Origin of the sequence: Pseudomonas sp. 2822-15, assembly GCF_002742515.1 — a bacterium.
GTDB lineage: Bacteria > Pseudomonadota > Gammaproteobacteria > Pseudomonadales > Pseudomonadaceae > Aquipseudomonas > Aquipseudomonas salomonii.
On record NZ_LJRY01000156.1, the window covers coordinates 621,894 to 818,877 of the forward strand.

General features: G+C 60.4%; 180 protein-coding genes, 1 other RNA gene, 2 pseudogenes and 1 riboswitch (1 of these 184 running past the window's edge). Of the genes and pseudogenes, 82 read left to right on the forward strand and 101 right to left on the reverse strand.

The window, feature by feature from the left end; all coding sequences use genetic code 11:
• The 9 genes from AOA59_RS04620 to AOA59_RS04665 all read left to right on the forward strand — a co-directional run.
• Positions 1–69, forward strand: partial view of an alginate O-acetyltransferase gene (locus tag AOA59_RS04620; RefSeq protein ID WP_099486318.1) — the 3' portion only. It extends 1,380 nt beyond the left edge of the window; 69 of the gene's 1,449 nt are visible here — the last part of the coding sequence; the start codon falls outside the window, past its left edge; its stop codon occupies positions 67–69.
• Positions 70–77: 8 nt separating this feature from the next.
• Positions 78–1,187: a mannuronate-specific alginate lyase gene (locus AOA59_RS04625; RefSeq protein ID WP_056858951.1), complete on the forward strand. Its 1,110-nt coding sequence runs from the start codon at positions 78–80 to the stop codon at positions 1,185–1,187.
• 193 nt (positions 1,188–1,380) lie between these two features.
• The gene (locus tag AOA59_RS04635; protein WP_069786114.1) at positions 1,381–2,913 is read left to right on the forward strand and encodes an MBOAT family protein; all 1,533 of its coding nucleotides are present in this window, start codon (positions 1,381–1,383) and stop codon (positions 2,911–2,913) included.
• An 11-nt stretch (positions 2,914–2,924) separates the two neighbouring features.
• Entirely contained in the window at positions 2,925–4,097 is a 1,173-nt protein-coding gene (locus AOA59_RS04640; RefSeq protein WP_099486152.1) for an alginate O-acetyltransferase, read from the forward strand.
• 16 nt (positions 4,098–4,113) lie between these two features.
• Positions 4,114–4,770, forward strand: coding sequence for an alginate O-acetyltransferase AlgF (locus AOA59_RS04645; protein ID WP_016974208.1), 657 nt, complete (start codon positions 4,114–4,116; stop codon positions 4,768–4,770).
• 194 nt (positions 4,771–4,964) lie between these two features.
• A complete protein-coding gene (locus tag AOA59_RS04650; protein WP_099486155.1) occupies positions 4,965–6,416 on the forward strand; it encodes a mannose-1-phosphate guanylyltransferase/mannose-6-phosphate isomerase in 1,452 nt (483 codons plus the stop codon).
• A 320-nt stretch (positions 6,417–6,736) separates the two neighbouring features.
• Positions 6,737–7,012 (forward strand): DUF3077 domain-containing protein, encoded by a 276-nt coding sequence (locus AOA59_RS04655; protein ID WP_099486157.1) that lies wholly within the window; start codon positions 6,737–6,739, stop codon positions 7,010–7,012.
• A 161-nt stretch (positions 7,013–7,173) separates the two neighbouring features.
• A complete protein-coding gene (locus AOA59_RS04660) occupies positions 7,174–7,638 on the forward strand; it encodes a multidrug transporter (RefSeq protein WP_069786112.1) in 465 nt (154 codons plus the stop codon).
• A gap of 14 nt (positions 7,639–7,652) precedes the next feature.
• Positions 7,653–8,465: an SDR family oxidoreductase gene (locus tag AOA59_RS04665; RefSeq protein ID WP_099486159.1), complete on the forward strand. Its 813-nt coding sequence runs from the start codon at positions 7,653–7,655 to the stop codon at positions 8,463–8,465.
• Here AOA59_RS04665 and AOA59_RS04670 read toward each other — a convergent pair.
• Positions 8,462–9,319 (reverse strand): LysR family transcriptional regulator, encoded by an 858-nt coding sequence (locus AOA59_RS04670; RefSeq protein ID WP_099486161.1) that lies wholly within the window; start codon positions 9,317–9,319, stop codon positions 8,462–8,464. The genes AOA59_RS04665 and AOA59_RS04670 overlap by 4 nt on opposite strands.
• A 111-nt stretch (positions 9,320–9,430) precedes the next feature.
• On the opposite strand from AOA59_RS04670, the gene AOA59_RS04675 reads away from it, so the two are divergent.
• Both AOA59_RS04675 and AOA59_RS04680 read left to right on the forward strand, forming a co-directional pair.
• On the forward strand, positions 9,431–10,615 hold the full coding sequence (locus AOA59_RS04675) for an MFS transporter (RefSeq protein ID WP_099486164.1): 1,185 nt from the start codon (positions 9,431–9,433) through the stop codon (positions 10,613–10,615).
• Complete coding sequence (locus AOA59_RS04680) at positions 10,612–11,013, forward strand: DUF4440 domain-containing protein (RefSeq protein WP_083360060.1); 402 nt, start codon at positions 10,612–10,614, stop codon at positions 11,011–11,013. The genes AOA59_RS04675 and AOA59_RS04680 overlap by 4 nt, the downstream gene beginning before the upstream one ends.
• Before the next feature lie 102 nt (positions 11,014–11,115).
• Here the strand turns inward: AOA59_RS04680 and AOA59_RS04690 are convergent, their stop codons facing one another.
• From AOA59_RS04690 to AOA59_RS04705, 4 genes are read right to left on the reverse strand one after another with little or no spacing between them, the layout of a single operon-like run.
• A complete protein-coding gene (locus tag AOA59_RS04690) occupies positions 11,116–11,976 on the reverse strand; it encodes an HlyD family secretion protein (protein WP_099486168.1) in 861 nt (286 codons plus the stop codon).
• A 10-nt stretch (positions 11,977–11,986) separates the two neighbouring features.
• Positions 11,987–12,187 (reverse strand): DUF1656 domain-containing protein, encoded by a 201-nt coding sequence (locus tag AOA59_RS04695; protein WP_003171907.1) that lies wholly within the window; start codon positions 12,185–12,187, stop codon positions 11,987–11,989.
• Complete coding sequence (locus AOA59_RS04700) at positions 12,177–14,354, reverse strand: FUSC family protein (protein ID WP_099486170.1); 2,178 nt, start codon at positions 14,352–14,354, stop codon at positions 12,177–12,179. Before AOA59_RS04700 ends, AOA59_RS04695 begins: the two co-directional genes overlap by 11 nt.
• Before the next feature lie 10 nt (positions 14,355–14,364).
• Positions 14,365–15,876, reverse strand: coding sequence for an efflux transporter outer membrane subunit (locus tag AOA59_RS04705; RefSeq protein ID WP_099486172.1), 1,512 nt, complete (start codon positions 15,874–15,876; stop codon positions 14,365–14,367).
• A 182-nt stretch (positions 15,877–16,058) separates the two neighbouring features.
• Between AOA59_RS04705 and AOA59_RS04710 the strand changes: the two genes are divergently transcribed.
• From AOA59_RS04710 to AOA59_RS04730, 5 genes are all read left to right on the forward strand, one after another.
• Positions 16,059–17,027, forward strand: coding sequence for a LysR family transcriptional regulator (locus AOA59_RS04710; RefSeq protein ID WP_058419353.1), 969 nt, complete (start codon positions 16,059–16,061; stop codon positions 17,025–17,027).
• Positions 17,028–17,169: 142 nt separating this feature from the next.
• On the forward strand, positions 17,170–18,144 hold the full coding sequence (locus tag AOA59_RS04715) for a D-glycerate dehydrogenase (protein WP_099486174.1): 975 nt from the start codon (positions 17,170–17,172) through the stop codon (positions 18,142–18,144).
• 208 nt (positions 18,145–18,352) lie between these two features.
• Positions 18,353–19,255 carry a chemotaxis protein CheV gene (locus AOA59_RS04720; RefSeq protein WP_017138169.1) on the forward strand — a complete coding sequence of 301 codons (903 nt, stop codon included), beginning with the start codon at positions 18,353–18,355 and terminating at the stop codon, positions 19,253–19,255.
• Between the two features lie 3 nt (positions 19,256–19,258).
• A complete protein-coding gene (locus tag AOA59_RS04725; protein ID WP_099486177.1) occupies positions 19,259–19,741 on the forward strand; it encodes an N-acetyltransferase in 483 nt (160 codons plus the stop codon).
• 108 nt (positions 19,742–19,849) lie between these two features.
• Complete coding sequence (locus AOA59_RS04730) at positions 19,850–20,593, forward strand: YkgJ family cysteine cluster protein (RefSeq protein ID WP_065912537.1); 744 nt, start codon at positions 19,850–19,852, stop codon at positions 20,591–20,593.
• Positions 20,594–20,780: 187 nt separating this feature from the next.
• Here AOA59_RS04730 and AOA59_RS04735 read toward each other — a convergent pair whose 3' ends face one another.
• Both AOA59_RS04735 and AOA59_RS04740 read right to left on the reverse strand, forming a co-directional pair.
• Positions 20,781–21,563 (reverse strand): transporter substrate-binding domain-containing protein, encoded by a 783-nt coding sequence (locus tag AOA59_RS04735; protein WP_065929274.1) that lies wholly within the window; start codon positions 21,561–21,563, stop codon positions 20,781–20,783.
• Between the two features lie 168 nt (positions 21,564–21,731).
• Positions 21,732–21,965 carry a hypothetical protein gene (locus AOA59_RS04740; RefSeq protein ID WP_056858969.1) on the reverse strand — a complete coding sequence of 78 codons (234 nt, stop codon included), beginning with the start codon at positions 21,963–21,965 and terminating at the stop codon, positions 21,732–21,734.
• 215 nt (positions 21,966–22,180) lie between these two features.
• Here AOA59_RS04740 and AOA59_RS04745 point away from each other — a divergent pair, with 215 nt between their 5' ends.
• The 6 genes from AOA59_RS04745 (at position 22,181) to AOA59_RS04770 (ending at position 31,801) form a co-directional block, all read left to right on the forward strand.
• Complete coding sequence (locus AOA59_RS04745; protein WP_099486179.1) at positions 22,181–23,347, forward strand: efflux RND transporter periplasmic adaptor subunit; 1,167 nt, start codon at positions 22,181–22,183, stop codon at positions 23,345–23,347.
• Entirely contained in the window at positions 23,344–26,439 is a 3,096-nt protein-coding gene (locus AOA59_RS04750) for a multidrug efflux RND transporter permease subunit (protein ID WP_099486180.1), read from the forward strand. Before AOA59_RS04745 ends, AOA59_RS04750 begins: the two co-directional genes overlap by 4 nt.
• 10 nt (positions 26,440–26,449) lie before the next feature.
• Entirely contained in the window at positions 26,450–27,127 is a 678-nt protein-coding gene (locus AOA59_RS04755) for a heavy metal response regulator transcription factor (RefSeq protein WP_017138176.1), read from the forward strand.
• A complete protein-coding gene (locus tag AOA59_RS04760; protein ID WP_065912532.1) occupies positions 27,117–28,481 on the forward strand; it encodes a heavy metal sensor histidine kinase in 1,365 nt (454 codons plus the stop codon). The genes AOA59_RS04755 and AOA59_RS04760 overlap by 11 nt, the downstream gene beginning before the upstream one ends.
• Before the next feature lie 319 nt (positions 28,482–28,800).
• A complete protein-coding gene (locus AOA59_RS04765; protein ID WP_099486182.1) occupies positions 28,801–30,123 on the forward strand; it encodes an OprD family porin in 1,323 nt (440 codons plus the stop codon).
• Positions 30,124–30,310: 187 nt separating this feature from the next.
• On the forward strand, positions 30,311–31,801 hold the full coding sequence (locus AOA59_RS04770) for a diguanylate cyclase (protein ID WP_099486185.1): 1,491 nt from the start codon (positions 30,311–30,313) through the stop codon (positions 31,799–31,801).
• A 168-nt stretch (positions 31,802–31,969) separates the two neighbouring features.
• On the opposite strand, the gene lpxC is transcribed toward AOA59_RS04770, so the two are convergent.
• The 18 genes from lpxC to rsmI all read right to left on the reverse strand — a co-directional run bounded on the left by lpxC (position 31,970) and on the right by rsmI (position 51,489).
• Positions 31,970–32,881: a UDP-3-O-acyl-N-acetylglucosamine deacetylase gene (gene lpxC / locus AOA59_RS04775; protein WP_003171886.1), complete on the reverse strand. Its 912-nt coding sequence runs from the start codon at positions 32,879–32,881 to the stop codon at positions 31,970–31,972.
• A gap of 112 nt (positions 32,882–32,993) precedes the next feature.
• Positions 32,994–34,199, reverse strand: coding sequence for a cell division protein FtsZ (ftsZ, locus tag AOA59_RS04780; RefSeq protein ID WP_056858975.1), 1,206 nt, complete (start codon positions 34,197–34,199; stop codon positions 32,994–32,996).
• A 66-nt stretch (positions 34,200–34,265) separates the two neighbouring features.
• On the reverse strand, positions 34,266–35,531 hold the full coding sequence (gene ftsA, locus AOA59_RS04785) for a cell division protein FtsA (protein ID WP_017138181.1): 1,266 nt from the start codon (positions 35,529–35,531) through the stop codon (positions 34,266–34,268).
• Positions 35,532–35,546: 15 nt separating this feature from the next.
• A complete protein-coding gene (locus tag AOA59_RS04790; RefSeq protein WP_065912523.1) occupies positions 35,547–36,416 on the reverse strand; it encodes a cell division protein FtsQ/DivIB in 870 nt (289 codons plus the stop codon).
• A gap of 4 nt (positions 36,417–36,420) precedes the next feature.
• A complete protein-coding gene (locus tag AOA59_RS04795; protein ID WP_099486188.1) occupies positions 36,421–37,377 on the reverse strand; it encodes a D-alanine--D-alanine ligase in 957 nt (318 codons plus the stop codon).
• Positions 37,374–38,819 carry a UDP-N-acetylmuramate--L-alanine ligase gene (gene murC, locus AOA59_RS04800; protein WP_065912514.1) on the reverse strand — a complete coding sequence of 482 codons (1,446 nt, stop codon included), beginning with the start codon at positions 38,817–38,819 and terminating at the stop codon, positions 37,374–37,376. The genes AOA59_RS04795 and murC overlap by 4 nt, the downstream gene beginning before the upstream one ends.
• Complete coding sequence (gene murG / locus AOA59_RS04805) at positions 38,812–39,882, reverse strand: undecaprenyldiphospho-muramoylpentapeptide beta-N-acetylglucosaminyltransferase (RefSeq protein WP_099486190.1); 1,071 nt, start codon at positions 39,880–39,882, stop codon at positions 38,812–38,814. Before murG ends, murC begins: the two co-directional genes overlap by 8 nt.
• Positions 39,872–41,089, reverse strand: a complete 1,218-nt coding sequence (gene ftsW / locus AOA59_RS04810; protein ID WP_065912510.1) for a putative lipid II flippase FtsW — start codon at positions 41,087–41,089, stop codon at positions 39,872–39,874. Before ftsW ends, murG begins: the two co-directional genes overlap by 11 nt.
• Positions 41,086–42,432 carry a UDP-N-acetylmuramoyl-L-alanine--D-glutamate ligase gene (gene murD, locus AOA59_RS04815; RefSeq protein ID WP_099486192.1) on the reverse strand — a complete coding sequence of 449 codons (1,347 nt, stop codon included), beginning with the start codon at positions 42,430–42,432 and terminating at the stop codon, positions 41,086–41,088. The genes ftsW and murD overlap by 4 nt, the downstream gene beginning before the upstream one ends.
• Positions 42,433–42,438: 6 nt before the next feature.
• A complete protein-coding gene (gene mraY, locus AOA59_RS04820) occupies positions 42,439–43,521 on the reverse strand; it encodes a phospho-N-acetylmuramoyl-pentapeptide-transferase (protein WP_017138188.1) in 1,083 nt (360 codons plus the stop codon).
• Positions 43,521–44,891 (reverse strand): UDP-N-acetylmuramoyl-tripeptide--D-alanyl-D-alanine ligase, encoded by a 1,371-nt coding sequence (gene murF, locus AOA59_RS04825; RefSeq protein WP_099486195.1) that lies wholly within the window; start codon positions 44,889–44,891, stop codon positions 43,521–43,523. The genes mraY and murF overlap by 1 nt, the downstream gene beginning before the upstream one ends.
• Positions 44,884–46,347, reverse strand: coding sequence for a UDP-N-acetylmuramoyl-L-alanyl-D-glutamate--2,6-diaminopimelate ligase (locus tag AOA59_RS04830; RefSeq protein ID WP_069786095.1), 1,464 nt, complete (start codon positions 46,345–46,347; stop codon positions 44,884–44,886). The genes murF and AOA59_RS04830 overlap by 8 nt, the downstream gene beginning before the upstream one ends.
• Entirely contained in the window at positions 46,347–48,089 is a 1,743-nt protein-coding gene (locus AOA59_RS04835; RefSeq protein ID WP_178076241.1) for a penicillin-binding protein 2, read from the reverse strand. The genes AOA59_RS04830 and AOA59_RS04835 overlap by 1 nt, the downstream gene beginning before the upstream one ends.
• Positions 48,089–48,382, reverse strand: coding sequence for a cell division protein FtsL (gene ftsL / locus AOA59_RS04840; RefSeq protein ID WP_056858984.1), 294 nt, complete (start codon positions 48,380–48,382; stop codon positions 48,089–48,091). Before ftsL ends, AOA59_RS04835 begins: the two co-directional genes overlap by 1 nt.
• Positions 48,379–49,326 carry a 16S rRNA (cytosine(1402)-N(4))-methyltransferase RsmH gene (gene rsmH, locus AOA59_RS04845; protein WP_017138192.1) on the reverse strand — a complete coding sequence of 316 codons (948 nt, stop codon included), beginning with the start codon at positions 49,324–49,326 and terminating at the stop codon, positions 48,379–48,381. The genes ftsL and rsmH overlap by 4 nt, the downstream gene beginning before the upstream one ends.
• Complete coding sequence (mraZ, locus tag AOA59_RS04850) at positions 49,323–49,778, reverse strand: division/cell wall cluster transcriptional repressor MraZ (protein WP_003171868.1); 456 nt, start codon at positions 49,776–49,778, stop codon at positions 49,323–49,325. The genes rsmH and mraZ overlap by 4 nt, the downstream gene beginning before the upstream one ends.
• 355 nt (positions 49,779–50,133) lie before the next feature.
• Positions 50,134–50,487, reverse strand: an RNA gene (gene rnpB / locus AOA59_RS04855) — RNase P RNA component class A.
• Positions 50,488–50,583: 96 nt separating this feature from the next.
• Positions 50,584–51,489 carry a 16S rRNA (cytidine(1402)-2'-O)-methyltransferase gene (gene rsmI / locus AOA59_RS04860; RefSeq protein WP_017138193.1) on the reverse strand — a complete coding sequence of 302 codons (906 nt, stop codon included), beginning with the start codon at positions 51,487–51,489 and terminating at the stop codon, positions 50,584–50,586.
• Between the two features lie 165 nt (positions 51,490–51,654).
• Between rsmI and AOA59_RS04865 the strand changes: the two genes are divergently transcribed.
• The 4 genes from AOA59_RS04865 (at position 51,655) to AOA59_RS04880 (ending at position 55,101) form a co-directional block, all read left to right on the forward strand.
• The gene (locus AOA59_RS04865; protein ID WP_065912499.1) at positions 51,655–53,466 is read left to right on the forward strand and encodes a penicillin-binding protein activator; all 1,812 of its coding nucleotides are present in this window, start codon (positions 51,655–51,657) and stop codon (positions 53,464–53,466) included.
• Positions 53,466–53,837: a YraN family protein gene (locus AOA59_RS04870; protein ID WP_069786093.1), complete on the forward strand. Its 372-nt coding sequence runs from the start codon at positions 53,466–53,468 to the stop codon at positions 53,835–53,837. Before AOA59_RS04865 ends, AOA59_RS04870 begins: the two co-directional genes overlap by 1 nt.
• A gap of 92 nt (positions 53,838–53,929) precedes the next feature.
• Entirely contained in the window at positions 53,930–54,523 is a 594-nt protein-coding gene (locus AOA59_RS04875) for a phosphoheptose isomerase (protein ID WP_007904374.1), read from the forward strand.
• A complete protein-coding gene (locus AOA59_RS04880) occupies positions 54,520–55,101 on the forward strand; it encodes a BON domain-containing protein (RefSeq protein WP_017138196.1) in 582 nt (193 codons plus the stop codon). The genes AOA59_RS04875 and AOA59_RS04880 overlap by 4 nt, the downstream gene beginning before the upstream one ends.
• A gap of 68 nt (positions 55,102–55,169) precedes the next feature.
• On the opposite strand, the gene AOA59_RS04885 is transcribed toward AOA59_RS04880, so the two are convergent.
• Together AOA59_RS04885 and AOA59_RS04890 are read right to left on the reverse strand one after the other, a co-directional pair.
• Positions 55,170–55,949, reverse strand: a complete 780-nt coding sequence (locus AOA59_RS04885; protein ID WP_056858988.1) for an OmpA family protein — start codon at positions 55,947–55,949, stop codon at positions 55,170–55,172.
• A gap of 242 nt (positions 55,950–56,191) precedes the next feature.
• On the reverse strand, positions 56,192–56,836 hold the full coding sequence (locus AOA59_RS04890; RefSeq protein ID WP_056858989.1) for an MBL fold metallo-hydrolase: 645 nt from the start codon (positions 56,834–56,836) through the stop codon (positions 56,192–56,194).
• Between the two features lie 136 nt (positions 56,837–56,972).
• Between AOA59_RS04890 and AOA59_RS04895 the strand changes: the two genes are divergently transcribed.
• The 4 genes from AOA59_RS04895 to AOA59_RS04910 are packed head-to-tail and all read left to right on the forward strand — an operon-like array spanning position 56,973 to position 60,409.
• Positions 56,973–57,563: a paraquat-inducible protein A gene (locus AOA59_RS04895; RefSeq protein WP_065930311.1), complete on the forward strand. Its 591-nt coding sequence runs from the start codon at positions 56,973–56,975 to the stop codon at positions 57,561–57,563.
• On the forward strand, positions 57,560–58,204 hold the full coding sequence (locus AOA59_RS04900; protein WP_065930310.1) for a paraquat-inducible protein A: 645 nt from the start codon (positions 57,560–57,562) through the stop codon (positions 58,202–58,204). Before AOA59_RS04895 ends, AOA59_RS04900 begins: the two co-directional genes overlap by 4 nt.
• Entirely contained in the window at positions 58,185–59,834 is a 1,650-nt protein-coding gene (locus AOA59_RS04905; protein ID WP_099486198.1) for an intermembrane transport protein PqiB, read from the forward strand. Before AOA59_RS04900 ends, AOA59_RS04905 begins: the two co-directional genes overlap by 20 nt.
• 14 nt (positions 59,835–59,848) lie before the next feature.
• On the forward strand, positions 59,849–60,409 hold the full coding sequence (locus AOA59_RS04910; RefSeq protein WP_099486201.1) for a membrane integrity-associated transporter subunit PqiC: 561 nt from the start codon (positions 59,849–59,851) through the stop codon (positions 60,407–60,409).
• Positions 60,410–60,491: 82 nt separating this feature from the next.
• On the opposite strand, the gene AOA59_RS04915 is transcribed toward AOA59_RS04910, so the two are convergent.
• From AOA59_RS04915 to AOA59_RS04940, 5 genes are all read right to left on the reverse strand, one after another.
• The gene (locus AOA59_RS04915; protein WP_099486203.1) at positions 60,492–63,221 is read right to left on the reverse strand and encodes a LuxR C-terminal-related transcriptional regulator; all 2,730 of its coding nucleotides are present in this window, start codon (positions 63,219–63,221) and stop codon (positions 60,492–60,494) included.
• 187 nt (positions 63,222–63,408) lie between these two features.
• Complete coding sequence (locus AOA59_RS04920; RefSeq protein ID WP_099486205.1) at positions 63,409–64,773, reverse strand: DUF1329 domain-containing protein; 1,365 nt, start codon at positions 64,771–64,773, stop codon at positions 63,409–63,411.
• A gap of 43 nt (positions 64,774–64,816) precedes the next feature.
• A complete protein-coding gene (locus AOA59_RS04925) occupies positions 64,817–66,676 on the reverse strand; it encodes a DUF1302 domain-containing protein (RefSeq protein ID WP_069786087.1) in 1,860 nt (619 codons plus the stop codon).
• A gap of 333 nt (positions 66,677–67,009) precedes the next feature.
• Complete coding sequence (locus AOA59_RS04930) at positions 67,010–68,692, reverse strand: fatty acid--CoA ligase (RefSeq protein WP_065930305.1); 1,683 nt, start codon at positions 68,690–68,692, stop codon at positions 67,010–67,012.
• A gap of 258 nt (positions 68,693–68,950) precedes the next feature.
• Positions 68,951–69,583: a LysE family translocator gene (locus AOA59_RS04940; protein ID WP_065930304.1), complete on the reverse strand. Its 633-nt coding sequence runs from the start codon at positions 69,581–69,583 to the stop codon at positions 68,951–68,953.
• 87 nt (positions 69,584–69,670) lie between these two features.
• On the opposite strand from AOA59_RS04940, the gene AOA59_RS04945 reads away from it, so the two are divergent.
• The 3 genes from AOA59_RS04945 (at position 69,671) to AOA59_RS04955 (ending at position 72,507) form a co-directional block, all read left to right on the forward strand.
• Positions 69,671–70,633 carry a 2-hydroxyacid dehydrogenase gene (locus tag AOA59_RS04945; protein WP_065930303.1) on the forward strand — a complete coding sequence of 321 codons (963 nt, stop codon included), beginning with the start codon at positions 69,671–69,673 and terminating at the stop codon, positions 70,631–70,633.
• Positions 70,634–70,663: 30 nt separating this feature from the next.
• Positions 70,664–71,662, forward strand: a complete 999-nt coding sequence (locus AOA59_RS04950) for a class I SAM-dependent methyltransferase (protein WP_099486206.1) — start codon at positions 70,664–70,666, stop codon at positions 71,660–71,662.
• Between the two features lie 51 nt (positions 71,663–71,713).
• Positions 71,714–71,833, forward strand: a riboswitch (yybP-ykoY riboswitch).
• Positions 71,834–71,922: 89 nt separating this feature from the next.
• The gene (locus AOA59_RS04955) at positions 71,923–72,507 is read left to right on the forward strand and encodes a TMEM165/GDT1 family protein (protein WP_016974259.1); all 585 of its coding nucleotides are present in this window, start codon (positions 71,923–71,925) and stop codon (positions 72,505–72,507) included.
• 117 nt (positions 72,508–72,624) lie between these two features.
• Here the strand turns inward: AOA59_RS04955 and AOA59_RS04960 are convergent, their stop codons facing one another.
• Positions 72,625–73,443: a M48 family metallopeptidase gene (locus AOA59_RS04960; RefSeq protein WP_065930301.1), complete on the reverse strand. Its 819-nt coding sequence runs from the start codon at positions 73,441–73,443 to the stop codon at positions 72,625–72,627.
• A gap of 1,313 nt (positions 73,444–74,756) precedes the next feature.
• Here AOA59_RS04960 and AOA59_RS33440 point away from each other — a divergent pair.
• Both AOA59_RS33440 and AOA59_RS33445 read left to right on the forward strand, forming a co-directional pair.
• A pseudogene (locus AOA59_RS33440) lies at positions 74,757–74,951 on the forward strand (HAMP domain-containing protein); the annotation flags it as partial.
• Between the two features lie 114 nt (positions 74,952–75,065).
• Positions 75,066–75,809: a methyl-accepting chemotaxis protein gene (locus tag AOA59_RS33445; protein ID WP_371919056.1), complete on the forward strand. Its 744-nt coding sequence runs from the start codon at positions 75,066–75,068 to the stop codon at positions 75,807–75,809.
• A gap of 114 nt (positions 75,810–75,923) precedes the next feature.
• On the opposite strand, the gene AOA59_RS04970 is transcribed toward AOA59_RS33445, so the two are convergent.
• The 3 genes from AOA59_RS04970 to AOA59_RS04980 are packed head-to-tail and all read right to left on the reverse strand — an operon-like array spanning position 75,924 to position 77,037.
• Entirely contained in the window at positions 75,924–76,544 is a 621-nt protein-coding gene (locus tag AOA59_RS04970) for an SOS response-associated peptidase (RefSeq protein WP_099486209.1), read from the reverse strand.
• 37 nt (positions 76,545–76,581) lie between these two features.
• Positions 76,582–76,842, reverse strand: a complete 261-nt coding sequence (locus tag AOA59_RS04975) for a putative signal transducing protein (RefSeq protein ID WP_065930298.1) — start codon at positions 76,840–76,842, stop codon at positions 76,582–76,584.
• 12 nt (positions 76,843–76,854) lie between these two features.
• Positions 76,855–77,037, reverse strand: a complete 183-nt coding sequence (locus AOA59_RS04980) for a CPXCG motif-containing cysteine-rich protein (RefSeq protein ID WP_099486212.1) — start codon at positions 77,035–77,037, stop codon at positions 76,855–76,857.
• Between the two features lie 131 nt (positions 77,038–77,168).
• Between AOA59_RS04980 and AOA59_RS04985 the strand changes: the two genes are divergently transcribed.
• Entirely contained in the window at positions 77,169–78,332 is a 1,164-nt protein-coding gene (locus AOA59_RS04985; protein WP_178076236.1) for a 1-acyl-sn-glycerol-3-phosphate acyltransferase, read from the forward strand.
• Between the two features lie 124 nt (positions 78,333–78,456).
• On the opposite strand, the gene AOA59_RS04990 is transcribed toward AOA59_RS04985, so the two are convergent.
• A complete protein-coding gene (locus AOA59_RS04990; RefSeq protein WP_099486216.1) occupies positions 78,457–78,714 on the reverse strand; it encodes a hypothetical protein in 258 nt (85 codons plus the stop codon).
• A 183-nt stretch (positions 78,715–78,897) separates the two neighbouring features.
• On the opposite strand from AOA59_RS04990, the gene AOA59_RS04995 reads away from it, so the two are divergent.
• Positions 78,898–79,107, forward strand: coding sequence for a hypothetical protein (locus tag AOA59_RS04995; protein ID WP_056859008.1), 210 nt, complete (start codon positions 78,898–78,900; stop codon positions 79,105–79,107).
• Positions 79,108–79,179: 72 nt separating this feature from the next.
• On the opposite strand, the gene AOA59_RS05000 is transcribed toward AOA59_RS04995, so the two are convergent.
• Positions 79,180–79,764, reverse strand: a complete 585-nt coding sequence (locus AOA59_RS05000; protein ID WP_017138217.1) for a YajG family lipoprotein — start codon at positions 79,762–79,764, stop codon at positions 79,180–79,182.
• A 182-nt stretch (positions 79,765–79,946) separates the two neighbouring features.
• Between AOA59_RS05000 and AOA59_RS05005 the strand changes: the two genes are divergently transcribed.
• The gene (locus tag AOA59_RS05005) at positions 79,947–80,180 is read left to right on the forward strand and encodes a hypothetical protein (RefSeq protein ID WP_081321407.1); all 234 of its coding nucleotides are present in this window, start codon (positions 79,947–79,949) and stop codon (positions 80,178–80,180) included.
• A gap of 721 nt (positions 80,181–80,901) precedes the next feature.
• Positions 80,902–82,410 (forward strand): malate dehydrogenase (quinone), encoded by a 1,509-nt coding sequence (gene mqo, locus AOA59_RS05010; RefSeq protein ID WP_099486218.1) that lies wholly within the window; start codon positions 80,902–80,904, stop codon positions 82,408–82,410.
• A gap of 92 nt (positions 82,411–82,502) precedes the next feature.
• Here the strand turns inward: mqo and AOA59_RS05015 are convergent, their stop codons facing one another.
• From AOA59_RS05015 to AOA59_RS05030, 4 genes are all read right to left on the reverse strand, one after another.
• Complete coding sequence (locus AOA59_RS05015; RefSeq protein WP_099486220.1) at positions 82,503–82,790, reverse strand: PA4642 family protein; 288 nt, start codon at positions 82,788–82,790, stop codon at positions 82,503–82,505.
• Positions 82,791–82,979: 189 nt separating this feature from the next.
• Positions 82,980–83,465 (reverse strand): hypothetical protein, encoded by a 486-nt coding sequence (locus tag AOA59_RS05020; RefSeq protein ID WP_099486222.1) that lies wholly within the window; start codon positions 83,463–83,465, stop codon positions 82,980–82,982.
• 36 nt (positions 83,466–83,501) lie between these two features.
• Positions 83,502–83,969, reverse strand: coding sequence for a WbuC family cupin fold metalloprotein (locus AOA59_RS05025; protein ID WP_099486223.1), 468 nt, complete (start codon positions 83,967–83,969; stop codon positions 83,502–83,504).
• A gap of 3 nt (positions 83,970–83,972) precedes the next feature.
• A complete protein-coding gene (locus AOA59_RS05030; protein ID WP_003216150.1) occupies positions 83,973–84,530 on the reverse strand; it encodes a hypoxanthine-guanine phosphoribosyltransferase in 558 nt (185 codons plus the stop codon).
• Between the two features lie 164 nt (positions 84,531–84,694).
• Between AOA59_RS05030 and upp the strand changes: the two genes are divergently transcribed.
• Entirely contained in the window at positions 84,695–85,333 is a 639-nt protein-coding gene (upp, locus tag AOA59_RS05035; RefSeq protein ID WP_017138223.1) for a uracil phosphoribosyltransferase, read from the forward strand.
• A 2-nt stretch (positions 85,334–85,335) separates the two neighbouring features.
• Positions 85,336–86,610 (forward strand): uracil-xanthine permease family protein, encoded by a 1,275-nt coding sequence (locus tag AOA59_RS05040; protein ID WP_017138224.1) that lies wholly within the window; start codon positions 85,336–85,338, stop codon positions 86,608–86,610.
• A gap of 130 nt (positions 86,611–86,740) precedes the next feature.
• Here AOA59_RS05040 and hisC read toward each other — a convergent pair whose 3' ends face one another.
• The 10 genes from hisC to AOA59_RS05090 form a co-directional block, all read right to left on the reverse strand.
• The gene (gene hisC, locus AOA59_RS05045) at positions 86,741–87,793 is read right to left on the reverse strand and encodes a histidinol-phosphate transaminase (protein WP_065930289.1); all 1,053 of its coding nucleotides are present in this window, start codon (positions 87,791–87,793) and stop codon (positions 86,741–86,743) included.
• Positions 87,794–87,796: 3 nt separating this feature from the next.
• A complete protein-coding gene (gene hisD, locus AOA59_RS05050; RefSeq protein ID WP_056859015.1) occupies positions 87,797–89,116 on the reverse strand; it encodes a histidinol dehydrogenase in 1,320 nt (439 codons plus the stop codon).
• Between the two features lie 126 nt (positions 89,117–89,242).
• A complete protein-coding gene (gene hisG, locus AOA59_RS05055; protein ID WP_003188599.1) occupies positions 89,243–89,878 on the reverse strand; it encodes an ATP phosphoribosyltransferase in 636 nt (211 codons plus the stop codon).
• Positions 89,879–90,021: 143 nt separating this feature from the next.
• Positions 90,022–91,287 carry a UDP-N-acetylglucosamine 1-carboxyvinyltransferase gene (gene murA / locus AOA59_RS05060; protein WP_017138227.1) on the reverse strand — a complete coding sequence of 422 codons (1,266 nt, stop codon included), beginning with the start codon at positions 91,285–91,287 and terminating at the stop codon, positions 90,022–90,024.
• A 23-nt stretch (positions 91,288–91,310) separates the two neighbouring features.
• Positions 91,311–91,550: a BolA family protein gene (locus tag AOA59_RS05065; RefSeq protein ID WP_065930287.1), complete on the reverse strand. Its 240-nt coding sequence runs from the start codon at positions 91,548–91,550 to the stop codon at positions 91,311–91,313.
• A 114-nt stretch (positions 91,551–91,664) separates the two neighbouring features.
• A complete protein-coding gene (locus AOA59_RS05070; RefSeq protein ID WP_099486225.1) occupies positions 91,665–91,970 on the reverse strand; it encodes a lipid asymmetry maintenance protein MlaB in 306 nt (101 codons plus the stop codon).
• A complete protein-coding gene (locus tag AOA59_RS05075; protein ID WP_056859018.1) occupies positions 91,967–92,614 on the reverse strand; it encodes a phospholipid-binding protein MlaC in 648 nt (215 codons plus the stop codon). The genes AOA59_RS05070 and AOA59_RS05075 overlap by 4 nt, the downstream gene beginning before the upstream one ends.
• An 11-nt stretch (positions 92,615–92,625) precedes the next feature.
• Entirely contained in the window at positions 92,626–93,093 is a 468-nt protein-coding gene (gene mlaD / locus AOA59_RS05080; RefSeq protein WP_005784855.1) for an outer membrane lipid asymmetry maintenance protein MlaD, read from the reverse strand.
• On the reverse strand, positions 93,093–93,890 hold the full coding sequence (mlaE, locus tag AOA59_RS05085) for a lipid asymmetry maintenance ABC transporter permease subunit MlaE (protein ID WP_056859019.1): 798 nt from the start codon (positions 93,888–93,890) through the stop codon (positions 93,093–93,095). Before mlaE ends, mlaD begins: the two co-directional genes overlap by 1 nt.
• A complete protein-coding gene (locus AOA59_RS05090) occupies positions 93,890–94,699 on the reverse strand; it encodes an ATP-binding cassette domain-containing protein (RefSeq protein WP_005784851.1) in 810 nt (269 codons plus the stop codon). The genes mlaE and AOA59_RS05090 overlap by 1 nt, the downstream gene beginning before the upstream one ends.
• 287 nt (positions 94,700–94,986) lie before the next feature.
• Here AOA59_RS05090 and AOA59_RS05095 point away from each other — a divergent pair, with 287 nt between their 5' ends.
• The 10 genes from AOA59_RS05095 (at position 94,987) to AOA59_RS05140 (ending at position 102,033) form a co-directional block, all read left to right on the forward strand.
• Entirely contained in the window at positions 94,987–95,961 is a 975-nt protein-coding gene (locus AOA59_RS05095) for a KpsF/GutQ family sugar-phosphate isomerase (protein ID WP_065930285.1), read from the forward strand.
• Positions 95,962–96,486, forward strand: a complete 525-nt coding sequence (locus AOA59_RS05100) for an HAD family hydrolase (protein ID WP_034118123.1) — start codon at positions 95,962–95,964, stop codon at positions 96,484–96,486.
• Positions 96,487–96,494: 8 nt separating this feature from the next.
• The gene (gene lptC, locus AOA59_RS05105) at positions 96,495–97,067 is read left to right on the forward strand and encodes an LPS export ABC transporter periplasmic protein LptC (protein ID WP_065930283.1); all 573 of its coding nucleotides are present in this window, start codon (positions 96,495–96,497) and stop codon (positions 97,065–97,067) included.
• Positions 97,054–97,626 carry a lipopolysaccharide transport periplasmic protein LptA gene (gene lptA, locus AOA59_RS05110; protein WP_065930282.1) on the forward strand — a complete coding sequence of 191 codons (573 nt, stop codon included), beginning with the start codon at positions 97,054–97,056 and terminating at the stop codon, positions 97,624–97,626. The genes lptC and lptA overlap by 14 nt, the downstream gene beginning before the upstream one ends.
• Positions 97,626–98,351 (forward strand): LPS export ABC transporter ATP-binding protein, encoded by a 726-nt coding sequence (gene lptB / locus AOA59_RS05115; protein ID WP_099486227.1) that lies wholly within the window; start codon positions 97,626–97,628, stop codon positions 98,349–98,351. Before lptA ends, lptB begins: the two co-directional genes overlap by 1 nt.
• A gap of 184 nt (positions 98,352–98,535) precedes the next feature.
• Entirely contained in the window at positions 98,536–100,029 is a 1,494-nt protein-coding gene (locus AOA59_RS05120) for an RNA polymerase factor sigma-54 (protein ID WP_099486229.1), read from the forward strand.
• Between the two features lie 75 nt (positions 100,030–100,104).
• Complete coding sequence (gene hpf / locus AOA59_RS05125; protein WP_003171804.1) at positions 100,105–100,410, forward strand: ribosome hibernation-promoting factor, HPF/YfiA family; 306 nt, start codon at positions 100,105–100,107, stop codon at positions 100,408–100,410.
• 9 nt (positions 100,411–100,419) lie between these two features.
• Complete coding sequence (gene ptsN / locus AOA59_RS05130; protein WP_069786076.1) at positions 100,420–100,884, forward strand: PTS IIA-like nitrogen regulatory protein PtsN; 465 nt, start codon at positions 100,420–100,422, stop codon at positions 100,882–100,884.
• Positions 100,885–100,886: 2 nt separating this feature from the next.
• Positions 100,887–101,744 (forward strand): RNase adapter RapZ, encoded by an 858-nt coding sequence (gene rapZ / locus AOA59_RS05135; RefSeq protein ID WP_056859026.1) that lies wholly within the window; start codon positions 100,887–100,889, stop codon positions 101,742–101,744.
• 16 nt (positions 101,745–101,760) lie between these two features.
• Entirely contained in the window at positions 101,761–102,033 is a 273-nt protein-coding gene (locus tag AOA59_RS05140) for an HPr family phosphocarrier protein (protein WP_060754944.1), read from the forward strand.
• Positions 102,034–102,070: 37 nt separating this feature from the next.
• Here AOA59_RS05140 and AOA59_RS05145 read toward each other — a convergent pair whose 3' ends face one another.
• From AOA59_RS05145 to pmbA, 6 genes are all read right to left on the reverse strand, one after another.
• The gene (locus AOA59_RS05145; protein ID WP_099486230.1) at positions 102,071–102,964 is read right to left on the reverse strand and encodes a ZIP family metal transporter; all 894 of its coding nucleotides are present in this window, start codon (positions 102,962–102,964) and stop codon (positions 102,071–102,073) included.
• A 32-nt stretch (positions 102,965–102,996) separates the two neighbouring features.
• The gene (locus AOA59_RS05150; RefSeq protein ID WP_099486232.1) at positions 102,997–103,608 is read right to left on the reverse strand and encodes a superoxide dismutase; all 612 of its coding nucleotides are present in this window, start codon (positions 103,606–103,608) and stop codon (positions 102,997–102,999) included.
• A 1-nt stretch (position 103,609) separates the two neighbouring features.
• Entirely contained in the window at positions 103,610–104,038 is a 429-nt protein-coding gene (locus AOA59_RS05155) for a hypothetical protein (RefSeq protein WP_065930275.1), read from the reverse strand.
• A gap of 27 nt (positions 104,039–104,065) precedes the next feature.
• Positions 104,066–105,442, reverse strand: coding sequence for a lyase family protein (locus tag AOA59_RS05160; protein WP_099486234.1), 1,377 nt, complete (start codon positions 105,440–105,442; stop codon positions 104,066–104,068).
• Positions 105,435–105,830 carry a FagA protein gene (locus AOA59_RS05165; protein ID WP_065930273.1) on the reverse strand — a complete coding sequence of 132 codons (396 nt, stop codon included), beginning with the start codon at positions 105,828–105,830 and terminating at the stop codon, positions 105,435–105,437. Before AOA59_RS05165 ends, AOA59_RS05160 begins: the two co-directional genes overlap by 8 nt.
• A gap of 133 nt (positions 105,831–105,963) precedes the next feature.
• Positions 105,964–107,310 carry a metalloprotease PmbA gene (gene pmbA, locus AOA59_RS05170; RefSeq protein WP_099486236.1) on the reverse strand — a complete coding sequence of 449 codons (1,347 nt, stop codon included), beginning with the start codon at positions 107,308–107,310 and terminating at the stop codon, positions 105,964–105,966.
• Between the two features lie 108 nt (positions 107,311–107,418).
• Between pmbA and yjgA the strand changes: the two genes are divergently transcribed.
• Positions 107,419–107,940 carry a ribosome biogenesis factor YjgA gene (yjgA, locus tag AOA59_RS05175; RefSeq protein ID WP_017138246.1) on the forward strand — a complete coding sequence of 174 codons (522 nt, stop codon included), beginning with the start codon at positions 107,419–107,421 and terminating at the stop codon, positions 107,938–107,940.
• A 45-nt stretch (positions 107,941–107,985) separates the two neighbouring features.
• Here yjgA and tldD read toward each other — a convergent pair whose 3' ends face one another.
• The 8 genes from tldD to mreB form a co-directional block, all read right to left on the reverse strand.
• Positions 107,986–109,428, reverse strand: coding sequence for a metalloprotease TldD (gene tldD / locus AOA59_RS05180; protein WP_099486237.1), 1,443 nt, complete (start codon positions 109,426–109,428; stop codon positions 107,986–107,988).
• A gap of 16 nt (positions 109,429–109,444) precedes the next feature.
• The gene (locus AOA59_RS05185) at positions 109,445–110,293 is read right to left on the reverse strand and encodes a carbon-nitrogen hydrolase family protein (protein WP_099486239.1); all 849 of its coding nucleotides are present in this window, start codon (positions 110,291–110,293) and stop codon (positions 109,445–109,447) included.
• A gap of 48 nt (positions 110,294–110,341) precedes the next feature.
• Positions 110,342–114,157 carry a YhdP family protein gene (locus AOA59_RS05190; protein WP_099486241.1) on the reverse strand — a complete coding sequence of 1,272 codons (3,816 nt, stop codon included), beginning with the start codon at positions 114,155–114,157 and terminating at the stop codon, positions 110,342–110,344.
• Positions 114,158–114,233: 76 nt separating this feature from the next.
• The gene (gene rng / locus AOA59_RS05195) at positions 114,234–115,691 is read right to left on the reverse strand and encodes a ribonuclease G (RefSeq protein WP_010213134.1); all 1,458 of its coding nucleotides are present in this window, start codon (positions 115,689–115,691) and stop codon (positions 114,234–114,236) included.
• Positions 115,692–115,762: 71 nt separating this feature from the next.
• Positions 115,763–116,359 (reverse strand): nucleoside triphosphate pyrophosphatase, encoded by a 597-nt coding sequence (locus AOA59_RS05200; protein WP_069786072.1) that lies wholly within the window; start codon positions 116,357–116,359, stop codon positions 115,763–115,765.
• A 51-nt stretch (positions 116,360–116,410) separates the two neighbouring features.
• Complete coding sequence (gene mreD / locus AOA59_RS05205) at positions 116,411–116,899, reverse strand: rod shape-determining protein MreD (RefSeq protein WP_017138250.1); 489 nt, start codon at positions 116,897–116,899, stop codon at positions 116,411–116,413.
• Positions 116,899–118,020, reverse strand: coding sequence for a rod shape-determining protein MreC (mreC, locus tag AOA59_RS05210; RefSeq protein ID WP_099486243.1), 1,122 nt, complete (start codon positions 118,018–118,020; stop codon positions 116,899–116,901). The genes mreD and mreC overlap by 1 nt, the downstream gene beginning before the upstream one ends.
• Positions 118,021–118,158: 138 nt before the next feature.
• Positions 118,159–119,196: a rod shape-determining protein MreB gene (gene mreB, locus AOA59_RS05215; RefSeq protein WP_002555108.1), complete on the reverse strand. Its 1,038-nt coding sequence runs from the start codon at positions 119,194–119,196 to the stop codon at positions 118,159–118,161.
• Positions 119,197–119,406: 210 nt separating this feature from the next.
• Between mreB and gatC the strand changes: the two genes are divergently transcribed.
• The 6 genes from gatC to AOA59_RS05245 all read left to right on the forward strand — a co-directional run bounded on the left by gatC (position 119,407) and on the right by AOA59_RS05245 (position 124,601).
• On the forward strand, positions 119,407–119,694 hold the full coding sequence (gatC, locus tag AOA59_RS05220) for an Asp-tRNA(Asn)/Glu-tRNA(Gln) amidotransferase subunit GatC (protein ID WP_003188556.1): 288 nt from the start codon (positions 119,407–119,409) through the stop codon (positions 119,692–119,694).
• A gap of 16 nt (positions 119,695–119,710) precedes the next feature.
• On the forward strand, positions 119,711–121,162 hold the full coding sequence (gene gatA / locus AOA59_RS05225; protein ID WP_099486245.1) for an Asp-tRNA(Asn)/Glu-tRNA(Gln) amidotransferase subunit GatA: 1,452 nt from the start codon (positions 119,711–119,713) through the stop codon (positions 121,160–121,162).
• A 10-nt stretch (positions 121,163–121,172) separates the two neighbouring features.
• Complete coding sequence (gene gatB, locus AOA59_RS05230) at positions 121,173–122,618, forward strand: Asp-tRNA(Asn)/Glu-tRNA(Gln) amidotransferase subunit GatB (protein ID WP_099486247.1); 1,446 nt, start codon at positions 121,173–121,175, stop codon at positions 122,616–122,618.
• Positions 122,619–122,749: 131 nt separating this feature from the next.
• Positions 122,750–123,121 (forward strand): septal ring lytic transglycosylase RlpA family protein, encoded by a 372-nt coding sequence (locus AOA59_RS05235; protein WP_065911567.1) that lies wholly within the window; start codon positions 122,750–122,752, stop codon positions 123,119–123,121.
• Between the two features lie 56 nt (positions 123,122–123,177).
• The gene (locus tag AOA59_RS05240) at positions 123,178–124,224 is read left to right on the forward strand and encodes a calcium/sodium antiporter (protein ID WP_074854412.1); all 1,047 of its coding nucleotides are present in this window, start codon (positions 123,178–123,180) and stop codon (positions 124,222–124,224) included.
• On the forward strand, positions 124,221–124,601 hold the full coding sequence (locus AOA59_RS05245; RefSeq protein ID WP_065911569.1) for a carboxymuconolactone decarboxylase family protein: 381 nt from the start codon (positions 124,221–124,223) through the stop codon (positions 124,599–124,601). The genes AOA59_RS05240 and AOA59_RS05245 overlap by 4 nt, the downstream gene beginning before the upstream one ends.
• Before the next feature lie 112 nt (positions 124,602–124,713).
• Here the strand turns inward: AOA59_RS05245 and AOA59_RS05250 are convergent, their stop codons facing one another.
• The 5 genes from AOA59_RS05250 to kdgD all read right to left on the reverse strand — a co-directional run bounded on the left by AOA59_RS05250 (position 124,714) and on the right by kdgD (position 131,349).
• Complete coding sequence (locus tag AOA59_RS05250; RefSeq protein ID WP_017138257.1) at positions 124,714–125,655, reverse strand: AEC family transporter; 942 nt, start codon at positions 125,653–125,655, stop codon at positions 124,714–124,716.
• Between the two features lie 179 nt (positions 125,656–125,834).
• Positions 125,835–127,388 (reverse strand): galactarate dehydratase, encoded by a 1,554-nt coding sequence (gene garD / locus AOA59_RS05255; RefSeq protein ID WP_065911571.1) that lies wholly within the window; start codon positions 127,386–127,388, stop codon positions 125,835–125,837.
• 11 nt (positions 127,389–127,399) lie between these two features.
• Positions 127,400–128,764, reverse strand: coding sequence for an MFS transporter (locus tag AOA59_RS05260; protein ID WP_056859043.1), 1,365 nt, complete (start codon positions 128,762–128,764; stop codon positions 127,400–127,402).
• 173 nt (positions 128,765–128,937) lie between these two features.
• Positions 128,938–130,383 (reverse strand): aldehyde dehydrogenase family protein, encoded by a 1,446-nt coding sequence (locus tag AOA59_RS05265; RefSeq protein WP_099486249.1) that lies wholly within the window; start codon positions 130,381–130,383, stop codon positions 128,938–128,940.
• Positions 130,384–130,437: 54 nt separating this feature from the next.
• Entirely contained in the window at positions 130,438–131,349 is a 912-nt protein-coding gene (gene kdgD, locus AOA59_RS05270; RefSeq protein WP_017138261.1) for a 5-dehydro-4-deoxyglucarate dehydratase, read from the reverse strand.
• A gap of 236 nt (positions 131,350–131,585) precedes the next feature.
• Between kdgD and AOA59_RS05275 the strand changes: the two genes are divergently transcribed.
• Positions 131,586–132,743: a phospholipase gene (locus tag AOA59_RS05275; RefSeq protein WP_099486252.1), complete on the forward strand. Its 1,158-nt coding sequence runs from the start codon at positions 131,586–131,588 to the stop codon at positions 132,741–132,743.
• A gap of 141 nt (positions 132,744–132,884) precedes the next feature.
• On the opposite strand, the gene AOA59_RS05280 is transcribed toward AOA59_RS05275, so the two are convergent.
• From AOA59_RS05280 to rplM, 8 genes are all read right to left on the reverse strand, one after another.
• Entirely contained in the window at positions 132,885–133,634 is a 750-nt protein-coding gene (locus AOA59_RS05280; RefSeq protein WP_038844908.1) for a FadR/GntR family transcriptional regulator, read from the reverse strand.
• A gap of 158 nt (positions 133,635–133,792) precedes the next feature.
• Positions 133,793–134,212: a ClpXP protease specificity-enhancing factor gene (locus AOA59_RS05285; RefSeq protein ID WP_069786065.1), complete on the reverse strand. Its 420-nt coding sequence runs from the start codon at positions 134,210–134,212 to the stop codon at positions 133,793–133,795.
• Positions 134,213–134,229: 17 nt separating this feature from the next.
• A complete protein-coding gene (locus AOA59_RS05290) occupies positions 134,230–134,847 on the reverse strand; it encodes a glutathione S-transferase N-terminal domain-containing protein (RefSeq protein WP_017138266.1) in 618 nt (205 codons plus the stop codon).
• Between the two features lie 149 nt (positions 134,848–134,996).
• Positions 134,997–135,776, reverse strand: a complete 780-nt coding sequence (locus AOA59_RS05295; protein WP_068932034.1) for a cytochrome c1 — start codon at positions 135,774–135,776, stop codon at positions 134,997–134,999.
• Entirely contained in the window at positions 135,776–136,987 is a 1,212-nt protein-coding gene (locus AOA59_RS05300; protein WP_099486254.1) for a cytochrome bc complex cytochrome b subunit, read from the reverse strand. The genes AOA59_RS05295 and AOA59_RS05300 overlap by 1 nt, the downstream gene beginning before the upstream one ends.
• Positions 136,987–137,583, reverse strand: a complete 597-nt coding sequence (gene petA, locus AOA59_RS05305; RefSeq protein WP_003216040.1) for a ubiquinol-cytochrome c reductase iron-sulfur subunit — start codon at positions 137,581–137,583, stop codon at positions 136,987–136,989. Before petA ends, AOA59_RS05300 begins: the two co-directional genes overlap by 1 nt.
• A gap of 265 nt (positions 137,584–137,848) precedes the next feature.
• A complete protein-coding gene (gene rpsI, locus AOA59_RS05310; protein WP_003216038.1) occupies positions 137,849–138,241 on the reverse strand; it encodes a 30S ribosomal protein S9 in 393 nt (130 codons plus the stop codon).
• A gap of 14 nt (positions 138,242–138,255) precedes the next feature.
• The gene (rplM, locus tag AOA59_RS05315) at positions 138,256–138,684 is read right to left on the reverse strand and encodes a 50S ribosomal protein L13 (protein WP_003171742.1); all 429 of its coding nucleotides are present in this window, start codon (positions 138,682–138,684) and stop codon (positions 138,256–138,258) included.
• 248 nt (positions 138,685–138,932) lie between these two features.
• Here rplM and AOA59_RS05320 point away from each other — a divergent pair, with 248 nt between their 5' ends.
• On the forward strand, positions 138,933–139,973 hold the full coding sequence (locus AOA59_RS05320; RefSeq protein ID WP_099486257.1) for an NADP(H)-dependent aldo-keto reductase: 1,041 nt from the start codon (positions 138,933–138,935) through the stop codon (positions 139,971–139,973).
• 141 nt (positions 139,974–140,114) lie between these two features.
• Here the strand turns inward: AOA59_RS05320 and AOA59_RS05325 are convergent, their stop codons facing one another.
• Positions 140,115–141,251: an acyl-CoA dehydrogenase family protein gene (locus AOA59_RS05325; RefSeq protein WP_069786064.1), complete on the reverse strand. Its 1,137-nt coding sequence runs from the start codon at positions 141,249–141,251 to the stop codon at positions 140,115–140,117.
• A 220-nt stretch (positions 141,252–141,471) separates the two neighbouring features.
• On the opposite strand from AOA59_RS05325, the gene AOA59_RS05330 reads away from it, so the two are divergent.
• Complete coding sequence (locus tag AOA59_RS05330) at positions 141,472–142,392, forward strand: GlxA family transcriptional regulator (protein ID WP_170875816.1); 921 nt, start codon at positions 141,472–141,474, stop codon at positions 142,390–142,392.
• 535 nt (positions 142,393–142,927) lie between these two features.
• Here AOA59_RS05330 and zapE read toward each other — a convergent pair.
• The 3 genes from zapE to AOA59_RS05345 all read right to left on the reverse strand — a co-directional run bounded on the left by zapE (position 142,928) and on the right by AOA59_RS05345 (position 146,111).
• A complete protein-coding gene (gene zapE / locus AOA59_RS05335; protein ID WP_099486259.1) occupies positions 142,928–144,022 on the reverse strand; it encodes a cell division protein ZapE in 1,095 nt (364 codons plus the stop codon).
• Positions 144,023–144,101: 79 nt separating this feature from the next.
• Positions 144,102–145,457, reverse strand: a complete 1,356-nt coding sequence (locus AOA59_RS05340; protein WP_099486261.1) for a tryptophan--tRNA ligase — start codon at positions 145,455–145,457, stop codon at positions 144,102–144,104.
• 24 nt (positions 145,458–145,481) lie between these two features.
• Entirely contained in the window at positions 145,482–146,111 is a 630-nt protein-coding gene (locus tag AOA59_RS05345; RefSeq protein ID WP_065911589.1) for an alpha/beta hydrolase, read from the reverse strand.
• 147 nt (positions 146,112–146,258) lie between these two features.
• Here AOA59_RS05345 and AOA59_RS05350 point away from each other — a divergent pair, with 147 nt between their 5' ends.
• Positions 146,259–146,696 carry a YhcB family protein gene (locus AOA59_RS05350; RefSeq protein ID WP_017138275.1) on the forward strand — a complete coding sequence of 146 codons (438 nt, stop codon included), beginning with the start codon at positions 146,259–146,261 and terminating at the stop codon, positions 146,694–146,696.
• A gap of 195 nt (positions 146,697–146,891) precedes the next feature.
• Here the strand turns inward: AOA59_RS05350 and AOA59_RS05355 are convergent, their stop codons facing one another.
• The 3 genes from AOA59_RS05355 to AOA59_RS05365 all read right to left on the reverse strand — a co-directional run bounded on the left by AOA59_RS05355 (position 146,892) and on the right by AOA59_RS05365 (position 150,531).
• Complete coding sequence (locus AOA59_RS05355) at positions 146,892–148,616, reverse strand: ABC transporter ATP-binding protein/permease (RefSeq protein ID WP_099486262.1); 1,725 nt, start codon at positions 148,614–148,616, stop codon at positions 146,892–146,894.
• A 99-nt stretch (positions 148,617–148,715) separates the two neighbouring features.
• Entirely contained in the window at positions 148,716–149,276 is a 561-nt protein-coding gene (locus tag AOA59_RS05360) for a response regulator transcription factor (protein WP_003171731.1), read from the reverse strand.
• Complete coding sequence (locus AOA59_RS05365; RefSeq protein WP_017138277.1) at positions 149,269–150,531, reverse strand: ATP-binding protein; 1,263 nt, start codon at positions 150,529–150,531, stop codon at positions 149,269–149,271. The genes AOA59_RS05360 and AOA59_RS05365 overlap by 8 nt, the downstream gene beginning before the upstream one ends.
• 205 nt (positions 150,532–150,736) lie before the next feature.
• On the opposite strand from AOA59_RS05365, the gene AOA59_RS05370 reads away from it, so the two are divergent.
• From AOA59_RS05370 to AOA59_RS05420, 11 genes are all read left to right on the forward strand, one after another.
• Positions 150,737–151,447: an SIMPL domain-containing protein gene (locus AOA59_RS05370; protein WP_099486264.1), complete on the forward strand. Its 711-nt coding sequence runs from the start codon at positions 150,737–150,739 to the stop codon at positions 151,445–151,447.
• Between the two features lie 434 nt (positions 151,448–151,881).
• On the forward strand, positions 151,882–154,605 hold the full coding sequence (locus tag AOA59_RS05375) for a hypothetical protein (RefSeq protein ID WP_256593027.1): 2,724 nt from the start codon (positions 151,882–151,884) through the stop codon (positions 154,603–154,605).
• Between the two features lie 80 nt (positions 154,606–154,685).
• Complete coding sequence (locus AOA59_RS05380) at positions 154,686–156,287, forward strand: ABC transporter substrate-binding protein (protein ID WP_099486266.1); 1,602 nt, start codon at positions 154,686–154,688, stop codon at positions 156,285–156,287.
• Between the two features lie 258 nt (positions 156,288–156,545).
• Positions 156,546–158,174, forward strand: coding sequence for an ABC transporter substrate-binding protein (locus tag AOA59_RS05385; RefSeq protein ID WP_065911597.1), 1,629 nt, complete (start codon positions 156,546–156,548; stop codon positions 158,172–158,174).
• 364 nt (positions 158,175–158,538) lie between these two features.
• Positions 158,539–160,083, forward strand: a complete 1,545-nt coding sequence (locus AOA59_RS05390) for an ABC transporter substrate-binding protein (RefSeq protein WP_370694350.1) — start codon at positions 158,539–158,541, stop codon at positions 160,081–160,083.
• 170 nt (positions 160,084–160,253) lie between these two features.
• Positions 160,254–161,648 carry an OprD family porin gene (locus AOA59_RS05395; RefSeq protein ID WP_065911599.1) on the forward strand — a complete coding sequence of 465 codons (1,395 nt, stop codon included), beginning with the start codon at positions 160,254–160,256 and terminating at the stop codon, positions 161,646–161,648.
• 80 nt (positions 161,649–161,728) lie between these two features.
• The gene (locus AOA59_RS05400; protein WP_065911600.1) at positions 161,729–163,327 is read left to right on the forward strand and encodes an ABC transporter substrate-binding protein; all 1,599 of its coding nucleotides are present in this window, start codon (positions 161,729–161,731) and stop codon (positions 163,325–163,327) included.
• A gap of 77 nt (positions 163,328–163,404) precedes the next feature.
• A complete protein-coding gene (locus AOA59_RS05405; protein ID WP_056859204.1) occupies positions 163,405–164,415 on the forward strand; it encodes an ABC transporter permease subunit in 1,011 nt (336 codons plus the stop codon).
• 10 nt (positions 164,416–164,425) lie between these two features.
• Positions 164,426–165,337, forward strand: coding sequence for an ABC transporter permease subunit (locus AOA59_RS05410; protein ID WP_065911602.1), 912 nt, complete (start codon positions 164,426–164,428; stop codon positions 165,335–165,337).
• A gap of 10 nt (positions 165,338–165,347) precedes the next feature.
• Positions 165,348–166,316: an ABC transporter ATP-binding protein gene (locus AOA59_RS05415; RefSeq protein WP_017138287.1), complete on the forward strand. Its 969-nt coding sequence runs from the start codon at positions 165,348–165,350 to the stop codon at positions 166,314–166,316.
• The gene (locus tag AOA59_RS05420; RefSeq protein ID WP_099486268.1) at positions 166,316–167,287 is read left to right on the forward strand and encodes a peptide ABC transporter ATP-binding protein; all 972 of its coding nucleotides are present in this window, start codon (positions 166,316–166,318) and stop codon (positions 167,285–167,287) included. Before AOA59_RS05415 ends, AOA59_RS05420 begins: the two co-directional genes overlap by 1 nt.
• A 212-nt stretch (positions 167,288–167,499) precedes the next feature.
• On the opposite strand, the gene AOA59_RS05425 is transcribed toward AOA59_RS05420, so the two are convergent.
• The 3 genes from AOA59_RS05425 to AOA59_RS05435 form a co-directional block, all read right to left on the reverse strand.
• Positions 167,500–167,763: a hypothetical protein gene (locus AOA59_RS05425; protein WP_056859061.1), complete on the reverse strand. Its 264-nt coding sequence runs from the start codon at positions 167,761–167,763 to the stop codon at positions 167,500–167,502.
• Between the two features lie 97 nt (positions 167,764–167,860).
• Entirely contained in the window at positions 167,861–168,106 is a 246-nt protein-coding gene (locus AOA59_RS05430; protein WP_056859062.1) for a hypothetical protein, read from the reverse strand.
• Between the two features lie 259 nt (positions 168,107–168,365).
• Positions 168,366–169,949, reverse strand: coding sequence for a peptide chain release factor 3 (locus tag AOA59_RS05435; RefSeq protein WP_017138290.1), 1,584 nt, complete (start codon positions 169,947–169,949; stop codon positions 168,366–168,368).
• A 332-nt stretch (positions 169,950–170,281) separates the two neighbouring features.
• Here AOA59_RS05435 and AOA59_RS05440 point away from each other — a divergent pair, with 332 nt between their 5' ends.
• The 5 genes from AOA59_RS05440 to AOA59_RS05460 all read left to right on the forward strand — a co-directional run bounded on the left by AOA59_RS05440 (position 170,282) and on the right by AOA59_RS05460 (position 175,372).
• Positions 170,282–170,998, forward strand: coding sequence for an ABC transporter permease (locus AOA59_RS05440; protein ID WP_065911609.1), 717 nt, complete (start codon positions 170,282–170,284; stop codon positions 170,996–170,998).
• A 20-nt stretch (positions 170,999–171,018) separates the two neighbouring features.
• Entirely contained in the window at positions 171,019–171,915 is an 897-nt protein-coding gene (locus AOA59_RS05445; protein ID WP_099486270.1) for a glycine betaine ABC transporter substrate-binding protein, read from the forward strand.
• 11 nt (positions 171,916–171,926) lie between these two features.
• A complete protein-coding gene (locus AOA59_RS05450) occupies positions 171,927–172,580 on the forward strand; it encodes an ABC transporter permease (protein WP_017845447.1) in 654 nt (217 codons plus the stop codon).
• Positions 172,577–173,734, forward strand: coding sequence for a betaine/proline/choline family ABC transporter ATP-binding protein (locus tag AOA59_RS05455; protein WP_053131666.1), 1,158 nt, complete (start codon positions 172,577–172,579; stop codon positions 173,732–173,734). The genes AOA59_RS05450 and AOA59_RS05455 overlap by 4 nt, the downstream gene beginning before the upstream one ends.
• Before the next feature lie 474 nt (positions 173,735–174,208).
• Positions 174,209–175,372 carry a type III PLP-dependent enzyme gene (locus AOA59_RS05460; RefSeq protein WP_053254366.1) on the forward strand — a complete coding sequence of 388 codons (1,164 nt, stop codon included), beginning with the start codon at positions 174,209–174,211 and terminating at the stop codon, positions 175,370–175,372.
• Between the two features lie 100 nt (positions 175,373–175,472).
• On the opposite strand, the gene AOA59_RS05465 is transcribed toward AOA59_RS05460, so the two are convergent.
• The 5 genes from AOA59_RS05465 to AOA59_RS05485 all read right to left on the reverse strand — a co-directional run bounded on the left by AOA59_RS05465 (position 175,473) and on the right by AOA59_RS05485 (position 179,353).
• Positions 175,473–176,954 (reverse strand): M10 family metallopeptidase C-terminal domain-containing protein, encoded by a 1,482-nt coding sequence (locus AOA59_RS05465; RefSeq protein ID WP_099486272.1) that lies wholly within the window; start codon positions 176,952–176,954, stop codon positions 175,473–175,475.
• Positions 176,955–177,283: 329 nt separating this feature from the next.
• Positions 177,284–177,559 carry a type II toxin-antitoxin system RelE/ParE family toxin gene (locus tag AOA59_RS05470; protein WP_099486274.1) on the reverse strand — a complete coding sequence of 92 codons (276 nt, stop codon included), beginning with the start codon at positions 177,557–177,559 and terminating at the stop codon, positions 177,284–177,286.
• A complete protein-coding gene (locus tag AOA59_RS05475; protein WP_099486276.1) occupies positions 177,559–177,819 on the reverse strand; it encodes a CopG family ribbon-helix-helix protein in 261 nt (86 codons plus the stop codon). The genes AOA59_RS05470 and AOA59_RS05475 overlap by 1 nt, the downstream gene beginning before the upstream one ends.
• Positions 177,820–177,884: 65 nt before the next feature.
• The gene (locus tag AOA59_RS05480; RefSeq protein WP_099486278.1) at positions 177,885–178,670 is read right to left on the reverse strand and encodes a tetratricopeptide repeat protein; all 786 of its coding nucleotides are present in this window, start codon (positions 178,668–178,670) and stop codon (positions 177,885–177,887) included.
• A gap of 2 nt (positions 178,671–178,672) precedes the next feature.
• Positions 178,673–179,353, reverse strand: coding sequence for a Fe2+-dependent dioxygenase (locus AOA59_RS05485; protein WP_056859067.1), 681 nt, complete (start codon positions 179,351–179,353; stop codon positions 178,673–178,675).
• A 206-nt stretch (positions 179,354–179,559) separates the two neighbouring features.
• On the opposite strand from AOA59_RS05485, the gene AOA59_RS05490 reads away from it, so the two are divergent.
• Complete coding sequence (locus AOA59_RS05490) at positions 179,560–181,845, forward strand: TonB-dependent siderophore receptor (protein ID WP_099486279.1); 2,286 nt, start codon at positions 179,560–179,562, stop codon at positions 181,843–181,845.
• Positions 181,846–181,981: 136 nt separating this feature from the next.
• Positions 181,982–184,507, forward strand: a complete 2,526-nt coding sequence (locus AOA59_RS05495; RefSeq protein WP_099486281.1) for a sulfite reductase flavoprotein subunit alpha — start codon at positions 181,982–181,984, stop codon at positions 184,505–184,507.
• Between the two features lie 131 nt (positions 184,508–184,638).
• Here the strand turns inward: AOA59_RS05495 and AOA59_RS05500 are convergent, their stop codons facing one another.
• The 4 genes from AOA59_RS05500 to ptsP form a co-directional block, all read right to left on the reverse strand.
• Positions 184,639–186,180 (reverse strand): alkaline phosphatase, encoded by a 1,542-nt coding sequence (locus AOA59_RS05500; protein WP_099486283.1) that lies wholly within the window; start codon positions 186,178–186,180, stop codon positions 184,639–184,641.
• A gap of 102 nt (positions 186,181–186,282) precedes the next feature.
• On the reverse strand, positions 186,283–188,001 hold the full coding sequence (locus AOA59_RS05505; RefSeq protein WP_058419289.1) for a PTS fructose-like transporter subunit IIB: 1,719 nt from the start codon (positions 187,999–188,001) through the stop codon (positions 186,283–186,285).
• Positions 188,002–188,012: 11 nt separating this feature from the next.
• Entirely contained in the window at positions 188,013–188,954 is a 942-nt protein-coding gene (gene pfkB, locus AOA59_RS05510) for a 1-phosphofructokinase (RefSeq protein WP_099486285.1), read from the reverse strand.
• On the reverse strand, positions 188,955–191,813 hold the full coding sequence (gene ptsP, locus AOA59_RS05515; RefSeq protein WP_099486287.1) for a phosphoenolpyruvate--protein phosphotransferase: 2,859 nt from the start codon (positions 191,811–191,813) through the stop codon (positions 188,955–188,957).
• Between the two features lie 294 nt (positions 191,814–192,107).
• On the opposite strand from ptsP, the gene cra reads away from it, so the two are divergent.
• Both cra and AOA59_RS05525 read left to right on the forward strand, forming a co-directional pair.
• Positions 192,108–193,103, forward strand: coding sequence for a catabolite repressor/activator (cra, locus tag AOA59_RS05520; RefSeq protein WP_099486289.1), 996 nt, complete (start codon positions 192,108–192,110; stop codon positions 193,101–193,103).
• Between the two features lie 2 nt (positions 193,104–193,105).
• Positions 193,106–193,882 (forward strand): TatD family hydrolase, encoded by a 777-nt coding sequence (locus AOA59_RS05525; RefSeq protein ID WP_099486290.1) that lies wholly within the window; start codon positions 193,106–193,108, stop codon positions 193,880–193,882.
• On the opposite strand, the gene AOA59_RS05530 is transcribed toward AOA59_RS05525, so the two are convergent.
• From AOA59_RS05530 to AOA59_RS33455, 3 genes and pseudogenes are all read right to left on the reverse strand, one after another.
• On the reverse strand, positions 193,829–194,257 hold the full coding sequence (locus tag AOA59_RS05530) for a hypothetical protein (RefSeq protein ID WP_065911636.1): 429 nt from the start codon (positions 194,255–194,257) through the stop codon (positions 193,829–193,831). The two genes, AOA59_RS05525 and AOA59_RS05530, sit on opposite strands and share 54 nt — an antisense overlap.
• Before the next feature lie 126 nt (positions 194,258–194,383).
• Positions 194,384–195,097 (reverse strand): methyl-accepting chemotaxis protein, encoded by a 714-nt coding sequence (locus AOA59_RS33450; protein ID WP_371919057.1) that lies wholly within the window; start codon positions 195,095–195,097, stop codon positions 194,384–194,386.
• A gap of 144 nt (positions 195,098–195,241) precedes the next feature.
• Positions 195,242–196,381, reverse strand: a pseudogene (locus AOA59_RS33455) (HAMP domain-containing protein); the annotation flags it as partial.
• Positions 196,382–196,984: the final 603 nt, after the last annotated feature.

Here is a 196,984-nt window from a genome sequence, read left to right on the forward strand (position 1 = left end):
GAAGCGAAAATTTGCACACGCAACGTGTTCTCGGCGGGTGGTCAACAGACCGCCCAGCTTGGGAAGTGAGGTTACTTATGCAGAAATTATTGATTCCAACGCTGCTGGGCCTGGCGATGTTCGCCGGTACAGTCAACGCCGCCGCACCACTGCGTCCACCCCAGGGCTATTTCGCCCCGGTGGAAGCGTTCAAGACCGGCGACTTCAAGAATGACTGCGACGCCATGCCGGCGCCGTACACCGGCTCGCTGCAATTTCGCAGCAAGTACGAAGGCTCGGACAAGGCCCGCGCCACCCTGAATGTGCAATCGGAAAAAGCCTTTCGTGACAGCACTGCCGACATCACCAAGCTGGAAAAAGACACCAGCAAACGCGTGATGCAGTTCATGCGCGACGGCCGCCCGGAGCAGCTGGAATGCACACTCAACTGGCTTACGAGCTGGGCCAAGGCGGATGCGTTGATGTCCAAGGACTTCAACCACACCGGCAAGTCCATGCGCAAATGGGCGCTGGGCAGCATGGCGTCAGCCTATGTGCGCCTGAAGTTCTCCGACTCGCACCCGCTGGCCAACCATCAGCAGGAATCGCAATTGATCGAGGCCTGGTTCAACAAGCTCGCCGATCAAGTCGTCAGCGACTGGGACAACCTGCCCCTGGATAAAACCAACAACCACTCCTACTGGGCCGCGTGGTCGGTGATGGCAACGTCCATCGCCACCAACCGTCGCGACCTGTTTGATTGGGCGGTGAAGGAATACAAGGTCGGCGCCAACCAGGTGGACGCCCAGGGCTTCTTGCCCAACGAACTGAAGCGCCAGCAACGCGCCCTGGCGTACCACAACTACGCGCTGCCGCCGCTGTCGATGATCGCCAGCTTTGCCCTGGTCAACGGTGTGGACCTGCGCCAGGAAAACAACGGCGCGCTCAAACGCCTGGGCGACAAGGTGCTGGCCGGGGTGAAAGACCCGGACATCTTCGAGCAGAAGAACGGCAAAGAGCAGGACATGAAGGATCTCAAGGAAGACATGAAATTTGCCTGGCTTGAGCCCTTCTGCACCCTCTACACCTGTGCGCCGGAGGTGATCGAGCGCAAGCACGGCATGCAGCCGTTCAAGACCTTCCGCCTCGGCGGTGACCTGACCAAGGTCTACGACCCGACGCACGAAAAAGGCAACAAAGGCAGCTGATATACAGCTGATCGTTCCCACGCTCCGCGTGGGAATGCAGCCAGGGACGCTCCGCGTCCCAAAAGCGGACGCAGAGCGTCCAGTGAGGCATTCCCACGCAGAGCGTGGGAACGATCACAACCTCCCGCGAAATCGTGGGGGGTTTGGGGGGGCCGTTGGCCCTTGACTGTTGGTTAAACATGGAGAGATCGGGATGGTTTTCTCGTCCAATGTGTTCCTGTTTTTGTTCTTGCCGATCTTTCTCGGCTTGTACTACTTGAGCGGGCAACGCTATCGCAATCTGCTGCTGCTGATTGCCAGCTACGTGTTCTACGCCTGGTGGCGAGTGGACTTCCTGGCGCTGTTCGCCGCCGTGACGCTGTGGAATTACTGGATCGGCCTCAAGGTCGGTGCCGCCGGCGTGCGCACCAAACCGGCCCAGCGCTGGCTGTTGCTCGGCGTGGCTGTCGACCTGTGCATCCTCGGCTACTTCAAGTACGCCAACTTCGGCGTCGACAGCATCAATGTGATGATGAAGTCGGCGGGGCTGGAGCCGTTTATCCTCACCCACGTGCTGTTGCCGATAGGGATCTCGTTCTACATCTTCGAGTCCATCAGCTACATCATCGACGTGTACCGCGGCGACACCCCGGCAACCCGCAACCTCATCGACTTTGCAGCGTTCGTGGCGATCTTCCCGCATCTGATTGCCGGCCCGGTGCTGCGTTTTCGCGACCTGGCCGACCAGTTCAACAACCGCACGCACACCCTCGACAAATTCTCCGAGGGCTGCACGCGGTTCATGCAGGGTTTCATCAAGAAAGTCTTTATCGCCGACACCCTGGCGGTGGTGGCCGACCATTGCTTCGCCCTGCAAAACCCGACTACAGGCGATGCCTGGCTCGGCGCGCTGGCCTATACCGCGCAGCTGTATTTCGACTTCTCCGGCTACAGCGACATGGCCATCGGTTTGGGCTTGATGATGGGTTTCCGCTTTATGGAGAACTTCAAACAGCCGTACATCAGCCAGTCGATCACCGAGTTCTGGCGGCGCTGGCACATCAGCCTGTCCACCTGGCTGCGTGACTACCTGTACATCACCCTGGGCGGCAACCGTAAAGGCACGCTGACCACCTACCGCAACCTGTTCCTGACCATGCTGCTCGGTGGCCTGTGGCACGGTGCGAACATCACCTACATCGTGTGGGGCGCCTGGCACGGCATGTGGCTGGCGATTGAAAAAGCCATCGGCCTGAATACCGCGCCACGCAGTTTCAACGTGGTGCGTTGGGCCTTTACCTTCCTGCTGGTAGTCATGGGCTGGGTGATCTTCCGCGCCGAAAACCTGCACGTTGCCGGGCGCATGTACGGCGCGATGTTCAGCTTTGGCGAATGGTCACTCTCAGAACTCAACCGCGCCAGCCTCACCGGCCTGCAAGTGGCGACGTTGGTGGTGGCCTACGCAACATTGGCGTTCTTTGGCCTGCGCGACTTCTACACCAATCGCCCTGCCGAGAAAGCCAAACCGGCTGACCCAAGCCTGATCAAGGCAGTACCCGGCGACAACCCAGGCAGCATCCACCAGCCCGGTTTCAGCGTAGGTCAGGACGCCGCCGTGCAACCGGCCTACTGGACCGCTGACTGGCCACGCTACGCCATGCGCGCCACCGTGCTGCTGCTGTTCGTGGCGTCGATTCTGAAACTGTCGGCGCAGAGTTTCTCGCCGTTCCTTTACTTCCAATTTTGAGGGAGCCGACCATGACCCGTTCATTTCGCGTCCTCTATATCACGCTGTTCCTGCTGGTGCTGCTGGCCTTGGGCGCCTGGTCGACGCGCAGCTTCTTCGGCTTCAGCACCAATGCCGACGCCACCGTGCTCAACGGCCGCTGGACCAAGGCCGTCGAGACCCACTACGACGACGAGTTCCCGATCAAGCGCCTGGGCACCAACCTCTGGGCGGCGCTGGACTACAAGCTGTTCAATGAAGGCCGCCCCGGCGTGGTGCTGGGCCGCGACCACTGGCTTTACAGCGATGAGGAATTCAACCCCATCGTCAACGAAGACCAGAACCTGCAAGGCAACTACGCGCTGGTCGAAGGCGTGCGCCAAAAACTCAAGGCCCAGGGCATCCAACTGGTGATGGCGATCGTGCCGGCCAAGGTGCGCCTGTACCCGGAACACCTGGGTGAAGTGAAACCGGCGAGCATTCACGCCAATCTGTATGAGGACTTCCACGCCCGTGTGGCGGCCGACAAGATCATTGCCCCTGACCTGCTTGGCCCGCTGCAACAGGCCAAGTTGGGCGGCACGCAAGTGTTCCTGCGCACCGACACCCACTGGACCCCGGACGGTGCGGAAATCGCTGCCAAACAGTTGGCCAGGACCATTGCCGACAAGACGCCGCTGAGCGGTGAGCCACAGCGCTTTGTCACCGAAGCCGAAAAAACCGAACCGCACAAAGGCGACCTGCGCCTGTTCCTGCCGCTGGACCCGCTGTTTGAAAACCTGATGCCACCGAAAGAGCCGCTGCAAAAACGCGTCACACACCTGGCGGAAAACAAAGGCGACGACGCCCTGTTTGCCGACAGTGAAACGCCAGTGGCCCTGGTGGGCACCAGCTACAGCGCCAACCCCAACTGGAACTTCGTCGGCGCCCTCAAGCAAGCCTTGCACAGCGACGTCATCAACTACTCCGAAGACGGCCACGGCCCGATCCTGCCGATGCTCAGCTATCTGAAAAGCGATGACTTCAAGAACAGCCCGCCGCAAGTGCTGATCTGGGAGTTTCCGGAACGTTATCTGCCCGTCAACAACGAAATCGGTGATGCCGACCCACAGTGGGTTGCGCAGCTTAAACAAGCCGGTTCGCGCCAACAGAACATGGCTTTGAACACTCAAAAATCCGAGACGCCCGACCGGGCGCAAAACTGAAAGAGAGGTAACTCACATGACTTTCACTACAACTCCTCGTCGTCTCGCTAAAACCCTGGCTATCGCAGCCGGCATGAGCTTCGTATCGATGTCCGCCTTCGCCGGGGGCGACGCCGCCCTGTATGGCCCGACGGCACCAAAAGGCTCCAGCTTCGTGCGTGTCTACAACGCGTCGAACCAGGAAGTCAGCGCTACTGTCGGCGCGACCAATTTGAGCGATGTGGCGCCGCTGGCCAGCAGTGACTTCAGCTTCATGCCCGGCGGCGACTACAGCGCCAAGGTCGGCAGCCAGACCGTACCGGTCAAGCTCGCGGCCGATCACTACTACACCCTGGTTAACAGCGGCAGCGGCCAGCCCCAACTGATCGAAGAGCCGCCGTTCAAGAACAAGCAAAAATCCCTGGTGCGTGTGCAGAACCTCAGCGACAAGGCCCTGACCCTGAAAACCGCCGACGGCAAGACCGATGTGGTCAAGTCGGTGGCCGCCAAGGGCCGTGGCGAGCGTGAGATCAACCCGGTGAAAGTGAGCCTGGCGTTGTACGACGGTGACAAGAAAGTCGGCGATGTGAAGCCGGTGGCTTTGGAACGTGGTGAAGCGGCGGTGCTGTATGTGACCGGCTCGGGTTCGAGCATTTCGCCAGTGTGGGTCAAGCGCCCCGTGTCGACCCGCTGATTAGTTTTCTGAACTGACACCGGCCCCTGTGGGAGCCGGGCTTGCCCGCGATGGCGGTGGTGAATCCAACACCGCCATCGCGGGCAAGCCAGCTCCCACACTGACCGAGGCAGTCCGTTCAGACCGAGACAAAAACAAGAGTGAAACGACAAACCTTCGTAGCTCTGACCCAATCGATTCAAGGAGAAACACCCATGATCCCAGTAATCCTTTCCGGTGGTAGCGGCTCACGTCTTTGGCCGCTTTCCCGCAAACAGTTCCCCAAGCAATTCCTGGCCCTCACCGGCGAACACACACTGTTCCAGCAAACCCTGGAGCGCCTGGTGTTCGAAGGCATGGACGCGCCGATCGTGGTCTGCAACAAGGACCACCGCTTTATCGTCAACGAGCAACTGAGTACGCGTAAGCTCGAATGCCAGCGCATCCTGATGGAGCCGTTCGGCCGCAACACCGCGCCGGCCGTGGCCCTGACTGCGATGATGCTGGTCAACGAAGGCCGCGACGAGTTGATGCTGGTGCTGCCCGCCGACCACGTGATCGACGACCAGAAAGCCCTGCAACGCGCCCTGGCCCTGGCCACTGTGGCGGCCGAGCGTGGCGAGATGGTGCTGTTCGGCGTCCCGGCGACCCGTCCGGAAACCGGTTACGGCTACATCAAGTCCAGCAACGATTCGCTGCTGCCCGAAGGCGTCAGCCGCGTGCAACAGTTCGTGGAAAAACCCGATGAAAAACGCGCCGTCGAGTTCGTCAAAAGCGGCGGTTACTTCTGGAACAGCGGCATGTTCCTGTTCCGCGCCAGCCGCTTCCTCGAAGAGCTGAAAAAACACGACCCGGACATCTACGACACCTGCGTGCTGACCCTGGAGCGCAGCGAGCAGGATGCCGACACCGTAACCTTCGACGAAGCCACTTTCGCCTGCTGCCCGGACAACTCCATCGACTACGCGGTAATGGAAAAAACCCAGCGCGCTTGCGTGGTGCCGCTGAGCGCCGGTTGGAGCGACGTGGGTTGCTGGGCCTCGTTGTGGGCGGTCAATGACAAAGACGTCAATGGCAACGTGAGCAAAGGCGATGTAGTGATCCAGGACAGCCGCAACTGCATGGTGCATGGCAACGGCAAACTGGTGTCGGTGATCGGCCTGGACAACATCGTGGTGGTGGAAACCAAGGACGCGATGATGATTGCCCACAAGGACAAGGTCCAGGGCGTCAAGCAGATGGTCAACACCCTCAACGAGCAAGGCCGCGGCGAAACCCAGAACCACTGCGAAGTCTACCGCCCGTGGGGCTCCTACGACTCGGTGGACATGGGCGGCCGCTTCCAGGTCAAGCACATCTCGGTCAAGCCGGGCGCGTGCCTGTCGCTGCAGATGCACCACCACCGTGCCGAACACTGGATCGTGGTCAGCGGCACCGCTGAAGTCACCTGTGACGAAAACGTGTTCCTGCTCTGCGAGAACCAGTCCACCTACATCCCGATCGCCTCGGTGCACCGCCTGCGCAACCCGGGCAAGATCCCGTTGGAGATTATTGAAGTGCAATCGGGCAGCTACCTGGGCGAAGACGATATCGAACGCTTTGAAGATATCTATGGGCGCTCCACCCCGGTCGAACGTGGCGTGTCGGTGAAAACTATCGCGCAGTAACACGGTCGTACAAGAAGCCCTCATCCAGCCCGTTGCGTCCCCTATCCGCAGCGGGCTGGGTGGGGGCTGCTCGTTCCCACGCTCCGCGTGGGAATGCCGCCTGGGACGCTCCGCGTCCCGACTCACGCCCGGTGCATGGGTGACGCAGAGCGTCACGGGATGCATTCCCACGCAGAGCGTGGGAACGATCGACAAAGCACCCCGCCAGCATTGACCCTTGCCCCCATCCTGCCTATCCTCGCGCCTGTCACGACTCATTCGTGATGAGGTTTGACGGCCTCGCAAACTCATAGGATCCCATTTTCATCAGGAGATCCATCATGTCCAAACAAACCACCCGCCCCACCCCCTTCGGCCCCAGCGACCGCAGTGAAGCCCCCCTTTTTTGCGTACAACCCGGCATTCCCATCGAACATGCACTGGAACATGCCAGCTATGTATTGGGCACCGCGCGCATGCTCACCTTGGCAGCTCAAGACCTGTGCACCGAACACCAGAGCTACCTGAACTGGGCCAGCCTGCAATTGGCTGAAACCGGACTGGCTTTGGTTGAGGCCTCAATCGAGGGCTTGCAGGCTGATTCTTCTGCTCAGTAAGTAAGTCTTCGCAGGCAAGCCAGCTCCCACAGGGGAATGCATTCCAACTGTGGGAGCTGGCTTGCCTGCGATGGCGTCCGTCCGCTCAACACTTATCTCAAGCTACCCAATCCCACCTACGCTTAAGTTAGGATGCTCGTTCCCTATTCGAGGTGGTCTCCATGTTCTTCGGCGTTCTCCTGATCATCACCTGGCTGATCCTGCTGCTGCGCTACCCCGCCAAGGCCTTGCCGGTATCGCTGGCCGCCGCCGTCGGCCTGGGTTTTGTGGCGATCTGGGTGGTGTGGCTGGACAGCCGCGAAGCCTCGCAACTGGCGCGCCTGGAACTGCGCATCAGCTACGCGCCGCAGGAATGCCCGGCCGACCGCCCCTTGAAACTGGTATTGATCAACGGCAACGACGTGCCGCTCACCGAGTTGCGTTGGCGTCTCGCGGCCTATGCGCCGGGTGACACGGTGAACCTGGCCGATAACGTTTATGCGGCCCCGCGCTATCGCGGCCCCGGCGAACTACAGGCCGGCGCCACCTGGGACGACTGCCTGCCCACGCCGCCGCTGCGCCCCGGCTACCGCCCGCAAACCCTGGAATTTCGCGCCGAGCACCTGCAAGGCAGTTTCTCGGACTGACAAAGGATTGATCCATGCCCAACGTACTCATCACCGGTTGTTCCAGTGGCATTGGCCGCGCCCTCGCTGACGCCTTCAAATCCGCCGGCTTTGACGTGTGGGCCAGCGCCCGCCGCGAAGCAGACGTCGCCAGCCTCGCTGCTGCCGGCTTCAATGCCGAGCTGCTGGACGTCAACGACAGCGCGGCCTTGCAGCGCCTGGCCGAACAACTCGGCGAACTGGATGTGTTGATCAACAATGCCGGCTATGGCGCCATGGGCCCGCTGCTCGACGGCGGCACCGATGCGATGCAGCGCCAGTTCGAGACCAATGTATTTTCCATCGTCGGCGTCACCCAGGCGCTGTTCCCCGCGCTGCGGCGCAGTAAAGGTTTGGTGGTGAATATCGGCAGCGTTTCGGGTGTGCTGGTCACGCCGTTTGCCGGTGCGTACTGCGCCTCGAAAGCGGCGGTGCATGCCTTGAGCGATGCATTGCGTATGGAACTGGCGCCGTTTGGCGTGAGCGTGCTGGAAGTGCAGCCGGGAGCCATCAACACAAGCTTCGCGAAAAACGCCGGCGCCCAGGCTGAACTTTTGATCAACGAAAAATCGCCATGGTGGCCGTTGCGCGAAGGTATTCGCGCGCGCTCCCAGGCCTCGCAGGGCAACCCGACTTCGGCCGAGCATTTTGCAGCGCAAGTGCTTAAGGCGGTGCAACAACCAACACCGCCACGGATGTTGCGGGCGGGCAATGGCAGCCGAGCGTTGCCGTTGATGGCGGCGTTGTTGCCAAAAGGATTGCTGGAGAAAGTCCTGAAGAAGCGCTTTGGACTCTCAGGCTCACTCTAACCCTTCATAAAATCAATAAACGCCCGCACCTTCAGCGGCAAATGCCGTGTATCCGGGTACATGGCATAAATGCCTTGCGGGGCAAAGCGATGGTCCGCCAATAACCGCACCAACCGCCCCGCCTCCAGATCGCCCTGCACCAGCCATTGCGGCAGCACCGCCACACCATGCCCACGCACGGCGAAGGCCTGGAGAACCGAGGCGCTGTCGGCCACCAGCGCAGCAGGGCCGGAACGGTATTGATGCTCGCCGCCGGCGGGGTCGGTCAGGCTCAGCTCCGTCAAGCGGCCATGGCCTAACCTGGGCACGCGCTCCAACGCCTCCAGGGTTTGCACCTGGGCAAACTCCGGCGCGGCTACGGCAAACACCTCATAGGTCGACAGCTGCACCGCCCGGTGATTGGAGTCGAGCAGTCGCCCCAGCCGAATCGCCACGTCAAAGCGTTCGGAGATCAAATCGGCATGGGTTGAGGATGTGGATAAGTGAATGTTCAAGTCCGGGTGCCGGCGCCGAAAAGCCTCTACCGCCGGGGCGACGACTGCCAGCGCGTATTCCACCGTGGTGGTGATGCGTAAGGTGCCTTTGAGCTGCGCATGTTCAGAGCGGGCTTCTTCCACCGCCAGCCGGGCTTCTTCGAGCATGCGCGTGCAACGCAGGTAAAAGCGCTCGCCGGCATCCGTCAACGCCAACTGGCGGGTGTTGCGGGTCAAAAGGGTCACGCCCAGTTCTGCCTCAAGTCGCTTGAGGTTGAAGCTGACCACGGCGCGGGTCTGGCCCAGGCGGTCGGCGGCGGCGGTGAGCGAGCCGGCCTCGACCACGGCTTTGAAGGTGTCGAATCGGTCCAGGCTGACCATAAGCCTCGCGCTCCTTTGTCAAAATATTTTTGACAAAGGAGCAGGCAAACCGGCGTATCCCAAACCCTGCATCACGCCTACCCTGCCCGCTTCACTCGCAGGATCGCGTTTATGACCTACCGCTCGAAAGTCGCCTGGATCTTTTTGCTGGGCTTTGCCCTGGACCTGGTGAACATGTTTGTCGCCACCGTCGCCTATCCGGATATCGCCCTGGAACTGCACGCCTCGGTGACGCAATTGGCCTGGGTCAGCAACGCCTACATGCTCGGGTTGACCGTGATCATTCCCTTCAGTGTGTGGCTGGCAGCCCTGTTGGGCGAACGCAACCTGATCGCCGTCAGCCTGTTGCTGTTCGCCGGTGCCTCGGTGATGGTTGGCCAAGCTGGTTCGATTGAAGGGTTGATCGGTTGGCGGTTGCTGCAAGGTTTGGGCGGCGGCTTGCTGATCCCGGTGGGGCAGGCCTTGGCGTATCGGCATTTTCCGCCCGCAGAACGCAGCCAGCTCACCGCGCGGGTGATGTCGGTGGCATTGCTGGTGCCAGCCTTGTCTCCGGCGTTAGGGGGATTGATCGTCGACAGCGTGTCCTGGCGCTGGATCTTCTACGCCAACCTGCCGCTGGCGTTGACCACCCTATTGCTGGCACTGCTGTGGATAAAACCTGACGTCCCTGTAACGGTGCGCCCGGCCCTGGATGTAGGCAGCATTTTCAAACAGGCCCGCAGCCCGATGCTGCGCGTGGCGATGCTGGTGTACCTGTGCATCCCTGGCGTATTTATCGGTACCAGCATGATCGCCATCCTCTACCTGCGCGGCCTGGGCTATGACGCCACACAGACCGGTGCGCTGATGCTGCCGTGGGCAGTGGCGTCGGCGCTGGCGATTTACTTGAGTAAAAAACTGTTCAACCGTTGCGGTCCAAAACCGTTGTTGCTGGTGGGCATGGCTCTGCAATGCATTGGCATCCTGCTGTTGAACCAGCCAACCTGGGTGATTCCCGCCTACGCATTGATGGGCGTGGGCGGCAGCCTGTGCAGCAGCACAGCGCAGACGCTGGCGTTTATCGACATTGGCGCCGAGCGCATGGGCCACGCCAGCGCCCTGTGGAACATCAACCGGCAGGTGAGTTTTTGCCTGGGCGCGGCGGCACTCAGCGCGCTGTTGTCGGCCTTGGATTCCTTCGCCATAACCTTCACGATAGCCGCAGCCCTGACACTGCTGCCCCTTTTTGCCGTGTTGCGCCTGGATGCTTCCAGAGTACGGACACTGCTTCACACAGCCAGCGAGCCACAGCAATGATTGATTACAGCGATTTTTTTGAAGAAGTCATCCAGACCCACGTCGAGATCGAACAATGGTTTGCCGGGGTTGCGCCAGAAGGCACGCTGGAAACCTTGCTTGCGCGCTTTTCACCCGAATTCAGCATGGTCGCACCCGCCACGGGCACGAGAGTGAATGCAGCCGGGGTTAAAGCGTTGTTCACGCGCCTGGGCGGTATGCGCCCGGGGCTGAAGATCACCTTGAGCGAAATGGCCGGGATCGACCGGCACGCGCGCGGCGCTACGGTGACATACCGTGAGCATCAGGTGGATGACAGCGGCACTCAGACCGACCGCCGCGCCACCGTGGTGTTCGAGAAACAGGCGAGTGGCGCGCTGCTGTGGCGCCATCTGCATGAAACTTTCATCAAGGCATAACACAGCCAAAACTGTGGGAGCTGGCTTGCCTGCGATGGCGGTGGGTCAGCTGAAAACAGGTCAACTGACAGCCCGCTATCGCAGGCAAGCCAGCTCCCACAGTTAGTTCTGTGTCGGGTTGACGATGACGGTGCAAGTGATGCCAGCCGCCAGCAGCACGCCTTCGGGCACTTCATCAATATGAATCCGCACCGGCACCCGCTGGGCCAGGCGCACCCAGTTGAAGGTCGGGTTCACATCGGCGATCAGCTCACGGCTCTCGGGGTTATCACGGTCGTAGATACCCCGCGAGATGCTTTCCACGTGGCCCTTGAGCGTCTCGCCGCTCATCAGTTGCATATCGGCTTTGTCGCCGACTTTGACGTGCGGCAGCTTGGTCTCCTCGAAGAAGCCGTAGACCCAGAACGAGTTCATATCCACCACGGCCATTTTCGCCTCGCCGATTCGCGCGTAGTCGCCGCGATGCACATTGAGGTTGGTGACGTAGCCGTCCACTGCTGCCACCACTTGCGTGCGTTTCAAGTTCAGCTCGGCGGCTTCCAGCTGCGCCAGCGCGTGCTGGTAATCGGCCAGGGCCGAGTCGGCGATGTTGCTGGCGTCGTCGCGGTTTTCCCTGGAGATCACCAGCGCATCCAGGTCGGCACGGCGATGGGCGTTGACCTTGCGCATCTCCCAGGTGGCTTTGCGTGAAGCCACCAGCGACTGCGCCTGCTTGACTGCGATGCGGTAGTGCTCAGGGTCGATCTGCATCAACAAGTCGCCCTTTTTCACCAACTGGTTATCGCGCACCGGCACGTCGACCACTTCACCCGTGACGTCCGCCGCCACATTGATAATGTCGGCGCGCACGCGGCCGTCGCGGGTCCAGGGCGTTTGCATGTAATGCACCCACAGCGTGCGGCCAATCCAGATCGCCAAAGCCAGTACCAGCAAGGTCGCGAGCAGGCTGAAAAACTTTTTCATCGGGGCATTCTCAACGGTAGACGCTCAGCGCCAAGGCGCCGAACAGGCAAACGAACAGGCTCAGGCGCAACAACGCCGGGTGCCAGAAAAAACGGTACAGGTCGAACCCGGCCAGGAAGCGGTCCAGCGCCCAGGCCAGCACGGCCGCAATCAAAAACATCAGGGTCATGGTCGGCATATACAGGCCGTGGAACGCGATTTCACGGGGCATGCGGGGCTCCTTTCAGGGCCGCCAGTGGCGATTGCGGGTCGAGCAACGAGGTGCGGATAAAGTGCAGGTAGCTTTTGACCCGGCGCAGGGCCGAGGTGTCGAAGTGCGGGGCGAAGGGTTCGTCGGTGGCCTGCACGCGGCTGATCGCGTGGTCGACGGCGACCAGGCCACGCTCCAGGTTGCTTGCGCTGGGTTGCAGGAACAAGCGCACCAGTGAGCGGCCCATCACGCGGATCGCCTGGCGCCACGGCTGGGATTCGGCATACGCCGGGTGCACCGGCAAGATCGCCTGTTCCTTGCGCAGCTCGATGATTGCGTGGCCGACCTCCAGCACCACGAACATCCAGCGCAGCAAATCACGCTGCACGTGCGGTTGGCCGGCGGCGAGGCCGTAGGCCTGGTGCAGCAAATCGCGGGTGCGGCTTTCAAAACTCGAGGCCAGGCCCTTGAGCTTGCCGCTGATCGCGTACACCACTTGCTCGCGCAGGTCCTGCTCCAAGCGGCGCCACAACCAGCGGCTGTTGGGCGGCAGGATAATCGCCCCCGCCGCCGCGCACACCAGCATGCCGATGATCATGGCGATGTAGTCGTTGATAAAGGTATAGGGGTTGTAGACCGTGAGGTTGTCCGGCACCGAGCCAGTGCTGAAGAAAATCAACAGGCCGACGCCCACACCGGCATATTGCGGGCGTGAGGCCAGGAACGCGCCGAAGATGATCACCGGCGCGAGCATCACGCACAGCAGCGGGAAGCCGTCGATCCAGGGAAACACGAAGAACATTTCGACAAAACCCACCAACGCGCCGATCAAGGTGCCGCAGGCCATTTGGAACGCCATGCGCTTGGGGTTGGGCGTGGCGGCGGACAGGCCGACCGTAGCGGCGGCAATCAGGGTCATGGTTGCGCCGCTGGGCCAGGCGGTGGCCACCCAGTAACTGCCCAGCACGATCAGAATGAACGACGCACGAATTCCCGAAGCCGCGCAGGCCAGCCAGTTGGTCTTGGGGATAAAGGTCTCGTTCCACTGTTCGCGTTCATGGCTGTGGTCGGCCAGGGATGCGTGGGTCAGCGCGTAGTTGTGCAAGTCATCGACAAAGCGATAAAGCAGCTCATAGGCGGTATGAAAATCCAGCTGCTCGGCTTCGCTCGGGTTGCCCTCTTGAAAGGCCGCACGCAGAGCACGCACCTTGGCGGGCAGGCCGTCCTTGTAGGCGCTGAGCTGGTTGACCAGCCGTGCGGCGTCGGGGCTGGTAAGTGCCCGGCCGGAGAAGCCGTCGAGCACTTCGGCAAGGTCCTGCAGGCCAGGCTTGATAGCCGCAACCACGTGATCGGCCGCATCGGTACGCAACCGTTCGAGCAACTGGTGCAGGGCGTTGAAACGCGTGGTGATGCTCATGAATTCGCTGTTGAGGCGGCTGAGCCGACCATTGCGCCGACGCATGTGCGGGTCTTCGAACACGGTGACACTGCGCAGCCCTTCCAGGCCCACCGCTTCAGCGATAAAGCGCACGTTGCTGGCCTCGAAACCTTCACGCTGGCTGCGCCCACGCAGGCCATCGGTGACGAACAGCGCAAATACGCCAAAACGCTGATACAAGGCGTTGCGCATCGCCGCGCTGGAGGTTTGCGGCAGGATCGCGGCGCTGACCACGGTGGAGCAGATAATCCCCAGGGAAATTTCCAGCACGCGCCATACCGCCGCCATAAACGCGCCGTCCGGGTTCGCCAGCGCCGGTAAACCAACCATCGCCGCCGTATAGCCGGCCAGCACAAACCCGTAGGCGCGAAAGTTGCGATTACGCGTGGCACCCGCGGTGCAGATACCCACCCAGATCGCCAACGCGCCAAGAAACAACTCGGTGTTCTGCGCAAACAAGGCAATCAACAAGACCATCACCGCCGAGCCCGCCAAGGTGCCGAGGAAGCGATAGAAACTCTTGGCAAACACCTGGCCGCTCTGCGGTTGCATCACGATAAACACGGTGATCATCGCCGTGCGCGGTTGCGGCAACTCCAGGCGCATGGCCAGCCACAACGTCAGGAACGCAGCGATCAGCACCTTGAAGATATACACCCAGGTCACGCCGTCGCTGCGTGCCCAGTCGAAAAAACCACGGCGCCACTCAAGAGAGTGCAACCAGCGCAGCGGTGCAGGCAAGGGAGTCATTACAGTCTACTCAGTGATCGAACACGGCGAGCGCCGCCGGGGTTTTGCTCGGAAGTGTCTTGGCGTCCTGTGGTACGTCGTTGCCGGCGCCGAGCCCGCCACCCAATGCCGTAACCAGCTCGGCATGGGCACTCAGGCGCGCGGCCTGCACCTGTTGCTCGACCTGTTGCTGGCGGAACAACAAGGTCTGGGCGTTGAGCACATTGAGGTAATCGGTGAGGCCGCGCTGGTAAGCGATCATGGCGATGTCGTAGGTTTTCTGCGCCGAGGCCACCGACTGCGCGGCAAAGTCGGCTTGCTTGTCCATGGATTCGCGGCGGATCAACTGGTCGCTGATGCCCTTGAGCGCATTGACCAGCGTCTGGTTGTACTTGGCCACGGCGAGGTCATACCCGGCGCTGGCTTCGCCCAACTGCCCGCGCAAACGGCCGCCGTCGAAGATCGGCAAGCTGATCGCCGGGCCGACGGTGTAGTTGAATTTCTGCCCGCTGAGAAACCCCAGCATCGTACCGCCGGTGGCCACATAGCCGAGGCTGCCGACCAGGTCGACATTGGGGTAGAAACCGGCGTGCGCCACATCGATGCCGCGCGCCTGGGCGGCGACCTGCCAGCGGCTGGCGACCACGTCCGGGCGTTGGCCGAGCAATTGCGCGGGCAGGCTTGAGGGCAGCTTCAGCGGCGCAGCCAGGGACAAACTCGGGCGTTGCAGTTGCGCGCCTTCGCCTGGGCCTTTGCCGGCCAATGCCGCGAGTTGGTTACGGCTCAGGGCGATTTCTTCGTCGAGGGCGTCGAGCTGGCGATGGGTTTCCGGCAGCGGCGTTTCGGCCTGGCTCACGTCGAAATGCGTGCCGATCCCGGCGTTCAGGCGTTTGTTGGCCAGGTCGAGAATCTGCTGTTGCTGGGCCAGGGTGGCGGCGACGATATCGCGGTTGGCGAAGTGCAACGACAGCTGGATATAGGCGCGTACCACATTGTTCTGCAATTCGAGCTGGGCCTGGCGCGCTTCGGCGGCGCTCATGTGCGCCAGGTCGACGGCGCGTTCGCTGGCATTGCTTTCACGGCCCCACAGGTCGAGGGCGTAGCTCAGGCCCAGGGACGAAGTGTTGTCCCAGGTATTGGCACCGCTCAACGCGCCCGGCCCGTAGAACTGATCTTTCGGCCAGCTGTGGCGCTTGAGGGTGGTGTCACTGTTGATCTGCAACGACTCGGCCGACTCGGCAATCCCGGCCATGGCACGCGCTTCCCGCACCCGCGCGGCGGCCATGGCCATGCTCGGGCTGTTTTGCGTGGCGAGGTCGACCCAGCGGTTGAGTTGCGTGTCGCCATAGGCTTGCCACCATTGGGTGGTGGGCCAATGGGCGTCCTGCGCGGCGCTCTGGATGGCGGCGTCGGTGGCCAGGGTATTGGCGTTGAGGGCCTGGCCTTGGGGGGCGATTCCCCCGGTTCCGATGCAGCCGCTGATTGCTAACGATAAGGCCAAAACACTGAGAGCCTTAAGCTCTCTGCTGATGCGACGCGGCACGGCGAACGAATTCCTGAGGTGGTGAGGCGGGGAAGGTGGCGCAATTCTAGGGGGCGCCATGGGGAACGATAAGCTGGCATTCCTGTGAATCTTTGTTACCGTTCAGGCGATAATCCGTTGGTAGGGATCACTGGACGGCGTAACTTTCTGTCACAATTTGCTATCTCCCTTGAGAACACTCCATGGACACTTTGCAAAATATGCGCGCCTTCAGTTGCGTGGCCGAGGCCGGCAGCTTCACCGCCGCCGCCGTGCAACTGGACACCACCACCGCCAACGTCTCGCGCGCGGTCTCCAACCTTGAGGCCCATCTGCAAACCCGCTTGCTCAATCGCACCACTCGCCGCATCGCGCTGACCGAGGCCGGCAAGCGCTATTTGCTGCGTTGCGAGCAGATTCTTGCTTATGTCGAGGAAGCCGAGGCGGAAGCCAGCGACGCCCACGCGCGCCCCGCCGGGCAGTTGAAAGTGCACACCATGACCGGCATCGGCCAGCATTTCGTGATTGATGCCATTGCCCGTTACCGGCGCACCCACCCCGACGTGACCTTCGACCTGACCCTGGCCAACCGCGTGCCGGACCTGCTCGACGAGGGTTACGACGTCTCGATCGTGCTGGCCAGCGAGCTGCCGGACTCGGGTTTTGTGTCCCAGCGCCTGGGCATCACCTACAGCATCGCCTGTGCCTCGCCGGATTACGTCAAGGCCAAAGGCTGCGCGCAGCGGCCTCAGGACTTGCTCAACCACGCCTGCCTGCGCCTGGTCAGCCCGGTGGTGCAGCTGGATAAATGGACTTTCAATGGCCCCGAAGGCCAGGAAAGCGTGGCGATCAACACCTCGCCGTTCCTGGTCAACTCGGCCGATGCGATGAAAACCGCGATCACCAGCGGCATGGGCGTCGGCCTGCTGCCGGTGTATGCGGCTATTGAAGGTTTGCGCAACGGCTCGCTGGTCCGGGTGATGCCCACCTATCGCTCGCAGGAACTGAACCTGTACGCCATCTACCCGTCGCGTCAGTACCTGGATGCGAAGATCAAGACCTGGGTGGAATACCTGAGAGGGTCGTTGCCGGAGATTCTGGCGGCGCATCAGGCAGAGTTGGTGGCGTACGAGTTGAGCGGCAGCCTCGGCGGCACGCGCCTGGCGAACTGATTTTGGAAAACGGCCCCACAAACACCATCCATTTACTGTGGGAGCTGGCTTGCCTGCGATAGCATCGCCTTGGTACTGCTGATACACCGAGGCGCCAGCATCGCAGGCAAGCCAGCTCCCACATTTTGAGCGGAGTTCTGCAATGAAAAAGACTGTCCTCGCCTTCAGCCGCGTCACCCCGGAAATGATCGAACGCCTGCAACAGGATTTCGAGGTGATCGCGCCGAACCCCAAGCTGGGTGACCTCAACGCTCAATTCAATGAAGTCCTGCCCCACGCCCATGGCCTGATCGGCGTAGGCCGCAAGCTGGGGCGTGCGCAGCTCGAAGGCGCGAGCAAGCTGGAAGTGGTGTCCAGCGTGTCGGTGGGCTACGACAACTACGACGTGCCGTACTTCAACGAGCGCGGGATCATGCTCACCAACACCCCCGACGTGCTCACCGAAAGCACCGCCGACCTGGCCTTCGCCCTGCTGATGAGCAGTGCCCGCCGCGTGGCCGAGCTGGATGCCTGGACCAAGGCCGGCCAGTGGAAAGCCAGTGTTGGCGCGCCGCTGTTTGGCTGCGATGTACACGGCAAGACCCTCGGCATCGTCGGCATGGGCAATATCGGCGCAGCCGTGGCCCGGCGTGGGCGCCTGGGCTTCAATATGCCGATTTTGTACAGCGGCAACAGCCGTAAGGCCCAACTGGAGCAGGAGCTGGGCGCGCAGTTTCGCAGCCTGGACCAACTGCTGGCCGAAGCGGATTTCGTCTGCCTGGTGGTGCCGTTGAGCGACAAGACGCGCCACTTGATCAGCACCCGTGAGTTGGGGCTGATGAAATCCAGCGCGATCCTGATCAATATTTCCCGTGGGCCTGTGGTGGACGAACCGGCACTCATTGAGGCGCTGCAAACCCAGAAAATCCGTGGCGCCGGGCTGGATGTGTACGAGCAGGAGCCGCTGGCCGAATCGCCGCTGTTCAAGCTGAGCAATGCGGTGACCCTGCCGCATATCGGCTCGGCCACCCATGAAACCCGTGAAGCCATGGCCAATCGCGCCCTGGACAACCTGCGCAGCGCCTTGCTGGGCCAGCGTCCGCAGGATCTGGTCAACCCGCAGGTCTGGAAGGGCTGATACCAAGCTCATATGAGACGGTTTTTGTGTGGGAGCTGGCTTGCCTGCAATGGCATCACCTCAATGCAACTGGAAGACCGAGGTGGCTGCATCGCAGGCAAGCCAGCTCCCACACAAGCCCAGCCCGACACAAAATCCGGTTAAAGCCTGGCTCTCCCAAGTCGATAACCTTCCATAGATCGTCCTCCCTGATCCACAGAAGGTTTTTATGTCCACCACCAAAGCCCGCGCAGATTCACTCTCGCTTCTGCTCTTTACCTTGCGCAGCGGCAAGCTGATGGCCATCAACCTGCTCAAAGTCAGTGAAATCATCCCCTGCCCGCCGCTGACCAAGCTGCCGGAGTCGCACCCGCACGTCAAAGGCATCGCCACCCTGCGCGGCGCCTCGCTGTCGGTGATCGACCTGAGCCGCGCCCTCGGCGAGATGCCGCTGCAAGACCCGAACGGTGGCTGCCTGATCGTCACCGATGTCAGCCGTTCCAAGCAGGGCCTGCATGTGCAGGCGGTGAGCAAGATCGTGCACTGCCTGACCACCGACATCCGCCCGCCGCCCTATGGCTCCGGCGGCAATCGCTCGTTTATCACCGGCGTGACGCAGGTCGAAGGCGGCCTGGTGCAGGTGCTGGATATCGAAAAGGTCATCCACGGCATCGCCCCGGCCCCCGTTGAAGCGGCGCCGACCGACTTGACCATGGAAGAAGCCGAAGTACTCGGTAACGCGCGCATCCTGGTGGTGGACGACAGCCAGGTGGCCCTGCAGCAATCAGTGCACACACTGCGCAACCTCGGCCTGACGTGCCACACCGCGCGCAGTGCCAAGGAAGCCATTGATGTGCTGCTGGAGCTGCAAGGCACGGTCGAGCAGATCAACGTGGTGGTGTCGGACATCGAGATGTCTGAAATGGACGGTTACGCCCTCACCCGCACACTGCGCGAAACCCCGGACTTCCAGGAGCTTTACGTGCTGCTGCACACCTCTTTGGACAGCGCGATGAACAGCGAAAAAGCCCGCCTGGCCGGTGCCGACGCGGTACTCACCAAGTTCTCGTCGCCCGAACTGACCAAATGCCTGGTGGTTGCCGCGCAAACTGTGGCGCAAAAAGGTCTGTAAGCGGTGGCGGAGTATTTCCAACTGCTGCGCCGCGACCTTACTACCCGCCTGCCAGCCCCGCAGTGGCCGGCCAATACCCGGCTGGATCATTACCGCGATGAGCTGGCCCCGGCCATCCATGCCGTATTGCGCATGACCCAGGAACAGGGCGGCGGCCGTGTCCCCAGCCTGGCAGAGTGGCGCCGGCAGTTCATCACCGACGCCGAGTCCGATCCCACACTATGCCTGGTGGCCAGTAACGCAGACGGCATTCTGGGCGTAGCCCAGTGCTGGACCAGCGCGTTTATCAAAAACCTCTCGATCCATCCGTGCGCCCAGGGCCAGGGGCTGGGGCGTGCCTTGTTGCTGCACACCTTCCACGTATTCAAGCAACGCGGCGAGCCCTATGTGGACCTGAAGGTACTGGAAAGCAACCAGCGCGCCCGACAGTTGTATGAAAGCGCCGGCATGGTGTTTGTGCTGCGCGACCAGGTGCCCGAAGACTGACCGGCACTGGCGCATAACTTGCTTCCACTGAGCCTGAACAGTGAACAGAGGCAAAAACCCGTCACCGTTCAAGAGTGCCCTCTGACCTTGCCTGGTGACAGATCCTCCATGAACACTCACTTTTCCTGCGTCGGTTGCGGCAAATGCTGCAGCGACCATCACGTCCCCCTGACCCTCGAAGAAGCCCGCAGTTGGGCCGCTGACGGCGGTGACGTCATCGTTCTGGCAGAAGGCTTTCTCGCCAGCGGCCTGGGCCTGCCGGTGCAACAACGCGAGCACGCCCAACTGCGCTCAGTGGTGGTCCCCAGCGGCAATACCGAGGCGTTTGTGGCAATTACCTTTGCCGCCTACAACGCCGGACGTTGCCGGAATCTTGACGAAGACAACCGTTGCCGCATCTATGAACGTCGCCCGCTGGTGTGCCGCATCTACCCGATGGAAATCAACCCGCACATTCCATTGAACCCCGCCGCCAAGGATTGCCCGCCAGAGTCCTGGGAACAGGGGCCGGCGCTGATCGTTGGCGGTGAATTGATGGATGCCGAGCTGGCCGAACTGATCCGCCGCTCACGCCAGGCCGACCGTGACGATGTGCAGACCAAGGAGGCCGTGTGCGCCTTGCTGGGTATTCGTACTACGGCGCTCAAGGGCGATGGGTTTACCGCGTACCTGCCGAACATGGCGGCCTTCGCCCAGGCGCTCGAGTGGGCGATTGGGCAACCCTCGGTGGCTAATGAGTGGGTGTTTCATGTGTCCGGCATGGACATCGCCGAGCAGGTGCTGGATGCGGGGGCGCAGATTGCCACTGAGGTGCCGGCCAACTATGCGTTTATTTCGTTGAGAGCGGCTTAGGCTCGATGCGGCCAGTGTGGATGTGGGAGCTGGCTTGCCTGCGATGCGGGCAACTCGGTCCACCAGGGACACAGAAGTGATGCCATCGCAGGCAAGCCAGCTCCCACAGTTGAACGGGTATGGCTGCCTGTTGGCCATGGCATGCAAAACACTGGTGCAGCTCATGCTCCGCTCAATTAATTGGCCATCATTGAATGGAGGGCGGCTCATCCAAGTGATAACGCGCCAGAATCCGCTGGTATTCGCCGTTGTGCATCAATTGTTCAAGCGCGTGGTTGAGGTCGTTACGCAAGCGGGAGTCAAACTTGCGCACCGCAATGGCAATGCCGTTGCCTAACAGCTCACCGGACAAGGGCGGCCCCAGGAAGTCGAAATCCTGGCCATCCGGGGTGTCGAGCAGCGCCCTGCGAATTTCCACAGTGCCTTGCAGCGTCGCATCGATAGTGCCGGCCACCAGGCTGCGGGTCAGTTCGTCGTTGAGCCAGAAACTCTTGATGATGACGCCCGCCGGTGCCCACTGCGACCGCGCAAAGGCTTCGCGGTTGCTGCCCAGCAGTACACCGACACGCTTGCCCTTGAGCGAGCGTGTGTCGGGCAACAAGCCGGAGTCCCTGCGGGCGACCAGACGCGTGGTAAAGGGATACAGATTATCGGTGAACCCCACCAACCGACGCCGCCCGGAGGTGGCGGCCATGCCCATGATCGCATCGAACTGCCGGGCTTCGAGGGCCGGGAAGTCTTCGACAAGCACCTGGTCGACCCAGGTACAGCGCACATTCAACTGTGTACACAGGGCATTGCCCAAGTCGATGTTCAAGCCCACCAATTGACCTTGCGGGCTGCGACTCTGAAACGGCGGGAACTGCGCGGCGACGGCGAAGCGGATTTCGCGCCGGGGTTGATCATCGTCGGCCACGGCGTTGATCGACAGCAAGAGAGCAAGTGCTGCACACAGAGGTATCAGAGCCACGGGAAACATCCTTTTCCAGAAAGACCAGCCTTGAGCACCCGACGCGATCCAAACGGTCGGGATGCAATCAAGGCGGTGCAAGCTTTCTAGAAACGGTCGTGGGTCTTCAATCAGAAATATCAGCAGGCGTTGTAGTCCACACCTGATAAAACGCTGATGGTTCTATTCTCAGCGTTTACCCATCGAGCGGCGAGTGCCCGGCGGCGCCATGCCTGGCGACTTGGTGTGACCGTTCTTGGCGCCATTCTTGTACCAAGGCTGGGCGGCGTTTTTGGCCCCGGCCAGTTCACCCGGCTTGAACGGAAACTTGAACGCCGGGATCTCGGCTTTTTCAACGCTTTGAGCGTCAGCCGGATCGACGAGGTCGGCCGCTTCAACAGGGGGTTGTGTCGGGGAAGTCATGGAAGCTCCGGAGCGTGCAGAAAATGAGGCGGCGGCCGGCTTGCGGGCCACGCTGGCGCGCAGTATACCTGCGCGCCTCGGATCTTTAACCACCGCCGGTACGAATGGTCGGACTTTACTGACAGCGCTGTCAGTTAGCAGTCACCGTACTGACCGGGTTGGCGGGCTATAAAGAACCCTCACACTCCCGACCCTTTGCCCCGGCGCCACACCCCATGCACATTCAACGAAAAACCGCCCTGTTCGTGGGTGCCCTGGTGGTCGTGGCGATTGCAGCCTGGGCCTTCAACCGACCGGCGAAAAGCAAACTGACGGTGTCCACCGCCATCCCGGTGCGGGTGGTGAGCGTCACGCAGCAGGACATTCCGCGATTTGTCAGCGGTATCGGCTCGGTGCTGTCGTTGCACAGCGTGGTGATCCGCCCGCAAATCGACGGCATCCTCACCAGGCTGCTGGTCAAGGAGGGCCAATTGGTCAAAGCCGGTGACCTGCTGGCGACCATCGATGACCGTTCGATCCGCGCCAGCCTTGATCAGGCCAAGGCGCAGTTGGGTGAAAGCCAGGCGCAGTTGCAAGTGGCGTTGGTAAACCTCAAGCGCTACAAAGAGCTGAGCGTCGACGACGGCGTGTCCAAGCAGACCTATGACCAGCAGCAAGCCCTGGTCAACCAGCTCAAGGCCACGGCGCAAGGTAATCAGGCCGCAATTGATTCGGCCCTGGTACAGCTTTCCTACACCCAGATTCGCTCGCCGGTCACCGGCCGTGTCGGCATTCGTACCGTGGATGAAGGCAACTTCCTGCGCATGAGTGATACCCAAGGCTTGTTCTCGGTGACGCAAATCGATCCGATCGCCGTGGAGTTTTCGTTGCCGCAACAGATGCTGCCGACCCTGCAAGGCTTGATCGCCGCGCCCACAAAGGCCAGCGTCGATGCCTACATGGGCGCCGACACCGACGGCCAGACCGGCGACCTGCTCGGCGAAGGCCACTTGAGCCTGATCGACAACCAGATCAGCTCCACCACCGGCACCCTGCGCGCCAAGGCTGAATTCAATAACGCCTCGCAGCGCCTGTGGCCGGGGCAACTGGTGACCATCAAGATCCAGACCGCCCTCGACAAAAATGCCCTGGTGGTGCCGCCGACCGTGGTGCAACGTGGGCTCGATGCGCACTTTGTGTACCGCGTCAAAGGCGACAAGGTTGAGATCGTGCCGGTGCAGGTGGCGTATCAGGACAGCGACGTGAACATCATCAAGGGCGTGCAAGCCGGTGACGTGCTGGTCAGCGATGGCCAGTCACGGCTCAAGGCCGGCGCGCAGATCGAGGTGCTCAAAGAACCCCCGCAAGTGATCCAGACCGCCCAAGCCAAGGTGCAACCATGAGCGGCAGCCGTTCGCCGTCCGCCTGGTGCGTCGACCACCCGGTTGCCACCCTGCTGCTGACCTTTGCGCTGGTGCTGTTGGGGCTGATTGCCTTCCCGCGCCTGGCGGTGGCGCCACTGCCGGAAGCGGAATTCCCGACCATCCAGGTCACCGCCACCTTGCCCGGCGCCAGCCCGGACACCATGGCCTCATCCGTGGCCACGCCCCTGGAAGTGCAATTCAGCGCCATCCCCGGCATGACCCAGATGACGTCCAGCAGCGCCTTGGGCTCAAGCCTGCTGACCCTGCAATTTACCCTGAACAAAAGCATCGACACCGCCGCGCAGGAAGTCCAGGCGGCGATCAACACCGCCTCCGGCAAGCTGCCCAGCGACATGCCGAGCCTGCCGACGTGGAAGAAGGTCAACCCGGCGGACAGCCCGGTGCTGATCCTCAGCGTCAGTTCCGACAGCATGCCCAGCACCGAGCTGAGCGACTATGTGGAAACCCTGCTGGCACGCCAGATCAGCCAGATTGACGGCGTTGGCCAGATCAACATCACCGGCCAGCAACGCCCGGCGATTCGTGTACAGGCTTCGCCGGACAAACTTGCGGCCATCGGCCTGACCCTCGCCGATGTGCGCCTGGCCATCCAGCAGTCCAGCCTGAACCTGGCCAAAGGTGCGATTTACGGCGAGAACAGCGTGTCGACGTTATCCACCAACGACCAACTGTTTCACCCGGAGGAATACGGCCAACTGATCGTTTCCTACAAGAACGGCGCGCCGGTGCAACTGCGTGATGTCGCCAAAGTCATCAACGGTTCGGAAAACGCCTACGTGCAGGCCTGGTCCGGTGACACGCCCGGGGTCAACCTGGTGATTTCGCGCCAGCCCGGTGCCAACATTGTCGAGACCGTGGACCGCATTCAAGCCGAACTGCCGCGCCTGGAAGGCATGCTGCCGGCCTCGGTGCAGGTCAGCGTGTTGAGCGACCGCACCAAGACAATCCGCGCGTCCTTGCATGAAGTGGAAGTGACCCTGCTGATCGCCATCTTGCTGGTGGTGGCGGTGATGGCGCTGTTCCTGCGCCAATTGTCGGCGACGCTGATTGTGTCCAGTGTGCTCGGCGTGTCGCTGATCGCCAGTTTCGCGCTGATGTATGTGCTCGGCTTCAGCTTGAACAACCTGACGCTGGTGGCGATCGTGATCGCCGTGGGCTTTGTGGTCGACGATGCCATCGTGGTGGTGGAGAACATTCACCGTCACCTGGAGGCGGGCCTGGATAAGCGCGAGGCGGCGATCAAGGGCTCCGGCGAAATCGGTTTTACCGTGGTGTCCATCAGCTTCTCGCTGGTGGCGGCGTTTATTCCGCTGCTGTTCATGGGTGGCGTGGTCGGGCGGCTGTTCAAGGAGTTTGCGCTGACGGCCACCTCGACCATCCTGATTTCGGTGGTGGTTTCGCTGACATTGGCGCCGACCCTGGCCGCCCTGTTCATGCGCGCGCCGACTCATCATGCCCATGACAAACCGGGTTTCAGCGAGCGCCTGCTCGCCGGCTACGCGCGCAACCTGCGCCGTGCGCTGGCGCATCAACGCAGCATGGCGACGATCTTCATGGTGACCCTGGCGTTGGCCGTGGTCGGCTACGTGTTTATCCCCAAGGGTTTCTTCCCGGTGCAGGACACCGGCTTTGTACTCGGCACCAGCGAAGCGGCGGCCGACGTGTCGTACCCGGACATGGTCGCCAAGCACAAGGCCCTGGCCGAGATCGTCAAGGCCGACCCGGCGGTGGCCGCGTTTTCCCACTCGGTGGGCGTGACCGGCAGCAACCAGACCATCGCCAACGGCCGTTTCTGGATCGCCTTGAAAGACCGCGGTGACCGCGATGTGTCCGCCAGCCAGTTCATCGACCGCATCCGCCCCAAACTGGCCAAGGTGCCCGGCATCGTCTTGTACCTGCGCGCCGGCCAGGACATCAACTTGAGTTCCGGCCCAAGCCGCGCCCAATACCAATATGTGCTCAAGAGCAACGACGGCCCGACGCTCAATACCTGGACCCAACGCCTGACCGAAAAACTGCGCGCCAACCCGGCCTTTCGCGACCTGTCCAACGACCTGCAACTGGGCGGCAGCATCACCCACATCAGCATCGATCGCCAGGCGGCGGCACGCTTTGGCCTCACCGCCACAGACGTCGACCAGGCGCTGTATGACGCGTTCGGCCAGCGCCAGATCAACGAATTCCAGACCGAGATCAACCAGTACCAGGTAGTACTGGAACTCGACACCCAGCAACGCGGCAAGGCCGAAAGCCTGAATTACTTCTACCTGCGCTCACCGCTGACCAACGAGATGGTGCCGCTGTCGGCACTGGCCAAGGTCGACCCGCCCAGCGTGGGGCCGTTGTCCATCAGCCATGACGGCATGTTCCCGGCGGCCAACCTGTCGTTCAACCTGGCACCCGGCGTGGCATTGGGCGATGCGGTGATCATGCTCAACCAGGCCAAGAACGAAATCGGCATGCCGACCACCCTGATCGGCACCTTCCAGGGCGCCGCCCAGGCGTTCCAGAGTTCGCTGGCCAGCCAACCGTGGCTGATCCTGGCGGCGCTGGTGGCGGTCTATATTATTTTGGGTGTGCTGTATGAGAGCTTCGTGCACCCGCTGACCATCATCTCCACCTTGCCCTCGGCGGGCCTGGGCGCGTTGATCATGCTGTGGCTGCTGGGCCAGGACTTTTCGATCATGGCCTTGATCGGGTTGGTGCTACTGATCGGTATCGTCAAGAAAAACGGCATCCTGATGATCGACTTTGCCCTGGAAGCCCAGCGCGTGCGCGGGCTGCCACCTGAGGAGGCGATTTATGAAGCCTGCGTCACCCGGTTCCGGCCGATCATCATGACCACCCTCGCCGCCCTGCTCGGCGCCGTGCCGTTGATGCTGGGCTCCGGGCCAGGCGCGGAACTGCGCCAGCCGCTGGGGATTGCGGTGGTCGGCGGCCTGTTGGTGAGCCAGGCGCTGACGCTGTTCACCACACCGGTCATATACTTGTACCTTGAGAAGTTTTTCCACAGGCCCAAACCAGCGCCGGCGCTGGCGACCACACACTAAAGGCGGGGTCATGCGCGTCCTGATTATTGAAGATGAAGAAAAAACCGCGGACTACTTGCACCGCGGCCTGACAGAGCAAGGCTACACCGTCGATGTAGCACGTGAAGGCGTCGAGGGCTTGCACCTGGCGCTGGAAAACGACTACGCGGTGATCGTGCTTGACGTGATGCTGCCTGGCCTCGACGGCTTTGGGGTGTTGCGCGCACTGCGGGCACGCAAGCAGACGCCGGTGATCATGCTCACCGCCCGCGAGCGTGTGGAAGACCGCATCCGTGGCCTGCGTGAAGGCGCCGATGATTATTTGGGCAAACCGTTTTCGTTCCTCGAACTGGTGGCGCGCCTGCAAGCGCTGACCCGTCGCAGCGGCGGGCATGAGCCGGTGCAAGTCACCGTGGCCGACCTGTGGATCGACCTGATCAGCCGCAAGGCCAGTCGCAATGGCCTGCGCCTGGACCTGACCGCCAAGGAGTTCTCGCTGCTCAGCGTATTGGCACGGCGTCAGGGTGAAATCCTGTCCAAGACCGCGATTGCGGAAATGGTCTGGGACATCAATTTCGACAGCGACGCCAATGTGGTGGAAGTGGCGATCAAGCGTCTGCGCGCCAAGCTCGACGGGCCGTTCGAACACAAGTTACTGCACACCATTCGTGGCATGGGGTATGTGCTGGAGAGCAGAAGTGTCGGCTAACTCCATCGCCGTGCGCCTGAGCGGCATGTTCACGTTGGTGGCGCTGCTGATCTTCGTGTTGATCGGCGGCGCGCTGTACCAGCAAGTGGATCGCGGCCTGGGCTTGCTGCCGGGCGCCGAACTGGATGCGCGCTACAGCGTGCTGGAGTCCTCGGTGAACCGCTTTGGTACACCCGATCACTGGGCAAAAATCACCGCCAAATTGAAGCTGCTCGGCGAAGAAGACACGCGCATCCGCTTCTGGGTGGTGAGCAGCGACCCGAGCTACGAATACGGCAACCCCACTGCGCAGATCCGCGCATTCGCCCAGGGGCCGACCGGCAAGCGCGACCTGCGCCTGCCTGGGCATGAATACCCGTTCAAAGTGTTGGTGAGCCAGTTCGCGGCCAAGGATCAACGCCCGTCACTGCGCTTTATGATCGCCATCGACACCGAGAACTTCCGCGCCACTCAGCATCATCTGTTGATGGTCTTGATCGGCCTAGCCTGTGTCGGCGTCGCGCTGGCGGCGCTGCTGGGCTTTTGGGTCTCGCGTATCGGCCTCAAACCGCTGGGCAAGCTCTCGGATGAAGCGCAAAAACTCGCCCCGCCCAAACTCTCCGGGCGCTTGCAGTTGTCGCCCTTGCCGCCGGAGCTGAGCCAGTTCGTCAACTCATTCAACGCCACGCTGGATCGGGTCGAACAGGCGTATTCACGCCTGGAGTCGTTCAATGCCGATGTGGCCCACGAACTGCGCTCGCCGCTGACCAACCTGATCGGCCAGACCCAAGTGGCGCTCACCCGTGGTCGTTCGGCCGAGCATTATTTCGAGGTGCTGCAATCGAACCTCGAAGAGCTGGAACGCCTGCGCTCGATCATCAATGACATGCTGTTCCTGGCCAGCGCCGACCAAGGCAGCAAGGCCACCAAACTGATCGAAAGCTCCCTGGCCGATGAAGTCGCCACCACCCTCGACTACCTGGACTTCATCCTCGAAGACGCCCAAGTCAACGTGCGCGTGCGCGGCGACGCCTTGGTGCACATCGAAAAAGCCCACCTGCGCCGCGCGCTGATCAACTTGCTGAGCAATGCGGTGCAGCACACCGCGCCGGGGCAGATCATCGACGTGAGCATTGAAGTGCAGGAGCAGTGGGTGGCGATCGGGGTTACCAACCCCGGCGATGAAATTGCCAGTGAGCATTTGCCGCGCTTGTTTGAACGCTTCTACCGGGTGGACGCGTCACGCAGTAACAGCGGCGCGAATCACGGGCTGGGGCTGGCGATCGTCAAGGCGATTGCGTTGATGCATGGCGGCGATGTGTTTGTGCGCAGTGAGGGTGGCGGCAACACCTTTGGCATTACCTTGCCGGTCTAACTCTCCAGTACACCTCAATCCAATCTGGATCAGCCCCCACACTGGATCTGCAGCTTCCCGACTGTTGCGGTTTGGGCAACAGTCATTATCTTGTTACACTCTATATCGCACCGCTCACCTGCGTTACTTTGACGCACCGATGAGCGCGACGGCAAGGCAGCTTCCCGCTCACCCGAATTTCCCTCGACTTATTTCCAGGGCTCTACACTGGGAATCTGTTTAAAGCCGCTGACTTCAGCGGCTTTTTTTTGCCGTAAAAAAAGGCCAGGCACACCCTCACGACATTGGCCGTTTTCGATTGACCAAAGGAGCTAAACCGGTGAAGAACTCGCTGACGTTCACCCCGTTATTCCTCGCGATTGCAGCAACGATCGTCCCCCTTGCCCACGCGGCAGACTCGACACCCGCTGACGGTTTCGTCGAAGGCTCAAGCCTCAAGATCAACACTCGCAACTACTACATAAACCGCGACCGCCGCGACATTCACACCGATGACAGCAAAGAATGGGGCCAGGGTTTTATCGGCACCTTCGAATCCGGCTACACCCAGGGCACCGTCGGTTTTGGCCTGGACCTCAATGCCACGCTCGGCCTCAAGCTCGACGGCGGCGGCGGCACTGACGGTTCCAGCATCCTGCCTTACGGCAGCGGCAACGGCAAAGCGCCTGGCTCGTTCTCCACCGCTGGCGGCACCTTGAAAATCCGCGCGTTCGACACCGAGCTCAAAGCCGGCGACCTGTTCCTTAACAACCCGGTAATCGCCGGCGGTATGACTCGCATGTTGCCGCAGACGTTCCGGGGTGTGAGCCTGACCAACCACAGCTTCGACAGCTGGATGCTCGAAGGCGGCCAGGCCAGCTTTACCAAGCTTTACAACCAAAGCGGCCACCGGCGCATCGGCACCAGCTACGGCACCTTGCCCGCCAACGCCGACAGCCAGCACCTGAACTGGGCCGGTGTGTCCTTCAGCGGCGTTCCGGGCCTGACCAGCAACCTGTACGCCTCCGAACTCAAGGACGTGTGGCACCAGTACTACTACGACCTGGACTACACCTACGCGCTGAACGACCTGGTCAGCCTCAACCCGGGCCTGCACTACTACCACACCCAGGACACCGGCCAGTCGTTGCTGGGCAGCATCGACAACAACACTTACAGCCTGCATTTCACCCTGGGCGTGGGCAACCACAGCCTCACCGCCGCGTACCAGCGGGTCAACGGCAACACACCGTTCGACTACATCACCCAGGGCGACAGCGTGTACCTGGACAATTCCCAGCAATACTCCGACTTCAACGGCCCCAACGAGCGCTCGTGGAAGCTCAAGTACGCCTACGACTTTGCAGGCCTCGGCATGCCTGGGCTGACGTCCGCCGTGTCCTATATCAGCGGCAAGACCGACCTGACCAGGGTCGACCCCAACAGCCGTGGCTACAGCGCCTGGTACAGCGCCGACGGCAAAGACGCCAAGCACTGGGAACGCGACATCGACTTGAAATACGTGGTGCAAGGCGGCAAAGCCAAGGACCTGGCCGTGCGCCTGCAATGGGCAACCAACCGCGGTGGCAATGGCTACTCAGCGGTGGACCGGGATGTGGATGAATACCGCGTGATTGTGGATTACCCGATCAACGTGTTCTGAGCTAAATCTGTCTAAGATCGAGATCCAGGGTGGGAGCGGGCTTGTGTGGGAGCTGGCTTGCCTGCGATGCAGACACCTCGGTACATCTGCAACACCGCAGCGATGCTATCGCAGGCAAGCCAGCTCCCACACCAAACCTGCGTTTGCCTACTACGCTATTGGCATCCTCGAAGCAGAAGTACGCCCGATGAGCCCAAGACTCAACCGACCCACCCGTCGCCCGGAACGCTTGTTGATTCTGGGCAGTTGCCTCACCGTGTTCCTGATCGTGGCGATCGTCACCGCGCTGCTGATTCGCGAACATGCCAACACCTTGCAGACCGCCAAGCGTACCGCCAATAACATCACCCAACTGATCGACGCCGATGTACTGCGCAACGTCGAACTCTACGACATGGCCCTCAAGGGCCTGATCGCCGCCACCGAACGCAGCGACCTGCAGGGTGTGTCCGCCAGTATCCGCCACCTGGTGCTGTTCGATCGCTCGGCCGCCGCCCCCTTCAAGGGCGACATTCTGCTGCTGGACCCCAGTGGTGAAGTGATCGCCGACTCCTCACTGCTCACCCCCAAGACCGGTAACTTCGCTGATCGCGACTATTTTCAGGCACACCGCAGAAACCCTGAGCTGGGGCTGTATATCAGCCGCCCCTTCCTGGCCCGTTGCGTGTGCGATGACCGGTGGCGCATCGCATTCAGCCGCCGCGTGTCATCCCCGGACGGGCGCTTTCTGGGCGTGGCGGTGGCCTCAATGCGTCTGTCGTACTTCAAACAGTTGTTCAGCGGCCTGAACATCGGAAGCAACGGCACCATCAACCTGATCAACCACCAAGGCATCCTGCTGGCGCAACAACCGCTGCTGGAAGCGGACATGATCGACAAGGACTTGAGCCAACGCCCCAATGTCGCGCGCATGCTGCGCGAACGCGATGGCAGCTTTCGTGGCGTCTCCAGCGTCGACAACCAGCCACGGCTGTATAGTTTCTCGAACGTGGGCACCTTGCCGTTGATTGTTGCGGTGGCGTTGTCCAGCGATGAAGTGTTTGCCCCATGGCGGCGTGCAGCGTGGCTGGTCAGTATGGCCACGGGCGTGTTGTGCATCGGCCTGTTGTGGCTCACCTGGATGCTGAGCAAGGAGCTGCGCCGCCGCCATCGGGCCGAACAAGTGCTGTCAGAACTGGCAGCCACCGACGCCCTCACCGGCCTTGCCAACCGCCGCACCCTTGACCAGCGCCTGCGCCTGGAATGGGACCGCGCACAACGCTCGACCGAGCCGCTGAGCCTGCTGATGATCGACGTGGATCACTTCAAGGCCTTCAACGACCTGCATGGCCATCACGGCGGTGATGAAGCCTTGCGTGCAGTCGCCCAAGTCATCGGAGACAACATCCGCCGACCGGCTGACCTGGCGGCGCGCTACGGTGGCGAAGAGTTTGCGGTGGTGCTGCCGCATACCGACGCCAAGGGCGCCTGGTTGATTGCCGAACATATCCGCAGCAGCGTCGAGCATTTGCCACGGGTGGCCGGTGCCGACGGGCCGATCACGGTGAGCATCGGCATGGGCACGTGGCAAAAACGCAGCCGCATGGCACTTGAGGATTTGCTGCTCAATGCAGATCAGGCGTTGTATGAGGCCAAGCACACCGGGCGTAATCGCATCGTCGAGGCCGCAGCCCGCTAGGTGATCGTTCCCACGCTCCGCGTGGGAATGCCTCTTCTGACGCTCTGCATCAGGCTTCGGGACGCGGAGCGTCCAGGGCTGCATTCCCACGCGGAGCGTGGGAACGATCAGCATAAAAAAAGGCCACCCGAAGGTGGCCTTTCAAAACTAACGAAAGAGAGTTGTTACTTACACCGCCGCAACGGGACGCATGTAAGAGATCGGTGCGGTGCTGGCATCTTCGAAGGTCACGACTTCCCAAGCGTCTGTCTGCTCAATCAACTTGCGCAGCAGCTGGTTGTTAAGGGCGTGGCCCGACTTGAAGCCTTTGAACTCGCCTATCAGGCTATTGCCCAGCAGGTAGAGGTCACCGATTGCATCGAGGATCTTGTGCTTCACGAATTCGTCTTCATAGCGAAGGCCGTCTTCGTTCAGTACACCATCCGCGTCGACCACAATGGCGTTTTCAACGCTGCCGCCGAGTGCGAGGTTGTGCTTGCGCAGGTACTCGATGTCACTCATGAAACCAAAGGTACGGGCGCGGCTGACTTCTTTTACGAACGAAGTGCTGGAAAAATCCACGCTTGCACTTTGGGTGCGGTCACGGAATACCGGGTGATCGAAATCGATCTCAAAGCTCACTTTAAAGCCTTCGAACGGAACGAAGGTGGCGCGCTTGTCGCCGTCTTCTACTGTCACTTCCCGCAGAATGCGAATGAACTTCTTGGCTGCGTCCTGTTCTTCCAGGCCGGCAGATTGAATCAAGAATACGAAGGGTCCAGCGCTGCCATCCATGATGGGGACTTCGGACGCGGAGAGCTCGACGTAGGCGTTATCGATGCCCAGGCCAGCCATGGCCGAGAGCAAGTGCTCCACCGTGTCCACTTTGACGTCACCGTTGACCAACGTGGTCGACATCGTGGTTTCGCCAACATTTTCCGCGCGAGCAGGAATCTGCACCACAGGGTCCAGGTCGGCACGAACAAACACGATGCCGGTGTCGACAGGTGCAGGTTTGAGAGTCAGGTATACCTTCTCCCCGGAGTGCAGACCTACACCTGTGGCACGGATAATATTCTTCAGGGTGCGTTGTTTAATCATGGCTTGGACCGCTTCAGCGCAAATTGCGAACTGGTATCAACAAAGGCTGGCGATAATAGCAGACCAGACCTTTGCTGAACACCAATCACCTTCATAGCCCTGATACATTCCATTAATCGGCCTGACGACGCAAGAATGCCGGAATGTCCAGGTAGTCCAGATCATCCTGCGGGTTCAGGCTACGGGACGCCGCAGCACCGGCCTGAGCCTGGTTGCGCATCACGGTCGGACGGTCCAGGTCACGGTAGTTCACAGACGGCAGTTCCTGGCGCGCAGGCGCTGGAGCGGCAGCTTGCTGGCTGGCGTGGCTGTTGTGGCTGGTATGAACGGTATTGTCGATGACCTTCACAGGCTTCTCGATTTTTGCGCCCAGGCCGGTCGCAACCACGGTCACGTGCAGCTCATCGCGCATGTCCGGATCAATAACGGTACCGACTTTGACCATCGCGTGCTCGGAAGCGAAGGCTTCGATGATGCTACCCACGTCGGAGTACTCACCCAGGGACAGGTCAGGGCCGGCGGTGATATTCACCAGGATGCCGCGTGCACCTTGCAGGTTCACGTCTTCGAGCAACGGGTTGCGGATCGCCGCTTCAGTGGCTTCACGTGCACGGTTCGGACCGCTGGCGCAGCCAGTGCCCATCATCGCCATGCCCATTTCGCTCATCACGGTACGCACGTCGGCAAAGTCGACGTTGATCATGCCTGGGCGCTTGATGATGTCGGAGATACCGCGGACGGCACCGGCCAGTACATCGTCAGCCTTGGCGAACGCGGACAGCAGGCTGGCGTCCTTGCCCAGGATGGTCAGCAGCTTCTCGTTGGGGATGGTGATCAACGAGTCGACGCTTTCAGACAGCAGACGGATACCTTCGTCGGCGATCTGCATACGCTTGCGACCTTCGAACGGGAACGGACGCGTCACCACAGCAACGGTCAGAATCCCCATTTCCTTGGCCACTTCGGCAATGATCGGGGCTGCACCGGTACCGGTACCGCCGCCCATGCCGGTGGTGATGAACACCATGTTGGTGCCTTGCAGCACTTCAGCAATACGCTCGCGGTCTTCCAGCGCGGCTTGACGGCCGACTTCCGGGTTGGCGCCAGCGCCGAGGCCCTTGGTCACCGCTGTGCCCAATTGCAGGATGGTCCGCGCGCCGATGCTTTTCAGCGCCTGGGCATCAGTGTTGGCGCAGATGAATTCAACGCCTTCAATGTTGCTCTTGACCATGTGATTGACAGCGTTGCCGCCGCCACCGCCAACACCGATTACTTTGATAACCGGGCTTGCGGGGATGTTGTCTACGAGTTCGAACATGTTCCCTCTCCTTTCGTTTTCTCTAGTTTTTTCGCCTACTACTGACTGCGGTGTTGCGGTAAATCTTTAGAAATTGCCTTTTACCCAAGCCTGCAGCCGCTCGAACAACGGCGCTTTGGCTTCGTCGTCGCCGCCACGGTAGCTGTCACGGATGCTCGGGCCCGACAGGGAAATGCCGTCGGTCTGCTTTTGCAGCCCGTACAACAGCAAGCCCACACCGGTGGAATAAATCGGGTTGCGCACCACGTCGCCCAGGCCTTTGACGCCATGGGGCACGCCCAGTCGCACGGGCATGTGGAAGATTTCCTCGGCCAGTTCGACCGCGCCTTCCATCTTCGAGGTGCCACCGGTCAGCACGATGCCGGCCGGGATCAAATCTTCGTAGCCGCTGCGGCGCAGTTCAGCCTGGATCAGGGTGAACAGCTCGTCGTAACGTGGCTCGACCACTTCGGCCAGGGCCTGGCGCGACAGTTCGCGCGGTGGACGGTCGCCCACGCTCGGCACCTTGATGGTTTCACCGGCACCGGCCAGTTTGGCCAGGGCGCAGGCGTAGCGGATCTTGATTTCTTCGGCGTACTGGGTCGGTGTACGCAGCGCCATGGCGATGTCGTTGGTGACCTGGTCGCCCGCAATCGGGATCACGGCAGTGTGACGGATCGCACCCTCGGTGAAGATCGCGATGTCGGTGGTGCCGCCGCCGATGTCGACCAGGCACACGCCCAGCTCTTTTTCGTCGTCGGTGAGTACCGAGTAGGCCGAGGCCAACTGCTCAAGAATAATGTCGTCGATTTCCAGGCCGCAGCGGCGCACGCATTTTTCAATGTTCTGTGCGGCGTTGACGGCGCAGGTCACCACGTGAACCTTGGCTTCCAGGCGCACGCCCGACATGCCCAGCGGCTCGCGCACGCCTTCCTGGTTGTCGATCACGTAGTCCTGCGGCAGGGTGTGCAGCACGCGCTGGTCAGCCGGGATCGCCACGGCCTGGGCAGCGTCGAGTACGCGCTCAAGGTCGGCCGAGCTGACTTCACGGTCGCGAATCGCCACGATGCCGTGGGAGTTCAGGCTGCGGATATGGTTGCCGGCCACGCCGACGAACGCCGAGTGAATCCGGCAACCGGCCATCAGCTGCGCTTCTTCAATGGCGCGCTGGATCGACTGCACGGTGGACTCGATGTTCACCACCACGCCTTTCTTCAGGCCCCGGGACGGATGCGTGCCGATACCGACGATTTCGATCACACCGTCTTCCCCGACCTCGCCGACCAGCGCCACCACTTTGGAGGTGCCGATATCGAGACCGACGATCATTTTTCCGCTTTGCACGTTTGCCATGGGTCCTGCCTCTTCTTAATTCTTCGCGACAGCGGGTTTGGCTGTCGTCGGCGCAGCTGGTTCACGCCAGCCGACGGCCAGGCCGTTGGCGTAACGCAGGTCGACGCTCGCAATGTTCGTAATCTGTTCTTTCAAGGTCTTGTCATAGATGGCAATAAAGCGGCGCATCTTTTCCACCAAGCGGTCGCGTCCCAGCAACAACTCGATGCCCGGGCCGGAACTGCCTGCCCCGGTGGTCAAAAACCAGCTGCCCCGCTCACGCAGTTCCAGGCGTGCGATGGAGAAACCCAATGGCCGCAGCATCTGGCTCAACGCCTGATACTGCTGCATCACTTGCTGCTGCGCCCGCTGCGGCCCGAACAGCTGCGGCAGGTGCTCATAGTTGGCCACTTCACGCGGCGCAAACGCCTGGCCCTGGTTGTTCAACAGCGCGCCATCGCCCCAACGGGCCACGGGCAGTTGTTCTTCCAGGCGAATCGTCACCTGGTCCGGCCATACACGGCGGACTTCGGCGTGGGCGATCCACGGCATCTGTTCCAGCTCTGCGCGCATGCCCGCCAGGTCGATGGTAAAGAAGCTCGCCGCCAGGTACGGGCCGATGCGCTGCTGTACCGCTTGCTGGCTGATGTAGCTCAAGTCGCCCTGCACGCTGATCTTGGTGATCGGCCGGTCGGCATACGGCAACAGGCGTTGTGCGCCCTCGTAAGTGCCGAAGCCCAACGCCACCAGCAATACCGGCCAGAACAGCGCTTTAAGAAAACCAAAGTTGGCTTTCGGCAGGCGCGCCGACATCGGCTCTTTAGCCACCATTCGGCTGGCACCTCGGGGCACCGGCTTGCGGCTGGGCACTGGAGGTGGCTGGTGACGAAGCGATGCGCCGTTCATGGGGTTAGCCTCTTGGCTCAATGCTTGCGGCCAGGATCGCCAGCACCAACTGCTGGAAGTCCAGACCGGCAGCACGGGCTGCCATAGGTACCAGGCTGTGATCGGTCATGCCCGGAGCGGTGTTGACTTCAAGGAACCAGAAATTCCCTTGGTCATCCTGCATCACGTCTGCCCGCGCCCAACCGGCGATACCCAGTGCCTCACAGGCTTTCGCCGTGAGGTCCATCAATTCCTGTTCCTTGGTTGCGTCGAGGCCACACGGGATCCGGTACTGAGTATCGGAAGCCACGTACTTGGCGTCGTAGTCGTAAAAGGTGTGGGGCGTGCCCAATGCGATAGGTGGCAATACCTGGCCACGCAGGGTGGCGATGGTGTACTCGGGACCCTGGATCCACTGTTCCACCAACACTTGCGAATCGTAGGTACTTGCCGCTTTCCATGCGTCGATCAATTCAGCGGCCGAGTTCACTTTGGCCATTCCGATACTGGAGCCTTCATGGGCAGGTTTGACGATCAAAGGCAGGCCCAGTTCCTTGGCTGCAGAAATACAATCGTCTTCGCTGCACAGCACGCTGTGACGCGGGGTTGGAATACCCAGGCTGTGCCACACCTGCTTGGTGCGCAACTTGTCCATGGCCAGTGCCGACGCGAGGATGCCGCTGCCGGTGTAAGGAATGCCCAGGCACTCCAGCAAGCCTTGCATGCTGCCGTCTTCACCGCCACGGCCGTGCAGAATGATGAAGGCACGGTCGATCTTCTCGGCCTGCAAGCGGGCGAGGAAATCGTCGCCCACATCGATTCCGAATGCATTTACGCCGGCGCTTTGCAGCGCTTGGAGCACGGCATTGCCGGACTTGAGCGAGACCTCGCGCTCAGCGCTTTTACCGCCGAACAACACGGCAACGCGGCCAAAATCGGCAGGCGTGATGGTCGAGAACAGGGAGCCGTAGTCAGTGATCATTTCGACTTCCCCTTCGCCGCCGCAAACAGCGGGCTGGCGAGCAGTTTGGGCGCAAGGCCACCGATATCACCGGCGCCCTGGCACAGCAGGATGTCACCGGCACGCAGCAGCGGCTTGACGATCGGCGCCAGGTCCACACCGCGTTCGATGTAGATCGGGTCCAACTGGCCGCGCTGACGGATGCTGTTGCACAGCTTGCGGCTGTCGGCGCCCGGAATCGGCTCTTCACCGGCCGGGTAAACTTCCATCAGCAGCAGCACGTTGGCATCGGCCAATACATTGACAAAGTCGTCGTACAGGTCGCGGGTGCGGCTGTAGCGATGCGGCTGGTACACCATCACCAGGCGACGCTCCGGCCAGCCACCGCGCACGGCTTTGATCACCGCAGCCACTTCGGTCGGGTGGTGACCGTAGTCGTCTACCAGCATCACGTCGCCGCCTTCTACCGGCAGTTGGCCGTAGACCTGGAAGCGCCGACCTACACCGGCAAAACGCGACAGGCCTTCGACGATAGCCTCATCGCTGACGCCTTCATCGGAAGCAATGCAGATGGTCGCCAGCGAGTTCAATACGTTGTGATTGCCCGGCATGTTCACCGACACGTCCAACGGCTCGCGGTCAGGGCGCAGCACGGTGAAGAAGGTTTGCATGCCTTCCTGGCGCACATTGATCGCGCGCACGTCGGCGTCTTCGCTGAAGCCGTAGGTCACGGTTGGGCGTTTGACCGATGGCAGGATCTCACGCACCACCGGATCGTCCAGGCACACCACGGCCAAACCGTAGAACGGCAGGTTGTGCAGGAACTCGACGAAGGTTTTCTTCAACTTGTTGAAGTCACCGTCGTAGGTGGCCATGTGGTCTTCGTCGATGTTGGTCACCACAGCGACCAGCGGCTGCAGGTGCAGGAAGCTCGCGTCACTTTCATCGGCTTCGGCGATCAGGTAACGGCTGGTGCCGAGCTGGGCATTGGTGCCGGCTGCATTCAGGCGGCCACCAATCACAAAGGTCGGGTCCAGGCCACCGGCGGCGAACACCGAGGCGATCAGGCTGGTGGTGGTGGTTTTGCCGTGCGTACCGGCCACGGCAATGCCATGGCGATAGCGCATCAGCTCGGCCAGCATCTCGGCGCGTGGCACCACTGGAATACGGCGTTCAAGGGCGGTGGCCACTTCCGGGTTGGAGGTGTTCACGGCGCTGGACACCACCAGCACGTCAGCCTCGGCGGCGTTCTCGGCGCGGTGGCCGATGAAAATCTGCGCGCCAAAAGACTTGAGGCGATCAGTGACCGGCGACTCTTTCAAGTCCGAGCCGGACACCTGATAACCCAGGTTCAGCAGTACTTCGGCAATCCCGCACATACCCACGCCGCCGATGCCGACGAAGTGGATACGACGGATGCGGCGCATTTCGGGCTGCGGCATGGCTTTCTGATTCTCAACCATGGGCCACCTCCAGGCAGATATCGACCACGGTGCGGGTTGCGTCAGGTTTAGCCAGGCGGCTTGCGGTGCTCGCCATGCTGTTGAGTCGTTCCGGTTGCATCAAAACCTCGGTCAGGCGTGCGGCCAAATCGGCGGCGCCAGTCGTTCTTTGCGGCAGCAGGAAGGCAGCGCCCTCCCCGGCCAAATATTCGGCGTTGCGGGTCTGGTGATCGTCGATGGCGTGGGGCAAAGGCACCAGCAAGGACGGCAGACCGGCGGCAGCCAGTTCACTGACGGTCAGCGCACCAGCGCGACAGACCACCAGGTCGGCCCAGCCATAGGCATGGGCCATGTCTTTGATGAAAGGCTGTACGTTCGCCTCGACACCAGCCTCGCGATAGCGGGCAGCGGTGATTTCATCGTGTTTTTTACCGGCCTGGTGGAACACCTCGGGACGCAGGTCCACGGGCAGCAGCGCCAGGGCTTCGGGCAGCAATTTGTTCAGCGGTTCGGCGCCCAGGCTTCCGCCCAGGATCAGCAAGTGCGGCTTGCGCCCTTCCAGGGCCTGACGAGCAATGGCCATGAACAGTTCGGTGCGCACCGGGTTACCGGTGGTACGCAATTTGTCCGAGGCGCCGAAGGTCTTCGGGAACGCCTCGCACACCCGGCTGGCCAACGGCACCAGCAGGCGGTTGGCCGTACCGGCGACGGCGTTCTGTTCGTGCACGATCACCGGTACGCCGGCGAGCTTGGCGGCAACACCACCCGGGCCGGTCACATAACCACCGAAACCGAGCACGCACACCGGCTTCAACTCACGAATCACTTTGCGCGCCTGCCACACCGCCTTGAGCAACACGAACGGTGCCTTGAGCAGGGACAACTTGCCCTTGCCACGCAAGCCGGTGACGTTGATCAAGTGCAGCGGCAAGCCGGCATTGGGGACCAATTCGTTTTCGATGCCACGTGGCGTACCGAGCCAATGCACGGTGTAGCCACGGTTCTGGAATTCACGCGCGCACGCCAGGGCCGGGAACACATGGCCCCCGGTGCCGCCCGCCATGATCAGCACGTTAGCGCCCATGGTTCGGCTCCTCGGCAAAATCGCTCTCGCTGAATTCCATCTCTTCGCTGCCAAGGTGAGTACGGCTCTCCCACTCGATGCGCAGCAGCAAGCCCAGGCACACGCAGCAGATAACCAACGAGCTGCCGCCGTAGCTGAGAAACGGCAGGGTCAAACCCTTGGTCGGCAAGCGACCGATGTTTACCCCGATGTTGATCAGCACTTGACCGATCCACAAAAACGCCAGGCCATAGGCGACATAGGCTGCGAAAAACTGCTTGGCTTTCTCGGCCCACAGACCGATGTAAAGCGCCCGCACACAGACGAACATGAACAGTGCAACGGTGCACAGCGAACCCACGGCACCAAGTTCTTCGGCAAGCACGGAGAACACGAAGTCGGTATGCGCTTCGGGCAGGTAAAACTGCTTCTGCACGCTATTGCCCAGCCCCACACCCAGCCATCCGCCGCGACCAAAGGCGATCAGCGCCTGGGTCAACTGGTAGCCGGAACCGAACTGATCGGACCAGGGGTCGGTAAAGGTAATCAGGCGCGCCATACGGTACGGTTGCGCTTCCACCAGCAGGTAAACCGCGACCACCGCCAACACCACCATCATGGCGAACCGGAACAAGCCCACACCGCCGAGGAACAGCATGGCTGCCGCCGCGCCCATCATTACGACGGTGGCACCGAAGTCGGGCTCCATCAGCAACAGGCCAGCCATGGGCAGCAGCACGATGAACGGCTTGAAGAAGCCCATCCAGCTTTCGCGCACTTCCTTCTGGCGACGCACCAGGTAACCGGCGAGGTAGATCACCACGAACACCTTGGCGATTTCCGACGGCTGCACGTTAAACGCACCGAAGCCGATCCAGCGCATCGAACCGTTCACCTCACGGCCGATGCCGGGCAGGATCACCATAATCAGCAAACCAAACGCGCCGATCAGCATCATCCAACCCAGGCGCTGCCAGGTGGCGATGGGGATCATCATGGTGACGATGCAGGCGCCGAGGCCAATCACCAGGTACACCAGGTGACGGATCATCATGTACAGGGTGTTGCCCGACTGCACCGCGGCCACTTCCGAGGACGCCGAGGTGATCATGACCAGCCCCAGGCCCAGCAGCGCCAGGCAGCCGGCGAGCATCGGGAAATCGAGGTCGATACCACGACCGGTGATGATCGGCGATGGGTACGGCTTGATGATATTTCTGAAATTCATGCCAAGGCCTCCACGGCGCGAGCGAACAGCTGGCCGCGCTCTTCGTAGTTCTTGAACATGTCGAAACTGGCGCACGCCGGCGACAGCAGCACCGCATCCCCCGGCTGAGTCAGGGCCTTGCAGTGGGCAATCGCATCGTCCAGCGAGGTGGCGCGCACCTGCGGTACAACGTCGCCCAACGCGGCGGCGATCAGGTCCGAGTCACGGCCGATCAGCACCACGGCGCGGCAATGTGCAGCCACCGGGCCTTTAAGGTCTCTGAAGTCGGCACCCTTGCCGTCGCCACCGGCGATCAGCACAAGCTTGCCGTCGATATCAGCGCCAAGCCCTTCGATGGCTGCCAGTGCGGCCCCGACGTTGGTGGCCTTGGAATCGTTGTAGTAGCTCACGCCATTGAGGTCGCGCACCCACTGGCAGCGATGCTCGAGGCCGCCGAAGGTGCGCAGGCTCGAGAGCATCGCATCAAATGGCAGGCCGACGGCGTGACCCAACGCCAAGGCCGCCAAGGCATTGGATTGGTTGTGCGCGCCACGGATTTTCAGCTCGCGCACCGGCATCAGGTTCTGGAATTCGAAGGCCAGGTATTTCTCGCCGTTCTCTTCACGAATGCCGAAGGCTTTGAAATCAGGTTTGCCCAGGCCAAAGGTCCAGCAAGGCATGCCTTCGCCCATCAGCGGACGGCTCAGGGCATCCTGGCGGTTGACCACAAATTGCCTGGCACCGCGGAAAATCCGGTGCTTGGCCAAGTGGTACGCCGGCAGGCCGCTGTAGCGGTCCATGTGGTCTTCACTCACGTTCAACACGGTGGCGACTTCAGCCCCCAGGTCGTGGGTGGTTTCGAGCTGGAAGCTCGACAGCTCCATCACGTACAACTCGATGTCGTCGCTGAGCAGGTCCAGCGCTGGCGTGCCAAGGTTACCGCCCACGGCCACGCGCTTGCCGGCCGCAGCCGCCATTTCGCCGACCAGGGTGGTCACGGTGCTTTTCGCGTTGGAGCCGCTGATGGCCACGATCGGTGCCTTCGCGTGACGCGCAAACAGGTCGATGTCGCCGGACAGCTTCACGCCACGGGCCGCAGCGGCTTGCAGGGCCGGTGTCGCCAAGGCCAGGCCGGGGCTCACGTAGAGCTCGTCGGCACGGCACAGAAACTCGACATCCAGCTCGCCACAACGCACTTCCACGTGCGGGTAGTCACGGCGCAGCGTGACCAGCTCCGGTGGATTTTCCCGCGTATCGGCCACGGCAAACGACGTGCCCCGGTTCGCCAGGAAGCGAACCAGGGACATGCCGCTCTTGCCGAGGCCGACAACGATGCGGAAGTGGTCTGAAGCGATCAGGGACACTCGTTTCTACCTCAGTTTCAGGGTGGCAAGGCCGACCAGTACCAGAATCACGGTGATGATCCAGAAGCGGACAATCACACGTGGCTCGGGCCAGCCCTTGAGTTCAAAGTGGTGGTGAATTGGCGCCATGCGGAACACACGACGCCCGGTCAATTTGAAGGAAGCCACCTGGATGACCACCGACAGGGTTTCCATCACGAACACACCGCCCATGATGAACAGCACGATTTCCTGACGGACGATCACCGCGATGGTGCCCAAGGCTGCGCCCAGCGCCAGCGCGCCGACGTCGCCCATAAAGACTTGTGCGGGGTAGGTGTTGAACCACAGGAAGCCAAGGCCCGCGCCGATCAGCGCGCCGCAGAACACAATCAACTCACCCGCGCCCGGTACATACGGAATCAGCAGGTATTCAGCGAATTTCACGTTACCCGACAGGTAGCAGAAGATACCCAGCGCACCACCGACCATCACGGTCGGCATGATTGCCAGACCGTCGAGACCATCGGTCAGGTTCACCGCGTTGCTGGAGCCGACGATCACGAAGTAGGTCAGCACCACAAAGCCAACGCCCAGTGGAATGCTGGCGTCCTTGAGCATCGGAATGATCAAGGTGGTTTCGACGGCGCTTGGCGCGGTCATGTACAGGAAGATCGCGGCGCCAAGGCCAAACACCGACTGCCAGAAGTACTTCCAGCGGCTGGGCAAACCCTTGGAGTTTTTCTCGATCACTTTGCGGTAGTCATCGACCCAGCCGATCGCACCGAACAACAGGGTCACCAGCAGCACGGTCCACACATAGCGGTTATGCAGGTCGGCCCACAGCAAGGTGCTGATGCCGATGGAAGACAGGATCAGCGCACCGCCCATGGTCGGGGTGCCGGATTTGGACAGGTGCGACTGCGGGCCGTCATTACGAACCGATTGACCAATTTGCAGGTTCTGCAGGGTGCGGATCATCCACGGCCCCAGGAACAGCGACAAAGACAGCGCAGTCAGCACACCCAGGATCCCGCGCAGGGTCAGGTACTGAAAGACCGCGAAGCCTTTGTGGAACTGTTGCAGATACTCAGCCAGCAGCAGCAGCATTAATGTTTCTCCGTACTTGAGCCACACAAGGCCGCGACGACGTTTTCCATCACCGCGCTGCGCGATCCCTTGATCAAAATGGTTGTTTGTTTGTCGTGTTCAGCCGCCACCAGCGCCTGGATCAGCTCGGCCTGGGTAGCGAAATGCCGCGCGCCGAGGCCGAAGGTGTCAACGGCGTGGGCCATGTTCGGGCCAACGGCGTACAGCGCGTCGACTTTGCCGCTCGCGTAGGCGCCGACTTCGCGGTGGGACTGCTCGGCCCAGTCGCCCAGCTCAGCGATATCGCCCAGCACCAGCACCTTGCGCCCGGCGAAGCTTTTAAGCAGGTCGATAGCGGCGCAGATGGAAGACTGGTTGGCGTTGTAGGTGTCATCAATCACACGCATGCCGTTGGTCGCCAGTTGCGCCACGGTGCGGCCCTTGACCGGCTGCACCGCGCCCAGGCCGGTGGCGATACCGAACAGCGATACGCCCAGGGCGCAGGCGGCAGCGGCGGCTGCCAAGGCATTGGCGACGTTATGGTTGCCCAGCAGGTTCAGTTGCACGTGCTCGCTGCCTTGCGGTGTGTGCAAGGTGAAGGACGGGCAACCACGGGCGTCGACGGTGATGTCGGCTGCGTGGAAATCAGCGGCGGCGTTGAGCACGGCAAACGTCAGCACCTTGCGACCGGCGGCGCGTACACGCCAGGTCTCGAAGGCCTTGTCGTCGAGGTTCAATACAGCCGTGCCCGAGGCATCCAGGCCTTCGAGAATCTCGCCCTTGGCTTCGACGATTTTCTCCGGGCCACCGAACTCACCCACGTGGGCGGTACCGGCATTGTTGATAATCGCCACGTGAGGCTTGGTCAGCCCCACGGTGTAAGCGATTTCGCCGACGCGCGAAGCGCCCAGCTCGATGACCGCCGCCGTGTGTTCCGGGGCCAGTTCGAGCAAGGTCAGCGGCGCGCCGAAATCATTGTTCAGGTTGCCACGGGTGGCGAGTACCGGCCCGCGCGTGCGCAACACGCCGGCGAGCAGTTCCTTGACCGTGGTTTTGCCGCTGGAGCCGGTGATGGCCGCAACCGGCTTATCAAATGCGGCACGGTTCAGCGCGCCCAACTGGCCGAGGGCCAGACGGGTATCGGCAACCAGCAATTGCGGCAGCGTCGAGTCCGTGACTTCACGCTGCACCAAGGCCCCCACGGCACCTTTGGCGGCGACTTCGTTCAGGTAGTCGTGCCCATCGAAACGCGGGCCGGCCAGTGCAACAAACAGTTGCCCCGGTTTGATGTTACGACTGTCGATACTGACGCCGTCGAAGCTGCAATCGCTCGACACCACGCGGGCCGACAAGGCCTGGGTCAGTTCGCTGAACGTCATCGCCTTAAGCATGGGCGACCTCCCAGGCAGTCAGGGCGTGATCAGCCTCGACCAGATCAGAGAAGGCATGGCGTTCGCCGTTGATTTCCTGATAGTCCTCGTGACCTTTACCGGCCAGCACCACCACGTCGTCAGCACTGGCGCTGGCGATCAATTGGGCAATGGCGGCGCCGCGTCCGGCAACGAAGGTGGCCTTGGTGGCGTCTTTAAAGCCGACACGGATGTCGTCGAAAATCTGGCGCGGGTCTTCGCTGCGCGGGTTGTCGTCGGTGACGAGCACGCCATCGGCCAGGCGCTCGACGATTTCAGCCATCAGCGGGCGCTTGCCGCGATCACGGTCACCGCCGCAGCCGAACAGGCAGAGCAATTTGCCTTTGGCGTGTGGGCGCAGGGCTTCGAGGACTTTTTCCAGCGCGTCCGGGGTGTGGGCGTAATCGACCACCACCAGCGGCTGTGAACCGCCACCCAAACGCTGCATACGACCGGCCGGGCCTTCGAGCTTGGGCAGTACCCGCAGGATTTCGTCCAGGGCGTAGTCCAGGCCAAGCAATGCACCAACAGCCGCCAGCACGTTGCTCAGGTTGAAACGCCCGAGCAAGGTGCTGCGCAAGTGGTGTTCGCCCTGGGGCGTGACCAGCGTGGCGAGCACGCCTTCGTCATTGAATTGGGCTTCGCGGCAATACAGATACGCGCTGGCGTCTTCCAGGCTGTAAGTGATCAGGCGCGCTTCGCTGTCGTCGGCAGCCAGTTGGCGGCCGAAGGCGTCATCCAGGTTGACCACCCTGCACTTCAAATCATTCCAAGCGAACAGCTTGGCCTTGGCGGCAGCGTACGCCTCCATGGTGCCGTGGTAGTCGAGGTGGTCGCGAGACAGGTTGGTCATCACCGCCACGTCAAACGCCAAGGCCGTCACGCGGCCCTGGTCCAGGCCGTGGGATGAGACTTCCATGGCCACCGCCTTGGCACCGGCCTTTTTCAGGTCGGCCAGGGTCGCTTGCACGGCGATCGGGTTCGGTGTGGTGTGCAGGCCGCTTTGCAGCGATCCGTAAAAACCAGTGCCCAGGGTGCCGACAATGCCGCAATGCTGGCCCAGCAGGTCGAGTGCCTGCGCGACCAATTGGGTCACGCTGGTCTTGCCGTTGGTGCCGGTCACGCCGATCAGGTTCAACTGACGGCTCGGGTCACCATAAAAACGCCCGGCGATGTCCGACAGCTGTGCAGCCAGGCCCTTGACCGGAATCAATGGCACATCGGTGATCGGCAGCACGGTGGCGCCATCCACTTCATAAGCCACGGCGGCCGCGCCACGTTGCAGGGCATCGGCGATGTGCGCACGGCCATCGAGCTTGCCGCCGGGCACCGCCAGGAACAGGTCACCGGCGCGTACATTACGGCTGTCCAGGCTCAGCTCACGAATCAGCAGATCGCGTCCGGCGTGGGCAAAAATCTTGTTCAGGCTAAGAGACATCAGCCGCGCCCTCCATTGGCTTTGACAACTGCGGCCGGTGGCCCGGCGTTTGCTTGTTGAGTCGGCGGCAGGTTGTCCGGCGTGATGTTCATCAGGCGCAGGGTGCCGGACATCACTTTGCTGAACACCGGCGCCGATACCAGGCCGCCGAAGTAGCCGGCCTTGCTGGGTTCATCAATCACTACGACGATGGCGAAGCGCGGATCGCTCATCGGGCCGAAGCCGGCGAACAGCGAGCGGTAAGAGTTTTCGGCGTAGCCCTTGGTACCGACCGAGGTCTTACGTGCAGTACCGGACTTGCCGGCCACGTGATAAGCCGGCACCTGCGCCCGGAACACACCGCGCGGAGCTTCGATCACTTGTTGCAGCATGCCTTGCATGGTCTTGGCGACGTTTTCCGGGATCACCTGGGTGGCTTTCGGCGCTTCGTCGATGTGGATCAAGCTCAGCGGAACCATTCGGCCATTATTGGCCAATACAGAGAAAGCGTGGGCCAGCTGGATCGCGGTGACCGACAGGCCGTAGCCGTAGGAGAGCGTGGCAGTCTCGGCTTTTTTCCAGTCGCGGTAGTTCGGCAGGTTGCCCACGCGTTCGCCTGGGAAATCCAGGCCGGTGGGTTGGCCCAAACCGATTTTTTGCGCCAGGTGATAGATGGTCTCGCCGCCGATATCGAAGGCAACCTTACTCATGCCGACGTTACTGGAGTTGATCAGGATACCTGTCAGATCCAGCACCGGACCTTCGCTGCGGGACACGTCACGAATGGTGTATTTGCCCAACTGCAAGGTGCCTGGGTAAACCTCGACCTTGTCGGTCGGCTTCCAGCGCCCGGTTTCCAGGGCGGCACTCATGGAGATGGCTTTCATGGTCGAACCCGGCTCGAACACGTCGATCATGGCGCGGTTACGCATCATCGCCGGTTGCAGGTTGCGACGGTTGTTCGGGTTGTAGGTCGGCTGGTTGACCATGGCGAGGATTTCGCCGGTCTTGACGTCCATGATCACCAGGCTACCGGCCTTGGCGCCGTTCTCGATGATCGCGTTGCGCAGCTCGCGATTGGCCAGGTACTGCAGACGCAGGTCAATCGACAACGCCAAGGGCTTGCCGGCCTTGGCGTTTTTGGTCACCTGGACATCTTTGATCAGTCTGCCGCGTCGATCCTTGATGACCTGCCGTTTGCCGGGCACGCCGGCCAGCCATTCGTCGTAGGCCAGTTCCACACCTTCACGGCCGTGGTCATCAATGTCGGTAAAGCCAACCATATGCGCAGTGGTTTCACCCGCCGGGTAGAAACGACGAAACTCCTCGATGCCATAGACACCGGGGACTTTAAGGTCGAGCACTTGCTGGCCCTGCTCGGGCGTCAGCCCACGCACCAGGTAGATGAATTCTTTGTTGGCCTGGGCTTCCAGGCGCTCGCTCAAGGCTTTAGGGTCCTGGCCCAGCGCGGCAGCCAGCTCAGGCCATTTGTCCTTGGCGGTTTGCAGTTCCTTGGCATTGGCCCACAGGGTGGTCACCGGCGTACTCACGGCCAGAGGCTCGCCGTTACGGTCGGTGATCAGGCCCCGGTGCGCAGGAATCGGAATATGCCGCAGGCTACGGGCGTTACCCTCGCCGATCAGGAAGTCGCGGTCGATCACTTGCAGGTCGATAATCCGCCAGGCAATCGCGCCGGCCATCAGGGCCAGGATGCCGAGCATCAGGCGGAAGCGCCACGGATAGAGTGCGCCTTCGAGTTTCATCATGGCGCCACCATCCGCACTTCAGCTGCGCCAGGGATGTGCATTTTCAACTGCTCGGTGGCAAGCGTTTCGATGCGGCTATGGGCCGTCCAGGTGCTTTGCTCAAGAATCAACCGGCCCCATTCCGCCTGCGCTTTATCACGCACGCTCAATTCCCCGTACAGGGTGTTGAGCAGTTGACGGTTGTAGTGGGCGCTGTAAGACACCGCAATTGCGGACACCAGCACGCCGACAAACAACAGCAACATAAAGAAGCTGCCGCCCGGGAGGGGCTTGGCGAAAAGCTTGCTCACCGCAGCTTCTCCGCGACGCGCATAACGGCGCTACGGGAACGTGGGTTGGCCTTGAGTTCGGCTTCGGAGGCGAACTGCGCTTTGCCATGGATTTTGATTTTCGGCACAAAGGCCTCGAAACGCACCGGCAGGTTGCGCGGCAGGTTATCGGACTCGCCCTTGACCAGACGACGCATGAACAGTTTGACGATGCGGTCTTCCAGGGAGTGGAAGCTGATCACCACCAGGCGACCACCCACTTCCAGGGCGTCCAGTGCGGCTTCGAGGCCGGCTTCCAGATCGCCCAATTCGTTATTGACGTGAATGCGCAGGCCCTGGAACGCACGGGTCGCCGGGTTCTTGCCCTTTTCCCACGCAGGGTTCGCGACCTTGAGCACTTCAGCCAGGTCGGCGGTGCGCTCGAACGGCTGGATTTCACGGCGCTCGACCACGGCACGGGCCATACGGCCGGCGAAGCGTTCTTCACCGTATTCCTTGAACACGCGGGTGATTTCTTCATGGGGCGCAGTGGCGATGAACTGCGCAGCGCTGATGCCACGGGTCGGGTCCATGCGCATGTCGAGCGGGCCGTCGTTCATGAAACTGAAGCCGCGCTCGGGGTCGTCAAGCTGTGGCGAAGATACGCCCAGGTCGAGCAAAACCCCGGCCACCTTGCCTGCCATGCCGCGCTCGGCGACTTCGGCACCCAACTCGGCAAAGCTGCGCTGCACAACGACAAAGCGGCCGTCTTCGGCCGCTAGCGCTTGCCCGGTGGCAATCGCTTGAGGGTCTTTGTCAAACCCGAGGAGTTTACCGTCGGACCCGAGCTGGCTGAGTATCAACCGGCTGTGCCCGCCCCTGCCGAAGGTGCCATCCACATAGCAGCCATCCGCGCGTACGGCGAGAGCCTCAACGGCTTCGTCAAGCAGTACGGTGATGTGGTTAAAGCCGCTATCAATAGTCACAGGATCAAATCACGCAGTTCATCAGGCATAGCGCCCGGTTGTTGAATAGCAGCCAGGTCTGCTGCAGAAACAGCATCCCAGGCATCTTCGTCCCACAATTGGAACTTGTTCAGTTGGCCCACCAGCATTGCGCGCTTATCCAGCTTGGCGTACTCGCGCAAGCGCGGAGGCACCAGGAAACGACCACTGCCATCGAGTTCAAGGTCGACGGCATTACCTATCAGCAGACGCTGGAGGCGGCGGTTTTCTTCACGCAACGAAGGCAGAGCGCGCAACTTGGTTTCGATCAACTCCCACTCATCGAGGGGGTAAACACACAAACAAGGGTCAACGGCGTCAATCGTGATGATTAACTGGCCTGAACTTCGCGAAATGAGCTCGTCACGATACCGGCTCGGCATGGCGAGACGGCCTTTTGCATCGAGACTGATAGCGTTAGCTCCGCGAAACACAGATGCGTTTCTCCAAATTTTAGCGTTTTACGTTCAAAAAACCCACTTTGTGCCACTTTCCGCCACTTGCGCACACTATAGGAATGCGCCCACCACACCGTCAAGGCACGGATTCAAGGAAAAGCCTTACAGAACGGAGATTTAGGAGCGTAAAAGGAGGAGAAACGCGAGTTCAGCGTTGTTTTTGACTCAACAACCGCAAATAGCTCATGGAGCTATGGCTTAAAGTTAAAGTGATTTATTAAGAGTAAGATTTTTTTGGTATTACGAAGATGCATCTGCCAATGATTTGGCAGGGAGGGATTCTTGCGTTACTACCAGGTTTCTGTACGAGACTCGGACAGAAGGAAAAAAGGTGGAGAGTCGATCTATAAGCCGGGTTCTGTCTTGAACAGTCATTCGTCTACGATGGCCATCACTGGACATCTTTAGCAACCTACCCGGTCCCAGCGCGGGCCACGCCTTGGGACCCTATTTGGTCTTGCTCCAAGTGGGGTTTACCTAGCCACGAACTGTTGCCAGACGTGCGGTGCGCTCTTACCGCACCTTTTCACCCTTACCGGCACCGAAGTGCTTAGGCGGTTATTTTCTGTGGCACTTTCCGTAGGCTCACGCCTCCCAGGCATTACCTGGCACTTCGCCCTATGGAGCCCGGACTTTCCTCCCCCCCCTAATTTTCATAGAGGGCAGCGACTGTCCAATCGACTCTCCGCCGCGCAGGTTAACGGCACGACGGCTTCAGGACAAGTATTAAAAGTGCAGCAATGCCATCACGTTCGGACGCAATACCGGTTTAACCCCGGAACTATTCGGCCTTTTGCTTATCGAGCGCGACTTGATACAGCACATTCTTACGCAAGCCGGTAATTTCAGCCGCCAGGGCTGCCGCACGCTTAAGGGGCATCTCTTTAAGCAATAAATCGAGAATACGCATGGCCTCGCTGCCCACCGCGTCTTCATTTTCCGGTGCGGTCCAGCCGGCCACCAGCACCACACACTCACCGCGCTGCTGGTTGCTGTCGCCCTCGACGAACGCCCTGAGTTCTTCCAGTGGCAAGCCCTTGAGGGTCTCAAAGGTCTTGGTCAGCTCCCGGGCCAACAACGCCAGGCGTTCGCCGCCGAACACCAGCTCCATGTCCTGCAAGCACTCGAGAATGCGATGCGGTGCCTCGTAAAAGATCAACGTACGCGGCTCTTCCTTCAACGCTTGCAGGCGCGCACGGCGCCCAACCGCCTTGGCGGGCAGGAAACCTTCGAAGATAAAACGGTCCGACGGCAACCCGGCAGCCGATAATGCCGCAATCAGCGCGCACGCTCCCGGAACTGGCACTACATTGATACCAGCGGCACGCGCCTGGCGGACCAAGTGGTAGCCAGGGTCGGAAATCAACGGAGTGCCGGCATCCGAGATCAACGCCACATCGTCGCCCGCCAGCAAGCGCGTGATAAAACGGCTGCCTTCTTCGCGCTCGTTATGCTCATGGCACGCGGCTAATGGCGTGCTGATACCAAAATGCTGCATCAAACGCTGGGAGTGCCGCGTGTCTTCAGCCGCGATCAATTTTACGTCGCGCAACACTTTCAGCGCCCGAGCACTGATGTCGTCCAGGTTGCCAATGGGCGTCGCCACGACAAAAAGCGAGCCTGCAGTGGAATTCAAAGGACCTGGAGCAGTCAAAACGCACACCTCGATGGTAAGGAAAAGTCGCATTGTAGCGCGTAGGCGCCTCGATAATATGCCCTCGAGGTCGGCCATCGATGCCGGCTCGCAACATTTACACGACCTAAATCGATGGTTTCACGCCAGTAACATCGCGCCTGGGCCAGTGCTTGGGTACAATTCCACGCTAATTTGATCGGTATCAGGAACACTTACATGATCGCTTGCCTGCGGCTGCTCTCCGCCCTCTGCCTCGCTGCCTTACTGGCCGCGTGCGCCAGCTCGCCCTCGTCCAGCCTTGGCGACCTCCCCCGGACCCCGGATGCCAGTATCGAGCAACTGCTCGAACAGGCCACCAACGCCAGTACGCCAGAAAAGGCCGCGATGTTGCGCCTGAGTGCGGCAGACCTGGCCTACCACCAGAACAACCCTGGCCGTTCGTCGCAGATTCTTGCGCAGGTGCCCCTGGATGTCCTGAAGCCGGCCGCCCAAGTGTTTGCCAGCACCCTGGCCGCGGAACTGGCCATGGCGCGCAATCAGCCCAAAGCGGCGCTGGCCGCCCTGAACCACCCCAGCCTGCAAAGCCTCAAAGAGCTGCCGGCTGACCAGCAGGTGCGAACCGGCAGCGTGCATGCACGCGCCTATGAAGCCGATGGCCAGACCCTGGCTGCCGCGCGTGAGCGGGTCGCCATGGCGCCCTTGCTGACGGGCGATGCCGCCAAGGACAACCACGAAGCCATCTGGGCGCTGGTCGCCGCGCTGCCTGCAGAGCAACTGCAAGCCAGCGGCAACCCGACCCTCGACGGCTGGATCACCCTGGCCCAGGCCATCAAGGGCGCCGGCACCCTGGAGCAACAGCAAGCCGCCATTGATACCTGGCGCGCGCAGAACCCAGGCCACCCGGCGGCAGTCAACCTGCCGACCCCGCTGACCAAGCTCAAGGAGCTGGCCAGCCAGCCGTTGACCAAAATCGCATTGCTGCTGCCGCAGGAAGGCCCATTGTCGGCGGTCGGCAAGGCGCTGCGCGAAGGCTTCATGGCCGCGCATTTCCAGGCTGAACAAGCCGGACAGAAGCCGCCGGTCATCGAGTTCTATGACAGCTCGCGCCTGACCTCCCTCGACGACTTCTATGCCAAGGCCAAGGCCGCCGGTGTGCAACTGGTGGTCGGCCCGCTGGAGAAACCCCTGGTCAAGCAGCTCGCCTCCCGTGGGCAATTGCCGATCACCACCCTGGGCCTCAACTACAGCGAACTTAACGAAAACCCGCCGCAACTGTTCCAGTTCGGCCTGGCCGCCGAAGACGAAGCCCGCGAAGTCTCGCGTCGCGCCCGTGCCGACGGCCTGCACCGCGCCGCCGCCATGGTGCCCCGTGGCGAATGGGGTGAGCGTGTCTATAAAGCCTTCCGTCAGGACTGGGAAGCCAACGGCGGCACCGTGGTGGGCGTCGAGTACGTCGATCAGCCGGTGGCCCTCGCCCAGCAGATTGCCGACCTGTTCCAATTGCGTAAAAGCGAAGGCCGCGCCAAAAGCCTGCAAAGCACCGTCGGCACCGACGTCGCCGCGCAACCTTCGCGCCGCCAGGACATCGAGTTTATTTTCCTGGCTGTAACCCCGCAACTGGCCCAGCAGATCAAACCAACCCTGAACTTCCAGTACGCCGGTGATGTGCCTGTGTATGCGACGTCCCACGTGTTCAGCGCCAGCGGCGACAAAAACCAGTACCTGGACATGACCAACGTGATGTTCTGCGAAACCCCATGGCTGCTCAACACCACCGACCCGCTGCGCAACCAGGTTGCCGCGCAATGGCCGCAAGCCAATGGCAGCCTTGGCCGCCTGTATGCGATGGGCGTGGACGCCTACCGCCTGGCACCGCGCCTGGGCCAACTCAAGGCACTGCCGGACACTCGCATTGACGGCCTGTCGGGCAACCTGGGCATCGGCGCCTACCAGCGTGTCGACCGCCAGATGCCATGGGCGAAATTCGTCGGTGGCGAGATTCAACGCCTGCCGGACACCCCGCGCTGATGCCCGAGCGGTCCAGCGCACAAAGCGGCAAGGATGCCGAACAGCAAGCTCTGAACTATCTGCAACAACAGGGTCTGCGCCTTCTGGCGCAGAACTGGTTATGTAAACGCGGCGAGCTTGATCTGGTCATGCTTGACGGCGATACAGTAGTATTCGTCGAAGTCCGCTACAGAAAACACGCACAATGGGGTGGCGCGCTCGCCAGTATCGACGGGCGCAAGCGTCAGAAGCTGATACTCGCCGCGCAGTTTTTCCTGCAAAAAGAGCATCGCTGGGCTGACAGCCCTTGCCGTTTCGATGTGGTTGCCATGGAAAGCACACCGGCAGGCCCAGCTGATTTGAACTGGCTCAAAAATGCCTTCGACAGCTGATTGCCCGGATATCTTCACCACACACTTTTGCTCTTTGCTTTGCGGGCTGCACATTTCTGTGCCAAACAGCCGCGCTACTTAAGGTCACACAGATGGACATGCAATCCCGAATTCGCCAGCTTTTCCAGGCCAGCATCGACACCAAGCAACAGGCGATGGACGTACTTGCACCGCACATCGAGCAAGCCAGTCAGGTCATGGTCAATGCCTTGCTCAACGAGGGCAAAATGCTTTCGTGCGGCAACGGCGGTTCGGCCGGTGATGCCCAGCACTTCTCCTCCGAGCTGCTCAACCGCTTCGAGCGCGAGCGCCCGAGCCTGCCGGCCATCGCCCTGACCACCGACTCGTCGACGATCACCTCGATCGCCAACGACTACAGCTACAACGAAATCTTCTCCAAGCAGATCCGCGCCCTGGGCCAACCCGGCGATGTATTGCTGGCGATTTCCACCAGCGGCAACTCGGCGAACATTATTCAAGCGATCCAGGCCGCACATGACCGCGAAATGATTGTCGTAGCCTTGACCGGGCGCGACGGCGGCGGCATGGCCTCGCTGTTGTTGCCTGAGGACGTGGAGATCCGCGTTCCGGCCAACGTCACTGCACGCATTCAAGAAGTCCACCTGCTGGCGATCCACTGCCTGTGCGATCTGATCGACAGCCAACTGTTCGGGAGTGAAGAATGACCGTTAACCGCCTCAGCCTTTTGGCCATTACGCTGTGCCTCGCCATCAGCGGGTGCAGCACGGCAATCACTGCGACACGTGACACACCCATTCAGGATGACCGGGGCACACGCACATTCGGCAGCACCATCGATGATTCGCTGATCGAAACCAAGGTCAAGGTCAACGTCGCCAAGGCTGCTACCGACCTGGGCAACGGCGCCTCGCGCATTGTGGTCACCAGCTTCAACGGCGTGGTACTGCTGGCCGGGCAGACGCCGCGTGCCGACCTCAAGGCCCAGGCCGAACAAGCCGCCTCGACGGTTCAGCGGGTCAAGAAGGTCCACAACGAGCTGCAGGTCATGGACCCGATCACCCTGCTGGCCATCAGCAACGATGCGCTGCTGACCACCAAGATCAAGGCGCAGATGCTCACCGACAGCGGTGTACCCGGCTCGCGCATCAAAATCGTCACCGATAATGGCATCGTCTACATGATGGGCCTGCTGACCCAGGCAGAAGCCACCCGTGCGGCCAACCTGGTCCAGGGCGTGTCCGGCGTGCAGAAGATCGTGAAAGTGTTCGAATACATCGACTGATGTAATCGCCAGCCACAAAAAAGGGCGCCGTGCATTGACTGCACGGCGCCCTTTTTATTGCCCAGGGTTTACTGGTATTGCTGGTACGGGTTGCCCTGGAACTGGTTGTTCTGCTGCGGCGCCTGTTGTTGCTGCTGTTGACCAGGCTGGCCGTATTGCTGGCCGGGGATCGGGCCGAGGTTAACTTCTACGCGACGGTTCTGGGCACGGCCATTGACGTCAGCATTGCTGGCAATCGGGTTATCCGGGCCGGCACCACGGGCGCTCAGGTTGGTCGGGCTGACGCCTTGGGAAGTCAGGTAGTTGGCCACGCTCTGGGCACGACGCTGGGACAGGTCCATGTTCAACTGGCGGCTGCCCGTGCTGTCGGTGTAGCCGACGATCTGGATAGTGTTCTGATTGAACTGCTTCAGAGAGCCAGCCAGGTTATTGAGCGGCGTGTAGAAGCTACTGGCGATGGCATCGGAGTTAGTCGCGAAAGTGATATTACCCGGCATGATCAACTTGATCTGGTCACCCTGGCGCTGCACCTCAACACCGGTGTTGGCCATGCTTTCACGCAGTTTCTTTTCCTGCTGGTCGGCGTAGTAGCCATAACCGGCGGCGCCCAGGCCTGCAATAGCACCACCGATCAGTGCGCCCTTGCCACGGTTGTTATGGTCGATGGCAGCACCCGCCAGGGCACCGGCCAGAGCACCCAGGCCGCCGTATTTGGCGGTTTTGCTGATGCCCCCTTCGGAACCATTGCTGGCCTGTCCCTGGCTGCCGTCATAAGGATTAGGTGAAGCGCAGCCGGACAACAAGGCTACGGCGGTGGCAACAACAAGAAGACGACGCGGAGTAAACATGAAGGGAGCTCCTACTTTTGCATTCTGTGGTGCAAAGGACATTGGCAATCGACCTGTGCGGAGTTTGGAACGCGACAAGCGGTAAAAATTCCGTGGCCGCGCCCCGCGCCAGAACAAACTACTGGCCGCTATCACCGCCAGGGAAACCGTAGCAGACGCAGGCTGAACGCGACCTGCGTTTTTTGCTACTGCGGTGCTTGAGAGAGAACAGCGCGGTAAACGAATTATTGCCAGGCGTACCCTCAAGCCCGCACAAACGGGTTCTCGCGCATCTCATCGCCCAAGCGGGTGTCCGGCCCATGCCCTGTCACCACGGTCGCGCCCTCATCCAGGGTGTACAACCGCTGCTTGATCGAGCGCACTATCGTCGCCTGGTCCCCGCCCCACAGGTCGGTACGCCCCACGCCGCGCTTGAACAAGGTGTCGCCGGCGATCAGCAGCTTGGCATCGGCAAACCAGAAGCTCATCGACCCCGGCGTGTGCCCCGGCGTATGCAGTGCCACCCCGCAGCCACAGGCCAGCTCCTCGTCGTCCTCCAGCCAGCGGTCCGGCGACGGCACCGGCGTGTAGGGCACACGAAACATCTGGCATTGCATTTCCAGGTTATCCCAAAGAAATTGGTCTTCTTTGTGCAAATGCAGCGTGGCGCCGGTCTTCTCTTTCAACTGGCCGGACGCCAGGAAGTGATCAAGGTGAGCGTGAGTGTGGATAATGCTCACCACCTTGAGGCCCAGCGCATCGAGGCGCGCCAGGATCAGTTCGTGATTGCCGCCCGGGTCGACCACAATGGCTTTTTTGCTGATCGGGTCGCCGATGATGGTGCAGTTGCACTGCAACGGACCGACGGGGAAGGTTTCGCGGATCAGCACGGGTTTTTCGATATTCATGGGCGTTCCTGCAAGCTCTATGGCACATTCCAGGCGCAGTATGGTGGAGCTTGCTCCGGATTCGAAGAGCCTCAACTGCTAAGCTACTCAAGCGCCATGGAACCCGCACCGCAGCGTCGCATTTGGAGCAAGACGTATGGCCAATTCTCGGATCATCTGCGAACACTGCGATTGCGTGTACGAAAAGGTCACGCTCGCCAAACATCAAAAAGCCCTGTGCATCCGTTGCGCAGGCGTGCTGCAGCGCTACAACGGGCTGTCGGTGCAACAACGCCTGGCACTGACCGTCACCGCAGCGGTGCTGTGGACCTTTGCCAATTTCTATCCGGTGATGAGCATCAGCCTGCAAGGCCTCAAAAACAGCGCGACCCTGTGGGACTCGGTGGTCGCGCTGAGCCTAGGGCCGATCACTTTTATTGCGCTGGTGGCGGCGATCTCGATCATCATCGCGCCGGTGTTTCAGTTGCTGTTGCTGATGTGGGTGCTGAGTTTCGCCCTGGCCGGCAAGCGCTCGCCAGCGTTCAAAGTGTGCATGCGCTGGCTGGAAGCGCTGAGGCCGTGGAGCATGCTCGAAGTCTGCCTGCTGGGTGCCATGGTTGCGGTGTTCAAGCTGGCGGGCATGCTCGACGTGATCCCCGGCACCGGCCTGTTCGCCCTCGCCGCCCTCGCCTTGTTGCTGATCCGCATCGCCGGGCGTGACGTACGCGACTTGTGGGACGCCGTATGAACTCGCCACCGACCGCCCGCGAACTCAACCTGTGCCTGTGCCATACCTGCGGCCAGCCGTGCGACATGCGCGACGAACCCAGCGAGTGCGAGCGCTGCGGTGCGCCGCTGCATCGGCGCAAACGCCACTCGCTGACCCGCACCTGGGCCTACATGCTCACGGCACTGGCGTTTTATATCCCGGCGAATTTATTGCCGGTGATGAACACTACGATGCTCGGTTCAGGCGCCGACAGCACCATCATGAGCGGTGTGCTGGAGTTCTGGCAGCATGGCGCCTGGGACATTGCCCTGATCATTTTCATTGCCAGCATTGCGGTGCCGGGCATCAAGTTTCTCTCGCTGACCCTGCTGCTGGTCACCGTGCAACGCAACAGCCAGTGGGCGCGCAAAGAGCGCTCGAAGCTGTTTCGGTTTGTCGAGCTGATCGGCTACTGGTCCATGCTCGATGTCATTGTGGTCGCGCTGGTGGCCGCGCTGGTGAAGTTCCAGGCGCTGGGCACCATCGAGCCACGTCTGGGCATTTTGTTTTTTGGTCTGGTGGTGGTGTTCACCATGCTCGCGGCCATGAGTTTCGACCCGCGCCTGATCTGGGAAAACCCACACAACGAGGAGATCTCGGATGAGTTCACACAACACTGACACGCCTGCCGGTTCACCGGCGATCAAAACACGGCGCTTCAGCGTTTCGCTGGTGTGGATCGTGCCGATCGTGGCGGTGCTGGTGGGCATCTCGCTGGTGGTGCACAACGTGCTGCAACAGGGCCCGGTCATCGTCCTCAACTTCAAGACCGGCAACGGCCTGGTCGCCAATAAAACCGAGGTCAAATACCGCAACGTGGTGATCGGCCAAGTCTCGGATGTGGCCTTGAGCGATGACCAGAAAAGTGTCAACGCCACCATCAAGCTGGCCAAACAGGCGGAAAGCTTCACCCGTGAAGACTCCAAGTTCTGGGTGGTACGCCCGCGCATCGGTGCCGGTGGCGTGTCCGGCATCGATACCTTGCTGTCCGGTGACTATATCGGCGCCGATATCGGCCAGTCCGATACGCGCGCCAAACAGTTCAAAGGCCTGGAAAACCCGCCGCCCATCACCTACGGCGAGCCGGGCAAGCGCTTCACGTTGCATACCCAGGGCCTGGGCTCGCTGGATATCGGCTCGCCGGTGTACTACCGCAAGATCCCGGTGGGCCAGGTAGTGGCCTACGAGCTGGATGACGATGGCAAGGGCGTGAAGATCGAGGTTTTCGTGCATGCGCCCAATGATGTGTACGTCACCGAAAACACGCGTTTCTGGAATGCCAGCGGCATTGACCTGAGCGTGGGTGCCAATGGTTTCGCGCTGAAAACCGAGTCCTTGTCATCGATGTTGGCCGGCGGCATTGCGTTCCAGGCGCCGCCCTACAGCCCCAACGACAAACCGGCCAACGAAGATCACACCTATGAACTGTTCGACGACCAGCAAAGCGCCCTCGCCCCGCCCAGCGGTCAAGGACAATACATGGCACTGCGTTTTGATCAGGCACTGCGTGGGCTCAAAGTGGGCGCGCCGGTGGAATTTCTTGGGGTCGAATTCGGCAAGGTAGTGTCGATCAACCTGGACTTCGATGCTAAAAAACGCAGCTTCCCGATCAACGTCGGCATCGTGATTTACCCGCAGTTGCTCGGCGAAGCCAACACCAAGCTGCTCAAGGCCACCAACCATGACCCCAACGATGAAGCGGGCGGCGTGCGCCTGATTGGCACCTTTATCGAAAACGGCCTGCGCGCCCAGGCCCGCAGCGGCAGCCTGCTGACCGGCCAGCTGTACATCGCTCTGGATTTTTTCCCGAAAGCCGACAAAGTCGCGTTTGACCCGAACCTGCGCCCGGTCAACATTCCGACCATCCCCGGCAATCTGGAACAGTTGCAGGAGAAGCTCGAAGGCATCGTCAACAAGGTCAACCAACTGCCGATCGAACGCATCGCCGGCAACCTCGACGGCAGCCTGGTGGAGTTGCGCAAAAGCCTTGCCCAGTTCAACGCCAAGACCCTGCCTGGCGTGCAGAGCACCCTGGGTGACGTGAGCAAGACCTTGCAGTCGGCCAACTCAACCCTGGCCGAAGACTCGCCGCAGCGTGAACAACTGACCCAGACCCTGGATGAACTGGCGCGCATGTCGCGCTCCTTGCGCGAACTGTCGGACTACCTGGGCCGGCATCCGGAATCGCTGATCCGCGGTCGCCCTGACAACGCCGCGCCAACAGACCTGCAAGGGCCACCGCGCAAATGACCATTGGAGCCGCCATGACCTTTCCCTTGAAACTCACCCTGGTCGCCGCGCTGGTGCTGCTCGCGGCCTGTCGCAGTGAGCCGATTGCCTTCCACACCCTGACCCCGGTGCACTGGACTAACAGCACTCAAGCACAGGCCGGTGATATCCGCGTTGAAAGCATCAGCGTGCCGCCCCAGGTGGACCGCGCACAAATCGTGATTCGCCAGGGCGACAGTGGCGTGGCGATCCTTGAAACCCAGTGGTGGGCCGCAACCCTGGCCGATGAGCTCAAAAGTGCGCTGGTGGATCAACTGGCCAACAGTCATTCCCGGCAGCCCCTGTCGTTACGCGTTGAAGTACAGCGATTCGACTCGGTGCCGGGTCAATATGCACTGCTCGACGTGCGCTGGCGCCTGCGGTCCACCAGTGGCGCAGATGTCGCACCGCTGACCTGCCGCACTACCTTGCAGACACCGGCAGGCCCGAGCATTGATGACCTGGTGGTGGCGCATCAGAACAACCTCAAGCGCTTTGCCGCGCTGGTCAGCAAAACCGCCGACACGTCGCTCAAAGCCTGCCCGACTGCGCCGTAGCGAGACCACTAAGGGTGTACTCGGTCAAATGTGGGAGCCAGCTCCCACATAAGCCAGCTTCCACAAGAAAGCTCGCCCATTATCAGGCCAGCAGCCCCATCGACTTGGCCCGCGCCACCGCTTGAGTCCGGCGCTCGACACCCAGCTTGCTGTTGATATGGCTGGCGTGGGTTTTCACGGTGTGCAGAGAAATAAACAGCTGATTGCTGATCTCCTGGTTCGAACATCCTTGGGCAATCAACTGCAGCACCGCCAGTTCACGTGCGCTCAAGGTTTCAAGATTGGGCAAGGCCTCAACCACCGCAGCCACCGGCAACAGCGCCAACAAGCTCTGGTTCAGTACACCATGAGCCTCCCGGCCAAGCTGCTCACGCATCCAGTCCGGGTAACTTTCCAGCAGCCGCTGAAAGGGTTGCAACGCCCCACCGGAGCCAGCCTCAAGGGCGCGGGCCAATGCCCGTCGGGCCTGGTCTTGCTGCCCACACTCCAGCAGCAACTGCACCTGCTGGGTCAGGGCCATCAAGGCAATCATTTGCCGCCCACTGTTATGCGCCTGCTGCGCCAGTGCTTCGAGCCGTTGCAACGCGGCGGCCGGCTGATGACGGGTGGCGTCCAACGCGGCCTGTTGCAGCCCGATATGTTGCGGCAAGTGCGGGTGAAATTCCGGCGCCGCCGCTGCGTGTTCGCCGTTGTAGGTTTGCCCCAGCCGGGTTAACCAGGCTTCTGCCAGGTCTGTGCGGCCTTGAGCCAGCCACAGCTCGCATTTGATCAAGGTGATCATCGCCAGGTAGTAGATCGGCGGCACATCCCAGATGTGCATCAAGCGCTCAGCTTCGGCAAGCTCGGCAAACGCCGTGGGGAAATCCCGGCGGCGCCCTTCATAGCTGGCAATCACACAATGCCCGATCAGCACGCTGATATCCCGGCAGGCGCGGGCTTCGTTCAGACCCGCGCGTAGACGGACAAGGCCGGCCTCGGGCTGATAGCGCAGCAGCAGCAGATAACCCTCGTACAGCGACAACCGCGCGCGCACCGCGTAGAGCCGCTGCGGCGCCAAGCCGTGCAGGCGTTGCAGGCCCTGGCGCACTTCGTCCAGGGAACGCAGGATTTCGCCGCGCGCCTGCAACACCCGCGCGCGATCGTAATGGGCCAACGCCTCGAACAGCGGGTTACCGACGCGCTGCGCCAGCTCCAGGGATTCGCGATTCAGACCACGGGCACGCCACAAATCGGCATCGACGATGGCCAGGTTGGACAAGGTCGACAGGCACATCAGGCGCTGGCCATAACGTTTTTGCGGCAAGCTTTCCAACGCCTCGCTGCAATAACGCAGGGTCGACTCACGATCGCCTCGGCCACGGGCGATAATCCCGCTCAGCGCCAGCCATTGGGCCAGCATCGACTTTTGCGCAGTGGCCGACGGCGCCGGCAGGAAGCGGCTGAGGTAGCCGGACAGTTCTTCGGCCGCATCCAGTTGGCAGGCCAGCCCCAACGCCCAGCTGTAGAGCACGATCAAACGCGGCGTGCTGATCAGCAGGCTGTCGGGCAAGTCCATCTTCCAGCGCAGCAGCATGCCGACATTTTGCTCGGCCAGCAGTTGCTCCTCCGACAGGTTCTGCACCAGGTTCGCCGCCACATCCAGGTGGCCGGCGCGCAACGCCTGTTCCACCGCTTCATCGATCAAGCCCTGGGTGTTGAACCAGCGACAGGCACGCAGGTGCAGGCTGGCAATCGGCACGGTGGCACTGCTCGCACGGCGGGTACGCAACAGGTCGGAAAACAGATGGTGGTAGCGATACCAGTGGCCCTGCTCATCCAGCGGCACCAGAAACACTTGGTGGGCCTGCAAATAACCGAGGATATGCGCGCTGTCGTGGGCTTCGCGCACGGCGTCGCACAGCTCGCTGCAAAAACGATCCTGTGGGGCGGTGTCATACAGAAAGGCTTGAACGTCTGCCGGCAGGCAATCGATGACTTCTTCCAGCAGGTAGTCGCGGATCAGCCCTTCGCCACCGTGCAAATGTTGTGGCAACGCAGCCTCATTACCGGCTTCGGAAAGGGCCAGCAGCCAGAAGCGCAAGCCCGCCACCCAGCCCTCGCTGCGACGAATCAGGTTGTCCAGGGCTTCGCCGCGCAACGAGCTGCTGTGCCTGTCGAGTACCGCCAGCGATTCGTCGTGGGTCAGGCGCAGGTCTTGTTCATGCAGTTCCAGCAGGTGGCGCGAGAGCCGCAGCCGCGCCAGGTGCCAGTCCGGGCGCTGGCGGCTGGTGACCATGACCAGCAGCCCATCGGGTAGATGATTGAGGAAAAATTGCAGGCAGCGATCCAGCACCGGGCCCTGGGCCAGATGGTAGTCATCCAGCACCAACAGCAATGGCGCTTGGGTGGACAGGTGCAGCGTCAGCTCGTCGAGCAAGCCGTCGAGCCATTCTTCAAAGGCAAAGGGTTGGTGACGCTGACGCATTTTCAGCAGGCCCAGGGATTGGCCACCCAGTTGCGGGAAGTATTGCTGCAAGCCGTCGAGCAAGCGCTCAAGGAAGCGGCCGGGGTCGTTATCCCGCGGGCTCAGGCCCAGCCACAGGCTTTGCCAATGCATCGGCAGACTCTGGCAAAACTCCACCGCCAGCGAACTCTTGCCGAACCCGGCCGGGGCGCTCACCAGCAACAGTCGTCCCGCAAGGCCGGCACTCAGGCGTTCGCACAGGCGCGGGCGCAGCACATAGCCGTCAGGCAGCGGTGGCCTGTAGAAACGCGATTCCAGGGTCGGAATCACCGCGCTCGCAGGCCCTTGGATTCGGGACAGATCAGTCATCGCCGGGCTCTTGTAGAAGGCTGTTGTCGGCACTGCAGATGTCCGCAGACTAGCGGTAAAAGCGGCGGGTTTGTAGATTTTTGCGACATTTGCCTGAAAAAGAACTGCGACAAAAAATATCCCCACATAAAAAAGCCCCGAACCAGTCGGGGCTTCACGCTGAGGATGCGGCCTCAGTTAAAACAGCTTAGCGAACCCCATCCTGGCGCAAGGCCGCCGGGGAGAAGTCTGCGGTGGAGGCGGTGAAACCGAAGTCATAGGCCTGCTTCTCTTCGTTCTTCATGCCCAGGGCCAGGTAGCGGCCGGACTGCAGGTCGTAGAGGGTTTCGATGGCGTACCACGGCACTTGCTTGTCGTAGTAGTTCTCGGCATGGGCTTCGGCGACGCGCCACAGTTGGCCGCGACCGTCGTAGTGGTCGATGACCGCTGCTTGCCAGGTGTCTTCGTCGATGAAGAAGTCACGCTTGGCATAGATGTGGCGCTGGCCTTCCTTCAGGGTCGCGACCACGTGCCAGACGCGGCGCAGCTCATAGCGCGCCAGGTCCTGGTTGATGTGGCCGGCCTTGATGATGTCGGCGTACTTGAGCTTCGGATCGTCGATCTTGTAGCTGTTGGAGGCGATGTAGATTTCTTTCTTGCCTTCAAGCTTCCAGTCGTAGCGGTCCGGTGCGCCGTTGTACATGTCGAGGTTGTCGGAGGTACGCAGGCCATCGGCAGCAGTACCCGGCCCGTCATAGGACACTTGCGGCGCCCGGCGCACACGGCGCTGGCCGGCGTTGTAGACCCATGCCGAACGCGGCTCCTTAACCTGGTCCAGGGTTTCATGCACCAGCAGTACACCACCGGCCAGACGCGCCGGTGCGGTGACTTGCTGCTTGAAGTAGAACAGCACGTTGCCCGGGTTTTTCGGGTCGTAGTCCTTCATCTTGTCGCGGAACACGAACTGATCGCGGAAGTACACCAGGCTGAACGAGCCGTTGGTTTGCGGCGTGGCCTGGGTCACCAGGCGGGTCACGCTGCCGCCGCGATAGCGGGTGATGTGGTTCCAGATGACTTCCACGCCGCTTTTCGGAATCGGGAACGGAACCGCGGTTTCGAAGTTTTCCAGGCCGTTACCGCCGGACACCAGGTTGGTGTTGGTGGCGTTCTTCTTGATCGAGGCAAACACATCGGCCGGCACGGTAGCGCCGCGATGGGTCGGGTACACCGGCATCTTGAAGGTGTCCGGGTAGCGCTTGAACATCGCGTACTGCCCCGGCGCCAGCTTGTCCTTGTACTGCTCGACGTTCTGCGCGGTGATAGTGAACTGCGGCTGTTCGCTGGCATACGGGTTGGCCAGGAAGCCACGGGCATCCACGGCGCCGGCATTGGTAGGCAGCGGCGACCATTTAGGAATGGTGCCGGCCGCATTACCGGCCATCTCAGCGCCCATCGGCGTCAGGGTCGTGCCCAACTTGGCGGCTTCATCCGCCGAGACTGCCGCCATGACGTTACTCGCCAGGATCGACAGCCCAAGCACACCCACGTGCAACAGACTTTTAGTTATTTTCATGTTCTGGTTCTTCCTGAAAACAGACTGCTTAAAGAGGTTGTGCCTAGAAGTTCACGCCGGCGCTCAGCGCGATGAAGTCACGGTCATCCACGGTGGTGAACTTGCCACCAAAGAAGTTGGTGTAGTTGAGGCTGACGGTGTAGGTGTTCTGGTACTCGGCATCCACACCCAGGCTGACGGCCTTGCGACCTTCTTCAAAGTTGCCGCCAGGGCCTGGCGAGTAACCTTTGACGTCATGGGACCAGGCCACGTTGGGCTTGAGGTTCACGCCGGCAAACACATCCGGGTATTCCCAGATGGCCCGGGCGCGATAACCCCAGGACGTGGCGGTGGTGTAGCCGTCGTTGTTGCAATTGGTGTTCAGGCCGGACGCATTCGGCAGGCCTGCGCCGTTGGCTGTCGAATTGTTAAGCGCATTGCAGAAGCCGCCGGGCAGCGTGCCAGGGCCGAAGACCGGATCACGGCCGTAACGTGCCTGGTTTTTGCTCTCCAGGCCGCCGACGTGGGTCACACCGATTTCACCCACGGTGGTCAGGCGGGTGGCGCCCATGACCTGGTCGAAGAAGTGCGTGAAGGTGGTCTGGAACTGGGTCACTTCCTTGCGGTTGTAGCCGTGCAGGTCCTGGCCCGGTGTGCCCTTGAGCACCGACGCATTGCCAAAGCCCGGAATCGGCGTGACGCCCGCGTACAGGATATCGGTGGTGCTCAGTTGTACCGGCGCGTTTGGCCGGTAGCTCAGTTCACCACTCCAGGCGGTGCCGGTAGGCAACGTGGTGGAGAAGCTCAAGCCGTAGAGGCGGATATCTTCCGGGTACTCGACGAAGTACTGGGAGCTGCCTGCCACGATCAATGGCCGCAAGGCCGCCAGCGGCCCCAGCGGACGGGTGAAGGCCGAGTTTGGCGCACCGGTGGCGCTGAAGATCGGCGCACGGCTGTGGTAGTTCATGAAGTACGCACCGAACTCCGTGTCCAGCGGCTCGAAGTTGTAGTGCATGGCCACGCCGAACTGGCCGCTGTCGCGTGCATCACGGTCACCGCCGCGACGTACCAGCACCCCTTCGTTGTTCACATCCACGCCCAGGGCGTTAAGGGTCGGCAAGGCCGCGCCAGGGATGGTGGAGCGCTTGTTCAGCACCCGCAGGTTATTGCTGCAACCATCCGAGATGACGTCCGGCTGGGAGAAGAATGTGCCGCAGTTATCGGTGACGGTCTGGTCCCATTCGAGCTGGTAGAACGCTTCGGCCGAGAGGTTATCGGTCAGGGTTTGCGACACGTAGAACATGTTGACCGGAATCAAGCCTTCCTTGATTTCGGCGCCCGGACGACGGAACGCAGACACGTCAATCGGGTTGATGGAGTTGATACCGCCACCGATGAAGGTGCTTTCACCCCAGCTCACCACCTGTTTACCGAACCGCACGTTACCCGGCTGATCGGCGATGGTGTAGTTGTGGTAGATGAAGGCATCGAGGATCTGCCCGCCGGAAGACTTGGCGCCCTCTTTGCGGTTGTTGTTGCTGACGTTCTTGAAGTCCAGGTCTTCGTTTTGCAGCGCGAAGTCATACCAGTACTTGCCACGCACAAAGATGCCGGTGTCGCCGTATTTCAACTCGAGGTCATGGATACCCTTGAAGATCTTCGAGAAGGAATCACCCTTGTCAAAGTTCAAGTGGCCATCATCGGAGGTCTGCGATAACCCCCTGCCACCGTTGTTGGCACCGATCAGGTCTTTATTGCGACCGGCAGTCGACCAGCTCGCCCCCACCGACAGGGATGAGTCGAAGCTGCCTTCGATTTCACCGATGTTGAAACTGACGCCGAATGCAGGCCCGGCGAGCGTAGAAGCGAGACTGACGGCCAGGGGCAGTCTTGCCCGGCGCCAGAACTGGTTTACTGAGGTCATCGACGCTACTCCATGTGCATTATTGTTATGGCAGTGAGTTCTTTCGTCTGGATGCATGTAACGGCCGGAATACAACGACTCCAATGCCGAACGGCAACCGGGCCCCCATGGCCCGCAGCGCAACATCCGTGAAAAACTCTGAGTGGGACTATAGCCAGCAGGGGGTACCGCTTGATCCCTCTAAAGTGTGATTTGCATCACCAACCCGTCTGCCACAGTCCTTTCGCCACGCCGACGAAGGCCGGCGAGGCAAGGATGGCTGAAAATCCCAAAATCACAAGTGAAGCCACGAGTTAGAGCATTGCCGCGCCCGAACGGGCGCGGCGAAGGGGGTCAGAGCGTGGACAGGAACGTGCTGTTGTTGGCCTGCCATTCGATGATGTCAACGCGGATACGTTTTTTGTCGAGTTTGCCGACACTGGTCTTGGGAATTTCGGTAACAACGGCGATCTGGCTTGGAATCGCCCACTTGCTCAAGTGGCCCAGTTCGACAAACGGCTTGAGATGCTCTTTGAGCTCGCGGGCACCTATCACATGGCCATCACGCACCACCAGCAACGCAAACGGGCGCTCGCCCCACTGTGGGTCGGCGATGCCCACCACCGCTACTTCGCGTACCGCCGGGTGACGGCTGACCAAATCTTCGAGGGCCAATGACGAGATCCACTCGCCGCCGGTCTTGATCACGTCCTTGATGCGATCGCGAATATCGATCACCCCAAACGCGTCCAGCGTGGCCACGTCGCCGGTGTGCATCCAGCCGCCTTCCCACAGCTCGGCGCCCTTTTGCGGCTCGTTGAAATACCCTTCGCTGAGCCACGGTGCACGCAGCACCAGCTCGCCCTGGGACTCGCCGTCGGCGGGCAAGAAGTTGCCGTTGCCGTCGATAATTGCCGCTTCCACCAACGGCCCGGGCACGCCGGCCTTGATGCGGTAGGTGGTGCGCTCGTCCTCGGTGCCCGCCATCAACTCTTCGTTGAGGTGAGCGCAGGACACCAGCGGCCCGGTCTCGGACATGCCATACGCGGCCGTCAGTTGAATGCCCCGCGCCTTGGACGCTTCATACAACGTGCGGTTGAGCGCGCTGCCGCCGATGACGATTTTCCAGCCACCAAAATCCACATTCTGGGCGGCCTTGGCATTGAGCACCATTTGCAGGATGGTCGGCACGCAGTGGGAGAAGGTGACCTTCTCCTTGCGCCACAGCTCCACCAGGTATTCCGGGTCGTAGCGACCGGGGTAGACCTGTTTCAAGCCAAGCATGGTTGCCACATACGGCAGGCCCCAGGCGTGCACGTGGAACATCGGCGTGATCGGCATGTACACGTCGTTGGTGCCCAGCAGGCGCACGCTGTCGACGCTGCCCATGATGGTCGCCACACCGATGGTGTGCAGCACCAGTTGGCGGTGGGTGAAGTACACGCCTTTGGGGTTGCCGGTGGTGCCGGTGGTGTAGAAGGTGGTGGCGACGGAATTTTCGTCGAAGTCTTGGAAGTCGTACTTGGGGCCGGCGGCCGCCAGCAGGGTTTCGTACTCGCCGACCAGGTTCGGCAGCTCGGCAGTCCTGGCCTCACCGTCGGTGAGCAGCAGGGTTTTGTCGACCGTGGTCAGTTGCCCGGCAATTGCCTGGTAGAGCCCCACGAACTCGCTGTTGACCAGCACAAAGCGGTCTTCGGCGTGGTTCATGGTGTAGAGAATCTGTTCCGGCGAAAGACGCACGTTGATGGTGTGGATCACCGCGCCGATCATCGGGATGGCGAACATGCACTCCAGGTAACGGTGGCTGTCCCAGTCCATCACGGCAACCGTGTCACCGGCCTTGACCCCGGCTTCGGTCAGCACATTGGCCAGCCGTGCGACCCGCTCGATCAGGGTTGGGTAGGTGTAGCGCAGCTTGTCGCGGTAGATGATTTCCCGGGTCTTCTCGTAACGCGCCCCGGACATCAGCAGGCGTTTGATCAACAGCGGGTATTGGTAAGCGCCTTCGGCGGGCGGGATAACACGGGTCTGCAACATACGAATCCCTTATCTGACTGCACGGTCTTGGCTAAGACCTGCACTGTAGAGCGCTAATGTTTCAGCCAAATCAGCCAAAGGAATGATTTGCAGCGGCCAATGAATGCTAGCTTTGCGCCAGCATTGGAGCCTTACAGTGATTCCCTGTGGGAGCTGGCTTGCCTGCGATAGCGTCGCCTCGGTGCAACTGATACACCGAGGCGCCTGCATCGCGGGCAAGCCCGGCTCCCACAGGGGCAGTGTGTTACCCGCGTGGGTTTATTTCATGCTGGTAAACGCCAACTTCACGCCAATGGCAATCAGCACCGCGCCCATGGTCCGATCAAACCAATGCCCCATCCGCGCAAACCCGGCGCGTACGCGCTGCTGGCTGAACAACATGGCCACCAGGCAAAACCACAACGCCGTCGCCACCGCCAGGTACACACCGTAACCGGCCTGGATCGCCAGCGGCGTGTGCGGGTTGATCACCACCGTGAACAACGACAGGAAAAACAGTGTGGCCTTGGGGTTCAAGCCATTGGTCACAAACCCTGCGGTAAACGCCCCGCGCGGGGTGCGCTCGCCGACTTCAGGGTGCAACTCGCCCTCGGCGGGCGGCTTGGCCGGCTGCGCGCGCAGGGCCTTGAAACCGATGTACAGCAGGTACGCAGCGGCGGCCCACTTCAGCGCGTTGAACAGCACAATGGACTGCGACACGATCAAGCCGATGCCCAGCAGCGAGTACCCCACGTGCAGGAAAATCGCCGAGCCCACGCCCAGCGCGGTCCAGGTGCCGGCGCGACGGCCATGGGTCACACTTTCACGCACCACCACGGCGAAATCCGGGCCGGGGCTGGCCACCGCCAACAAGTGAATCAAGGCTACGGTCAAAAACTCGGCGACGTACATGCTCACTCCATTAAGTAACTGATTATTTCATCTGATAGGCTCGGCAGATTACGCCTTCGAACCTCGTCGCAAAAGGTACAGTTGAGAATGAACAATCGCCGCGCCGTCTTCCTTGATCACCCGTCCCTGGACCTGGGCGACCTCGACCTCAGCGAACTGCGCAACCGCTTCAGTGACTTGCAGTTGTTCACCGACACCACGCCGCAGAATGTACTTGAACGCGTGCAAGGCGCCCAGGTGGTGATCAGTAACAAGATCCTCCTCAACGCGCAAACCCTGGCGGCCTGCCCCGAGCTCAAGCTGATCCTGGTGTCGGCCACCGGCACCAACAATGTCGACCTCGACGCCGCCCGCGCCCACGGCATTACCGTGAGCAATTGCCACGGCTACGGTACGCCGTCGGTGGCGCAGCACACGATCATGCTGCTGCTCAACCTGGCGACGCGCTTGAAGGACTATCAACTGGATGTGGCGGCAGGCAAATGGCAACAGGCCAGGCAGTTCTGCCTGCTGGACTACCCGATTGTCGAGCTGGAAGGCAAAACCCTCGGCCTGCTCGGCCATGGTGAACTGGGTGGCGCGGTGGCACGCCTGGCCGAAGCCTTCGGCATGCGCGTGGTGCTCGGCGCCATTCCCGGGCGCCCTGCCCGCGCCGACCGCGTGCCGCTGGATGAACTGCTCGCACAGGTCGACGCACTGACCTTGCACTGCCCGCTCAATGAACACACGCGCGACTTCATCGGCGCCCGCGAACTGGCGCTGCTCAAGCCGGGCGCGTTTATCGTCAACACCGCGCGCGGTGGTTTGATCAACGAACAGGCGCTGGCAGATGCCTTGCGCAGCGGCCATTTGGGCGGCGCGGCCACCGACGTACTGAGCGTCGAACCGCCCGTGAATGGCAACCCGCTGCTGGCCGGCGACATTCCTCGCTTGATCGTTACCCCCCACAATGCCTGGGGCAGTCGCGAAGCGCGCCAGCGTATCGTCGGCCAACTGGCTGAAAACGCCCGAGGCTTTTTCAGCGGTGCCCCGCTGCGCGTCGTCAGTTGATAAACTGCGCCCCTTTTCAAGGAGCAGACTATGGATCCGCGCAGTGAAGTACTGCTTCGTCAGGCCGAACTTTTTCAAGGCAACCTGCTGCTGGTAGGTTTGCCTGCCGACGACTTGCTCGGCCGCCTGCCCAATGCCCACGGCTGGAGCTGGCATGCGGGCGATCAGGCCGCACTGGATGCGCGCTTTCCCGAGCGCAGCCAGTTCGGCGTGAACGTGCCCGAACGCGGGTTTGATGCGGCGGTGATTTTCCTTCCAAAATCCAAAGACCTCACCGACTACCTGCTCAACGCCGTGGCCGCACGCTTGCCCGGCGCCGAGCTGTTTCTGGTCGGGGAAAAAAAGGGCGGCATCGAAAGCGCCGCCAAGCAGATGATCCCGTTCGGCAAGCCGCGCAAGCTCGACAACGCGCGGCACTGCCAACTGTGGCAAGTCACCGTGGCCAACGCTCCGCAGGCGGTCGCGCTGGAAAGCCTGGCGCAAGTCTTCGAGGTGCCGCTGGCCGAAGGGCCGCTGAAGGTGGTGAGCCTGCCCGGCGTGTTCAGCCATGGCCGCCTGGATCGCGGCACCGAGCTGCTGCTGGCGCATCTGGATAAGCTGCCGAGCGGGCATCTGCTCGACTTTGGTTGCGGCGCCGGCGTGCTTGGGGCGGCGGTCAAACGCCGCTACCCGCATAACAGCGTGACGATGCTCGACGTGGACGCCTTCGCCGCCGCCAGCAGTCGCCTGACCCTGGCAGCCAATGGTCTGGAAGCCGAGGTATTGACCGGAGATGGCATCGACGCCGCGCCGATGGGTTTGAACGCGATTTTGAGCAACCCGCCGTTCCATGTCGGTGTGCACACGGATTATTTCGCCACGGAGAACTTGCTGCTAAAAGCGGCGAAACACTTGGCAAAAGGTGGCGAACTTCGCTTAGTCGCCAACAGCTTCCTCAAGTACCAACCGCTGATCGAAGAGCATCTGGGCGTGTGTGCGGTGAAGGCCGAAGGCAATGGTTTTCGCATTTATCGTGCCAAACGCGGCTGATGGCGATTTGAAAAAGAACGCTTGCCGAATGGGATTTGCCTTGGCAGAATCCGCTCCGTCCTAGGGGAGTAGTCTCCCACGAGCCTCACGCTCGTCCGGCATACGTCAACATACTTGGTCAGCAGACCATGGCGTATGCGACCCAGGAGTCCGCACAGACGGACCGGGGTTTGACAAGACCTATGACACGCACACCTTACCCGGGGCGGGAAGGCTGTACGTGTCATAGCCGTGTCGACCCGCCCCTGGAAACCTACCTGATGCTGGATTCACTACTCGTTCCTACCGCAATCGTTGCCTTGGCCGAAATCGGCGACAAGACGCAACTGCTCGCGCTCATCCTTGCCGCACGCTTTCGCAAACCCTGGCCGATCATCGCCGGCATTGTCGCCGCGACTCTGGCCAACCATGCGGCCGCCGGTGCCGTAGGGGCCTGGTTCGGCAGTTTCTTCTCGGATGCGGTGTTGCACTGGATTCTCGCAGCGAGCTTCTGTGCCACCGCGCTGTGGACTTTGGTGCCGGACAAACTCGACGATGACGAAGCCAGTACCACGCGCAAATTCGGGCCGTTCCTGACCACACTGATTGCGTTCTTCCTCGCCGAAATCGGTGACAAGACCCAGATCGCCACGGTGATGCTGGCGGCGCAGTACCCGGAGTTGTGGCTGGTGATTATCGGCACCACGCTGGGCATGCTGATTGCCAACGTGCCGGTGGTATTGGCGGGTAATTTTGCGGCGGAAAAACTGCCGCTGACCTTGATTCGTCGACTGGCGGCTACGGCGTTTTTCGTCCTGGCGGTGGTGGCGGTGTACAAGGCCATGCAAAGCAGCGGCTGGATCTAAACCCGATGTAAACCTGTGGGAGCTGGCTTGCCTGCGATGGCATCACCTCGGTACACCTGACAAACCGAGTCGCCTGCATCGCGGGCAAGCCCGGCTCCCACACTGGACCGCGTTAACTCAGGATTTTTTGGCCTGCTGGTAAAGCGGCATCACCTTCGGAATCGCCGCCTGCAACGAGGCGATTCGGCTGTCGGAAGCCGGGTGAGTGCTCATGAACTCCGGCGGCGCGCCTTCCGACGCCTTGGCCATCTTGTTCCACAAGGTGATCGCGGCATTCGGGTTGTAGCCGGCGCGGGCCGATAGCTCGAGGCCGATCAGGTCGGCTTCGTTTTCATTGGCGCGACTGTTAGGCAAGGTCATACCGTAGTTGGCCACGGTATCGGCCAACGCCAGGCTGTCCTGGCCCAGGCCGAACAACGCACCGGCGCCCTGCTTGGCCATCTCGATGCCATACGCCTTGGACATGGCCTCACGCCCGTGTTCACGCAAGGCGTGGGCGATTTCATGACCCATCACGGCGGCCAGCTCGTCGTCGGTGAGCTTGAGCTTGTCGATCAACCCGCTGTACACGAAGATCTTGCCGCCAGGCCCGCAGTTGGCGTTCATCTCATCGCTTTTGATCAGGTTCACTTCCCACTTCCACTGCGCCGCATCCGGGCGGAAAGTCGGCGCCTGGGCGATCAGACGGTTGGCGATGGCCTGCACGCGCTTGGCGTTGGCACTGGTCTTGTCGAGCATGCCCTTGCCGCTCGCCTCGCCCAGCGTCTGCTGGTAGGACTGGGCATACATCTGGTCGACTTCCTGGCTCGACAGCATGCTGAACATGTACTGCTTGCGCTCCACGCCAACGGCACCGCCGCTGGTGGTGTTAACCGACTGGCAACCTGCCAGCAGCATCGCTGCGCTGAGTACGCTTACTGCCAATGACTTTTTCATGACGCTCTCCCTGAAACCTGGTGCGTATCCTAGGCGGTCATTCGTATCAACGCCAGATACACGCGACGTTTAACCACTAACTTTCAGATACATCCCACACCCCCACAGCGGCGGCGAACAGCTCGTTTGCGACATCTCGCACTATTTTGCCGGCCAAGCCTTAAGCCTCCAGAGCCCATGGCCGATACATAAAAGGCAGCCCACCTGCCCCTGCGCCTGGAGCCTCCATGAAATTCAAGTCGATTCAGTTTTCTGTCGCCGCACTGACCGGAGCCATCGTGCTGAGCGTGGTCGCGGTGCTGGTGCTCTATGCAGTGTTTGCCGGTGCCCGCACCCAGGAGTTGGTGCAGGAGCGCACCCAGGCACAGTTCGAGCAGATCATCGAGCAGCGTCTCACCGCCCTTGTGCAAACCCAGGCCACGCTGGTCCAGCGCGAACTGGAAGCGCCGCTGGTGACCGCCAAAGGCCTGGCCACCGCCAACGCCCTGCTCGCGATGAAAGACGCCAAGGGCGAACCCGCGCTGCAGGTCGGCCGTGAGCAATTGATCAACCTGCTGCATGAAACCGTGGCGCGCAACCCGAAAATCCTCGGCGCCTACATCGGCTGGGAACCCAATGCCATCGACCATAACGATGCCGCCTACGTAAACACCCCAATTGTCGGCATGGCCGCCGACGGCCGTTTCCTGCCGTGGTGGTACCGCAACGCCGATGGCAGCCTGGGCCTGGATAAGCTCGCCGACGTCAACGACCAGAAAATCCTGTCCACCGGCGTGCGCGCCAGTGAGTACTACCTGTGCTCCAAGGAGAGCAAGAAACCCTGCGCCATCGACCCGGCGCCTTACAAGGTCGGGAACGCGATGGTGATGCTCGCCTCGTTTATAGAACCGATCATGGTCGACGGCACGTTCCAGGGCATCGTCGGCGCCGACCTGTCGGTGAACTTTATCCAGGACATGCTCACCCGCGCCGACCAGAACCTCTATAACGGCGCCGGCGAACTCGCGCTGATTTCCAGCAACGGTCGCCTGGTGGCCTACACCAAGGACGCCGGCAAGCTTGGCGAAAAAGCCAGCGACCTGCTCGACAGCAACGAGCTGGCCAACCTGGCCCAGTTGAAAGTCGGCGAAGTGCGCTACGACATCGACAAGGAACACGGGCATATCGAACTGTTCCTGCCCTTCAACATCGGCCAGACCGAAGCGCGCTGGACGTTGATGCTGCAACTGCCGCTGAGCGCTGTGATGGCCGACTCGCAGAAGCTGCAAAGCGACCTGCAAGCCCAACGCAAGACCGACACCTTCGGCATGGCTATGGTTGGCCTGTTGATCGCCGGTATCGGTTTGCTGGTGATCTGGCTGGTGGGCCATGGCATCGCCCGCCCGCTCAAGCAGATGGTGGCGATGCTTAACGATATCGCCCAAGGCGAAGGCGACCTCACCCGCCGCCTCACCAGTGATCGCGCCGATGAGCTGGGCGCGATTGCCAACGGCTTCAATACCTTCCTGATCAAGTTGCAGGGCATGATCACTCAGGTAGTGAGTTCGGTGCAGAAGGTCAGCGACTCATCGGAACACACCGCCGACATCGCGATTCGCACCAACCAGGGCGTGCATAAACAGATGGTCGAGATCGACCAGGTGGCCACCGCTGTGCACGAAATGACCGCCACTGCGCAAGACGTGGCACGTAACGCCACCCAGGCCGCGCAAGCTGCCAGCCACGCCGACCAGGCCGCGAGCCAGGGCATGCGCATTGTGCGCGAGACGTCCACGTCCATCGGCGCGTTGGCTGAAGAAATCGGCAAAGCCGTGGGCGTGGTGCAAACCCTGGCCAAGGACAGCGAAAACATCAACGCGATCCTCACGGCGATTCGCGGAATTGCCGAGCAGACCAACCTGCTGGCGCTCAACGCCGCCATTGAGGCAGCCCGTGCCGGCGAACAAGGCCGTGGTTTTGCGGTGGTGGCCGATGAGGTGCGCAACCTGGCACAGAAAACCCAGAAGGCCACCGAAGAAATCCAGACCATGATCCAGCAGCTGCAACAAGGCACGCGGGATGTGGTGCGGGTGATGGAAGACAGCCAGAACCGTACCGACGAAAGTGTGCAGCACGCGGCGAAGGCGGCCCAAGCGCTGGAGACCATTACCCAGGCGGTGTCGGTGATCAACGACATGAACACGCAGATCGCCAGTGCGGCCGAGGAACAGAGCGCGGTGGCCGAGGACATCAATCGCAATGTGATCAATATTGGCCAGGTGGCCAATGAGGTGGCGGGTGGTGCGGATGAGTCCAGTGCAGCGAGTGCGGATCTGACCAAGCTGGCGGAGCAGCAGCGGCGGTTGATCAATCAGTTCAAGGTCTGAGACCGCTATCGCAGCGATGCGGCGACCCGACAAGCCAGCTCCCACATTTGGATTTGTGAATACATTCAACATGTGGGAGCTGGCTTGCCTGCGATGAGGCCAGCACATTCAACCTCAACCTGGCGTCAGGCACTCCGGCCCATTCAACTTCGGATCATTAACCATATTGGCCAACACCCGCTCGCGCAACGCGGCAGGCTCGCTGGCCAACAACCCCTGCAACACGTGCAGCGGCGTCTCAGGATTGAACCACGCCTCTTGCCCCGCCGCATCCAGAATCAACGGCCGCCGCTGGCTCTGCGCGGCCTGGGTCACCACCGCTGTACTCAGCCACACCTGCTCCTGCACCGGATAAGCCTCCCAGATCGCCGCAAAAAACAGCGTCGAGCCTTCGCCCGGCGTCAGCCAATACGGGCGTTTACGCTGGGTGCCGCGCCATTCGTAGAAACCGTTGGCCGGCAGCAGGCAGCGGCGCTGGCGCAAGGCTTCGCGAAACATCGGTTGTTCGGCCAGGGTTTCGGCGCGCGCGTGGGCTGGCGTGCGCGACAGGTCGGTGAGCCACGGTGGCGTGAGGCCCCAGCGCGCACGGGCCAGGGTGCGCTGGCCTTCGCTCAGGCGCTGGATCAGCACCGAATCATTCGGGGAGATGTTCCACTGGGCCTGCTGGTCGGCCGGGAAGCCCGGCAAGGCAGCAAAGGAAGGGTTCCAGCGAAACAGGGCATAACGTCCACACATGGGGCAACACGACTCTTGGGGTAAACCGACCGACAGCCTAACAGACCAACACGTCGGGGAAGCTGTCGGGTTCATCGCCGGGCATGGGTTGGGCGCCGTTGTAGGCCGTAATCAATTCACGGGCGTAGGCAGCCTGGTCGTTGTGCACTTCCAGGCCCAACAGGCCGAAGATCGGCAATTCGCCGGTGCCACCGAGCAAATGGCGCCCCACCAGGTGCGCCTCGATGCCTTCGCTGGCAAGCATCTGTTGCAGCAGCTCGCCTTCCATCAGGTTTTCCGGTTCATAGATTCGCTGCATGGGGTGTACCTGTTACTCGTTTTCGCTGCGCACGTTCAGCATCCATTCATCGCCGTGCACTTGCAGGTCGAAAATAATCGGCCGGCAACAGACCGGACAGTCCTCTATATATTCTTGATCACCGCCGAAAAGGTCCAGAACCGCTTCAGCCGGTTCACCACAATAAGGACAATCGTACGACTCGGTTTCCAGCATCGCGGTCTCCCAGGTGACTTGTGCGTATAATCGCCGGTCTATTTACAGGGCTATTCACGGCAGAGCCAATATTGCGGCCGCACCCTGATATTTCCTTTTCTTACCCTAGCCGTTTCTAACAAGAGAGCATGATGGGCGAATTCGATACCATCCGACCTTACAACGACAGCGAAGTCCCGGCCGTGCTGGCGCGTCTGTTCAGTGACAAGGCCTTTCTGGACATCCTGACTCACTTTCGCTTCCCGCGCTTTGCCGGCGCCCTGGGCTGGCTGCTCAAGCCGATGATCGCCCGCAAGCTGCGCCGTGAATTTGCCGGCGTCACCACCGTGGCCACGCTGCAGGACAAAGTCGAGTATTACGTCGATCACACCATTGATCGCGCGACGGACGGCGTGACCTACACTGGCGTCGAGCAGCTCAAGTCCGGCACCGCCTATCTGTTTCTGGCCAACCATCGCGATATCGTGATGGACCCGGCCTTCGTCAACTATGCCGTATACCACGCCGGCCTGCCGACGCCACGTATCGCCATCGGCGACAACCTGCTGCAAAAGCCGTTTGTCAGCGACCTGATGCGCCTGAACAAGAGCTTCATCGTGCACCGCTCGATCACTGGGCGGAAGGAGAAGATGGCGGCGTATAACCTGCTGTCGGCCTATATCAACCATTCGATCCGCAACGATTGCCAGTCGATCTGGATCGCCCAGGCCGAAGGCCGCGCCAAGGATGGCGATGATCGCACCGAGTCGGCAATCCTCAAGATGTTCCATGTCAGCCGCAAGGACGAGCCGTTTGCCGAGGTGATCCAGTCGCTGAACCTGACGCCGGTGTCGATCAGCTATGAATACGACCCGTGCGACAGCGCCAAGGCCCGCGAGCTGTACATCCGCGCCACCACCGGCACCTACAGCAAGGCGCCAGGCGAAGACGATGTGAGCATTGCGCTGGGTATTACCGGCTACAAGGGCCGCGTGCACGTGAACTTTGCCCCGCCGATTACCGAGCGTTTTGAAGACACCAAGCTGCTGGCCGTGGAAATGGACCGGCAGATTCTCGGCGGTTATCGCCTGTTCCCGGTGCATTACCTGGCGTACGCGCAGTGGAGCGACGCCGACCCGCAATTGCAGGTGCCGGCGGCAGCCGACGTGTTCCCGGCCGATGAGTTGGCCAAGGCCAAGGCGGAGTGGGAGCGGCGTTTGAATGAGTGCCCGGCGGAACACCGGCCGTACTTGGTGACGCAGTATGCGACCCCGGTAAGGAATCAATACCGGGTCAAGGCCGGGATTCCTCTCTAATCACCGAAGCAAAAAATGTGGGAGCGGGCTTGCTCGCGAAAGCGGTGGTTCAGTCAAAGATGTATCGACTGACACCCTGCATTCGCGAGCAAGCCCGCTCCCACATTTTGGTTTTGCAGTGGTTTTAGAGGTGGGTGCCGAGCCAGGACACGGCCAGCGCCAGGGCGAGGCAGCCAAACCCGACGCGGTAAGCCAGGCGATGCGACCGTTCGGTACGCACATCCAGAAACAACATCGGTTGGTCGATCGCGCGGTCTTCGCTTTGGGCGGTCAGGTCGGCCAGCGCTCGCTGCTCGCGCAGGCGGGTAATGAACAGCAGCGCTGCACCCGAGCAGGCCACCAATAAAGCCACAGCATTGATCAACAGTGCGGGCAGCGCCATCGCAAACCTCGGTAGACGAGTGTCCTGGTATCAATTCAGATACAAACCTGAATGATATTGGCCTCCTGCCGCTGAAACGTTCCGTCCCCCATGTACGGCTAATGTATCCAGTAATTTACAGCGTCACCTGAACGTCACCTTAACAAGCCACTCTGTTGCCCTTCGAACGCTTGGGAGCTTGTCATGCTGCACGCACAAAACCAGGATCGGCTGTACCTGATGGCCCAGAACGATGAGCAGGAAGCCCTGGTGGGCGGCCTTGCATTCAACGTTCAGGACCGCCACTGGCTGGTGTATTGCGCCCTCGGCGGGCACCAGCATGCCGACCTGCCGGAGCTGGACCTGCTCACTGGCGTGAGTGTGCTGGACTTTTATGTCGAAACGGCTGCATGAAGGCTACAGGCATAAAAAAACCGGGCTCATTGCTGAGCCCGGCGATGGGGGCGTTGCGCGCCCGCCTGACGGTTACTGCGCGTTGAGAAGCGAACCGATGCTCGGGTCTTTGAACAAGCGCGTCAGGGCATCACTCAACACGTCGCTGACCAGCTTGGTGTTGGTTTCCTGGTTCGGCGACATACCGAAGCGCTGGTTCAGGGACGCGCCGTAGCGGCCACTGTAGCGGCGTGTGCCGGCGCTGACGTCGGACTTGAAGGTCGCGCCGATGGAGGCTTCCGTCACATACAGGCCTTCTTTGGGCGACTGGTACTTGAGCTCAGCCAGGGTGATGGTCAACTGCGGCGCGCCCGGCGAGTTGGCCGGGGTAAAGCCCAGCAGGCGCACGGCGGCTTCAGCCTGGGCTTGCAGCTTGGGCAGCACGTCCTGACCCTGGACCGAAATCAGCGCAGTCTCAGGGTACAGGCCACCACGGGAACCCAGGGTGGGCGAAGGACGACCATCTACCACGCGCACCGACACCGGCTGGCCATGGCCGACAGGCGCCAGTTGCGCCGTGACTTTAGGTTGCGGGCTGAGTTGTTGCGGGCTGTTGGCGCAGCCAACCAGGGTCAAACTGGTCACAGTGATCAAACCGAACAACAGGCGTTGCAACATACTCATTTCTCCAGGACTGGGTGCAAACAGGCCGCCAGTATAACGGCGCATGTGGGCCACTCACCAGCCATCCTGAACGTCAGCTGAAGGCGGGCTGAAATTACAATTTCGCATAATTTCGTCACTCCACTGTCATGGCACACTGGCAACCTTCGAGCATGTAACGTAACAGGTACAAAGCCATGCGCCTTCTTAAATCATTGTTCATGTCACACCCCCGCCATCGCCATTACGCACGGCTCGATGCCAACGGCCATTGCGTGGCGTTCAAGCAGTGCAGCCTGCCACCTGTGGGCGATGGCTGGGTGGAAGTCTCGGAGACTCATCTGGGCTGGATGCACCGTCCATTGCCGATGAGTGCCCGAATCAGCCCGCAGGTTGCTCACAGGCATTCGCGGCACGCACTGGCTTCCTGAACAGCCCTAATAAAAGTCACAAAACACGCCCATTTCCCCGACGTTCTTCGCTACAATCTCCCCCCGATTATAAGGACGTCTCCTGATCGGGCCCCGCAGCACCGTTAATGCCTCGGTATTAACCCCCCAATCGCCCACAGAGAGCCGCCCACACAGATCGAGTGAAGCTGGCGCGCTTGCTGATTTCTTTGCAAACCACCCCTCTTTGCCGAATCTGCCAGAGCTGCCATTGCGCTCGGCCACTTGAGTTGTTTGCCCGTCTTGCTGCGTGTCGGCAGGGTTTACGGGCCAGGTGCCAGGCTGGGGCAGCCCTTTTTTGAGGTTCACGTCTTCAAAAGAGCGTGAAAAAACGGGTTTTCACAACTTCACAAGAGTGTGGCGAGCAAATGAATAGTTTGGCGTTTGTACAAGCACCATCAGCGTCTGGAACAGCCCAACCACACAGGACCGAGTACTCCTCAAACACCGGAGCTTGAGCCTGTCCGCTACGGATTGGTTGCACGAATCGCACGCTTTGACCATAAGTCGAATTGCCACAGGCGCCCATGAATGCGTTCATAGGCAGATTAGCCGGCAGGAAGCGTGTGCTGAAGTTGCAAAGAATTGCGAAACGGACATGGCGATCCTGGCCATGGGTAACCTGGGGCAACACGTGAACCGCCCCGTCACTCCTGGCAGCCATGCCGTCAATTTGGTGCTGCAGATTTTGGAGACGCGTTAAATGGCGCATAACGAAGCAGTCGACGTAGTACTGGTAGGGGCCGGCATCATGAGTGCCACCCTGGCCGTATTGCTCAAAGAGCTCGACCCCGGCCTCAAGCTGGAAGTCGTTGAGCTGATGGATTCGGGTGCCGCGGAGAGTTCCAACCCGTGGAACAACGCCGGCACCGGCCACGCCGGGCTGTGTGAGCTCAACTACACGCCGCAGGCCGCCGATGGTTCCATCGACATCAAGAAAGCCGTGCACATCAACACTCAGTTCGAGGTGTCGAAGCAGTTCTGGGCGTACCTGACCAAAAAGGGCACCTTTGGCTCGTCCAAGTCCTTTATCAGCCCGGTGCCGCACCTAAGCTTCGTGCAGGGCGACAAAGGCGTGTCCTTCCTCAAGAAGCGCTTTGAAACCCTCAGCCAGCACCATGCATTCTCGGACATGCATTACACCGAAGACCGCAATGAGATGGCCGAGTGGATGCCGCTGATGATGCCGGGCCGCCCGCTCGATGAAAAAATCGCTGCCACCCGCGTGATGAACGGCACCGACGTCAATTTCGGTGCCCTGACCAACCAACTGCTGTCGCACCTGACCAGCGCACCCGATGCCCAAGTCAAGTACAGCAAGCGCGTCACCGGCCTCAAGCGCAATGGCGCGGGCTGGACCGTGAGCATCAAGGACGTCAACAGCGGCAACAGCCGCGAAGTCGACGCCAAGTTCGTCTTCCTCGGCGCCGGTGGCGCGGCCCTGCCGCTGCTGCAAGCTTCGGGCATCGAAGAAAGCAAAGGCTTCGGTGGCTTCCCGGTCAGTGGCCAGTGGCTGCGTTGCGACAACCCGGAAGTGGTCAAGCACCACCAGGCCAAGGTTTACAGCCAGGCCGCCGTGGGCTCGCCGCCGATGTCGGTGCCGCACCTGGACACCCGCGTGGTCGACGGCAAGAAATCCCTGCTGTTCGGGCCATACGCCGGCTTTACCACCAAGTTCCTCAAGCACGGGTCGTTCCTCGACCTGCCGCTGTCGGTTCGCGCCGGCAACATCGGCCCGATGCTGGCGGTCGCTCGCGACAACATGGACCTGACCAAGTACCTGGTCAGTGAAGTGATGCAGTCCATGGAGCAGCGCCTGGAATCCCTGCGCCGCTTCTATCCTGAAGCCAAAGCCGAAGACTGGCGCCTGGAAGTGGCCGGCCAACGGGTGCAGATCATCAAGAAAGACCCGAAAAAAGGCGGCGTGCTGCAATTCGGCACCGAGCTGGTCGCGGCCAAAGACGGCTCGCTGGCCGCCCTGCTGGGCGCGTCCCCAGGTGCTTCGGTGACGGTTTCGATCATGCTGGAACTGATCGAGCGCTGCTTCCCGGCCAAGGCTGCCGGAGAGTGGGCGGCCAAGCTGCACGAGATCTTCCCGGCGCGGGAAAAAGTGCTGGAGACGGATGCTGAGCTGTATCGCAAGATCAATGCGCAGAACAACATCAGCCTGGAGCTGGTTGAGCAAAGCAACGAGGCTGAAAGCTTCGCTTGAGGTCTTGACGCGGAGCGTCAGTGGAGGCATTCCCACGCGGAGCGTGGGAACGATCAAACGCCCTTCGGGGCGTTTTTTTGTGGCCGGGATAATCAGCCGCGAGCGTTTTCGATCAGCTCGATGTACTCGGGTGCGTTGCGCTGGTCCTTGATAATCTCGACGAAGGTCTGGCCATGCTCATCCTTGCCGTCCAGGTCCAGGCCTGCTTCCTTGAAAAAGCCCAGGAAGCGCTCGAAGTCGTCGATACGCAGGCCGCGGTAAGCCTTGATCAACTTGTGCAGAGACGGTGAGGTCGCGTCGACCGGCTCGAAGTCCAGGAACAACTTGATCTGGTCGTCGCCGATCTCGTCACCAATCACCTGTTTCTTATCTTTACGCATTACCGACTCCAGCCTGCAGACATTACACGGGAGAGGAAGTCTACCTGCCAGACACCGCCTTCGAAAACAACCAAACACACATGTGGGAGCTGGCTTGCCTGCGATGGCGGTGCATCAGTGACAGCTGGGCCAACTGACCCGCCGCCATCGCAGGCAAGCCAGCTCCCACATTGACTGCATTCGGCTTAATTACTTTGCGCGAACGGCGCCTGTGTGCAGGTCCGCCCAGATATGCCCGTTGGCATAACTGAGAAACTGTACATACACCGTGTTATTGCGCAGCAGGTCGACAATCACTCGATATTGCGCCATCGGGTAAGAAAGGGTCAGGGTCTTGCTGGCGTCATCAAACAGCGGCTTCTTCAGGCTTTTGCTCTCGGCGTCGAAATTGAGCACCACCTGGGCGATGGTCGCGCCTTTGTTCAAGGATTTGCCCTTGAGGCGGATCATCAACGGCGAGGTCACCGGAATCGGCTGTTGCGTTGATTGCCGCTGGTTACCCACCACCACCGCATATTCGGTAACTTGCAGCAGTTGCTGCTGGTCGGGCGTTTGCGCGCGCAGGGTGAGGTCATCCGGCGGCAGGAACTGGCTGTGCATCGGCGCGGGCGCGGCAGCCAGTGGCAAACTGAGAGTCAACGCCAGGGCGCCGCAGGTGCGTGTCAACAGGCTCATGGGCCGCTCCGTAGAAAGATAGCCGAGCACTGTAGCTCAATCGAACTGGGCGAGCATCCAGCGTTGGTATTCGGCCACACCGGCTTCGCCTTCGCGGGGCGCCCAGTCGGCTGACTCGCCCACGCCTATCGGTCGATACGGCCCGGCCTTGCATTCAAACATCACGCTGTCGGGTTCCAGCACCACCAGGCCATGAAACACGCCTGGCGGCAAATCGACGCCTGCGCACTCACCGCCCGCCTGCAAAATGCGCTTGGCAATCACCTGGCCGGTGTCGCTGAACACCAGTATGCCGAGGCTGCCCTTGAGCACCAGCAAGGTTTCCGCCTTGTCGGCACTCAGGTGCCGATGCGGCGGCACATAGGTGTCGGGTTGCAGGCCGACGGCCAGGCGATGGCAGGGTTCTTCCATCTGATGCAAGTTGTGATGGTGCCGGCCGCGAGGGCTGGCAGCCGCTTTCTCGGCCAATTGCGCGAACAACGTCTGATCAAGAAAGCGCGCCATGGTTTACATCCCTTTAACCGCGTAGATGCCATTGGCGTTGCGCCAGTAGCCTTTGTAGTCCATACCGTAGCCGAAAATGTAACGGTCGATGCACGGCAGACCGACGTAGTCGGCTTTGAGGTCCGGGCGGGCTTTGCGGTCGTGGTCTTTGTCGATCAATACGGCGGTGTGCACTTTGCGCGCACCGGCGTGTTTGCAGAAGTCGATGATCGCGCCCAGGGTGTGACCTTCATCGAGGATGTCGTCGATGATCAGCACGTCGCGGTCGATGAACGACACTTCCGGCTTGGCTTTCCAGAACAGGTCGCCGCCGCTGGTCTCGTTGCGATAACGGGTGGCATGCAGGTACGAGGCTTCCAGCGGGAATTGCAGATGAGTCAGCAATTTGCCGGCGAAAATCAGGCCGCCGTTCATCACGCAGAAGACCACCGGGTTGGTGTCGGCCATTTCGCGGCTGATGTGTGCGCCGACCTTGGCGATCGCTTCTTCGACTTGCGCTTCGGTGTACAGGCAGTCAGCCTCGCGCATGATTTGACGGATATGCTCGAGATCAGCGGACATGGCGCTCTCCAAGGGGGTGCTGTGGCAAGAAAAGCGGGCAAAGGTACGCATGTGAGGCGCAACGATCAAGCCTTAATGGACTAACGTACTAGATGTCTATAGGACAACACCCTCGGATAGATTAATCTAGGCCGGTTTTTTTGCCCGCCGCCGGAGCCTTTCCCATGCCCACTCGCGAGATCCGCCACCCGCTGATCCGACACAAACTCGGCCTTATGCGCCGTGCCGACATTAGCACGAAGAATTTCCGTGAGCTTGCTCAGGAAGTCGGAGCGCTGCTGACTTATGAAGCGACCAAGGATTTGCCGCTTGAAACCTACGAGATCCCCGGTTGGGCCGGTCCCGTACAAGTGGAGAAAATCGCCGGTAAGAAAATCACCGTAGTGCCTATCCTGCGCGCCGGTATCGGCATGCTCGAAGGCGTGCTCAGCCTGATCCCGGGCGCCAAAGTCAGCGCCGTGGGCGTGGCCCGCAATGAAGAAACCTTGCAGGCGCACACCTACCTGGAAAAACTCGTCCCGGAAATCAACGAACGCCTGGCAATGATCATCGACCCGATGCTCGCCACCGGCAGTTCCATGGTTGCCACCATCGACCTGCTGAAAAAGGCCGGTTGCAAGGACATCCGCGCCATGGTGCTGGTGGCTGCGCCCGAAGGCATCGCCGCCGTCGAAAAGGCTCACCCGGACGTGCAGATCTACACCGCCTCCATCGACGAGCGCTTGAACGAACACGGCTACATCATCCCAGGCCTGGGCGATGCCGGTGACAAGATCTTCGGCACCAAGCAGAAGGACGCGTGAGCATGCAGGATGAATTCAACGACCCGCTTTGGCGCCAGATCCTGTCTGGCGCACAAATGCTGTTTGTAGCATTTGGCGCGCTGGTGTTGATGCCACTGATCACAGGTCTTGATCCAAACGTCGCACTGTTCACCGCAGGCCTGGGCACGTTGCTGTTCCAGGTGGTGACTGGGCGGCAGGTGCCGGTATTCCTGGCATCGAGCTTTGCGTTTATCACGCCGATCATTCTCGCCAAGGGCCAGTTCGGCCTGGCGGCGACCATGGGCGGAGTGATGGCGGCCGGTTTCGTTTATACCTTCCTGGGCCTGGCTGTTAAGGTCAAAGGCACCGGGTTCATCGACCGCCTGCTGCCGCCGGTGGTGATAGGCCCGGTGATCATCTCGATCGGCCTGGCCATGGCGCCGATTGCCGCCAACATGGCGATGGGCAAAGCCGGTGATGGCAGCGAGCTGATCCATTACCAGACGGCGATGCTGATTTCGATGCCGGCACTGCTGACCACCCTGATCGTCGCGGTATTCGGCAAAGGCATTTTCCGCCTGGTGCCGATTATCTCCGGCGTGCTGGTCGGCTTTGCCATGTCGTTCTACTTTGGTGTGGTCGACACGGCGAAGATCGCCGCCGCGCCGTGGTTCGCACTGCCCCACTTCACCGCGCCGGAGTTCAACTGGCAGGCGATTCTGTTTATCGTCCCGGTGGCCCTGGCCCCGGCGATCGAACATATCGGCGGTGTGATTGCGGTGGGCAGTGTGACCGGTCGCGATTACCTGAAAAAGCCCGGCCTGCACCGCACCTTGCTGGGTGACGGGATTGCCACCACCGCTGCCGGCCTGTTCGGCGGCCCGCCAAACACCACCTACGCCGAAGTGACTGGCGCAGTGATGCTGACCAAGAACTACAACCCGAAAATCATGACCTGGGCGGCAGTGTTTGCTATCAGCCTGGCGTTTATCGGCAAGTTCGGCGCGTTGCTGCAAAGCATCCCGGTACCGGTGATGGGCGGGATTTTATGCCTGCTGTTCGGCTCGATTGCGGCGGTGGGCATGAACACGCTGATTCGCCACAAGATCGACCTGGGCGAGGCGCGCAATCTGGTGATTGTGTCGGTGACCCTGGTGTTCGGGATTGGCGGTGTGCTGGTCGGCACCGGCACTGGCCCGGATGACTTCGGCCTCAAGGGCATCGCCCTGTGTGCGGTGGTAGCGATTGGTTTGAACCTGCTGCTGCCGGGCAATGATGGCTGGAAGAACAAGAAGCCGGATGAGCCATTGATCTAACTGGCTCAACGCAAAATAAGTGTGGGAGCTGGCTTGCCTGCGATTGCGGTGTATCAAACGACTAATCTGTCGACTGTTACACCGCTATCGCAGGCAAGCCAGCTCCCACATTTTTTATCTTCAGTGTGGCTTAGAGCTCACCGAGGCCATCGATCAGCGCCTGGTTCTGCTCCGGCGTACCGATGCTGATCCGCAGGAACTGGGCAATCCGCTCCTGCTTGAAGTGCCGCACAATCACCCCTTGCTCACGCAGCTTTGCGGCCAAACCCGCGGCGTCGTGCCGTGGGTGACGGGCAAAGATGAAGTTGGCCGCTGAAGGCAACACTTCAAAACCTTTGCCCTCCAATTGCGCGACCACCGTGTTGCGGCTGTCGATCACCTGCTTGCAGGTCTTCTCGAAATACTCACGGTCCTCAAACGCCGCCGCCGCCCCGACAATCGCCAGGCGATCCAGCGGGTAGGAGTTGAAGCTGTTCTTGACCCGCTCCAGCGCTTCGATCAGGTCTGGGTGGCCCACGGCCAGGCCTACACGCAAACCGGCCAGTGAGCGCGATTTGGACAGGGTCTGGGTCACCAGCAGGTTCGGGTAGCGATCCACCAGGCTGATGGCGGTTTCGCCGCCGAAGTCGATATAGGCTTCATCCACCACCACCACCGAATCCGGGCTGGCCTTGAGGATCTGCTCCACCGCGTCCAGCGCCAGTACGCAGCCAGTCGGCGCGTTCGGGTTGGGGAAGATGATCCCTCCGTTGGGCTTGGCGTAGTCGGCCACGCGGATCTGGAATTGCTCATCCAGCGGCACCGGGGCGGACTTGATGCCGTAAAGGCCGCAGTACACCGGGTAAAAGCTGTAGCTGATGTCCGGGAACAGCAGCGGCAAGTCGTGCTGGAACAGGCCGTGGAAGATGTGCGCCAGCACTTCGTCGGAGCCGTTGCCGAGGAACACTTTGCCGGCGTCAACGCCGTAGTACCTGGCCACGGCCTGCTTGAGCAGGTCGCTGTTGGGGTCGGGGTACAAACGCAGGTTGTCGTTCAACTCTGCCTGCATCGCCGCCAGCGCCTTGGGCGATGGGCCGTAGGGGTTTTCATTGGTGTTGAGCTTGACCAGTTTGGTCAGCTTCGGTTGTTCGCCGGGTACGTAAGGCACGAGGTCCTTGACGAAGGGGCTCCAGAATTTGCTCATGCCTCATTTCCCCTCTTCAAGGATGCGATATTCGGCGCTACGCGCGTGGGCGCTCAGCGATTCACCACGGGCCAGCACCGAGGCAGTCTTGCCCAGTTCGGAGGCGCCTTGTGGCGAGCAGAAGATAATCGACGAACGCTTCTGGAAGTCATACACCCCCAGCGGCGATGAGAACCGCGCGGTGCCGGACGTGGGCAGCACGTGGTTGGGGCCGGCGCAGTAGTCGCCCAGGGCTTCGCTGGTGTGGCGGCCCATGAAGATCGCACCGGCGTGGCGGATCGACGGCAGCCAGGCCTGCGGGTCGGCTACAGATAATTCCAAGTGCTCCGGCGCAATGCGGTTGGCCACTTCGATGGCCTGTTCCATGTCACGCACCAGAATCAGCGCACCACGGCCATTGATCGACTTCTCGATGATCTCGGCGCGGTCCATGGTCGGCAGCAGCGTGTTGATGCTGGCGGCGACCTTGTCGAGGAACTCGGCGTCCGGGCTGACCAGAATCGCCTGGGCGTCTTCGTCGTGCTCGGCCTGGGAAAACAGGTCCATGGCGATCCAGTCCGGGTCGGTCTGGCCGTCGCACACCACGAGGATTTCCGAAGGGCCGGCGATCATGTCGATACCGACCTGGCCAAACACGTGGCGCTTGGCGGTGGCGACATAGATGTTGCCGGGGCCAACCACCTTGTCGACCTTCGGCACGCTTTCGGTGCCGTAGGCCAGGGCCGCAACGGCTTGCGCCCCCCCAATGGTGAACACGCGGTCGACGCCGGCGATGCAGGCAGCGGCCAGCACCAGCTCGTTGATTTCACCACGCGGGGTCGGCACCACCATGACCACTTCGGTTACGCCCGCCACTTTGGCCGGGATCGCGTTCATCAGCACCGATGACGGGTACGAGGCCTTGCCGCCGGGCACGTACAGACCGGCGCGGTCCAGCGGCGTGACTTTTTGGCCCAGCACGGTGCCGTCGGCTTCGGTGTAGCTCCAGGAATCCTGTTTCTGTTTTTCGTGGTAGCTGCGCACCCGCGCCGCCGCCACTTCCAGGGCTTGGCGCTGGGGTGCTGTGATGCGTGTCAGCGCCAGCTCCAGGCGTTCACGGGGCAGGATCAGGTCAGCCATGGACTTCACGTCCAGGCCGTCGAACTGACGGGTGAAATCCACCAGCGCCGCATCACCGCGCTCACGCACAGCCTTGATAATGTCGAGCACTCGCTGGTTGACCGAGTCGTCAGACACGCTTTCCCAGCTCAGCAGATGATCCAGATGATGGGCGAAATCCGGGTCGGCAGCGTTGAGTCGGGCAATTGCAGTGGACGTGGTCATAGCGAGGGCCTCATAGGATTGGCAAAAAACTCAGGCGCCCTAAACTACCGTTCGCTCCGCTTGGGCACCTGAGAATTCTGGCTATGAGGCGGATAGACGGGCGCGGCCTAAGGCCGCGCGGGTGAGTCAACCGCGGTGTCGAGACTCCACTGCCTTGCGCAGGGTGTCGATCAACGCCTGGATACGGGCGTGCTGCATTTTCATGGAAGCTTTGTTGACGATCAGGCGGGAGCTGATGTCAGCAATGAAATCCTGGGGTTCGAGGCCGTTGGCACGCAGGGTGTTGCCGGTGTCGACCACGTCGATGATCTTGTCGGCCAGGCCGATCAGCGGCGCCAGCTCCATCGAGCCGTAGAGCTTGATGATGTCGACCTGACGGCCTTGCTCGGCGTAGTAGCGTTTGGCGACGTTGACGAACTTGGTGGCTACGCGCAGGCGACCTTTAGGCTCGACGTCACCGACACGGCCGGCGGTCATCAGCTTGCACAGCGCAATACGCAGGTCCAACGGTTCGTACAGGCCCTGGCCACCGTATTCCATCAGCACGTCTTTACCGGCAACGCCGAGGTCGGCGGCACCATGTTCAACGTAGGTCGGCACGTCGGTAGCCCGCACGATCAACAGGCGCACATCGTCCTGGGTCGTGGGGATGATCAGCTTGCGGCTCTTGTCCGGATTCTCGGTCGGCACGATGCCCGCTTCAGCCAGAAGCGGCAAAGTGTCGTCAAGGATGCGGCCCTTGGACAGTGCGATGGTCAACATGGGAAACGTCAGTCCTTCATCAGGCTATTGCTGTCCGGTCGCAAACGGCGCCAGACACAGATCGAGGCCATTACAGCCTCGATTTGAAACAAATTCAGCTAACAGCAAACACAGCCCAGTGACGGTGTTTGCTGCTTCAGGAACTAGCCCGGTACGCGGCGGATTTTAGCGCCGAGCATCTGCAGTTTTTCTTCAATGCACTCGTAACCACGGTCGATGTGGTAGATGCGGTCGATCAGGGTGTCGCCGTCGGCGCACAGCGCCGAAATCACCAGGCTGGCCGAGGCACGCAGGTCGGTTGCCATGACTGGCGCGCCCTTGAGCTTGTCGATACCGGTAACGATGGCGGTGTTGCCTTCGACCTGGATCTTGGCGCCCATGCGGTGCAGTTCATACACGTGCATGAAGCGGTTTTCGAAGATGGTCTCGATCACAGCGCCTGTGCCTTCGGCAATCGCGTTCAAGGAAATGAACTGCGCCTGCATGTCGGTCGGGAACGCCGGGTACGGAGCCGTACGCACGTTCACGGCTTTTGGCCGCTTGCCGTGCATGTTCAGTTCGATCCAGTCCTCACCGGTAGTGATTTCAGCACCGGCTTCCTTGAGTTTTTCCAGCACGGCTTCCAGGATGGTCGGATCGGTGTCCTTGACCTTGACGCGGCCACCGGTAACGGCGGCGGCAACCAGGTAGGTGCCGGTCTCGATACGGTCCGGCATCACTTTGTAGGTGGCCGAGTGCAGACGCTTCACACCGTCGATAGTGATGGTGTCAGTGCCGGCGCCGGTGATGTTGGCACCCATGGCGATCAGGAAGTTGGCCAGGTCGACCACTTCCGGCTCGCGCGCAGCGTTTTGCAGCACGCTGCGACCGTTCGCCAGGGCGGCGGCCATCATGATGTTCTCGGTACCGGTGACGCTGACGGTATCGAAGAAGAAGTTGGCACCGCGCAAACCGCCTTCCGGCGCCTTGGCCTTGATATAGCCACCTTCTACGTCGATGACCGCGCCCATGGCTTCAAGGCCACGGATGTGCAGGTCGACAGGGCGCGAGCCAATCGCGCAACCGCCAGGCAGTGCGACTTCAGCTTCGCCGAAACGGGCAACCATCGGGCCCAGCACCAGGATCGAGGCACGCATGGTTTTCACCAGTTCGTACGGAGCGATCAGGGTCTTGATGGTGCGCGGGTCGATTTCGACAGACAGCTTCTCGTCGATCACCGGCTCAATACCCATGCGACCAAACAGCTCGATCATGGTGGTGATGTCGTGCAGGTGCGGCAGGTTGGCCACGGTTACCGGGCCATCGCACAGCAGGGTCGCTGCCAGGATCGGCAAGGCGGAGTTTTTTGCACCGGAAATGCGGATCTCGCCATCAAGGCGGGCACCACCGGTAATAATCAATTTATCCATAAGAATCTCGACGCCTTGGGGGCTCAGGTGCGCTCGGCCCAGGCCGCGCGGCTGAAAAATTTCATAGTGACCGCATGGATGCTGCCATTGGTGATCCACGGGTTCAAATGGGCATAGATCTGCTGTTGACGCTTGACCGGGCTCAATGCCGCCAGTTCATCGCTAATCACGTTCAGCTGGAAATTGCAGCCTTCGCCTTCAACTTCGACGTTCGTTTCGGGCAGCTTTCCTTCAAGGAAGCTTTTAACTTCTAGGGCCTGCATGCTCAACCTCTATCGGCGCCCAGTGCGCACGGGTCGCACATCATACAAAAAAGCCCCGCGCCTGCGAACCCCGCATAGCAGGACTCTGACGGGGGGCTTCTCTAATAATGTGTATTAAGGATGCGCCAACAGCTCGGTAATACCGGAAACCTGAGCGATTTCGCGCATGTCTTCGGGCATTGAGCGGATGCTGACCGCTTTCCTGGCCGCTTGCGCATCACGCATGAAGCACAGCAACAACGACAAGCCGACACTGCTGGACTTGGTCACCGCCGAGCAATCAAGCACCAACGCAGGCGCGTTGCTGCTGTTGATCAGCGCCTGGCCCTGCTTGCGCAGCTCAGGCCCGGTGCGGTAATCCAGCACGCCGCTGAGGAACAACTCGCCGGCGTCACCAAGACGAACAGCCGACTCGGTCATTGCGCAGGCTTCCCGGCTTGTTTGTCGGTTTCTTCCTTGGCTTTGGCGACTTCACCGGCCCAACCATTGATGGTTTTGTCCAGGTTATTGCCATTACGCTGCATCGCATCAGCGAACTGATCGCGGAACAGCTTGCCGATGTTGATGCCGTTGATGATCACGTTGCGCAGTTTCCACTCGCCGTTGACCTTCTCCAGCGTGTACTGAACCGGGTAAACCGCGCCGTTGTTGCCTTTGACGGTCATGTTGACGCTGGTGCGGTCACCCGACTCATCCCCGGCTGGAGCGACGGTAATGCCTTGGTTGTTGTACTCAAGCAGGGCATTGCCATAGAACTGGAACAGGCCCTTCTTGAAGTTTTCCTGGAAGGTCTGCATCTGCGCAGGCGTGGCCTTGCGCGAATACTTGACCGTCATGATGCTGCGGGAAATGCCCTCGGCATCGACCACAGGACCCACAATGGTGTTGAGCGCTTCGTAGAACCTGGTGGGGTCTTGCTTGTACTGCTCTTTGTTGGCAGTCAGGTCAGCCAGCATCTTGTTGGTCGTGTCCTGCACCAGATCGTGCGCAGAACCCGCCGCGTTGGCCATCAACGGCAGCGCTGCCAGCAGCACCAGCAGGCCACGTCGCAAGGTAGAGATCATGAACAGGTTCCTCATTTGGCGTCTTTATTGACCGTATTGAGCAGGAATTTACCGATCAAGTCTTCAAGCACCAACGACGACTGTGTGTCGTGGATTGTCGAACCATCCTTGAGCAGGGCTGTTTCCCCACCCACGCTGACGCCGATGTACTTCTCGCCCAGCAGCCCAGCAGTGAGAATAGATGCAGTGGAGTCAGTCGGCAGATTATCTACCTTCTTGTCGACTTGCATGGTCACCCGGCCAGTGAAGCTGTCGCGATCCAGATCGATTGCCGTGACCTTGCCGATGGTTACACCAGCCATGGTCACTTTAGCTCTGACCGTCAAACCGGCGATATTGTCGAAGTACGCGTAAAGTTTATAAGTATCGGCGGTGGGGCTGGCCGAAAGGCCGCTGACTCGCAGGGCGAGCAACAGTAAAGCCAGGATGCCAGCCAGCAAGAAAAGGCCGACACCGATTTCCACAGTGCGGTTTTGCATCAGAAATCTCCAAACATCAAGGCGGTCAAAATGAAGTCAAGGCCCAGTACCGCCAGCGAGGCGTACACAACGGTCTTGGTGGTGGCGCGACTGATCCCTTCTGAAGTGGGCTCACAGTCATAGCCTTGGAATACGGCGATCCAGGTCACTACAAAGGCGAAAACGATGCTTTTGATGATGCCATTGAGCACGTCGCCGCTGAAGGTCACGCTGTTTTGCATGTTGCCCCAGTACGAGCCGTCATAAACGCCCAACCAGTCAACCGCCACCCACGAACCACCCCAGATGCCCACCACGCTGAAAATCATCGCCAGCAGCGGCAGGGATATGAAGCCGGCCCACAGGCGCGGGGCAACAATATATTTGAGCGGGTCCACGCCGATCATTTCCAGGCTGGACAACTGTTCGGTGGACTTCATGTTGCCGATTTCGGCGGTCAATGCAGAACCCGCACGCCCGGCGAACAGCAAGGCGGTGACCACCGGCCCCAGCTCACGCAGCAGCGTCAGGGCAACCATCTGCCCGACTGCCTGCTCCGAACCGTAGCTGGAGAGGATATTGAACCCCTGCAACGCCAGCACCATGCCGATGAATATCCCGGACACCACGATGATGACCAGGGACATCACACCCACCGAATGCAGCTGTTTGATCAGCAGGCCGAAACCGCCGCCAATGCCGCCACGCCCGAGCAGCGCGTGAAACAGGAAAATCGTCGAACGCCCCAGAACCTCGATCAAGTCGATGCCGGAGCGGCCGAAAAGGCGAACCTTCTCGATTAAAGATGTCTTGCGCATCAGCGCTTCCCCAGAAGATCTGAGCGGTAGTCCGCTGCCGGAAAATGAAAAGGCACCGGGCCATCGGGATCGCCGGTCATGAATTGGCGAATGCGCGGGTTGTCAGCGTTCATGAGCTCTTCGGGCGTGCCCTGCCCCAGCACCTGGCCATCGCCGACGACATAAAGGTAGTCAGCAATGCTCGCGGTTTCGGCCAGGTCGTGGGAAACCACGATGCTGGTGATCCCCAACGCATCGTTGAGCAGGCGGATCAGGCGCACCAGAACGCCCATGGCGATCGGGTCCTGGCCCACGAACGGCTCGTCATACATGAGAATCTGCGGATCGAGGGCAATCGCTCGCGCCAGCGCAACTCGGCGCTTCATGCCACCGGACAACTCGTCGGGCATCAGGTCGATAGCACCGCGCAGGCCCACGGCCTGCAATTTGAGCAGCACAATGTCACGAATCATTTCATCGGACAGCTGGGTATGCACCCGCAGCGGAAACGCTACGTTTTCGAAAACGTCGAGGTCGGTAAACAGGGCACCGCTCTGGAACAGCACGCCCATATGCTTGCGCGCATCGAACAGATCGCTGCGCGACAGGGTCGGCAGGTTCTGGCCGTTGACCCACACTTCGCCGGCGCTGGGCCGCAATTGCATGCCCATCAGGCGCAACAAAGTGGTCTTGCCGCAACCGGAAGGCCCCATGATGCCCGTGACTTTACCGCGGGGAATGCGAATATCGACGTTATTGAAGATGCTGCGCGAACCGCGCTTGAAGGTAAGGCCCTTCAGCTCGACCGCGTAGGCGTTATCGGCACTCATCTAATCTCCTTGGGATGCAGCCTTTCACTCAGACACCATGCGTGCGACTTTCGTTTGCAACAGATGCACAAAAGTTAGCGGCGTGGCCTGGGCCGACCGAACTGGCGGCGAACTATATCACTGCTGGTACAGAGCCCCCAAGGCCGGAACAGCCCTTGTTCAGATTCGGGACAGGGAAAACACCTGACTGAGCATAAATCCCAGGCACTTACAGAATAACTAGCGTGAGGGATTTGATCATTACCGCTATAATCGCCGACTTTTCGTCAGGCTATACGACTTCAGACATGAGCCAATCCAGCGACCTTATTCAATCCGCACAACGCACCATCCGCCTCGAGCTCGAAGCCGTAGAAGGTTTACTGGCCCATATCGACGCAGATTTCGTACGTGCCTGCGAGATGATTCTGGCCAGCAAGGGCCGCGTGGTGGTGGTCGGCATGGGCAAATCCGGCCACGTCGGCAACAAGATCGCCGCCACCCTGGCCAGCACCGGGACCACGGCGTTTTTCGTGCACCCGGCCGAAGCCAGCCACGGTGACATGGGCATGATCACCAAGGATGACATCATCCTGGCGCTGTCGAACTCCGGCACCACCAACGAAATCGTGACCTTGCTGCCCTTGATCAAGCGCCTGGGCATCAAGATGATCAGCCTCACCGGCAACCCGGAATCCACGCTGGCCAAGGCTGCCGAAGTCAATTTGAACGTGCATGTGGCCCACGAAGCCTGCCCGCTTAACCTGGCACCGACCTCCTCCACCACCGCCGCCCTGGTGATGGGCGACGCCCTGGCCGTGGCGTTGCTGGAAGCCCGTGGTTTTACCGCTGAAGACTTCGCGTTTTCGCACCCGGGCGGCGCGCTGGGTCGTCGCCTGCTGCTCAAAGTGGAAAACGTCATGCATTCGGGGGATGAGCTGCCCCACGTACAACGCGGCACCCTGCTCAAAGACGCACTGATGGAAATGACCCGCAAGGGCCTGGGCATGACCGTGATCCTGGAAGCCGACGGGCGCCTGGCCGGAGTCTTCACCGACGGCGACCTGCGCCGCACCCTGGACCGCACCATCGATATCCACACCGCGACTATCGATGCGGTGATGACGCCCCACGGCAAGACCGCCCGCCCCGAGATGCTTGCAGCCGAAGCGCTGAAGATCATGGAAGACCATAAGATTGGCGCGCTGGTGGTGGTCAATAGTGACGACCGCCCGATCGGCGCCCTGAACATGCACGACTTGCTGCGTGCGGGAGTGATGTAAATGACCAGCGACCTGCTGCAACGCGGCAAAAACATCAAACTGGCGATTTTCGACGTGGACGGCGTGCTGACTGATGGCCGCCTGTATTTCCTCGAAGATGGCAGCGAATTCAAGACCTTTAACACCCTCGACGGCCAGGGCATCAAAATGTTGATGGCCGCCGGTGTGCAAACGGCGATTATCAGTGGTCGAAAGACACCGGTTGTGGAACGCCGCGCACAAAACCTGGGGATTCCTCACCTGTATCAAGGCCGTGAGGATAAACTGGTGGTTCTGGACGAGCTTCTTGGCCAACTCAACCTAAGCTATGAGCAGGTTGCGTACCTGGGTGACGATCTACCTGACTTGCCGGTCATTCGCCGAGTGGGCCTGGGTATGGCCGTCGCAAACGCTGCGGCATTTGTTCGTGAACACGCCCACGGCATCACTACCGCGCGTGGCGGCGAAGGTGCTGCCCGCGAGTTCTGCGAATTGATCCTGCGTGCCCAGGGCAGTCTTGAAGCGGCCCACGCCGCCTACTTATAGAGCGTTTTATGCTGAGCAAAAAGATTCGCAACTTCCTGTTATTCGGAGTCATTGCCGCGCTGTTCCTGGCGGTGGGCTACTGGAATATCAGCCCGGAGCGCTTTCTCGACAAGCCTGTTGCCCAGGTTGACGAGGGGCTGATCGACAATTTCGCCACCAATGCCTATACGGTGCAGTTCACACTTGAAGGCAAGGTCCAATACGAGATGACCGCGGAAAAAGTCGAGCACGTCAAGGCATCCGAAGTCAGCCTGCTGACCAACCCGGACCTGAACCTGTTCCGCGGCACCGACTTTCCGTGGCACGTCACCAGCAAACGTGGCGAGGTCAATGCGGACGGCACCCAGGTTGAGTTGATCGACTCGGTACGCGTTGCGCGCACCGATGAACAGAAGCGTGACACCATCATCACCAGCAGTCGCATGACCGTTTTCCCACAACAGCAATATGCGCAGACCGAGCAAGACGTTAGAATTGACGGCGCTGGCGGTGTATCGACTGGCAAGGGAATGAAAGCGTATTTGAAAGAAAGCAGGATACACCTGCTATCGAACGTAAGAGGACAGTATGAGGCTCGTTAAAACCCTCCCTATTTTGCTCGGTCTGGGCGCAGCACTGGGAAGCGTGAGCGCCTGGGCTCTGCCGAACGATAGCCAGCAACCGATCCGCATTCAGGCTGACGATGCGCAGCTGGATGACAAGCAAGGTGTCGCGACCTATTCCGGTGGCGTGGTCATTATCCAGGGCTCGATGAAGATTACCGGCAACACGGTAACGCTGACTCGCACCCCGGCGGGTGACATCGACGTGGTGACTTCGGTAGGCAACCTGGCTTACTTCGAACAGATGCAGTCGGTTACCGACAAGAAGCCGATGCAGGGCTACGGTAAAACCATCCAGTATCACGCTCAGCAGAACCGCATTGTCCTGATCGACCAGGCACGGGTTGTCAGCACTGACGGCAACACCACCGAAGGTGAAAAAATCACCTACGACACCGTCAAGCAGATCGCCACCGCCGGTCGCGCCAATGGCAGCAAGGTCACGCAACCCCGTCCTCGCATCGACATGGTGATCCAGCCGAAACAGAAAGACGCTGCCGCCCCTGCGCCTAAACCCGCTGCGAAGAAGACGAACTAATGGCAACCCTGAAAGCCCAGCATCTGGCCAAAGCTTATAAAAGCCGTCAGGTCGTACGCGACGTCAGCCTGTCGATCGAAAGCGGCCAGATCGTCGGCTTGCTCGGCCCTAACGGCGCCGGCAAGACCACCTGCTTCTATATGATTGTTGGCCTGGTCCAGGCGGATCAGGGCCGTGTATTGATTGACGATCTGGACGTAAGCCACCAGCCGATGCACGGTCGTGCACGCGCGGGTATCGGCTATCTTCCCCAGGAGGCGTCGATCTTCCGCAAACTGTCGGTGTCCGACAACATCATGGCGATCCTCGAGACCCGTAAGGAGCTCGACCGTGACGGCCGTCGCAAAGAACTGGAAAGCCTGTTGCAGGAGTTCCACATCAACCACATCCGCGACAACCTCGGCATGAGCCTGTCCGGTGGTGAGCGTCGCCGTGTGGAAATCGCCCGCGCACTGGCTACCGCGCCGAAGTTCATCCTGCTGGACGAACCTTTTGCCGGTGTTGACCCGATCTCGGTTGGCGATATCAAGCAGATCATCCATCACCTCAAGGCCAAGGGCATCGGTGTACTGATCACCGACCACAACGTGCGTGAGACGCTCGATATTTGCGAAACCGCCTATATCGTCAACGATGGGCAACTGATTGCAGAAGGTGATTCGGCCACTATCCTGGCCAATGAACTGGTGAAGGAAGTGTACCTGGGTCACGAGTTCCGCCTGTAAACACGGTGATATCAGGCAGTTGCCAGGGGCGCGTGCAAGTCAATAAAAACCTCGGTTTTTTTATTGTTACCGCGCTCTAGGCAAAGCCCCTGATATCAGGCATATAATTTGCTTATGTTTGGCGCTCACGCGCCCTGTCGTGGATGGCGCATTGCGCCGGCGAATAAGGTGTTAAGCCCCTGCCATGAAACCATCGCTAGTCCTGAGAATGGGCCAGCAGCTGACGATGACACCGCAGCTGCAACAGGCCATCCGCCTGCTCCAATTGTCGACCCTGGACCTGCAACAGGAAATCCAGGAGGCCCTGGAGTCCAATCCGATGCTCGAACGCCAGGAAGAAGGCGACGACTTCGATAATGCAGACCCGCTGGCCGACAACATCGAGCAAAAACCCAACCCCGACGTGCAGGAACCGTCCTATCAGGAAACCGCCCCTACGGTGGATAACCTTGAGGAAGGCGAATGGAACGAACGCATTCCCAACGAGCTTCCCGTCGACACCGCCTGGGAAGACGTCTACCAGACCAGCGCCAGCAGCCTGCCCAGCAATGACGACGACGAGTGGGACTTCACTACCCGCACGTCCGCCGGTGAAAGCCTGCAGAGCCATTTGCTGTGGCAACTGAACCTGGCGCCGATGTCCGACACCGATCGCCTGATCGCCGTAACCCTGATCGACTGCATCAACAATCAGGGCTACCTGGACGAGACGCTCGACGAGATTCTGGAAGCCTTCGACCCGGAATTGGACATCGAGCTGGACGAAATCGAAGCCGTCCTGCATCGCATCCAACAGTTCGAGCCTTCCGGCATTGGCGCTCGCACCTTGAGCGAATGCCTGTCGCTGCAACTGCGCCAACTGCCGGCCAAGACCCCGTGGCTCGTCGAGGCCCAGCGCCTGGTCACCGACTACATCGACCTGCTGGGCAGCCGCGACTACAGCCAGTTGATGCGCCGCATGAAGCTCAAGGAAGATGACCTGCGCCAGGTCATCGAACTGGTGCAGAGCCTCAACCCGCGCCCCGGCTCGCAGATCGAGTCCAGCGAAGCCGAATATGTCGTGCCTGACGTGATCGTGCGCAAAGACAACGAACGCTGGCTGGTGGAGCTGAACCAGGAATCGGTGCCACGCCTGCGGGTCAACCCGCAGTACGCCGGCTTTGTACGTCGCGCCGATACCAGCGCCGACAACACCTTCATGCGCAACCAATTGCAGGAAGCGCGCTGGTTCATCAAGAGCCTGCAAAGCCGCAACGAAACCCTGATGAAAGTGGCCACCCAGATCGTCGAGCACCAGCGCGGCTTCCTGGAATATGGCGACGAGGCGATGAAGCCGCTGGTCCTGCATGACATTGCCGAGGCTGTGGGCATGCATGAATCGACGATTTCCCGCGTGACCACACAGAAATTCATGCATACCCCACGGGGTATTTATGAGCTGAAATACTTTTTCTCCAGCCACGTCAGCACCTCCGAAGGCGGTGAATGCTCGTCCACGGCGATCCGCGCGATCATCAAAAAACTGGTTGCGGCGGAAAATCAGAAAAAGCCATTGAGTGACAGTAAGATCGCTGGTTTACTGGAGGCACAAGGCATTCAGGTCGCCCGTCGAACCGTCGCCAAGTACCGCGAGTCCCTCGGGATCGCGCCTTCCAGCGAGCGTAAGCGTTTGATGTGACGGGCGGGCCACAGCGTTCCAGTGGCAGGCGCTTTTGCCTGTCGCTTTATGCACTGGCAACGAAGGAGAAGCTGTATGCAAGTCAACATCAGTGGACACCAGCTGGAAGTCACCAAGCCCCTGCGTGAGTACACCGAGAGTAAGCTGAACAAGCTTGCGGGGCATTTTGACAAGATCACCAACGTGCAGGTCATCATGGAGGTCGATAAGCTCAAGCAGAAAATCGAGGCCACCCTGCATGTGCCGAATGCGAAGCTCGTCGCCAATGCCGAGCATGAAGATATGTATGCGGCGATTGACTCGCTCTACGACAAGCTGGACCGCCAACTCATAAAGCATAAGGAAAAGAATCTGCACCTGATGCAAGGTACAGGTCGTTAACTCTCCCCCATGATCCAACTTGAAACCATCCTGACCCCCGGCCGTTCCCTCGTGAACGCGCCGGGCGGCAGTAAGAAAAAAGCCCTCGAACACATCGCCAACCTGATCAGCCGTGAAGTGCCTGAGCTGGATGAGCAAGTCGTGTTCAAGGCCCTGATCGACCGTGAAAAACTGGGCTCCACCGGTTTTGGCAACGGCATCGCCATTCCTCACTGCCGCCTTGAAGGCTGCACCTCTCCCGTCAGTGCGTTATTGCACCTGCAGGAGAAAATCGATTTCGACGCCATCGACGGCGCCCCGGTTGACCTGCTGTTCGTTCTGCTGGTCCCGCAAGCCGCCACCGATGCGCACCTGGAACTGCTCCGGCAGATCGCCAGCATGCTCGACCGCAAGGACGTACGCGACAAACTGCGCAGTGCCAGCAGCAACGAGGCGCTATACCAGGTTGTACTCGATGAGCAAAACAGGCAGTAATCATGCGTTTGATCATCGTGAGCGGCCGTTCCGGCTCGGGTAAAAGCACCGCCCTCAACGTCCTTGAGGACAACGGCTTCTATTGCATCGACAACCTGCCGGCGGGCCTGCTGCCGGAGTTGGCCGAACGCGCCCTGATCCACACTGAACTGGCGCAACCCCTGGTGGCCGTCTCGATTGACGCCCGCAACCTGCCCAGCCACCTTGAGCGCTTCCCGCAATTGCTCGAGGAAGTACGCGCCAAGCATATTCATTGCGATGTGCTGTACCTGGATGCCGACGAGGAGACGCTGCTCAAGCGTTTCTCCGAAACCCGACGACGTCACCCCCTCAGCAGCCCGCATCGCTCCCTGGCCGAAGCCATCGAGGACGAAACCTCGCTGTTAGGGCCGATCATTGACCTCGCTGATCTGAAGATCAACACCACGGACCTCAACCTGTATCAGTTGCGCGATGCGATCAAGCTGCGCCTGCTGAACCAGCCGGAGCCGGGCACGGCCTTTCTGGTTGAGTCGTTCGGGTTCAAGCGCGGGATGCCGGTGGATGCCGACCTGGTGTTCGACGTGCGCTGCCTGCCCAACCCTTACTGGAAGCCGGAGCTGCGTGACCAGTCCGGTTTGGACCAGCCGGTGGCCGAGTACCTGGCGGCGCAACCGGATGTCGAGGAGATGTTCCAGGATATCTCCAGCTACCTGCTCAAATGGTTACCGCGCTTTGCCGCAAGTAATCGGGCTTATGTCACCATTGCCATCGGCTGCACCGGCGGCCACCATCGCTCCGTCTACCTGACCGAACGCCTGGGCCAGGTGCTGCAACAAACCCTCAAGAACGTCCAGGTTCGCCACCGCGACCTTAGCTGAAAGGAACACCCCCGCGATGCCCGCTCTGGAAATTGAAATCATCAACAAGCTGGGCCTGCACGCCCGCGCCTCGGCTAAATTCGTCGGCGTTGCCGGGCAGTTTCCTTGCCAGATCCGCGCCGGGCGCACGCCAGAGTCGATGGTCGACGGCAAAAGCATCATGGCCATGATGATGCTGGCCGCCGGCAAGGGCACCAGGATTCACTTGAAGACCGAAGGCGAACAAGAGCAGGAAGCGATGGATGCCCTGGTTAAGTTGATCAATAACTACTTTGACGAGGGTGAGTAAACCCACCACTTGAGACAGGTGTGAGGCTGCAACGGCCTCACCCTAATGCGGTGTCCATCACCATCATCAGACAAAACCCGATGCACAACCCCAGGCTGGCAAGCTTTTCGTGACCGTTGCGGCGCGATTCCGGGATCACTTCGTGAGTCACCACCAGCAACATAGCACCCGCCGCCAGCGCAAGCCCCAATGGCAACAGAACCTCAGCCAGACTCACCAGCCATGCACACAGCACGGCAAACACTGGCTCGACCAATCCTGACGCAGCGCCGATCAAGAACGCTTTGACCCGCGACATGCCCGCCCCTGCCAGCACCAGCGCGATCACCAACCCCTCCGGCACATCCTGCAGGGCGATGCCCATGGCCAGGCTGTCGGCATCCGGCATGCCGCCACCGGCAGAAACCCCCACCGCCATGCCTTCCGGAATGTTATGGGCAATGATGGCGAACACAAACAGCCAGATGCGCGGCGCAATAACCGGTTTGTCCGGCGTGCCCACCAGCATCTCCGGGCTCGCGCCGGAGACCTTGCGGTCCACCAGATACAACCCGTACGCGCCGAGCATGATGCCGAAGCTGATCAACCCACTGGCGCCCCAAGGTGAGAGCCCGAGGCCTTCAGCGGCTGCAATACCGGGCACGATCAGCGAAAATGCCGTCGCCGCCAACATTACCCCGGCACCAAAACCCAGCAAGGTATCGCTCAGCGCTACCGGCATGCGGCGTATGACCAGCACGGGCACCGCGCCCAGCGCAGTGCCGAGCGCGCAGATCGCCCCACCCTGCAAAGCGCGCAGGATACGCGGTTCAAGGTTCAGCCAGGCCAGCCCATGGGCCACCAGCAATGCAGTCCCTGCCAACAGCAACAGCGAGCCAAACGCATAACGAAACATTCGCCCGCTGCTGATCGCCAGTGTTTCAGTGCCCATAGTCGGCCTTAGATCTTGTTATAGGTTAAATATCAGGCCAGGGCGGCCTGGTAGCGTGCGGCGACTTCCGGCCAGTTGATCACGCTATAAAAGGCGTTGATGTATTCCGGGCGACGGTTCTGATACAGCAGATAATAAGCGTGCTCCCACACGTCCAGGCCGAGGATCGGCGTGTTGCCGCTCATCAACGGGCTGTCCTGGTTACCACTGCTTTGCACCACCAGCGTCTTCTGCGGGGTGACGCTCAGCCAGGCCCAGCCGCTGCCGAAGCGGGTCAAGGCGGCCTTGGTGAAGGCCTCTTTGAAACTGTCGAAGCCGCCCAATTGCTCGTCGATGGCTTTGCCCAGTGCACCTTCGGGTTTGCCGCCGCCTTTTGGCGACATCACCACCCAGAACAACGAGTGGTTCGCATGACCACCGCCCTGGTTGATCACGGCAGCACGCAGTTTTTCCGGCAGTTGCTCCACGCTGGACACCAACTTCTCTACCGACCAACCCGCAAACTCCGTGCCTTCGACCGCAGCATTCAGGTTGTTGATGTAGGTCTGGTGATGCTTGGTGTAGTGGATCTCCATGGTTTGCGCATCGATATGCGGTTCCAGGGCATCGTAGGCGTAAGGCAGGGCAGGCAAGGTGTAGGTCATATCAATGTGCTCCGTAGTGTGGAGTGATCGGTTGCGCCGCAGCACCACCCAGCAGGCGATGGGTACGCGGGTATTCGCCGTGATCGCTGATGAAATTCAACAGTTCGACATAGGTCTTGCTGCTCTGGCGCAGCGCCGCCTCGCGCAATTGCGGGCTCAGACGCGGGTCCTGCATGGTCTGCAGCAGCCGCTGGTGAATGGCGCAGAGGTATTCCGCACTTTCCTCCGGCTGGTTGAGGCGCAGGTGCAGGTCCGCCAGGTTGTGATGGGAAATGACGCAAGCCGCCACTGCTTCGTCGGCATCCGCCCAACGCTCGAACAACACTTGAGCCAGGGCCAGGGCTTGCAAATAGGCTTCGCGAGCGTCGACCAGCTCGCCCGCCATAAAACAGCGATTGGCCCGTTCGATCGTGCGTTTCCAGTGCTCCATGGTGAGCCTCCAAAGCAGGGTCGGTGATTACACGCCGCCGGCCGTGAGCTTTTCCGGGTCCAGCAGGATCTCCAGTTGGCTACGTGGCAAGTCGGTGTGCTCGAGGGCGACATCGATCACCGGGCGGCCTTGCTGATAGGCCTTCTTGGCGATTTCAGCGGCCTTTTGGTAACCAATGATCGGGTTAAGTGCGGTGACCAGGATCGGGTTGCGCGACAGCGCTTCCTTAAGCTTGGCTTCGTTGACCTTGAAGCTGGCAATGGCCTTGTCGGCCAGCAGGCGGCTGGAATTGGCCAGCAGTTCGAGGCTGCTGAGCAGGTTCTGGGCGATGATCGGCAGCATCACGTTCAATTCGAAGTTGCCGGACTGCCCCGCCACAGTGATTACCGTGTCATTGCCGATGACCTGGGCGGCAACCATGGCGGTGGCCTCCGGAATCACCGGGTTGACCTTGCCCGGCATGATCGAGGAGCCTGGCTGCAAGCCTTCCAGTTCGATCTCACCCAAGCCTGCGAGCGGGCCGGAGTTCATCCAGCGCAGGTCGTTGGCGATTTTCATCAGCGACACCGCGGTGGCTTTCAGCTGGCCGGAAACGGCGACGGCAGTGTCCTGGGAGCCGATCAGCGCAAACAGGTTTTTGCCCGGTGTGAATTTCACCCCGGTCAGGCTGCTCAGTTGCTGACTGAAACGCGCAGCAAATTCGGAGTGTGCATTGATCCCGGTGCCAACCGCTGTGCCACCCTGTGCCAAGGCCTGCAAGCTCGGCAGCAAATCCTGCAGGTGGCCGATATTGGCCTTGAGCTGTTGCGCCCAACCATTAAGCACCTGGCTCATGCGCACCGGCATGGCGTCCATCAGGTGCGTACGACCGGTCTTGATGAACGGGTGGACTTCTTCGGCCTTTTGCTCGATGACCTGTACCAAATGCAGCAAAGCCGGCAGCGTTTGCTCATGCAGCACCAAGGCTGCGCTGACGTGGATAGTGGTTGGGATAATGTCGTTGCTGCTCTGGCCACAGTTCACGTGGTCATTGGGGTTGACCGGCTCGCCCAGCAAACGGCTGGCCAGGGTCGCAATCACCTCGTTGGCATTCATGTTGGAGCTGGTACCGGAGCCGGTCTGGAAGATATCCACCGGGAAGTGCGGCATGAAGTTGCCTTCGAGCAGGCCCTGGGCTGCGTCAACGATGGCCTTGCCCTGCCCTTCGCTGATTTGCTTGAGGTCGACGTTGACCTTGGCGGCGGCGGCCTTGGCCAGGATCAGGGCGCGAATGAATTGCGCCGGCATGCGCTGATGGCTGATCGGAAAATTGTTCACCGCGCGCTGGGTTTGCGCGCCATACAGGGCCTCGGCGGGTACTTGCAGCTCGCCCATGCTGTCGCGTTCGATACGAGTGTTACTCATCGTTTGATCCTTGCACCAGGTCGGAGTGAGAAATAGACGGCAGCAATTGGCAGGTCGCCAATTGCCAGGCAAAGGTCTGCCAGCGCTTGAGGCGGCAGGCACAGTGGGAAAGTTTTTCCAGGTCGCGCAGCGGGCGCCAGGCCTGGTCCAGGCACATGGATCGCCAGTGCCAGGGCAAGGCGATGTCGCCGGCGGTGTCGATCAAAAGGCGGAATGACGTTTCGGCGATCGTCCACGGATGGGTCGCGGTGCAGCACGCCAGGTATCGACCCTCGTTGAGGTAATGTTCGATCAGGCGCGGTTCATTGGGATCGAGACCGCAGCGAATCTGACGACTCATCCAACGCCAACTTTCCAGGTACGGATCCTCATGCAGGACAGAACTCATGATCCACGCTCATTCGGTAATGATATTTATTATTAAATGATATTGAGAATCAAAACAAGTATGGCAAATCGCAGCCATTAAAAAAGGCACGCCATCTCGAGGATGGCGTGCCTTTTCATGAAGCGTCGCGCCGTTAACTGCCGGCGACGGTCATTCGCTCAATCAGCACCGAACCGGTGCGAATGTTGCTGCGCAGCTCAAGGTCATTCCCCACTGCGACGATCTGCTTGAACATATCGCGCATGTTGCCGGCAATCGTCACTTCCTGGACAGCGAACTGAATCTCGCCATTTTCTACCCAGAAACCCGCCGCGCCGCGCGAGTAATCACCGGTCACCATGTTCAGGCCACTGCCCATCAGCTCGGTGACCAGCAGACCGCGCCCCATACGACGCAACAGCGCTGCCTGGTCTTCGTCGCCATGGGTGACGAACAGGTTGTGCACGCCACCGGCATTCGCCGTGCTTGGCAGGCCCAGCTTGCGACCGGCATAAGTGCCCAGTACGTAGGACACCAACTCGCCGTTCTCGACGAACGGTTTGGCATAGGTGGCCAGGCCATCACCGTCGAATGCCGAACTGCCCATGGCACGCATCAAGTGCGGGCGCTCATCGAGGGTCAGCCATTCAGGAAACAGCTTCTGGCCAATCGCACCCTCAAGGAACGAGGATTTTCGGTACAGATTGCCGCCGGAAATCGCGCCCAGGAAACTGCCGAACAACCCACCGGCCAGCTCAGCCGAAAACAGCACCGGCACTTCACAGGTTGGTACCGGGCGCGCGCCCAGGCGGCTGGCTGCACGCTGCGCCGCGCGCTGGCCGATGCTGACCGGATCGGCCAGCAATTCGCCCTGACGGCTCACGTCGTACCAGTAATCGCGCTGCATCTGGCCATTGGCTTCGGCGATCATCACGCAGCTCAAGCTATGCCGAGTGGAGGCATAACCGCCGATAAAACCATGGCTGTTACCGTAGACACGGCAGCCTTGATGTGTGCTCAACGTGGTGCCATCGGCGTTCTTGATGCGGGCATCGGCATCAAACGCGGCGGCTTCGCAGATCAGCGCCTTTTCGATCGCTTGCTCGGGCGTGATGTCCCAGGCGTGAAACAGATCGAAGTCCTTCAAGTCCTTGGCCATCAGTGCTTTGTCGGCCAGGCCCGAGCTTTCATCTTCGGAAGTGTGCTTGGCAATCGCCAGCGCCGCCGCGACGGTTTCACGAATCGCTTCCGGCCCACTGGCGGAGGTACTGGCCGAGCCTTTGCGCTGCCCGGCATACAACGTGATACCAAAACCCTGGTCGCGATTGAACTCGACGGTTTCCACTTCACGCTGGCGCACCGACGTCGACAGCCCCTGCTCCAGCGAAACGGCTACCTCACAGGCACTGGCCCCCTGGCGCTTGGCCTCGGCAAGGATCTGCTCGACTTGTTCCTGCAGTGCCGGTAACGCTTGCGGACCGACGTTTTGGGCTGCACTCATGGTTTTCTCCACTCAAATTCTGCTTTCGGTTAAGGCCATCGAGCGACCGGGCCGGACAAGCGGCCCCCGACTGGTTATCATGGCGGCGTTTCTTTGCGGACTGCCACCATGGTTGATTCTTACGACGACTCCCTCGATGGGGAGAAAAGCAAAACCCAGGTCAAACGCGAGCTGCATGCGCTGGTTGACCTCGGCGAGCGTCTTACAACGCTCAAGAAAGACTTGATTGCCAAATTGCCATTGACCGACGAAATGCGCCGGGCGCTTGCGGATGCTCCCAAGCACACCGCGAATATCGCGCGTAAACGGCACATCATGTTTATCGGCAAGCTGATGCGCGATCAGGACACAGACGCGATTCTGGCGTTGCTTGATCAAACCGATGCCTCCACTCGCCAATACAACGAACGCTTCCATAACCTGGAGCGCTGGCGTGACCGCCTGATTTCGGGCGATGACGCGGTGCTGGAGAAATTCGTGCTGGACTACCCGGACGCGGACCGCCAGCAACTGCGCTCCCTGATCCGTCAGGCCCAGCACGAGCAGGCGCATAACAAGGCGCCGGCCACCAGCCGTAAAATCTTCAAGTACATCCGTGAGCTGGACGAGACTCAACGCGGCCTGCGTTGATCCTCTTCCCCGGGTGGCGTTCTTCGCCACCCGAAGCTTGGGCCATTACGACCCCGTGCCACCCACGGTGATCGCATCGATTTTCAAAGTTGGCTGACCGACGCCGACCGGCACCGACTGCCCATCCTTACCGCACGTGCCCACACCGCTGTCCAGCGACAGGTCGTTACCGACCATCGACACCTTGCTCATCGCTTCCGGCCCATTGCCAATCAACGTCGCCCCTTTGACCGGCGCGGTAATCTTGCCGTCTTCGATCAGGTACGCTTCGCTGGTGGAGAACACGAACTTGCCGCTGGTGATATCCACCTGGCCGCCGCCGAGGTTGGCGCAGTAGATCCCGCGTTTTACCGAGGCGATGATTTCTGCGGGGTCGCTTTCGCCACCGAGCATGTAGGTGTTGGTCATGCGCGGCATCGGCAGGTGCGCATACGACTCGCGACGGCCGTTGCCGGTACGTGCCACACCCATCAGGCGGGCGTTGAACTTGTCTTGCATGTAGCCCTTGAGCACGCCGTTTTCAATCAGCGTGGTGCATTCGGTCGGCGTGCCTTCGTCGTCGACACTCAGCGAGCCACGCCGGCCGGCCAGGGTGCCGTCATCGACGATGGTGCAGAGCTTGGACGCAACCATTTCACCCATGCGCCCGCTGTAGGCCGAACTGCCTTTGCGGTTGAAGTCACCTTCCAGGCCATGGCCAACGGCTTCGTGCAGCAGCACGCCGGACCAGCCCGAGCCCAACACCACCGGCAAAGTACCGGCCGGCGCCGGAATGGCTTCCAGGTTGACCAGCGCCTGACGCAGCGCTTCACGGGCATACCCCATGGCGCGGTCGTCAGTGAGGAAATAACGGTAGTCGGTACGCCCGCCACCGCCATGGCCACCGCGCTCGCGGCGACCATTCTGCTCGACAATGACACTCACGTTGAAACGCACCAGCGGCCGTACGTCTGCCGCCAGCCCGCCGTCCGTGGACGCCACCAGAATGCGTTCCCACACCCCGGCCATGCTCACGGTCACCTGCTGAATACGCGGGTCGAGGGCGCGGGTGGCGGCGTCGATACGCTTGAGCAATTCAACCTTTTCCGCGCGGCTGATCACTTCCAGCGGGTTATCCGGTGCGTACAGCTGGGCCACGTCCTGAGTGCTGAAGGCCTGCACGGTGCCATTCTGACCAGCGCGGGAAATCGAGCGCGCCGCACGCGCCGCCAGGCCCAGGGCTTCAAGGGTGATGGCGTTGCTGTAGGCAAAACCGGTCTTTTCACCGGATTGCGCGCGCACGCCTACGCCTTGGTCAAGATTGAAACTGCCTTCCTTGACGATGCCGTCTTCAAGGGCCCACGACTCGGAAATCTGGCCCTGGAAATACAGGTCGGCCGCGTCGATGCCTGGCCCGGCCAGATCACCGAGCACGGTTTGCAAACTTTCGATGGTCACGCCACCGGGTGCCAGGAGGTGTTCACTGACTGAGGACAACAACTCGCTCATAGGTTTGGCCTTAAATTCATCGTTCTGAAGCAGGCCGCTGCGCGCCCTGCGAGAAAAAGCGCCGATGATTGACCACCGGCATGCGCGCCCGTATCGACGCCTGTTCACTGCTATCACGTTCGGCCAACAACACCGCTTCGCCTTGATCCTGTTGTGCCAGCACACGCCCCCAAGGGTCGACAATGGCTGCGTGGCCAAAGGTTTCCCGTGGCCCCGGGTGCACACCGCCTTGAGCGGCGGCCAGTAAATAGCACTGGGTTTCGATAGCTCGTGCCCGAATCAGGACATCCCAATGTGCAGCGCCGGTCACCGCCGTAAAGGCCGAAGGCGCGGTAATCAACTCCGCCCCCGCTGCACGCAGTTCGCTGTAAAGCTCGGGGAACCGCAGGTCGTAGCACACCGTCAGGCCCAAACGCCCCACCGGCGTGTCCGCCACCACCACATTGCTGCCGAAAGCATAGTCGTCGGATTCGCGATAACGGCCCCTGGCATCTGCAACATCGACATCGAACAGGTGCAATTTGTCGTACCGGGCAACGATGTCGCCCTGATCATCGATCAATAGCGAGCAAGCGTTTGACTTGGCGTGCGGTTGGTCCTGGGGCGGCAACGGCAAAGTGCCGGCCACTATCCATAAGGTGAGGTCGCGGGCAGTCTGTTTCAACCAGGGCAGGATCGGGCCTTCACCCAAGGCTTCGGCGCGACCAATATCGGCCACGTCGCGGCGGCCCATGGCGGCGAAGTTTTCCGGCAGTACCGCAAGCTTGGCCCCGCCCGCTGCCGCTTGCTCCAGCAAGCGCCGGGCCTGGGCCAGGTTGGCCAGCACATCGCTCTGGCTGACCATTTGAATTACCGCAAAGGACATGGGCCGACACTCCGTAATAGGCATGCGGCCATGCTACTCCACAGGCTCTCAGTTTGGCTTTTCAAATGGCTTGTCGAAGGTGATTTTTGGATCCTTCCACGGGCCCTGCACCTTGTATTGCACGCTGGCGAAGCGCGAAACACGGTCACCGATCAGCTTGTCGATCAGGAACAACGCGCCGCCAATGGCGGGCGCGCCAACAATCAGCGCAGCAATCGGCAGGTTGTTGGTCACCGGCAACGTGACCAGCAGTTTGGCGTCGACACGGTCAGCCACCAGGTCCAGGGTGCCATTGAGCTCCAGGTTGGTGGAAGGGCCGGTCATGGTGATGGGTTCACGGGTGACGAACACCCCATCACTGGCGGCCAGCAATCCTTTGACCCGGTCATAACTCAAGCCTTTGCCGAGCAGGTCCGAGAAGTCCAGGCGCAACCGGCGACCGATGGAGTTGAAGTTGAGCAAACCAAACACCCGCAGGGCCTGGGCGCCACCTTCAACCTCGACAAACTGGCCTTTACGAAATGCCGCATCCAGGCTACCGGAGAAACGCTTGGGGCCCACCCACGCCGGCGAACCCGGCCAACGGCCATCCACATCCAGGTGGAAGTCTTCGCTGGTCACGGTCGGCGCAAAGCCCCAGCCCTTGAGCACATCGGCAATGTTCTTGCCGTCCAGGCGGCCCTTGTACCAACTGCTGCTGGCCCCCGGCGCGCCTTCCCAACCGCCGGCACCGTTAAGCTGCATGCCCTTGAGGCCGAGGTTGAGGTTGTTGAAGGCCAAGCCTTTGGCGGTCGGGCGGATCTTCAGCGACCAGGCGCCCACCAGATCGGGGCCCTGGAACAGCTGGTTGATCGCGATATCCAGCGCAGGGATGTCCTTGGGGTCGATATCCGCCAACGGGTCCGGTGCGTTTTCGTCGGCCTGCACGGTCGGGTCCACAGCCGGCAGTTTCACGTATTGCAGGTTGATCGCAATCGGCGCGCCCTTGGCGTCCGGCAGGTTGACCGTGCCCTTGGCCTGCTGGCTGTCGAGCTGCAAGCCCCAGGCGGCGGGCTTGCGGTCGAGCTGAAGATTGGCCTGATCCAGCTGGGTGCCAAAACCGGTCAGTTTGCCCACTTTGAAGTCGGCACCACTGAGCAATTGCTTGGCGCTGCCGCCCGGGTCGTTACCGGCGTAACGGTTGGCCAGTTGTTTCCACGGGTCGATGTCCAGTTCCGACAGCACACCGCGAATACGCAAACCTTTGGCTGCGGGCAATACGGCATTGCCGGCGCCAAGGAACAACTCCCCGCGCCCGTCATTGAATTTGTCCGGCGGCGAGGCAAAGGTGAAGCTCGCCAGCTCGCCATAATCGAACCAGTAACGCCGCTCGGCACCCTGCAAGGTCATGCGAAACACACTGTCACGGCCTTGGTTGGCGGGCATGCCGAAGGGCGCCGGCAGGTCTACCGCCACACCCTTCATATTGGAACTGACCATCAGTTGGCTGTCGGCGCCGTCGAGCGTGAGCTGCAGCTGGTACGGAATATCACCGGACACCGGCAACGGTTGGCTGATTTTCAACCAATCGGTCAGGCGTTTGACCGTGACCTGGCCTTTGGCGGTGACGCGGGTACTGATGTTGCCCGACTTGCCATCGGCAGCAATTTGCGCGGTGATCGGCCGATCGAATGCCTGGGCCGAGATGTTCTGGCCACTCAAGCCCTTGCTGCTGTCGAAGCGGAAGTCGCCCTTGAGCTGTGTCAGGTCCAAGGTCGGCTCCGCCAATTGCAAACGGGCTTTGTCGGTCTTGAAGTCCACCACGATCTTGGGCTCGGTGCCTTTGACCAGCGGAATGTCCAGGTCCAGGTTGCCTTGCAGGTCACCGTCGCCCTTCCAGCCGGCAAAGGTTGACCCTGTACCTATCGGCGCGTCCTGCAGGATCTTCAAACCATCACCCAGGCCGCCCGCAAACCCGCCGGTGATCAGCAAGTGGCTTTCTTTACCGGCCGGTGCGTGGGGAATATTGACGTAGACGTCCTTGACCTTGGTATCGAGCAATTGGCCCTTGCTGGCCAGGATGCGCACGCCGCTCTCCTCGACGAACACTTCGCCATTGACCTTGCTCACATGCGGCCAACCCGGCTGGAAGGCCAGTTCGGCGTCATGCACCTTGAAGAACAAACTGATGTTGCGCGCAGCGGGCAGCGCGTCATGGTTGAGCGAGCCCTGGTACTGGAAGAACCCCTGGTCCACCGCACCTTTGAGAATTGCGGTGCGCAGCCATTCATCCAGGGACGGGCTCAACACGGCCGGCAAATACTTGGGCGTGAAACGGCCATCGCCATCGACCATACCGACCCGCAGGTCCATGTAATCTTCCTGGGTATGGTCAAAATGCAGGCGAATCAAGAAGTCGGCAGCCACTTTGCCCTCTTCGCCCAGTACCTTGATGTACGGGGCGATCAGGGTGAAGCCTTCCTTATCCAGCTTCCATGTCAGGCGCGCGTTGGCCTGGATGTACTGCCAGGGCTTGGCGAAGATCGGGTACAGGTGCAGGGAAAAATCCTTGCTGTCCATACGCAACTCACCCTGGCCCAAATCGCCACTGATGCTCCCGGATACGTTCCGTGCGGCCGGCGCACCGAAGTACGCGTCAAAACCGATGCGCTCAAGGTTGGCGGCGAAGCTGACTTTTTTATCGGTGGTGTCCTGCGGGCGGAAATCCACCAATACATTGCGCAACACGCCCGTGGCCTTCAGGTGCTCAATGGTCTTGGCAAAGCCTTCCGGCAATGGCGCCAGGGCATTCAACAGCGGGGTAATCGGGGTGAGGTCAAGACGATCAGCCTGAAGCTTCCAGGTTTCCAGGTCTTTGTCGGTTGCCAAGCTTTGTTGCAGTTGCAGGTGTGATTCCCAACGGGTGTCGCCGATGTTCATCGCCAGCGAATCGAACAACACCTTTAGGCCACTGTCACTGCGTTGCAGGTAGGCGGTCAGGGCGAGGTTTTCGATATGGACAGGCTTGCGGTCGGCGTAACTGCCCTTTACTTGCGCTGAGTTGAGGCGCACCACGGCACTTTGCACGGTGCCCTTGGCCCAATTGAGCCAGAACTCGCCACCGGCTTTGAACTGGGCGAGCTTCCATTGCTGGGTCAGCCTGGCGGGAATCCATTTGGCCCAGTCACTTTGGGGCAGGCTCAGGTAGGCTTCGACTTCACCCTCTTTCCATGCGCTGGCGCGAATACGGCTGCGCAGGCTCAGGGCCAGAGGCTGGCCGTCCGGCAGGGTGAGGCGCGCATCCAGGCGTTGGCGGGTGTTGCCGGTATGCAGGCTCAGGCCCACATAGGTCAGGGTCAATGGCGCCTGGTCGAACGGCTGCAATGTCACCTGGCTGTCGAGCAACGACACGCGCTTGACCATCTGCATGCGCGTGAGCAACTGCTGCGGGTCCAGCGGCTGGTCGTCCTGTACCGGCAAACCTTGCAGCGCCCAGTGGCCGTCCTGGTCTTCCTTGACACTCAACTGCAGGCCGCTGACTTCGAGGTGGGCGATACGCACTTCGCGGGCCATCAGACTGGCCCAGATATCCGGCACCACTTCAACCTGATCCAGGCGCAAGGCGCTGTTGCCTTCGCCGACCATCACGTCGTGGGCCATCAATATCGGCGCGAAACCACTCCAGCGCCCTTCGAGGCTGCCGATGTGCAGGGGCATTTGCACCGCAGCCTGTGCCTTGGCTTCAACTTCGGCGCGGTACTCCGCCACCAGTGGGACCAACTCACGACCCAGGCTCACGTACACCGCCGCCAATACCAGCAGCAAGGCGCACAGGCCCAGGCCCCAACGGGTCAAGGCGGCAAAAAAGCGTGTCAGACGCTCCATGTCAGGCGACCCTCAAGGCAGTTAGCGGACGGCAGATCAATGCCTGCCGGTCTCGAATAAAGAAAGCGATTGGGGATCAGAGCAGCACCACGTCGTATTGTTCCTGGGAATACATGGTTTCGACCTGGAAACGAATAGTGCGCCCGATAAAACCCTCCAGCTCCGCGACGTTACCGGACTCTTCGTCCAGCAATCGGTCGACCACTTTCTGGTTGGCAAGCACTCTATAGCCTTCGGCCTGGTAGGCACGTGCCTCCCGTAAGATTTCGCGGAAAATCTCGTAGCAAACCGTTTCCGGGGTCTTCAATTTGCCACGTCCCTGGCAACTGCTGCACGGCTCGCAGAGCACTTGCTCAAGGCTTTCGCGGGTGCGCTTGCGGGTCATCTGCACCAGGCCGAGCTCGGTGATGCCGATGATATTGGTCTTGGCGTGGTCGCGCTCCAGTTGCTTCTCCAGGGTGCGCAGCACTTGGCGCTGGTGCTCTTCGTCTTCCATGTCGATGAAGTCGATGATGATGATGCCGCCCAGATTGCGCAGGCGCAGCTGACGGGCAATCGCAGTGGCCGCTTCGAGGTTGGTCTTGAAGATGGTTTCTTCGAGGTTGCGATGGCCCACGAACGCGCCAGTGTTGACGTCGATGGTGGTCATGGCCTCCGCCGGGTCCACCACCAGATAGCCGCCGGACTTGAGCGGCACTTTGCGCTCCAGGGCTTTCTGGATTTCATCTTCGACACCATACAGGTCGAAGATCGGTCGCTCGCCAGGGTAATGCTCCAGGCGGTCGGCAATTTCCGGCATCAGCTCGGCGACAAATTGCGTGGTGCGCTGGAAGGTTTCCCGCGAGTCGATGCGAATTTTCTCGATCTTGGGGCTGACCAGATCACGCAAGGTACGCAACGCCAGACCGAGGTCTTCATAGATGACGCTCGGCGCACCAATGGTTTTGATCTGTGCGCCGATCTGGTCCCACAGCCTGCGCAGGTAGCGGATGTCCATGAGGATTTCGTCGGCGCCGGCGCCTTCAGCGGCGGTACGCAGGATAAACCCGCCGGCTTCCTTGATGCCTTCGGCCGCTACGCAGTCGCTGACCACCTTTTTCAGGCGCTCACGCTCGGCTTCGTCTTCGATCTTGAGGGAAATACCCACATGCGCGGTACGCGGCATGTACACCAGATAGCGCGAAGGAATCGACAGTTGCGTAGTGAGCCGCGCGCCTTTGGAGCCGATGGGGTCCTTGGTGACCTGCACCACCAGGCTTTGCCCTTCGTGCACCAGGGCGCTGATGCTTTCCACTGCTGGGCCTTCACGCAGGGAGATTTCCGAGGCGTGGATAAACGCAGCACGGTCCAGGCCGATGTCGACGAAAGCCGCCTGCATGCCCGGCAATACGCGCACCACTTTGCCTTTATAGATATTGCCGACGATCCCGCGCTTCTGGGTGCGCTCGACGTGCACTTCTTGCAGAACACCGTTTTCTACCACCGCCACGCGCGATTCCATCGGCGTGATATTGATCAGAATCTCTTCACTCATGGCTGGGTCTCGTTCAGGCGTTTTCACAATAGTGACCGATCGCTTAAGGCTTGGCGCGCAAATCAAGGCGTTCAGCGCGCGGTAAGGTTTTGCCAACAGGGTATGCCGAATTGGTCGAGCAGTTGCGCGGTTTCGCACACCGGCAGGCCGACCACAGCGGAATAGCTGCCATTGAGCCCGGCGACAAACACCGAACCCAGCCCCTGGATAGCATAGCCGCCCGCCTTGTCCGCAGGTTCGCCACTGTGCCAGTAGGTTGTAGCTTCCTCGACAGAAATAGTGCGAAAACCTACACGACTGCTTACACAACGTGTTTCGCAGCGCTGGCCGTCGGTGAGGGCAATGGCGGTGAGCACTTCATGTTCACGACCGGAAAGCGCCATCAGCATCGCCAAGGCATCGGCCTGGTCGACGGGCTTGCCAAGGATCTGGCCATCCACGATCACCGCCGTATCGGCGCCCAGCACACAGGCGCCCGAGGCGTGTTCAAGCGCAGCAAAACCCGCCGTGGCCTTGCCGCGCGCAAGGCGCTCGACGTAGGCAACGGCGGGTTCATGGGTAAGAGGGGTTTCGTCAATGGCGGCACTGACCACGGTGAAAGGCACACCGATCTGGGTCAACAGTTCACGCCGCCTCGGTGAGCCCGAGGCCAGGTAAAGCGAATTCATTGCAGACTCTCCCTGTAGGGTTCGATAACCAGGCAGAGCCTCGCAATCCATTCAATTGATTTTATAGCGACGACGTAACCCACGCAGGCCGAAACTGACCCAAGGCCACAACAGCGCACTGACCAACGCCGGCAACACCAGCGCCAAGGTTGGTTGGCGGTTGCCGGTCAAGGCGCTGAGCCACAGTTGCACCAACTGCGCGAGGCCGAAGATCACCAGGATCACCAGGCACTGTTGCCACATCGGGAACATGCGCAAACGCTGCTGCAACGACAGCACCAGGAAGGTAATCAGCGTGAGGATCAATGCATTCTGACCCAGCAAGGTGCCATAGAGCACGTCTTCCGCCAAGCCCAGGCACATTGCCGTAACCATCCCGACTTTGTGCGGCAGGGTCAGCGACCAGAAGGCCAGCAGCAACGCCAGCCAGAGCGGTCGCAGGATCTCCATGAATTGCGGCAGCGGCGAAACGCTGAGCAGCAAACCGATGGCGAAAGTCAGCCAGACGATCCAGCCATTACGCGAATGAGTACCGGCCATTATTCCTCCCTCTGCCGCGTGGTTGCCGGGGCTGCGGCCGCTGGCCGAGCGGCAGGCGTGGCGGCAGGCGTTGTCGCAGGCGGTTTGGCTGCGGCGGGCTTAGCCGGGCGGGCGTTGTGGGCGGCAGGTTTGACGGACGTCGCCACCGGCGCTGCCGGAGTTGCAGGAGTTGCCACCGGTGCAGGCGGCCCAACAAAGGCTGGCTTGGGCACCGTTGCGGGAACGATCGGCGTTGTACCGTTCTGCTTGTCTTCCGCTTCCTGGGCTTGAGCGGCGTCGTTGACGCGCTCTTCCGGGGTGCGGTTGTCGCTGAACACCAGCAGCAGGTAGCGGCTGCGGTTCAACGCAGCGGTCGGGACTGCACGCACAATGGCAAACGGCTGGCCAGAATCGTGGATCACTTCCTTGACCGTCGCCACCGGGTAACCCGCCGGGAAGCGCTGGCCCAAACCGGAGCTGACCAGCAGGTCGCCTTCCTTGATGTCGGCGGTGTCGGCCACATGCCGCAATTCCAGACGTTCCGGGTTACCGGTGCCGCTGGCAATGGCGCGCAGGCCGTTACGGTTGACCTGTACCGGAATGCTGTGGGTGGTGTCCGTCAGCAACAATACCCGCGAGGTGTAGGGCATAAGCTCCACTACCTGGCCCATCAGGCCTCGGGCATCGAGCACCGGCTGGCCCAGCACGACACCGTCGCGTTCACCCTTGTTGATGATGATACGGTGGGTAAAGGGGTTGGGGTCCATGCCGATCAACTCGGCCACTTCGACCTTCTCGTTGACCAGTGCCGAAGAATTGAGCAACTCGCGCAGCCGAACGTTCTGCTCGGTGAGGGCCGCGAGCTTTTGCATGCGCCCCTGCAACAGCAGGTTTTCAGTCTTGAGTTTTTCGTTCTCGGCGACCAGCTCGGTACGGCTGCCGAATTGGCTGGCCACACCCTGGTAGAGACGCTGCGGCAGGTCGGTGATCCAGTAAGTCTGCATCAACACCAGCGACATCTGGCTACGCACGGGCTTGAGCAGTGCAAAACGGGCATCGACCACCATCAGCGCGACCGAAAGCACGACCAGCACCAATAAGCGCACGCCCAATGAGGGGCCTTTGGCGAAAAGCGGTTTAATAAGCCGCTCCTCCCAGGCAAATGTTCTCTTTATTCATACGGCATCAAACCGGCCTGGATGCAGATTGAAGAAGATAAACGCCAACAGGCAGCACTGCAAAGTGCTGCCTGCGGGCGAAGCATGGTGCAACCAACGATCTTATTCGCTGGAGAGCAGGTCCATGGTGTGTTTATCCATCATTTCCAGTGCACGACCACCGCCACGGGCAACGCAGGTCAGCGGGTCTTCGGCGACGATCACCGGCAGGCCGGTTTCCTGGGCCAGCAGCTTGTCGAGGTCGCGCAGCAAGGCGCCACCACCGGTCAGCACCAGGCCACGCTCGGCGATATCGGAAGCCAGTTCCGGCGGCGATTGCTCCAGAGCGCTTTTCACAGCCTGAACGATGGTGGCCAGGGACTCTTGCAGAGCTTCCAGCACTTCATTGGAGTTCAGGGTGAAGGCACGTGGAACGCCTTCGGCCAGGTTGCGACCGCGAACATCCACTTCGCGAACTTCGCCGCCCGGGTAAGCGGTGCCGATTTCCTGCTTGATGCGCTCAGCGGTAGATTCGCCGATCAGGCTGCCGTAGTTACGACGCACATACGTGATGATCGCTTCGTCGAAACGGTCGCCGCCTACACGCACGGATTCGGCATACACCACACCGTTCAGGGAAATCAGGGCGATCTCGGTAGTACCACCACCGATATCCACCACCATCGAACCGCGCGCTTCCTCAACCGGCAGGCCGGCGCCGATTGCGGCAGCCATAGGCTCTTCGATCAGGAACACTTCGCGGGCACCGGCGCCAAGGGCCGATTCACGGATGGCACGACGCTCCACCTGGGTGGACTTGCACGGAACGCAGATCAGCACACGAGGGCTGGGCTGCAGAAAACTGTTTTCGTGAACTTTGTTGATGAAGTACTGCAGCATCTTTTCGCAGACGCTGAAGTCGGCGATCACGCCGTCTTTCATCGGACGAATGGCAGCAATATTGCCTGGTGTACGGCCGAGCATGCGCTTGGCCTCGGTGCCTACGGCAACGACACTTTTCTGATTACCATGGGTCCGAATGGCCACAACCGATGGCTCATTCAGAACGATACCGCGCTCGCGCACGTAAATAAGGGTGTTGGCAGTGCCCAGGTCAATGGAAAGATCGCTGGAAAACATGCCACGCAGTTTCTTGAACATGGGGAAAGGACCCTAGGCAACGCGTGGGTAAAAAAGTGCGGCAAACTCTAACAACGACAGGGATTTTGGGCAAGGCGCCAATGTGCTAAATTGGCCGACTTTCTGTGCACCAACCCCCACAATCGCGGCCTTATGACCGTAGAAATGCGGTAGTGTTCCGACAATCTAACACACGGATGCCCTCCGTTCTGTTTTCCACTGGAGAAACCCATGGCGCTTGAACGCTCCGACGTGGAAAAAATCGCGCATCTGGCCTCGCTTGGCCTGAATGACGCCGATCTTCCACAGACCACCGCAGCCCTGAACAGCATTCTCGGGCTGGTCGACCAAATGCAGGCCGTGAATACTGACGGCATCGAGCCCCTGGCTCACCCGCTGGAAGCCAGCCAGCGCCTGCGCGCAGACGTTGTGACCGAGCGAAATAATCGCGAGGCCTACCAGTCCATCGCGCCAGCGGTCGAAAACGGCCTGTACCTGGTTCCGAAAGTCATCGACTAAAGGGAAAGAGCCTTTCATGCATCACATGACTCTGGCCGAGATCGCCCGCGGTCTCGCCGACAAAAAGTTTTCTTCCGAAGAGCTGACCCAGACCCTGCTGGCGCGTATTGCCGCGCTGGACCCCAAGGTCAACAGCTTTATCAGCCTCACCGAGGAGCTGGCCCTGAGCCAGGCCAAGGCCGCCGACGCACGTCGCGCCAACGGTGAAAACGGCGCACTGCTGGGCGCACCGATCGCCCACAAAGACCTGTTCTGCACCCAGGGCATTCGCACCAGCTGCGGCTCGAAGATGCTCGACAACTTCAAGGCGCCCTACGACGCCACCGTGGTGTCCAAGCTGGCTGCCGCCGGGGCCGTGACTCTGGGCAAGACCAACATGGACGAATTCGCCATGGGTTCGGCCAACGAGTCGAGCTACTACGGCGCGGTGAAAAACCCGTGGAACCTGGAACACGTGCCCGGCGGTTCATCGGGCGGTTCGGCTGCCGCCGTTGCTGCGCGCTTCCTGCCGGCCGCGACTGCCACCGATACCGGCGGCTCGATCCGCCAGCCCGCCGCGTTCACCAACCTCACCGGTTTGAAGCCGACCTACGGTCGCGTTTCCCGCTGGGGCATGATTGCCTACGCCTCCAGCCTCGATCAGGGCGGCCCGCTGGCACGCACGGCAGAAGACTGCGCAATATTGTTACAAGGTATGGCCGGGTTCGATAAACAGGACTCCACCAGCATCGATGAGCCGGTGCCGGACTACAGCGCCAGCCTTAATACCGCGCTCAAAGGCCTGCGTATCGGCGTGCCGAAAGAGTATTTCAGTGCCGGTCTCGACCCACGTATCGCCGAACTGGTGCACAACAGCATCAAAGAGCTGGAAAAGCTCGGCGCCGTGATCAAGGAAATCAGCCTGCCGAACAACCAGCACGCGATTCCTGCGTACTACGTGATCGCGCCGGCAGAAGCCTCCTCGAACCTGTCGCGTTTCGACGGTGTACGTTTCGGCTACCGCTGCGAAAACCCGAAAGACCTCACCGACCTGTACAAACGCTCCCGTGGCGAAGGCTTCGGCGCCGAAGTGCAACGCCGGATCATGGTCGGTGCCTACGCGCTGTCCGCCGGTTACTACGACGCGTACTACCTCAAGGCGCAAAAGATCCGCCGCCTGATCAAGAACGACTTCATGGCCGCCTTTGAAGAAGTCGACGTGATCCTCGGCCCGACCACGCCTAACCCGGCCTGGAAGATCGGCGCCAAGACCGGCGACCCGATCGCCGAGTACCTGGAAGACCTCTACACCATCACCGCCAACCTCGCGGGCTTGCCGGGCTTGTCCATGCCCGCAGGTTTCGTCGATGGCCTGCCGGTCGGCGTGCAATTGCTCGCCCCGTATTTCCAGGAAGGCCGCCTGCTCAATGTGGCGCACCAGTACCAGTTGAACACCGACTGGCACACTCGCACCCCTACCGGCTTCTGAGGAGAACACTATGCAATGGGAAGTTGTGATCGGGCTGGAGATTCATACCCAGCTCGCCACCCAATCGAAGATTTTCTCCGGTAGCGCCACCACGTTCGGCGCAGAACCCAATACCCAGGCCAGCCTGGTCGACCTGGGCATGCCCGGCGTACTGCCGGTGCTGAACGAGGAAGCGGTGCGCATGGCGGTGATGTTCGGCCTGGCGATTGACGCCGAGATCGGCCAACACAACGTGTTTGCGCGCAAAAACTACTTCTACCCGGACCTGCCCAAGGGCTACCAGATCAGCCAGATGGAATTGCCGATCGTCGGCAAGGGCTACCTGGACATCCCCCTGGAAGACGGCACCATCAAGCGTGTCGGCGTCACCCGTGCGCACCTGGAAGAAGATGCCGGCAAGAGCCTGCATGAAGAATTCAACGGCGCCACCGGCATCGACCTGAACCGCGCCGGCACGCCGCTGCTGGAGATCGTCTCCGAGCCGGACATGCGCAGCGCCAAGGAAGCCGTGGCTTACGTCAAGACTATCCATGCGCTGGTGCGTTACCTGGGCATCTGCGACGGCAACATGGCCGAAGGCTCGCTGCGTTGCGACTGCAACGTGTCGGTACGGCCAAAAGGCCAGGCCGAGTACGGCACACGCTGCGAGATCAAGAACGTCAACTCGTTCCGTTTCATCGAGAAGGCGATCAACACCGAAGTGCGTCGCCAGATCGAGCTGATCGAAGACGGCGGCAAGGTGATCCAGCAAACGCGCCTGTATGACCCGAACAAAGACGAAACCCGCGCCATGCGCAGCAAAGAGGAAGCCAACGACTACCGTTACTTCCCCGACCCGGACCTGTTGCCGGTGATCATCGAAGACTCGTTCCTGAATGACGTGCGTGCCACACTGCCGGAATTGCCGCCGCAAAAACGCGAGCGTTTCCAGGAACAGTTCGGCCTGTCGGTCTACGATGCCAGCGTACTGGCCTCCAGCCGTGAACAAGCCGACTACTTCGAAAAAGTCGTAAGCATTGCCGGCGACGCCAAGCTGGCGGCCAACTGGGTGATGGTTGAGCTGGGCAGCCTGTTGAACAAACAGGGCCTGGAGATCGACGAAGCCCCGGTGACCGCCGAGCAGTTGGGCGGCATGCTGCTGCGCATCAAGGACAACACCATCTCCGGCAAAATCGCCAAGACCGTGTTTGAAGCGATGGCCGCAGGCGAAGGCAGCGCCGACGACATCATCGAGAAGCGTGGCCTCAAGCAAGTCACCGACAGCGGCGCTATTTCGGCCGTGCTCGATGAGATGCTCGCCGCCAATACCGAGCAAGTTGAACAATACCGTGGGGCAGACGAAGCCAAGCGCGGCAAGATGTTCGGCTTCTTTGTCGGCCAGGCGATGAAAGCCTCCAAAGGCAAAGCCAACCCGCAACAGGTGAACGAACTGCTCAAAAGCAAGCTCGAAGGCTGACACTTGATCGTTCCCACGCTCTGCGTGGGAACGCCTCACTGGACGCTCCGCGTCCGCTTTTGTGACGCGCAGCGTTACGGGCTGCATTCCCACGCAGAGCGTGGGAACGATCAATTGGGGGTTTGTTGAACATGAAGCGTCTACTCGGCCTCCTGGCCCTGTTCTCTCTGCTGGCCGGTTGCGCCAGCGGCCTCATCGACCCCAACGGCTACGACGAAACCGGCACCGCCTCCTATTACGGCGCCAAGCACCATGGCAATAAAACCGCCAGCGGTGAACCCTTCAACCAAAACGCCCTGACCGCCGCCCATCGGCGCTTGCCCTTCGGCACGCGGGTCAAGGTGACCAATCTCGACAACAACAGATCCGTGGTGCTGCGTGTGAATGATCGCGGCCCGCACACCCGTGGTCGCCTGATCGATGTTTCCCGCAAGGCGGCTGAGCAGCTCGGTATGCTGGGCCGTGGCACCGCGCGGGTTCGCGTGCAAGCGCTGAGCAACTGACAGGAGCCTTGGCTATTTCCGCACTCACCGCCCTCTCGCCCTTCAGCCTGCTCGAATTGGTCAGCGGCCTGCTGCTGCTGATCCTCGGCGCCGAAATCCTGGTGCGCGCCGCCGTGCGCCTGGCGGCCAGCCTCAAGGTGCGGCCGCTGATCATCGGCTTGAGCATCGTCGCCTTCGGCAGCAGCGCGCCGCAGATGACCGTCAGCCTGCAAGCCACCCTGGCCGGCAATACCGATATCGCCGTGGGCAGCGTGATCGGCAGCAGCATTTTCAACATCCTCGTCACCCTGGGCCTGTCTGCGTTGATCATCCCGCTGCGGGTATCGCGGCAACTGGTGCGCCTGGACATCCCGGTGATGATTTGCGCCGCGCTGCTGGTGTTTACCCTGTCGGCCAATGAAGAGCTGACGCCCGCTGACGGGCTGGTACTGCTCGCGGCGCTGGTGGCCTACCTGGGTGTGCTGCATTACCAGACCCGCCATTCCCGGCGCCCGCGCACGCTGGACACCGTGGCCAGGGCGCCGTGGTTGAGCAGCGTGTTGCTGATGCTCGGCGGGCTATTGATTCTGGTGCTGGCCGGGCACTTGCTGCTGGGCGCGGCGGTGGACGTGGCGAGCGACCTGGGCTTGTCGGAACGCATCGTTGGCCTGACCTTGATCGGCGTCGGCACTTCGTTACCGTGCCTGGCCACCTCATTGATTGCCGCCGTGCGCGGCGAGCGCGAGATTGCTGTGGGCAATGTGATCGGCAGCAGCCTGTTCAACCTGCTCGGTGTGTTGGGGTTTACTGCATTGGTAGCGCCGTCACCGCTGTCGGTATCGCCCAACGCCCTCGATTTCGACTTGCCGGTGATGCTCGCCGTGGTGGCGCTGTGCCTGCCGGTGTTCTACACCGGTTACCGGGTCACCCGCGCCGAAGGCCTGGTATTGCTGGGCCTGTACCTGGTGTACGCGTTGCATGTGGTCTCGTTCACGTTCGGCATGCCCCTGGCTACCCGGCTTGAAAAACTGATGCTGTATTACGTCCTGCCGGCGCTGGTGGCGTTTCTGCTACTCAGCACGCTGCGCGCCTGGCGCCGCCAACACAAGAGGGAAGCGCAATGACCGATCCGAAAAAGCCCGGAGTTGAGATGCGTCGCCAGGTAATGGGCGACGTGTTCGTCGATCGCGCCCTGGGCAACGCCACCGAATTCACCCAGCCGCTGCAGGATTTTGTCAACGAACATGCCTGGGGCAGCGTGTGGAATCGCGAAGGCTTGCCCTTGAAGACCCGCAGCCTGATCACCCTCGCGGCCCTGACCGCACTCAAGTGCCCACAGGAACTCAAGGGCCACGTGCGCGGCGCACTGAACAATGGCTGCACGGTGGAAGAGATTCGCGAAGCGCTGCTGCATTGCGCGGTGTATGCGGGTGTGCCGGCGGCGATTGATGCGTTCAGGGCGGCGCAGGAAGTGATTGAGGCGTATCAGGCAGACCGGTAGTGACTGTTAGATAGCCATCGCAGGCAAGCCAGCTCCCACATTCTGAATGTATTCACAGTTCAAGTGTGGGAGCTGGCTTGCCTGCGATTGGCCCTCAAGCACACCACAAACCTTAGATCCACCCACCCGCCTGCAACACAAAAATCCCGATATTGGTGGTCACCGCCGCCATCAACGTAGTGATCACAATAATCGCCGCCGCCAATTCATGGTTACCCTCGGCAGCCCTGGCCATGACAAAACTCGCCGCCGCCGTCGGCGCGCCGAAATACAGAAACAAAATCCCCAACTCCGGCCCGCGAAAGCCCAGTAGCCACGCGCCCAGCGTCGCGAATAGCGGCAGGCCGATCATCTTCACCAGGCTGGCACTCAAGGCCATGCTGCCGCTTTTGCGCAAGGCCGCCAATGACAAGGTGCCGCCAATGCAGATCAGTGCCAGCGGCAAAGTCATGTCCGCCAGGTACTGCCCGGACGACTCCAACCACCCCGGCAAGCCAATCTTGAAGATCGCGAACGGCGCGGCGACGATCACGCTGATGATCAGCGGGTTGGCTATCACGCTTTTGAAGATGCTCCACGGGTCGGACTTGATCACCGGGCTGTACACCGCCAGCACGATGGTCGACAGCGTGTTGTAAAACAGAATCACCAGCGCCGCGAGAATCGCGCCCAGGGAGATGCCGTAGTCGCCGTACATGCTGGCCGCCAGCGCCAGGCCGATCACGCCGTTATTGCCGCGAAACGCGCCCTGGGCATAAATGCCACGGTCTTCACGCGGGCAGCGAAAGATCGCCCAGCCCCAGGCCAGGGCGAAGCTCAGCAGCGTGGCGACGGCAAAGTAGATCAGCAAACCGGGCTTGAGCGCCGAATGCAGGTCGGCGTGGAGGATGCCGAGAAACAGCAGCGCCGGCATGGTGACGTTGAACACCAGCGACGATGCAACGTGGATGAAGTTGTCGTTGATCCAGTTGATGCGCTTGAGCAGCACCCCCAAAAACAGCATGGCAAACACCGGCGCGGTGATGGTCAGGGTGGTGAGGAAGATAGCCAGCATGCCGGGGAAAACCTTGGTGGGTGTCGTCAGGTGACTAATGATAAGCCAGATTCACCTGGATCGTTCCCACGCTCTGCGTGGGAATGCAGCCCAGGACGCTCCGCGTCCCATTCACAGCGGATGCAGAGCGTCCAAAGAGGCATTCCCACGCAGAGCGTGGGAACGATCAGTCGTCGGTCTCAGGTAATGGGTGCAGGGTTGAACAGGGTGATGTCGTTATGCAGCTTATGTTGCTCCGCCCACGTCTGTTTCTTGCCGCTGGCCACCTCCAGGTAGAAGTGGAACAGCTCCCAGCCCAACTCCTCGATGCTCGCGCGCCCGGTGGCGATGCGCCCGGCGTCGATATCGATCAAGTCCGGCCAGCGCTGCGCCAATTCCGTGCGTGTCGACACCTTCACCACCGGCGCCATCGCCAGCCCATACGGCGTACCACGCCCGGTGGTGAACACATGCAGGTTCATCCCGGCCGCCAGTTGCAGGGTGCCACACACAAAGTCGCTGGCCGGCGTGGCGCAAAAGATCAGGCCCTTGCCCTTGAACCGCTCACCCGGGCCAAGCACGCCATTGATCGCGCTGCTGCCCGATTTGACGATGGAGCCCAGGGACTTCTCGACAATGTTCGACAACCCGCCCTTCTTGTTACCCGGCGTGGTGTTGGCGCTGCGATCCGCCTCACCCTTGGCCAGGTAACGGTCGTACCAGTCCATTTCCCTGACGAGTTCCTGGGCAACTTCCTTGTTCTCGGCGCGCGACGTCAGCAGGTAGATGGCATCGCGTACTTCCGTGACTTCGGAAAACATCACCGTCGCCCCGGCGCGCAACAGCAAATCCGAAGCATAGCCCAACGCCGGGTTGGCGGTGATACCGGAAAACGCATCACTGCCGCCGCATTGCATGCCCAGGATCAACTCGGACGCCGGCACGGTTTCCCGGCGGCGCTGGTCGAGTTTCTTCAAGCGGGTTTCGGCCAGCGCCATGATCTGCTCGATCATTTCGGTAAACCCGTGGCTGGAGTCCTGCAAGCGGTACAGCCAAGGCTCACTGAGGTCGACGGAACTGTCGTTGTCGTGCATCACCTGCCCGGCCTGCAACTTCTCGCAGCCCAGGCTGATCACCAGCGCTTCGCCGCCCAGGTTGGGGTTGCGCGCCAGGTTGCGCACGGTGCGAATCGGAATATAGGCATCGGTGGCAGTGATGGCCACGCCACAGCCGTAGCTGTGGGTCAGCGCCACCACGTCGTCAACGTGCGGGTACTTGGGCAGCAACTCGTCCTTGATGCGCTTGACCGCATGGTCCAGCACACCGGTGACGCACTGCACCGTGGTGGTAATGCCAAGGATATTGCGCGTGCCGACGGTGCCGTCGGCGTTGCGGTAACCCTCAAACGTGAAGCCTTCCAACGGCGCCTGGGTGGCAGGCACCTCGGTCGACAGCGGCAAGCTGTCCAGCGGCGGCGCAGTGGGCATGCGCAACTGGTCTTCCTGCACCCAACTGCCGCGCGGAATCGGCGCCAGCGCGTAGCCGATGGTCTGGCCGTAGCGAATAATCTCACCGCCTTCGGGGATGTCTTCCAGGGTGACCTTATGGCTCTGCGGAATGAAATCCACGGTGACCAGGCCGTCCGGAAACTCGGTGCCGGCCGGCACGCCCTGGTCGTTCACCACGATCACCACGTTATCGCGCGCGTGCAAACGGATCGAGCGCGGCGAGTCGGCATGTTCAATCAACTGCATTACATCGCCCCTCAGGAGTGCGCTTGGGTAAGGTTAGTCAGTTCCGGCCCTTTGCTTGGCGGCTCTTTGAGCACCACGCGCTTGATCGGGCCGACAATCACCAAATAGCTGAACACCGCCAGCAGCGCGTTGGCGCCGACGAACACCAAGGCCCATTTGAACGAGCCGGTGGTGGCGATGATGTAACCAATCACGATCGGCGTGCTGATGGACGCCAGGTTGCCGAACATATTGAACAAGCCGCCACTGAGCCCGGCGATTTGTTTCGGTGAGGTGTCGGACACCACCGCCCAACCCAGTGCGCCAACGCCTTTGCCGAAGAAGGCCAAAGCCATGAAGCCCACCACCATCCATTCAACGTCAACGTAGTTACACGCGATGATACTGCTGGAGACCAACAAGCCGGCAATGATCGGCGCCTTGCGCGCAAAAGTCAGCGAATGGCCTTTGCGCAGCAGGTAGTCGGAAATCACGCCGCCGAGTACGCCGCCGATAAAACCGCAGATCGCCGGCAACGAGGCAATGAAACCCGCCTTGAGGATGGTCATGCCGCGCTCTTGAACCAGGTACACCGGAAACCAGGTCAGGAAAAAATAGGTGATGCCATTGATGCAGTACTGGCCCAGGTACACGCCGAGCATCATGCGGTTGGTGAGCAGTTGGCGGATGTAGTCCCACTTCGGCCCGTCGGTTTTCTGGCCTTTGGTTTTGTCCTGGTCCATGTCGACCATCGCACCGTTGGCCGCGATGTGGTTGAACTCGGCCTCGTTGATCATCGGATGCTGGCGCGGGCTGTGGATAAGTTTGAGCCAGATCAGCGAGAACAGGATGCCGATGCCGCCCATTACAATAAACACGTGCTGCCAGCCGAAGGTGTAGACGATCCAGCCCATCAGCGGTGCAAACAGCACCGTGGCGAAGTACTGCGCCGAGTTGAAAATCGCCGACGCTGTGCCGCGTTCAGCCGTAGGAAACCACGCCGCCACAATACGGGCGTTTCCGGGAAACGAAGGCGCCTCAGCCAGGCCCACCAAAAAGCGCAGCATGAACAGCGCCACAATCGCGGTGGAGACCCCAAATTCACCCACATAGCCTTGCAGCACGGTGAACAGCGACCAGGTGAAAATGCTCAGCGCATAGATTTTTTTCGAGCCGAACCGGTCCAGCAGCCAGCCACCGGGAATTTGCCCGGCCACGTAGGCCCAACCGAATGCAGAGAAGATGTAACCGAGGGTGACCGCGTCAATGCCGAGGTCTTTTTGCAGGCTGGAGCCGGCGATGGCGATAGTGGCTCGGTCGGCATAGTTGATCGTGGTCACCAGGAACAGCATGAGCAGGATCAAATAGCGGACGTGAGTCGGCTTGGTCGCTTGCATGAAGAAGTACTCCCACTAATTATTTTTTTTGCGGGTAATGGTCTTGTTGTGTGCGGGACCGGCTTTGTGTGGGAGCTGGCTTGCCTGCGATACAGGCACCGCGGTGTGTCAGGTACACCGCGGTGATGCTATCGCAGGCAAGCCAGCTCCCACACAAGCAGGGCTCCCAGGTGTTACGAACCGATGTAGCTGGTTTTCACCACTGTGTAGAACTCTTGCGCATAGCGACCTTGCTCACGCGAACCATAGGACGAACCCTTACGTCCACCGAACGGCACGTGATAGTCCACGCCGGCGGTTGGCAGGTTGACCATCACCATCCCGGCCTGGGAGTGACGTTTGAAGTGGTTGGCGTACTTGAGCGAGGTGGTGGCGATGCCCGCCGACAAGCCGAACTCGGTGTCATTGGCCATGGCCAGCGCCGCCTCGTAATCGGCGACACGCACCACGTTGGCCACCGGGCCGAAGATCTCTTCACGGCTGATACGCATGGCGGCTTCGCTGTCGGCAAACAGCGTCGGCGCCAGGTAGTAGCCTTCGGTGTCACAGGTCACCAGGCCGCCACCGCTGACCAGCCGCGCGCCTTCGCTTTGGCCGATGTCGATGTACTTCATGTCCTGGTCCAACTGGGCCTGGGAGACCACCGGGCCAATGTCAGTGCCGCTTTTGAGCGCGTGGCCGACTTTGATCGACTTCATGCGCTCGGCCATGGCCGCGACGAACCGGTCGTGGATACCGGCGGTGACGATCAAACGGCTGGAGGCCGTGCAACGCTGGCCCGTGGAGTAGAACGCGCTCTGTACCGACAGCTCGACGGCCTGCTTGAGGTCGGCGTCATCGAGGATGATCTGCGGGTTCTTACCGCCCATTTCCAACTGCACTTTGGCCTGGCGCGACACGCAGCTCACGGCGATCTGGCGACCGACGCCAACCGAACCGGTAAAGCTGATGCCGTCGACTTTCGGGCTGTTGACCAACACATCGCCGACCACACGGCCGCTGCCCATCACCAGGTTGAACACACCGGCCGGGAAACCGGCGCGGGAAATGATCTCGGCCAAGGCCCAGGCGCAACCCGGCACCAGTTCGGCCGGTTTGATCACCACACAGTTGCCGTAGGCCAGGGCCGGGGCGATTTTCCACGCGGGAATGGCAATCGGGAAGTTCCACGGCGTGATCAGGCCGACCACACCGAGGGCTTCGCGGGTGACTTCCACGTTCACGCCCGGGCGCACCGAAGGCACGTAATCGCCAGACAAGCGCAGGCACTCGCCGGCGAAGAATTTGAAGATGTTACCGGCGCGGGTCACTTCGCCGATGGCTTCGGGCAGGGTCTTGCCCTCTTCACGGGCCAGCAAAGTGCCGAGCTCTTCGCGGCGGGCGAGGATTTCGCTGCCGACTTTATCCAGTGCATCGTGGCGCGCCTGGATGCCGGATGTGGACCAGGCCGGGAACGCGGCGCGGGCGGCATCGATAGCAGCGTTGACTTGGGCTACGTCAGCCTTGGCGTATTCGCCAATGACATCGGACAACTCCGACGGGTTGATGTTGTTGCAGTAGTCGGCACCGGCCACCCACTCGCCGTTGATGTAGTTTTCAAAACGTTTGGCTTGGGACACACATTCTCTCCTGACGCAAAAGGCCGCTGATTGCTCAGCGGCCTTGTGGATAAGTTACTGCGGACCTTGCTTGTCGATCAGCGCGGCCAGGGCCTCGTATTCTTCCGGCAGCAGGTCGGTCAGTGGCGTACGCACCGGGCCTGCGTCGTAACCAGCAATCTTGGCGCCGGCCTTGACGATGCTCACCGCGTAACCGGCTTTACGGTTACGGATATCGAGGTAAGGCAAGAAGAAGTTGTCGATGATCTTGGCGACGGTGGCGTGATCGTCCTGGGCAATCGCGTGGTAGAAGTCCATCGCGGTTTTCGGGATGAAGTTGAACACCGCCGAGGAGTACACCGGCACACCCAGGGCCTTGTAGGCAGCGGCGTAAACCTCTGCAGTCGGCAGGCCGCCGAGGTAGCTGAAACGGTCGCCGAGACGGCGGCGGATCGACACCATCAGCTCGATATCGCCCAGGCCGTCTTTGTAGCCGATCAGGTTCGGGCAGCGTTCGGCCAGGCGTTCGAGCAGGGGCGCAGTCAGGCGGCAAACGTTGCGGTTGTAGACCACTACGCCGATCTTGACCGACTTGCACACGGCCTCAACGTGGGCGGCGACGCCATCCTGGCTGGCTTCGGTCAGGTAGTGCGGCAGCAGCAGCAAGCCTTTGGCGCCAAGGCGCTCGGCTTCCTGGGCGTATTCGATGGCCTGGCGGGTCGAACCGCCGACACCGGCCAGAATCGGCACGCTGGTGGCGCAGGTATCAACAGCAGTCTTCACCACTTGGGAATATTCGCTGGCGGCCAGGGAGAAAAACTCACCGGTGCCGCCGGCGGCGAACAAGGCGGTGGCGCCGTAAGGGGCCAGCCATTCCAGACGCTTGATGTAGCCCGCCTGGTGGAAGTCACCCTGGGCATTGAAATCGGTTACCGGAAAAGACAGCAGACCGTGGGAGAGGATGGACTTCAGTTCTTGTGGATTCATTATTCGAACACCCTGGATGAAGACTTTCTGTCGAAAGGTTGTTGTTGGTTTTGGTGATGTCGTACGTCATCGTACAACTATAAAAAGATTCGTCAACAGCAATTCATCCGGCTTCATTCGTAGCCACGTGTTTAAACGCAGCTTCTTGACGTAGGAAATTATTCCTCTATGCTCCGAACGACTGTATATACATACAGTTATTACGGAAGATTCCTACGACATAGCAAGGAGCTAACATGTCAGGTCTTGAACTCGCAGCCCCCGAAAAAACACCACCCACCCTACGTTTTGAAGGCGGTGAACACACTGCCATCGGCGATGACACGCTGCTGCGTTTCGTCAAGGACGCCCCGGCGATCCCTGCGCGACACGTTGAACTGCACCTGCCCAACGGCCTGGCGCTGACCTACGGCCAAGTAATCGCCCTGGGCGGCGACTTCTATGGCATTCCCGGCCAGGCCATCAGCGAAGGCGCCTCCCCGACCGAGCGTGTGCAACGCTTTACCGCCGCCTTCAACTCGCTGGCGGTGCTGCCGGCCTCGCGTGAAGAAGCCGGGAAAATCCTCGCGGTCATGCAAAAGGAAATCAACGCAGTCAACCAGGCGATCCGTGACGGCAAACAACCCCATGAAGCCTATGACGCGCTGGGTGATACGTTGTCCGAGGAATGGAACCGCATCACCGGCGGCGGCAGTGCGGTTTCGGCGCTGATTCCACTGGGGCGTTACTTGAAGCTGGCCGCAGACAACGCCGACCACTTTGGCGAATGGGCGCTGTCGGCGTACCTGGCCGGCCATACGGCGGCGCTGCAACAGGCGGTCATCGCGCACCAGACCGGCACCGACCAGGCACTGGAACTGGCGTATGCAATGAACAGCTTTGCCGATCACTTTTTGACCGATCTGTTTTCAGCCGGCCACCTGCGCGTGCCGCGCAAGCAATTGGCGGCGGTGGTCACACCCGGAGAATTGGGCTCGCTGATCAGCCGCTTCATGCACGACGAAGACAGCAAGTTCGGGCTCAAGGTACGCAATGCCAAAGGTGATCAATGGCACGCCTATGGGGACAAGCGCTACTTCGATGCGATCGACGCGGACAATCGGGCCATGGTCAAACGTGCGGTACAGGCGTCGGCCGATGAGATCTTCGAGACCTTTATCAGCGGTATCGCGCCCTCCCCGGCCAGCTTCAAGGCACCGTTATATGTGCCGGACCTGAATGCTGCGCAGAACCCGGCGAACAACTTTTCGCCGCTGTTCAAGATGGAGGGTGACAAGGTGCTGCGCCGCAAGGACGTGAATGACCTGAACGACAAGCACTGGACCAATGATTGGTGGGGTTGGAGCACTTACCTGCTGCTCAAGGACTACAAGCCCAACCAACCGGCCAATTAAGTAAACAGGCTACTCCCAGACACTGGGGATCAAATGTGGGAGCTGGCTTGCCTGCGATAGCGGTATTTGCACACAGCATCAGTTGCCTGACACTCAGCCATCGCAGGCAAGCCAGCTCCCACATTAGAGCGTGTCTGGCGGTTAACCGCGCTGCGCCTGCGCCTCTTCATGGGCATGGCGCAGCCGCTCACGGCTGTTGGTCAAATGCAGGCGCATGGCTGCGCGCGCCGCGTCCGAATCCTGGCGGGCAATCGCCTCATAAATCTCTTCGTGTTCGCGGCTCAGGCGGCCCATGTAGTGCTGCTGATCATCATGGGCCAGGCGCGCCGAATTCAGGCGGGTTCGCGGAATGATGCTGGTACCCAGGTGGGTCATGATGTCGGTGAAATAGCGGTTGCCGGTGGACAGCGCGATTTCCAGGTGGAACGCGAAGTCTGACGCCACCGCGTCCCCTGCGTGGGCCGCGCTTTCATTCAACGCATCGAGGGCTGCGCGCATCGCGGCCAATTGTTCGTCACTGCGGCGCAACGCGGCAAGGCCGGCGGATTCCACTTCCAGGCTGATACGCAGCTCCAGAATCGCCAGCACATCACGCAGCGTTACTACCGTGGCCGGGTCGATCCGGAAACCGCTCGGGCTGGGTGTGTCCAGCACAAAGGTGCCGATACCGTGGCGAGTTTCCACTTGGCCCGCCGCCTGCAAGCGCGAGATGGCCTCACGCACCACGGTGCGGCTGACCCCATGGGCTTCCATGATGGCCGACTCGGTGGGCAACTTGTCGCCGCGTTTGAGCTGGCCGTCACGGATCTGCTCGGACAACACCGTGACCAATTCCTGGGCAAGGCTGCGGCGCTTGCGGGGAAGACGAGGGGCGGTGTTGGCGTTTTCCATGACGAATGATCTTTCTCGGCGAACTTGAGCCCGCATCATAGCCCATGGCGGTTGTACGATCACCGTTCTGACACGACTTTCATCCATATCCTTTACGCAAAAAAATGCCCCGGCACAGGCCGAGGCATTTTCAGGGCTCACACGAAGGTGAACGCCGCTTACTTCACCACTTTCAGGCTCGGCCGACCGCTTGGACGCGGCGGCTCGGAGTCTGGTGGCGGTACATCATCACCGTCTTCGCCTTCGATCGCTTCGTCATCCTCGAAAGGCGACTCCAGATCAAACACCATGCCCTGGCCATTTTCCCGGGCATAGATCCCGAGGATGGCACCAATCGGCACGAACAGCGTATGCGGCACGCCGCCAAAACGCCCTTCGAAGCTGACGGCTTCATTGTCCATGTGCAGGTGGCGCACGGCACTTGGCGAAACGTTCAGTACGATCTGCCCGTCACTGGCAAAACCCTGCGGCACGTCAACCTTGGGAAATTCAGAGTTGACCAGCATGTGCGGGGTGCAATCGTTGTCCACAATCCACTCATAGAGCGCGCGGACCAAATAGGGTCGACTGGAGTTCATCAGCGGCTCCTTAAGCCTTAGCGCATGTCGCGTTCGACACCAGACAGACTCGCCTGGAAAGCCTCACGCGCAAACTGGCGCTCCATGTAATCAAGCAACGGCTTGGCCGGCCGTGGCAGTTCAATGCCCAGGATCGGCAAGCGCCAGAGTATGGGTAATAGGCAGCAATCCACCAAGCTTTGTTCCTCACTGAGGAAAAAAGGCTTGTCGGCGAACAGCGGCGAAACGCCGGTCAGGCTCTCGCGCAATTCCTTGCGCGCTTGCACACGAACGGCTTCTTTACTGCGTGTATCCAGGATCACATCCACCAGCCCGCACCAGTCGCGCTGGATCCGATGGATCAGCAGGCGGCTGTTGGCACGCGCCACCGGATACACCGGCAGCAAAGGCGGATGCGGGTAACGCTCATCCAGGTACTCCATCACCACGGTTGACTCCCACAACGCCAGGTCACGATCGACCAGGGTGGGCAAGCTGCCGTAAGGGTTCACTTCGATCAGTTTCGGCGGATGACGACCTGCCTCCACACTGATGATCTCGGCGCTGACACCCTTCTCTGCGAGCACGATGCGTACTCGGTGGGAATAGTGGTCGGCGGGGTCGGAGTAACAGGCCAACCGATTGGTCACGCCCATGGCGGTCCTCCTCGCTTGTTGAAATTATGGAAAGCTCAAAAACGAGCGCGCCCAGAGAGCATCCCTGTAGTGCCTGGTTCAACCAGACCGCTACGTATTCAGAGATGCCGCTGGGCGCGCAAGATTAACAGCAATTGCTTACGGTTGGATCAATGCACATCCTTCCAGTATTCGCGTTTAAGCAGATAAGCGAACACGAAGAAGAAGGCCAGGTACAGCAACACATAGGTACCGATGCGCTGATGCTGCAATTTGACCGGGTTGGCCGAGTAGGCCAGGAAGGTCACCAGATTCTTGACCTTCTCGTCGAACTGCTCTTCGTTCAGCGTACCGGTCTTAGGCACGATGGTCAGTTGATCGCACGCTTCGTGTGTCAGAGGCGTGCCGGTCAGCGGATCATATTGCTTCTTGCCGTCTTCAACGACCTGAACCTGCTTGCATCCTACCACTTGGCGACCCTGCAGGCCGACCAGAACGTTAGGCATGCCGACGTTCGGGAAGACTTTGTTGTTCACGCCGTAAGGGCGCGCCGGGTCTTCGTAGAAGGATTTGAGGTAGCCATACAGCCAATCGGTACCGCGCACACGCGCCACCAGGGTCAGGTCGGGCGGCGCAGCGCCGAACCAGGCCTTGGCATCCGCCGGCTGCATGCCGATGTTCATGTGGTCGCCGATCTTGGCGCCGGTGAACACGGCGTGGCTGAGCATCACCTCATGGGGAATGCCCAAGTCATCGGCAACCCGCTCGTAACGCTGGAATTTGGCGCTGTGGCAGCCCATGCAGTAGTTGGTGAACGTACGCAGGCCATCTTGCATGGCGGCCTTGTCGGACACGTCGATATCGACTTTTTCCAGCTCCGCGCCGTGCTCGGCCGCGAAGGACAGTAGCGGCAGCGCCGCAAGGATCAAAGCAACGAATAACTTTTTCATCAGCCAGTCACCCTTTCCGGAACCGGTTTGGTCTTCTCTAGCCGGGTGTAGAACGGCATCAGAATGAAGTAGGCGAAGTACAGGAAGGTGCAGACCTGCGACAGCAGCGTGCGCTCAGGGGTCGGCGCCAATACGCCCAATACGCCCAGGATCACGAATGCAATGCAGAACACCCACAGCCAGATCTTGCTCAGCCAGCCTTTGTAGCGCATCGACTTGACCGGGCTGCGGTCGAGCCATGGCAGTACGAACAGCAGCGCAATCGACGCGCCCATGGCCATTACGCCCATGAGCTTGTCGGGGATTGCACGCAAGATCGCGTAGAACGGCGTGAAGTACCAGACCGGGGCAATGTGCTCAGGCGTCTTGAAGGCGTTGGCCTGTTCAAAGTTGGGCTTCTCGAGGAAATAACCGCCCATCTCCGGGAAAAAGAACACGATCGAGCAGAAGATGAACAGGAAGACCACTACGCCGACGATGTCTTTGACGGTGTAGTACGGATGGAATGGAATGCCATCCAGCGGGATGCCGTTTTCGTCTTTGTGCTTTTTGATGTCCACGCCATCGGGGTTGTTGGAACCCACTTCGTGCAGCGCCAGGATGTGCAGTACTACCAGGCCCAGAATCACGATAGGCAATGCAACGACATGCAACGCAAAGAAGCGGTTCAGAGTGATGCCGGAGATCAGGTAGTCACCACGAATCCACTGGGTCAGGTCGTTGCCGATCACCGGGATCGCACCAAACAGCGAGATGATCACCTGGGCGCCCCAGTACGACATCTGGCCCCACGGCAGCAGGTAGCCCATGAAGGCCTCGGCCATCAGCGCCAGGTAGATCAGCATGCCGAACACCCACACCAGCTCGCGTGGCTTCTGGTAGGAACCGTAGAGCAGGCCACGGAACATGTGCATATACACGACGATGAAGAACGCCGATGCGCCGGTGGAGTGCAGCAGACGCAGGATCGAGCCGTACTCGACGTCACGCATGATGTATTCGACGGAGGCGAACGCATCTTCCGCCGACGGCGTGTAGCTCATCGTCAGCCACACACCGGTGACGATCTGGTTGACCAGCACCAGCAACGCCAACGAGCCGAAGAAGTAGAAGAAGTTGAAGTTTTTTGGTGCGTAATATTTGCTGAGATGGTCTTCCCACATTTTAGTGGCGGGGAAGCGCGCATCCACCCAATCCATGAACTTGCTCATCAGGCTTTCTCCCCCTCGTCGACGCCAATGACAATGACACTGTCAGTCTCGTAGTGATGTGGCGGCACTGGCAGGTTCAGTGGTGCGGGTTGTGACTTGTAGACGCGACCGGCGAGGTCGTAATGGGAGCCGTGGCAAGGGCAGAAGTAGCCACCGACCCAATCCTTGCCAAGGTCGGCAGGAGCAACTTCCGGGCGGAAGGTAGGCGAGCAACCCAAGTGGGTGCAGATACCGATCAGCAGCAGGATCTCTGGCTTGATCGAACGGATTTCCTTATCGACGTAGGCGGGCTGGTCGGAGTTCTTAGAGTCGGGGTCAGACAGCTGACCTTCGATTTTCTTCAGATTCCCCAGGATCTCCTCAGTACGACGAACGATGAAGACCGGCTGACCGCGCCACTCAGCAATCATCTGCTGGCCTGGGTCGATCTTGCTGACATTCACCTTCACCGGTGCACCTGCGGCTTTCGCCTTGGCACTGGGAAACCATGACCCCACGAACGGGACCGCAGCCCCCACCGCTCCTGCAGCACCCACCACGGATGTGGCTGCTACCAAGAAGCGACGCCGGCCTGCATTCACGCCGTCATTGCTCATTCAGTCCTCTCCCATCAGCTTTTTGGCCTGTTAAATCAGGCGTCTACTAAGTGTTGAATCTTTACTTATAAAAATTTTGTCGGATGGTAATGAAAAGCCCCACGTATGACAAGGGAATTGCCCTGGGCTCAGCCTCCAGGCCTTGTAGTATAGGGGGTCTACGGATGTGGCAAGTTGTCACGGCGAAATTTATGCATAAATCGCAGGCAATAAAAAACGCCCAGCTCCGTGAGGAGTTGGGCGTTTTTGTGGAACGTAAAGCGAATTAACGCTTCGAGTACTGCGGACGCTTACGCGCTTTACGCAGACCGACTTTCTTACGTTCAACTTCACGAGCATCGCGAGTTACGAAGCCAGCTTTGCGCAGAGCGCCACGCAGGGTTTCGTCGTACTGCATCAGAGCGCGAGTGATACCGTGGCGGATTGCGCCAGCTTGACCACTTACACCGCCACCGATAACGGTGACGTAGATGTCGAACTTTTCAACAGTCTCGGTCAGTTCCAGCGGCTGACGAACTACCATGCGGGCAGTTTCGCGACCGAAGAAATTTTCCAGAGTGCGGTTGTTGATCGAGATGTTACCAGTACCCGGACGCAGGAAAACGCGAGCGGTAGCGGTTTTGCGACGGCCAGTGCCGTAATTTTGAGTCGCCGACATAATGAACTATTCCGTTAAAACTTCAGTTCTTGGGGCTGCTGAGCAGCATGAGGGTGTACAGCGCCCGCATAGACTTTCAGCTTGCGAAACATATCGCGACCCAGTGGGCCCTTAGGCAGCATACCTTTGACCGCGATTTCGATCGGGGCTTCAGGCTTCTTGGAGATCAGGCCTTCGAAGTTCGAAGACTTGATACCGCCTGGGAAACCGGAGTGACGGTAGTACATTTTGTCTTGCGCTTTGTTGCCGGTAACACGTACCTGCTCGGCGTTGATGATGACAATGTAGTCACCGGTGTCAACGTGAGGGGTGTACTCAGGCTTGTGCTTGCCACGCAGACGGCTGGCGACTTCAGTGGCCAGACGACCCAGGGTCTGACCAGCGGCGTCGACGACAAACCAGTCGCGCTGAACTGTTTCCGGTTTTGCAGTAAAAGTTGTCATTCTTTAATAGCCTCAGGGGCCGCCCTGTAAATTAGACGGCGGATCTTACTGAATAGTGCGTACTTTGACAAGTCAAAGGCAGCCGGATACAGACGCTATCGGGGGCTCGGGTCGGCGCGTCCGTTCAACGGCAAGATTCTTCGGCAGGCGGCGCATCACTTCCACTGCAGAAAGAGGTGGGCAATTATGCAGATTGCGAAAAAAAATTCAACCTGCTTTTATGATTGTTTTCCCCGAAGGAGTACCCGATGGATTATCGACAGCTGGGCCGCACCGATCTGAACGTAAGCGCGATCGCCTTGGGCACCATGACCTGGGGTGAGCAGAACAGCGAGGCAGAGGCCTTCGCACAGATCGAACGAGCCAAGGCCGCAGGGATCAACTTCCTCGACACCGCCGAAATGTACCCGGTGCCGCCCAAGGCCGACACCTATGCAACCACCGAGCGCTACATCGGGAATTACTTCAAGAGCCGTGGCGACCGCGCCGACTGGATCCTGGCCAGCAAGATCGCCGGTCCCGGCAACACCATTGATTACATCCGCGACGGCCACCTGCGCCACAACCGCAAGCACATCGTCGACGCCCTGGATGCCAGCCTCAAGCGCCTGCAAACCGATTGGATCGACCTCTACCAGCTGCACTGGCCGGAGCGCAGCACCAACTTCTTTGGCCAACTGAGCTACAAGCACAAGGACGAAGACGACCTGACCCCGCTGGAAGAAACCCTCGAAGCGCTGGACGAACAGGTCAAGGCCGGCAAGATCCGCCACATCGGCCTGTCCAACGAAACCCCGTGGGGCACCATGAAGTTCCTGGCCCTGGCCGAAGCCCGCGGCTGGCCCCGCGCCGTGTCGATCCAGAACCCCTACAACCTGCTCAACCGCAGCTTTGAGGTGGGTTTGGCGGAAGTGGCGATTCGCGAGCAATGCGGCTTGCTGGCCTATTCACCGCTGGCCTTCGGCATGCTCAGCGGCAAATACGAAAATGGCGCACGCCCGGCCAAGGCGCGCCTGACCGAGTACAGCCGCTTCAGCCGCTACTTCAACCCGCAGTCGGAAGCCGCGTGCAGCCGTTATGTGGCCCTGGCGCGGGAACATGGCCTGGACCCGGCGCAGATGGCCCTGGCGTTTGTGACGCAGCAGCCGTTTGTGACCAGCAATATTATTGGCGCCACGAGCCTGGAGCAATTGGACAGCAACATTGCCAGTGCTGACTTGAAGCTGTCCAAGGAAGTGCTGGACGGGATTGAGGCGATTCAGAAGGATCATCCGAACCCTGCGCCTTGATTGATTTGTAGATAGCTATGATCGTTCCCACGCTCTGCGTGGGAATGCCGCCCTGGACGCTCCGCGTCCGCGCTTGAAGGTATGACGCAGAGCGTCACCGGATGCATTCCCACGCAGAGCGTGGGAACGATCCGATGGGCGTCAAAGCGCCCGCGCAATAATCTCCTTCATGATCTCATTGGTCCCCGCATAAATGCGCTGCACCCGCGCATCCGCCCAGGCCCGCGCAATCGGGTATTCCCACATGAAGCCGTAGCCACCGTGCAACTGCACGCACTCGTCGAGCACTTTGCATTGCAGGTCCGTGGCCCAGTACTTGGCCATCGCGGCAGTGGGCACGTCGAGCTTGCCTTCGAGGTGCAGCGCCATGCATTTATCGACAAACACGCGGCCGATCTGAATCTCGGTGGCCATCTCCGCCAGCTTGAAGCGAGTATTCTGAAAGTCGGCAATCGCCTTGCCGAACGCCTTGCGCTCGCGGGTGTAGTCCAGGGTCCACGCCAGCGCAGCTTCGGCGGATGACAGCGCGCCAATCGCCACCGTCAGGCGCTCCTGCGGCAGTTCCTGCATCAAATACGCGAAGCCCATGCCTGCCTGGCCGAGCAGGTTTTCCTTGGGCACGCGTACATCCTGAAAGAACAGCTCCGAGGTGTCCTGTGCCTTCATACCGACCTTCTCCAGGCGCTTGCCCTTGTCGAAGCCCGGCGTATCGGCTTCCACCAGAAACAGGCTGGTGCCCTTGGCGCCGGCCTTTGGGTCGGTCTTGGCCACCACGATCACCAACTCGGCGAGGTAGCCATTGGTGATAAAGGTTTTGGAGCCGTTGATCACGTACTCATCACCATCCGGCACGGCGGTGGTCTTCACACCTTGCAGGTCCGAACCGGCACCCGGCTCGGTCATGGCGATGGCCGTGACCATCTCGCCGGAGATCAATTTTGGCAGGTACTTTTGCTTCAGCGCCTCACTGCCGTAATGCAGGATGTAGGGCGCGACGATGTCCGAATGCAAGGAAAAACCGATGCCGGTAAGGCCCAGGCGGCTGATCTCTTCGATCACCACGGCGCTGTATAAAAAGTCCGCGCCCAGCCCGCCGTATTCTTCCGGCAAGTGCGAACACAGCATCCCCGCCTCCCCCGCCTTGCTCCACAGGTTACGGTCGATATAGCCCTGCTTTTCCCACTGCCCATGAAACGGCGCGGCGTGCTTTTCAAGGAAGGTGCGCACGCTCTCGCGGAAGAGTTCGTGCTCCGAGCTGAACAAGGTTCTGGGGATCATGGGTCACCTGCGTGGATTGTCGGACAAAGACCAGACCACAGAGCCTATGCCGCGAAGGCGTCACAGGACACTGGACACATGCGACAAAAAATAAGACGATCCAGCCGTCTGGTGACCACTTTCCCCTATAAGAATAAATGAAATTATGTCTAACCAAATCTCCACGCCCTTGCGGCGCGTCAGCATTTTGGCCATTGATCGGGTATTCGCTTCCACCCTCATGCAAGCCAAGGATTTCTTCCACCTCGCCAGCCTGCGTTATGGCAAACAGCAAGGCCTGGGCCTGACTCCGGCATTCGAAACGCGCCTGGTAAGCCCCGACGGGCAGTCGGTACGCAGCTTCAGCGATGTGATCATGCCGGTGGACGGCGGCCTGGAAAACGCCGACATCATCGTGTTGCCGGCCTTCTGGGATGACTTCGAAGCCCTGTGCACCCGCTACCCGCAAGTGCTGCCGTGGTTGCGCGAACAACATGCGCGTGGCGCGGTGCTGTGCGGCGAAGCCACCGGCGTGTTCTGGCTGGCCGAAGCCGGGCTGCTCGATGGCAAGGAGGCGACCACTTACTGGCGCTTCTTCAACGCCTTCAGCGAGCGCTTCCCCAAGGTGCAGCTCAACCAGGACAAGCACCTCACCGACGCCGACAACCTGTACTGCGCCGGCGGCACCACCTCGGCGTGCGACCTTTACATCTACCTGATCGAGCGCTTCTGCGGCGCCAACATCGCCCAGGCGGTGGCCCGCGACATCCTTTACGAAGTGCAGCGCAACTACGCGCCAGGGCGCATAGGTTTTGGCGGGCAGAAGCTGCACCAGGACGTGATCATCCTGCAGATCCAGCACTGGCTCGAGGAGCACTTTGCCGACAAGTTCCGTTTCGAGGACGTCGCCCGGGAGCACGGCATGAGCATTCGCAACTTCATGCGCCGCTTCCAGACGGCCACGGGTGACAAGCCGCTGCATTACCTGCAAAGGCTGCGCATCGAGACGGCCAAAGGCCTGCTCTCGGGCAGTCGCAAGAGCATCAAGACCATCAGTTATGAAGTGGGTTACGACGATGCAAGCTTCTTTGCGCGGTTGTTCCGGCAACACACCGAGCTGTCGCCGAACCAGTATCGCCAACAGTTCCAGCAGGCCGCCTGAGCCCGGGTGTACACAGTCCCATGTGGGAGCTGGCTTGCCTGCGATAGCGGTATATCAGCGAATACACTTGCTACTGACCCACCGCCATCGCGGGCAAGCCCGGCTCCCACATTTGATCTCCATTGTTCTGGAGAACATCCATAAAAAATCCTGCATCACTGCAGGCCGCGTAAGCCAAGGTAACCACAAACCCATGTGGGAGCTGGCTTGCCTGCGATAGCGGTATATCAGCGGATACACTTGCTACTGACCCACCGCCATCGCGGGCAAGCCCGGCTCCCACATTTGATCTCCATTGTTCTGGAGAACATCCATAAAAAATCCTGCATCACTGCAGGCCGCGTAAGCCAAGGTAACCACAAACCCATGTGGGAGCTGGCTTGCCTGCGATAGCGGTATATCAGCGGATACACTTGCTACTGACCCACCGCCATCGCGGGCAAGCCCGGCTCCCACAAGCGATCTCCATTGTTCTGGACACCCCCATAAAAAAGGCCTGCATCACTGCAGGCCTTGGTCATCTCATGCCCATCGCTTACGGCTTGTGCCCACGCGACAGGAACTCGTGGGACTGCATTTCCAGCAAGCGGCTCAGGGTGCGCTGGAATTCGAAATTCAAGCGACCGCCCGTGTAGAGGTCCTTGAGCTCGACTTCCGCCGAGATGATCAGCTTGACGTTACGGTCGTAGAACTCATCGACCATGTTGATAAACCGCCGCGCGATGTCATCGGTAGTAACGCTCATCTGCTCCACGCCGCTCAAGATCACCGCGTGGAAGATCTTGCCCAACTCGATGTAGTCGTTCTGGCTACGCGGGCCGTCGCACAGCTGGCGGAATTCGAACCAGGCCACGTCATCGCAGGTACGCAGGGCGATGATTTCGCGGTTCTCGATCATCAGCTTGTCGTTTTCCACCGCCTGGGTGCATTCCGGCGTCAGCGCGCGGAAGCTTTTTTTCAGGCTTTCATGCGCCGCTTCGTTCAGCGGGAAGTGGAACAGTTCAGCCTGCTCAAGGTGACGCAGACGGTAATCGACACCGCTGTCGACGTTGACGATCTCGGTGTTCTGCTTGATCAGCGCGATGGCCGGCAGAAAGCGCGCACGTTGCAGGCCGTCCTTGTACAAGCCGTCAGGCACGATGTTCGAGGTGGCGACCAGGGTCACGCCGTTCTTGAACAGCTCTTCCATCAGGGTACCGAGGATCATGGCGTCGGTGATGTCGGAGACGAAGAACTCATCGAAGCAGATGACCCGCGCCTCGTCGGAGAAGCGCTTGGCGATGATGGTCAGCGGGTTTTTCTCGCCCGGCAGCGTCTTCATTTCTTCGTGCACACGCTTCATGAAGCGGTGGAAGTGCGTGCGCACCTTTTCCTTAAAGGGCAGCGCTTCGAAGAAGGTGTCGACCAGGTAGGTCTTGCCGCGGCCAACGCCACCCCAGAAGTACAGGCCTTTGACCGGCGCGTGGTCTTTCTTGCCAAACAGCTTGCTGAACATCCCTGGCTTGTTGTGCGAGGCCGCGACCAGGTCGTCGTACAGGCGCTGCAAATGACGCACCGCGTTTTCCTGGGCCGCGTCATGGAAGAATTCAGGGCGTTTCAGATCAGCTTGATATCGTTCTAGGGGCGTCATAATTTCGTTAGCAAGGCAACAAAAACGGGCCGTCACTGTAACGACGGCCCTGGATAATGGCAATCAACCCTTGGTCGGGTTAATCCTCGATGGGGGTCAACGCAACGCGCAAGGCGGCGATGGCTGCATCGCGCGACGTTTCGTCGGCAAAGTCAGCGCTATCGGCCACGGCCGCACCGTCCAGCCATACGCTGAAGCCTGTGGCCTCAGTACGTAGATCAAGCGCGTCGCCGTTTTGCAGTTGCTTGGTCACTGCGCCCGCTGTTTTGCCATCGGCAAAATTGCGCGACAACAGCAATTGCTCGCCCTCGGCCGACAGCAGGCGGAAGCGGAAACTACCGTCGTCTTCACGAAAGCTTACAAATCGCGCAGCTTTCGCGGCTTTCTTCTTGGCCGCCACCGGCGCGGCGGCCTGGTTGACGAACGAGCGCAGGCCCACGGCTTCACGCAGCTCGGCAAGGAACGGTGCGGCCACGGCGCGGGCTTTCTTGGCGCCGATCAGCAACAGGTCTTCCATGTCCGAGGGGCGCGACATCAACTGGTGGTAACGCTCGCGCGGCTCGCTCAGTTGGCTGTCGAGCAGTTGGAACAGGCGGTTCTTCGCTTCGCCCCAGCCCAGGCCTTGCAGCAGCTCGGCGCGGAACTCTTGTTCCTGAGCCTTGCTGGCAAACGCCTGGAACAAGGTGAACAGGTGCGAGTTGTCCGGGTCCTTGGCTTCGCCGGGCGCGCGCGAGTCGGTGACGATCCGCGAGATCGCGTCCTTCATGTCCTTGGCGCTGGTGAACAACGGGATGGTGTTGTCGTAGCTCTTGGACATCTTGCGGCCATCCAGGCCCGGCAAGGTGGCGACGCTTTCTTCGATCAACGCCTCGGGCATGGTGAAGAATTCTTTACCGTTGCCGAACAGGTGGTTGAAACGCTGGCCGATGTCGCGGGCCATTTCCACGTGCTGGATCTGGTCACGGCCCACCGGCACCTTGTGCGCGTTGAACATCAGGATGTCCGCCGCCATCAGCACCGGGTAGCTGTACAGGCCCATGCTGATGCCCGCGTCCGGGTCTTCACCGCTTTCGACGTTCTTGTCCACCGAGGCCTTGTAGGCGTGGGCACGGTTGAGCAGGCCCTTGGCGGCAACACAGGTCAGCAGCCAGGTCAGCTCGGGGATTTCCGGGATGTCGGACTGGCGATAGAAGGTCACCCGGTTCACATCCAGGCCACCGGCCAGCCAGGTCGCGGCGATTTCCATGCGCGAGCGCTGGATGCGCTGCGGGTCATCGCACTTGATCAGGGCGTGGTAGTCGGCCAGGAAGTAGAAGGAATCGGCATTCGCGTCCTGGCTGGCGAGGATCGCCGGGCGGATCGCACCGGCGTAGTTGCCCAGGTGCGGCGTGCCGGTGGTGGTGATGCCGGTGAGGATACGGGTACGAGTCGTCATGGGTAATCGCTTATCAGACTGCTATCAATTCGAGAGGCGCGGCAGCACCAGATCCTTGAGATCGGTGAGCTTGCCATGAAAAAAGTGTCCGCATTCTGCCACTTTCAGCAGCTCATGGGGGCGTTTGAGGGCGGCGGACCAGTCGTAGACCAGTTGAGGGTCGACCACTTCGTCGGTTTCCGGCTGGATCAGGGTCAGTGGGCAACCTTGGGGCAGCACATCGCTATCACGCAGGCGCATCACCGCAGCGGCGACCATAAACAGGTGCGCAAGCTTTTCGCCCTTGGCTTCCAGGCGGCCACCGAGGCTGGCCGCGACATAGCCGCCGAAGGAAAAGCCGAGCAGGGTAATAGGCAGCTCGGGGTGTTTTTCCCGCAGCCAGGTAGCCGCCGCTTCGGCATCGTCCACTTCACCGTTGGCCATGTCGTGAGTACCGGCGCTCGCGCCGACGCCACGGTAATTGAAACGTAAAGTAATCAAACCAGCATCGCGGGCAGTACGCTGCAGGGTCGAAACGACTTTATTGAGCATGGTGCCACCTTGCACCGGGTTAGGGTGGCAGATCAGCGCCAGGCCACGTGGCTCGGGGTGATCCAGGTACAAGGCTTCCAATTGGCCTACCGGGCCAGCGATCAAAACGGGGGTTTCACGCATGAGCAAGGAATGAACTCCGTGACCTCTCAAAGGGTCGACTCGTCTAGCTAAAAGTCTGTGCATGGCATCATTGCGAGCTTAATCGCGGTATACAGCGCAGGTTTGAGCCGTTAACGTAAAGCAAAGCCGTTTATAGAGGAAGGACTCGTGGAACACTCGCTCTTAGTTTGGTTGTTGCCGACTCTTGCCCTGGTTGCCGGTGTCGCCATTGGATTCCTGGTTGCCCGCTTGCTGCCGAATGCCGCGCCTAACCGCACGCAGCGTCAGTTGGATGACATTCAGGAACGTTTTGACAGTTATCAGAACGAGGTTGTTACCCACTTCAACAGCACCGCGACCCTGGTCAAGAAGCTCACTCAGAGCTACCAGGAAGTACAGGATCATCTCGCCGATGGCGCCAACCGCCTCGCCCTCGACGACATCACCCGCCAGCGCCTGCTGGCCGCGTTGCATTCCGATGCACCGCAAGCCCCACGGGAGCGCTTGACGCCACCGCGGGAAAATCAGGAGCCACCACGGGACTACGCGCCAAAAACGCCGAACGCCCCAGGCATGCTGGACGAGCATTACGGCTTGAAGAAGTAAGTTATTTTCAAGCAATAAAAAGCCCGGCTGATCGATGATCAGCCGGGCTTTTTTGTGGGTGTTCAATCAAGCAGGCGACACTAACCCAATGTGGGAGCTGGCTTGCCTGCGATAGCGGTGTACCAGCAAAGTATCTGTTGCCTGACCCACCGCCATCGCGGGCAAGCCCGGCTCCCACACTCACCGAGCGTGCCCTTAAGCCGGTTGTTGCTCCTGCAACAGCCCACCCTCAATCCGCACATGCCGCCCATGAAAACGCTTGAGGCTGCTGCGATGGCCGACACTGACGATACTCAACCCCGGCAGCTCATCGATCAACGCTTGATACAAGCTCGCCTCATCCTCTTCATCCATGGCCGAGGTGGCTTCGTCCATGTACATCCACTGCGGCGCGAACAACAAGGCACGGGCAAAGGCCAGACGCTGCTGCTCACCGGGTGAGAGCATGCGCTGCCAGTGGTTGGCCTCATCCAGACGGCTGACCAGATGGGGCAAGCGGCAGGTTTCCAGGACCTGTGCATAACGTTCGGCCGGGTAGGTGCTGTCGTCTTGTGGATAACTCAACACGGCCTTCAGGCTGCCAATCGGCAAGTAAGGCTTTTGCGGCAGGAACAGATAACGCGCCGCCGGCAGGCGAATGCTGCCGTGGCCCGCCGGCCACAAGTTGCCCATGGCGCGCAGCAACGTACTTTTGCCGCTACCGGAACGCCCACTGAGCATCACGCGCTGGCCAGGCTCTACGGTCATGTCGGCGTCGGTGAGCAGATGGCGGCCGTCGACCAGGTCCATGCCCAGGTCTTTGACCACCAGTTGCTCGCCTTGCGGGCGCACATCAATGGCCGGAGCACGTTGCTCGTTTTCGCTCATGGCCTGGTGGAAGCTCAGCAAACGGTCACTGGTCGCGCGCCAGCTGGCCAAATCGGAGTAAGCGGTGATAAACCAGCTGAAATTGCCCTGCACATTGCCGAACGCGGAGTTGATTTGCATCAGCTCGCCCAGTTCGATCTTGCCGGAGAAATAGCGCGGTGCTGCCACGATAAACGCAAAGACGATTGCGATCTGCTCATAACCGGCGGTGAAGAAGGTCAGGCGCTTGGACACTTTCATGATGTCCCAATAGTTGTGCCAAACCTTGCCGAACCGCGCACTCAAACGCTGATTTTCGTTTGGCTCGCCATTGTACAAAGCAATGCTTTCGGCATTTTCCCGCACGCGCACCATGGAGAAGCGCAAGTCTGCTTCGAAACGTTGCTGCTGGTTGCTAAGACCGATCAAACGACGACCGATCAGGTGCGTCAGCCAACTGCCGACGGCGGCATACAGCAATGCGCACCAGAACATGTAACCGGGGATGGTGATACCGAACACTTCGATGCTGCCCGACACGCCCCACAGAATGATCGAAAACGACACCAGGCTGACGACGTTGCGCAGCAGCCCCAGACTCAAGCTCAACGTCGTCGACGTGAAGTTATTGAGGTCTTCGGAAATACGTTGGTCCGGGTTATCGGTATAACCGCCCTGTTCCAGCTGGTAGTAGTTCTTGTGGCTAAGCCAGCGCGCGAAATACTTTTCGGTGAGCCAGGCACGCCAGCGAATCGTCAGCATCTGAGTCAAGTACAGGCGGTAGACCGCAGCGACAATCGCCACGGCGGCGAGCATGCAGAAATAGCCGATCAGTTGCCAGAAGGCGGCCGTGTCCTTCTTCTCCAGGGCGTTGTAGAAGTCCTTGTACCAATGGTTGATCCAGACCGAAAAGGCCACACTGAACAGCGAAAGAGCAATCACCGCTGCCAGCAATACCCAGGCTTTGCCCTTCTCTTCGCTGCGCCAGTAAGGCGCTATCAGCGCCCAGGTTCGGCGAAAAAAATGCCCACGCACCGCGTCGTTGACCGCGGAATACTCAGCGTTCTGATTCATCGTTCAGGCTCTGTAAGAAAATGTGACAGGCGTTTGAACCGATCATAGACGATCGGTTCAGGGCTCCGTGCAGCCTGAAGCGGATTGTTCAGACTTTGTTCAGCGCCGTACCGGGCGTTTCTGCAACTTGCGTTGCAGCGTACGTCGGTGCATGCCCAACGCGCGGGCGGTAGCGGAGATATTGCCTTCGTGTTCGGTCAGCACGCGCTGGATGTGTTCCCACTGCAGGCGGTCCACCGACATCGGGTTTTCCGGCACCAGGGTGTCGAGGTCGGCGTGCTCGGAGAGCAAGGCAGCCAGCACGTCGTCGGCGTCGGCCGGCTTGCACAGGTAATTGCAGGCACCGCGCTTGATGGCCTCGACGGCGGTGGCGATGCTGGAGTAACCGGTGAGGATCACCACGCGCATTTCCGGGTCCAGCTCCAGCAGCTTGGGCAGCAACACCAAACCGGAGTCACCGTCCATTTTCAGGTCGAGCGCGGCGTAGTCCGGCAGGTCGGCCTGGGCGATGGTCAGGCCTTCTTCAGCCGAACCTGCGGTGCTCACGCGAAAGCCACGACGGCTCATGGCGCGCGCCATCACGCGGGTAAAGGTGGCGTCGTCATCTACCAGCAACAGGTGCGGCAGTTCTTCGCCTTCGACTTGGATCTCGTCACTCATCGATATCTCCTCGTGCGACACGGGGCAGGCGCAGCTCGGTGAGCGTGCCACCTTCCTCATGACTATAGAGCTTCACTGAGCCGCCCGCGCGGGTCACGCTGGCCTTGCTCAAAAACAGGCCGAGGCCGAAGCCTTTGCCCTTGGTGGTAAAGAATGGTTTGCCGATCTGTTCGGCAATGGCCAGCGGCACGCCCGCGCCGTGGTCACGAATACTGATGGTGACGTTTTCCGCGTCCCAGTCCAGCTGCACGCCCAGGCCTTCGGGGCAAGCGTCGGCGGCGTTGTTCAGCAGGTTGAGCAAGGCCTGGGTCAGGTCCGGCGGCGGCGCCATGCGCGGCACACTGCCCTGCCCTAATAGATGAAAACGGTAACTGGCTTCGGGACGCATCAGGTGCCAGCGGTTCAGGGCTTCGTCGAGCCACTGGGTCACGTCCTGCATCTCTACCGCCAGGCGGCGATTGGCTTCGGCCGCGCGCACCAGTTGCTGCAAGGTCTGCTTGCACTGCTTGACCTGTTCGCGCAACACACCGAGGTCTTCTTGCAGCACCGGGTCGTGATGGTCCTGGGTCATTTCGTTAAGCAGCACGCTCATGGTCGCCAATGGTGTGCCCAATTCGTGGGCGGCGCCGGCGGCTTGAGTGGCGACGGCCAGCAATTGCTGGTCGCGCAGGCCTTCTTCGCGGCGAATAGCGCGCAGTTCTTCCTGACGGCGCAGTTCTTCGGCCATGCGTGCAGCGAAAAACGTGATCACCGCAGCAGACAGCGCGAAGCTCAGCCACATCCCGTAGATCTGCAGGTTTTCGCGGGCGATGGGAAAGGTTTGCAGCGGATAGAACTGCGCCAGCAGCAAGGTATAGAGCGTCAGCGCAATTCCCGACAGCACCACCGAGTAGCGCCATGGCAAGGTCACGGCGGCGATGGTCAGTGGCACCAGGTAATAAGAAACGAACGGGTTGGTGGAACCACCGGAGAAATAAAGCAACACACTGTGGATAAACAGGTCGCAGGCCAACTGGAGCGCATATTCCAACTCGGTCACCGGCCACGTAGTGCGCAAACGGATGGCGGTGAACGCGCACAGCACCGTGGAAAACGCCAGGGTCACACCCAGTTGCAGCCACGGCAGCGGCAGCAGGTCGAACCAATAGGCAAGCCCGACGGAGCCGGCCTGTGCGGCCAGTACCAGGGTACGGATGAACGTCAGGCGCCAGAGGTTCTGGCGTGTGGCGGAAGTCAGTTTTACGGCGGCGAGCATGAGCTCTCCCGGTGAGCGCTGCAGGCGGATCGGCACGAGTATAAACGAAGCAGACCCGCTGGCACGGCGCGTGTGGCTCTTTGACGCAGGCCGGCCAAATGACCGTTCGTCGGCACCACCACCACTTGTAGCGAATGTGTAAACCCGAAGAACCCGATGCCACCGTCTACAGTCTTAACCAACACGACTACCTCAAGGAGCTTCCATGTCTCGTTTCACTCGCAGTGCAGCTGTTATTACCCTCGGCGTCGCCACCCTGGCCAGCCTGCCTGCGCTGGCAGCCGAAGGGCTGAACTACAACCAGATTTCCCTACGCGCCGAGGTCAGCCAGGAGGTTGCTCGCGACAAGATGATCGTGACGCTTTACACCGAGTCGCAAAATGCCGACCCGGCCAAACTCGCTGCCGAAATCACCAACACCATGAACAGGGCGCTGGGCCAGGCGCGCGAAGTCAAGGCTGTGACCCTGCGTCAAGGCAGCCGTAACAGCTACCCGATCTACGACAACAAGAACCAGAAGATTACCGGCTGGCGTGAGCGCGCCGAACTGCGCCTGGAAAGTGCCGACTTCCCTGCCCTGTCCAAGCTCACCGGCGAGCTGCTCAATACCTTGAAAATGGAGAATATGGACTTCGCCATCGCGGATGCCACGCGCAAGTCCAGCGAAGACGCGTTGCTTAAAGAAGCGGTTGCCGCATTCAAGGCCCGCGCGCAACTGGCCACCGATGCACTGGGCGGCAAGGGCTACAAGATCGTCAACCTGAACTTCAACACCAACGGTTACCCGATGCCTTACGCCCGTGGCGGCATGATGATGAAGGCAGCCATGGCGGATTCGGCCCCCACACCGGAAGTGGAAGCGGGCACCAGCCAGGTCAGCATGAGTGCTGATGGGGTGATTGAAGTCCTGCAGTAAGTCTTACGATTAAAAAAACGGTGCAGCCTTGATGGCTCGCACCGTTTTTTTTGATTGTTTAATTTGGAGGACGGCGAGCTGTCAGTTTTTTCCCCAACGCCGTAGGCCGCGCCTTATAAAGGTTATCTTCGTACAACGTACCCGCCCGCCGTGGAACCCTGCGCAAGTATTAAACCACCCAGTTACAAGCAACTGATGCTTTCAAACTCTAACCCGTAAATTCCATTTAGCGGATGTACGAGTAAATCAGTTTTCCTCTTTGGCTTATGCCATTACGCAACCGTAAGCACATAAGTCGATCAGAGGTAAAACAAGCGTGTTCAGAACCCACATAAGTCATGACATATCGTAATGTCGCGGCGTGCGTAATGCCGGCCCTGATATTTCGCGTCATGCAACTATTGTTGATAACTCATGAGTAAAGCGCCCCGATCATGAATATACGCCCGCCCGTGCTGTCGCCCTATACCAACCCTGCCAATACACATCCGAAACCTGTCGTCACGCCGCCAGCAGAAAATACACGCCCAAGTGCGCTGACCGGTCCAGGAGCGGAAACTTCAGGCCCGGGGCAAAAACCGAGCACCGCCCCAACCCCCAACCATGAGCTTGATTTCGCCAAAGGGGTGATTTATGGGTCAATCACCGTTCCCCCGCCCACGGCAAGCTATACGCAACAGGAGCGCCTACAGCGGGTCGACGCCTTCGCCGGTCGTGTAGTAACGCAAATCAAGAACATAGAAAGTGGCGAAGAGGGTGAAAGCAATATCCGGTTCCAGAAGACTCGTCAGTTTATGGAACCTGCCGGTTACTTTAGCGGTGGGTTACTGGCTGCCGGTTTGGATCCACATGAAAAAATAACGGTAACATTTAACTCATACGTTGGAAAATGGAAGCCGGAAGTCAAGACCAACACCGACACACGCACTTATTTTGCTTGGGAGATTGCAGCGGGCGCTCTAAAGCACGATAGGCCGGCCGCCGGCGGCCTACTCAACTTCCAAACAATGGAAATCAAGCCAGAAGACCGGAGCAAAATTAACGATCTGGAGGCCCTGGGCAAAAAGCTTCAAGACCACTGGAAAGATGACATAGCCGCCCCCATGAGCGACAAGTCGGGTGCATTGGCAAAGCGCTCGGGCAAAGCCGATGCCTATGTCGTCAAGGGCACCTTACAAAGCCTGCGAAACGACAAGGCTATTTATAAAGCGCTGACACCTGAAGGTCGAGCAGCGATTGATCGCACGCTCGACAAGAACGGCAATGTGGTCATCCCAAATATATACGGCTACCCACTGGCTGGTTATGCGTTTATCCCTTATGTCAATTATCACGGCGATTATGACACCCGCCCCAATCAAGGCCTGATGATCGACTTAAAAAATGGTACGGTCAGTGAGCTGAAGGGAGATGATGAATTTGCGCGCTGGGCCAAAAACAATCGTGAAGCACTACTGGCCAGCTTCAATGGCGAAGACAAACAAGGTGGGAAAGATGCTCATTGGCCACCGGCGAGCACCGTCCTCGACAACTTGATTGCGGGTAATCATGCGCACTACCCCGGACGTCATAACCTTCTCAGCGATAAACAAGTCTCCGTCAGGGAGACATTTAATTACACCCAGTCGCGCAAAGAAAGTTATTACTTAAATTTTGGAGACCTGAAATCCGGCATTGCAAGGGATTACCAGGAGATTAACGCCAACAATGCAAAGTGGGCCGATCAAACCCAGGTATTTGGTTCTTCGCAGCAAACGTGGAAGGAAGCCAAAGAGTTGTGGGGACGCACCTTCGGCTACGTGCCCGTCCTTGGTAATGCGGGCAATATTTACTTCGGCATTCATGACTCCATTTATGGCAAGACCGCCGAAGATCGCGTTGGCGGCACCGCTGCTGCGGTGATATCGAGCCTGCAGCTGGTGCACGAAATCACACCTGCCGTGGTAGAGGCCGGCCTTGGCGACATCCCGACAGCCGTTAAACCCTCATCATCCGGGCACTACAGCTGGAAATACAACGAGCTGACAACAGATTTTGAACTGGTGCGAAAATCACAAACATCTAACGATGTTGATACCGGCTCAGCTATACCAGCGAGTGCACCCAGCGTCCCGGCGGCCGATAAGCCTTCCCTGACCTTTGCAGGAATGCGTGAAGTGGAGTTCAGGGGCAAGGCGTATTTCGCAGCCGATGAGCCCGATGCCCTGGACGGCACAAGTTACTTGTTACGTGTGCAAGATCCGAAGGATCCAACAAAACTGGTGAGTAGCGGGATTGTTGCCAAGCCTGATGCCGCGGGCGTGTGGAAAAAAATCGGGGTGGAAGGTGGTGGAAAATGGTTCTGGGATCGTACTCCTTCACCCACGCTCAGTGATGACCTGAAGTCGCCACCTTCGTTTGCCAATCAATTCCTCGATCTGGAGGGGAAAAAAATTACCGCGGCTGAAAGAGTCGATGAATTCTTGAAAATAAATGAACGGACGCACTATGAGTTTGCCACCCGAAACTACGAAGAGAACGGGAAAATCAAATCGAACTTCAATGTGTCCTGGAAAATCGACGAGACTGATTTTTCCGTTGAACCAGGAGAAAAAGCACGCGTTACGGAACACAGTACCAGCGAGTACTCACCCAACTTTGTCCTGGATGTAAATCGTAATACTTACATCGTCACACGCACCGAAAACGGGCTGCTGAGCACCGCACCGTTGGATGCCGTGGCAGACTCGGCTGAAAATATCAGGAAAGCACGGCTGAGACAGTTTGAGGATGCCATCCCTGACGCCGACTTGCGCGCCCGCATTTCCGAGGTAGCCCATCAGGGCTCCATAGCACCCGCTATCATCGAGTTGAATACGGATGGCTCGATGCTGCAAGAGGGCTACCGCTTCGGCGCTGACGACACTCAGTATCACATTGAATACGACAGTTCCAAGAACGAGGCCAAGGTTCAGATCATTTCCAGAGGGCACCTCAATAACGGGGACCTGGATATAGAACACGTTCCCGGCGTAGAGGTAACGATCAAGAGAACGTTCACGATACGAGAGGGTAACGAGTTGGACAGCGCCTATACGATCGACAGCAATGCTCCATCCAGCATTGAAGTAACCGTCACACCCCAACCGGAGCCGGTGAATAAACCAGCCCTTACCTGATCCCCTGAACGGCGGTAACCTCGGTGACCGCCGTTTTCGTTCGGGCAGCTTTTACAGGCTTGCCACTTCAGGGGTCTTTAATGGACAGAATCACCTTAAAACCGTTGCTACTCGCCGCCGGCCTCTTGGCCTGCATGCCCATGGCTCACGCCGCGAGCACCCTGGTCTACTGCTCCGAAGCCAGCCCCGCCGGCTTCGACCCCAGCCAGTACACCAGCGGCACCGACTTTGATGCCTCCGCTGAAACCGTCTTTAACCGCCTGACCCAGTTCAAGCGCGGCGGTACCGAGGTAGAACCTGGCCTGGCAACAAGCTGGGATGTCTCCAAAGACGGTCTGACCTACACTTTCCACCTGCGCGACGGGGTCAAGTTCCACACCACTGACTACTTCACCCCGAGCCGCGACTTCAACGCAGATGACGTGCTGTTTACCTTCAATCGCCTGCTGGATGCCGATAGCCCGTTTCGCAAGGCTTATCCATCCGAATCGCCGTACTTCACCGACATGGGTTTGAACACCACGATCAAAAGTGTCGAAAAACTCGACGAGCACACCGTGCAGTTCAACCTGAACAACGTCGACGCCTCGTTTGTGCAGAACCTGGCCATGAGCTTCGCCTCGGTGCAATCGGCCGAGTACGCCGCCCACTTGCTGAAAGAGGGCAAGGCCGAGCAAATCAATCAAAAGCCCGTAGGCACCGGGCCATTTGTGTTCAAGCGCTACCAGAAAGACTCGCAGATTCGCTACGCGGCCAATAAACAGTATTGGAAACCTGAGGATGTGAAGCTCGACAACCTGGTATTCGCCATCACCCCGGACGCGGCCGCGCGCCTGCAAAAGCTCAAGGCCGGGGAATGCCAGGTCAGCGGTTACCCGCGCCCGTCCGACATTGAAATAATGAAACAAGACCCCAACCTGCGCGTGCTGCAACAGGCCGGTTTCAATTTGGGTTTCCTGGCCTACAACGTGACGCATCCTCCGCTGGATCAGCTCAAGGTGCGCCAGGCGCTGGACATGGCCATCGATAAGCCGGCAATTATCAAGGCTGTTTACCAAAGCGCCGGACAATTGGCGCAAAACGCACTGCCACCCGCGCAGTGGTCTTATGACCCGACTATCAAGGATGCGCCCTACGATCCGACCAAGGCCCGGGCGCTACTAAAAGAAGCAGGGGTTGCACCAGGTACCACCATCAATTTGTGGGCCATGACCGTCCAGCGGGCTTCCAACCCCAACGCGCGCATGTCGGCACAAATGATCCAGCAAGACTGGGCGAAGGTCGGTATCAAAGCCAACATCATCAGCTACGAATGGGGCGAATACATCAAACGCGCCAAAAATGGCGAGCATGACGCGATGATTTACGGCTGGACCGGTGACAATGGCGACCCCGATAACTGGCTCGGCGTGCTCTACAGTTGTGCCGCCGTGAAGGGCAGCAACTATGCCAAATGGTGTAACCCGGCCTACGACAAACTGGTGCAGCAGGCCAAGGTCAGCAACGACCGCGAGCAACGCATCAAGTGGTATCAACAGGCACAGAAAATCCTTAAGGAACAGGTACCTATAACGCCTATTGCGAACTCGACGGTTTTCCAGCCACTGCGTAAAGAAGTGCAGGACTTCAAAATCAGTCCGTTTGGGCTGACGCCGTTCTACGGTGTCAGTCTAGATAAGTAACAAGGGCGCCCCAACCGAGTGCGCCAGACGCCTCGGCTGGGCTTTTTTGGTGCGCTCGATGCACCGAAAAAACCCTATATATATATGCATTTATGTACAAACTTTCATAAATGCGACATTCCTGTACGTTCGTACCACAGTTTGCCTCTTGCAACGGTTCAGCATCTTGCAATGGGTATGGCCCCTGCATAAGTATCCGCAGGCCGACTCACGAGGTCGCCCTCACCACCAAAAATGACAACAAATCATGAGGCCAACATGCTTAAACACGCAGTCCTTCCGCTTTTAGTGAGTGCTGGCCTTATGGCCGCTGCTCCTTTCGCCCATGCGGCGAGTAACCTGGTGTTCTGCTCCGAAGGGAGCCCGGCCGGTTTCGACCCAGGCCAGTACACCGCCGGAACAGACTTCGATGCCTCGGCCGAAACCATGTTCAACCGTCTGACCCAGTTCGAACGCGGCGGCACCGCTGTGATTCCTGGGCTGGCCACCAGCTGGGACGTGGCCCCGGATGGCCTGACGTACACCTTCCACCTGCGTGATGGCGTGAAATTCCACACCACTTCGTACTTCAAGCCGACCCGTACCTTCAATGCCGATGACGTTCTGTTCACGTTCAACCGCATGATCAACAAGGACGATCCGTTCCGTAAAGCCTACCCCACCGAGTTCCCGTACTTCACGGACATGGGGATGGACACCAACATCAAGAACATCGAGAAAGTCGATGACCACACCGTCAAGTTCACCCTTGGCACTGTGGACGCCGCCTTCATCCAGAACTTGGCGATGAGTTTCGCCTCCATCCAGTCGGCCGAATACGCCGCTCAACTGTTGAAGGAAGGCAAGCCCGCGGACATCAACCAGAAGCCAATCGGCACTGGCCCGTTCGTGTTCAAGAGCTATCAGAAAGATTCGAACATTCGTTACACCGGCAACAAGGACTACTGGAAACCTGAGGATGTGAAGATCGATAACCTGATCTTCGCCATCACCACCGACCCGTCGGTGCGCATCCAGAAGCTCAAGAAAAACGAATGCCAGATCACCTTGTTCCCACGTCCGGCCGACCTCAAGGCGCTGGGCGAAGACAAGGACCTGAAACTGCCGCACCAGGCCGGTTTCAACCTGGGCTACATCGCTTACAACGTCATGCCGGTGATCAAGGGGCAGACCGCCGCCAACCCACTGGCCGACCTGCGTGTACGTGAAGCGTTGGACATGTCGGTGAACAAGCAGCAGATCATCGACTCCGTGTACCAGGGCGCAGGCCAACTGGCCGTCAACGCCATGCCGCCGACCCAGTGGTCCTACGACACCACCATCAAGGATACGAAGTTCGACCCAGCCAAGGCCAAGGAACTGCTCAAGGAAGCCGGCATTAAAGAAGGCACCGAGATCACCCTGTGGGCCATGCCGGTTCAACGGCCGTATAACCCGAACGCCAAACTGATGGCCGAGATGCTGCAGAACGACTGGAAACAGATCGGCCTGAAGGTCAACATCGTCAGCTACGAGTGGGGCGAGTACCTCAAGCGCTCCAAAGGCGGCGAGAACCAGGCCATGATCATTGGCTGGAGCGGCGACAATGGTGACCCGGACAACTGGCTGAACGTGCTGTTCGGCTGCGACTCGCTGGCCGGTAACAACTTCTCCAAATGGTGCGACAAGAAATTCGACGGCATCGTCAAAGAAGCCAAAGCCACATCGGACGTCGCCAAACGCACCGAGCTGTACAAGCAGGCGCAACATATCCTCAAAGATGCAGTCCCGATGACACCTATCGCGCACTCGACGGTGTATCAACCCATGCGCAACACCGTGCAGGACTTCAAGATCAGCCCGTTTGGCTTGAACTCCTTCTACGGCGTTAGTGTAAGCGGCAAGTAAGACTCAGTAGCGGCGACGTTTCATAACGTCGCCGTTATTGCATCCGCCTAGACCGTAGGAAACAGACCACAACCGCAACATTGCCTTCCTACAGCAATGAACTGCGACTTGTGCATCCGTTACCTACAAGGTCAATCCGTTTTGGCGCATTTACTGCAAGCTCCGCGACCCATACCGTCGTAGGACAGCAGAAGCTCCAATCCAGGAAAGGCACTTGCTGCGTGTGGGATCAGTGATGTCCACCAGGCCTGAAGCCTGGGTGATTGCTCGCTGATGACAACAACAAACAAGGATCGGGATCGTCATGCGCCATACCACTGTTCTATCCGCAATTTTTGGCACCAGCCTGCTGGCTGTGGCCACGATGGGCCAAGCCGCCGAAAAGAAGAGCCTGGTGTTCTGCTCTGAAGGCAGCCCGGCAGGGTTCGACACCGCGCAGTACACCACCGCCACCGACAACGACGCGGCGGAACCTTTGTACAACCGCCTGGTTGAATTCGAAAAAGGTGCGACTGACGTGGTGCCTGGGCTGGCAACCAAGTGGGATATTTCCGAAGACGGCCTGACTTACACCTTTCACCTGCGTGAAGGGGTGAAGTTCCACAGCAACAAGGAATTCAAGCCGACGCGCGACTTCAATGCCGACGATGTGCTGTTCACCTTCAACCGCATGCTTGACCCTGAATACCCGTTTCGCAAGGCCTACCCCACCGAGTTTCCGTACTTCAACGGTATGAGCCTGAACAAGAACATCGCCAAGGTCGAGAAGACCGGCCCCTACACCGTGGTGATGACCCTGAACACGGTCGACGCCGCGTTTGTACAGAACATCGCGATGAGCTTTGCCTCGATCCTGTCGGCCGAGTACGCCGAACAGTTGCTCAAAGAGGGCAAACCCAGCGACATCAACCAGAAGCCAATCGGCACTGGGCCGTTTGTATTCCAGCGGTACCAGAAAGACTCGCAGATCCGTTATGTGGGCAACAAACAGTACTGGGACCCAAGTCGCGTCAAGCTGGACCAACTGATTTTTGCCATCAACACCGACGCCTCGGTGCGGGTGCAGAAGCTCAAGGCCGGCGAGTGCCAGATTACCCTGCATCCGCGCCCCGCTGACGTCGACGCGCTCAAGGCCGATCCAAACCTGCAACTGTTGACCAAGCCAGGTTTCAACCTCGGCTACATCGCCTACAACGTGCGCCACAAACCCTTCGACCAGCTCGAAGTGCGCCAGGCGCTGGACATGGCGGTGAACAAGCAGAGCATCCTGAATGCCGTGTACCAGGGCGCGGGCCAACTGGCGGTCAACGCCATGCCGCCGACCCAGTGGTCCTATGACGACAGCATCAAGGACGCCGCCTACAACCCGGAAAAGGCCAAGCAGCTGCTCAAGGCTGCCGGCGTTAAAGAAGGCACCGAGATCACCCTGTGGGCCATGCCGGTGCAGCGCCCGTACAACCCCAACGCCAAGCTGATGGCCGAGATGCTGCAAAGCGATTGGGCCAAGATCGGCCTCAAGGTCAAGATCGTCAGCTATGAATGGGGCGAATACATCAAGCGCACCAAGAACGGTGAGCACGATATCAGCCTGATCGGCTGGACCGGCGACAACGGTGACCCGGACAACTGGCTGGGCACCCTCTACAGCTGCGACGCCATCGGCGGGAACAACTACTCCATGTGGTGTGACCCGGCGTACGACAAGCTGATCAAGCAAGCCAAGGTCGTGACCGACCGCGAACAAAGGACTGTTCTGTACAAGCAGGCGCAGCAATTGCTTAAACAGCAAGTGCCGATCACGCCAGTCGCCCACTCGACGGTCAACCAGCCGTTAAGCGCCAAAGTCGAAGGTTTCAAAGTCAGCCCCTTCGGCCGCAACGTGTTTTCGGGCGTCAGTCTCAACCCATAAGAAAATAACCGGATGGTGCGGAGCCAAATCGGCTCCGTGGCAAACGTGCAGCCTTTTGTTGGGATTTATCCTACGGCAAACGTTTGCACTAGCTTGAACGAGTTACACACCCAATAGCCGGTTCACCTAAAAAGACCGGCATTAAAAAGAGAACCAAAGGAGCTCCACCCATGAAACTGAGCAGCAAAGCGCTTCTGGCCCTGGCCATCAGCAGCATCACGGCCACCGCATTTGCGGAAACCCAGAGCCAGGACTTCGTCCCCACCACATTGGCCGGCACCAGCGCCCAAAGCGAGGCCAAGGGCTTTGTCGACGGCGCAAGCCTGGGCGGTACCACCCGTAACTGGTTCTCCAACGAACAGAAGTTCCGTGGCGGCAAGTTCACCTACCAGAAGCACGGCGAAGCGCGCACTGATGCTTACCGTACCAACTGGGTACAGGGCACCATCCTTAACCTGAGCTCAGGCTTTACCCAAGGCACCGTGGGCGTCGCTACCGAAGTCGCGGCCTACAACGCTATCGTGCTGGACCGCAGCAAGCGCGACATCAAGGGTGGTTCCAACCGTACCCTGGCCGACTCCGACGGCGATGCAGTCGATCAGTGGAGCAAACTGGGCCTGGCCAACGTGAAGTTCCGTGTGTCGAACACCACCTTGACCGCCGGTCGCCAGAACTTCAGCAGCGGCATCGTCGACACCATCGGCAACCGTGCACTGCCATCGAGCTTCGAAGGTTTCGCCCTGAACAGCGAAGAATTCAGCAACCTGTCGTTCCAGGGCGCTTACTTCGACCGCGTGTCGCCACGTACCGAACAGAGCCTGTCGAAATTCCGCAGTGAATACGGCAATGGTCAGGAAGCGGATCACGTCTACACCGCCGGTGTGAACTACCAGCCGTTCAAGAGCCTGAAAACCAGCTTCTTCGGCGCTCAAGTCAAAGACTTCTGGAACCAGTACTACTTCGGCGCCACCCACGAACTGGGTGATGCTCAGACCCTGGCCCTGACCACCGGCCTGAACTACTACAAAACCGTCGACGAAGGCAAAAAGTTGATGGGCAAGATCGACAACGACACCTACTCGCTGTCGCTGGGCCTGACTCACCAGGCTCACAGCCTGACCTTCTCGTACCAGGAAGTTAACGGTAACGAATACTTCGACTACCTGCACGAAACCAACGGCATCTACCTGGCCAACTCCCTGACCTCCGACTTTAACGGTCCGAACGAGAAATCGTTCCAGGTCGCTTACGGCATCAACATGGCCGAATACGGCGTGCCGGGCCTGAAGTTCAACATCTACTCGGCTCGCGGCTGGGGCATCGACGGCACTCACTACACCGGCGACGGCGGCCGTGCCGGCTTCGCTTACAACGGCATCCAGTCCCAGGATGGCGAGAAACACCAGGAATACGGCATCGGCACCTCGTACGCCCTGCAAAGCGGCCCACTCAAGGCCACCACCATCCGTGGTACCTACGTGACTCACCGTGCCAGCGCCAACCAGGCTGACGGCAACATCCGTGAGTTCCGTCTGGTCACCACCATCCCGTTCAACATTCTTTAATTAGCGCCAGGTAGACGGCGGGCTCATCACGAGCCCGCCGTCTACGCTTGTCTGGTTTAATCGATTGCAGAGGGCTCTGAATGAAAATGCTCCCGCTACAAGCTGCCATTGCCGCTGCGCTGCTGAGCGTTGCGATCGGCGTTTCGGCCAAACCGCTGGTGGTCTGCACCGAAGCCAGCCCGGAAGGTTTTGACCCGGTGCTGTACACCACCGCTGTCACCGCTGACGCTGCCGCTGAAACCATGTTCAACCGCCTGGTGGACTTCAAGCCCGGCACCACCGAAGTTGTACCGGCACTGGCCAAGGCCCTGCCCGAGATCAGCGCCGATGGCCTGACCTACACCTTCCACCTGCGTGACGATGTAAAGTTCCACACCACCGACTACTTCAAACCCACGCGCAACATGAATGCCGACGACGTGCTTTGGAGCTTTCAGCGCCAGCTGGACCCGAATCACCCTTGGCACAAAAAGTCCCTCGTGGGCTACCCATACTTTGAAAGCATGGGCTTCAAGGAACTGCTCAAGAGCGTAGAGAAGACCGACGATCACACCGTCGTCTTTACCCTGACCCGTCCTGAAGCACCGTTTTTGGCCGACCTGGCCATGGCGTTTTCCTCGATTCACTCCGCCGAATACGCCGACCAGTTACTCAAGTCCGGCAAGACCGATGACCTGAACGCCAAGCCTATCGGCACCGGCCCGTTCATCTTCACCCGTTACGCCAAAGACGCCCAGGTGCGTTTCAAGGCCAACCCGGACTACTTCCGTGGCAAGCCGCCGGCTGACCCGCTGATTTTGGCGATCACCACCGACAACAACGTGCGCTTGCAGAAGCTCAAGGCCAACGAGTGCCAGATCGCGCTGTATCCGAAACCGGATGACGTGCCGAGCATGAAGGCCGACCCGAACCTGAAGGTTGCGGAGCTGGCGGCGATGACCACCGCCTACACTGCGCTGAACACCACCCACAAGTACATGAGCGACGCGCGGGTGCGTCACGCGATCAACATCGCGTTCGACAAAAAAGGCTACAACGAATCCCTGTACGGCAAAGGCAACGCCATCGACGCCACCGGCCCGTACCCGCCAACCCTGCTGGGTTTCAGCGACAAGCTGAAAAACCCGCCGCGTGACCTCGACAAGGCCCGCGCCCTGCTCAAGGAAGCCGGTGTACCGGAAGGCACCGAGTTCACCCTGTTCACCCGTAATGGCGGCGGCCCGACCAACCCGAACCCGATGCTCGGCGCCCAGCGCATGCAGGCGGATCTGGCGCAGATCGGCCTGAAGGTGAACATCAAGGTCATGGAATGGGGCGAGATGCTCAAACGCGCTAAAAATGGCGAGCACGACATGGTTTCCGCCGGTTGGGCAGGGGATAACGGGGACCCGGATAACTTCCTCACGCCAAACCTGAGTTGCGACGCAGCGAAAAACGGCGAAAACTACGCCCGCTGGTGTAACAAAGAGTTTCAGGACTTGATCGACAAAGCGCGCGCCATCGAGGAACCCTCGAAACGGGCCGCACTCTACGAACAAGCCATGGATGTCTTCGAAAAAGACCAACCGTGGATTCCCATGGCTTACCCGAAAATGTTCACCGCCATGCGCAAAAACGTCGAAGGCTTTACCCAAAGCCCTCTGACCACAAATAACTTCGCCACCACCCAGGTGAAGTAAATAAGAGAAGACGCTCGGCACCGTCGACATTGACGGTGCCGAACCTGCCTAACCGGCTGATTGAGGTACACAACAAGATGTTTAGTTTTATTGCCCGCCGATTGGGGTTATTGATCCCCACGTTTTTCGGCATCACGTTGCTCACGTTTGCGTTAATTCGCATGATTCCCGGCGACCCCGTAGAAGTCATGATGGGCGAACGCCGTGTCGACCCCGAGATGCACGCACAGGCAATGGAACGCCTTGGCCTGAACAAGCCGCTCTATGCGCAATACTTTGACTATGTAGGCAAGCTCGCCCACGGCGACCTCGGCGAATCGCTGCGCACACGCACCAGCGTGTGGACCGAATTCACCGCCCTCTTCCCTGCGACCCTGGAACTGTCCATGGCCGCCCTGTTGTTCGCCGGTATCCTGGGCCTGTTGGCCGGTGTGATCGCGGCCCTAAAACGAGGATCCCTGTTCGACCATGGGGTGATGGGCATCTCCCTCGCGGGATATTCGATGCCGATCTTCTGGTGGGGCCTGATCCTGATCATGTTCTTCTCGGTGAGCCTGGGCTGGACCCCGGTTTCCGGGCGTATCGACCTGCTCTACGACATCGAGCCGCGCACCGGCTTCATGCTGATCGACACCCTGCTGGCTGACGAGCCGGACGCATTCTGGGATGCCCTGCACCACCTGATCCTGCCGGCCATCGTGCTCGGCACCATCCCGCTGGCGGTGATTGCGCGGATGACCCGTTCGTCGATGCTCGAAGTGCTGCGCGAAGACTACATCCGTACCGCCAAGGCCAAAGGCCTGTCGCCGGCGCGCGTGGTATTCGTACACGGCCTGCGTAACGCGCTGATTCCGGTACTCACCGTGGTCGGCCTGCAAGTCGGCACCCTGCTGGCTGGTGCGGTACTGACCGAAACCATCTTCTCGTGGCCCGGCATCGGCAAATGGCTGATCGAAGCCATTGGCGCGCGGGACTACCCGGTGGTGCAAAACGGCATTTTGTTGATCGCCTGCCTGGTGATCCTGGTGAACTTCGTGGTGGATATCCTCTACGGCTTCGCCAACCCACGCATCCGTCACCAGCGCTGAGATCATGACCATGACCACACCTACTCAAGTGTCAGCAGTCGATCAAAGCCTGCTGTACCCGTCCCCGTACAAAGAATTCTGGCAAGCCTTCTCCAAGAACAAAGGCGCGGTTGCCGGCCTGCTGTTCATGTTGCTGGTGGTGTTTTGCGCGCTGTTTGCCCCGTGGGTAGCGCCGCATAACCCGAGCGAGCAATACCGTGACTTCCTGCTCACCCCGCCGGCCTGGCTGGAAGGTGGCCAGATGCAGTTCCTGCTGGGCACCGATGAACTGGGCCGTGACCTGCTCTCGCGCCTGATCCAGGGCTCGCGCCTGTCGTTGCTGATCGGTTTGTCATCGGTGGTGATGTCGCTGATTCCGGGCATCCTGCTGGGTCTGTTCGCCGGGTTCTTCCCGCGCCTGCTCGGCCCAACCATCATGCGCTTGATGGACATCATGCTGGCCCTGCCGTCGCTGCTGCTGGCTGTAGCCATCGTCGCAATCCTCGGCCCTGGCCTGATCAACACCGTGATCGCCATCGCTATCGTGTCGCTGCCGTCTTATGTGCGCTTGACCCGCGCCGCGGTGATGGGCGAACTGAACCGTGACTACGTGACCGCCGCCCGCCTCGCCGGCGCCGGCCTGCCACGCCTGATGTTCATCACCGTGCTGCCCAACTGCATGGCGCCGCTGATCGTACAGGCTACCTTGAGCTTCTCTTCGGCGATCCTCGATGCTGCGGCCCTGGGCTTCCTCGGCCTTGGCGTACAACCGCCAACCCCTGAGTGGGGCACCATGCTGGCTTCGGCCCGTGACTACATCGAACGCGCCTGGTGGGTGGTTAGCCTGCCTGGTTTGACCATTTTGCTCAGCGTGCTGGCAATCAACTTGATGGGTGACGGCCTGCGCGATGCGCTGGACCCGAAACTCAAGAACGCCGCCTGAGGAGATTCCCATGTCACTGTTAGAAATCAAGAATCTCAACGTGCGCTTCGGCGACAAGACCGCCGTGCCGGTGGTCGATGGCCTCGACATCTCGGTCGACAAAGGCGAAGTACTGGCGATCGTTGGCGAGTCGGGCTCGGGTAAATCCGTGACCATGATGGCGCTGATGGGCCTGATCGAACACCCCGGCATCGTCACCGCCGACGCGCTGAACTTTGACGGCAAGGACATGCTCAAGCTGAGCAACCGCCAGCGCCGTCAAATCGTCGGCAAAGACCTGGCGATGGTGTTCCAGGACCCGATGACCGCGCTGAACCCCAGCTACACCGTGGGTTTCCAGATCGAAGAAGTGCTGCGTCTGCACCTGAAAATGTCCGGCAAGCAAGCACGCAAGCGCGCCATCGAACTGCTCGAAAAGGTAGAAATCCCGGGCGCTGCCAGCCGTATGGATGCCTACCCGCACCAACTGTCCGGTGGTATGAGCCAGCGTGTGGCCATCGCCATGGCCATTGCCGGCGAGCCGAAACTGCTGATCGCCGATGAACCGACCACGGCACTGGACGTGACCATTCAGGCGCAGATCATGGAACTGCTGCTGGCCCTGCAAAAAGAGCAGAACATGGGCCTGGTGCTGATCACTCACGACCTCGCGGTCGTGGCTGAAACCGCCCAGCGCGTGTGCGTGATGTACGCCGGCCAGGCCGTGGAAGTCGGCCAGGTGCCGCAGTTGTTCGACATCCCGGCGCACCCGTACAGCGAAGCGTTGCTCAAGGCCATTCCCGAGCACAGCCTGGGCGCCACGCGCCTGGCCACGCTGCCGGGTATCGTGCCCGGTCGTTATGACCGCCCGCAGGGTTGCCTGCTGTCGCCGCGCTGCCCGTATGTGCAGGAATCCTGCCGTGCCCAGCGCCCCGGCCTTGACCCGAAAAGCAACAGCCTCGCGCGCTGCTTCTACCCCTTGAACCAGGAGGTGGCGTAATGGCCGTCGTTCTTACCGCCCGCGACCTCACCCGTCACTACGAAGTGTCCCGTGGCCTGTTCAAGGGCCATGCGCTGGTACGTGCGCTCAATGGTGTGTCGTTTGAACTGGAAGCCGGCAAGACCCTCGCCGTGGTAGGCGAATCGGGTTGCGGCAAATCCACCCTGGCCCGCGCATTGACGCTGATCGAAGAGCCGTCTTCGGGCTCCTTGAAAATCGCCGGCCAGGAAGTGGCCGGCGCCGACAAGGCCCAGCGCAAGCAATTGCGCAAAGACGTGCAGATGGTGTTCCAGAGCCCGTACGCCTCGTTGAACCCGCGCCAGAAGGTCGGTGACCAGCTCGGCGAGCCGCTGCTGATCAATACCAACCTGTCCGCCGCCGAACGCCGCGAAAAAGTGCAGGCGATGATGAAGCAAGTGGGCCTGCGCCCTGAGCATTATCAGCGCTACCCGCACATGTTCTCCGGCGGTCAGCGCCAGCGCATCGCCCTGGCCCGCGCCATGATGTTGCAGCCTAAAGTGCTGGTAGCGGATGAGCCGACCTCGGCGCTGGACGTGTCGATCCAGGCCCAGGTACTCAACCTGTTCATGGATTTGCAGCAGGAATTCAACACCGCCTACGTGTTCATCTCCCACAACCTGGCCGTGGTGCAGCACGTGGCCGACGACGTGATGGTGATGTACCTCGGCCGCCCGGTGGAAGTCGGCCCCAAGAAAGACATCTACGCCCGCCCGCTGCACCCCTACACCCAGGCGCTGCTGTCGGCCACCCCGACCATCCACCCGGACCCGAACAAGCCGAAGATCAAGATCGTCGGCGAACTGCCCAACCCGCTGAACCCGCCGCCTGGCTGCGCGTTCCACAAGCGCTGCCCGTATGCCACGGCGCGGTGCAGCAGTGAGGAGCCGCAGTTGCGCGCATTGGATAACCGTCAGGTGGCTTGCCACTACGCGGAGCAGTTTGTGGCATAACGAGATCGCTGGATCGTCGATCGTTCCCACGCTCTGCGTGGGAATGCCGCCCAGGACGCTCTGCGTCCCGTCGCTCGATTGAGGCGTGACGCAGAGCGTCACAGGATGCATTCCCACGCGGAGCGCGGGAACGATCGACTTAGAGGAGTTCTACCGCCCCACCCGTCGGATTGCGCATCAGTCCGGCAGGCGGGGCTTTTTTTCATCTCGACTCAGGTATCGCTGTCACCTTCAGGGGTGTCATCGTCATCTGGCGGCGCTTGCTGGTCATCGTCATCCTTGGAACCGCCCTGGTCTTCATCACCAGGCTCTGCCTCGCTCTTGGCCAACTGCAAGCCACCCACCTGCGCCGTCTTCGCCGCCACATAACCTGGCGCCTGGCTCTGCACAGCCGTACTGGCCCACGCCGATGAAGCGCCCAGCGATAACATCACCAACACTTTCAGCAACAGCACCAAACGTTGAAAGATAGTCATGGTCGATTTCCGTCCAGTCAGTGAAATACGTGCGCCAGCGTTCGACCGGCGCTGTGAATGAAGCTAGTTCCGTTCTCGGGTTTATGCCAATAAGGCCTCAGGTATCGCCGTCATCGTAGGTTTCGCTGTCCTCACCTTCGTTGTAGGGGTTTTCTTGATCTTCCTTGGGGGCCGGCTGAGCCTGGGGCTGCCAGCTGCCGGAGTTGGCTTCCTTCTGCTTTTTCTTGGTGACCGGGCCCGTGTCTTTCCACTGTGGCGTGCCGGTATCTGCCAGCGCCGCTGCGCCGGCCAGGCCCAAAGCCGCCAGCAACATCAGTTGGACGGCACGTTGAGTTATACGCAAGGTCGCCTCCGGATCCGTCGGTGAATGGGTGAAGTATTTGAATACGCTAGCCCGGATGCGGGGTTATCGCCAATGCCACTGACAGATGAAGATCAACGGTGGGAGCTGGCTTGCCTGCGATGGCGGTCTGTCAGTAACCCTATTAGTGACAGACACACCGCTATCGCAGGCAAGCCAGCTCCCACATCAGGTCGGAAGCGCGCGCACAAAAAAGGGCGAAGCCATGACAGCTTCGCCCTTTGGTGTACCGCGCGGTACCTTAGTGATGCTCACGCGTCGCACGGAATTTCACATCCGGCCAGCGCTCTTCCATCAGTGCCAGGTTGACCCGCGTCGGCGCCAGGTAGGTCAGGTGACCACCGCCGTCGATCGCCAGGTTTTCCACGGCTTTGTTGGAGAACTCTTCCAACTTCTTCTTATCGCTGCAATCGATCCAGCGCGCGGAGTACACGGTGATTGGCTCGTAGGAGCATTCGACCTTGTATTCCTCTTTCAAGCGGCTGGCGACCACATCGAACTGCAGCACACCGACGGCGCCGAGGATGATGTCGTTGCTGCGCTCGGGGAAGAACACCTGGGTGGCGCCCTCTTCCGCCAGCTGCTGCAAACCTTGGCGCAGTTGCTTGGATTTGAGCGGGTCACGCAGGCGTACGCGGCGGAACAGTTCCGGGGCGAAGTGCGGGATACCGGTGAACCCCAGGGCTTCGCCTTCGGTGAAGGTGTCGCCGATCTGGATGGTGCCGTGGTTGTGCAGGCCGATGATGTCGCCGGCAAACGCCTCTTCCAGCTGTTCACGCTCGGAAGAGAAAAACGTCAGGGCGTCGCCGATGCGCACGTCCTTGCCGGTGCGCACGTGGCGCATCTTCATGCCTTTTTCGTATTTGCCGGAGCAGATACGCATAAAGGCGATACGGTCGCGGTGTTTGGGGTCCATGTTCGCCTGGATCTTGAACACGAAGCCGGTGAATTTCTCTTCGACCGGTTCCACGGTGCGCTCGTTGGCAACCCGGGCCAGAGGCTTGGGTGCCCAATCCACCACGGCGTCGAGCACGTGGTCGACACCGAAGTTGCCCAGGGCAGTACCGAAGAACACCGGCGTCAGCTGGCCGTCGAGGAATTCCTGCTGATTGAACTCGTGGCAAGCGCCCTGCACCAATTCGAGCTGGTCGACAAAACGGTCGTACTCGTCACCCAAGTGGGCGCGGGCTTCGTCCGAGTCGAGTTTTTCGATGATCTTGGTTTCGGTGCGTTCGTGACCGTGGCCGGCGGTGTAGACAATGATGTAGTCATCAGCCAGGTGGTACACGCCCTTGAAGTCGCGGTAGCAACCAATCGGCCAGGTGATCGGCGCGGCCTTGATCTTCAGGACCGCTTCGATTTCATCCAGCAGCTCGATCGGGTCGCGAATGTCGCGGTCGAGTTTGTTGATGAAGCTGACGATGGGCGTGTCACGCAGGCGGCACACGTCCATCAGCGCGATGGTCCGTGGCTCAACGCCTTTACCGCCGTCGAGGACCATCAAGGCCGAGTCCACCGCAGTCAGGGTGCGGTAGGTGTCTTCGGAGAAGTCTTCGTGGCCCGGGGTGTCGAGCAGGTTGACCATGTGGTCGCGATACGGGAACTGCATGACCGACGTGGTAATGGAAATACCCCGTTGCTTTTCCATCTCCATCCAGTCGGATGTCGCATGGCGGTCGGATTTGCGGGATTTCACCGTGCCGGCCACAGCGATTGCCTTGCCCATCAGCAACAGCTTCTCGGTGATGGTGGTTTTACCGGCATCGGGGTGGGAAATAATGGCGAAAGTGCGGCGTTTCGCGACTTCGGCGGCCTGGTGGGTCATGGGAAATCGCCTGGCAGGTGAGTCAAAAAAGGGCGGCGAGTATAGCGCAAACCCCAGGCGCCGGACCACCGTTCACCCGATTGGGGGTGGCTAAATGCTGCCAAGTATGGAACCTTTTAAAAGGTAGAGACGTCCACTCCCCTGCTACCGCACTCGGAACAGGGGCTGAAAAATCAGCAAGTTAGCCTGACGAGGCTGCGCTCATGGCTCGATCGCATACCGCGTTGCCGGTATCGGCGAGCTGCTTTTCGCGAACCTATTCGAAGGCAGCCAGCAATGGCATTGCCGCCGGAGAATGTGTTCGCCGACAAAAGAAAAAAAGGAGTCCGCCTGTGGCTATTCGCTATGGCAAAGGGCTGATAGGAGGTGCGGTTGTCGTCGCACTCCTGGCCCTGCTGGTCCACTGGATCGGCATCAACACGATCGAGATGTACCGCGACGATTTGTTGTTTTACCTGCAAGCACACCTGATCCTCGTTCTAGTCTCCATGCTGGCCGCCCTCGTTGTGGGCATCCCCGCCGGTATCCTGCTCAGCCGACCGAACATGGTAGGGCGCGCAGAACGCTTCATGCAGATCTTCAACATCGGCAACACCGTCCCTCCCCTGGCCGTACTGGCCATCGCCCTCGGCGTCCTCGGCATCGGCAGTGGCCCGGCCATCTTCGCGTTGTTCCTCGCCTCGTTGCTGCCCATCGTGCGCAACACCTACGAAGGCCTCAAAAACGTTCAAGGCTCACTCAAAGAAGCCGCCACCGGCATCGGCATGACGCCGCGCCAGGTGCTGTTTCGGGTGGAACTGCCCAACGCCGTGCCGATCATCATCGGTGGCGTGCGTGTGGCCCTGGCGATCAACGTCGGCACCGCACCGCTGGCGTTCCTGATTGGCGCCAACAGCTTGGGCAGCCTGATTTTCCCCGGCATCGCCCTGAACAATCAGCCGCAACTGCTGCTCGGCGCCGCGTGCACCGCGCTGCTGGCCTTGCTGCTCGACGGTCTGGTGACCATGGCCAGCCGCCTCTGGCTGGAACGCGGAGTGCGTGCGTCTTAAGGCTTGGCAAAGGAAATCACATGAAAAAACTGACCTTGATATTGAGCTGCGTCCTGCTGTTTGCAGGCATTGCGCAAGCCGCCGAAAAACCGGTAATTCGCATCGGCGCCCGGGTCTTCACCGAACAGACCCTGCTCGCCGAAATCACCTCCCAATACCTGCGCACCAAAGGCTACGACACCCGCGTGACCGGCGGCCTGGGCAGTAACCTGGCGCGCAGTGCCCAGGAAAGCGGGCAGCTGGATTTGATCTGGGAGTACACCGGCGTGTCGCTGGTGGCCTACAACCATATCGACGAGAAGCTCGACAGCGAACAGTCCTACGCTCGGGTGAAAGAACTCGACGCAAAAAAAGGTCTGGTCTGGCTCTCGCCGTCGCACTTCAGCAATACCTACGCCCTGGCACTGCCTGAAAAAGTGGCCAAGGAACATCCTGAGATCAACAGCATCAGCGACCTCACCCAGGCCATGGCGCAACACACCAAGGAAAACCGCCTGGTCGCCCTGGACACCGAGTTCGCCAACCGCTCCGACGGCCTGGCCGGCATGGTCAAGCTGTACGACATGAACCTCACGCGCAAAAACACTCGGCAGATGGACGCCGGCCTGGTCTACACCGCGCTGCGTAATGGCCAGGTGTTTGCGGGTTTGGTCTACACCACCGACGGTCGCCTGAATGCCTTCAAATTGAAGCTGCTGGAAGACGACAAGCACTACTTCCCGGACTACACCGCCGCGCCGGTGGTGCGTCAGGTTTATCTCGACGCCCACCCGCAATTGGCCGCCGACCTGAAACCGCTGGCCGCGCTGTTCGACGATGAAACCATGCGCCAGCTGAACGCGCGGGTCGACGTCGACCATGAAAGCCCATCCGCCGTGGCCGCAGATTTTCTGCGCCAGCATCCCATCAGCCAATAAGAGGAGAAGACATGGAATTTTTAAACGCCTTTTCCCATCTTGATTGGGCCCAGGTCCTGCACCTGACCTGGCAGCACATCACGCTGGTCGGCATTGCGGTCATCCTGGCAATCGTCGTGGGCGTGCCCCTGGGCGTGCTGATGACCCGTTTCCCGTCACTTGCCGGCCCGTTGCAAGCCAGCGCCACGGTGCTGCTCACCGTGCCGTCGATTGCCTTGTTCGGCCTGCTGCTGCCGTTCTACTCCAAGTTCGGCCAGGGCCTGGGGCCGATGCCGGCGATCACCGCCGTGTTCCTCTACTCGCTGCTGCCGATCATGCGTAACACCTACCTGGCACTGACCGGCGTTGAGCCGGGCATTCGCGAAGCCGCCAAAGGCATCGGCATGACCTTCGGCCAGCGCCTGCGCATGGTCGAACTGCCGATCGCCGTGCCGGTGATCCTCGCCGGTGTACGCACCGCCGTGGTGATGAACATTGGTGTGATGACCATCGCCGCCACCATCGGCGCCGGTGGCCTGGGTGTACTTATTCTGGCTTCCATCAGCCGCAGCGACATGTCGATGCTGATCGTTGGCGCCGTACTGGTCAGTCTCCTGGCCATCTTCGCCGACCTGCTTCTGCAATGGCTGCAACGTTCGCTGACTCCAAAAGGACTGCTCAAATGATCGAACTTCAAAACCTGACCAAGACTTTTCAAAGCAACGGCAAAACCGTATCCGCCGTGAACGACGTAAGCCTGACCGTCAACGAAGGCGAGATTTGCGTATTCCTCGGCCCGTCGGGCTGCGGCAAGAGCACCACGCTGAAAATGATCAACCGCTTGATCAAGCCCACTTCGGGCAAGATTTTGATCAATGGCGAAGACACCACCGACCTCGACGAAGTGACCCTGCGCCGCAACATCGGCTATGTGATCCAGCAGATCGGCCTGTTCCCGAACATGACCATCGAAGAAAACATCGTGGTGGTGCCCAAGCTGCTGGGCTGGGACAAGCAGAAATGCCATGACCGTGCTCGCGAGTTGATGAGCATGATCAAGCTCGAACCCAAGCAGTACCTGCATCGCTACCCACGCGAATTGTCGGGCGGCCAGCAGCAGCGCATCGGCGTGATCCGCGCGCTGGCGGCGGATGCGCCGTTGCTGCTGATGGACGAGCCGTTCGGTGCGGTCGACCCGATCAACCGCGAAATGATCCAGAACGAGTTTTTCGAGATGCAACGGGCGCTGAACAAGACCGTGATCATGGTCAGCCACGACATCGACGAAGCGATCAAGCTGGGCGACAAGATTGCGATCTTCCGCGCCGGCAAGCTGCTGCAGATCGACCACCCGGACACGCTGCTGGCACACCCGGCTGACGAGTTCGTGAGCAACTTTGTCGGCCAGGACAGCACCCTCAAGCGCCTGCTCCTGGTGAAAGCCGAAGACGCGGCGGACAACGCCCCGTCGGTAAGCCCGGAAACCCCGGTGGCCGAAGCGCTGGAGTTGATGGACGAGACGGACCGCCGTTATGTGGTGGTCACCTGCGCCGAGAACAAGGCACTGGGGTATGTACGACGCCGAGACCTGCACCGTCAGACCGGTACGTGCGGCCAATACCTGCGCGAGTTCAACGCCACGGCGGCGTATGACGAGCATTTGCGCATCCTGTTGTCGCGTATGTACGAGTTCAACCGTTCGTGGTTGCCGGTGATGGACGCTGAGCGGGTGTTCCTCGGTGAAGTGACCCAGGAGTCGATCGCCGAGTACCTGAGCTCCGGTAAGTCGCGTGGGGGCAAGACCAGCATCGTGTCGCCGGCCGAGACTGCACTCGCATGACCTGACGCGCTGCGGTCAAAATGTGGGAGCGGGCTTGCTCGCGAAGGCGGAGTGTCAGTCACAGGATGCATTGGCTGATACACCGCATTTGCGAGCAAGCCCGCTCCCACATTGGATCTTCACTGTGCCTGAAACACCTCAAATTGCCCCATCCGGGGAACATCAATCCGTCACACCTGTCGGTTACATAAGTAGCTGCACGCGACCTCGCGACGAACGCGTGCAAAAACGCGACATTTTTAGTTGATCTATGGCCCCTCACGTCCTAAAGTTCGCGCCGAACGTCCATGCTGGAAACGATCCATCCGGCTCAAGTACTGACGACGAGACAGCAAGGCCAAGGGAAGCGGTTATTCCCATGGCCTTTTTGCTTTCGGCGACATGCCTTGGGAAGTAGGCGAACCAAAGTGGGGATACGGAGGACGTTCATTTGCACCCATTGATCAATTTAGTTTGCCCTTAGGAGTCCCCAGCATGTCGATCAACGTCGAAGATTATTTCGCGCGCGCCACTTTTGACAAAATGAAGGCGTTCGCCGACAAGCAAGAAACCCCGTTCGTGGTGATCGACACCGCGATGATCAGCCAGGCCTACGATGACCTGCGCGCCGGTTTCGAATTCGCCAAAGTCTATTACGCGGTCAAGGCCAACCCGGCCGTCGAGATCATCGACCTGTTGAAAGACAAGGGTTCGAGCTTCGACATCGCGTCTATCTATGAGCTGGATAAAGTGATGGACCGTGGCGTCAGCCCGGACCGTATCAGCTACGGCAACACCATCAAGAAATCCAAGGACATCCGCTACTTCTACGAGAAGGGCGTGCGTCTGTTCTCCACCGACTCCGAAGCCGATCTGCGCAACATCGCCAAAGCCGCGCCGGGTTCGAAAGTGTATGTGCGTATCCTCACCGAAGGCTCAACCACGGCCGACTGGCCGTTGTCGCGCAAATTCGGCTGCCAGACCGACATGGCCATGGACCTGCTGATCCTCGCCCGTGACCTGGGCCTGGTGCCTTACGGCATCTCCTTCCACGTCGGCTCGCAACAGCGCGACATCAGCGTGTGGGACGCGGCGATCGCCAAGGTCAAAGTGATCTTCGAGCGCCTGAAGGAAGAAGACGGCATTCATCTCAAGCTGATCAACATGGGCGGCGGCTTCCCGGCCAACTACATCACCCGCACCAACAGCCTGGAAACCTACGCCGAAGAAATCATCCGCTTCCTCAAGGAAGATTTCGGCGACGACCTGCCGGAAATCATCCTGGAACCGGGCCGTTCGTTGATCGCCAACGCCGGTATCCTGGTCAGCGAAGTGGTACTGGTTGCACGCAAATCGCGCACCGCCGTCGAGCGTTGGGTATATACGGACGTGGGCAAATTCTCCGGCCTGATCGAAACCATGGACGAAGCCATCAAGTTCCCGATCTGGACCGAGAAGAAAGGCGAGATGGAAGAAGTGGTCATCGCCGGCCCAACCTGTGACAGCGCCGACATCATGTACGAAAACTACAAGTACGGCCTGCCGCTGAACCTGGCGATTGGTGATCGTTTGTACTGGCTGTCGACCGGTGCGTACACCACCAGCTACAGCGCGGTTGAGTTCAACGGCTTTCCGCCGCTGAAGTCTTACTACGTGTAAGAACGTTGCACACAAAAAACCCATGACATGTCATGGGTTTTTTTATGGGGGCTACGTTTCAACGATCTTCGCAGCCCACAGCGTGACGCGCCTGATAGATTCAAACACCAATGTCCTCACGTGCCACTTTTCCGCGGACATAAACTTGCATGTCCATCTTGCCATCACCTGTAGTGTCCATCCTCAACAGCGTCTGCTGGCCGGTGCGGTCGTAACTCACAAGCACGTCACCGGGCTGGGTGATAAACGTTGGATTGTTCGGGTTTTGCGGTTTTGTACGATCAAGGGGCAACCTGGACACAAGGTTCAGCGGACCTGATTTTCGCCGCATGCCGGAAAGGTCGATCTTGTCCTTGCCGCTGACAAAATCCATCACCAGGTTCGGCTTGCCGCTGGAGGTGGCGTCAAAGACAAAGGTATCGGCACCCTCTCCACCCCACATCTGCGCGCCACCACTGCCGCCGTAAAGGAGATCGCGATTGCCACCGCCGCGCAGGACATTGAAAGCGGCATTGCCGATCAATATGTTCTTGCCTTTGCCACCCCTGGCCTCCTCAATCGTCACGCCATGAGCGATGCCAACGTTACCCAACAACCCGCCGACTGAAGAAAGCGAGCCCTCATTAAGGTTTATCGTCTGATCTTGAGTGAATTCAGAAAAATCGAGGGTGTCCCAACCGCCACCATCCCACACCGCGAACAGCGGCTTATCCTGGGAAGTTTTCAAGCTGTAGTGATCACGATGGGTATTGGAGTTGAAGCCGTAAACCGTATTGCCTTTACGGGTGGAATAGTTGGCACCATATTTTGATTGGATCCCCGCCATGTCATCAATCATCAGGCTGACCGGGTGCACACTCTCTTCAGCGGCGTTCAATAACGGAGTGTTATAGCTCATGACCGTGTAGTTTTTCCAATCCTCCAAATAATCTGGGGGTTCAAGCGCTTCATTTCCTTCAGGATGCGGATGGTCCAGACCAAGGCCATGCCCCATCTCGTGGATCAAGTTAGAGCGCCAGCTTTCCTCACTGACTAAACCTTCATCAAAACCCTCCAACGTAGTGAACTTGCTGTTCCGATCCAGATGGCGCAGCCAGACTTCGCCCTGATGCTCTGCGTTGCCCGGAAGCGGCAGGTAAGCAAACCCTCCTCCGGCGGCTTTATTGCCAGTGCTGTAAGCTCTATAGGTCAGGTGCCCTTCACCTGCAGCGCTGCCTGTTTTTTCTGTGAACGTTACATTGGCAACATCGGCATATTCCCGCTGTGCTTTCCTGAAAAATTCTTTCTGCCTCAAGGTAAGCGGTATTATTTTCTCGACATTCTTTTTGCTGAGGTCAGCGCGATATTCTTCGGACTGCCGTGGTTGAGCGGTGGAGAACTCATAAGTAAGTTCCGTCTTGCCGTTACGATTGCGATCGCTCCAGCCTGCGCCTGAACGGGTCAGTCGGGCGGCCACTTGAGCGCTGGTCAGTGAAGGTTCATCGTCCTCAGATTTGAGGTCACCGCCTCGTTGGTTGTGTTCGAGAACTTTCTGAATCCGCTCATATCCCGTTAAGCCAGATGGCTGATTGACGTTCATCATCAACACTTACTCCAGAGGTTTGCCAGGAGCAGTGCCTACCTAAAGGCACCCTTCTGCCGTTTGTGGAAAAGAGCCACAAACATGTCACTTATCAAGCCATAAAATGACCAGACTCATCTGGCAGCAAGATCAGACCATTCGGCTTCAATTGTAGTCTGCACGCACTTGCTCGCTGCGCCAGCGCCGGTATCCTGGTCAGCGCAGTAGTCCACCGGCTACAGCGCGATTGAGTTCAACGGCTTTGCACCGCTGAAGTCATACTACGTGTAAGATCCGCGTACATAAAAAACCCATGACATGTCATGGGTTTTTTTATAGGTGTCTACATTTCAACGATCTTCGCGCACTTGCCATAAGCGCAAAATATAGAGTGTTGATTCTTGAATTTCGTAGCGCATTTCGTAATGACCCACCAACAGTCGCCTTACGCCCTGCGGTTCAATTTCTTCAACGCATTCACCGATGCGCGGGTTACTCAACGCGCTCAAAGGTGCTTGGGAAAGTGGCTGCACCGTACGCGCCGCCGCCATGGGATTTACAACGGCCAGGAAGTCGAAAAGTCGAGCCAGATCTGGTAAGGCCTTACTGGTCCACTTCAACGCCATCAGCGAGGTACCGGCAGCGGCGTATCAGTGCTTAAACTATCCGCCCAGGCTTGAACCGCTTGCTGATCAATCACCCGACCGGCATCGGCCATGGCCTCACGTGTCAGCCGACTGCGCTCTTCCTCCATATCGACCCAATCGGCGAGCGCTTGCTTGACGATCCAGCCACGCGAACGATCCAGCCGTGCCGCCATCTGATCGACTTTTTGCGCCAAGGCCGTGGGGACGTGAGCGGTCAGTACTTTAGTGTCAGCGCCCATAAATCCTCTCTTCGCAGCATTGCGAAACATACGATTAAATCTGAATCAGCTTCATTCATAGTGATTTAGAGTTGTGCAGCAACCGCTAACCCATGCCGCCCATCGTTAAATTGAGCCACTCGCTGCTCGAAGTCCTTAGCCAAAGACCTGATTTGCGGCTGCGCTGCCTTTAACAGCGCCTTGTGCGCGGTGCGCAAAAACTTGAGATTCCCGCCAGCCAGCGCCTTGCGCAGCCAGCCCAGCGCCTCATCGATCTGGCCTCTATCTGCCAACACCGCCGCATAACTGAACTGCCCGCGAAAATCCCCGCCTTCGGCTGAGCGCCGATACCACGCCACGGCCGCGTCCAGATCCTGAGGGCAATACTGCCCGTCTTCCAGATACCGCCCCAGCAGGTTCATCGACTTGGCATGGCCCTGCTCTGCCGCCAGCCGGTAAAACGCCAGCGCTTGCGGCCGGTCTTCAACAACACCTCGGCCGGTGGCCAGCAGATTCGCGTAGTTGTACTGGCCCCAATCCAGCCCAGCGTCTGCCGCCAGACGATAATTGCGCGCCGCCGCTGCTTCATCGACGGCGCAACCCCAGCCATGCTCCAGGCACCGCCCGGCCATATTGCGCGCCATCCAATGCCCGCCATGGGCCGCGATCTGGAACCAGCGCAGTGCCAGCGCTTCATCGCGTGCAATGCCGCGCCCTTCCAGCAGGATTTGCCCGAGCAACGCTTGAGCGTCGACCACGCTTTCCTTGGCCGCCATCAAAATCGCCTGGGCCGCGCGCACCGGGGAGTCGTCGAGCATGCTTTGCAGTTGCTCGACGTTGAGCACTTCTTCGCGGCGCAATAAAAAACCCATGCTTACACCTCAACCCAGCGGCGCAGCAGGTTGTGGTAGGTGCCGGTGAGCTGGATCAGCGCCGGGTGGTCGGGTACGTCACGGGTCAATTGCTGGATAGCGCCGTCCATCTCGAACAGCAACGTGCGCTGGCTGTCTTCGCGCACCAGGCTTTGGGTCCAGAAGAACGAGGCATAGCGCGCGCCACGGGTCACGGCGTTGACTTTGTGCAGGCTGGAACCGGGGTACAAGACCATATCGCCCGCCGGCAGTTTTACCCGTTGCAGGCCGAAGGTGTCCTGAATCTCCAGCTCACCGCCGTCGTATTCCTCCGGGTCGCTGAAGAACAGCGTGGACGACAAATCCGTGCGCACCCGCTCATGACTGCCCCGCGCCTGGCGCACGGCGTTGTCGATATGGAAATCAAAACTGCCACCGGCCGTGTAGCAGTTGAGCAACGGCGGGAAGACTTTGTGCGGTAACGCCGCCGACATAAACAACGGGTTGTTCCACAAACGCTCGAGCATCGCCGCACCGATTTCCTTGGCCAGCGGGTGGCCTTCGGGCAACTGCAGGTTGTGCTTGGCTTTGGCGGATTGGTGCCCGGCAGTGATTTTACCGTCGGCCCACTCAGTGTTTTCCAGGGCTTGGCGAATGCGCAGCACCTCCTCGCGAGAGAACAGGCCGGGAATATGCAGCAACATGAGGCAATACCTGAAATCAGAGAGGCGCTAATGGTATTGATTCTTATCTGCCCTGTAAAACACGGCGGACGAATGAGTGGGTAAAAACCGTAAGGCAAAAGTGTAAAGAATGTAAATTCAATGCGAATAGTAATGTATCGCAATTGATAGAAAGTCTTGTTGACCCTATATTCCGCGGCCTCACCTCCTTGGGGAAAGGACTTGTTATGTCGCGCACTACGCTAAAAACACCTGCCAGTTCACCACGCATGCTGGCTTCGGCCATCGGCGTTGCACTCAGTGCCAGCTCTGCCGCCCAACTGGCGCAAGCGGCCGAAAGCACCGAACCAAAAGGCGAGCGCAACAGCATCTCCCTCGGCGCCACCCGCATTACCGGCCAGGAACAGGACAACACCTCCTACCAGGTCGAAAAAGCCTCGTCGCAAAAGTACACCGCGCCGCTGGTGGACACCCCGCGCTCGGTCACCGTGGTGCCGCAGCAAGTGCTCAAAGACACCGCCGCCGCCTCGCTGCAGGATGCCTTGCGCACCGTACCGGGCATCACCTTTGGCGCGGGTGAAGGCGGCAACCCCCAGGGCGATCGCCCGTTCATCCGTGGCTTTGACGCCCAGGGCGACACCTACCTGGATGGCGTGCGCGACACCGGCGGCCAGAGCCGCGAGATCTTCGACATCGAGTCGATCGAAGTCAGCAAAGGCCCCAATTCCTCGTTCGGCGGCCGTGGCTCGGCCGGCGGCAGCATCAACCTGGTGAGCAAGACGCCACAGGCGCGTGACTTCACCAACGGCGGTTTCACTTACGGCTCCGACCAGACCCGCCGCTACGTACTCGACGTGAACCGTCAGTTCCTCGACAACGCCGCGTTCCGTTTGAACCTGATGAGCCACGAACAGAATGTGGCCGGCCGCGACACCATCAACTACGACCGCTGGGGCGTGGCACCGTCGCTGACTTTCGGCCTGGGCACACCGACCCGTATCAACTTCAGCTACTACCACATGGAAAGCAACGACCTCCCGGATTCGGGCATTCCGTATGGCTACAGCTCGCCGACCGCCACTGCCCACGGGCATGACAAACCCACCGATGGCGGCGACAGCAACAACTTCTACGGTTTGAAAGACCGCGACTTCCGTAAGACCCGCGCCGACATCAGCACGTTCTCCATCGAGCACGACCTGAACGACAACATGACGCTGAAAAACACCCTGCGCCATGGCAGCACCGGCCAGGATTACGTACTCACGCAGCCGGATGACAGCCAGCGCAACGTCAGCCGTTTCGGCACCGTGTGGCGCCGCGCCAACACCCGCGTGTCGACCACCGACACCACCACCAACCAGACCGATCTGTTCGGCAACTTCCAACTGGCGGGCATGAAGCACACCTACTCCACCGGCCTGGAATTCACCGGTGAAGAAACCCGCGTCAGCGGCTACACCGTCAGCCCGAACAGCAACCCGACCTGCACCGTGGCCAAAGGCAGCCTGGGCGGCCAGTGCACCTCGCTGAGCAACCCGACACCGGATGACGCCTGGACCGGCAGCGTAGCCCGCAACTACATGGGCACCAACACCAAGGCCACCAGCCGCGCCGCCTATGTGTTCGACACCATCGAGCTGGACCCCAAATGGCTGCTGAACGTCGGCCTGCGTTACGACACCTTTGATACAGAAGCCAACACCAACGCCGCTGCCGGCCGCAGCAAGCTCAAGGACGACAGCCAATTTTTCAACTGGCAGGCGGGTCTGGTCTGGAAGCCACTGGAAAACGGCAGCATCTACACCTCCTACGCCACCTCGGCGCAGCCGGTCGGCGGCCTGGTGGGTGAAGGGCAAGAAACCAATGGTTTCGTCACCGGCATCAACACCAGCGACCTGAAACCCGAAGAAACCGTCAACTACGAGCTGGGCACCAAGTGGGACCTGTTCCACAACCGCCTGTCGTTGACGGCAGCAGTGTTCCGTACCGAGAAGAAAAACACGCGAATCCTGGTGGACTCCAACACCTTCGAAAACGGCGGCGAATCCCGCGTCGATGGCCTGGAACTGTCGGCCAGCGGCAAGCTCACCGATCAATGGCAAGTGTTTGCCGGCTACAGCTACCTGAAAAGCGAACTGGTCGACCCAGGCAAAATCGGCAACCGTCAAAACGTGGTGTCTGCCGGCTCCAACAAAGGCAACCAAATGCCTAACACGCCGAAGAACACCTTCAGCCTGTGGACCACTTACGACATCACGCCAAAACTGACCATCGGCGGCGGCGCGTTCTACGTCGATCAGGTGTACGGTGACCCGGCCAACACCGTCTACGTACCGGCCTACACCCGCTACGACGCGATGGCCAGCTACAAGCTGACCAAGAACGTCGACCTGCAATTGAACGTGCAAAACCTGACCGACAAGACCTACTACGACAAAGCCTATGCGGCGCACTTCGCCAACCAGGCCGCCGGGCGTACGGCGCTGTTGACCACCAGTTTCCACTTCTAAACCCGGTCAACGTTCAGCCAGAAGCCCCACGCATCGGATGCGTGGGGCTTTTGCGTGTAAAACAGAATATTTCTCGTTAGCCCACGGCATAATGCGCGCCGTGGCAACGACATCCAGATGAGCGAGGCGGTCCGACGTGTTGAAAAAAACCCTGTTCCAATTGCACTGGTTCTTCGGCATCACTGCCGGGCTGGTGCTGGCGTTGATGGGGATGACCGGGGCTGCGGTCTCGTTTCAGGATGAAATCCTGCGGGCGCTGAACCCCACAGTCTTGAAGGTCGAAAAACGCGAAGCCGGTGTGCTGCCGCCTGCCGAACTGGTGCGCAAGCTTGAGGCCACCGAAGGCAAGACCGTATCGATGCTGTGGGTGGAAAGCGACAGCGGCAACGCCGCGCGCGTGTTCTTCACCGCCCCGCCGGGCGAACGGCGTGGCCAGATGCGCTACTTCGACCCCTACACCGGCGATTACATGGGCGATGCCGTCGGCCAGGATGTGCTCGGCTTTATCTTGCAGCTGCACCGCTTCCTCGCCATGGGCGAAACCGGGCGTAACATCACCGGCGCCTGCACCCTGATCCTGGTGTTCTTCTGCCTCTCCGGCCTGTACCTGCGCTGGCCGCGCCAGGTGGCGAGCTGGCGCGCCTGGCTGACGCTGGACTGGCGCAAGAAAGGCCGCAGTTTCAACTGGGACCTGCACTCGGTATTCGGCACCTGGTGCCTGCTGTTCTACCTGTTTTCGGCGCTCACCGGCCTGTATTGGTCCTACGACTGGTACAGCCAGGGCCTGAACAAACTGCTCTCCGACGCACCGCAAAACGAGCGCCTGCGCAAGCGGGGCCCGCCGCCCGAAGGCGCGGCCCCGGTGGCCAACTATGACGCGATCTGGAGCAGCATCTACGCCAACGCCGGCCCCGGTTTGATCGCCTACAACATTCGCATGCCGGCCGTCGCCGGGCAGCCGGCCATTGTGTATTACCTGCTCAACTCATCGCCCCACGACCGCGCGCTGAACCAGATCAACCTGGACCCTGCCACCGGCGAGGTCAAATCCCACGACCCGTACGCCAGCAAGACGCTCAAGTCCCAATTGCTCACCAGCATTTATGCACTGCACACCGGCAGCTATTTCGGTTGGACCGGGCGGATCATCCTCACCTTCAGCTCGCTGATGATGCCGTTGTTCTTTATTACCGGCTGGCTGCTGTACCTGGACCGTCGCCGCAAAAAACGCCAGGTGCGCGACGCCCGCAAAGGCCTCGGCGCCAACCACAGCGACGCGCCGGCCTGGCTGATCGGCTTTGCCAGCCAGAGCGGTTTCGCCGAACAGTTGGCCTGGCAAACCGCCGGGCAATTGCAGGCCGCCGGTTTGCCGGTGAAGGTGCAGCCGCTGGGCAGCGTCAGTCAGGACGACTTGAGCCAATCGCAGCACGCGCTGTTTGTGGTCAGCACCTTCGGCGATGGCGAAGCGCCTGACAGTGCGCGGGGTTTTGAGCGCAGCGTACTGGGCCAGGACTTGTCGCTCAAAGGCCTGAACTACTCGGTGCTGGCCCTGGGTGATCGCCAATATGAACACTTCTGCGGGTTTGCCCGGCGCCTGCATTTCTGGCTGACCCACCAGGGCGGCACGCCGTTGTTCGCGCCGGTGGAAGTCGACAGCGGCGACAGCGAAGCGCTGCTGATATGGCAACAGCAACTGGGCCAACTCACCGGCCACGCACCGGCAGCGACCTGGCAGGCGCCTCAGTTTGAAAACTGGCCCCTTAGCCATCGCACCCTGCTTAACCGCGACAGCGTTGGCTCAGACATCTACCTGCTGGGCCTCACGCCGCCTGCGTCGCAAAGCTGGCTGGCCGGTGACCTGGTGGAAGTGCTGCCGCGCAATTGCCCGTGGGCCATTGAGCATTTCCTCGCCGGCCTGGGCCTGGTCGGCAGCGATGGTGTGTTGATCGACGGCCTGGCGCAAACCCTCAACCAGGCTTTGGCCACCCGCCAACTGCCGGACAACCGCGCGCACCTGGTCGGCCTGCACGCACAGGCGCTGGTCAACGCACTGGTGCCCTTGGGCACGCGCGAATACTCCATCGCCTCGATCGCCAGTGACGGCGTGCTGGAGCTGATCGTGCGCCAAGAACGCCACCCCGATGGCAGCCTGGGCCTGGGCTCCGGCTGGCTGACCGAATACGCCGCCATCGGCTCCGGCATCAGCCTGCGCCTGCGCCGCAACAGTGGCTTCCACTTGCCCGAAGCGCCGGTGCCGCTGATCCTGCTGGGCAACGGCACCGGCCTGGCCGGCCTGCGCAGTTTGCTTAAAGCGCGTATTGCCGATGGCCAGCAGCGCAACTGGCTGTTGTTCGGCGAACGCAATATCGCCCACGACTACCTGTGCCAGGACGAGCTGCAAGGCTGGCTGGCCAGCGGTGACCTGGCGCTGCTGGACCTGGCGTTTTCCCGCGACCAGGCAGAGAAAATCTACGTACAGGACCGCCTGCGCGAATCGGCAGACGTATTGCGTAGATGGCTGGCCGAAGGCGCCGCAATTTATGTGTGCGGCAGCTTGCAGGGCATGGCCACGGGTGTGGATCAAGTGCTGCACGAGGTGCTGGGCAGCGAAGCGGTGGAACGCTTGATTGAGCAAGGCCGCTATCGTCGGGACGTGTACTAAGCCCTCATAAACACCGAGGAGCAACTGTGGGAGCTGGCTTGCCTGCGATGCAGGCACCTCGGTGTATCAGTGACACCAGGGTGATGCCATCGCAGGCAAGCCAGCTCCCACACTTTTACGTGCATTGCAGGTCAGACGGGCTGCAGCTTTTGCTCGAACACCGAGACCCCATCCAGGTCGCGCAGGATCACGGTCAACTCCGCCGTCTGCCCATCAATCTGCACCTCACCAAAAAACTGAAACCCGGCAAACGGCGAGGTGTTCTGCGCAGGCGGTGCCTTCTGGAACACCACCTCCGGCCCGAAGGTTTTATCCAACTGATTAGGCCCGAAGCTCCCCGCATTCAGCGGCCCCGCCACAAACTCCCAGAACGGCTCGAAATCCTGGAACGCCGCACGGTCCGGGTGGTAATGATGCACCGCGCAGTAATGCACATCCGCCGTCAACCACACATGGTTGCGCACCTGCTGCGCGCGTAAAAAACCCAACAGCTCGGCAATCTCCAACTCACGCCCCTGGGCCGGGCCTGGGTCGCCATTGGCGATGGCTTCCCAACGAGGTACGCCAGGGCTGACTTCACCGTCGGGCACGCCCAGGCCGATAGGCATATCGGCGGCGACGACTTTCCACTGCGCTTGCGAGGCCTTGAGTTCGCGCTTGAGCCAGTCCAGTTGCTCACGGCCCATAAAGGGTTTTTCGCCGCTCAGGTTGTCGTCGTTAGGCCCGCGATAGCTGCGCATATCCAGCACAAACACATCCAGCAACGGCCCATAGCTGAGCTTGCGATAGATGCGCCCGCCGCCATCGGCGCTCTGGCGGCGCATCGGTGAATATTCCAGCCAGGCCTGGCGTGCGCGGCCAACCAAGGTGTTGATGTCCCTGGTCTGGTAACGCTCATCGAGCACCTTGCTCGGCGACCAGTTGTTGATTACCTCGTGGTCGTCCCACTGCCAGATCTGCGGCACTTCGGCATTGAAGCGGCGCACGTTTTCATCCAGCAGGTTGTAGCGGTAATTGCCGCGATACTCGTCGAGGGTTTCGGCGACTTTGCTTTTGGCTTCTGTGGTGATGTTGCGCCAGATGCGCCCATCTTCAACGGTCAGCTGCGCCGGCACCGGGCCGTCGGCGTAGATGGTGTCGCCGCTGTGGATAAAAAAGTCCGGCAGGCGCAGGCGCATGGCTTCATAAATGCGCATGCCGCCGATGTCCGGGTTGATACCAAAACCTTGGCCCACAGTGTCGCCGCTCCACACAAAACGGATGTCGCGACGTTGCTGCGGCACGCTGCGCAAGTGGCCGAACCACGGCTCGCTGGCGACGCCGGTCTGGGCGTCTTCAAAGTGCACACGGTAGAAAATCGCCTGATCAACCGGCAGCCCGGTGAGTTCGACACGAGCGGTAAAGTCGGTGCGGCTGTCGGCCAGCGGCGAAATGAATTTGCGCGGGTTGCTGAACACGCTGCGGGTGTCCCACTCCACCACCATCTTCGCCGGGCGGTCGCTGCGGCTCCAGATCATCGCGCGGTCGCCCAGCAAGTCGCCGGACTGCACGCCGTCGGTGAGTTGCGGGCGGTCCTTGACCGAGGCGATCACCGCCGGCGCCAGCCCCGGCAGCAACAGCCCGGCGCCAACGGCTTGCATCACACGGCGACGGCCGAGATCGAAGTGGCTCATGCGGGTGCCCTCTTGAGTATCAAAAGGGAGACTTAAACACGGGAGCATGAAGCGGATGTGACACCGACCGTAAGAACACCAGCTCCCACATTTTGAACAGTGTCAGGCCTTGGCTGAAGTGACCGCCATCTCCGCCGCCTCCGGGCGTTTGATCAGCGCATACACCAACCCGGTCACCAGGCTGCCCGCCACAATCGCCAGCAAATACAGGAGCGCATGGTTCATCGCATTCGGAATCACCAACACAAACAAACCGCCATGGGGCGCGGCGAGTTTGCAGCCGAAATACATCGACAGCGCGCCGGTCAAGGCACCACCGGCGATGCTGGCCGGAATCACCCGCAGCGGGTCTTTGGCCGCAAACGGGATCGCGCCTTCAGAGATAAAGCACAGGCCCAGGATCATTGCCGCCTTGCCCGCCTCGCGTTCGGTCTGGGCGAATTTGCGCCGCGCCAGGAAGGTGGCGATGCCCATGCCAATCGGCGGCACCATGCCAGCGGCCATGGTCGCCGCCATCGGTGCACCGCTGGACGCGGCCAGCAGGCCGACCGAAAACGCATACGCTGCCTTGTTGATCGGCCCGCCCAAATCCACGCACATCATGCCGCCCAACAAAATGCCCAGCAGCACCGCATTGGTGGTGCCCATGGTGCTGAGAAAATCCGTCAGCCCCGTGAGCAACCGCGCCACCGGCGGGCCGACCAGGTAAATCATCGCCAGGCCCGTGAACAGGCTCGCCAGCAGCGGAATGATCAGGATCGGCTTGAGCGCCTCCAGGCTTTGCGGCAACTGCACCGCGCGGGTGATCAGTTTGACGCAGTAACCAGCAAGAAAACCGGCAAGGATGCCGCCGATAAATCCGGCGCCCAAGGTGCCCGCCAGCAAGCCGCCGATCATGCCCGGCGCGAGGCCCGGACGGTCGGCAATCGAATAAGCGATGTAGCCCGCCAGCAACGGCACCATCAGCATAAAGGCCTGGTCGCCGACGGTTTTGAGGGCGGCGGCCAAGGTGCCCTTTTCTTCAAAAGCATGGATGCCGAACACAAACGACAAAGCGATCAACAGCCCGCCCGCCACCACCATCGGCAACATGAACGACACGCCGGTGAGCAGGTGTTTGTACACGCCGGTTTTTTCTTTTTTGGCGACCGCACCGCTGCCGGCGTTTTCTACCGCGCCTTCGGCCAGCGCCTTGTTGAGCGTGGCCTCGGACTGCTTGAGGGCGATGCCGGTGCCGCAGCGGTAAATCTTCTTGCCGGCGAAACGCTCGGTGGCGACTTCGATATCCGCCGCCAGCAACACTACATCGGCATCGGCGATGGCCTGCGCGCTCAACGGCGTGCGTGCGCCCACCGAACCCTGGGTCTCGACCTGCAAGTCATAACCCAACCGCTTGGCCGTTTGCTGCAAGGCTTCGGCGGCCATGAAGGTGTGGGCCACGCCGGTCGGGCAGGCGGTGATCGCGACGATGCGCGGGGCATTCTTCGCCGCCACCGGGGCTTGGCTGGCGACGTACTCCTGGGCCTCTTCGGCGCCACGGCGCAGCACCGCGTCGACATCCGCCAGCGCCTGGGCCGGCGTGCTCTGGAATACACGCTTGCCGACAAACCGCTGCATATCCACCGGTGTGCTGCTGACCAGCAGCACCCACTCGGCCGCATCGATAGTCGCTTGGGACAACGCCCGCTCCGGGCGCTGCACATCCACGACTTCGGTGCTGGTGCTCCAGCCTTGGCGCTGCGCGGCGGCGTCCAACAAGCGGGCGCACAGCACACTGGTGACCATGCCGTTCGGGCAGGCAGTAACAATGGCTAACTTCATCACAAACCCTCTTATTGTTCTGTCAGCGTGCGCACACGGACGCCGCTTTCGAGGCGCGCCAACTGCGCGTCATCGCTGATGCCAAAACCGATCTGCGTGACCGCCATGGCGGCAATCGCCGTGGCCCGACGCAAGGTGACTTCCGGCAGATCACACCCAAGCAAACCGTGCAGCATCCCGGCCAGCAAGGAATCGCCTGCACCCACGGTGCTGGCGACGCTGACCTTGGGCGGCGTGGCCTGCAGCGCGGTGCCCGGGCTGAACCAGTTGACACCGTCGGCGCCGTGGGAGACCACCACATGCTCCACACCTTGAGCATGCAAACGTTCGGCGGCCCGGGCCTGTTGTGCGATGGTGTCGGTGGCGCAATCGAGAGCTTCGGCGAGTTCTTCGGTGTTGGGTTTGATCAACCACGGGCCGGCCTTGATGCCGGCGCGCAAGGCTTCGCCGCTGGTGTCGAGGGCGACTTTCAGGCCGAGGTCTTTCAACGCGTGTATCAGTTCCTGAAACCACTGTGCACTGACGCCACGCGGCAAACTGCCGGCGACCACCACCGCATCGAATTCAGGGCCGATAATCGCGACCATTTTGAGCAGTTTTTTTTGCGCCTGCTCACTCACCAACGGCCCCGGCGCATTGATGTCGGTGACCCGACCATCCTGCTCGGCAATCTTGATGTTGCTACGGGTTTCGCCCGGTACGCGGATGAACACGTCACCAAACCCGCGGCTGGCGATCAGTGCCTCGAAAGCCTCAGGGTTTGAAGCGCCGAGAAAACCGCCCACGCTCACGTCATGCCCGAGGTCCGCCAGCACCTGGGCGACATTCACGCCCTTGCCGGCAGCATGGGTCAGCAGGGTTTCGCTGCGGTTGACGGCACCCGGTTCCAGGTGTGCCAGACGTACCGTAAGGTCCAACGCCGGGTTCAGCGTCAGGGTCAGAATCTTCGCCATTTACACGGCCTCCACTAGGGCTCGTACTTCGGCGGGCGAGCCCACCACGAGCGCTTTTTGCGCCAGGCCCTGGGCCTCGCTCAGACTGAATTCACGCACCCGCGCTTTCACTTCGGGAATGCTGCGGGCCGACACACTCAACTCATCCACACCCAGGCCGACCAGCACCGGCACCGCCAGCGGGTCCGCCGCCAGTTCGCCGCACACGCCGACCCATTTGCCATGGGCATGGGCGGCGCGCACGGTGATGTCGATCAGTTGCAACACGGCCGGGTGCAGGCCATCGGCCTGGGCCGACAAGGTTGGGTGGCCACGGTCGATGGCCAGGGTGTACTGGGTGAGGTCGTTGGTGCCGACGCTGAAAAAGTCGACTTCCTTGGCGAGTACCGGCGCCAGCAAGGCGGCGGACGGCACTTCGATCATGATGCCCAGTTGCAGGTCGGCTACCGGGATTTCCAGGCGCAGGCGCTCGGTCATATCGCGGGCGGCACGCCATTCATCGACGCTGCCGACCATGGGAAACATGATGCGCAGCGGGCGGTTGTCGGCCGAGCGCAACAGCGCACGCAATTGCGTCTCCATAATCTGCGGGCGCTGCAAGGTCAGGCGAATGCCGCGCACACCGAGGAAGGGGTTTTCTTCCTCGGCAATCGGCCAATACGGCAGCGGTTTGTCGCCGCCCACATCCAGGGTGCGCACCACCAGCGGGCGACCGCCCAGGCCGTCGAGCACACGGCGGTACTCGGCTTCCTGGGTGGCCTCATCCGGTGCCTGCGGGTGGGCCATAAAAATCAGTTCGGTGCGCAACAGCCCGATACCTTCGGCGCCCTGCTCCACCGCCGCCGCAACGCCGGCGCTTTCACCGATATTGGCGAACACTTCCACGGCATGGCCGTCGCGGGTCAGGGCCGGTTCATGGCGCTGCGCCGAGGCCGCTTGCAGGCGCTGCTCGCGGGTGTCGCGCTCGACCGTGGCGCGTTGCAGCGTGGCCGCGTCGGGGTCGACATGCAGGCGGCCGCGCTGGCCGTCGAGCAATAGCTGTGTGCCAGCGGCCAGCAGCAACACCGCCGCGCCGGCGCCTACCAACGCGGGGATGCCCAAGGCACGCGCAACAATCGCACTGTGGGCCGTGGCGCCGCCACGGGCAGTGAGGATGCCGGCGACGCGGGTGGGGTCCAGGCGCGCAACGTCAGAGGGGCCGACTTCATCCATCACCAGGATGTAAGGTTCGCTCGGCTCCTGGGCGGTCTCAAGGCCGCACAATTGCGCCAGGACCCGGCGACCAATGTCGCGCAGGTCGGCGGCGCGCTCGGCGAGCAAGGCATCCTGCAACGACTCTTGCTGTTTGGCCGCAGCTTCGATCACGCTCATCCACGCCGCTTGCGCGCTCTCGCCTTGCTTGAGGCGCGTGTCGACTTCGTCGGTCAGCTCCGGGTCGTCGAGCATTTCCTGGTGGGTGATGAAAATCTCGCGGATCGCCTTGGATTGGCTGCGCTCGATCAAGCCCTGGATATCAGCGCGCACGTCGGTGAGCGCGGCATGCAGGCGCTGGCGCTCAATGGCCGCAGACTCGCCACGCAGCGGGTAATCGAAAACCTGTTGGGTCTGGATATGCGCCGGGCCAATGGCAATGCCAGGCGCGGCGGCGATAGCCTGGACCTGGCTGCCGGACACGGGCGCGCTGATCGCGGGTTCACTATCAAGAGGCGCTGGCTGGGCACTGACGGTCGGCAGCGGCTCGACTTCTTCGCCAAGCCCTTGCTCCACCGCTGCCAACAGCGCGGGCAATGCATCACCGGCAATCGCAGGTTCGGCGACAAACTCCAGCACCTGGCCGCGACGGGCGCCGAGGCTCAGCAACTTACTCAGGCTTTTCACCGAGACGGCACCCACCGGGCCATCAACGATGCGCACGCGGATATCGCCGTCAAAACTTTTCGCCAACTGCGCGAGGATCTTCGCCGGCCGTGCATGCAAACCATGGGCATTGGCCAGGGTAATGCGCGCACTCGGCCAATCCGGCGGCAGTTCACCGCCCAATACTTCAAGCACTGCACGGCTGCTGGTAGCACGGCCCAACTCCTGGCCGCGCCCTTCAATCAACAAGGCGCACAGGCGTTCGAGCAAGGTTTGATGCGCCTCACCCAGGCTGGCCAGGCAGAACAGGCCGTTCAGGGGCTGGCCGAGGTAACGCATCGGTTTGTCCGGCGTCACAAACGCAAGGCCTGGGCGCTTCACCGTCTGCTCGCTGTGCAGCCACCACAGGCCATCGCCCAACGGCAGCGCGTCGACTTGCTGCAACACGGCGGCGAAACCATTACTGACACAATCGGCCTGACGCAACAGGCGTGCGCCGCGCCAGACCAGCTCTTCAAAATCGTCGGCCGACACGCCCAGGCTGATCATCTGCGCGTCCAGCGCCAGTTCCTGCGGTGCGCCTTGCAGCAGTTTCAGCAAGGCTTCGGCCGAGCCGGCACGCCGCAGCGCCTGGCCCAGGTCGGTTTCACCGAGGGCGCGGGTGAGCAGTTGCAGCAGGCGCAGGTGTTCATCGGATTTGGCCGCGATGCCAATCGCCAGATAGACGATCTGCCCGTCGCCCCAATCCACCCCTTCGGGGAATTGCAGCAGGCGCACGCCCGTGGAAAACACTTGGTCGCGGGTTTCCGGCGTACCGTGGGGGATGGCGATACCCTGGCCGAGAAAGGTCGAGCCTTGGGCTTCACGGGCTTGCAAGCCGCTCAGATAACCCTCGGCGACCAGGCCGTCGGCCACCAGTTTGTCCGCGAGCAGGTGCAAGGCAGCAGATTTATCCACAGCCACCTGGCCCATGGAAATCTGCTCTACAGTGAGCTCAAGCATGCCGTTCTCCTAGTTAGTGCAATGTGGGCACTAGGTATTGTTTTGAATAAATCAGCGCAGGCGCGTTCAAAAATAGCTGACTGAGTGGTCAATTGGCAGTAGCCACTCAGCGGCGAACATCGTAAAAATACGCTTGCTGAAACGTTTAATCTAGAATTTATGGCAGATTATGCGCTAATTATGCAAGCTTGAAGGACCACTCGGCACTTGAGCTCAGACAATAGTCGTGTGCAGGAATCGGTTACGATTGGACAAAATGTCGGGGCAAGCTCTAAAAAACAAGGAAATCCCGGTTTGAAACTCAGTGATATTGCACGTCTGGCCGGTGTGTCCGTTACCACCGCCAGCTATGTCATCAACGGCAAAGCCGAGCAGCAACGCATCAGCAACGCCACCGTCGAGCGGGTGCGTGCCGTGGTCCAAGCCCATGGCTTTACGCCCAACCCTCAGGCCGCCGGGCTGCGCAGTCGGCACACGCGCACCTTGGGTTTTATCTTGCCCGACCTGGAAAACCCCAGCTACGCGCGCATTGCCAAACTGCTGGAACAAGGCGCGCGGGCGCGCGGCTACCAACTGCTGATCGCCAGCTCCGATGATGAAGCCGACAGCGAACGCCAGCTGCTGCAACTGTTCCGCGCGCGGCGCTGCGATGCGCTGTTCGTCGCCAGTTGCTTGCCGGCCAGCGATGACAGCTACCGCGAGCTGCAAGCCAAGGGCCTGCCGATTATCGCCATCGACCGGGTGATGGAACCCGGGCACTTCTGCTCAGTGGTCAGCGACGACCGCCAGGCCTGCCAGCAACTCACCAGCAGCCTGTTGCAGCCGTTGCCCAAGCAGATCGCGCTGATCGGTGCGCACCCGGAACTGAGCATCAGCCAGGAACGCGCCGCAGGTTTCCGTGAAGCCTTGCGCGACTTCAAGGGCGAGGTGCTGATCGAACAAGGTGAGGCTTTCAGCCGTGACTGTGGCCGCCAGTTGATGGAAGAACTCCTGCAACGCCTGGGGCATTTGCCTGACGCGCTGGTGACTACGTCCTACGTGCTGCTGCAAGGTGTGTTCGATGCGCTGCATGACTTCCCGCTCAAATCCCGGCCGTTGCGCCTGGGCACGTTCGGCGACACCCAACTGCTCGACTTCCTGCCCTTGCCGGTCAACGCCATGGCCCAGCAACATCAACTGATCGCCGACACCGCCCTGCGCCTGGCCCTGGCGGCCATCGAAGAAGAACAGTACGAGCCCGGCGTGCATGCCATCGGCCGGACCTTCAAGCAGCGCATACACGAGGCTTGAGCGTGGAGCTGATCGACACCCACACGCACCTGGACTTCCCGGATTTCGACACCGATCGCCGGGAAGTCCTCGCTCACAGCCGCCAACTCGGCGTGCAACGCATGGTGGTGCTGGGTGTGTATCAGCAGAACTGGCAACGGCTGTGGGACCTGGTCCAGGACGATGAAGGTTTATTCGCCGCCTTCGGCCTGCACCCGGTGTATCTGGATGAGCATCGCCCCACCGACCTGATCGAGTTGGGTGATTGGCTGACCCGCCTGCACGGCCATCGGCAACTGTGCGCCGTCGGTGAGATCGGCCTGGATTACTTCCTCCAACAGCTGGACCGCGAACGCCAGCAAAGCCTGTTTGAAGCGCAGCTGAAACTGGCCGTGGACTTCCAGCTCCCGGCCCTGCTGCACGTGCGCCGCAGCCACGCGGCGGTGATTGCCCCCCTCAAACGCACCCGCCCGCCACGGGGCGGCATCATTCATGCGTTTGCCGGCAGCGTTGAAGAGGCCCGCGAGTACATCAAACTCGGTTTCAAACTGGGCCTGGGCGGCGCGGCCACCTGGCCCCAGGCGCTGCGCATGCACAAGGTACTGACCCAGCTGCCGCTTGAGGCGCTGGTGCTGGAAACCGATTCGCCGGACATGGCACCCGCCATGTACCCCGGCCAGCGCAACAGCCCGCAACACTTGCCGGACATCTGCAAGGCTTTGGCCGAACGCATGGGCATCAGCCCTTCAGTGCTGGCCGAAACGAGCACACGCAACGCGTACGAGCTCTTCAACTGGTAGCCCATTGACCGCCTGCAGTTCCAGGGTGAGCCGCTGCCGGTGGCGCACATAGCGCAACATCAGAAAGTGGATCAGCACCACCAGCAATGAAACGTTGAGCTGCCCGACCATGCTGATCAGGCCCAGCCACTCGGCCACCATCGCCACGATCAGCACCACGCTGGTCAATACCATCAAGCTTGGGTGCACCATGGCCCAGTGATCCAGGGATTTGAACTGGCGCAGTTGCCTGGGGCAGTTCACTTCCAGAACCCACTGACAATACGGGCAATCAAACGGCTCACGGATGGCAATGGCGTTCAATTGCCAGGGCTTGAGCTCGAAGGTGATGTCGCAATGGGCGCAGTGCCCTTTGATGCCGATAACCGCCGTCATCGCGTTGCCTCCCGAGACCCCTGAGTGGGTAAAACAAATTCTCACCCAATCACAGTCTCAAAACAGACACAGCGAAAAATCGGGACAGGCACCACAAACGATCGAGTCTATTCCTACGTACAGGTCTTACACGCGAAATGCCCCGATCAAGTGCTTCAGCTCAATGACCTGCAATGACAGCTGCCGGCTGGCGGCCTCGGTCTGCTGCGCGCCCTGGGCCGCATGTTCGCCGGCTCGATTGATTTCGACGATGTTCTGATCGATATCGTGCGCGACGGCGGTTTGCTGCTCGACGGCAGCGGCGATCTGCTGGTTCTGGTCGACGATCATGCCCACGGCGCCAAGGATATTTTCCAGGGCCTGCTGGACCTTTTCCGACTGAGCCACGGTGCCGTTCGCCATGGTATGGCTGGTGCCCATGGCCTTCACCGCCGCGCCGACACCGCTGTGCAAACGGCTGATCATCTGTTCGATTTCTTCAGTGGAATGCTGGGTACGTCTTGCCAGGGTGCGCACTTCATCGGCCACCACCGCAAAACCACGCCCCTGCTCACCGGCACGCGCCGCCTCGATCGCCGCATTGAGCGCCAGCAGGTTGGTTTGTTCGGCGATGCTTTTGATCACCTCCAATACGCTGCTGATGGACTGGCTGTCGGTGGCCAACTGGTTGATCACCCGCACCGATTCATCAATCTCCGAGGCCAGGCGTGCAATGCTGCCTTGCTGGGATTGCACCAGGCCACGGCCGGTGACGGTTTCGTCGTTGACGCTTTGGGCGCTGTTGACCGCCGTCGCCGCGCTGCGTGCCACTTCCTGGGCGGTGGAAGACATCTGGTTCATCGCCGTCGCCACCTGTTCAATCTGGCTGCGCTGGCCGGACACCGCCTGATTGCTTTGCGAAGACACGGCCTGCACCTGGCCGGCTTGCAGTTCGACCTGGCTGACGGTGTGCCCCACGCGTTCGATCAAGTCGTGGATCTTGGCCACAGTGCCGTTAAACACTTGGCCCAGGTCGCCCAGTTCATCGCGACTGCGGGCCTCAAACGTGACGGTCATGTCGCCGGCCGCCACTTTGTCCATCATCGCGCCCAGGCGGCGCAAGGTGGTGCGCGTGGAGGCATAGAAGCCTGCATACAAATAGAAGATCAGCAGGAACACCGCCACCAGGGCGCACACCAGCACCACCATGTGCAGGCGGTTTTGCGCCAGGCACTGCTGCAGTTGCTGCTCAAGGAACGTCAGGGTGGCGTCATTGAGCTGGTAGGTCTGGGCCATCAGTCGGCTGACATCGTCGTAGAAACCTTGCCATGGCGCGTCGAGGGTTTGCGCCATGACAACCTGCTCTTCAAACAACTCGCTGCCTTGCTTGAGGCTGGCACTGCTGGCCTGGGCCTGGCTGTCGAGCGCCGTGTGCGCGGCGGTACTGGCGCCCAAGGCATCCTGCAGCTTCAAGGCGTATTCAGCCTGGAGTTTTTCCAACTGTTGCAACAGTTCGTCAAAGTGCGTGCTGGAGGATGAATTGAGAAAGCCCTGGCCCAGGGAGTACGCGCCCATGGCCCGCCCCTCGCCGAGGGTTTGGGTGACTTGCGCGGTGACGCTGGTGAGCAGCTCACTGAGCTGGCGCAAATCAGTCTGAGGGTCACGGCTCAAGCCGGACTGGCTGGCAATAATCTGGCTGAGCATCTGCGCCTTGTTGAGTAATTTGCCGATCAGCGCGCTTTTGCTCAGCAGCGAGGTTTCCTGTTGCTGGGCCTTGAAGGCGGCGATCAACTCGTCGCGCTTGCCCTCGAAGGCGCTGGCTTGCTCGGGGTCGGCGGTCATGGCGTTGAGGCTTTGCAGGCGGCTCAGCACGCCCTGCTCCAGGGCACTGATCTTGCCTTCAAGATCGCCGGCCTTGCCTGATTGCCCCAGCACCGCGTTGATCTGCACCTGATTGTTCAGAGTTTCCAGGTCACGCCGCAACGCCAGGCTGCTGCCGAGCAAATCGAGGCTTTGCAGTTCGATACGGGTGCCCTGGAATTGCGACCAGGAGTCACGCACCAGAAAATAGTTGGTCGCCAGCATCGGCAGCAGGAACAGCACGCTGATCAGGCTGAACTTCATGCCGAAGCTCAGGCGGTTCATCAGGGCGACAGCGGGATAGAGCAAGCGCTTCACGGTTGAGCTCCCTTTCTTATTTTTATTGAGGCGCAGGGCGGCGGCAGATAGCCACTATTTGGCGCTCTGACTGTATAGCTCAATTTGAAAGGGAGTTTTGTAACGTAAGGTTAACGGCTTGGAAATTCACCACAGACCCAATGTGGGGATGCAGGCACCTTGGTGTATCAGGCATACCGAGTTGATGCCATCGCAGGCAAGCCAGCTCCCACAGTTGACCGAGTATGACTCTGCTGTTGCTGTTGCTCTGGCCCTTACATCCTTTTCGATGACGAAGTCAGCGGTCTTTTGATCTACGCTTTTGATCTTGATCTTGATCTGAAATCGCCCCGTCAAACACGATGGCCGGAATCTGACAGTGATTTGGGGGGTAAACCGGCAGGGATGCCGGTTTAGCCGCGCTGGGCCAAGGATGGCCCATCGCGGCGGCCCCCCAAATCACTGGCGGATTGCGGGCATGCCGAGCCATAGCGAGGCACCGAGTGTTGGGGCGTGTACGGGACAACCACATGGGTTACACAAAAGTGCATTCACATAGGTAACACTTTGAGTGAAATATAGCCGTCCTTG

Coding starts and splice junctions, on each gene's coding strand:
- AOA59_RS05030 (WP_003216150.1), bottom strand. CDS start 84,530: ATGTCCGCTGATCTCGAGCATATCCGTCAAATCATGCGCGAGGCTGAC.
- AOA59_RS05285 (WP_069786065.1), bottom strand. CDS start 134,212: ATGAACTCCAGTCGACCCTATTTGGTCCGCGCGCTCTATGAGTGGATT.
- murG (WP_099486190.1), bottom strand. CDS start 39,882: ATGGGCGCTAACGTGCTGATCATGGCGGGCGGCACCGGGGGCCATGTG.
- AOA59_RS05235 (WP_065911567.1), top strand. CDS start 122,750: ATGAAGCGTCTACTCGGCCTCCTGGCCCTGTTCTCTCTGCTGGCCGGT.
- AOA59_RS05485 (WP_056859067.1), bottom strand. CDS start 179,353: ATGTTGCTGCATATTCCCGGCCTGTTCTCTCGCGAGGAGGTGCTGCGC.
- gatB (WP_099486247.1), top strand. CDS start 121,173: ATGCAATGGGAAGTTGTGATCGGGCTGGAGATTCATACCCAGCTCGCC.
- AOA59_RS05095 (WP_065930285.1), top strand. CDS start 94,987: ATGAGCCAATCCAGCGACCTTATTCAATCCGCACAACGCACCATCCGC.
- AOA59_RS04645 (WP_016974208.1), top strand. CDS start 4,114: ATGACTTTCACTACAACTCCTCGTCGTCTCGCTAAAACCCTGGCTATC.
- lpxC (WP_003171886.1), bottom strand. CDS start 32,881: ATGATTAAACAACGCACCCTGAAGAATATTATCCGTGCCACAGGTGTA.
- yjgA (WP_017138246.1), top strand. CDS start 107,419: ATGGTTGATTCTTACGACGACTCCCTCGATGGGGAGAAAAGCAAAACC.
- AOA59_RS05470 (WP_099486274.1), bottom strand. CDS start 177,559: ATGGCGTTGAAGTGGACCAGTAAGGCCTTACCAGATCTGGCTCGACTT.
- rpsI (WP_003216038.1), bottom strand. CDS start 138,241: ATGTCGGCGACTCAAAATTACGGCACTGGCCGTCGCAAAACCGCTACC.
- AOA59_RS05455 (WP_053131666.1), top strand. CDS start 172,577: ATGATCGAACTTCAAAACCTGACCAAGACTTTTCAAAGCAACGGCAAA.
- AOA59_RS05500 (WP_099486283.1), bottom strand. CDS start 186,180: ATGAGCCACTTCGATCTCGGCCGTCGCCGTGTGATGCAAGCCGTTGGC.
- pmbA (WP_099486236.1), bottom strand. CDS start 107,310: ATGAGTGCAGCCCAAAACGTCGGTCCGCAAGCGTTACCGGCACTGCAG.
- AOA59_RS04975 (WP_065930298.1), bottom strand. CDS start 76,842: ATGCAGCGAATCTATGAACCGGAAAACCTGATGGAAGGCGAGCTGCTG.
- AOA59_RS04670 (WP_099486161.1), bottom strand. CDS start 9,319: ATGGTCAGCCTGGACCGATTCGACACCTTCAAAGCCGTGGTCGAGGCC.
- AOA59_RS05405 (WP_056859204.1), top strand. CDS start 163,405: ATGTTTAGTTTTATTGCCCGCCGATTGGGGTTATTGATCCCCACGTTT.
- AOA59_RS04755 (WP_017138176.1), top strand. CDS start 26,450: ATGCGCGTCCTGATTATTGAAGATGAAGAAAAAACCGCGGACTACTTG.
- AOA59_RS04720 (WP_017138169.1), top strand. CDS start 18,353: ATGTCCACCACCAAAGCCCGCGCAGATTCACTCTCGCTTCTGCTCTTT.
- AOA59_RS05400 (WP_065911600.1), top strand. CDS start 161,729: ATGAAAATGCTCCCGCTACAAGCTGCCATTGCCGCTGCGCTGCTGAGC.
- AOA59_RS05165 (WP_065930273.1), bottom strand. CDS start 105,830: ATGAGTTCTGTCCTGCATGAGGATCCGTACCTGGAAAGTTGGCGTTGG.
- tldD (WP_099486237.1), bottom strand. CDS start 109,428: ATGAGCGAGTTGTTGTCCTCAGTCAGTGAACACCTCCTGGCACCCGGT.
- AOA59_RS05460 (WP_053254366.1), top strand. CDS start 174,209: ATGTCGATCAACGTCGAAGATTATTTCGCGCGCGCCACTTTTGACAAA.
- mreD (WP_017138250.1), bottom strand. CDS start 116,899: ATGGCCGGTACTCATTCGCGTAATGGCTGGATCGTCTGGCTGACTTTC.
- AOA59_RS04990 (WP_099486216.1), bottom strand. CDS start 78,714: ATGGCGCTGCCCGCACTGTTGATCAATGCTGTGGCTTTATTGGTGGCC.
- AOA59_RS04950 (WP_099486206.1), top strand. CDS start 70,664: ATGGATCCGCGCAGTGAAGTACTGCTTCGTCAGGCCGAACTTTTTCAA.
- AOA59_RS04995 (WP_056859008.1), top strand. CDS start 78,898: ATGCTGCACGCACAAAACCAGGATCGGCTGTACCTGATGGCCCAGAAC.
- AOA59_RS04745 (WP_099486179.1), top strand. CDS start 22,181: ATGCACATTCAACGAAAAACCGCCCTGTTCGTGGGTGCCCTGGTGGTC.
- garD (WP_065911571.1), bottom strand. CDS start 127,388: ATGCAGTTGATTGAACATGCCGACTCGCCGCGCTCGATCCGTTTGCAC.
- AOA59_RS04710 (WP_058419353.1), top strand. CDS start 16,059: ATGGACACTTTGCAAAATATGCGCGCCTTCAGTTGCGTGGCCGAGGCC.
- AOA59_RS04905 (WP_099486198.1), top strand. CDS start 58,185: ATGAGTTCACACAACACTGACACGCCTGCCGGTTCACCGGCGATCAAA.
- AOA59_RS04625 (WP_056858951.1), top strand. CDS start 78: ATGCAGAAATTATTGATTCCAACGCTGCTGGGCCTGGCGATGTTCGCC.
- AOA59_RS05370 (WP_099486264.1), top strand. CDS start 150,737: ATGTCTCGTTTCACTCGCAGTGCAGCTGTTATTACCCTCGGCGTCGCC.
- AOA59_RS05260 (WP_056859043.1), bottom strand. CDS start 128,764: ATGCAAGCGACCAAGCCGACTCACGTCCGCTATTTGATCCTGCTCATG.
- AOA59_RS05415 (WP_017138287.1), top strand. CDS start 165,348: ATGTCACTGTTAGAAATCAAGAATCTCAACGTGCGCTTCGGCGACAAG.
- AOA59_RS04955 (WP_016974259.1), top strand. CDS start 71,923: ATGCTGGATTCACTACTCGTTCCTACCGCAATCGTTGCCTTGGCCGAA.
- AOA59_RS05160 (WP_099486234.1), bottom strand. CDS start 105,442: ATGAGTAACACTCGTATCGAACGCGACAGCATGGGCGAGCTGCAAGTA.
- upp (WP_017138223.1), top strand. CDS start 84,695: ATGCCCACTCGCGAGATCCGCCACCCGCTGATCCGACACAAACTCGGC.
- AOA59_RS04680 (WP_083360060.1), top strand. CDS start 10,612: ATGATTGATTACAGCGATTTTTTTGAAGAAGTCATCCAGACCCACGTC.
- mlaD (WP_005784855.1), bottom strand. CDS start 93,093: ATGCAAAACCGCACTGTGGAAATCGGTGTCGGCCTTTTCTTGCTGGCT.
- AOA59_RS04650 (WP_099486155.1), top strand. CDS start 4,965: ATGATCCCAGTAATCCTTTCCGGTGGTAGCGGCTCACGTCTTTGGCCG.
- lptC (WP_065930283.1), top strand. CDS start 96,495: ATGCTGAGCAAAAAGATTCGCAACTTCCTGTTATTCGGAGTCATTGCC.
- AOA59_RS05075 (WP_056859018.1), bottom strand. CDS start 92,614: ATGATCTCTACCTTGCGACGTGGCCTGCTGGTGCTGCTGGCAGCGCTG.
- AOA59_RS04870 (WP_069786093.1), top strand. CDS start 53,466: ATGCCCGAGCGGTCCAGCGCACAAAGCGGCAAGGATGCCGAACAGCAA.
- AOA59_RS04750 (WP_099486180.1), top strand. CDS start 23,344: ATGAGCGGCAGCCGTTCGCCGTCCGCCTGGTGCGTCGACCACCCGGTT.
- AOA59_RS05100 (WP_034118123.1), top strand. CDS start 95,962: ATGACCAGCGACCTGCTGCAACGCGGCAAAAACATCAAACTGGCGATT.
- AOA59_RS33450 (WP_371919057.1), bottom strand. CDS start 195,097: ATGAACCAGATGTCTTCCACCGCCCAGGAAGTGGCACGCAGCGCGGCG.
- pfkB (WP_099486285.1), bottom strand. CDS start 188,954: ATGGCGAAGATTCTGACCCTGACGCTGAACCCGGCGTTGGACCTTACG.
- AOA59_RS05375 (WP_256593027.1), top strand. CDS start 151,882: ATGAATATACGCCCGCCCGTGCTGTCGCCCTATACCAACCCTGCCAAT.
- AOA59_RS04835 (WP_178076241.1), bottom strand. CDS start 48,089: ATGAAACTCGAAGGCGCACTCTATCCGTGGCGCTTCCGCCTGATGCTC.
- AOA59_RS04665 (WP_099486159.1), top strand. CDS start 7,653: ATGCCCAACGTACTCATCACCGGTTGTTCCAGTGGCATTGGCCGCGCC.
- AOA59_RS04700 (WP_099486170.1), bottom strand. CDS start 14,354: ATGACTCCCTTGCCTGCACCGCTGCGCTGGTTGCACTCTCTTGAGTGG.
- AOA59_RS05360 (WP_003171731.1), bottom strand. CDS start 149,276: ATGAGTGACGAGATCCAAGTCGAAGGCGAAGAACTGCCGCACCTGTTG.
- AOA59_RS04930 (WP_065930305.1), bottom strand. CDS start 68,692: ATGTTGCAGACCCGTGTTATCCCGCCCGCCGAAGGCGCTTACCAATAC.
- AOA59_RS04730 (WP_065912537.1), top strand. CDS start 19,850: ATGAACACTCACTTTTCCTGCGTCGGTTGCGGCAAATGCTGCAGCGAC.
- lptB (WP_099486227.1), top strand. CDS start 97,626: ATGGCAACCCTGAAAGCCCAGCATCTGGCCAAAGCTTATAAAAGCCGT.
- AOA59_RS05330 (WP_170875816.1), top strand. CDS start 141,472: ATGCAAGCCAAGGATTTCTTCCACCTCGCCAGCCTGCGTTATGGCAAA.
- AOA59_RS05390 (WP_370694350.1), top strand. CDS start 158,539: ATGGGCCAAGCCGCCGAAAAGAAGAGCCTGGTGTTCTGCTCTGAAGGC.
- AOA59_RS05120 (WP_099486229.1), top strand. CDS start 98,536: ATGAAACCATCGCTAGTCCTGAGAATGGGCCAGCAGCTGACGATGACA.
- ftsZ (WP_056858975.1), bottom strand. CDS start 34,199: ATGTTCGAACTCGTAGACAACATCCCCGCAAGCCCGGTTATCAAAGTA.
- AOA59_RS05065 (WP_065930287.1), bottom strand. CDS start 91,550: ATGCAGGCCCTAGAAGTTAAAAGCTTCCTTGAAGGAAAGCTGCCCGAA.
- AOA59_RS05445 (WP_099486270.1), top strand. CDS start 171,019: ATGAAAAAACTGACCTTGATATTGAGCTGCGTCCTGCTGTTTGCAGGC.
- AOA59_RS04890 (WP_056858989.1), bottom strand. CDS start 56,836: ATGAATATCGAAAAACCCGTGCTGATCCGCGAAACCTTCCCCGTCGGT.
- AOA59_RS04655 (WP_099486157.1), top strand. CDS start 6,737: ATGTCCAAACAAACCACCCGCCCCACCCCCTTCGGCCCCAGCGACCGC.
- AOA59_RS05140 (WP_060754944.1), top strand. CDS start 101,761: ATGCCCGCTCTGGAAATTGAAATCATCAACAAGCTGGGCCTGCACGCC.
- AOA59_RS04770 (WP_099486185.1), top strand. CDS start 30,311: ATGAGCCCAAGACTCAACCGACCCACCCGTCGCCCGGAACGCTTGTTG.
- mlaE (WP_056859019.1), bottom strand. CDS start 93,890: ATGCGCAAGACATCTTTAATCGAGAAGGTTCGCCTTTTCGGCCGCTCC.
- AOA59_RS05300 (WP_099486254.1), bottom strand. CDS start 136,987: ATGAGCAAGTTCATGGATTGGGTGGATGCGCGCTTCCCCGCCACTAAA.
- AOA59_RS05040 (WP_017138224.1), top strand. CDS start 85,336: ATGCAGGATGAATTCAACGACCCGCTTTGGCGCCAGATCCTGTCTGGC.
- hpf (WP_003171804.1), top strand. CDS start 100,105: ATGCAAGTCAACATCAGTGGACACCAGCTGGAAGTCACCAAGCCCCTG.
- AOA59_RS04660 (WP_069786112.1), top strand. CDS start 7,174: ATGTTCTTCGGCGTTCTCCTGATCATCACCTGGCTGATCCTGCTGCTG.
- AOA59_RS04640 (WP_099486152.1), top strand. CDS start 2,925: ATGACCCGTTCATTTCGCGTCCTCTATATCACGCTGTTCCTGCTGGTG.
- gatA (WP_099486245.1), top strand. CDS start 119,711: ATGCATCACATGACTCTGGCCGAGATCGCCCGCGGTCTCGCCGACAAA.
- AOA59_RS05070 (WP_099486225.1), bottom strand. CDS start 91,970: ATGACCGAGTCGGCTGTTCGTCTTGGTGACGCCGGCGAGTTGTTCCTC.
- murF (WP_099486195.1), bottom strand. CDS start 44,891: ATGCTTAAGGCGATGACGTTCAGCGAACTGACCCAGGCCTTGTCGGCC.
- mqo (WP_099486218.1), top strand. CDS start 80,902: ATGGCGCATAACGAAGCAGTCGACGTAGTACTGGTAGGGGCCGGCATC.
- AOA59_RS05185 (WP_099486239.1), bottom strand. CDS start 110,293: ATGTCCTTTGCGGTAATTCAAATGGTCAGCCAGAGCGATGTGCTGGCC.
- AOA59_RS04865 (WP_065912499.1), top strand. CDS start 51,655: ATGATCGCTTGCCTGCGGCTGCTCTCCGCCCTCTGCCTCGCTGCCTTA.
- AOA59_RS05380 (WP_099486266.1), top strand. CDS start 154,686: ATGGACAGAATCACCTTAAAACCGTTGCTACTCGCCGCCGGCCTCTTG.
- AOA59_RS05190 (WP_099486241.1), bottom strand. CDS start 114,157: ATGGAGCGTCTGACACGCTTTTTTGCCGCCTTGACCCGTTGGGGCCTG.
- AOA59_RS05420 (WP_099486268.1), top strand. CDS start 166,316: ATGGCCGTCGTTCTTACCGCCCGCGACCTCACCCGTCACTACGAAGTG.
- AOA59_RS05155 (WP_065930275.1), bottom strand. CDS start 104,038: ATGGAGCACTGGAAACGCACGATCGAACGGGCCAATCGCTGTTTTATG.
- AOA59_RS05505 (WP_058419289.1), bottom strand. CDS start 188,001: ATGAAGTTAGCCATTGTTACTGCCTGCCCGAACGGCATGGTCACCAGT.
- AOA59_RS05320 (WP_099486257.1), top strand. CDS start 138,933: ATGGATTATCGACAGCTGGGCCGCACCGATCTGAACGTAAGCGCGATC.
- mraY (WP_017138188.1), bottom strand. CDS start 43,521: ATGCTGCTGCTGCTGGCTGAGTATCTGCAACAGTTCCACAAAGGCTTC.
- AOA59_RS05480 (WP_099486278.1), bottom strand. CDS start 178,670: ATGGGTTTTTTATTGCGCCGCGAAGAAGTGCTCAACGTCGAGCAACTG.
- AOA59_RS04635 (WP_069786114.1), top strand. CDS start 1,381: ATGGTTTTCTCGTCCAATGTGTTCCTGTTTTTGTTCTTGCCGATCTTT.
- AOA59_RS04910 (WP_099486201.1), top strand. CDS start 59,849: ATGACCTTTCCCTTGAAACTCACCCTGGTCGCCGCGCTGGTGCTGCTC.
- AOA59_RS04925 (WP_069786087.1), bottom strand. CDS start 66,676: ATGACCTCAGTAAACCAGTTCTGGCGCCGGGCAAGACTGCCCCTGGCC.
- AOA59_RS04985 (WP_178076236.1), top strand. CDS start 77,169: ATGGGCGAATTCGATACCATCCGACCTTACAACGACAGCGAAGTCCCG.
- gatC (WP_003188556.1), top strand. CDS start 119,407: ATGGCGCTTGAACGCTCCGACGTGGAAAAAATCGCGCATCTGGCCTCG.
- rng (WP_010213134.1), bottom strand. CDS start 115,691: ATGAGTGAAGAGATTCTGATCAATATCACGCCGATGGAATCGCGCGTG.
- AOA59_RS04920 (WP_099486205.1), bottom strand. CDS start 64,773: ATGAAAATAACTAAAAGTCTGTTGCACGTGGGTGTGCTTGGGCTGTCG.
- ptsP (WP_099486287.1), bottom strand. CDS start 191,813: ATGCTTGAGCTCACTGTAGAGCAGATTTCCATGGGCCAGGTGGCTGTG.
- AOA59_RS05345 (WP_065911589.1), bottom strand. CDS start 146,111: ATGCGTGAAACCCCCGTTTTGATCGCTGGCCCGGTAGGCCAATTGGAA.
- AOA59_RS05145 (WP_099486230.1), bottom strand. CDS start 102,964: ATGGGCACTGAAACACTGGCGATCAGCAGCGGGCGAATGTTTCGTTAT.
- AOA59_RS04875 (WP_007904374.1), top strand. CDS start 53,930: ATGGACATGCAATCCCGAATTCGCCAGCTTTTCCAGGCCAGCATCGAC.
- petA (WP_003216040.1), bottom strand. CDS start 137,583: ATGAGCAATGACGGCGTGAATGCAGGCCGGCGTCGCTTCTTGGTAGCA.
- AOA59_RS05020 (WP_099486222.1), bottom strand. CDS start 83,465: ATGAGCCTGTTGACACGCACCTGCGGCGCCCTGGCGTTGACTCTCAGT.
- AOA59_RS04880 (WP_017138196.1), top strand. CDS start 54,520: ATGACCGTTAACCGCCTCAGCCTTTTGGCCATTACGCTGTGCCTCGCC.
- AOA59_RS04960 (WP_065930301.1), bottom strand. CDS start 73,443: ATGAAAAAGTCATTGGCAGTAAGCGTACTCAGCGCAGCGATGCTGCTG.
- AOA59_RS05090 (WP_005784851.1), bottom strand. CDS start 94,699: ATGAGTGCCGATAACGCCTACGCGGTCGAGCTGAAGGGCCTTACCTTC.
- AOA59_RS04690 (WP_099486168.1), bottom strand. CDS start 11,976: ATGAAAAAGTTTTTCAGCCTGCTCGCGACCTTGCTGGTACTGGCTTTG.
- AOA59_RS05325 (WP_069786064.1), bottom strand. CDS start 141,251: ATGATCCCCAGAACCTTGTTCAGCTCGGAGCACGAACTCTTCCGCGAG.
- hisC (WP_065930289.1), bottom strand. CDS start 87,793: ATGAGCAAATTCTGGAGCCCCTTCGTCAAGGACCTCGTGCCTTACGTA.
- AOA59_RS04915 (WP_099486203.1), bottom strand. CDS start 63,221: ATGACTGATCTGTCCCGAATCCAAGGGCCTGCGAGCGCGGTGATTCCG.
- rplM (WP_003171742.1), bottom strand. CDS start 138,684: ATGACAACTTTTACTGCAAAACCGGAAACAGTTCAGCGCGACTGGTTT.
- AOA59_RS05025 (WP_099486223.1), bottom strand. CDS start 83,969: ATGGCGCGCTTTCTTGATCAGACGTTGTTCGCGCAATTGGCCGAGAAA.
- AOA59_RS04945 (WP_065930303.1), top strand. CDS start 69,671: ATGAACAATCGCCGCGCCGTCTTCCTTGATCACCCGTCCCTGGACCTG.
- murA (WP_017138227.1), bottom strand. CDS start 91,287: ATGGATAAATTGATTATTACCGGTGGTGCCCGCCTTGATGGCGAGATC.
- AOA59_RS05490 (WP_099486279.1), top strand. CDS start 179,560: ATGTCGCGCACTACGCTAAAAACACCTGCCAGTTCACCACGCATGCTG.
- ftsW (WP_065912510.1), bottom strand. CDS start 41,089: ATGAATTTCAGAAATATCATCAAGCCGTACCCATCGCCGATCATCACC.
- AOA59_RS05150 (WP_099486232.1), bottom strand. CDS start 103,608: ATGACCTACACCTTGCCTGCCCTGCCTTACGCCTACGATGCCCTGGAA.
- AOA59_RS05275 (WP_099486252.1), top strand. CDS start 131,586: ATGTCAGGTCTTGAACTCGCAGCCCCCGAAAAAACACCACCCACCCTA.
- AOA59_RS04940 (WP_065930304.1), bottom strand. CDS start 69,583: ATGTACGTCGCCGAGTTTTTGACCGTAGCCTTGATTCACTTGTTGGCG.
- AOA59_RS05200 (WP_069786072.1), bottom strand. CDS start 116,359: ATGAATTCGCTTTACCTGGCCTCGGGCTCACCGAGGCGGCGTGAACTG.
- AOA59_RS04715 (WP_099486174.1), top strand. CDS start 17,170: ATGAAAAAGACTGTCCTCGCCTTCAGCCGCGTCACCCCGGAAATGATC.
- kdgD (WP_017138261.1), bottom strand. CDS start 131,349: ATGAATCCACAAGAACTGAAGTCCATCCTCTCCCACGGTCTGCTGTCT.
- AOA59_RS05450 (WP_017845447.1), top strand. CDS start 171,927: ATGGAATTTTTAAACGCCTTTTCCCATCTTGATTGGGCCCAGGTCCTG.
- AOA59_RS04885 (WP_056858988.1), bottom strand. CDS start 55,949: ATGTTTACTCCGCGTCGTCTTCTTGTTGTTGCCACCGCCGTAGCCTTG.
- AOA59_RS05000 (WP_017138217.1), bottom strand. CDS start 79,764: ATGTTGCAACGCCTGTTGTTCGGTTTGATCACTGTGACCAGTTTGACC.
- lptA (WP_065930282.1), top strand. CDS start 97,054: ATGAGGCTCGTTAAAACCCTCCCTATTTTGCTCGGTCTGGGCGCAGCA.
- AOA59_RS05365 (WP_017138277.1), bottom strand. CDS start 150,531: ATGCTCGCCGCCGTAAAACTGACTTCCGCCACACGCCAGAACCTCTGG.
- AOA59_RS05395 (WP_065911599.1), top strand. CDS start 160,254: ATGAAACTGAGCAGCAAAGCGCTTCTGGCCCTGGCCATCAGCAGCATC.
- AOA59_RS05355 (WP_099486262.1), bottom strand. CDS start 148,616: ATGAATCAGAACGCTGAGTATTCCGCGGTCAACGACGCGGTGCGTGGG.
- mreB (WP_002555108.1), bottom strand. CDS start 119,196: ATGTTCAAGAAACTGCGTGGCATGTTTTCCAGCGATCTTTCCATTGAC.
- AOA59_RS05295 (WP_068932034.1), bottom strand. CDS start 135,776: ATGAAAAAGTTATTCGTTGCTTTGATCCTTGCGGCGCTGCCGCTACTG.
- hisG (WP_003188599.1), bottom strand. CDS start 89,878: ATGTTGACCATCGCACTGTCCAAGGGCCGCATCCTTGACGACACTTTG.
- AOA59_RS05465 (WP_099486272.1), bottom strand. CDS start 176,954: ATGATGAACGTCAATCAGCCATCTGGCTTAACGGGATATGAGCGGATT.
- ptsN (WP_069786076.1), top strand. CDS start 100,420: ATGATCCAACTTGAAACCATCCTGACCCCCGGCCGTTCCCTCGTGAAC.
- zapE (WP_099486259.1), bottom strand. CDS start 144,022: ATGACGCCCCTAGAACGATATCAAGCTGATCTGAAACGCCCTGAATTC.
- AOA59_RS04675 (WP_099486164.1), top strand. CDS start 9,431: ATGACCTACCGCTCGAAAGTCGCCTGGATCTTTTTGCTGGGCTTTGCC.
- AOA59_RS05245 (WP_065911569.1), top strand. CDS start 124,221: ATGACCGATCCGAAAAAGCCCGGAGTTGAGATGCGTCGCCAGGTAATG.
- AOA59_RS05015 (WP_099486220.1), bottom strand. CDS start 82,790: ATGCGTAAAGATAAGAAACAGGTGATTGGTGACGAGATCGGCGACGAC.
- AOA59_RS05435 (WP_017138290.1), bottom strand. CDS start 169,949: ATGACCCACCAGGCCGCCGAAGTCGCGAAACGCCGCACTTTCGCCATT.
- AOA59_RS05425 (WP_056859061.1), bottom strand. CDS start 167,763: ATGACTATCTTTCAACGTTTGGTGCTGTTGCTGAAAGTGTTGGTGATG.
- AOA59_RS04980 (WP_099486212.1), bottom strand. CDS start 77,037: ATGCTGGAAACCGAGTCGTACGATTGTCCTTATTGTGGTGAACCGGCT.
- rsmI (WP_017138193.1), bottom strand. CDS start 51,489: ATGCGACTTTTCCTTACCATCGAGGTGTGCGTTTTGACTGCTCCAGGT.
- rapZ (WP_056859026.1), top strand. CDS start 100,887: ATGCGTTTGATCATCGTGAGCGGCCGTTCCGGCTCGGGTAAAAGCACC.
- AOA59_RS04895 (WP_065930311.1), top strand. CDS start 56,973: ATGGCCAATTCTCGGATCATCTGCGAACACTGCGATTGCGTGTACGAA.
- AOA59_RS05280 (WP_038844908.1), bottom strand. CDS start 133,634: ATGGAAAACGCCAACACCGCCCCTCGTCTTCCCCGCAAGCGCCGCAGC.
- AOA59_RS04970 (WP_099486209.1), bottom strand. CDS start 76,544: ATGTGTGGACGTTATGCCCTGTTTCGCTGGAACCCTTCCTTTGCTGCC.
- AOA59_RS05250 (WP_017138257.1), bottom strand. CDS start 125,655: ATGCTGGCTATCTTCCTCACCACCCTGACCATCACCGCGCCGGTGTTT.
- hisD (WP_056859015.1), bottom strand. CDS start 89,116: ATGACCACGTCCACTGCAATTGCCCGACTCAACGCTGCCGACCCGGAT.
- AOA59_RS05385 (WP_065911597.1), top strand. CDS start 156,546: ATGCTTAAACACGCAGTCCTTCCGCTTTTAGTGAGTGCTGGCCTTATG.
- AOA59_RS04795 (WP_099486188.1), bottom strand. CDS start 37,377: ATGATCACTGACTACGGCTCCCTGTTCTCGACCATCACGCCTGCCGAT.
- AOA59_RS04740 (WP_056858969.1), bottom strand. CDS start 21,965: ATGACTTCCCCGACACAACCCCCTGTTGAAGCGGCCGACCTCGTCGAT.
- AOA59_RS04830 (WP_069786095.1), bottom strand. CDS start 46,347: ATGTCTCTTAGCCTGAACAAGATTTTTGCCCACGCCGGACGCGATCTG.
- AOA59_RS05410 (WP_065911602.1), top strand. CDS start 164,426: ATGACCACACCTACTCAAGTGTCAGCAGTCGATCAAAGCCTGCTGTAC.
- AOA59_RS05530 (WP_065911636.1), bottom strand. CDS start 194,257: ATGACGGCGGTTATCGGCATCAAAGGGCACTGCGCCCATTGCGACATC.
- AOA59_RS04695 (WP_003171907.1), bottom strand. CDS start 12,187: ATGCCCCGTGAAATCGCGTTCCACGGCCTGTATATGCCGACCATGACC.
- ftsA (WP_017138181.1), bottom strand. CDS start 35,531: ATGGCAAACGTGCAAAGCGGAAAAATGATCGTCGGTCTCGATATCGGC.
- AOA59_RS05005 (WP_081321407.1), top strand. CDS start 79,947: ATGCGCCTTCTTAAATCATTGTTCATGTCACACCCCCGCCATCGCCAT.
- AOA59_RS04900 (WP_065930310.1), top strand. CDS start 57,560: ATGAACTCGCCACCGACCGCCCGCGAACTCAACCTGTGCCTGTGCCAT.
- murC (WP_065912514.1), bottom strand. CDS start 38,819: ATGGTTGAGAATCAGAAAGCCATGCCGCAGCCCGAAATGCGCCGCATC.
- AOA59_RS05340 (WP_099486261.1), bottom strand. CDS start 145,457: ATGACGACTCGTACCCGTATCCTCACCGGCATCACCACCACCGGCACG.
- AOA59_RS05475 (WP_099486276.1), bottom strand. CDS start 177,819: ATGGGCGCTGACACTAAAGTACTGACCGCTCACGTCCCCACGGCCTTG.
- AOA59_RS04790 (WP_065912523.1), bottom strand. CDS start 36,416: ATGAACGGCGCATCGCTTCGTCACCAGCCACCTCCAGTGCCCAGCCGC.
- AOA59_RS33445 (WP_371919056.1), top strand. CDS start 75,066: ATGGTCGAGATCGACCAGGTGGCCACCGCTGTGCACGAAATGACCGCC.
- AOA59_RS05290 (WP_017138266.1), bottom strand. CDS start 134,847: ATGGGCGTGACCAATCGGTTGGCCTGTTACTCCGACCCCGCCGACCAC.